The sequence below is a fragment of the Pseudomonas sp. JUb42 genome, assembly GCF_024807945.1.
Taxonomy (GTDB): Bacteria; Pseudomonadota; Gammaproteobacteria; order Pseudomonadales; family Pseudomonadaceae; genus Aquipseudomonas.
Map to the genome: position 1 here is coordinate 57297 of NZ_JANUFD010000007.1, position 230686 is coordinate 287982.

Annotated in this window: 211 protein-coding genes, 1 tRNA gene and 5 pseudogenes (2 of these 217 only partly in view); 99 read left to right on the forward strand and 118 right to left on the reverse strand. The window is 60.3% G+C overall.

All coding sequences use genetic code 11. The features are described 5' to 3' along the window. A protein-coding gene (locus M2401_RS15105; protein WP_259104049.1) for a zinc-binding alcohol dehydrogenase family protein crosses the window boundary here: on the forward strand, positions 1–35 show its 3' portion. 925 nt of this gene lie to the left of the window's left edge; the window shows 35 of its 960 coding nt (coding positions 926–960); its start codon lies beyond the left edge, outside the window; its stop codon occupies positions 33–35. Positions 36–123: 88 nt separating this feature from the next. Here M2401_RS15105 and M2401_RS15110 read toward each other — a convergent pair whose 3' ends face one another. From M2401_RS15110 to M2401_RS15135, 7 genes and pseudogenes are all read right to left on the reverse strand, one after another. Then, positions 124–441, reverse strand: a complete 318-nt coding sequence (locus tag M2401_RS15110; protein WP_259104050.1) for a hypothetical protein — start codon at positions 439–441, stop codon at positions 124–126. A gap of 304 nt (positions 442–745) precedes the next feature. Beyond that, entirely contained in the window at positions 746–1003 is a 258-nt protein-coding gene (locus M2401_RS15115) for a HigA family addiction module antitoxin (RefSeq protein ID WP_259104052.1), read from the reverse strand. A gap of 112 nt (positions 1004–1115) precedes the next feature. Then, on the reverse strand, positions 1116–1370 hold the full coding sequence (locus M2401_RS15120) for a hypothetical protein (protein WP_259104053.1): 255 nt from the start codon (positions 1368–1370) through the stop codon (positions 1116–1118). A gap of 345 nt (positions 1371–1715) precedes the next feature. Next, a complete protein-coding gene (locus M2401_RS34530) occupies positions 1716–2579 on the reverse strand; it encodes a methyl-accepting chemotaxis protein (RefSeq protein WP_409033932.1) in 864 nt (287 codons plus the stop codon). After that, positions 2574–3335 (reverse strand): annotated as a pseudogene (locus tag M2401_RS34535) (MCP four helix bundle domain-containing protein); the annotation flags it as partial. The pseudogene M2401_RS34535 and the gene M2401_RS34530, both read right to left, overlap by 6 nt. Positions 3336–3797: 462 nt before the next feature. Beyond that, positions 3798–4427: a LysE family translocator gene (locus tag M2401_RS15130; RefSeq protein WP_259104057.1), complete on the reverse strand. Its 630-nt coding sequence runs from the start codon at positions 4425–4427 to the stop codon at positions 3798–3800. A 650-nt stretch (positions 4428–5077) separates the two neighbouring features. After that, a complete protein-coding gene (locus tag M2401_RS15135) occupies positions 5078–7132 on the reverse strand; it encodes a DUF4214 domain-containing protein (RefSeq protein WP_259104058.1) in 2055 nt (684 codons plus the stop codon). Positions 7133–7197: 65 nt separating this feature from the next. On the opposite strand from M2401_RS15135, the pseudogene M2401_RS15140 reads away from it, so the two are divergent. Beyond that, positions 7198–7374: pseudogene (locus M2401_RS15140) on the forward strand (DNA adenine methylase); the annotation flags it as partial. A 641-nt stretch (positions 7375–8015) separates the two neighbouring features. Here the strand turns inward: M2401_RS15140 and M2401_RS15145 are convergent. The 5 genes from M2401_RS15145 to M2401_RS15165 all read right to left on the reverse strand — a co-directional run bounded on the left by M2401_RS15145 (position 8016) and on the right by M2401_RS15165 (position 14030). Continuing rightward, positions 8016–9803 (reverse strand): reverse transcriptase domain-containing protein, encoded by a 1788-nt coding sequence (locus M2401_RS15145; protein WP_259104064.1) that lies wholly within the window; start codon positions 9801–9803, stop codon positions 8016–8018. Between the two features lie 292 nt (positions 9804–10095). Then, positions 10096–10962 carry a hypothetical protein gene (locus M2401_RS15150; RefSeq protein WP_259104065.1) on the reverse strand — a complete coding sequence of 289 codons (867 nt, stop codon included), beginning with the start codon at positions 10960–10962 and terminating at the stop codon, positions 10096–10098. A gap of 253 nt (positions 10963–11215) precedes the next feature. Then, positions 11216–12667 carry a hypothetical protein gene (locus M2401_RS15155; RefSeq protein ID WP_259104067.1) on the reverse strand — a complete coding sequence of 484 codons (1452 nt, stop codon included), beginning with the start codon at positions 12665–12667 and terminating at the stop codon, positions 11216–11218. 110 nt (positions 12668–12777) lie between these two features. After that, positions 12778–13053: a hypothetical protein gene (locus tag M2401_RS15160; RefSeq protein WP_259104069.1), complete on the reverse strand. Its 276-nt coding sequence runs from the start codon at positions 13051–13053 to the stop codon at positions 12778–12780. After that, positions 13050–14030, reverse strand: coding sequence for an integrase domain-containing protein (locus M2401_RS15165; protein WP_259104071.1), 981 nt, complete (start codon positions 14028–14030; stop codon positions 13050–13052). The genes M2401_RS15160 and M2401_RS15165 overlap by 4 nt, the downstream gene beginning before the upstream one ends. Positions 14031–14663: 633 nt before the next feature. On the opposite strand from M2401_RS15165, the gene M2401_RS15170 reads away from it, so the two are divergent. Then, positions 14664–14927, forward strand: coding sequence for a hypothetical protein (locus M2401_RS15170; RefSeq protein ID WP_259104072.1), 264 nt, complete (start codon positions 14664–14666; stop codon positions 14925–14927). 5 nt (positions 14928–14932) lie between these two features. Here the strand turns inward: M2401_RS15170 and M2401_RS15175 are convergent, their stop codons facing one another. From M2401_RS15175 to M2401_RS15195, 5 genes are all read right to left on the reverse strand, one after another. Beyond that, a complete protein-coding gene (locus M2401_RS15175; protein WP_197894578.1) occupies positions 14933–16261 on the reverse strand; it encodes a phage integrase central domain-containing protein in 1329 nt (442 codons plus the stop codon). 164 nt (positions 16262–16425) lie between these two features. Then, a tRNA-Thr gene (locus M2401_RS15180) sits at positions 16426–16501 on the reverse strand. 385 nt (positions 16502–16886) lie between these two features. Beyond that, positions 16887–17471: a 16S rRNA (guanine(966)-N(2))-methyltransferase RsmD gene (gene rsmD, locus M2401_RS15185; protein ID WP_259104075.1), complete on the reverse strand. Its 585-nt coding sequence runs from the start codon at positions 17469–17471 to the stop codon at positions 16887–16889. Beyond that, positions 17471–18970, reverse strand: a complete 1500-nt coding sequence (locus tag M2401_RS15190; protein ID WP_259104076.1) for a pitrilysin family protein — start codon at positions 18968–18970, stop codon at positions 17471–17473. Before M2401_RS15190 ends, rsmD begins: the two co-directional genes overlap by 1 nt. Continuing rightward, entirely contained in the window at positions 18963–20318 is a 1356-nt protein-coding gene (locus M2401_RS15195; protein ID WP_259104078.1) for a pitrilysin family protein, read from the reverse strand. The genes M2401_RS15190 and M2401_RS15195 overlap by 8 nt, the downstream gene beginning before the upstream one ends. A gap of 256 nt (positions 20319–20574) precedes the next feature. Between M2401_RS15195 and ftsY the strand changes: the two genes are divergently transcribed. The 4 genes from ftsY (at position 20575) to rpoH (ending at position 24788) form a co-directional block, all read left to right on the forward strand. Next, positions 20575–22116, forward strand: coding sequence for a signal recognition particle-docking protein FtsY (gene ftsY, locus M2401_RS15200; protein ID WP_259104079.1), 1542 nt, complete (start codon positions 20575–20577; stop codon positions 22114–22116). Beyond that, entirely contained in the window at positions 22113–22784 is a 672-nt protein-coding gene (gene ftsE, locus M2401_RS15205) for a cell division ATP-binding protein FtsE (RefSeq protein ID WP_259104081.1), read from the forward strand. The genes ftsY and ftsE overlap by 4 nt, the downstream gene beginning before the upstream one ends. Next, positions 22781–23812 (forward strand): permease-like cell division protein FtsX, encoded by a 1032-nt coding sequence (gene ftsX, locus M2401_RS15210; protein WP_259104082.1) that lies wholly within the window; start codon positions 22781–22783, stop codon positions 23810–23812. Before ftsE ends, ftsX begins: the two co-directional genes overlap by 4 nt. A 121-nt stretch (positions 23813–23933) precedes the next feature. Beyond that, complete coding sequence (gene rpoH, locus M2401_RS15215; protein WP_259104083.1) at positions 23934–24788, forward strand: RNA polymerase sigma factor RpoH; 855 nt, start codon at positions 23934–23936, stop codon at positions 24786–24788. A 166-nt stretch (positions 24789–24954) separates the two neighbouring features. Here rpoH and mtgA read toward each other — a convergent pair whose 3' ends face one another. Next, complete coding sequence (gene mtgA, locus M2401_RS15220; RefSeq protein WP_259104084.1) at positions 24955–25665, reverse strand: monofunctional biosynthetic peptidoglycan transglycosylase; 711 nt, start codon at positions 25663–25665, stop codon at positions 24955–24957. A gap of 81 nt (positions 25666–25746) precedes the next feature. On the opposite strand from mtgA, the gene M2401_RS15225 reads away from it, so the two are divergent. From M2401_RS15225 to trmB, 4 genes are all read left to right on the forward strand, one after another. Then, positions 25747–26124 (forward strand): DUF423 domain-containing protein, encoded by a 378-nt coding sequence (locus M2401_RS15225; protein ID WP_259104085.1) that lies wholly within the window; start codon positions 25747–25749, stop codon positions 26122–26124. A 100-nt stretch (positions 26125–26224) separates the two neighbouring features. Then, positions 26225–26425, forward strand: coding sequence for a sulfur carrier protein ThiS (gene thiS, locus M2401_RS15230; RefSeq protein ID WP_259104086.1), 201 nt, complete (start codon positions 26225–26227; stop codon positions 26423–26425). 72 nt (positions 26426–26497) lie between these two features. Then, on the forward strand, positions 26498–27292 hold the full coding sequence (locus M2401_RS15235) for a thiazole synthase (RefSeq protein ID WP_259104087.1): 795 nt from the start codon (positions 26498–26500) through the stop codon (positions 27290–27292). A gap of 177 nt (positions 27293–27469) precedes the next feature. Further along, entirely contained in the window at positions 27470–28117 is a 648-nt protein-coding gene (gene trmB / locus M2401_RS15240; protein ID WP_259104474.1) for a tRNA (guanosine(46)-N7)-methyltransferase TrmB, read from the forward strand. Between the two features lie 117 nt (positions 28118–28234). On the opposite strand, the gene M2401_RS15245 is transcribed toward trmB, so the two are convergent. From M2401_RS15245 to M2401_RS15280, 8 genes are all read right to left on the reverse strand, one after another. After that, complete coding sequence (locus tag M2401_RS15245) at positions 28235–28558, reverse strand: DUF3392 domain-containing protein (RefSeq protein WP_259104089.1); 324 nt, start codon at positions 28556–28558, stop codon at positions 28235–28237. A gap of 9 nt (positions 28559–28567) precedes the next feature. Beyond that, positions 28568–29773 carry a radical SAM family heme chaperone HemW gene (gene hemW / locus M2401_RS15250; RefSeq protein ID WP_259104091.1) on the reverse strand — a complete coding sequence of 402 codons (1206 nt, stop codon included), beginning with the start codon at positions 29771–29773 and terminating at the stop codon, positions 28568–28570. After that, entirely contained in the window at positions 29773–30366 is a 594-nt protein-coding gene (rdgB, locus tag M2401_RS15255; protein ID WP_259104093.1) for an RdgB/HAM1 family non-canonical purine NTP pyrophosphatase, read from the reverse strand. Before rdgB ends, hemW begins: the two co-directional genes overlap by 1 nt. Before the next feature lie 73 nt (positions 30367–30439). After that, a complete protein-coding gene (metW, locus tag M2401_RS15260) occupies positions 30440–31060 on the reverse strand; it encodes a methionine biosynthesis protein MetW (RefSeq protein WP_259104094.1) in 621 nt (206 codons plus the stop codon). 7 nt (positions 31061–31067) lie between these two features. Next, positions 31068–32207 (reverse strand): homoserine O-acetyltransferase, encoded by a 1140-nt coding sequence (locus tag M2401_RS15265; protein ID WP_259104096.1) that lies wholly within the window; start codon positions 32205–32207, stop codon positions 31068–31070. Positions 32208–32414: 207 nt separating this feature from the next. Beyond that, a complete protein-coding gene (locus M2401_RS15270) occupies positions 32415–33005 on the reverse strand; it encodes a YggT family protein (protein WP_259104098.1) in 591 nt (196 codons plus the stop codon). 27 nt (positions 33006–33032) lie between these two features. Beyond that, positions 33033–33854: a pyrroline-5-carboxylate reductase gene (gene proC / locus M2401_RS15275; RefSeq protein ID WP_259104100.1), complete on the reverse strand. Its 822-nt coding sequence runs from the start codon at positions 33852–33854 to the stop codon at positions 33033–33035. Between the two features lie 22 nt (positions 33855–33876). Beyond that, positions 33877–34563 carry a YggS family pyridoxal phosphate-dependent enzyme gene (locus M2401_RS15280; RefSeq protein ID WP_259104101.1) on the reverse strand — a complete coding sequence of 229 codons (687 nt, stop codon included), beginning with the start codon at positions 34561–34563 and terminating at the stop codon, positions 33877–33879. A gap of 55 nt (positions 34564–34618) precedes the next feature. Between M2401_RS15280 and M2401_RS15285 the strand changes: the two genes are divergently transcribed. Further along, positions 34619–35653, forward strand: a complete 1035-nt coding sequence (locus tag M2401_RS15285) for a type IV pilus twitching motility protein PilT (protein ID WP_259104103.1) — start codon at positions 34619–34621, stop codon at positions 35651–35653. Between the two features lie 57 nt (positions 35654–35710). On the opposite strand, the gene M2401_RS15290 is transcribed toward M2401_RS15285, so the two are convergent. Further along, positions 35711–36619 carry a C40 family peptidase gene (locus M2401_RS15290; protein ID WP_259104104.1) on the reverse strand — a complete coding sequence of 303 codons (909 nt, stop codon included), beginning with the start codon at positions 36617–36619 and terminating at the stop codon, positions 35711–35713. A 249-nt stretch (positions 36620–36868) separates the two neighbouring features. Between M2401_RS15290 and M2401_RS15295 the strand changes: the two genes are divergently transcribed. Next, a complete protein-coding gene (locus tag M2401_RS15295) occupies positions 36869–37288 on the forward strand; it encodes a TM2 domain-containing protein (RefSeq protein ID WP_259104106.1) in 420 nt (139 codons plus the stop codon). Between the two features lie 225 nt (positions 37289–37513). On the opposite strand, the gene M2401_RS15300 is transcribed toward M2401_RS15295, so the two are convergent. The 6 genes from M2401_RS15300 to M2401_RS15325 form a co-directional block, all read right to left on the reverse strand. After that, complete coding sequence (locus M2401_RS15300) at positions 37514–38785, reverse strand: dihydroorotase (protein ID WP_259104107.1); 1272 nt, start codon at positions 38783–38785, stop codon at positions 37514–37516. Beyond that, complete coding sequence (locus tag M2401_RS15305) at positions 38782–39786, reverse strand: aspartate carbamoyltransferase catalytic subunit (RefSeq protein WP_259104108.1); 1005 nt, start codon at positions 39784–39786, stop codon at positions 38782–38784. Before M2401_RS15305 ends, M2401_RS15300 begins: the two co-directional genes overlap by 4 nt. A gap of 12 nt (positions 39787–39798) precedes the next feature. Continuing rightward, positions 39799–40320, reverse strand: coding sequence for a bifunctional pyr operon transcriptional regulator/uracil phosphoribosyltransferase PyrR (gene pyrR / locus M2401_RS15310; protein ID WP_259104109.1), 522 nt, complete (start codon positions 40318–40320; stop codon positions 39799–39801). A 78-nt stretch (positions 40321–40398) separates the two neighbouring features. Then, complete coding sequence (gene ruvX, locus M2401_RS15315) at positions 40399–40839, reverse strand: Holliday junction resolvase RuvX (RefSeq protein ID WP_259104110.1); 441 nt, start codon at positions 40837–40839, stop codon at positions 40399–40401. After that, positions 40839–41408: a YqgE/AlgH family protein gene (locus M2401_RS15320; protein ID WP_259104111.1), complete on the reverse strand. Its 570-nt coding sequence runs from the start codon at positions 41406–41408 to the stop codon at positions 40839–40841. The genes ruvX and M2401_RS15320 overlap by 1 nt, the downstream gene beginning before the upstream one ends. A gap of 49 nt (positions 41409–41457) precedes the next feature. After that, the gene (locus M2401_RS15325; protein WP_259104113.1) at positions 41458–42360 is read right to left on the reverse strand and encodes an energy transducer TonB; all 903 of its coding nucleotides are present in this window, start codon (positions 42358–42360) and stop codon (positions 41458–41460) included. Positions 42361–42868: 508 nt separating this feature from the next. On the opposite strand from M2401_RS15325, the gene M2401_RS15330 reads away from it, so the two are divergent. The 7 genes from M2401_RS15330 (at position 42869) to M2401_RS15360 (ending at position 47874) form a co-directional block, all read left to right on the forward strand. Then, complete coding sequence (locus tag M2401_RS15330) at positions 42869–43354, forward strand: hypothetical protein (RefSeq protein WP_259104114.1); 486 nt, start codon at positions 42869–42871, stop codon at positions 43352–43354. Continuing rightward, positions 43281–44621, forward strand: a complete 1341-nt coding sequence (locus M2401_RS15335) for a PAAR domain-containing protein (RefSeq protein ID WP_259104115.1) — start codon at positions 43281–43283, stop codon at positions 44619–44621. The genes M2401_RS15330 and M2401_RS15335 overlap by 74 nt, the downstream gene beginning before the upstream one ends. Beyond that, positions 44602–45180 (forward strand): hypothetical protein, encoded by a 579-nt coding sequence (locus M2401_RS15340; protein ID WP_259104117.1) that lies wholly within the window; start codon positions 44602–44604, stop codon positions 45178–45180. The genes M2401_RS15335 and M2401_RS15340 overlap by 20 nt, the downstream gene beginning before the upstream one ends. A gap of 147 nt (positions 45181–45327) precedes the next feature. Continuing rightward, positions 45328–45906, forward strand: coding sequence for a hypothetical protein (locus M2401_RS15345; RefSeq protein WP_259104119.1), 579 nt, complete (start codon positions 45328–45330; stop codon positions 45904–45906). Beyond that, entirely contained in the window at positions 45903–46589 is a 687-nt protein-coding gene (locus M2401_RS15350) for a hypothetical protein (protein ID WP_259104120.1), read from the forward strand. The genes M2401_RS15345 and M2401_RS15350 overlap by 4 nt, the downstream gene beginning before the upstream one ends. Next, positions 46570–47148 carry a hypothetical protein gene (locus M2401_RS15355; protein ID WP_259104122.1) on the forward strand — a complete coding sequence of 193 codons (579 nt, stop codon included), beginning with the start codon at positions 46570–46572 and terminating at the stop codon, positions 47146–47148. The genes M2401_RS15350 and M2401_RS15355 overlap by 20 nt, the downstream gene beginning before the upstream one ends. Positions 47149–47385: 237 nt before the next feature. Continuing rightward, positions 47386–47874, forward strand: a complete 489-nt coding sequence (locus tag M2401_RS15360; protein WP_259104128.1) for a hypothetical protein — start codon at positions 47386–47388, stop codon at positions 47872–47874. 239 nt (positions 47875–48113) lie between these two features. Here M2401_RS15360 and gshB read toward each other — a convergent pair whose 3' ends face one another. Next, on the reverse strand, positions 48114–49070 hold the full coding sequence (gene gshB / locus M2401_RS15365) for a glutathione synthase (protein ID WP_259104129.1): 957 nt from the start codon (positions 49068–49070) through the stop codon (positions 48114–48116). Between the two features lie 258 nt (positions 49071–49328). Here gshB and pilG point away from each other — a divergent pair, with 258 nt between their 5' ends. From pilG to madM, 17 genes and pseudogenes are all read left to right on the forward strand, one after another. Continuing rightward, complete coding sequence (pilG, locus tag M2401_RS15370) at positions 49329–49739, forward strand: twitching motility response regulator PilG (protein ID WP_259104131.1); 411 nt, start codon at positions 49329–49331, stop codon at positions 49737–49739. Positions 49740–49787: 48 nt separating this feature from the next. Next, the gene (pilH, locus tag M2401_RS15375) at positions 49788–50153 is read left to right on the forward strand and encodes a twitching motility response regulator PilH (RefSeq protein WP_259104133.1); all 366 of its coding nucleotides are present in this window, start codon (positions 49788–49790) and stop codon (positions 50151–50153) included. A 12-nt stretch (positions 50154–50165) separates the two neighbouring features. Beyond that, positions 50166–50705: a chemotaxis protein CheW gene (locus tag M2401_RS15380; protein WP_259104134.1), complete on the forward strand. Its 540-nt coding sequence runs from the start codon at positions 50166–50168 to the stop codon at positions 50703–50705. A 73-nt stretch (positions 50706–50778) separates the two neighbouring features. Next, positions 50779–52821, forward strand: a complete 2043-nt coding sequence (locus tag M2401_RS15385) for a methyl-accepting chemotaxis protein (protein WP_259104135.1) — start codon at positions 50779–50781, stop codon at positions 52819–52821. A 47-nt stretch (positions 52822–52868) separates the two neighbouring features. Beyond that, a pseudogene (locus M2401_RS34540) lies at positions 52869–53102 on the forward strand (Hpt domain-containing protein); the annotation flags it as partial. Between the two features lie 1596 nt (positions 53103–54698). Further along, a complete protein-coding gene (locus M2401_RS15390; protein WP_409033933.1) occupies positions 54699–58787 on the forward strand; it encodes an Hpt domain-containing protein in 4089 nt (1362 codons plus the stop codon). Next, the gene (locus tag M2401_RS15395) at positions 58780–59262 is read left to right on the forward strand and encodes a chemotaxis protein CheW (RefSeq protein WP_259104137.1); all 483 of its coding nucleotides are present in this window, start codon (positions 58780–58782) and stop codon (positions 59260–59262) included. Before M2401_RS15390 ends, M2401_RS15395 begins: the two co-directional genes overlap by 8 nt. A gap of 473 nt (positions 59263–59735) precedes the next feature. Then, the gene (locus M2401_RS15400; protein ID WP_259104138.1) at positions 59736–59957 is read left to right on the forward strand and encodes a DUF6124 family protein; all 222 of its coding nucleotides are present in this window, start codon (positions 59736–59738) and stop codon (positions 59955–59957) included. Positions 59958–60251: 294 nt separating this feature from the next. Further along, positions 60252–61928: a malonate decarboxylase subunit alpha gene (mdcA, locus tag M2401_RS15405; RefSeq protein WP_259104139.1), complete on the forward strand. Its 1677-nt coding sequence runs from the start codon at positions 60252–60254 to the stop codon at positions 61926–61928. After that, positions 61928–62806, forward strand: a complete 879-nt coding sequence (locus M2401_RS15410; protein WP_259104140.1) for a triphosphoribosyl-dephospho-CoA synthase — start codon at positions 61928–61930, stop codon at positions 62804–62806. Before mdcA ends, M2401_RS15410 begins: the two co-directional genes overlap by 1 nt. Positions 62807–62808: 2 nt before the next feature. Further along, positions 62809–63108 carry a malonate decarboxylase subunit delta gene (locus M2401_RS15415; RefSeq protein ID WP_259104141.1) on the forward strand — a complete coding sequence of 100 codons (300 nt, stop codon included), beginning with the start codon at positions 62809–62811 and terminating at the stop codon, positions 63106–63108. Next, positions 63101–63952: a biotin-independent malonate decarboxylase subunit beta gene (locus tag M2401_RS15420; protein ID WP_259104142.1), complete on the forward strand. Its 852-nt coding sequence runs from the start codon at positions 63101–63103 to the stop codon at positions 63950–63952. The genes M2401_RS15415 and M2401_RS15420 overlap by 8 nt, the downstream gene beginning before the upstream one ends. Continuing rightward, positions 63949–64749 carry a biotin-independent malonate decarboxylase subunit gamma gene (gene mdcE / locus M2401_RS15425; RefSeq protein ID WP_259104144.1) on the forward strand — a complete coding sequence of 267 codons (801 nt, stop codon included), beginning with the start codon at positions 63949–63951 and terminating at the stop codon, positions 64747–64749. Before M2401_RS15420 ends, mdcE begins: the two co-directional genes overlap by 4 nt. Then, on the forward strand, positions 64749–65462 hold the full coding sequence (locus M2401_RS15430; protein ID WP_259104146.1) for a malonate decarboxylase holo-ACP synthase: 714 nt from the start codon (positions 64749–64751) through the stop codon (positions 65460–65462). The genes mdcE and M2401_RS15430 overlap by 1 nt, the downstream gene beginning before the upstream one ends. Then, positions 65459–66391 (forward strand): malonate decarboxylase subunit epsilon, encoded by a 933-nt coding sequence (mdcH, locus tag M2401_RS15435; RefSeq protein WP_259104148.1) that lies wholly within the window; start codon positions 65459–65461, stop codon positions 66389–66391. The genes M2401_RS15430 and mdcH overlap by 4 nt, the downstream gene beginning before the upstream one ends. Before the next feature lie 64 nt (positions 66392–66455). Continuing rightward, the gene (gene madL / locus M2401_RS15440) at positions 66456–66875 is read left to right on the forward strand and encodes a malonate transporter subunit MadL (RefSeq protein ID WP_259104149.1); all 420 of its coding nucleotides are present in this window, start codon (positions 66456–66458) and stop codon (positions 66873–66875) included. Between the two features lies 1 nt (position 66876). Further along, complete coding sequence (gene madM / locus M2401_RS15445; protein WP_259104151.1) at positions 66877–67641, forward strand: malonate transporter subunit MadM; 765 nt, start codon at positions 66877–66879, stop codon at positions 67639–67641. A 126-nt stretch (positions 67642–67767) separates the two neighbouring features. On the opposite strand, the gene trmL is transcribed toward madM, so the two are convergent. Continuing rightward, on the reverse strand, positions 67768–68223 hold the full coding sequence (trmL, locus tag M2401_RS15450; protein WP_259104153.1) for a tRNA (uridine(34)/cytosine(34)/5-carboxymethylaminomethyluridine(34)-2'-O)-methyltransferase TrmL: 456 nt from the start codon (positions 68221–68223) through the stop codon (positions 67768–67770). Between trmL and M2401_RS15455 the strand changes: the two genes are divergently transcribed. Further along, complete coding sequence (locus tag M2401_RS15455) at positions 68222–68665, forward strand: hypothetical protein (protein ID WP_259104154.1); 444 nt, start codon at positions 68222–68224, stop codon at positions 68663–68665. The two genes, trmL and M2401_RS15455, sit on opposite strands and share 2 nt — an antisense overlap. A gap of 274 nt (positions 68666–68939) precedes the next feature. Here the strand turns inward: M2401_RS15455 and tauC are convergent, their stop codons facing one another. Genes tauC through tauA form a run of 3 tightly spaced genes read right to left on the reverse strand, consistent with a single transcriptional unit; the run spans position 68940 to position 71568 of the window. After that, complete coding sequence (gene tauC / locus M2401_RS15460) at positions 68940–69782, reverse strand: taurine ABC transporter permease TauC (RefSeq protein ID WP_409033934.1); 843 nt, start codon at positions 69780–69782, stop codon at positions 68940–68942. A gap of 2 nt (positions 69783–69784) precedes the next feature. Then, on the reverse strand, positions 69785–70576 hold the full coding sequence (gene tauB, locus M2401_RS15465; RefSeq protein ID WP_259104157.1) for a taurine ABC transporter ATP-binding subunit: 792 nt from the start codon (positions 70574–70576) through the stop codon (positions 69785–69787). A 14-nt stretch (positions 70577–70590) separates the two neighbouring features. Further along, complete coding sequence (gene tauA / locus M2401_RS15470) at positions 70591–71568, reverse strand: taurine ABC transporter substrate-binding protein (protein WP_259104159.1); 978 nt, start codon at positions 71566–71568, stop codon at positions 70591–70593. Between the two features lie 638 nt (positions 71569–72206). Between tauA and M2401_RS15475 the strand changes: the two genes are divergently transcribed. From M2401_RS15475 to M2401_RS15505, 7 genes are all read left to right on the forward strand, one after another. Next, on the forward strand, positions 72207–73568 hold the full coding sequence (locus M2401_RS15475) for an OprD family porin (RefSeq protein WP_259104160.1): 1362 nt from the start codon (positions 72207–72209) through the stop codon (positions 73566–73568). A 197-nt stretch (positions 73569–73765) separates the two neighbouring features. Continuing rightward, complete coding sequence (locus M2401_RS15480) at positions 73766–74404, forward strand: peroxiredoxin (RefSeq protein WP_259104161.1); 639 nt, start codon at positions 73766–73768, stop codon at positions 74402–74404. Between the two features lie 308 nt (positions 74405–74712). Continuing rightward, complete coding sequence (locus tag M2401_RS15485; protein ID WP_259104162.1) at positions 74713–75678, forward strand: sulfonate ABC transporter substrate-binding protein; 966 nt, start codon at positions 74713–74715, stop codon at positions 75676–75678. 28 nt (positions 75679–75706) lie between these two features. Further along, positions 75707–76492, forward strand: a complete 786-nt coding sequence (ssuC, locus tag M2401_RS15490) for an aliphatic sulfonate ABC transporter permease SsuC (protein ID WP_259104163.1) — start codon at positions 75707–75709, stop codon at positions 76490–76492. Next, entirely contained in the window at positions 76489–77301 is an 813-nt protein-coding gene (ssuB, locus tag M2401_RS15495; RefSeq protein ID WP_259104164.1) for an aliphatic sulfonates ABC transporter ATP-binding protein, read from the forward strand. The genes ssuC and ssuB overlap by 4 nt, the downstream gene beginning before the upstream one ends. A 27-nt stretch (positions 77302–77328) precedes the next feature. Further along, a complete protein-coding gene (locus M2401_RS15500) occupies positions 77329–77544 on the forward strand; it encodes a molybdopterin-binding protein (RefSeq protein ID WP_062379390.1) in 216 nt (71 codons plus the stop codon). Positions 77545–77684: 140 nt separating this feature from the next. Continuing rightward, positions 77685–78794, forward strand: a complete 1110-nt coding sequence (locus M2401_RS15505) for an RHS repeat-associated core domain-containing protein (protein ID WP_259104165.1) — start codon at positions 77685–77687, stop codon at positions 78792–78794. A gap of 76 nt (positions 78795–78870) precedes the next feature. On the opposite strand, the gene M2401_RS15510 is transcribed toward M2401_RS15505, so the two are convergent. Together M2401_RS15510 and M2401_RS15515 are read right to left on the reverse strand one after the other, a co-directional pair. After that, positions 78871–79497 (reverse strand): TetR/AcrR family transcriptional regulator, encoded by a 627-nt coding sequence (locus tag M2401_RS15510; protein ID WP_259104166.1) that lies wholly within the window; start codon positions 79495–79497, stop codon positions 78871–78873. 210 nt (positions 79498–79707) lie between these two features. Next, complete coding sequence (locus M2401_RS15515) at positions 79708–81084, reverse strand: glutamine synthetase family protein (RefSeq protein WP_259104167.1); 1377 nt, start codon at positions 81082–81084, stop codon at positions 79708–79710. 279 nt (positions 81085–81363) lie between these two features. Here M2401_RS15515 and M2401_RS15520 point away from each other — a divergent pair, with 279 nt between their 5' ends. The 8 genes from M2401_RS15520 (at position 81364) to M2401_RS15555 (ending at position 90564) form a co-directional block, all read left to right on the forward strand. Continuing rightward, on the forward strand, positions 81364–82137 hold the full coding sequence (locus tag M2401_RS15520; protein WP_259104169.1) for a gamma-glutamyl-gamma-aminobutyrate hydrolase family protein: 774 nt from the start codon (positions 81364–81366) through the stop codon (positions 82135–82137). Positions 82138–82171: 34 nt separating this feature from the next. After that, the gene (locus tag M2401_RS15525) at positions 82172–83530 is read left to right on the forward strand and encodes a glutamine synthetase family protein (RefSeq protein ID WP_259104171.1); all 1359 of its coding nucleotides are present in this window, start codon (positions 82172–82174) and stop codon (positions 83528–83530) included. A 55-nt stretch (positions 83531–83585) separates the two neighbouring features. Next, a complete protein-coding gene (locus M2401_RS15530) occupies positions 83586–84950 on the forward strand; it encodes an aspartate aminotransferase family protein (protein ID WP_259104172.1) in 1365 nt (454 codons plus the stop codon). 153 nt (positions 84951–85103) lie between these two features. Continuing rightward, complete coding sequence (locus tag M2401_RS15535; protein ID WP_259104173.1) at positions 85104–86198, forward strand: polyamine ABC transporter substrate-binding protein; 1095 nt, start codon at positions 85104–85106, stop codon at positions 86196–86198. A gap of 300 nt (positions 86199–86498) precedes the next feature. Further along, positions 86499–87566 (forward strand): polyamine ABC transporter substrate-binding protein, encoded by a 1068-nt coding sequence (locus M2401_RS15540; RefSeq protein WP_259104476.1) that lies wholly within the window; start codon positions 86499–86501, stop codon positions 87564–87566. 57 nt (positions 87567–87623) lie between these two features. Continuing rightward, positions 87624–88766, forward strand: a complete 1143-nt coding sequence (potA, locus tag M2401_RS15545; RefSeq protein WP_259104175.1) for a polyamine ABC transporter ATP-binding protein — start codon at positions 87624–87626, stop codon at positions 88764–88766. Further along, positions 88763–89683 carry an ABC transporter permease subunit gene (locus M2401_RS15550; protein ID WP_259104177.1) on the forward strand — a complete coding sequence of 307 codons (921 nt, stop codon included), beginning with the start codon at positions 88763–88765 and terminating at the stop codon, positions 89681–89683. The genes potA and M2401_RS15550 overlap by 4 nt, the downstream gene beginning before the upstream one ends. After that, positions 89680–90564, forward strand: coding sequence for an ABC transporter permease subunit (locus M2401_RS15555; RefSeq protein WP_259104179.1), 885 nt, complete (start codon positions 89680–89682; stop codon positions 90562–90564). Before M2401_RS15550 ends, M2401_RS15555 begins: the two co-directional genes overlap by 4 nt. Positions 90565–90692: 128 nt before the next feature. On the opposite strand, the gene M2401_RS15560 is transcribed toward M2401_RS15555, so the two are convergent. Next, positions 90693–93083, reverse strand: a complete 2391-nt coding sequence (locus M2401_RS15560) for a penicillin acylase family protein (RefSeq protein ID WP_259104181.1) — start codon at positions 93081–93083, stop codon at positions 90693–90695. Positions 93084–93183: 100 nt separating this feature from the next. Here M2401_RS15560 and M2401_RS15565 point away from each other — a divergent pair, with 100 nt between their 5' ends. Further along, positions 93184–94125, forward strand: coding sequence for a ParB/Srx family N-terminal domain-containing protein (locus M2401_RS15565; RefSeq protein ID WP_259104183.1), 942 nt, complete (start codon positions 93184–93186; stop codon positions 94123–94125). A gap of 103 nt (positions 94126–94228) precedes the next feature. Here the strand turns inward: M2401_RS15565 and M2401_RS15570 are convergent, their stop codons facing one another. Then, entirely contained in the window at positions 94229–94798 is a 570-nt protein-coding gene (locus tag M2401_RS15570; RefSeq protein ID WP_259104185.1) for a DUF6436 domain-containing protein, read from the reverse strand. Positions 94799–94889: 91 nt separating this feature from the next. On the opposite strand from M2401_RS15570, the gene M2401_RS15575 reads away from it, so the two are divergent. Then, positions 94890–95831, forward strand: coding sequence for an alpha/beta hydrolase (locus M2401_RS15575; protein WP_259104186.1), 942 nt, complete (start codon positions 94890–94892; stop codon positions 95829–95831). 168 nt (positions 95832–95999) lie between these two features. Here the strand turns inward: M2401_RS15575 and M2401_RS15580 are convergent, their stop codons facing one another. Beyond that, on the reverse strand, positions 96000–96737 hold the full coding sequence (locus M2401_RS15580) for a DUF2059 domain-containing protein (RefSeq protein WP_259104187.1): 738 nt from the start codon (positions 96735–96737) through the stop codon (positions 96000–96002). A gap of 143 nt (positions 96738–96880) precedes the next feature. Between M2401_RS15580 and M2401_RS15585 the strand changes: the two genes are divergently transcribed. Then, the gene (locus M2401_RS15585) at positions 96881–97513 is read left to right on the forward strand and encodes a 2OG-Fe(II) oxygenase (protein ID WP_259104477.1); all 633 of its coding nucleotides are present in this window, start codon (positions 96881–96883) and stop codon (positions 97511–97513) included. A 320-nt stretch (positions 97514–97833) separates the two neighbouring features. Next, on the forward strand, positions 97834–98271 hold the full coding sequence (locus M2401_RS15590; RefSeq protein WP_259104188.1) for a DUF4399 domain-containing protein: 438 nt from the start codon (positions 97834–97836) through the stop codon (positions 98269–98271). Between the two features lie 214 nt (positions 98272–98485). Here the strand turns inward: M2401_RS15590 and serA are convergent, their stop codons facing one another. Continuing rightward, positions 98486–99715: a phosphoglycerate dehydrogenase gene (gene serA / locus M2401_RS15595; protein ID WP_259104189.1), complete on the reverse strand. Its 1230-nt coding sequence runs from the start codon at positions 99713–99715 to the stop codon at positions 98486–98488. A 157-nt stretch (positions 99716–99872) separates the two neighbouring features. On the opposite strand from serA, the gene M2401_RS15600 reads away from it, so the two are divergent. After that, complete coding sequence (locus tag M2401_RS15600; protein WP_259104479.1) at positions 99873–101267, forward strand: FAD-binding oxidoreductase; 1395 nt, start codon at positions 99873–99875, stop codon at positions 101265–101267. A 17-nt stretch (positions 101268–101284) separates the two neighbouring features. Continuing rightward, a complete protein-coding gene (locus tag M2401_RS15605; protein WP_259104190.1) occupies positions 101285–101950 on the forward strand; it encodes a fumarylacetoacetate hydrolase family protein in 666 nt (221 codons plus the stop codon). Between the two features lie 134 nt (positions 101951–102084). Here M2401_RS15605 and rpiA read toward each other — a convergent pair whose 3' ends face one another. Further along, positions 102085–102756 carry a ribose-5-phosphate isomerase RpiA gene (rpiA, locus tag M2401_RS15610; protein WP_259104191.1) on the reverse strand — a complete coding sequence of 224 codons (672 nt, stop codon included), beginning with the start codon at positions 102754–102756 and terminating at the stop codon, positions 102085–102087. Positions 102757–102906: 150 nt separating this feature from the next. On the opposite strand from rpiA, the gene ilvA reads away from it, so the two are divergent. The 4 genes from ilvA (at position 102907) to M2401_RS15630 (ending at position 106808) form a co-directional block, all read left to right on the forward strand. Further along, entirely contained in the window at positions 102907–104421 is a 1515-nt protein-coding gene (gene ilvA, locus M2401_RS15615) for a threonine ammonia-lyase, biosynthetic (protein ID WP_259104192.1), read from the forward strand. A gap of 210 nt (positions 104422–104631) precedes the next feature. Then, positions 104632–105060 carry a DUF2269 domain-containing protein gene (locus M2401_RS15620; protein ID WP_259104194.1) on the forward strand — a complete coding sequence of 143 codons (429 nt, stop codon included), beginning with the start codon at positions 104632–104634 and terminating at the stop codon, positions 105058–105060. Between the two features lie 27 nt (positions 105061–105087). Next, entirely contained in the window at positions 105088–106344 is a 1257-nt protein-coding gene (locus M2401_RS15625; protein ID WP_259104195.1) for an SDR family oxidoreductase, read from the forward strand. After that, positions 106341–106808 (forward strand): DUF2269 domain-containing protein, encoded by a 468-nt coding sequence (locus M2401_RS15630; RefSeq protein ID WP_259104197.1) that lies wholly within the window; start codon positions 106341–106343, stop codon positions 106806–106808. Before M2401_RS15625 ends, M2401_RS15630 begins: the two co-directional genes overlap by 4 nt. On the opposite strand, the gene M2401_RS15635 is transcribed toward M2401_RS15630, so the two are convergent. Further along, the gene (locus tag M2401_RS15635; RefSeq protein ID WP_259104199.1) at positions 106809–107465 is read right to left on the reverse strand and encodes an HAD family phosphatase; all 657 of its coding nucleotides are present in this window, start codon (positions 107463–107465) and stop codon (positions 106809–106811) included. Positions 107466–107608: 143 nt separating this feature from the next. Between M2401_RS15635 and M2401_RS15640 the strand changes: the two genes are divergently transcribed. Beyond that, positions 107609–108088, forward strand: coding sequence for an RNA pyrophosphohydrolase (locus M2401_RS15640; RefSeq protein WP_259104200.1), 480 nt, complete (start codon positions 107609–107611; stop codon positions 108086–108088). Positions 108089–108109: 21 nt separating this feature from the next. Then, the gene (gene ptsP, locus M2401_RS15645; RefSeq protein WP_259104202.1) at positions 108110–110389 is read left to right on the forward strand and encodes a phosphoenolpyruvate--protein phosphotransferase; all 2280 of its coding nucleotides are present in this window, start codon (positions 108110–108112) and stop codon (positions 110387–110389) included. A 93-nt stretch (positions 110390–110482) separates the two neighbouring features. On the opposite strand, the gene M2401_RS15650 is transcribed toward ptsP, so the two are convergent. Then, positions 110483–111229, reverse strand: coding sequence for an NRDE family protein (locus M2401_RS15650; RefSeq protein WP_259104203.1), 747 nt, complete (start codon positions 111227–111229; stop codon positions 110483–110485). 124 nt (positions 111230–111353) lie between these two features. Between M2401_RS15650 and M2401_RS15655 the strand changes: the two are divergent. The 3 genes and pseudogenes from M2401_RS15655 to M2401_RS15665 all read left to right on the forward strand — a co-directional run bounded on the left by M2401_RS15655 (position 111354) and on the right by M2401_RS15665 (position 114008). Continuing rightward, positions 111354–112136, forward strand: a pseudogene (locus M2401_RS15655) (sulfite exporter TauE/SafE family protein). 32 nt (positions 112137–112168) lie between these two features. Continuing rightward, positions 112169–112984 (forward strand): prolipoprotein diacylglyceryl transferase, encoded by an 816-nt coding sequence (gene lgt / locus M2401_RS15660; RefSeq protein ID WP_259104204.1) that lies wholly within the window; start codon positions 112169–112171, stop codon positions 112982–112984. Between the two features lie 52 nt (positions 112985–113036). Further along, complete coding sequence (locus tag M2401_RS15665) at positions 113037–114008, forward strand: thymidylate synthase (RefSeq protein ID WP_259104205.1); 972 nt, start codon at positions 113037–113039, stop codon at positions 114006–114008. A gap of 201 nt (positions 114009–114209) precedes the next feature. On the opposite strand, the gene cadR is transcribed toward M2401_RS15665, so the two are convergent. After that, positions 114210–114653, reverse strand: coding sequence for a Cd(II)/Pb(II)-responsive transcriptional regulator (gene cadR / locus M2401_RS15670; RefSeq protein WP_259104206.1), 444 nt, complete (start codon positions 114651–114653; stop codon positions 114210–114212). Positions 114654–114919: 266 nt separating this feature from the next. Between cadR and M2401_RS15675 the strand changes: the two genes are divergently transcribed. After that, entirely contained in the window at positions 114920–117040 is a 2121-nt protein-coding gene (locus M2401_RS15675) for a heavy metal translocating P-type ATPase (RefSeq protein WP_259104480.1), read from the forward strand. A 58-nt stretch (positions 117041–117098) separates the two neighbouring features. Here the strand turns inward: M2401_RS15675 and hutG are convergent, their stop codons facing one another. From hutG to hutC, 12 genes are all read right to left on the reverse strand, one after another. Beyond that, on the reverse strand, positions 117099–117902 hold the full coding sequence (gene hutG, locus M2401_RS15680; RefSeq protein WP_259104207.1) for an N-formylglutamate deformylase: 804 nt from the start codon (positions 117900–117902) through the stop codon (positions 117099–117101). 10 nt (positions 117903–117912) lie between these two features. After that, positions 117913–119118, reverse strand: coding sequence for an imidazolonepropionase (gene hutI / locus M2401_RS15685; RefSeq protein ID WP_259104208.1), 1206 nt, complete (start codon positions 119116–119118; stop codon positions 117913–117915). Positions 119119–119320: 202 nt separating this feature from the next. Next, positions 119321–120853, reverse strand: coding sequence for a histidine ammonia-lyase (hutH, locus tag M2401_RS15690; protein WP_259104209.1), 1533 nt, complete (start codon positions 120851–120853; stop codon positions 119321–119323). A 99-nt stretch (positions 120854–120952) separates the two neighbouring features. Next, positions 120953–121783 (reverse strand): glycine betaine/L-proline ABC transporter ATP-binding protein, encoded by an 831-nt coding sequence (locus M2401_RS15695; RefSeq protein WP_259104210.1) that lies wholly within the window; start codon positions 121781–121783, stop codon positions 120953–120955. Beyond that, positions 121780–122631 carry a proline/glycine betaine ABC transporter permease gene (locus M2401_RS15700; RefSeq protein ID WP_259104212.1) on the reverse strand — a complete coding sequence of 284 codons (852 nt, stop codon included), beginning with the start codon at positions 122629–122631 and terminating at the stop codon, positions 121780–121782. Before M2401_RS15700 ends, M2401_RS15695 begins: the two co-directional genes overlap by 4 nt. A 96-nt stretch (positions 122632–122727) precedes the next feature. After that, on the reverse strand, positions 122728–123693 hold the full coding sequence (locus M2401_RS15705; protein ID WP_259104213.1) for an ABC transporter substrate-binding protein: 966 nt from the start codon (positions 123691–123693) through the stop codon (positions 122728–122730). Between the two features lie 248 nt (positions 123694–123941). After that, positions 123942–125639 carry a urocanate hydratase gene (hutU, locus tag M2401_RS15710; protein ID WP_259104214.1) on the reverse strand — a complete coding sequence of 566 codons (1698 nt, stop codon included), beginning with the start codon at positions 125637–125639 and terminating at the stop codon, positions 123942–123944. 330 nt (positions 125640–125969) lie between these two features. Continuing rightward, the gene (locus M2401_RS15715) at positions 125970–126662 is read right to left on the reverse strand and encodes an anti-sigma factor domain-containing protein (protein WP_259104215.1); all 693 of its coding nucleotides are present in this window, start codon (positions 126660–126662) and stop codon (positions 125970–125972) included. After that, positions 126659–127216, reverse strand: a complete 558-nt coding sequence (locus M2401_RS15720; RefSeq protein ID WP_259104216.1) for a sigma-70 family RNA polymerase sigma factor — start codon at positions 127214–127216, stop codon at positions 126659–126661. The genes M2401_RS15715 and M2401_RS15720 overlap by 4 nt, the downstream gene beginning before the upstream one ends. A gap of 70 nt (positions 127217–127286) precedes the next feature. Next, positions 127287–127808 (reverse strand): DUF3455 domain-containing protein, encoded by a 522-nt coding sequence (locus M2401_RS15725; RefSeq protein WP_259104217.1) that lies wholly within the window; start codon positions 127806–127808, stop codon positions 127287–127289. A 238-nt stretch (positions 127809–128046) separates the two neighbouring features. Next, positions 128047–128643, reverse strand: a complete 597-nt coding sequence (locus M2401_RS15730; RefSeq protein WP_259104218.1) for a HutD family protein — start codon at positions 128641–128643, stop codon at positions 128047–128049. Next, on the reverse strand, positions 128640–129350 hold the full coding sequence (hutC, locus tag M2401_RS15735) for a histidine utilization repressor (protein WP_259104481.1): 711 nt from the start codon (positions 129348–129350) through the stop codon (positions 128640–128642). Before hutC ends, M2401_RS15730 begins: the two co-directional genes overlap by 4 nt. A gap of 209 nt (positions 129351–129559) precedes the next feature. Between hutC and M2401_RS15740 the strand changes: the two genes are divergently transcribed. After that, entirely contained in the window at positions 129560–130924 is a 1365-nt protein-coding gene (locus tag M2401_RS15740; protein ID WP_259104219.1) for a formimidoylglutamate deiminase, read from the forward strand. Between the two features lie 7 nt (positions 130925–130931). Here M2401_RS15740 and M2401_RS15745 read toward each other — a convergent pair whose 3' ends face one another. The 6 genes from M2401_RS15745 to M2401_RS15770 form a co-directional block, all read right to left on the reverse strand. Continuing rightward, positions 130932–131510, reverse strand: a complete 579-nt coding sequence (locus tag M2401_RS15745) for a lipocalin family protein (RefSeq protein ID WP_259104220.1) — start codon at positions 131508–131510, stop codon at positions 130932–130934. A gap of 3 nt (positions 131511–131513) precedes the next feature. Continuing rightward, positions 131514–131768, reverse strand: a complete 255-nt coding sequence (bamE, locus tag M2401_RS15750; protein ID WP_259104221.1) for an outer membrane protein assembly factor BamE — start codon at positions 131766–131768, stop codon at positions 131514–131516. A 231-nt stretch (positions 131769–131999) separates the two neighbouring features. Continuing rightward, positions 132000–133010, reverse strand: coding sequence for a class 1 fructose-bisphosphatase (locus tag M2401_RS15755; protein ID WP_259104223.1), 1011 nt, complete (start codon positions 133008–133010; stop codon positions 132000–132002). A 168-nt stretch (positions 133011–133178) separates the two neighbouring features. Beyond that, the gene (locus M2401_RS15760; RefSeq protein WP_409033935.1) at positions 133179–134528 is read right to left on the reverse strand and encodes a DUF3999 domain-containing protein; all 1350 of its coding nucleotides are present in this window, start codon (positions 134526–134528) and stop codon (positions 133179–133181) included. Between the two features lie 29 nt (positions 134529–134557). Further along, the gene (locus M2401_RS15765; RefSeq protein ID WP_259104226.1) at positions 134558–137449 is read right to left on the reverse strand and encodes a DUF2339 domain-containing protein; all 2892 of its coding nucleotides are present in this window, start codon (positions 137447–137449) and stop codon (positions 134558–134560) included. 244 nt (positions 137450–137693) lie between these two features. Continuing rightward, complete coding sequence (locus tag M2401_RS15770; RefSeq protein WP_259104227.1) at positions 137694–140147, reverse strand: glycogen/starch/alpha-glucan phosphorylase; 2454 nt, start codon at positions 140145–140147, stop codon at positions 137694–137696. A gap of 320 nt (positions 140148–140467) precedes the next feature. Here M2401_RS15770 and pip point away from each other — a divergent pair, with 320 nt between their 5' ends. From pip to mdoH, 4 genes are all read left to right on the forward strand, one after another. Then, positions 140468–141439 carry a prolyl aminopeptidase gene (pip, locus tag M2401_RS15775; protein ID WP_259104229.1) on the forward strand — a complete coding sequence of 324 codons (972 nt, stop codon included), beginning with the start codon at positions 140468–140470 and terminating at the stop codon, positions 141437–141439. Positions 141440–141595: 156 nt separating this feature from the next. Further along, positions 141596–142033 carry a D-aminoacyl-tRNA deacylase gene (gene dtd, locus M2401_RS15780; protein ID WP_259104231.1) on the forward strand — a complete coding sequence of 146 codons (438 nt, stop codon included), beginning with the start codon at positions 141596–141598 and terminating at the stop codon, positions 142031–142033. Between the two features lie 245 nt (positions 142034–142278). After that, positions 142279–144285 (forward strand): glucan biosynthesis protein G, encoded by a 2007-nt coding sequence (locus M2401_RS15785; RefSeq protein WP_310504125.1) that lies wholly within the window; start codon positions 142279–142281, stop codon positions 144283–144285. Further along, positions 144278–146854, forward strand: a complete 2577-nt coding sequence (mdoH, locus tag M2401_RS15790; RefSeq protein ID WP_259104233.1) for a glucans biosynthesis glucosyltransferase MdoH — start codon at positions 144278–144280, stop codon at positions 146852–146854. The genes M2401_RS15785 and mdoH overlap by 8 nt, the downstream gene beginning before the upstream one ends. 131 nt (positions 146855–146985) lie before the next feature. Here mdoH and M2401_RS15795 read toward each other — a convergent pair whose 3' ends face one another. From M2401_RS15795 to ubiE, 11 genes are all read right to left on the reverse strand, one after another. Further along, a complete protein-coding gene (locus M2401_RS15795; RefSeq protein WP_259104234.1) occupies positions 146986–148929 on the reverse strand; it encodes a methyl-accepting chemotaxis protein in 1944 nt (647 codons plus the stop codon). Positions 148930–149178: 249 nt separating this feature from the next. Next, positions 149179–151014, reverse strand: a complete 1836-nt coding sequence (locus tag M2401_RS15800) for a methyl-accepting chemotaxis protein (RefSeq protein ID WP_409033936.1) — start codon at positions 151012–151014, stop codon at positions 149179–149181. A 176-nt stretch (positions 151015–151190) separates the two neighbouring features. Beyond that, positions 151191–151898, reverse strand: coding sequence for a 16S rRNA (uracil(1498)-N(3))-methyltransferase (locus M2401_RS15805; RefSeq protein ID WP_259104236.1), 708 nt, complete (start codon positions 151896–151898; stop codon positions 151191–151193). Beyond that, positions 151895–152692 (reverse strand): twin-arginine translocase subunit TatC, encoded by a 798-nt coding sequence (gene tatC / locus M2401_RS15810; protein ID WP_259104237.1) that lies wholly within the window; start codon positions 152690–152692, stop codon positions 151895–151897. The genes M2401_RS15805 and tatC overlap by 4 nt, the downstream gene beginning before the upstream one ends. Beyond that, a complete protein-coding gene (gene tatB / locus M2401_RS15815) occupies positions 152689–153189 on the reverse strand; it encodes a Sec-independent protein translocase protein TatB (RefSeq protein ID WP_259104238.1) in 501 nt (166 codons plus the stop codon). The genes tatC and tatB overlap by 4 nt, the downstream gene beginning before the upstream one ends. A 4-nt stretch (positions 153190–153193) precedes the next feature. Continuing rightward, positions 153194–153472, reverse strand: coding sequence for a twin-arginine translocase TatA/TatE family subunit (locus tag M2401_RS15820; protein WP_259104239.1), 279 nt, complete (start codon positions 153470–153472; stop codon positions 153194–153196). A gap of 42 nt (positions 153473–153514) precedes the next feature. Then, positions 153515–153847, reverse strand: a complete 333-nt coding sequence (locus M2401_RS15825) for a phosphoribosyl-ATP diphosphatase (RefSeq protein WP_259104241.1) — start codon at positions 153845–153847, stop codon at positions 153515–153517. 2 nt (positions 153848–153849) lie between these two features. Continuing rightward, entirely contained in the window at positions 153850–154242 is a 393-nt protein-coding gene (hisI, locus tag M2401_RS15830; protein ID WP_259104242.1) for a phosphoribosyl-AMP cyclohydrolase, read from the reverse strand. A 69-nt stretch (positions 154243–154311) separates the two neighbouring features. Continuing rightward, positions 154312–155931: a ubiquinone biosynthesis regulatory protein kinase UbiB gene (gene ubiB, locus M2401_RS15835; protein ID WP_259104243.1), complete on the reverse strand. Its 1620-nt coding sequence runs from the start codon at positions 155929–155931 to the stop codon at positions 154312–154314. Next, the gene (locus M2401_RS15840; protein ID WP_259104245.1) at positions 155928–156551 is read right to left on the reverse strand and encodes an SCP2 domain-containing protein; all 624 of its coding nucleotides are present in this window, start codon (positions 156549–156551) and stop codon (positions 155928–155930) included. Before M2401_RS15840 ends, ubiB begins: the two co-directional genes overlap by 4 nt. Then, entirely contained in the window at positions 156551–157321 is a 771-nt protein-coding gene (ubiE, locus tag M2401_RS15845; protein WP_259104482.1) for a bifunctional demethylmenaquinone methyltransferase/2-methoxy-6-polyprenyl-1,4-benzoquinol methylase UbiE, read from the reverse strand. Before ubiE ends, M2401_RS15840 begins: the two co-directional genes overlap by 1 nt. Positions 157322–157483: 162 nt before the next feature. Between ubiE and M2401_RS15850 the strand changes: the two genes are divergently transcribed. From M2401_RS15850 to M2401_RS15880, 7 genes are all read left to right on the forward strand, one after another. Continuing rightward, the gene (locus tag M2401_RS15850) at positions 157484–157759 is read left to right on the forward strand and encodes a polyhydroxyalkanoic acid system family protein (RefSeq protein WP_259104246.1); all 276 of its coding nucleotides are present in this window, start codon (positions 157484–157486) and stop codon (positions 157757–157759) included. A 167-nt stretch (positions 157760–157926) separates the two neighbouring features. Beyond that, complete coding sequence (locus M2401_RS15855; protein ID WP_259104248.1) at positions 157927–158271, forward strand: toxin; 345 nt, start codon at positions 157927–157929, stop codon at positions 158269–158271. Beyond that, a complete protein-coding gene (locus M2401_RS15860) occupies positions 158268–158582 on the forward strand; it encodes a DNA-binding transcriptional regulator (protein WP_259104249.1) in 315 nt (104 codons plus the stop codon). The genes M2401_RS15855 and M2401_RS15860 overlap by 4 nt, the downstream gene beginning before the upstream one ends. Positions 158583–158808: 226 nt before the next feature. Further along, complete coding sequence (locus M2401_RS15865) at positions 158809–159234, forward strand: phasin family protein (protein ID WP_259104251.1); 426 nt, start codon at positions 158809–158811, stop codon at positions 159232–159234. 10 nt (positions 159235–159244) lie between these two features. After that, positions 159245–160081, forward strand: a complete 837-nt coding sequence (locus M2401_RS15870) for a phasin family protein (protein ID WP_259104253.1) — start codon at positions 159245–159247, stop codon at positions 160079–160081. A gap of 208 nt (positions 160082–160289) precedes the next feature. Then, on the forward strand, positions 160290–160880 hold the full coding sequence (locus M2401_RS15875) for a hypothetical protein (protein WP_259104254.1): 591 nt from the start codon (positions 160290–160292) through the stop codon (positions 160878–160880). Next, entirely contained in the window at positions 160861–161121 is a 261-nt protein-coding gene (locus M2401_RS15880; protein WP_259104256.1) for an acyl carrier protein, read from the forward strand. The genes M2401_RS15875 and M2401_RS15880 overlap by 20 nt, the downstream gene beginning before the upstream one ends. 27 nt (positions 161122–161148) lie before the next feature. On the opposite strand, the gene M2401_RS15885 is transcribed toward M2401_RS15880, so the two are convergent. After that, positions 161149–161403: a hypothetical protein gene (locus M2401_RS15885; protein WP_259104258.1), complete on the reverse strand. Its 255-nt coding sequence runs from the start codon at positions 161401–161403 to the stop codon at positions 161149–161151. Positions 161404–161948: 545 nt separating this feature from the next. Beyond that, the gene (locus M2401_RS15890; protein WP_259104259.1) at positions 161949–163445 is read right to left on the reverse strand and encodes an MFS transporter; all 1497 of its coding nucleotides are present in this window, start codon (positions 163443–163445) and stop codon (positions 161949–161951) included. 146 nt (positions 163446–163591) lie between these two features. Between M2401_RS15890 and M2401_RS15895 the strand changes: the two genes are divergently transcribed. Next, positions 163592–164509 carry a LysR family transcriptional regulator gene (locus M2401_RS15895; protein WP_259104261.1) on the forward strand — a complete coding sequence of 306 codons (918 nt, stop codon included), beginning with the start codon at positions 163592–163594 and terminating at the stop codon, positions 164507–164509. 179 nt (positions 164510–164688) lie between these two features. On the opposite strand, the gene M2401_RS15900 is transcribed toward M2401_RS15895, so the two are convergent. From M2401_RS15900 to M2401_RS15945, 10 genes are all read right to left on the reverse strand, one after another. Beyond that, positions 164689–165303 carry a TetR/AcrR family transcriptional regulator gene (locus tag M2401_RS15900; protein ID WP_259104263.1) on the reverse strand — a complete coding sequence of 205 codons (615 nt, stop codon included), beginning with the start codon at positions 165301–165303 and terminating at the stop codon, positions 164689–164691. 165 nt (positions 165304–165468) lie between these two features. Then, a complete protein-coding gene (phaC, locus tag M2401_RS15905; RefSeq protein WP_259104264.1) occupies positions 165469–167151 on the reverse strand; it encodes a class II poly(R)-hydroxyalkanoic acid synthase in 1683 nt (560 codons plus the stop codon). Between the two features lie 148 nt (positions 167152–167299). Further along, complete coding sequence (gene phaZ / locus M2401_RS15910) at positions 167300–168154, reverse strand: poly(3-hydroxyalkanoate) depolymerase (RefSeq protein ID WP_259104266.1); 855 nt, start codon at positions 168152–168154, stop codon at positions 167300–167302. A 34-nt stretch (positions 168155–168188) separates the two neighbouring features. Beyond that, positions 168189–169868, reverse strand: a complete 1680-nt coding sequence (phaC, locus tag M2401_RS15915; protein WP_259104268.1) for a class II poly(R)-hydroxyalkanoic acid synthase — start codon at positions 169866–169868, stop codon at positions 168189–168191. Between the two features lie 300 nt (positions 169869–170168). Then, a complete protein-coding gene (locus tag M2401_RS15920) occupies positions 170169–170546 on the reverse strand; it encodes a DUF971 domain-containing protein (protein ID WP_259104269.1) in 378 nt (125 codons plus the stop codon). A gap of 123 nt (positions 170547–170669) precedes the next feature. After that, a complete protein-coding gene (gene hslU / locus M2401_RS15925; RefSeq protein ID WP_259104271.1) occupies positions 170670–172004 on the reverse strand; it encodes an ATP-dependent protease ATPase subunit HslU in 1335 nt (444 codons plus the stop codon). 68 nt (positions 172005–172072) lie between these two features. Then, positions 172073–172603 carry an ATP-dependent protease subunit HslV gene (gene hslV, locus M2401_RS15930; RefSeq protein ID WP_259104273.1) on the reverse strand — a complete coding sequence of 177 codons (531 nt, stop codon included), beginning with the start codon at positions 172601–172603 and terminating at the stop codon, positions 172073–172075. A gap of 253 nt (positions 172604–172856) precedes the next feature. After that, positions 172857–173558, reverse strand: coding sequence for an SPOR domain-containing protein (locus M2401_RS15935; protein WP_259104274.1), 702 nt, complete (start codon positions 173556–173558; stop codon positions 172857–172859). A 1-nt stretch (position 173559) separates the two neighbouring features. Then, positions 173560–175296: an arginine--tRNA ligase gene (gene argS / locus M2401_RS15940; RefSeq protein WP_259104276.1), complete on the reverse strand. Its 1737-nt coding sequence runs from the start codon at positions 175294–175296 to the stop codon at positions 173560–173562. A gap of 198 nt (positions 175297–175494) precedes the next feature. Continuing rightward, entirely contained in the window at positions 175495–177714 is a 2220-nt protein-coding gene (locus M2401_RS15945) for a primosomal protein N' (protein WP_259104277.1), read from the reverse strand. 167 nt (positions 177715–177881) lie between these two features. Between M2401_RS15945 and rpmE the strand changes: the two genes are divergently transcribed. Both rpmE and M2401_RS15955 read left to right on the forward strand, forming a co-directional pair. Beyond that, entirely contained in the window at positions 177882–178103 is a 222-nt protein-coding gene (gene rpmE, locus M2401_RS15950) for a 50S ribosomal protein L31 (RefSeq protein WP_259104279.1), read from the forward strand. A 371-nt stretch (positions 178104–178474) separates the two neighbouring features. After that, entirely contained in the window at positions 178475–179743 is a 1269-nt protein-coding gene (locus tag M2401_RS15955) for a malic enzyme-like NAD(P)-binding protein (protein WP_259104281.1), read from the forward strand. Positions 179744–179942: 199 nt separating this feature from the next. On the opposite strand, the gene M2401_RS15960 is transcribed toward M2401_RS15955, so the two are convergent. Then, the gene (locus M2401_RS15960) at positions 179943–182384 is read right to left on the reverse strand and encodes a penicillin-binding protein 1A (protein WP_409033937.1); all 2442 of its coding nucleotides are present in this window, start codon (positions 182382–182384) and stop codon (positions 179943–179945) included. 209 nt (positions 182385–182593) lie between these two features. On the opposite strand from M2401_RS15960, the gene M2401_RS15965 reads away from it, so the two are divergent. The 11 genes from M2401_RS15965 (at position 182594) to hemE (ending at position 198527) form a co-directional block, all read left to right on the forward strand. Then, complete coding sequence (locus tag M2401_RS15965) at positions 182594–183658, forward strand: pilus assembly protein PilM (RefSeq protein ID WP_259104284.1); 1065 nt, start codon at positions 182594–182596, stop codon at positions 183656–183658. After that, on the forward strand, positions 183658–184224 hold the full coding sequence (locus M2401_RS15970; RefSeq protein WP_259104285.1) for a PilN domain-containing protein: 567 nt from the start codon (positions 183658–183660) through the stop codon (positions 184222–184224). Before M2401_RS15965 ends, M2401_RS15970 begins: the two co-directional genes overlap by 1 nt. Then, positions 184221–184844 (forward strand): type 4a pilus biogenesis protein PilO, encoded by a 624-nt coding sequence (gene pilO / locus M2401_RS15975; protein WP_259104287.1) that lies wholly within the window; start codon positions 184221–184223, stop codon positions 184842–184844. Before M2401_RS15970 ends, pilO begins: the two co-directional genes overlap by 4 nt. Next, positions 184841–185368, forward strand: coding sequence for a pilus assembly protein PilP (locus M2401_RS15980; protein WP_259104289.1), 528 nt, complete (start codon positions 184841–184843; stop codon positions 185366–185368). The genes pilO and M2401_RS15980 overlap by 4 nt, the downstream gene beginning before the upstream one ends. A gap of 38 nt (positions 185369–185406) precedes the next feature. After that, positions 185407–187530, forward strand: a complete 2124-nt coding sequence (pilQ, locus tag M2401_RS15985; RefSeq protein ID WP_259104290.1) for a type IV pilus secretin PilQ — start codon at positions 185407–185409, stop codon at positions 187528–187530. A 4-nt stretch (positions 187531–187534) separates the two neighbouring features. Continuing rightward, on the forward strand, positions 187535–188053 hold the full coding sequence (aroK, locus tag M2401_RS15990) for a shikimate kinase AroK (protein WP_259104291.1): 519 nt from the start codon (positions 187535–187537) through the stop codon (positions 188051–188053). Between the two features lie 113 nt (positions 188054–188166). After that, positions 188167–189270 carry a 3-dehydroquinate synthase gene (aroB, locus tag M2401_RS15995; RefSeq protein ID WP_259104293.1) on the forward strand — a complete coding sequence of 368 codons (1104 nt, stop codon included), beginning with the start codon at positions 188167–188169 and terminating at the stop codon, positions 189268–189270. A 10-nt stretch (positions 189271–189280) separates the two neighbouring features. Beyond that, on the forward strand, positions 189281–190948 hold the full coding sequence (locus tag M2401_RS16000; RefSeq protein ID WP_259104294.1) for an AAA family ATPase: 1668 nt from the start codon (positions 189281–189283) through the stop codon (positions 190946–190948). A 357-nt stretch (positions 190949–191305) separates the two neighbouring features. After that, complete coding sequence (gltB, locus tag M2401_RS16005) at positions 191306–195751, forward strand: glutamate synthase large subunit (RefSeq protein ID WP_259104296.1); 4446 nt, start codon at positions 191306–191308, stop codon at positions 195749–195751. 120 nt (positions 195752–195871) lie between these two features. After that, complete coding sequence (locus M2401_RS16010) at positions 195872–197290, forward strand: FAD-dependent oxidoreductase (protein WP_259104297.1); 1419 nt, start codon at positions 195872–195874, stop codon at positions 197288–197290. Between the two features lie 172 nt (positions 197291–197462). Next, entirely contained in the window at positions 197463–198527 is a 1065-nt protein-coding gene (hemE, locus tag M2401_RS16015) for a uroporphyrinogen decarboxylase (RefSeq protein WP_259104298.1), read from the forward strand. Between the two features lie 83 nt (positions 198528–198610). Here hemE and M2401_RS16020 read toward each other — a convergent pair whose 3' ends face one another. Further along, a complete protein-coding gene (locus tag M2401_RS16020) occupies positions 198611–199780 on the reverse strand; it encodes an MFS transporter (protein WP_409033938.1) in 1170 nt (389 codons plus the stop codon). A 337-nt stretch (positions 199781–200117) separates the two neighbouring features. On the opposite strand from M2401_RS16020, the gene M2401_RS16025 reads away from it, so the two are divergent. Beyond that, complete coding sequence (locus M2401_RS16025; protein WP_259104301.1) at positions 200118–201008, forward strand: LysR family transcriptional regulator; 891 nt, start codon at positions 200118–200120, stop codon at positions 201006–201008. Between the two features lie 147 nt (positions 201009–201155). On the opposite strand, the gene M2401_RS16030 is transcribed toward M2401_RS16025, so the two are convergent. The 21 genes and pseudogenes from M2401_RS16030 to M2401_RS16130 all read right to left on the reverse strand — a co-directional run bounded on the left by M2401_RS16030 (position 201156) and on the right by M2401_RS16130 (position 220084). Continuing rightward, positions 201156–201602 carry an excinuclease gene (locus tag M2401_RS16030; protein WP_259104303.1) on the reverse strand — a complete coding sequence of 149 codons (447 nt, stop codon included), beginning with the start codon at positions 201600–201602 and terminating at the stop codon, positions 201156–201158. A gap of 26 nt (positions 201603–201628) precedes the next feature. Then, on the reverse strand, positions 201629–202855 hold the full coding sequence (locus M2401_RS16035; RefSeq protein ID WP_259104304.1) for a beta-ketoacyl-ACP synthase: 1227 nt from the start codon (positions 202853–202855) through the stop codon (positions 201629–201631). Beyond that, a complete protein-coding gene (gene fabG, locus M2401_RS16040; RefSeq protein WP_259104306.1) occupies positions 202855–203583 on the reverse strand; it encodes a 3-oxoacyl-ACP reductase FabG in 729 nt (242 codons plus the stop codon). Before fabG ends, M2401_RS16035 begins: the two co-directional genes overlap by 1 nt. Then, complete coding sequence (locus tag M2401_RS16045) at positions 203580–204035, reverse strand: hotdog family protein (RefSeq protein WP_259104307.1); 456 nt, start codon at positions 204033–204035, stop codon at positions 203580–203582. The genes fabG and M2401_RS16045 overlap by 4 nt, the downstream gene beginning before the upstream one ends. Beyond that, positions 204032–205228 (reverse strand): beta-ketoacyl-[acyl-carrier-protein] synthase family protein, encoded by a 1197-nt coding sequence (locus M2401_RS16050; RefSeq protein ID WP_259104309.1) that lies wholly within the window; start codon positions 205226–205228, stop codon positions 204032–204034. Before M2401_RS16050 ends, M2401_RS16045 begins: the two co-directional genes overlap by 4 nt. Next, complete coding sequence (locus tag M2401_RS16055; protein ID WP_259104311.1) at positions 205225–205728, reverse strand: DUF3261 domain-containing protein; 504 nt, start codon at positions 205726–205728, stop codon at positions 205225–205227. The genes M2401_RS16050 and M2401_RS16055 overlap by 4 nt, the downstream gene beginning before the upstream one ends. After that, positions 205725–206459 carry a class I SAM-dependent methyltransferase gene (locus M2401_RS16060; RefSeq protein ID WP_259104312.1) on the reverse strand — a complete coding sequence of 245 codons (735 nt, stop codon included), beginning with the start codon at positions 206457–206459 and terminating at the stop codon, positions 205725–205727. The genes M2401_RS16055 and M2401_RS16060 overlap by 4 nt, the downstream gene beginning before the upstream one ends. Then, positions 206456–207718, reverse strand: a complete 1263-nt coding sequence (locus M2401_RS16065; protein WP_259104314.1) for an NAD(P)/FAD-dependent oxidoreductase — start codon at positions 207716–207718, stop codon at positions 206456–206458. Before M2401_RS16065 ends, M2401_RS16060 begins: the two co-directional genes overlap by 4 nt. After that, a complete protein-coding gene (locus M2401_RS16070; RefSeq protein WP_259104315.1) occupies positions 207705–208871 on the reverse strand; it encodes a sodium:proton antiporter in 1167 nt (388 codons plus the stop codon). The genes M2401_RS16065 and M2401_RS16070 overlap by 14 nt, the downstream gene beginning before the upstream one ends. Continuing rightward, positions 208868–211198 carry an MMPL family transporter gene (locus M2401_RS16075; protein WP_259104483.1) on the reverse strand — a complete coding sequence of 777 codons (2331 nt, stop codon included), beginning with the start codon at positions 211196–211198 and terminating at the stop codon, positions 208868–208870. The genes M2401_RS16070 and M2401_RS16075 overlap by 4 nt, the downstream gene beginning before the upstream one ends. After that, positions 211188–211844: an outer membrane lipoprotein carrier protein LolA gene (locus M2401_RS16080; RefSeq protein WP_259104316.1), complete on the reverse strand. Its 657-nt coding sequence runs from the start codon at positions 211842–211844 to the stop codon at positions 211188–211190. The genes M2401_RS16075 and M2401_RS16080 overlap by 11 nt, the downstream gene beginning before the upstream one ends. Before the next feature lie 134 nt (positions 211845–211978). After that, entirely contained in the window at positions 211979–212404 is a 426-nt protein-coding gene (locus M2401_RS16085) for a thioesterase family protein (RefSeq protein WP_259104318.1), read from the reverse strand. Continuing rightward, positions 212397–213941 (reverse strand): histidine ammonia-lyase, encoded by a 1545-nt coding sequence (gene hutH, locus M2401_RS16090; RefSeq protein WP_259104320.1) that lies wholly within the window; start codon positions 213939–213941, stop codon positions 212397–212399. The genes M2401_RS16085 and hutH (M2401_RS16090) overlap by 8 nt, the downstream gene beginning before the upstream one ends. Beyond that, positions 213922–214869 carry a glycosyl transferase gene (locus M2401_RS16095; protein ID WP_259104322.1) on the reverse strand — a complete coding sequence of 316 codons (948 nt, stop codon included), beginning with the start codon at positions 214867–214869 and terminating at the stop codon, positions 213922–213924. The genes hutH (M2401_RS16090) and M2401_RS16095 overlap by 20 nt, the downstream gene beginning before the upstream one ends. 126 nt (positions 214870–214995) lie before the next feature. Then, positions 214996–215730, reverse strand: coding sequence for a glycosyltransferase family 2 protein (locus M2401_RS16100; protein WP_259104323.1), 735 nt, complete (start codon positions 215728–215730; stop codon positions 214996–214998). A gap of 97 nt (positions 215731–215827) precedes the next feature. Next, positions 215828–217528: pseudogene (locus M2401_RS16105) on the reverse strand (AMP-binding protein); the annotation flags it as partial. Between the two features lies 1 nt (position 217529). Further along, the gene (locus M2401_RS16110) at positions 217530–218075 is read right to left on the reverse strand and encodes a hypothetical protein (protein ID WP_259104325.1); all 546 of its coding nucleotides are present in this window, start codon (positions 218073–218075) and stop codon (positions 217530–217532) included. Next, positions 218072–218326, reverse strand: a complete 255-nt coding sequence (locus M2401_RS16115) for an acyl carrier protein (RefSeq protein ID WP_259104326.1) — start codon at positions 218324–218326, stop codon at positions 218072–218074. Before M2401_RS16115 ends, M2401_RS16110 begins: the two co-directional genes overlap by 4 nt. 9 nt (positions 218327–218335) lie before the next feature. Next, positions 218336–218596 carry a phosphopantetheine-binding protein gene (locus M2401_RS16120; RefSeq protein WP_259104327.1) on the reverse strand — a complete coding sequence of 87 codons (261 nt, stop codon included), beginning with the start codon at positions 218594–218596 and terminating at the stop codon, positions 218336–218338. Next, positions 218577–219383: a 1-acyl-sn-glycerol-3-phosphate acyltransferase gene (locus M2401_RS16125; protein WP_259104328.1), complete on the reverse strand. Its 807-nt coding sequence runs from the start codon at positions 219381–219383 to the stop codon at positions 218577–218579. Before M2401_RS16125 ends, M2401_RS16120 begins: the two co-directional genes overlap by 20 nt. After that, entirely contained in the window at positions 219359–220084 is a 726-nt protein-coding gene (locus M2401_RS16130) for a beta-ketoacyl synthase chain length factor (protein WP_259104329.1), read from the reverse strand. Before M2401_RS16130 ends, M2401_RS16125 begins: the two co-directional genes overlap by 25 nt. A gap of 277 nt (positions 220085–220361) precedes the next feature. Here M2401_RS16130 and M2401_RS16135 point away from each other — a divergent pair, with 277 nt between their 5' ends. Then, a complete protein-coding gene (locus M2401_RS16135; RefSeq protein WP_259104330.1) occupies positions 220362–221138 on the forward strand; it encodes a ParA family protein in 777 nt (258 codons plus the stop codon). A gap of 174 nt (positions 221139–221312) precedes the next feature. Here M2401_RS16135 and M2401_RS16140 read toward each other — a convergent pair whose 3' ends face one another. The 3 genes from M2401_RS16140 to M2401_RS16150 form a co-directional block, all read right to left on the reverse strand. Next, complete coding sequence (locus M2401_RS16140; RefSeq protein ID WP_259104331.1) at positions 221313–221717, reverse strand: PAAR domain-containing protein; 405 nt, start codon at positions 221715–221717, stop codon at positions 221313–221315. Between the two features lie 129 nt (positions 221718–221846). Further along, positions 221847–222284, reverse strand: a complete 438-nt coding sequence (gene trxC, locus M2401_RS16145; protein ID WP_259104332.1) for a thioredoxin TrxC — start codon at positions 222282–222284, stop codon at positions 221847–221849. Positions 222285–222343: 59 nt separating this feature from the next. Further along, the gene (locus M2401_RS16150) at positions 222344–222586 is read right to left on the reverse strand and encodes a hypothetical protein (protein ID WP_259104334.1); all 243 of its coding nucleotides are present in this window, start codon (positions 222584–222586) and stop codon (positions 222344–222346) included. A gap of 439 nt (positions 222587–223025) precedes the next feature. Here M2401_RS16150 and M2401_RS16155 point away from each other — a divergent pair, with 439 nt between their 5' ends. Next, positions 223026–223472, forward strand: coding sequence for a hypothetical protein (locus M2401_RS16155; RefSeq protein ID WP_259104335.1), 447 nt, complete (start codon positions 223026–223028; stop codon positions 223470–223472). 57 nt (positions 223473–223529) lie between these two features. Then, positions 223530–224354 carry a hypothetical protein gene (locus M2401_RS16160; protein WP_259104336.1) on the forward strand — a complete coding sequence of 275 codons (825 nt, stop codon included), beginning with the start codon at positions 223530–223532 and terminating at the stop codon, positions 224352–224354. A 168-nt stretch (positions 224355–224522) separates the two neighbouring features. Here M2401_RS16160 and selO read toward each other — a convergent pair whose 3' ends face one another. The 3 genes from selO to M2401_RS16175 form a co-directional block, all read right to left on the reverse strand. Next, positions 224523–225986, reverse strand: coding sequence for a protein adenylyltransferase SelO (gene selO, locus M2401_RS16165; RefSeq protein ID WP_259104337.1), 1464 nt, complete (start codon positions 225984–225986; stop codon positions 224523–224525). Between the two features lie 65 nt (positions 225987–226051). Further along, positions 226052–229423, reverse strand: coding sequence for a mechanosensitive channel MscK (mscK, locus tag M2401_RS16170; protein ID WP_259104484.1), 3372 nt, complete (start codon positions 229421–229423; stop codon positions 226052–226054). Positions 229424–229722: 299 nt separating this feature from the next. Then, on the reverse strand, positions 229723–230686 hold the 3' portion of the coding sequence (locus M2401_RS16175; RefSeq protein ID WP_259104338.1) for a potassium/proton antiporter. Its footprint extends 779 nt past the window's final position; 964 of the gene's 1743 nt are visible here — the last part of the coding sequence; the start codon falls outside the window, past its right edge; it ends in the stop codon at positions 229723–229725.

The window sequence follows — 230686 nt, forward strand, 5'->3', positions numbered from 1 at the left end:
AAGGGGCAGGGGATAAGGTGATTTTGATTCCGTGAATTGAGCTCGGTTGAAATACCTATCCTGTGGGACCGGCTTCAGCCGGGAAGGCGTACTCTCGTCTGGCGCCGGTCTCACCTGATTTTGCTACATAACCAACCTCATCCCCTCAACCGCCTTGCCCAGTTTCTCCTGCAACGGCGCGAGCAAACAGCGCACCTGCTCGGCATCGAGCTTGCGGTCGTACGCGCTGTCCATCATCAGCACCACCAGCGCCAGGGCATCGCTTACATCAGTGGCGCTCTGGAGGGTCTGGCCCAGTGCTTCCAATCCTCTATTTAACGACGACAGCTTATGCAGGATGGGCTCTGCGGCCGTATGGGGGAGCAGGGAGAGGGTTGTCTGGATTTCTTCCAGATCGAAAAAGGGACTCTTGCTATGGGTGTGTAGCGTGTAACCAGACATATCGAATTTCCTTCAATGGTTGAACCGTCCCTTTGCTGTCAACCAATGGGTGGCGGCTGTACGCGGGTTGACAGACCGGCCACCCAGCAAACCGGCGCACATACGTGTGCCCCACATACAGCCGCCATAGCGTTGCCTGGCGGGTGTTGCGGCTAAGTGAATCGGTCTGTCAAAACCGGCTGCGAAATGCAGCGAGCCGGGAGATTAGGCCGTGATTTACAAGCGACGCAACACGGCAAAGAGGGTATACGCAAACTTCAGAAGCGTCCTACAGCGCGGGGGTTTTGGGGCTGACAATTGGTTTCTATTTGTTTGCTGATTGCGCCTGCCACAGGTCCCAATCGGCCTGCACCGCCAGCCAGACTTTGGTACTGCCAATACCTGTACGCTCAAGACCCATAGCGAGATCCTGATCAACAGGCGCATGACCCTGCATCACTCGCAAAAGCGCCTGCGGCGCATAGCCTAGACGCCGGGCAAATTCGGCAATGTCTATATCGAGCGCGGGCAAAACATCGTCGAGGAGTATTTCGCCCGGATGAGGAGGGTTGAACATTGGCATATCGACATTCCCTTAGAAGTCATCCAAGTAGTTGAAGAGGGCGTGCCGCAGAAACCTAAAAGGCCCACTAAAAAGTGAGCCTTTTCCCGTTCAACCGTGTGTTACTGGCGCTTTACCGCGTCGATGGACTCGGCATCATCGCGATAGCGCCTTTGATCAACTCTTGCGCCTCTTTGAGCAGGCTCAACATCTTGCGCGACTTGTCCTGCGACTCCGCCGGCAAGTAAGCAGCCAGACGAGTCGCCACGGCAATGGCGCAGGTCAGGTAATCAGACGCAAACCCCAGCGAGTCCTGAGGCGTGATACCTCCCTTTTTCTGATTGAACAAATGGACGACATTCGTCGTCGAGTTTGTTGTCTCTTGCATGATCAAATTCCCAAAATGGTTGAGCCGAAACCCGCGAGGGCAACGGCCTTGCATACGGTCGCCAAGTGACCGCGGCGGCAGGTTAGAGGCCGGTTTGGGCCTCGCGCAAGGCGGGAAAACGATGGGACAGAAAGTTCAGATGGATCCTACATGGCGGGGTTTTGTGGTCTTACGGATGGGGTTTTGGAGTGCTGTCGGAAGGGGCTGACGCGGTGCATAACTTCAAAAAAATGCGGGTGTGATCGACTGGCTTGAATAGCAAAAAACAACCCGCTTTTTGACGGGTTGTTTCTGTACTCAGGGGGCGACCTTAGAACGGCTGCATTGATCTGCGGGCAGACTTGGTCACACCGTAAATCTATTGGTCATGGCTTTCAGCTCAATGGCCAACCTGGAAAGATCATGGCTGGCAGCACTGGTTTTCTCGGCGCCCTGGGAGGTTTGCTGGGACAGGTCGCGGATGCGCATCAGGTTGCCGTCTACCTCACGCGCCACCTGAGCCTGCTGCTCGGCGGCGGTCGCGATCACGATGTTACGGTCATTGATCACGCCCACCGCCGTCGTGATGAGATTGAGCGCGTGATCGGTGCGATTGGCCCGGTGCAGGGTTTCGCTCGTTTGCTCAGCACTGGACTGCATTGCATCCACGGTTTCGCGGGTCGACTGCTGCACTTTGCCGATCAAGGTTTCGATTTCGCGGGTGGATTGCCCTGTGCGCTGGGCCAGTGCCCGGACTTCGTCGGCCACGACAGCAAATCCACGACCTGCTTCACCGGCTCTGGCCGCTTCGATGGCGGCGTTGAGTGCGAGCAGATTGGTCTGCTCGGCGACCGATCGAATCACATCCAGCACCTTGCTGATATCGACCGTCTGCTGCGCCAGGCTCTGCACCCGCTCTGACGTAGCATTGACGCGAGTGACCATCGTATTCAACGACACAATGGTTTCGCCAAGCTCATTCTGGCCCTGTTGCGCGGTTTCCGAGGAGGCCTTCGACTCCGAGGACGTCGACACCGCATTGCGGGCAACTTCATCGATGGCAGCCGTCATCTGGTTGAACGCTGCGGCGGCCTGATCGATTTCTTGATTCTGCAAAAGCAACCCGCGGCTGCTTTGCGCCATGACCTGGCTCATTTCCTCGGCGGCTGTCGACAATTGGTCCGTGGACTGAGTGATCTGGCTGATGGTGCTGCGCAGGTTGGTCTGCATGACACTCAGGGACTGCAGCAATTGCGCGGGCTCATCCGTGCCGGAGCCGTCAATGGTGCCCGACAGATCGTTGGCGGCAATGCGTTTTGAAGTCGCAAGCGCTGCGCTCAGAGGCTTGTTGATGCTCAAACTGAAACGCCAGCTCAAGATCAGCGAAGCAACAATCGCCAGGCCAATTGCAATAAGCGCCACCAGCCGCGCCTGGCTGAACGTCTGCGCGGCATCGAGCGCCGCCTGATGGGCGTGCTCACGCTCAAGCTGGTTCAACAGCTCGGTCTGCTCGTTGATCGTGGCACCGAAGGCACCCATTGCATGAAGCTGGGCCGCAGCGTCATCGGCACGCCCGGTCTCCATCATCTTCAACTCAAGCAATACGCCGGCTTTGTAACTTTCATAGGCGCGGGAAAATTTGCCGAGGGCATCCTGCTTGGCCGGGGTGTCAGCGCTGAGGCGGTAATCGGCAAGGTTCTTGTCGATCTGGGTTTCCAGCTTGGTGATGGTATTCACTGCGGCCGCGTGGTCGGCGGCCGAACTGAACGCATGCACCTGATACGCCGCGATGCGCAGGCGCGAGACGTTCGCGCCCAGCTCATTGCTCAAATTGATGCCCGGTATGGACCGAGACTCCATCCCCTCGACGGTTTGACGAATCTCACCCATCTGCGCCACGCAAAACAGACCCAGCCCTATCAACATTACGATCATGACGGCGAAACACAGCAGCGTCCGGGCCTGAATCTTGAGTGCTCTTAACATTAGACTTTCTCGCCCGAAGGCCTCGTTGTGGCACCCAAAATGGCCGCATTGCGTGGCGACTATCCGTGCATCCCAGGTGGCAGTAGTTGTACAAAAACTATTTTCTGTACAGGATTTGTATCGGTTCGAGAGGGTGCTGTGAAAATCGTTCGACGGGAAAGGCAAAAATGAGGCTACTAGCCATCATTCGTCGTAAATGAGACGGTTAGTGTCGTTTTGAGACTGTTTGGTCAACGCTCGCGGATGAAGAGCATCCCACCATGGATGCGCCACGCAACGTCGGCAGCGGGCCGGCCAAGGGTGGCTTCAGGAAATGTGGAGCAAGGCAGGTACGACCCATGCTCACTGCGTCAGCGAATGCACAGGCATCTATGAAGGGGGTACAAACGAAAAACTTTCGGTGCGTATCCACACAGGCCGACCTGCGAGCGGACCTCGGGGTTGTCCAGCCAGCCCGACCTTTTACTTATGCGTCAGGGCCAGGCGAACACCCATCCCGATAAACGTGGTACCGATCACCCGATCGATCCACTTCCGTATCTGCGGACGACCACTGACAGCCCCCATGGCCTTGGCCGCCAGCCACGCAACAGCGACGTCATTGATAAACCCCAGAACCACAAAAACCGCACCCAACACCAAAAACGCCGCCGTCTTGTCAGCGCTGTCCGGGGTGACGAATTGCGGAAAGAAGGCCACGTAAAACAATAGCACCTTGGGATTGGACGCATTGGTCAGGAAGCCGCGAAACAGCAGCTTCCGATTACTCAACAGCGGGATCTCGGGGCGCAGCTCATCAGTGGAGACTTTCGAAAATAGCGTCCGCACCCCCAGATAAATCAGATACAGACCACCCAACCATTTGATCGCCGTGAACGCCGAAGGCGAAGTAGCCAGCAGCGCCGTCAGCCCGATGGCACAACAAATCGTATGCAGACACCCGCCCAGGGCGACGCCGGAGGCAGAAAGAATCCCCGCGCGTCGACCGTGAACCATGCTTTGGCCTGCTACGTAGGCGATGTCGGGCCCTGGGGTTGCGTTGAGGGCGACGACGGCCAGTACGAATAGCGGGAATTGGACGATGCCGAGCATGGGGACCTCCTTGTTGGGATGGGCTGAGGATGGGGGCCGCTGCTTGAAACAGGTTGTTACCATAGCGTTAAAGACAGCGATCAAGAAGATATGTCGATCGGATGCCGTCATCTTGATATCGCTGGGTATTGGGAAGGTGTGGGGGCGCCGTAGGCTTTGTGCATCGGTAACGACGTATCCCTGGCAAATAGCGTGGCCAGAAATGGTGAATAGACGGCATTTTGTCCGGCTGGCTTAAATACGCCGCTTCAGCTCTTTCACTCTTTTGAGTACAAATTGCTCGAAGAGCTCATGCGTGAGCACCACCTTCAACCGGTCGTTATCAGTAAAGGCACGAGTGATTGCACCGCATATTTCCGGCTCTCCGAGGGTTTTATTTCGGAATTACGATTGGGATCGGCGCAGCTGAGAAACCCCTGATCTTGATCAAGGCACCATCGAACTCGCTCCAGCTGCTGGACAGTCTGTTTTCGATATCCGCGCCGGAATCATCGCCGACCAAGCAGCCTTGAAGGCTGCGCAGGCGTACATCAGGGATGTGTGTGAGGCGCATTAGTCTTGATAAAAGAAACCCCGCCTCCTTTCGGCTCGCGGGGTTTTTATTTATCTAATATCAGCCATTAAAGATGAAGGCTGATTAGATGACATCATCAAGCAATGAAGTCGCCAGCAGCCAGGGAGGTGCTGGATGTGCCGGTTAACTTGATCACCAGTTCGTTGGCGCCCACTGCTACGACACCATCGGTATCTAGATAGATGTATTTTCCCGCTCCGGCCCCTGTAATGGTGACCACGTAAGCCGTGTTGGCTATACCGCTGAGACCCGCGTTTGTGATGGCGGAGGCAATATCCGATGCTAAATTTCCAGTACCTGCTGCCGTGTAGCCCGCGCCTTGGAGCACTTGCACAACGCCACCGAAAACACCAGTCTTGATTTTGTCGATCCCTGAGGTGAAATCAGTAATGGAGTCGAACCCAGAGCTAGTGGAGTTGGCTGGAGTGGTGAATACGAAGGTATCAGCACCCGCACCACCCGTCAGGGTGTCTCCGAGCACGCCGCCAGTAAGCGTGTCGGCGCCGGAGCCGCCAATCAAAGTTAGGATGCCGTTTGTCTCGAGGGTGCCGTCAAGGATAATGCCGCTTGCGCTTACAGCCGAACCATCAACGGTCAAGGTTTTGCCAGCGCCGACCGTTGCATCAGCCAGCGTCAGCGCATTGCCGGTGACATTAGCCAGGGTGAGCGTGGTGTTATTAGCAAATACCACATTATCCAGAGCGCTAGTGGTTATCGCATTGGTCAGACTTACACTGTTCAGGCCTGGCGCGGACAGCGCGCTGCCAAGCGTAATGGCTTCCAGTGAGGTTTTTACGTCGGCCACTGCACCGTTGATGTTGGTCAGCGCAGTGGTGATCAAACCTGTGGTCGAAGCGTCGATCTGGTTGATATCAGCGGCATTGGCGCTGAGGTCAGTCAGGGCTACTGCCACTGCAGCGTTATGAGTAAACGCGGTGCCATTTCCGGTCACCAGTAATTGCTTGGCCTGCGCCACTGTGGCGCTGTTGATCATCCCGATCGAAGTACCATTCACCAGTCCGGTGGTGGCATCGTCGATTGATTTGAGAGTTGCGCCGAGGGAGCTACCACTGGTAAGCGTCACTGCGACATCAGGTGCCGTCCAGATCTTGTTGCCCGAGTTGCCATTGTTGGTGACTAGCAACGCGAGGGCCTGGGCGTCAGTGGCCGCAGTAATGCCAGGAATACGGGTCGCGTCTATCAAAGCCGGGGACGTCTGTTCAAGACTGGTGAGCAAGGTTGCGCTCACCGCAGTAGTATCCGAAAGCCTGATGGTGCCATTAGAAAATATGATGCCGTTGGCCAGGCTGCTGGTAATCGTCAACGATGCGTTGGAAGGGCTAAGGACAATGCTGCTTATGGGGCCGGTAACGGTTGCGGTACCTGCAACGCCGCCGCTGTTTGTAAATGTGTAAACGCCACCGACTTCGGTTACCGATACTCCGATTGTTCCGATGCCCGCGTTGGTGAGTGTCACCACGTTACTGCCGTCTTTAGTGGCGGTGAATGATGGGCCAGTAGGTGTTGTAGGCACGCCAAGCTGAACGCCAGTGGCATCAGTTACACCCTTGGTCGCGTCGCTCGTCAGGTTGGCGATCGAGTAGGGCGTCGCATCGACCTTGGCCAGCCAGGCCCGAGCGATCGCGGCGGAACTTGCGCCACTGTAACCAGCCAGCTCTGCGCTGGTGTCAATGTTCGCAGTGAAGGCGTTGGCTGCCGCTACCTTGTTGGCAATCGCGGTTGCATCACCTGGCCCGGCTGAAGTCATGATTTGATAAGCCGCGCGCGGGCCCGTGACAGTGTTCGAATCAATCAGCCCCACCCAGTACGCCAGGCCTGCCGGTTCCGGAGGCCGGTTGAACAGCGCGACGTAGATGGAGGTAACCAGCTGCGAAGTATCGCTGCCAGCGTAAAGTGCCTTGGACTCCAGCGAGGAAGAGAAGCCACTGACCACACTATCAAAATTACCGCCAGCGGCGTCTATGCTCGCAGCCCAGTAGTTCAGGCCCACTGGATCAGCCGGGCGCCCGAAGTAGGCGATGTATAGCTTTTGAACCTGATCGAAATACTGTGAGGCTGCCATCCCTGGTACTCCTGAGCGAAACTTGGGGGAAAGGCAAAACGCTATCACAGAAGAATAATCTAGCCAAGAACCCTCCTTAACGCTGCCTATCGCCCTGGAATTCAGGCAGGCGGAATGGGTTCATGCGGCGGTGCCAGGTTAAGGTCATGGTCAGCATCAACGACCACCCGGATATCCGTCAGGTGTTCTAAGGGTTCCGGTTTGAGCAGCTGTCGATCAGGTACTCGAACACCAATCAGCGCTTGGGCAAAGCGGAGGTCAGCGGGGAGTTGGCGATTATGAATTGGTGACGCGAGGTAGAAGTTCAGTGCGAATCTAAGGGGTAGACAATAAAACCGAGCTTAATTGTACGTGCAATTGTACGTGCAGCAGAAAAACAAAGGGCCTGCATCGCTGCAAGCCCTTGTTTTGTATGGTGCGGCACCAGACGAACGGTTGTTGGCTGGTAGGCCCCGATTTTGGCGGGACTGGAATTTGGTGGATTTTTTACATACCTCAAAGGGTATCTATAAAAAAATCAGCTAGTTATGGCTTTCTGTGGAATCGAATCGGGAATTTTGGGAGGGCGTTTGCTGTTACCGATCCTCTCATTCACTAGCTAAGCAGCCACTTGCTCTCATAGTCCCCGAGTGCCGACAGCATCCGATCTCGGAGCTGTTGAAACAGCATCTCTACAGCTGCTGTGCCTTCGAGAACGCTTGAGGTTATCCAGGTGATGCAAAGATGCTGGACTTCGCTTACTACCCAACTACGCCCCAGATGCTTCCGAGGTGGGCGCCAAGTGTTCGAGGTGGTCACAAATAGCCCAAATGTCCTCAGCGTACGATGGTGCCGGGAACACACCGGGAGCAACAGCACGAGAAGCAAGCTGCGTAGCTGGGAGGTTGATGCGAAAACCACCTTGAAAAACGCCGTCATCCATCAAGCTGATTTAGCCTTTTTGAAAGCGTGTCTTATGAAAAATTGTTTGATAATTTCTGCTAAAAATCCCTTTGCCGGGAATGTCGGGCAAGAGGTTTAAATTTCCTTCCCCCATATAGTCGTACAACCTTTTTAGGAGAATAAAGTCGGCTCGTTTTGTAAAGTTGTTCAAGCTCTCTAATGGTATGAAACCGTAAAACGCGGCGTCGATATTGTTTTTAGCGCCTCTGGCTGTGACACCGATTACTTCCATTGAGTCGTTGAACATAGGACCTCCACTGTTTCCCTCCATTAGCGTGAAATCTACCAGCCAAAGGTCTAGGTCCACCTGTCGACGCCGTTGAGTAGTGTTACCTTTCGCGATGTAGTGGGCTGTACCGTCTCGATGTTTAGGAAAGCCGATAGATAGAACCGGGTCGGTGGGGCGAATAATAGTCTTATCACATTTTTTTAGGGCAGGTATGTTTTTAAACTCCTCATTGGGCTGGAAAATAGCCAAGTCTGCTTTCTTGTCCGAAAGGATAAGCTCTGCGGTATATTCTTTCAGGTCACCGGCACGGTGGAATGAAATGGAGTGACGAGCGATGGTTTTGGATACCCCGGTCACGACGTGTTCGTTGGTTACGATGCCGACCCCCTCCAGAAGGAAGGCTGTTCCTTGGCTTTCGTCAATGATATTGTTCACGACAAAAATTGAGTTGCCTAAAATTTCTTCTGGTGATTTTTTGAACTCAGTATTTTCTTTGCCTATTGCTACTGTGAACTCGTACGCCAATCGACGGTATATTTTGTCACCTCGCCCTCGAACCATCTGGATGTAGTTCAGTCGTCCTTTGACCACCTTGATATAAAAATCTCCAGCATTGTCCTTTGTCCGCAGAATTTGTCGAGGCTGCAGTGGCTGATTTTCGCCCTTGAGGATCTCCAGATATCTGGCCTCTGCCAGCTCAGGCCCGTAGCGCTTTAGGGCGTTGATCATTGAGCTCGTTAAACGGATGAAGTCTCTTGTGACGTTCGGCATATCGTTAACGACAAGCCCAGTTACCATTTGTCGCTGCGTTCGGTGCTGCAGACGCGTTTTTTCAGGATTTATGATGAATCCATTGGATTTGATGATTTCTTCCAGCTCGCGCCCAGGTATCGCTCTGCCGTCCTCGGAGATTTCGACAATGTCTTTCGGTAGATGTTTTGCGGTGCTGGTAAACGAAAATGTGATGTCGTCAGCATATCTAGTAAAATGACATTTTCCTGACTTTGCTAACGCCTGTAGCTGTGAGTCAAGCTTGCGGCATATCATATTAGAAATCAGAGGTGACGTAGGGGCGCCCTGAGCTAATTTCCCATCGCTGCAACAGATTTGTGCCATGACCGTCGCAACATTATGAGGTGCATTGAATGGATGAGCCATGAATAGGTTTCTGACTCGCCCGAAGTGAATGCTGTCAAAAAAATCTTTCAGATCAACATTGAACACATATCTCTTTCTGGCGTGGATCTGAGCATTTGTCTTGACGTTCCTGCCCTTGACGAAGCCATGGCTGGAAGATTTTGGGGAATAAAATTTTTCCAGATGCGGCAATACTGCATGCTGAATTTTTTTCATCACCCTTTTAGGGGCTTTGATGGTGCGATGGGTTTTGTTTTTCTTTAGAATGGAAAAGCTTACGTAATGGCTGCCTTTCCTTTTGTAAAGAAAGTTCAGCAATTTGTTTTGATCAATCTCTAGTAACTGGCAGAATCCATCAAGGCTGCTAAAGCCGGGGCCAAACAAATTCTTGAAAATTTCTTCGATATCCATTCGTAGTACCGGGTCTCGGGGCTATTTTCTCTTCTACCAGCGCCATCGATAACGTCAACGTATAGCGCGATCAGGCAAAGCAACCCTTGCAGTGGCCACCGCATATAGTCAGTGGAAAGTTAAATCGTGCCCCGAGCCCGATGTTAAAGTGATATCACGGCACGCATTGCTGGTCAACGTGTGCTGGAAGAATCTTCAGGCCGGTGTCAGACAGTCATGCTCAAAAGCGACATTTTTTTCGTATTCGGCAGTTGATGCCGTCGCCAGGGGAGGTTGAGGGGGCCATAATGCGTCAGCGCTTAGGCTTGGCAGCGGGGGGATCTCCACCTACCCAAGCATCTCCAGTGGCTGCTTTGAACAGCCGTTTGAACAACTCGTGTTCTTCAAGCACCAGTGGGCCATATTGATGAACATTCGCGTAGGCAGAAATGAAACCACTGGCTGCATGCGCAGCGGCTGAGAGGATGTCGATCATCTGTTCCTCAGTGCCGCGCTGAAAAGCCTCCGTGGTCCGCGCTTGCCCTGTGTATGCGCTCATGAAATAGCTCATGCCGTAGACGGATCCGTGGATGATTTCTGAGGACACTGAGTAGATACCGCCATAGGCACCCAGGAGCGCGCCCCCGGACGCCTGCACAACCTGCCCAATCCGATTGATCCTTGACGGAGCATCGAGCGAACACCATGAGTCCTGTCCCCGCCCGGAAAACTCAGGAAAGAGTCTGGCCGCTGTCGCTTTGGGGGTTGGATCATCGCCAAGGGTCATCATGAAATCCCCAGTACCGATCACGCGATTTTTATGCTTCCACGCAGCGTAACGAATGTGCGCAAGAGCGCGTACAGAAACCTCAACTGGCTGGGTAGCGAAGAATGCCGCATTGATAAATCCCTCCACCACGCTCCGAGCAATGGGATACAGGTCGCGGACCGGAAGTCCTCGCTCAGCTGAGTTCGTCAGGACAGTGCCAAGCGATTGGCCGGCGCCCATGGCAACTGCCACCGTAGCCCGAGCTTGGTTGGGTTCAAAACGGCAGGACAGCCACTGTCCCTCGCGCAGCACTGGCCCTTCGGAGAGCGTAAAGAGTATCAAATTCAGGAGCTTCGACTGCTCTCCAATCACCTCGCGTAACTCTTCCAGAACCTCGTTTTTGTCGCTCATCAAGTTCCCTTCGTTGAGTTAGTAGCGGACAACCTGAAGGATAAGCGAAAGTTTGTGTTTCGAAGCAGTCAGAACGAGAGCCATGGTTTAAATTGGTTGAATGATCGTCCGCAATGGGTCGATAGCGGTCAGTGATGACCGATCGCTTTCGATCCAAAACGGCCCTCTCCGCAATTCATGCATTGGCCTCGACGGCTTCGACGGCGGCCAGGTAGGCATCATTGCCAATTCCGACCTGCCTCCATATCCAACGTTATACGCAAACCCACTTCTCTTTCCAGATTCCCAGAGAACGCAAAAAAGCAAGCTCCGCTTCCTTCTCCTCTTGGGAGAGTTGCTTTCTGCACTCCATATACAAAAAGTCCTGAGTTGAAATAGGGGAGCTCTTTGGGTCCGAAGCAATCCCAACTACCTCTTCGATACCAGCGACTCTCAATTTGATCGCTCGACAATAGCCAGCAAGCGACTCTCTCCTTGCTTCCCTATATTCATCATAATCCTGGCCAGGCGTGCAAATTAGAACCAAAAGAACATAAGCCCTCTTGTTTCTCACTGGACCAACAAGCGCCCGAAAAAATCTGTTCTCTCCGTTTCTGACTAATTGTTTCGAGAGTAAAAAATCATAGCTTTCAGCAAGAAGCCGCCTCGTGAGACGTCCCTCTTCAGCCATCTTTCTTAGGACTAATTCATGCGCATGCAGGTCCTTGATATCCGCGTCGTACTTATGGAGAACTCCTGCTGTCCCCCTTTGGATATGAGACGTCTGATATTCGATCAAACGATCCCACTCATAGCTTAATTCTAGGTGTTCCTTCCAAAGAGAATATGCATCGCTACGACAAAACTGGCTCCATCCTCCTTCCTTAAGAATTGCTAATTTCTCAGGATGTGGCAACTGCGGAAACGAAAAACCGTTAAAATCTGGAAGAGGATTAGAAAGGTAGGCTGCAAGTAGCTCTTCCTCACCACAAGCCATTAAATTAGCACTTGATAAGAATTCTTCTTTTTTTACTAGGTAATCCACAAAATCAGAAGCCGTATCTAGCTCTGTGAGTAGAATATCAAGTGTCAACTCGTCGAGAATGTGAATGAAGCGTTTTTTGTGGAGGGGCCTTCCGATCATAAAAGGATAATCTTTTTCGCCCAATCCGTTTATTGCCGTGTTAATGATAAGGCTACTGGAGCTACCGTTCCCCCAAGAGTTTTTCGCTGCCTCGGCCGACCCACGAGTAACGGCAATTAAATGAACTCTTCTGGCATTAAGAGGGGGCAGCGGAACCGGAATTGGGATCTTGCAAGCTGAATCAATATAAATTCGCGTTGGAAACCTTTCAATAAATGAAGCTGCACCTGTCAGCTGATCTACTGATTTTTTAATAGAACTTCTGAACCACCGGTGCCATGAAACTTTAATATCCTGATGATTTGGAAATTTGCAATGCTTGTCAGAAAAAATAAGTACATCGTTCCCAAAAACCACCAAAAAATCACATAGTTCTTTGCCCTCGCCTTCGTCAGTGTACGGGTTAGAGTAGCTCCAGAAATTCAGAAAAGCTCTCTTAGCCAATTTGGCTAAGTATCTTTCTGAATCTGTCGCCGTTGCGGACGCTGTGGACATTGCTTCCCAAATTGAAGGTTCGTAATTTTTGTTCATATAAACCAGGCTGGTGATTTTATAGGCTGCTCTTAGATTAAACGAATTCAAGCTTACGGTACACTAAGCCGCTTTTTCGTCATGACTGGCGATTGCTGCCTTTAGCCCCTGTAAGCTTTGGGTCGGTTGCAGTCGGCCGTGATTATCAAAGTCAGACCTCCTTAGTCCTTGAAGGCCCATGCTCTTTCTAAGCGACGAGCCAGCAGCCGCACGGTCAGCAGGTAGTAATATCGAGTTGCCTTGCATCGCCTCGCTAGTCGGTGGTCGAGAAACCAAGCAACATGCTTTTTCTTCCAACCCCAAGGTGTTTCTAGCTGCCAGCGTTCAGATATCTCTGCTTGGATGAGCTTAGCTTGCCGTAAATGGCGCTGCCGCGTTGCGTACGATCCCGTCAACACCGCAGCCAAGAACAGGTCCATATCGAATGGCTTACTCATATGCGTCCTCCAATATAGGCCCCGACCACATCGATCCGACCGTGCCCTAACTCATAGCTGATTTGCCTCCGAGCCTCACGATCTAGGTTCCTATCTGCCTGGCAACATTGGCCGCCGTTGATAGGCGCGGGGTGCTGGGTGATTTGCTCATAGCGTTCACATGCGTACGCCGCTCGTAGTTCATGGAAGCCTTTGAGCTTGTGAGCATGCATGACGTCCCGCGCTGGGCGGATGATTTCCTGCAGAACATTCAGATAGCTTTCGTTGGACGCAATCAGGTTGCGGCTGCCCGCAGGCGACACCTGCCGTGCAAACCCAAGTGCGTCTCGAACATGGTGGTCCACCGCAATCCATCGTGGCGCTGAGGCGCCAGCTCGGCCGCCTTTGGTGCCATCCTGGATGTTGATCCTGCCTAGGTCCTTAGCCTCACGGCTCAGCCGTGGCAAGTCGGCTAGGATGGCCTCACGCAAGCGCATGCCGGTGGCTCGCGCCAACAGAACGATTGCAGCGACCCGTAGCTGATGATCGCGGCAAAGCACATCGACAATCTGCTTAACCTGTTTGCGGTCTTGGCCCTTTGGCACCGAGTGTCGAACTCCGCTGCGCTGCATACCCAACGCCTTGCTCGGACTTGGCAGTTTCACATGCTGATCTCCGCGAAGCGCTGCCATGGTCCTGTTAACGCTGGATAGGCGGTTTTGTGCGGTGCTGATGGCGAGGCAACCGCACTCAACCGCATCGCGCAGGTACGCCGCATAGTCCGCCAATACCTTCCGATCAATCTGCCGCGCATCATTGATACCGGGCCCTTGTTCGGAGCGGCACCATCTGACGAATGCCTGCCACCGATCACAGTGTGCCTTCACCGTGCCGTAGTGGCCGCCGCCGAACATGTCTTTCAACGCCTGCGGCCCTGCATAGCTCAGTTGCCTGCCATAGCCGAAATTTCGGCCATCGCGTCTACCCACCAATGCCATTTCGAATCACCTCATCGCCTGGTCTCCGATCCTCGCCCCACGTCATCCCGCCAAGAATGTTGAGTGTTATCAGGGGTCAAGGCCCCTGCGACCTGTGGGGAATGTCCTCTAACGCGGGACTGGCGGCTCCTTACGTCCGGGAGCAAGGGCATCTCATGATCTGGCCTCCTAAGCACCGTTACCGGTGGGCGGGCGGAGGCTGCATTGGCTGACGAGACCAGTGCCGCGAGATCCTGAGCCGGGTGAACGCAGCAATGCGATGACTGGGGCATGCCTGACTGTCAGTCAGGTGCAGTCCATTCCGTGGTCTGCGGCACCATCATCTACAGCGCTGTTGCTGATGACATCGGCGTTTGTCACGCCGATTGTCACGAGTGGAGTAGCCGCAAAGCCAAGTGCGATGAGGGCTGCAGCGGTGCTAGAAGCGCCCGTCTCTTTCCAGTAGAAAGAGACGGGCGCAGGTTGGCGCAAGATTCGGCCAAGCGGATAGGTTGCTGCAGGGCAGCGAAGTAGGAGGTGTTGTCTGGCGCACGAGGGCCAAGATGTGAAGTAGGCATCCATCACCGGGGAGGTGACCGGGCGAGCTGCCGGACGCGAATCGCCATTTGGGGGGAGAACCACCGCAGGAGCGGCGTGACCTTGAAGGCTCGGGTCACCTGGGTGCTGTCCAAGACAGCGTTTGCAACCTCAGTTCTACGCCTGTGGATAATTTTGGTCAACGCCGCTATTTTCCTGGCTTCTGGGCTTGTGCATGAAATTATCCACCGGTGGAAATCAATGGCATCCAAAGGATTCGTGTCGGCTGTCAGCTTTGCAAAGCGAGGTCCATCCAAACAGGGCGGCTTTGCAGCCCTGTTTGGATGGACCCGAATTAAAGAGCGGACAACAGTGTTCTGAAGGGTTCACCGACGATTGAATGCGCCACGCCCACTTGGCAAGGGAGTGATGTTGTCGCCAGCTGGATGGGCGAACTCATGCGGAGTGACATGCCCCGATCTGTTGGCATCGATGTAATTGCTCCACCACGCCATGATCAGTCTGCGCTGCTCCAGAAATTCGGCCTTGTGGATATAGGCGGCGCGCACGCGATTGCGTTCCTTGTGGCTCATCTGCCGCTCAATAGCCGCGTCTGTCCACAGCCCTGACTCCAGCAAGGCGCTACAGGCCATGGTCCTGAATCCATGCCCGCATACTTCCTTGGATGTGTCATAGCCAACGTTGCGCAGCACCTGGTTAACCGTGTTCTCAGACATTGGCTTCCAGTACTTGTGGTCACCAGGCAGCACCAGTTCGGAGAAGCGACTCAAGCCGCGCAGCCGCTCAAGGATCGCAATGACTTGGGGAGAGAGCGGCACCATCTGTATGTCTCCGCTCATCTTGGTGCCACGGGTGGAATTGCGTACGCCGTCGATTGGCTTACGGGTATCCGGGATTTCCCACATCGCCCTTTGCAGGTCGAACTCATCCCAGCGCGCAAAGCGCAGTTCGCTGGAACGCACGAACACGTGCAGCGTCAGCAGTACAGCCAGCTTGGTTAGCTCACGGCCGTTGTAGTTGTCGATTCGGCTGAGTAGTTCGGGGAGGCGGTTGAGTGAGAGGGCAGGGCGGTGCACGGTACGCGGGGCATGAATCGACCCCGCCAGATCGAGCGCCGGATTCTGGCTGATATGCCGCGCCCGCTTCGCGCCCCGCATGATCGTGGAGAGATAGTTCTGCACACGCAGGGCAACGTCCATGGTGCCGCGCTCTTTGATACGCAGAGTGATCTCAAGCAGATCATGGGTATCAAGCTCGGCGATGGGGCGTTGGCCGATCAGGGGGAATACGTGGGTGCGCAACCGACTCATGACGGTCTTGGCGTGCCCCTCTGTCCAGCGCCGGGACATTTCGGCGTGCCACTCCAGGGCGACGGTTTCGAAAAGCAGGGAAGCTCGTTGAGCCGCTACCTTCGCTTTCTTCTTCTCTTCCATAGGATCGAGGTTGTCGATCAACAGGGCCTTGGCTTCATCGCGCTTGGTCCTCGCGACGGCCAGCGAGATGATGGGGTAGTTGCCGATGATCAGCGTGCCTTCTTTGCCGCTGGGCTTGAAGTAGCGCAATCGCCACGTTTTCACGCCATTGGGTTTCACGAAGAGGTACATGCCGCCACCGTCGAACAGCTTGTAGGCGCGTTCGCGAGGTTTCGCCGTACGGCATTTGAGGTCGCTGAGAGGAACGGCTAGACGAGGCATAAGGGTACGTTCTCCATGCAGGCAAGACGCTGTACCCTAAAAATACCCCCGGGGATGGGGTATTTTGTTGGATCCCGACGGAGGGTCTTGGAACGAAAAAACCCGCCAAAGGGCGGGTTTTAGGGGCTTCCAAGGCATTCGGTGGAATGCGATGGAGCTGGATATGGTGCCGGCACCAGGAGTCGAACCCGGGACCTACTGATTACAAGTCAGTTGCTCTACCAACTGAGCTATACCGGCGTAATGGGCGCTGAGTATATAGAGTCTTTGCTGCTTGTAAACCCTAGATGACTGATTACGCTCAAAAAAAATCGTTTTGGGTGAGTAATGGTTGGCGGGAGGTGGTGGCGGGTCCCTGATGTACCGTGTCGCGGCTGTTCGCCGACGAGTTGGCGCCTACCTGATCGCGTCAGGCGTGAGGGTGTCGAGGCGTTGCTAGGAAGCTTTCGCGGGCAAGCATCGCTCCCACCAGGAATAGCCCAAGCAGTTGAGTTTGTGTGGCTTCGTGGGACCGGCTTTAGCCGGGAAGGTGTAGGCAGGGTCAATAGAATTGCTCGCCTGCTATACCGTCTTCCCGGCTAAAGCCGGTCCCACCTTGGTTCTGTGGTTCTGCGTGGCGGTTGGCTCAGCCCCTTTGCCACAGCGCGTAATACACCTGCCCGGCCTTTTTCTCGCGGTGCAGGCGCCAGTTGCCGGGCAGGCCGGTGGTGGAGGGTGGGGTTTCGCTTTCGGTGTAGATCCAGGCGTGTTCCTTGAGCCAGCCGTGGCTTTCCAGCAGGGTGCAGGCGCTGGCCAGCAGGCCCTGGTGGAAGGGCGGGTCGAGGAAGACGACGTCGAAGGCTTCGGCCGGGGCGGTTTCCAGGTGGCGCAGGGCGTCGGTCTGGGCGATCTGGCCGGTGGTGCAGTTAAGCAGGGCCAGGTTCTGTTTCAGGCTGGCGACCGCAGCGCCGTTGTTGTCCAGGGCCAGGCCTTTGCTGGCGCCACGGGACAGGGCTTCGAAGAACAGCGCGCCGCTGCCGGTGAAGACGTCGAGCACGTGTGCGCCTTCGATGTGCGCGGTAAGCCAGTTGAACAGGGTTTCGCGCACGCGATCAGGGGTCGGGCGCAGGCCGGGGGCGTCGGGGAAGGTCAGGCGACGGCTGCCCCATTCGCCTCCGATGATGCGCAGTTGGCCCAGGCCGTTATGGCTCTTTGGGCGTGGATTGGCCATTAGTGCTCCGGAACCCCGAGAGGTTGTTCAGCAGGTCTGTCGGTGGGCGGCGGCAAGGGTTTCTGCGGCACGGTCGGACCGGCCGTGACGATGACCATCTTGTCGGCGCTCAGGTGTTTGTTCATGACCTCTTTGATCTGCTCGATGGTGACGTCCTGGGACTTGTTCATGAAGTCCTCCAGGTAGGTCAGCGGCAGGTCATAGAAGCCGATGGCGCCCAGTTGCCCGACGATATCGCTGTTGCTGGCGGTGGACAGCGGGAAGCTGCCGGCCAGTTCGCGCTTGGCGTCATCGAGTTCTTTCTGGGTCGGGCCGTTGGCGAGGAAGTCGCGCAGGATGTCTTTGACCAGCTTCAGGGTGCCTTCGCTGACGTCGGCGCGGGTCTGCAGGCTGATCATGAACGGGCCTTGCACGCGCATCGAGGTGAAGCCCGAGGACACACCGTAGGTCAGGCCGCGTTTTTCGCGCACTTCGGTCATCAGGCGGCTGCCGAAACCGCCGCCGCCGAGGATCGAGTTGCCCATGTTCAGGGCCGGGTAGTCGGGGTCGTTACGCTCGATGCCGAGTTGCGCCAGCATCAGGTGAGTCTGCTTGGACGGAAACTCGATATGGCTTTCACCGAAGGCCGGGGTGCCGGGCTCGGCCAGCTTGGCCATGGCCGGGCCTTTGGGCAGGGCGCCGGAGACCTGGGCGGCGATGGCCTGAGCTTCGTCGCGGGACAGGTCGCCGACCAGGGCGATAACCACGTTACCAGCAGCGTAGGCCTTGGCGTGGAAGGCCTTGAGCTGGGCCAGAGTGATCGGCGGGATGCTTTTCTCGGTGCCTTCGCTTGGATGGCCATACGGGTGGTTGCCGTACAGCTTGCTGAACAGCTCTTTACCGGCCAGGGAGCCGGGGTTCTGTTTTTGGTATTCGAAGCCGGTCAGCAGCTGGTTCTTGATCCGCGCCAGGGAGTCGGCCGGGAAGGTCGGTTTGCCGGTCACTTCTTCAAACAGTTTCAGCGCCGGTTCGCGCTTGTCCACGGCGCTCAGGCTGCGCAGCGAGGCCACGGCCATGTCGCGGTAGGCGCCGTTGCCGAACTCCGCACCGAGGCCTTCGAAGCCTGCGGCGATAGCGCCGACGTCCTTGCCCTTGACGCCTTCATTGAGCATGGCGTTGGTCAGCACGGCGATGCCGGGGGCGTTCTGGTCCTGGCTGCTACCAGCGGCGAAGGTCAGGCGCAGGTCGAACATCGGCAGTTCGTGGGCTTCGACGAACAGCACCTTGGCGCCTTCGGCGGTGTTCCAGGTCTGGATATTCAGACTGCGGCGGGCCGGAGCCTTGCTGTCGAGTTCCTTGAGGGACACCAGGTTGCTGCCGCGCTCGGCTTTTACGGCGGGTGCGGCGGGCGCCGCAGTGGTGGCTTCAGGGGCGGCGGGTGCCGGGGCTTCGTCGGCCAGCAACGGCTGGGCGATCAGGGCGCCAGTGATCAACAGGCCCAGTAGCGTGCGCTTACTCATGGGCTTTCTCCTCAGGCAGAACGTGCGCAACGCTGAGGCGCTCACGGGTGAAATAAGTGCGGGCGGCCAGCTGGATATCGGCCGGGGTCACGCTTTGCAGGTCGCTCAGTTCGTTGTCGATCTGTTTCCACGACAGGCCGATGGTCTCCAGCTCGCCGATGGTGCTGGCCTGGCTGGTGATGGAGTCACGCTCGTAGACCAGCCCGGAAATCACCTGGGCGCGCACCCGCTCCAGTTCTTCACTGGTCGGCGGCTTGGTTTTCAGCTCGTTGAGCAGGCCCCAGATCCCGGCTTCGACATCGGCCAGGGTTTTCTTTTTCTGGGTATTGGGCGAGGCACTGATCATGAACAGGCTGTCGCCACGGGTGAAGGCGTCGTAGCTGGACGAGGCGCCGGAGACCACTTCCGAACCGCGCTCCAGGCGGCTGGAGATGCGCGCGCTGTAGCCGCCGTCGAGAATGGCCGAGATCAGGCGCAGGGCGTTGACCGAGCGCGGATCGGTGGCGGTGGTCAGGCTCGGCACGTTGAAGCCGTAGAGCAGGCTTGGCAGTTGGGTCTTCACATGCACGGTGATGCGCCGCTCGCCCGGCTCAGGCAGTTCCAGGGGCTGTTTCGCCGGTGGCACGGCGCGGCGCGGGATGGCACCGAAGAAACGCTCGGCCAGGGCCTTGACCTCGTCCGGCTGCACGTCGCCGACCACGACCAGGGTGGCGTTGTTCGGTACGTACCAGGATTCGTACCAGTGGCGCAGCTCCTCTACCTTCATACGATCGAGGTCGGCCATCCAGCCGATGGTCGGCGTGTGATAGCCGCTGGCCGGGTAGGCCATGGCCTTGAAGCGCTCGTAAGCCTTGGCGCCGGGCTTGTCGTCGGTGCGCAGGCGGCGTTCTTCTTTAATGACTTCGATTTCCCGGCTGAACTCGTCGGCGGGCAGCTTGAGGTGGGCCATGCGGTCGGCCTCCAGCTCAAAGGCTACGCTCAGGCGGTCACGGGCCAGGACCTGGTAGTAGGCGGTGTAGTCATCGCTGGTGAAGGCGTTTTCTTCGGCACCCAGGTCACGCAGGATCAGCGAGGCTTCGCCGGGGCCGGCTTTCTCGCTGCCCTTGAACATCATGTGCTCAAGCGCGTGAGACAAACCGGTCTGGCCCGGGGTTTCGTAGCTGGAGCCGACCTTGTACCAGATCTGCGAGACCACCACCGGGGCGCGATGGTCTTCACGCACAACCAGCTTGAGGCCGTTGTCCAGGGTGTATTCGTGGGTGGGTTGCGGGTCGGCGGCCCATACGGTCATGGGCAGGCAAAGTGTGCCGAGCAGCAGGCCAGCGGCGCGGCGGGCTAGAGCATTCATTCGTATTTTGAACCTGTAAGGCGGCCTGCTTGAACTTAGCGTCGGCGGGCGCGGGGGTGTTAGGATACTGGTCCGTTCGATCCGGGACCACGGCTGAAATGCCTTGTGATGCCCGATGAACATTAAATTTGCTCGAATTGATGCGAAACACTACAGGCTTGTGCGAACAAGCGGTGCTAAACGCAGTCTGTTTTGCATGTCAGAATTTTCCGAGGCGCCGCTCTGGCGCATCGCTACCGTGAGATAGCCGTCCTCCATGTTTGGTTCCAACGACGACAAGAAGAACCCAGCCCCGGCTGGCGAGAAAAAAGGCCTGTTCGGATGGCTGCGCAAGAAGCCGCAGGACAACGTCGCCGAACAACCCCCGCAAGCTCCCGTTGCCGCCCCTGAGCCGGTTGTCGAGCCGATTGCCCCGGTTGTCGCCGAAGCGCCGGTAGCACCGGTTGCCGCGCCCGAGGCGAGCCCTGTGCCGCCAGTGGCTGAGTCGGTGCAACCCGGTGCTCCTGCTGAGCAACCCTGGCTGACCCTGCCGGTTGCCGAAGAGCCGGTGGCCTTGGTCGACGAGCAGGTGGCTTATGTCACGCCGTCTATTCCAGATCAGGCCCCGGCTGTGGCGCCTGAGCCCGAGGCTGAACTGCCGCGTATTGATGTTCCGATGGGTGAACCTGAGTCGGCGATCATTCCGCAGGCGGTTGCGCCAGCTCCCGAGCCCGCGCCTGAACCTGCGCCCGTTGTTGCGCCTGCTCCGGTTATTGCCCCGGCTCCGGTAGCACCTGCACCTGTCGTCGCCGCGCCGCCCGTGATCGCTCCTGTTATTGAAACCGTGCCTGCCGTGGTTGCGCCTGTACCTGTCGCCGAGCCAGGCAAGGCCGGTTTCTTCGCTCGCCTCAAGCAGGGCCTGTCGAAAACCAGCGCCAGCCTTGGCGAGGGCATGGCCAGCCTGTTCCTCGGCAAGAAGCTCATTGATGACGAATTGCTCGAAGAGCTGGAAACCCGCTTGCTGACCGCCGACGTCGGTGTCGAGGCAACGGGTGTGATCATCCAGAGCCTGACCCAGAAGGTCGCCCGAAAACAATTGGCCGACAGCGATGCGCTGTATGCCTCGTTGCAGGCCGAGCTGGCGGCGATGTTGCAACCGGTGGAGCAACCCCTGGTTATCGACACCACGCGTCGGCCGTTCGTGATTCTGGTCGTCGGCGTCAATGGCGCAGGCAAGACCACCACCATCGGCAAGCTGGCCAAGAAGCTGCAGCTCGAAGGCAAGAAAGTCATGCTGGCCGCCGGTGATACCTTCCGCGCCGCTGCCGTCGAGCAATTGCAGGTGTGGGGCGAGCGCAACCAGATTCCGGTGATTGCCCAGCACACCGGCGCCGATTCCGCTTCGGTGATCTTCGACGCCGTGCAGGCCGCCAAGGCCCGTGGCATCGATGTGCTGATCGCCGACACTGCCGGTCGTCTGCACACCAAAGACAATCTGATGGAAGAGTTGAAGAAGGTTCGCCGGGTCATCGGCAAGCTCGACGCCGACGCGCCGCACGAAGTGCTGCTGGTGCTGGATGCCGGCACCGGGCAGAACGCTATCAACCAGGCCAAGCAATTCAACCAGACGGTCCAACTGACCGGCCTAGCCCTGACTAAACTTGATGGCACGGCAAAAGGCGGGGTGATTTTCGCCCTGGCCAAGCAGTTTGGTCTGCCGATTCGCTATATCGGGGTGGGCGAGGGCATTGATGACCTGCGCACCTTCGAGGCCCAGCCCTTTGTCCAGGCTCTGTTTGCGGAGCGGGAGCGCCCATGATTCGTTTCGAACAGGTCGGTAAACGCTATCCGAATGGTCATGTCGGTTTGCACGAGCTGAGCTTTCGAGTTCGACGTGGTGAGTTTCTGTTCGTGACCGGCCACTCTGGCGCCGGTAAAAGCACGCTGTTGCGCCTGCTGCTGGCCATGGAGCGCCCGACCACCGGCAAGCTGCTGCTGGCCGGGCAGGACCTGGGCCAGATCAGCAATGCGCAGATTCCGTTCCTGCGTCGGCAGATAGGCGTGGTGTTCCAGAACCACCAGTTGCTGTTCGATCGCACGGTGTTCAATAACGTAGCGCTGCCGTTGCAGATCCTCGGCCTGTCCAAGACCGAGATCACCAAGCGCGTCGATTCGGCCCTGGAGCGCGTGGCGCTGTCGGACAAGGCCGAGCTGTATCCTGGCGATCTGTCCACCGGTCAGCAACAGCGTGTGGGTATCGCTCGCGCCATCGTGCATCGCCCGGCCTTGCTGCTGGCCGACGAACCTACGGGCAACCTTGACCCACGCCTGGCGGCGGAAATCATGGGTGTATTCGAAGATATCAACCGTTTGGGCACCAGTGTGCTGATCGCCAGCCACGACCTGGCGCTGATTGCACGCATGCGTCATCGCATGCTGACCCTGCAACGTGGTCGCCTGATCGGTGACGGGGAGGCCGGGGTATGAGTGCTACACGCAGCAGTCCGAAAGTGTCAGAGCGTGTTGCGGCTAAAGCTGCCGAGCCGACACCACCGAAAAAGAAACGCCACGATCATGACGATGACGGTCCGGATTTCGGCACCCTGGTCGCGGCCTGGCTGGAAAGCCATCGTTCCAGCCTGCTGGACAGCCTGCGGCGCCTGGGCAAGCAGCCCATTGGCAGCTTCTTTACCTGTCTGGTGATGGCCATTGCCTTGAGCCTGCCCATGGGCCTGTCATTGCTGCTGAGCAATGTCGAGCGCCTGGGTGGTTCCTGGCAGCGTGCGGCGCAGATTTCCCTGTACCTCAAGCTCGACGCCAGCCCTGCCGAAGGCGCCAAGCTACGCGACGATATCAAGGCCATTGCCGGGGTCGCCGATGCTGAATATGTCAGCAGCGACGACGCGCTCAAGGAGTTCCAGCAGCAGTCGGGCCTGGGCGAGGCGCTCAAGGAATTGCCGCAGAACCCGTTGCCGGGTGTCGTGGTCGTTACGCCGAACGAAGTTGACAAGCCCGCGCTAGAGGCGTTACGTACGCGTCTGGCAGAAATGCCCAAGGTGCAGCAGGCACAGCTGGATCTGGTCTGGGTCGAGCGTCTGGCAGCGATTCTCAAGCTGGGCGACCGCTTTGTCTTTGGTCTGACTGTGCTATTGGTTTTGGCGCTTTTGCTGGTGATCGGTAACACGATCCGCCTGCATATCGAAAACCGCCGCGTCGAGATCGAAGTGATCAAGCTGGTCGGCGGTACCGACAGCTATGTGCGCAGGCCCTTCCTTTATATGGGCGCGCTGTATGGCCTGGGGGCGGGATTGCTGTCCTGGGGCGTTCTGGCTTATGGCCTGAACTGGCTCAACGGTGCCGTTGTCGAACTGGCAGGCTTGTACGGCAGCGACTTTGCCCTGGCCGGTGTACCTGCGGCAGATGGTCTCTCGCTCTTGCTTGGGGCGGTGCTGTTAGGGTATATCGGTGCATGGATTGCGGTGGCACGCCACCTTAGAGAGCTGGCACCTCGGTAAAAATGCTATTGATACACGTTCAACTATTGACTTTTTCAGCTTAAGGGAACTTGTTTCGCGGTTCCCGGTCAATTTCGCAGTGCTGAACTGCACGAGTCATGTGAGTCGGAGGTTTTTTCGTATGACCACTTCTTTGCAACCTGCTTATGCCTTAGTCCCGGGTGCGAACCTGGAAGCCTATGTGCACACGGTCAACAGCATTCCATTGCTGACACCCGAGCAGGAGCGTGAACTGGCTGAGAGTCTCTATTATGAGCAGGATCTGGGGGCGGCTCGGCAGATGGTTCTCGCCCACCTGCGTTTTGTCGTGCATATCGCACGCAGTTATTCCGGTTACGGCCTGGCTCAGTCTGACCTGATCCAGGAAGGTAACGTTGGCCTGATGAAGGCCGTGAAGCGCTTCAACCCGGAAATGGGCGTGCGCCTGGTTTCTTTCGCGGTCCACTGGATCAAGGCGGAAATCCACGAGTTCATCCTGCGCAACTGGCGCATCGTCAAGGTCGCCACGACCAAGGCCCAGCGCAAGCTGTTCTTCAACCTGCGCAGCCAGAAAAAACGTCTTGCCTGGCTGAACAACGAAGAAGTGCATCGTGTCGCCGAAAGCCTCGGTGTCGAGCCCCGTGAAGTGCGCGAGATGGAAAGCCGCCTCACCGGTCAGGACATGGCCTTCGACCCGGCTGCCGAAGCCGACGACGACAGCGCGTTCCAGTCTCCAGCCAACTATCTGGAAGACCACCGCTACGACCCGGCTCGCCAGTTGGAAGACTCCGACTGGACCGACAACTCCACCGCCAATTTGCACCAGGCGCTGGAAGTGCTCGACGAGCGCAGCCGCGACATTCTCTACCAGCGCTGGTTGGCGGAAGAGAAAGCCACGCTGCACGACCTGGCGCAGAAGTACAACGTCTCCGCCGAGCGTATTCGTCAGCTGGAAAAGAGCGCAATGAACAAGCTCAAGTTGTCGATTGCTGCTTAAAACAGCAAGTCGTATAAAAAAAACGCCCCGATCTGATCGGGGCGTTTTTATTTGCGTCGTTGGAGCGAGGCTTGCCCGCGAAGGCAGTGCGCGCCGCACAGAGGATGCATCGGCTGTACAGGCCTCTTCGCGGGCAAGCCTCGCTCCAACGGGGGAGAAGACGATCTTAGAATTTACGACTGTGATTCAGGCTAGCCAGATAATCATCACCGCCCAACTGGCGCATCTGCTGGCGAATCCAGGCGGCGCGATTGGCGACGTAGCTGTCCGGTCGGCTGGCGCTCCATTTGCGCGGGTTAGGCAGTACGGCGGCGAGTTGGCTGGCCTGTTGCGCTGACAGCTGGCTGGCGTTGATATGGAAGTGATGCTCGGCCGCCGCCTGCGCGCCGAACACGCCGTCGTCCCATTCCACGCTATTGAGATACACCTCAAGAATCCGCTGCTTGGACCACAGCGTCTCGATCAACACGGTAAACCAGGCTTCCAGCCCCTTGCGCACATAACTGCGGCCTGACCACAGGAACAGGTTCTTCGACACCTGCTGGCTTAAGGTGCTGGCGCCGCGGATCGAGCCGCCTTTTTCGTTGTGCAGCACGGCAGCCTGGATCGCATCGACGTCAAAGCCCCAGTGCTCGGAAAACTTCTGGTCTTCCCCGGCAATCACGGCGATTTTCAGCTCGTCGGAGATCTTGTCCCACGGTTGCCAGGTGCGTTGCAGATCAATAGGCGTGCCATCGATCCATGATTCAATCTTGCGCTCAACCATCAGCGCCGAGCCGGGCGGTGGCACCCAACGCAAGGCCAGGACCAGCAAAAAGCTGCCCACGGCGAACCATTTCAGCAGGATGAAGAGACGTCGAAAGAGATTACGCTGCATAAGAGATGGCTTGGCCGAACCCGTTGAGCGGGCCATTATACAGACCGTGTGTGATTGAACGATTTTTGACTGGAGTCCCTGATGCTTCGTAGCTATCTGATGCTGGCCGCTTTCTTCGGCTTTACCGGCGTGGGCCTTGGCGCATTTGCCGCCCATGGCCTCAAAGGCCGCTTGAGCGCGGAGTATCTGGCGATCTTCCAGACCGGCGTGCTCTATCAGCTGATTCACGCCCTGGCGCTGTTCGGCGTGGCCCTGCTTGCCGCGCAGATCCCAGGGCGGCTGGTCAGCTACGCGGGCATCGCCTTTACCCTGGGCATTGTGCTGTTTTCCGGCAGCCTGTACCTGCTGACCCTGACCAACGTCGGCAAGCTGGGCATCATTACCCCGTTTGGCGGCCTGTGCTTTCTGGTTGGCTGGGCGTTTCTGGGGATCACCGCCTGGCGTCTCGGCGGCGTTTGACCCTCAAGTCATGCCATAGACGAATGGCGTGGCTTTGCCTTGGTCATCCCGACTGATCGGGCTAGAATGCTCGCCCCTTAAAATGATGGCTGCCATTCGCATGCACATTCAGTTGAACGGTGAACCTTTCGAGCTGCCCGAGGGCGAGACTGTCCTGGCATTGCTGGCCCGCCTGGACCTGACCGGACGTCGGGTCGCAGTCGAGCTGAACCTGGATATCGTGCCGCGCAGCCAGCATGAGTCCACGACTCTCAAAGAAGGCGATCAGGTCGAAGTGGTCCACGCCATCGGCGGCGGCTAGCCCCGGCGAGCGGCACCTGGCACCGACGACCGATCCAATCTGCTTGAACCTCAACCCTGAAGAGGATTTCCGATGAGCAACGTTCGCAGCGACAAGCCGTTTATCCTGGCTGGCCGGACTTTTGAGTCGCGCCTGCTGGTAGGCACCGGCAAGTACATCGACATGGAACAGACCCGCCTGGCCATCGAGGCCTCCGGCGCCGAGATCGTCACCGTGGCCGTGCGTCGTACCAACCTGGGCCAGAACCCGGGCGAGCCGAACCTGCTGGACGTCCTGCCGCCGGATCGCTACACCATCCTGCCGAACACCGCCGGCTGCTTCGATGCCATCGAGGCCGTGCGCACCTGCCGCCTGGCCCGTGAGCTGCTGGACGGCAAGAACCTGGTCAAGCTGGAAGTTCTGGCCGACCAAAAGACCCTGTTCCCCAACGTGATCGAAACCCTCAAGGCCGCCGAAGTGCTGGTCAAGGACGGTTTCGACGTGATGGTCTACACCAGTGATGACCCGATCGTCGCCCGCCAGCTGGCCGAAATCGGCTGCATCGCGATCATGCCCCTGGCTGGCCTGATTGGCAGCGGCCTGGGGATCTGCAACCCGTACAACCTGCAGATCATCCTCGAAGAAACCAAAGTACCGGTGCTGGTCGATGCCGGTGTCGGCACGGCCTCCGACGCGACCATCGCCATGGAGCTGGGTTGTGAAGCGGTGCTGATGAACTCGGCCATTGCTCACGCGCAGCAGCCAATCATGATGGCTGAAGCCATGAAGCACGCGGTCATTGCCGGTCGCATGGCGTACCTGGCCGGGCGCATGCCGAAAAAACTCTATGCCAGCGCCTCCTCGCCGCTGGATGGTCTGATCCGCTAAACCTGTGGGACCGGCTTCAGCCGCGAAGGCGTATTCCCGGCTGAAGCCGGTCCACAGAGTTAAAACTTGTTGTTTGATAAGAGCCCGTTGATGACTGATTCGCACGTTCCGCCCCCAGAGTTGCCTGAAGCCGAAGAAGGCCAGGAACGCCAGCACCGCCGCATCAAGAGTTTTGTGATGCGTGCCGGTCGCATGACCGAAGGCCAGCAGCGCGGCCTGGATCAAGGGCGTCCGCTGTTCGTCCTGCCGCTTGCCGATGCGCCGGTGGATTTCGATCAGGTGTTCGGCCGCTCGGCGCCGCGCACCCTGGAAATCGGCTTTGGCATGGGCCATTCGCTGCTGGAAATGGCCGCTGCGGCGCCGGATCAGGACTTTATCGGGGTCGAAGTGCATTACCCAGGCGTCGGCGCGCTGCTCAATGGCGTACTCACCCAGGGCCTGACCAACGTGCGGGTCTACGATTGCGATGCGATCGAAGTGCTCAACCGCTGCATTGCCGACAACAGCCTCGATCGCTTGATGCTGTTTTTCCCGGATCCATGGCACAAGAGCCGTCACCACAAGCGCCGCATCGTCCAGCCCGAGTTCGCCGAGCTGGTGCGCAGCAAGCTCAAGGTCGGCGGCGTGCTGCATATGGCTACCGACTGGGAACCCTATGCCGAGTACATGCTGGAAGTGATGCACGTCGCCCCCGGCTATCGCAACCTGGCCGAAGACGGCAAATGCGTCCCGCGCCCGGCCGAACGGCCGATCACCAAGTTCGAACGCCGCGGTGAGCGGTTGGGGCATGGTGTGTGGGATTTGAAGTTCGAAAAGCAGGATTGATCAAAACTTGTTGCACTTTGTGGGAGCGGATTCATCCGCGAAAGCGCCAGTTCAGACGATAGATATGTATCGAGTGTACCGGCTCCTTCGCGGATGAATCCGCTCCCACAATTGGTTTTATTTCCTGTCCGCCACAACCCCGATCAATATCAACACCACCACCAACACCGGCGCCAGGCTGTAGTTATTGAACTGGCCCAGCCCGCGCACGATCCAGGGCGTGGCGTAGATCAGCGCCAGGCCGCTGCCGATGGTACACAGCAAGGCCATGAAGGGCACGCGCAAGGCGCCTGCCAGGCCGCTGATGCGTTGTTCGACCCAACCCTTGAAGTCTGCGCCGAACAACACCAGCAGGCACCCTACCAGGGCCAGGGCGATTTCCGAGAGGTTACTGCGGCTCCAGCGCGAGATGGAGGCGAGGAACTCGAGTATGTGATCCATGCAGGGTCCTTAGATCAGAAAGTATTGCAACAAGTCATTGAGGAACAGCTGACCCTGGGGCGTAGCCACCAGACGGCTCGGATCGGCCTGCAACAGGCCGCGCTGCTCAGCCTGGCGGCGGGCCTGGGCCAGCGAATCGAGGCTTAGACCCGTGCGTTCGCGAAATAATGCAGCCTCGACACCATTTGTAAGACGTAAAGCGTTCATCAGGAATTCGAACGGCAATTCCTCAAGGGGCAGCAGCTTCTCGCCGGCCTGAAACGCCTTGGCCGGGTTCAGGTAATCCTTGGGCAGGCGGGTCTTCCAGGTGCGCAGGATTCGGCCATCGGGATGGCTGAGCTTGCCATGGGCCCCGGCGCCGATGCCGATGAAATCACCGAAGCTCCAGTAATTGAGGTTATGCCGCGCGGGCCTGCCAGATTGGGCGTAGGCCGAGACTTCATATTGGGCGTAGCCGTTATCGGCCAACAGTTGCTGACCGGCTTCCTGAATGTCCCAGAGAATGTCGTCTTCGGGCAGGGTCGGCGGCTGGTTCCAGAACACCGTGTTCGGCTCCAGCGTCAGCTGATACCAGGACAGGTGCGTCGGCGCCAGGGCGATGGCTTGGCGCAGATCACCGAGGGCATCGTCTTCGGACTGATCGGGCAGGCCGTGCATCAGGTCGAGGTTGAAGTTATCGAAGCCGGCCTGGCGCGCCATGTCGGCGGCGCGGATCGCTTCGTCGCCGTTATGAATGCGTCCCAGGGCCTTGAGCTTGGCTTCCTGGAAACTCTGGATACCGATGGACAGGCGATTGATGCCCAGCCCGCGATAGGCGCGGAATTTCTCTTGCTCGAAGGTCCCTGGGTTGGCTTCCAGGGTGATTTCGATGTCGTGGGCGAAACGGATGCGCTGCTCCACGCCCTTGAGCAGGCGACCCAATGCCTGGGCGCTGAACAGGCTCGGCGTGCCGCCACCAAAGAAGATCGATTGCAGCTCGCGGCCGTAGACGTGGGGCAGGTCGAGATCGAGGTCGGCCAGCAGCGCGTCAACGTACTCTTCTTCCGGCAGTACGGGGCTGGCGGCATGGGAGTTGAAGTCGCAGTACGGGCATTTGCGCACGCACCACGGGATGTGGATATACAGCGACAGCGGCGGCAAAAGTGGCAGCGGCTGGCGCGGCGCCTGGGAGGAAAAGCCGTCAGCGCCGGCAAACAGCGGTTGGGTGTCGGTCATTACAGGCTCAGACGCTGGCGCAGGATCGCCATGGCACGGGCGCGGTGGCTGATCTGGTTCTTCTCTGCCGGGCCGAGTTCGGCGCTGGAGCAGTCACGCTCCGGCACCCAGAACAGCGGGTCGTAGCCGAAACCGTGCTCGCCGCTGGCGGCGGTGAGGATACTGCCGTGCCACAGGCCTTCGCAGAGGATCGGCAATGGGTCATCGGCATGCCGGACCAGGGCCAGGACGCAGACGAACTGGGCGCCACGCTGCTCTTGCGGCACGTCCTTGAGGGCCTCCAGCAACTTGGCGTTATTGGCCGCATCGCCCTTGCCGTCGGCATAACGGGCCGAATAGATGCCCGGCGCGCCGCCGAGGAAGTCCACGGCCAGGCCGGAGTCGTCGGCCAAAGCTGGCAGGCCGGAGATGCGCGCGGCATTGCGGGCCTTGAGAATGGCGTTCTCGACGAACGACAGGCCGGTCTCTTCGGGCTCGACCTGGCTGAATTCGCCGATTGAGCGCAGTTGCACGCTGGCGCCGAGCATGGCCTGGAGTTCCTTGAGCTTGCCAGCGTTATGGCTGGCCAGGACGAGCTGAGTGAGGTTGGTCATGTCGTGTGTCGATGTCCTGGTCGAGGCTGGAAGGCGGCTCCAGCCTGATCGTAAAGATGAGGTATCAGGTGTTTCAGATGGCGATCTTATGGTCTTGCAGGCCGGGGCTGCTGACCCGATAGATGCCGATCTCACCCAACAGATTAGGCCACAGTTTACTGGCCCAGCCATGACGATGCTGTTGATCCACGGCCAGCCGATCAATGACCCGTGCATCGCGTTCGCGGCACAGTTCTTCGAAGTCGCCGAAAGTGCAGAAGTGGATGTTCGGTGTGTTGTACCAGGTGTACGGCAGGAACTCGGACACCGGCATGCGGCCCTTGCTCGCCAGGTACCAGCGGCAGCGCCAGTGACCGAAGTTGGGGAACGTGATGATGCACTGGCGCCCGACCCGCAGCATTTCGTCGAGGATCTTGTCCGGATAGTGCACGGCTTGCAGCGCCTGGGTCATGACCACGACGTCGAAACTGTTGCTGGCAAAGTTGCCCAGGCCCTTGTCCAAGTCCTGCTCAATGACATTGACGCCCTTGGCCACGCAGCGGGCAATGTTGTCGGCGTCGTTTTCCAGGCCGTAGCCGGTGACTTGCTTGTGGTCGCGCAGCCAGGCCAGCAGTTCGCCGTCGCCGCAGCCGAGGTCGAGTACCCGGCTGCCGGCAGGGATCCAGTCTTGGATGATTTCCAGGTCGGCTCTCATGGTGTCCTCAGAGTGCAATTCGGTTCATGTAGCTGGAGAACGCCTGCAAGTAGCGCGGGATCGGGATCAGGAAGGCGTCGTGGCCCTGGGGCGCGTCGATTTCCAGGTAGCAGACGTTCTTCTTCGCCGCCATCAACGCATCCACCAGCTCGCGCGAGCGCGCCGGGGAGAAACGCCAGTCGGTGGTGAACGACATCACGCAGAAGTTGGCGGTGGCGTTGGCGAAGGTCGCGGCCAGGTTGTCGTTGAACGCGGCGGCCGGGTCGAAGTAGTCCAGTGCCTTGGTCATCAACAGGTAGGTGTTGGCGTCGAAGCGTCCGGAGAATTCCTCACCCTGATAGCGCAGGTAGCTTTCGACCTGGAACTCGACGCTGTGGAAGTCGTAGTTAAGCTTTTCGCTCTTGAGGCCACGGCCGAATTTCTCGCCCATGGAGTCATCGGACAGATAAGTGATATGCCCGACCATTCGCGCCAGCATCAGCCCGCGCTTGGGAATCACGCCGAAGGCCTGGAAGTCGCCGCCGTGGAATTCCGGGTCGGACAGGATCGCCTGGCGCGCCACTTCGTTGAAGGCGATGTTCTGCGCCGACAACTTGGGTGCCGAGGCGATAGCCAGACAATGACGTACGCGATCCGGATACGTGATGGTCCATTGCAGGGCCTGCATGCCGCCCAGGCTGCCGCCCACCACGGCGGCCCATTGACCGATGCCCAGGTAGTCGGCCAGACGCGCCTGGCTGTGCACCCAGTCTTCCACGGTCAGCACCGGGAAGTTGGCGCCGAAAGGCTTGCCGGTCTCCGGGTCGACGCTGCTCGGGCCAGTGGAGCCGTTGCAGCCGCCGAGATTGTTCAGGCTGACGACAAAGAAACGGTTGGTATCCAGCGGCTTGCCGGGGCCGATGCAGCTGTCCCACCAACCGCGCTTGCGCTCGTCGGCACTGTGGAAACCAGCGGCATGGTGATGCCCGGACAAGGCGTGGCAGACGAGCACGGCATTGCTGCGCTCGGCGTTGAGCTGGCCGTAGGTTTCATAGATCAGATCGTAGGCTGGCAATGAGCGCCCGCAGGCCAGGGCCAGGGGTTCGCTGAAGTGCGCCAGTTGCGGTGTGACTAGACCGACAGAATCTTTGGGAAAGACCGTGGACATCGACCCTGCTCTCGCTTAAATGAGGCGTAAGTCTAAAGACCGCGGGGGGGAGGGGCAACCAAGGAATAGCGGGAGGGCTGAGGCGCACCAGGGAAACACAATCCTGTGGGAGCGAGGCTTGCCCGCGAAGGCGTCTTTCCATGCCCGGAAGATGTGTCGGATGTACCGATGTCTTCGCGGGCAAGCCTCGCTCCTACAGGCTGTTTGTCAGATCAACAAACGCAACACATCCGGCATACCGGTCATGGCCGCCAGGTTGTTGATGACCAGCATATCCAACAGCTTGAGCACCATGAACGCCAGGATCGGTGAGATATCCAGGCCGCCCATGCTGGGCAGGATGCGGCGGAACGGCGCCAGGGCCGGTTCGCAGATCTGGTTGACCAGTTCGGCGCCGGGGTTGTGGCTGCCCGGGGCGACCCAGGACAGGATCACGCTGATGATCAGGGCGAAGAAGAAGATTTTGAAGAACAGCGCGGTCACGCCAATGATCGACCAGACCAGCAGTTGCAGCGGGGCACCGGTGGTGTGGTACGCCAGCAGCAGGGTCAGGGCCATCAGGATCAGTTGCACGATGATTGCCAGCACCAGCGAGGACATGTCCAGGCCGAACAGGCTCGGGATGATCCGGCGCAGCGGCTTGAGCAGCGGTTGGGTGGCGCGTACGGCGAACTGGCTCAGGGGGTTGTAGAAGTCGGCGCGCACCAATTGCAGCACGAAGCGCAACAGCACGATCAGCAGATACAGACTGCCCAGGGTTTGCAGGACGTAAATTGCAGCGGTGTTCAGCCCGATCATCGGTCTGCTCCTCTATGGCCTAAGAAATTATTTACCCAGTTGCTCGGCGAGTTCCGCCGAGCGGTGCGCGGCAGCAGCCAGCGCGGTATCGACCAGGGCTTCGAAGCCGCCGGCCTGGAATGCCTTGATCGCAGCTTCCGTGGTGCCGGCCGGTGACGTGACACGACGGCGCAGCTCGGCCGCATCGACATCACTGCCGGTGGCCATCAGCGCCGCGCCCAAAGCGGTTTGCAGCGTGAATTTTTTCGCGACTTCCGGCGGCAGGCCCAGTTTCACGGCGGTCGCGGTCATGGCTTCAATCAGCAGGAAGAAGTAGGCCGGGCCGCTGCCGGAGACAGCAGTTACGGCATCCAGTTGTTTTTCCTCGTCCAGCCACAGGGCGATGCCTACAGCCGACAGCAGGGTTTCAGCCTGCTCGCGTTGGGTCGCTGTGACGCCCGCCGTCGCATACAGGCCGCTTACGCCCTGACGCAGCAGCGAGGGCGTGTTGGGCATGCAGCGCACCAGGGGTTGCTGCTCACCGAGCCAGGTTTTCATGCTGGCGCAGGTGATCCCGGCGGCAATGGATACGATCAGCTGATTCGGTTTCAGCGACGGGGCCAAGGCCAGGCAGACGTCTTTCATCTTCTGCGGCTTGACCGCCAGTACCACCACGTCGGCGCCGTCGATGGCTTCGGCGTTACTGGCGAAGGTGGCAATGCCATGGGCGAGGCTGATGCGCTCACGGGTTTCGACGCTCAAGGCGCTGGCGCGGATGGCGGCCGCCTCGACGCCCTCGGCGCGCAACCCGCCGATCAGACTGGCAGCCATGTTTCCGGCGCCGATAAAGGCGATACGCGTAGTGCTCATAAAGGGTTCCTTGGCTCAAAGGTCATGGCTGGCCGTAGTCGCGGGCGCCAAACAAGGCTGTGCCGATACGCACCCAGGTAGCGCCTTGTTCGATGGCGGCTTCCAGGTCGTGGCTCATGCCCATGGAAAGGGTGTCCAACGGCAGATTCAAGCTGTCCAGCAGGTTGCGTACGGTGGCAAAAGCCGCGCTCTGGGCGGCGCGGTCTTCGGTCGGTTCGGGAATCGCCATCAGGCCGCGCAATTTGAGATTGGGCAGGGCGTTGATGGCATTGGCCAGGGCAGGCAGGTCTTGCGGGGCGCAGCCGGACTTGCTGGCTTCGCCGCTGACATTGACCTGAATGCAGATATTCAGAGGCGGCAGCTCGGCGGGACGCTGCTCGGACAAGCGTTGGGCGATTTTCAGGCGATCCACGGAATGTACCCAGGCGAAGTTCTCGGCGATGGCGCGAGTCTTGTTCGACTGAATGGGGCCGATGAAATGCCAGCACAAGGGCAGGTCACTTAATTCAGCTTGCTTGCCCAGGGCTTCTTGCAGATAGTTCTCGCCAAAATCCCGCAGGCCCGCGGCATAAGCTTCGCGCAGGGCCTCGGCGGGCTTGGTTTTGCTCACGGCCAGCAGGCCGATGGCGGCAGGATCGCGTTGCGCCTTCGTGGCGGCAGCGTGAATTCGTGCGCCGAGCGTTGAAATGTTCGCTGCTATCGTGGACATTGATTTGCGCCAGCAGGGCTAAAGTCTGCGGCATTCTATGTGATTGAGGAGCTGTATGGATATTACCGAGCTGCTGGCCTTCAGTGCCAAGCAAGGCGCGTCGGACTTGCACCTCTCGGCCGGCTTGCCGCCCATGATCCGGGTCGATGGCGATGTGCGCAGAATCAACCTGCCACCACTGGACGCCAAGCAGGTCCAGGCGCTGATCTACGACATCATGAACGACAAGCAGCGCAAGGACTTCGAGGAGTTCCTGGAAACAGACTTTTCCTTCGAAGTGCCGAGCGTGGCGCGCTTCCGGGTCAACGCCTTCAACCAGAACCGTGGCGCGGGCGCCGTATTCCGGACCATTCCCTCGAAGATTCTGAGCATGGACGAGCTGGGCATGGGAGAAGTGTTTCGCAAGATTACCGACGTGCCCCGCGGCCTGGTTCTGGTGACCGGCCCGACCGGTTCGGGCAAGTCGACGACCCTTGCGGCCATGATCGACTTCCTCAACTGCAATCGCCATCACCATATCCTGACCATCGAAGACCCCATCGAATTCGTCCACGAGTCGAAGAAGTGCCTGGTCAACCAGCGTGAAGTGCACCGTGACACTTTGGGTTTCTCCGAAGCGCTGCGTTCGGCACTGCGCGAAGACCCGGACGTGATCCTGGTCGGTGAGCTGCGCGACCTGGAGACCATCCGCCTGGCCCTGACGGCGGCGGAAACCGGTCACCTAGTCTTCGGCACCCTGCACACCACGTCGGCGGCCAAGACCATCGACCGGGTGGTGGACGTGTTCCCGGCCCAGGAGAAGTCGATGATTCGTTCCATGCTCTCCGAGTCCCTGCACGCGGTGATCTCCCAAACCCTCTTGAAGAAGGTCGGCGGCGGTCGCGTTGCCGCTCACGAGATCATGATGGGGACGGCGGCGATTCGTAACCTGATCCGGGAAGACAAGGTGGCGCAGATGTATTCGGCGATTCAGACCGGGGGTTCGCTGGGCATGCAGACCCTGGACATGTGCCTCAAGGATCTGGTGGTGCAGGGCGTGATTACGCGGGATGTGGCGCGTGAACATGCAAAAAACCCCGACAATTTCTGATCGGGGTTTTGGCTATTGCGGGATATGCGTCGGGGTTATACCCGACGCATCGATCACTTAACGCTGAACCACGCGCATCGTGCTCTTCGGGCCGTTCGGCACCGGTGGCGTCACGCGCTTGGCGACCACGTAGTGGCTGTCCCAGTACGGTTTCTTCAGGGTATCGACGGTCACCGACTTGCCACGACTCGGGGCGTGGACGAAGCGATCGTTGCCCAGGTAAATGGCAACGTGATCAACCTTGCGGCTTTCGATGTTGAAGAACAGCAGGTCACCCGGCTTCAGATCCTTGCGATCGACTTTCTGCCCGTGGCCGGCGGCCATGGCATTGGAAGTACGTGGCAGGTTGGCACCCTTGACGCCGGTGAAGGCGTATTTGACCAGACCGCTGCAATCCAGGCCTTTCTTCGGATTGGTGCCGCCCCAGCGATAGGGCGTACCGACGGCATCCATGGCCCGGCTGACAACAGTGTCGGTCGGTGCGGCAGGTTTGCCTTTCTTCGAGTCTTTATGGGCGGCAACGGTGGCGGCTGCAGCCTTCTTCGAATCCTTGCTGGCGACCTTGGCGGTGCCTTTTTTCGAACCCTTGTCAGCAACCACGGTAGTGGTGCCCTTTTTGGAGTCCTTGGCAGCGGCTGTGGCGGCTTTCTTCGACTCTTTGGTAGCGACCTTGGAGTTCGGCTTTTTCGAATCCTGGTGGGCTGCTGCGGCGGTTTCAGTCTTCTTTGCCGGTTCCTTGGCTTCAGCCTGGGTGTCGTGCTCGACAACTTTGCTGCCCCGATGTTTTGGCGCGGCGGTTACAGGCGTTGGTTCAGTCTCGGTGTTGGAAGCGGTGACAGGCGAAGAATGACTTTTCGCAGTGTGACCGTTAAAGCTCGCAGGAAGCTGTTGCTCACGATTGGTGGCATGGGCGGCCAGTGGCATAAATAGGCAGATGGTTAGCCATGTCTTGAAAAATGGACGCATTCGGCAGGGCTCTTTTTGGTCAGCGCGCAACTTTATAACAGCTTTTGGTGAATGTCTTACCCCTCAAATCAATAGTTTTACAGTCGCATCCTTTCGGATTCTGCGACAGACTGTCTCAAATTGTTACGCAATCCCTTTACCCACAAGGGTTTGAGGGCTGTCCGGGTGGTCAGTGCCATACGTCGGACAAAGTCACCAAAGTCACAAAATTTACGCACATTTTTTCTATGACTGTCAAAGAGGCTCGTTATGAACGGCTATCGTCAAGATGCCCCCCCGCAAAACACCCATAGCATGGTGCTTGGCTATCTATTGTGGATTCTCGGTTTCACCGGCGCCCATCGCTTTTATTTCGGCAAGCCGGTCACCGGCACTATCTGGTTTTTCACCCTCGGGCTGTTCGGCATCGGCTGGTTTATCGACCTGTTCCTGATCCCCGGCATGGACCGTGAGGCCGACATGCGCTTCAACAGCGGCGCGCTGGATTACAGCGTCGGCTGGCTGTTGCTGACGTTCCTCGGGGTCTTCGGAGTGCACCGCATGTACCAGGGCAAATGGATCAGCGGGATCATCTACCTGTTGACACTGGGCCTGGGCGGGTTTGGCGTGCTGTATGACTTCTGGACGCTGAATGACCAGATATCCATCAGGAATGCGCAGAGGGGCTGATTGCAAAATCCCCAAGGATTGAATGCTGTGAGAGCGAATTCAGTGGGGCGAATGGTGGGAGCGAATTCATTCGCGAAAGCGGTATTTCAATCGCCGCAAATGCGTTGAATGTACCGGCCTCTTCGCGAATGAATTCGCTCCCACTGAACTCACTCCCACATTCGCTCCTGCGTCGTTCCCACATCGTCCCCGCAGATTTCGTACCCACAAGGTGTGGTGCAGCCCTCAGGCGCTATGGCTGATCCGCCCATCCACCAATGTATAGCGCACCGCGCCGGGCAGGCAGTGGCCGATGAACGGGCAGTTCTCGCCACGCGACAGCCATGTCTCGCCAGCCACGGTCGATGCCGCCGGATCGAACAGCACGATATCCGCCGCCGCACCGGCATTAAGCTTACCGGCCGGCAGACGCAGCGCCGCGGCCGGGCCGCTGCTCAGGCGGGCAAGCAGGGTGGGCAGGTCGAGCAAACCATCCTCTACCAAGGTCATGGCCAACGGCAGCAGCAGTTCGACACTGCTGATGCCCGGCTCGGTCGCGGCGAACGGTGCCAGCTTGGCGTCGCGTTCGTGGGGCTGGTGGTGGCTGGAAATCGCCTGGATCACCCCGGACTTGACGGCGGCACGCAGGCCGTCGCGGTCGGCGCGGGTGCGTAGCGGCGGCTGCACGTGATAGAGGCTGGAGAAGTCGATCAGCGCCTCGTCAGTGAGGATCAACTGGTACAGCGCGACATCGGCGGTCACTGGCAGGCCGCGCGCCTGGGCTTCGGCGATCATCGCGGCGCCGCGGGCGCTGGTCAGTTGGCTGAAGTGGGCGCGCACGCCGCTCTGCTCGACCAGCAACAGGTCGCGGGCCAGCGCTACGGTTTCGGCGGTTTCCGGAATACCGGCGAGGCCAAGGAAAGCAGCGGTCGGGCCTTCATGGGCCAGGCCGCCTTCGGCCAGATCGTGGTCTTGAGAGTTGAAGATCACCGTCAGGTCAAAGGTCGCCGCATATTCCAGTGCCCGACACAGGGTGCGGGTGTTGTGGAAGGTCTTCAGGCCATTGCTGAAGGCCACGCAACCGGCATCGCGCAAGGCAACCAGCTCGGCCAGTTGCTCGCCGTCCAGGCCCTTGCTCAGGGCGCCAATCGGGAACACTTTGCTGTGCCCGGCTTCCCGGGCGCGGTCGAGGATCAGTTCTGCGACGGCCGAGGTGTCCAGTACCGGCTTGGTCCGGGGCGGGCAGCACAGGCTGGTCACGCCACCGGCTGCGGCGGCGCGGGTTTCGCTGGCGATGCTGCCTTTGCGGCTGTAGCCCGGCTCGCGCAGGGCGACGTTAAGGTCGACCAGGCCGGGAGCGGCGATCAGGCCGGTGGCGTCGATGGTGTCTACCGGAGTGAAATCGGCTGGAGCGGCGCCAATGGCGAGGATCTTGCCCGCCTCCAGATGTAGATCGGTAACTGTGTCCAGGCCGCTGGCCGGATCGATGACGCGAGCGCCGAGGATGCTGAGCTTCACTGGGCGTTCTCCTGTTCGAATTGTCGTTGTGCGGTCTGGCCGCTCATTGCCATGGACAGTACGGCCATGCGCACGGCAATGCCGTAGGTCACCTGATTGAGAATCACCGACTGGGCGCCATCGGCCACCGCCGACTCGATCTCTACGCCACGGTTGATCGGGCCCGGGTGCATGACGATAGCGTCGGGCTTGGCGCCAGCCAGGCGGGCGGTGGTCAGGCCGAACAGACGGTAGAACTCGCCCTCGCTCGGCAACAGGCCGCCCTGCATGCGTTCGCGTTGCAGGCGCAGCATGATCACCACGTCAACGTCCTTGAGGCCTTCCTTGAGGTCGGTGTAGACCTTCACGCCATACTGCTCGACGCCCACCGGCAGCAGGGTTTTTGGCCCGATGACGCGGATGTCCGGGCAACCCAGGGCCTTGAGGGCGATCATGTTGGAGCGCGCGACCCGCGAGTGCAGGATGTCGCCGACGATGGCCACCGAGAGGTTCTCGAAGCTGCCCTTGTGGCGGCGGATGGTCAGCATGTCGAGCATGCCCTGGGTCGGGTGCGCGTGGCGGCCGTCGCCGCCGTTGATGATGGCGACCTCCGGGCTGACGTGCTCGGCAATGAAGTGCGCCGCGCCGGAGTCGCTGTGGCGTACGACGAACATGTCGGCAGCCATGGCTTCCAGGTTGCGCAGGGTGTCGAACAGGGTCTCGCCCTTACTGGTCGAGGAGGTCGACACGTTGAGGGTAATGACGTCGGCCGACAGGCGCTGGGCCGCCAGTTCAAAGGTGGTGCGGGTGCGCGTGGAGTTCTCGAAGAACACATTGCACACGGTCCTGCCACGCAGCAGCGGGACCTTTTTCACCGCCCGGGCGCCGACTTCCAGGAAGGAATCAGCGGTGTCGAGGATTTCGGTCAGCAACTCTCGGGGCAGGCCGTCGAGAGAGAGGAAATGGCGCAGCTGACCTTGATGGTTGAGTTGCAGCGGGCGCTTGGCGTCGAGAGGCGTCATCGCAAAGGACTCTTAAAGGGCGGCGGAGGCGGTTGAAAGGTCTTGCAGTTCCAGGGCCAGGGGCGTAGGGCCGGTCAGTTTGACCCGCTCGTTCGGCGCCAGGGCCAGGGTGGCGCCGACTACATCCGGGCTGATCGGCAGTTCGCCGGCGTCCAGGTCCAGCAGGCAGACCAGGGTCACGCTGGCCGGGCGGCCATAGTCGAACAGCTCGTTGAGGGCGGCGCGGATGGTGCGGCCGCTCATCAGCACGTCGTCGATCAGCACCAGGTGCTGGCCTTCGATTTCGAACGGCAGCTCGGACGGGCGCACTTGAGGGTGCAGGCCGTTCTGGCTGAAGTCATCGCGGTAGAAGGAAACATCCAGGGTGCCCAGTGGCGACTGGCTGCCCAGCGCTTGCAGCAGCGCCTGCGCGACCCACACGCCACCGGTACGAATGCCGATGAAGCGAGGTTCGCTGATGCCGCGCTTGCCCAGGAGGGCGGTAAGGTCGGTCGCCATCTGGCTGATCAGTCCGGCGGGGTTGGGCAGGCTCATGGTTGCTCCTTGAAGGGCCGGGCGGCGTTTGACGTCGCCCGGGCTGAAACGGGAATCCGGGTATAGCAAAGCGATGCTTCAGTCACCGAACAGGTCGGTATTGGCTTCCAGCCAGCCCTGCAGCAGCAGTGCGGCGGCGATGGCGTCCACCGGGTTGTCGCGATAACTGCCGCGCTGGCCGCCCCTGGCCAGGCGTTCGCCCTTGGCCTCGAAGGTGGTCAGGCGTTCATCATGGGTGTACACGGGCAGGTTGAAGCGGCCATTGAGACGGCGCGAGAACTTTTCCGCGCGCTCACTCATTTCGCTGGGAGTGCCGTCCATATTCAGCGGCAGGCCGACGACGATGGCGTCGGGCTTCCACTCTTTGATCAGCGCTTCGATCTGGCTCCAGTCCGGCACGCCCTGCTGCGCCTTGAGCGTGCACAGTTCCCGGGCCTGGCCGGTAATGACCTGGCCGACCGCTACGCCGATCTGTTTGGTGCCGTAGTCGAATCCCAATAACAGGCGCAATCCGGCCATCAGGCGTGGCCCGCCTGACTGGTCAACAGGCTGAGATTCACGCCCAGGCGTGCAGCGGCGGCGTTGAGGCGCTGGTCGCTGTCCACGTCGAACAGGATTGCCGGGTCGAACGGGCAATTGAGCCAGGCATTGGCAGCCATTTCCGCCTCCAATTGCCCGGCATCCCAGCCGGCATAGCCGAGGGTGATCACATTTTGATCAGGGCCGTAGCCGTCGGCGATGGAAAACAGCACGTCCTGTGAAGTCGACAGGGAGATGCCGCCCAATTCCACCGTGGCCTGGAAGATCTGGCCGCTGGGGTGCAGGACAAAACCACGATCGGTCTGCACCGGGCCGCCGGTATGGATCGGAATGTGCTGGCAACGCACGGGTGGCTCCATTTCCGGTCGCAACTGCTCGAGGATATCGGCCAGCGACAGGCTTTGCGGGCGGTTGATGACCAAACCCATGGCGCCATTGGCGTTGTGCTCGACGATGTAGGTCAAGGTCTGGGCGAAGTTCTGGTCGTGCATGTGGGGCATGGCGATCAGGAACTGATGCTTGAAATAGCTTGGGGAGACGTTTTTCATGAGTCTTAGTGTGGCGCCGGTAAAGAAGGCTGACAACTTTTCACGTCATTTAATTACTGGAGAGCTTGTCGCCTTTGGAGAATTTCCAGGTGCGGATGATTTCCAGCCGGTCGATATCCGCCAGATCGCCGGTAAACGGCGCAAACGGCGCGGCCAGGCGCACGATGCGTTGCGCGGCCTGATCCAGCAGCGGTTGCCCGGAAGATTGCAGGACCAGCACCTCATACAGCGAGCCGTCGTGATTGATCGACACCAGCAGGCGCAGGTTGCCGTAGATCTGCTTGCGGCGGGCTTCGTCCGGGTAATTCAGGTTGCCGACCCGCTCGACTTTCTTGCGCCAGTCGTCCTTGTACCAGGCGCCCTTGTCGCGCATGGTCGAGGCGGCGTTGAGGCGGTGGATCTTCGGGCGTTTGGCGTAGAGCTGCTGCTCGGCGGACAGTTCGGCCTCGAGGCTGGCGATTTCCGCGCTCATCTGCGTGTTGTCGCTGGCCGGGGCTTCCTTGGCGCTGGGCTCGGGCTTGACCTCGTCACGCTTGGCCACGGCTTTCTGCGGCGAGCGGGCGCTGGTGGTGACGGCGGTCTTGGAGGCTTCCTGCTTTTCCACGGCCTTGGAAGTGGGCGGTGGCGTCACTTTATTGATCTGGGTGTCCTGGTAGGGCGCGACTTCCGTGGTCTTGAGGATTTCGGCCTTGTCCAGGGTGCCGCTGCCTTCCTGATTGTCCTGGGCGAGAAAATCCGCAGCGGCGGGCTTGTTCTCGCTTTTGAAGGTGGCGAGGGTGATTTCCAGGGTCTGGGTGATCTGCTCCGGTTTGACGTAGGTGAAACCCACGCCAAGGATGATGACCAAATGAATCATTGCCGCGATCAGCAGGGTATAGCCCAGCCGGTCAGGCGTGCGCCTGCGCGCATCAGCGAGTTCGGGGGGCAGATCGTTGGCGGCCAGGGAAGTCATGTGGCGGTTCAGCGTCTCGTCAGCCAGTCAGTGTGATGCGGCGGTGTTACAGGCTGCGCATGATAACGCAATGTGCGGTGAAGCTTTGTCATGGATCAGATGAAGCAGAGTGATGTGACTCAACTCGACGACGAATGAGGTGCCGTGGTGGTGTGTTGGGGAGTCAGTCTGACGTTCAAATATGGGCTGTAGGCCTGATACCGTACCAAAAAACCACCCTCATGGCGCCTACGAGATCTCATTCCCTTTCAGATAACAACAGTCAGTCAAGCGGGTGAGCGCTGGTGGTAGGAGCCAACTTGATGGCGAGAGGCTTAACGCGGTGGGCCAGATCTACGTAGCGCAACAGCTCCTCATTTTCGAGACACTTCCCTAGGCCTTTTGAGAATCCCCCTACAGAGCCATCCGTTGCTTTCGTTTAGCGTCCTTCACCTTGCCGTGACGGATACCGGTTTTCGGTTCCTGCATCACGAAGACCGCGCTCAACCAAAGAATCAGGATGATGGAAATGACAGCACCCTTGCACCCCGTTTACACCAACGAAGTCACCCCAGAGTATCTTCGCACGCTGGGCCGCTCGCCTTTTACAGAGCAGCAATTGGCTGGGTTCAGTGAAGAGTCCATGGAGCTTGTTCGTCAGCGACAGGCTTACTACGAGGCTCATCCGGCAATTGCTGTCTACCGAATGGCGACTGAGGGAAGTCAGACTCGTAATGGCGGGGTGATCCAGCAGGCGACATCAGCAATGGAAGCCATTTTGGATAATGGTCAGCGGGTGCGTGCCGCGCAGGTCGGCGATTACGTTATCTATGGTGATGGATTGGCGGCGCAAATCGTGACCGGTGCGGGCCGAGGCAATCGCAATATCGCCGTGGTCGGCAGCCGCCTCAGCAATGGCGACGAAATCATCAACACACCCTATGGCGGGGCTCTGCTGGTGGTACGCGAAGGCGTCCCGATGGCGGAAGATTTTCTGCCTGATGTCGAGGGCTGAGTCGATGATGCTCATGGGGTATTACATCAATCAAGGCGACAAAACCACGTGCGGTGGCCAGGTTCTGGACGGCGACCCGACCATCTCCTGGGATGGGCTGAGTCATGCACTTGAAGGTCACAGGGTCAGCTGCGGCAAGGACGGCAAGGTCTATAAGATCTGTGGTGGCGATCCGACCTTTACCAATATGGGCATAAAAGTGGCGGGTACGTTGGACAGCTTTAGCGGCTGCCCCTGCCGGGCGCAAATAATCCCCACAATACTGACCGCCACCTACAGCAGGGAAGTCAGCGCGCCGCTGCAAGCTAGTCGAGCCGCTGCTCAACCGGTGAGTCAGCCGGATACCCGGGCTGAATCAAATCCGCAGGTCGCTGGCCTGTCGCCTGAGTCGAAAAGCGCTACTTCTGCCACTTCCTCGGGCAGCTCATCCATCCCGACAAGGGCTTCGCTGACCCCCGAGCTGATCGCGGTCGCCGGCAGCCAGCATGACAGCGGTTCGGGCAATAAGATGATGTTCATCGCCCAGGCCGTGCGCGAACTGGCTGAATTCAAGCGCAGCAAACCCGACCTCAGCCGCACGTTGGTAGTGTTCACCCCGGCCTACAATGACGCCATGCTCAGCGCAGCACGCGCCTCTGCCGAAAACTACGGCGCCGGGTTTGTCGAGGTCACCACCGCAGAGGAGTTGATCGACTACCTGAACCAGGGCAAAAACCGCGAACGATCGCCCATCGAGCACCTGTGCTTGTTCAGCCATGGCATACCGCATCAGATTGCCTTCGGTTATGAACTGGCCGGGGGCTACCGGCTGGCCCTTAATGTACTGAATTACAGAGAAATCTCGCCCTCGGCTTTCTCCGGTGCGGCACGGCTGGACAGCTATGCCTGTCGCACCGGCATGGGCAACCGCTCCGAATATCCTGTCGAAGATGGCATTCAGTTTTTCCCGCAGACCAATGAAAGCCTGGCGCAGTTGCTGGCTGATCATTTGCGGATCAAGGTGCGGGCGTTTGTTCGGCGCTCGGATTACAAAAATACCTGGGGGTCGTTTAGAGATCGGCAGCGGAGTAAGTCGTGTCAGGCTAATGGTAGTGCGGTGCCACACGAGGCGTGGTGTAAGCAGTGGAAGGAGTTGGAAATCGAGCGTGAGAAGTACGATGAAAGCAAAAAATTCACCTATCAGTCAGCAGGTGCGATCAAGCCTGTGATTTCAGGCGATACACCCGTCGGTGCGCCGGGAGGTCACCTTGAGTTTCTACCGAAGTAAGAGTTTATGGGTTGCAATAATCATGTTCTCGCCGTTACTGCTGGTCGCGGCTCACTACGGATTAAAGATGATGACAAGTGTATATAAGCGGGGTCTTGGCAATGGTGTAGTCGTTTACGCCGACGATTTTGTGAGGTCGGGTAAGTGGGTGTTCGACTGCAGCAACTCTCGCCTGATCAGCCGTCAGCCACTGGCAGCTCCTATAGCGGAGCTTCAAGAGTACGGCAGACTATTTATTGATGATATGTACTATCTTGGCGATGTCGATAGAAAACAGGCCAAGGAAGCGATCAGATCAATAACAGGAATTGAGGGGTGGTACAAAAAGCTACATTATCGCTACTCCCGCCTGAGTGAGAATAGCAATCTAAATTTACATATATTTGATTTGTTCGCCAGGCATGATGGTCGGCCATGGGCATTGAAAGTTTGGTATTGGCTTGATAGTGGAAACGGACCGAGATTCGATATAAGCGCCGAGCCCTACGACCCCGAAACCTATATGGATCATGCAAGATCACTGCAGGCTGCCGCCAAGAGTTGTCCTGTTCCGCAGTGAGTCGTCGGACTCAGCGCCATACAGCCGGATGGCTCGGTAGACGAGCCGTTCATGGCCCAACTGCTGACGGCGCTCATCAGCTCATTCTCAGGGGCTATCTGCTTGTGATTTCAGGCGATACGTCCGTTGGTGTGCGGGGAGGTCATCTTGAGTTTCTACCAAAATAAGAATTTTTGGGCTGCAATAATTATTTTTTTGCCGTTACTGATGGTTGCGGTTTACTACGGTTTAGGAATAATAACGAGTATATACAAGACAGACTTTGGTAACGGCGTGGTGATCTATGCCGACGATTATGTTAAGACCGGGAATTGGGTGTTCTACTGCAATAAATCGCGCCTTATAAGCCGTCAGCCGCTGCCTGCACCAATAGCGCAGCTTGAGGCGTCGGACACGCTAAATATTGGAGGTATGTACCTTTCGAAAGATACAGAAAAAAATCAGGCAGTCGAGGCCATCAGAGCATTAGTGGAAGTAGCCGGCTGGTACAATAAGCTAAATTATCGTTACTCTATATTGGGTGAGTACAGCTATATTGAGGTCCATGTCTTTGGTTTTCTTGGCCGCCACAACGGTCGGTCTTGGGCATTGAAAGTCTCGCAGTTACTTAATGATAGAAGTAAATCCAGCTTCAAAATAATCGCCGAACCTTACGACCCTGAAACGTATATGGATCACTCCAAGATGCTTCAAGTCGCCGCCAAGAGCTGCACTGTTCCTCAATGAAGGCGTCCATTCTCGCCTACACCGACGCCATGCTCAGCGCAGCACGCGCCTCTGCCGAAAACTACGGCGCCGGGTTTGTCGAGGTCACCACCGCAGATGAGTTGATCGACTACCTGAACCAGGGCAAAAACCGCGAACGATCGCCCATCGAGCACCTGTCCCTGTTCAGCCATGGCATACCGCATCAGATTGCCTTCGGTTATGAGCTGGCCGGGGGCTATCGGCTGGCCCTTAATGTACTGAATTACAGAGAAATCTCGCCCTCGGCTTTCTCCAGTACGGCACGGCTGGACAGCTATGCCTGTCGCACCGGCATGGGCAACCGCTCCGAATATCCTGTCGAAGATGGCATTCAGTTTTTCCCGCAGACCAATGAAAGTCTGGCGCAGTTGCTGGCTGATCATTTGCGGATCAAGGTGAGGGCGTTTGTTCGGCGTTCGGATTACAAGAATACCTGGGGGTCGTTTAGAGATCGGCAGCGGAGTAAGTCATGTAAGGTTAATGGTAGTGCGGTGCCACACGAGGCGTGGTGTAAGAGATGGAAAGAGTTGGAAAGCGAGCGTGAGAAGTACAATGCCAGCTTAAAATTCACCTACCAGTCTGCAGGAGCGACCAAGCCTGTGATTTCAGGCGATACACCCGTCGGTGCGCCGGGAGGTCAACTTGAGTTTCTACCGAAGTAAAATTTTATGGGCCGCAATAATCATGTTCTCGCCGCTACTGCTGGTCACGGTTCAGTATGGATTAAAGATAATGACAAGTGTCTACAAGCAAGACTACGGAAACGGTGTAGTCGTTTACGCCGACGATTTTGTAAAATCAGGTAAGTGGGTGTTCGACTGCAGTAACTCTCGTCTGATCAGCCGTCAGCCGCTACCAATTCCTCTAGCCGAACTTGAGGAGTCAGGCAGGCTGGATATCGATGACATGTACTACCTTAATGCGACCGATAGAAAGCAAGCAAAGGTGGCGATCAGGGCGATAACGGGGATCGAAGACTGGTACAAAAAACTACGTTACCGTTACTCCCATCTGAGTGAAAACAGCGATCTGAATTTACATATATTTGACTTGCTGGCCAGGCATGATGGTCGGCCATGGGCCTTGAGTGTTTGGTATTGGCTTGATAGCGGAAGCGGACCGAGATTCGATATAAGCGCCGAGCCCTACGACCCCGAAACCTATATGGATTATGCCAGGTCATTGCAGGCTGCCGCCAAAAGCTGTCCCGTTCCGCAGTGAATCGTCGGACTCAGCGCCATACAGCCGGATGGCTCGGTAGACAAGCCGTTCATGGCCCAACTGCTGGCGGCGCTCATCAGCTCATTCTCAGGGGCTATCTGCTTGTGATTTCGGGCGATACACCCCTTGGTGTTTGGGGAGGTCACCTTGAGTTTCTACCGAAGTAAGAATTCATGGGCCGCAATAATCATGCTCTCGCCGTTACTGCTAGTCGCAGCTCATTACGGATTAAAGACAATGACAAGCATCTATAAGCAAGACTATGGCAATGGTGTAGTCGTTTACGCCGACGATTTTGTGAAAACGGGTAAATGGGTCTTCGACTGCAGCAACTCTCGCCTGGTCAGTCGTCAACCACTGGTAGCACCCTTCGTCGAACTTGAGGAGTCTGGCGAACTGGCTATCGGTAGAATGTTCTATCTGAGCGATGCCGAAGAAGCGCAGGCAAGGTTAGCGATCAAGGCGATAACAGGGATCGAAGGTTGGTACAAAAAACTTTATTATCGCTTCTCCTATATAGGTGAAGATAACAATCTGAGTTTACACGCCTTTGATTTGCTGACCTGGCATGAAGGTCGGCGATGGGCGTTAAATGTTGATCAGTGGCTTGATAGCGAAAACAGATCCAGCTTCAAGATAATTGCCGAGCCGTACGATCCCGAAACCTATATGGATTACGCCAAGTCACTCCAGGCTGCCGCCAAGAGTTGCCCTGCTCCGCAATAATAATATTGACGCACTATGATCGATTGAAAAATAGTAGAAAGTCGGCGTTACCATTCTTTGTTATGACATCGAAGCGCACCAGCGTCTCGTCAGCCAGTCAGTCAGTCAGCGTGATGCGGCGGTGTTACAGGCGGCGCATGATTGTTGGAGCGAGGCTTGCCCGCGAATCGGGTGGCGCAGTGTTTCAGATACACCACGTCATCGCTCTTCGCGGGCAAGCCTCGCTCCAACGGCCCTGTTTAACCGCGGGCTGCCAGCTTCTTCTCGATCACATCCATCAACATGCCGCCGATATTGGTGCCAAAGGCATTATCGATTTCGCGGATACAGGTCGGGCTGGTGACGTTGATTTCGGTCAGGTGCTCGCCGATCACGTCGAGGCCGACGAACAGCAGGCCTTTTTCGCGCAGGGTCGGGCCGATTTCGGCGGCGATCCAGCGGTCGTGGGCGGTCAGCGGGCGGGCTTCGCCGCGGCCACCGGCGGCCAGGTTGCCACGGGTTTCACCGGCTGCCGGGATACGCGCCAGGCAATACGGCACGGGTTCGCCATCGACCATCAGGATGCGTTTGTCGCCATCCTTGATCGCCGGCAGGTAACCCTGGGCCATGATTTGCTGGGTGCCGTGGGCAGTCAGGGTTTCCAGGATTACCGACAGGTTCGGATCGCCGACGCGATGACGGAAGATCGAGGCGCCGCCCATGCCGTCCAGCGGCTTGAGGATGACGTCACCGTGCTGCTCGGCGAACTGGCGAATGATGTCCGCGCGGCGGCTGACCAGGGTCGGCGGCGTGCACTGCGGGAATAGCGTGGCGAACAGCTTTTCGTTGCAGTCGCGCAGGCTCTGGGGCCTGTTGACCACCAGTACGCCAGCGGTTTCGGCCTGTTCCAGCAGGTAGGTGGTGTAGACGAATTCCATGTCGAACGGCGGATCCTTGCGCATCAGGATCACGTCCAGATCGGCGAGGTTGGCGTCGATTTCGTCTTCCAGTTCGAACCACTTGGCCGGATCGGCGAACACCTTGAGCGGCTGCATCCGCGCCCGGGCCTGGCCCTCAGCCTGATACAGATCGTGCTGTTCCATGTAGAACAACGACCAGCCGCGTTCCTGGGCGGCCAAGAGCATGGCCAGCGAGCTGTCCTTTTTATAGGAGATGCGCTCAATGGGGTCCATGACAATCCCTAAGCGAACGCTCATGGGCAATATCCTCTGATCGGTAGGGGCCATTGGCGGCCCGAAAACAGGCGTCAGGGTGGCGCTCCGCTTGTCCGGGGTCAAGGGGCAGGCACACCTCTCAGGGCTTTATGGATTGAGTCTGGAGAGTGTGCTAAAAAGGCTCGGCGTCCGACCCGACCCCGGCCTTTGCCTTTATATGGGCAGGCAGGCGGCAGGCGACGGGCCTCCTGTGCCGCGCACGACGCGCCAGACAGTCGCTGCGGCGACGGAAGAGCAGACATGGAACAGCACGCCACAGCCTTGAAAGTCATGATCATCGATGACTCCCGGACCATTCGCCGTACGGCCGAGACGTTGCTCAAGAACGCCGGCTGCGAAGTCATCACTGCGGTGGATGGTTTCGATGCCCTGGCCAAGATTGCCGATAATCATCCGCGTATCATCTTCGTCGACATCATGATGCCGCGCCTGGATGGCTATCAGACCTGCGCGCTGATCAAGAACAACCGGGCGTTCAAGTCCACGCCCGTGATCATGCTGTCGTCCAAGGACGGCCTGTTCGACAAGGCCAAGGGGCGGATCGTGGGCTCCGACCAGTTTTTGACCAAGCCTTTCAGCAAGGAAGAGCTGCTCAGCGCGATCAAGGCTCATGTGCCCGGATTCGTTGCAGTGGAACAACACATACCCTGATGCCTGCGATGTGATATCGCGGGCATTCACTCCGTTATGGGGAACAACATGGCTCGAATACTGATCGTCGACGATTCGCCGACTGAAATGTACAAACTGACCGGCATGCTGGAGCGCAACGGCCATGAGGTGCTCAAGGCTGAAAACGGCGCCGACGGCGTGGCCCTGGCCCGTCAGGAAAACCCCGACGCGGTACTGATGGATATCGTCATGCCCGGCCTCAATGGCTTCCAGGCTACGCGCCAGTTGACCAAGGACCCTGCCACTGCCGGGATCCCGGTGATCATGATCACCACCAAGGATCAGGAAACCGACAAGGTCTGGGGCAAGCGCCAGGGTGCTCGCGACTATCTGACCAAGCCGGTGACCGAAGACCTGCTGATCCAGACCCTGAACGCGGTACTGGCCGGCTAAGGCCGGATTGCCATGGCTGAGTCACAGACCGCGTTTCAGCTGCTGCTCGATATCGACCAGCGCTGCCGCTCCCTCGCCGCCGGCTTACCCTCCCAGGAAACCCGGCAGCAGGACTGGAGCGGTATCGGCTTTCGCATGGGCGGTCGCTGTTTCGTCGCGCCCATGGGCGAAATCGGTGAAATTCTCCACGAGCCGCGTTACGCCGTCCTGCCGGGGGTCAAGCCGTGGATCAAGGGCGTAGCCAACCTGCGCGGGCGTTTGCTGCCGATCATGGACCTGTGCGCCTTCTTCGGTCATGAATTGTCACCTGTGCGCAAACAACGCCGGGTACTGGTGGTCGAACACCAGGATGTATTCGCCGGGCTGGTTGTCGATGAGGTTCTCGGCATGCAGCATTTCAATCAACGCGCCCTGATGGCTGAGGCCCTGGGCGGTTGCGAAGACAAGCTTTCGCCCTTTATCCAGGGCCAGTTCCTGCGCGAGGAGGCCTGGCTGATTTTCAGTCCGCGCCTGTTGGCGCAGTGTCCGCAGTTCATGGACGTGGCGTTGTAGGGCACGGGCAAGTCGACAGAGGCTTTGGGTTATGGACGCAAAACAGCAGTTGGTCCAGGCGGGGGCCTGATTAATGAGCAAGCCAGGCAAGTCGTTGGAAGGTGCACGCAGTCGCTCGCAGATTGTCGTGCTGTTCATCGCGTTGATCATTTTCATCATGCTGCTGTTCGTCAACTTCGCCTACCTGAGCACGCAGTCGAACTACGACAAGCAATATATCGGGCATGCCGGCGAGCTGCGCGTGCTGTCCCAACGCATCGCCAAGAACGCCACCGAGGCCGCTGCCGGCAAGGCCCAGGCGTTTCGCCTGCTGACCGACGCGCGCAATGATTTCGACCTGCGCTGGGGCTACTTGAACAAGGGCGACAAATCCACCGGCCTGCCTGCGGCCCCGGTGGCGGTGCGCGATGAGTTGAAAGCGGTGCAGAACGACTGGGAAACCCTGCGCAAAAGCACCGACGTGATCCTCGCCAGCGAACAGACGGTGTTATCGCTGCATCAGGTGGCCGCGACCCTGGCCGAAACCATTCCGCAATTGCAGGTCGAGTACGAGAAAGTCGTCGACATCCTCCTGCAGAACAAAGCCCCGGCCAGTCAGGTCGCGGTGGCTCAGCGCCAATCCCTTTTGGCCGAGCGGATTCTCGGCTCAGTGAATACCGTGCTGTCCGGCGACGAAACCGCCGTGCAGGCCGCCGATGCCTTTGGCCGCGATGCCAGCCAGTTCGGCCGGGTGCTCAACGGTATGCTCGAAGGCAACGCGACCATGAAGATCACTCAGGTCGAAGACCGCGACGCCAGGGCACGTCTCGCGGAAATTTCCGAGCTGTTCGAGTTCGTTTCCGGCTCGGTCGATGAAATCCTCGAAACCTCCCCTGAGCTGTTCCAGGTGCGCGAGGCGGCGGGCAAGATTTTCAACACTTCCCAGAGCCTGCTCGATCAGGCTTCCGTGCTGACCAACGATCTGGAACACCTGGCCAATGGCCGTTCCACCAACACCTATGGCGGCTACATCCTCGGCTTGCTGGCGCTGATGTCGATCATCCTGATTGGCTTGGTGATGGTCCGCGAGACCAATCGCCAGCTGCGCGAAACCGCAGAGAAAAGCGAGCGCAACCAGACCGCGATCATGCGTCTGCTGGATGAAATCGAGAATCTCGCCGACGGCGACCTGACCGTGGCTGCCTCGGTGACCGAGGACTTTACCGGCGCGATTGCCGACTCGATCAACTACTCCATCGACCAACTTCGCGAGCTGGTAGCGACCATTAACCTGACCGCTGAACAGGTGGCGTCGGCGGTGGCGGACTCCCAGACCACGGCCATGGAACTGGCTGCTGCATCCCGCCATCAGGCCCTGCAGATCAGCGCCGCTTCAGATGCGATCAACGACATGGCCCAGTCCATCGACCAGGTATCGGCCAACGCTTCCGAGTCCTCGGCGGTGGCAGAACGTTCGGTGACCATTGCCAATAAGGGCAACGAGGTGGTGCATAACACCATCAACGGCATGGACAACATTCGCGAACAGATTCAGGACACGTCCAAGCGGATCAAGCGTCTGGGCGAGTCTTCTCAGGAAATTGGCGATATTGTCAGCCTGATCGACGACATAGCCGACCAGACCAATATCCTCGCCCTGAACGCGGCGATCCAGGCCTCCATGGCTGGCGATGCCGGGCGTGGCTTTGCCGTGGTAGCCGACGAGGTTCAGCGTTTGGCCGAGCGTTCGTCCTCGGCCACCAAACAGATCGAGACGTTGGTGCGGGCTATTCAGAACGACACCAACGAAGCCGTCATCTCCATGGAGCAGACCACCAGTGAAGTGGTGCGCGGTGCCCGTCTGGCCCAGGATGCCGGGGTGGCGCTGGAAGAGATCGAGGGGGTTTCACGGGTTCTCGCCGAGCTGATCGAAAGTATCACTGACGCCGCCCGGCAGCAGGCGTCGTCGGCGGGGCAGATTTCCCAGACCATGCTGGTGATCCAGCAGACCACCACGCAGACCACCTCGGGCACCACCGCCACCGCCGAAAGCATCGGTAACCTGGCGAAAATGGCCAGCGAGATGCGTCGTTCGGTCTCCGGGTTTACCTTGCCGCCGTCGAAAGGCCGGGCGTGATGTGCAAAAAATGAACAATCTGACGACACGTCATTCGGTACGACATCATGGCTGACCGGCATGACTATGTGGCCCTGGAATGGGTCAAGGGCGAAATCGCCGATACCCTCAAGCAGGCCCGCCATGCGCTTGAGGTGTTCGTCGACACCACGGATGCGTCGGCGCTCGGTGAGTGTCTGGACTGCGTGCATCAGGTTCACGGCAGCCTGCAAATGGTCGAATTCTACGGCGCGGCCCTGCTCGCCGAAGAGATCGAACAGCTGGCCCTGGCCTTGCAGCAAGGCCGCGTTGCCCAGCGCACCGAAAGCATTCAACTGTTGCTCCAGGCCCTGAGCCAACTGCCGATCTATCTCGACCGCGTGCATTCTGCGCGCCGCGACCTGCCCCTGGTGGTGTTGCCGCTGCTCAACGACCTGCGCAGCGCCCGGGGCGAAAGCCTGCTCTCGGAAACCAGCCTGTTCGCGCCGCAACTGGCGGTGCTCCCGGAACTGGACGAAGCCGCCCTGGCCGAACGCGACACCCCGGAACTGCCCGCCTTGCTGCGCAAGCTGCGCCAGACCCTGCAAGCTGCACTGGTCGGCCTGATGCGCGAGCAGGATGTGCAGACGCAGCTTGGCCTGATGGACAAGGTGTTCTCGCGCCTTGAACTGCTTTGCGAAGACGCGCCGCTCGGGCCGCTCTGGCGGATCGCCTCGGCACTGGTCGAGACCATGGTCAACGGCAACTTCACCAACAGCCCGGCGCTGCGCAGCCTGTTCAAGGATGCCGACAAGGAACTCAAGCGCTTGCTGGAACAGGGCATCGAAGGGATCAATCAGCCGGCGCCGGATGAGCTGCTCAAAAGCCTGCTGTTCTATATCGCCAAGTCCGACAGCCAAGCGCCGAAGATGCTCGACCTCAAGGATCAGTACGCCCTCGCCGAGGCCTTGCCGGACAGCGCCCTGGTCAACGAAGAACGCGCGCGCATGGCCGGGCCGGATCGCGATGCCATGCGCTCGGTGATCGTGGCGTTGTGCGAAGAGCTGGTGCGGGTCAAGGAACGCCTGGACGTGTTTGTTCGTGGCGACCGCCAGCACGTCAGCGAACTCAATGCCTTGCTGCCGCCGCTTCGGCAGATCGCCGATACCCTGGCCGTGCTGGGTTTTGGCCAGCCGCGCAAAGTCATCATCGACCAGTTGAGCGTGGTTCAGGGGCTGGCTCAGGGCCAGCGTGAACCCAGTGACGCCGCCTTGATGGACGTCGCCGGGGCGCTGCTCTATGTCGAAGCCACTCTGGCGGGCATGGCCGGTACGGTCGAGCAGGCCAGCCGCGAAGAAAGCCGCCTGCCCACGACCGATCTGACGCAAATTCACCAGTTGGTGATTGGCGAGGCCCGGGTGGTGCTGCAACAGGCCAAGGACGTGATCGTCGACTACATCGACGGCGAGTGGGATCGGGCGCGCCTGGAGCCGCTGTCGGCTTTGTTGGTGCAAGTGCGTGGCGCCCTGGCGATGATCCCCCTGGCGCGGGCGTCTGGCTTGTTGTCGTCGTGCAATGACTACATTCGCGAACACCTGCTGGTGGACGAAACCCGTCCTTCGTGGACCCAGCTCGACAGCCTGGCCGACGCGCTGACCGGGGTTGAGTACTACCTCGAACGCATGGGCGAGGACCACGAAGCGCCGGGCGACCAGATTCTCGACATGGCTCAGGAAAGCCTCGCCCGCCTTGGCTACACGCCGACGCCCAACGCCATGGAAGTGCCGTTGCTCGACGAGGTGATCAGCCACGAAGAACTGCACGAGTTGCAGGAACGCCAGGCCCTGGTCAGCCCGACCCAGACTATCGCCGAAGTCCTCGCCAGCCCGGTCTCGGCGGTCAACCCGCCAGCGCGGCATATGCCCGCCAGCCTGCTGCCACCGCCCGCCGATGAAGACGGCGTGGATGAAGAGTTGTGCGAGGTCTTCCTCGAAGAGGCCGACGAAGTGCTTGCGGTGTTGCGTCGTGCGATTCCGCGCTGGTGTGTCGATACCACCGATACCCAGGCCCTGACCGAAGTACGCCGGGCCTTCCACACCCTCAAGGGCAGCGGCCGGATGGTGCGGGCACTGATTCTCGGCGAGCTGGCCTGGTCGGTGGAAAACCTGCTCAACCGCGTGCTGGAGCGCAGCGTCGAGCCTTCGATCCATGTGCAACGCCTGCTCAACGACATTCTGGCGCTGCTGCCGGAGGTGCTTCAGGATTTCGCCCGCCGCGCCCAACGCCAGCGCGATGATGTCGATGTCCTGGCAGCCCGCGCTCATGCGCTGGCCAAAGGTATCGTGCTGCCGGACGTAGTCATCGCCGCCCCGGCCGACGAAGCGCTGGACCCGCAACTGCTGGAGATCTTCCGTCAGGAAGCCCTCGGCCACCTGGAAAACCTGCAGCGCTTTCTGGAAAGTGCACGCAGCGACACGTCGCCAGCCATCACGGACGACTTGTTGCGCGCCCTGCACACCCTGAAGGGCAGCGCCTATATGGCCGGGGTGCAGCCGATCGCCGAACTGGCCAGCCCGCTGGATCAACTGGTGCGCGAATTCAAGGCTCACCTGATCCCGCTGGAAGTGGCCGATATCAACCTGCTGCGCTCGGCCGAAGCGTTGTTCCACAAGGGCCTGGAGCAACTGGACAGCACGCCGCTGCAAGCCATCCCCGGTGCCGCCAAGGTCATCGAAAGCGCCCAGAGCCTGCTGCAACAGCGTCTCGCCGCAGCGCTCAGCGCCAGCAATAACGGCCTGCGCATCAAGCCCAATCCACACCTGATCGCGGGCTTTCTCGCTGAAGGCATGGACATTCTGCTCGACGCCGAAAGCCTGTTGCAGCGCTGGCGCCAGCATCCGGGCGAGCGGCTGGAACTGAGCGCGCTGCTGGACGAGCTGACCACCCTGGGTCATGGCGCGCATCTGGCCGATCTGTCTCAGGTCGATGAGCTGTGCGAAGCCTTGCTCGACCTGTATGGCGCCGTCGAAGAAAGCAGTCTGGTCGTCAGCGAGCGCTTCTTCGATGAGGCCGAGCAGGCCCATGAAGCGTTGATCAATATGCTTGATCAGGTGGCCGCCGGGCAGGCGGTCGAGCCGCGGCCGGAGCGGGTCAGCGCGTTGCGCGAGCTGCTCGATGAAGCCCTGGACCCAGCAGCCATGGGCCTGATCAAGAGCGAGGGTGGGCGCACGAGCATTACCGAGCTCGGCAGCGTCACTGAAGCGGTTGCCGGTGCGGCGGATCTGGATGACGAGATCGTCGAGATTTTTCTCGAAGAAGCCGTGGATATCCTCGACAGCGCCAACCAGGCCTTGCAGCGCTGGCTGACCGACCCTGAAAACCCGGCACCGCTGTCTTCGCTGCAACGCGACCTGCACACCCTCAAGGGTGGCGCGCGAATGGCCGAAATCAGCGAAATCGGCAATCTTGGTCATGAGCTCGAACACCTCTACGAAAGCCTGATCGACCGCCGTTGCAGCTATTCGCCGGCGCTGGCCGAGCTGTTGCAGAACAGTCATGACCAATTGGCATTGATGCTGGAGCAGTTGCAAAGGCATCAGCCGTTCGCCGATCCGCAGCCATTGATCGAGGCGATCCAGCAGTTCCGTACGGCTGGCAATGCGCTTGAAGGCGTGAGCAGCGATGTCACTGCACCTGTCGAGACTGCCGAAACCGTCACGGAAGAGCGCGACCCCGAGCTGCTGGAGATTTTTCTCGAAGAAGGGTTCGATATCAGCGAAAGCTCAGGGGCCGCCCTTGAGCGCTGGCAGGCCGACCCGCAAAACACTCTGGAAGTGGAAAACCTGCTGCGCGACCTGCACACCCTCAAGGGCGGTGCGCGGATGGTTGAAATTGCGCCCATCGGCGATCTGGCCCACGAGCTTGAATCGCTCTATGAAGGTGTCTCGGCCGGCCAGTTGCAGGCCAGCCCGATGATGTTCAGCCTGCTGCAAAGCGGCCATGACCTGCTCGCCGACATGCTCGATGCGGTGCGTGAGCAGAAGCCGCTGCCCAGTGCCGCGCTGCTGATCGACAGTATCCGCCGTGTGGCTGCTGCCAACGGCAGCGCCGATAGCACGCCGAAACCCTTTGCCGCCCCCGTCGCGCAGCCTGTTGCGGGCGACGCGGAGGGCGAGCGGGCGGCGCCGGAAATGGTCAAGGTCGATGGCGGGCAACTGGAAAACCTGGTCAACCTGGCCGGGGAAACTTCGATTTTCCGTGGCCGCATCGAACAGCAGGTCAGCGATTTCAGCGCCACGCTGACGGAAGTGGAAACCACCATCGAGCGTATGCGCGACCAGTTGCGCCGTCTGGATGTCGAGACCCAGGGCCGGGCTCACGGCAGCGACTCGACTCAGGCCGAGCGCCTTGGCTACGAAGAATTCGATCCGCTGGAAATGGACCGTCACTCGCAATTGCAGCAACTGTCACGGGCGTTGTTCGAGTCCGCCTCCGACCTGCTGGACCTCAAGGAAACCCTCGCCGCCCGCGCCCACGACGCGGAAAACCTGCTGATGCTGCAAGCCAGGGTCAACACCCAGTTGCAGGAAGGCCTGATGCGTACGCGCATGGTGCCGTTCGAACGCATGGTGCCCAGGCTGCGCCGGGTGGTGCGTCAGGTGGCCGGTGAGCTGGGCAAGAAAGTCCGTTTCGATGTGCTCAACGCCGAAGGCGAGATGGACCGCAACGTGCTGGAACGCATGGTCGCGCCGTTGGAGCATATGCTGCGCAATGCCGTCGATCACGGTCTGGAGAGCAGCGAGAAGCGCTTGGCCGCAGGCAAGCCGGAAAGCGGCCATATCACCCTGAGCCTGACCCATGAAGGCGGTGACATCGTCATTGAAATGAGCGACGACGGCGCCGGGGTCGATCTGGCCGCTGTACGCCGCAAGGCCATCAAGCGCGGTCTGATCGACGCCAACAACGAGCTGAGCGACTACGACGTTCTGCAATTCATTCTTCAGGCCGGATTTTCCACCGCCGAGACCATCACCCAGATCTCCGGGCGCGGCGTCGGCATGGACGTGGTGCATGCCGAAATCAAGGAACTGGGCGGCAACATGGTCATCGATTCGGTGGCCGGCAAGGGCGTGCGTTTCCGCATTCGCTTGCCGTATTCGGTGTCGGTCAACCGGGCGTTGATGGTGCAGTGCGGTGAGGAACAGTATGCCGTGCCGCTGAACACCATCGAAGGCATCGTGCGGGTCATGCCCGGCGAACTGGAAGCCTGTTACCAAACCAACCCGCCGTGCTACCAGTACGGCGGGCGCAGTTATGAATTGCGCTATCTGGGCGAACTGCTCAATAACGGCCTGCGTCCACGCCTGATCGGCCAGTCGCAGCCCGTGCCGGTGCTGTTGGTGCATCTGCATGAGCAGTGGGTTGCGGTGCAGGTCGATAGTCTCGCCGGTTCCCGGGAGATTGTGGTCAAGAGCCTGGGGCCGCAGTTCGCCGCCGTGCAGGGCATTACCGGCGCGACCATCCTCGGCGACGGCCATGTGGTGCTGATCCTTGATCTGCCGGGGCATATCCGCGCCATGCAGGGGCGTATCTTCAGTCGCCAGCAGGTGTTCCCCGATGCCGAGCCGGTGCGCCCGTTGCTGATCATGGTGGTGGACGACTCGGTGACCGTGCGCAAGGTCACCAGCCGTCTGCTAGAGCGTCACGGCATGAACGTACTGACGGCCAAGGACGGTGTGGACGCCATGGCGTTGCTGCAGGAACACACCCCCGACGTGATGCTGCTGGATATCGAAATGCCACGCATGGACGGCTTCGAAGTGGCCAGTCAGATCCGCCACGACGAACGCCTCAAGGATCTGCCGATCATCATGATCACCTCACGCTCCGGGCAGAAACACCGCGACCGGGCCATGGCCATCGGCGTCAACGACTACCTGAGCAAGCCGTATCAGGAGTCGGTGCTGCTGGAGAGCATCATTACCCACTGGAGTCAGGTGAATGTCTGAGAGCAGCTTCCAATCCAGCCGCCTCACCACCCTGACCGGCCTGCTGCTGCCCCTGAGCGACCGCTATCTGCTGTTGCCCAATGTCGCGGTTGCCGAACTGATCGATTATCAGGACAGCACGCCGGAAGAGGGCGCGCCGGAATGGTTTCTCGGGCCGATCAGCTGGCGCCAGTTGACCCTGCCGCTGCTCAGCTTCGAAGCCGCCTGCGGTGGCCGCACCAAGGTCGGCGGTCGCGCACGTATCGTGGTACTCAACGCTTTGGGCGGGCGCAACGAGCTGAAGTTCATTGCCTTGCTGACGCAAGGGATTCCCCGCTCCTGCAAGCTCGACAGCCAGCTCAGCTACGTCGACGTGCCCCTGACCGAACTCGAATTGGCTGCCGTGCAAGTGGGCGAGACCGTGGCCCGGGTACCTGACCTGATCGGGCTGGAGCAGTGGTTGGTGGATGCCGGGTTGATGCATCCCGCTGCTTGAACTGAAATACGATCCCTGTAGGCGCTGCGCAATATTGTGGGACCGGCTTTAGCCGGGAATAGGCCGATACAGCCGATGCCTATTCATGGCCTGGAATATCGCCTTCCCGGCTAAAGCCGGTCCCACATGGGTTCTGGACACAAAAAAAGTGACGAATCTGAAGGACCGCTCTCTTTCTATTGAGTGAAATTTCCTAAACAATCCCGGCCGCTTGTGCTCGTCGAATTCCGTCTCTAGTCTGCTCCGCGCCACTGTAAATCAGTGGCCGGGTGTGGAAACCCGTACCACAGATTCGATGAGCTCCATGCAGCTACTTGCCTTCGGGCAGGTGCTTTATGGCAGCTATGTTCGGGCAGACTTCGGTCTGGCCGAGGGATCCGTGGCTCGGTTTTCCACCCCGTTCATAGCTGCCACCTCTATAACCGTGTGGAAACGGTGACAGAGATGGCTCCAGTAGCCCACGGAGATACACCATGATTAAAAAGCTCGTCCCCGATCCACCCCACACCACCGAAGAAGCTCTGCTTCGTATCTTCGACCTGCTGCGCAGCGCTGCGGCGGTGATGTATGAATCCGGCGATCAACAAAGCGGCACCAACCGCCACCTGGCGTTTGCGGCGTTGTACCTGGTCGATATGGCCAAGGCAGTGGCGGATCATCAGATCCAGTCGCTACATGAGCAACGCACGGCCTAAACGCTAAACCTTGGGACCCTTGTGGGACCGAATTCTTTGGGAGCAAATTGTGGGAGCGAATTCATTCGCGAAGGCGGTGTTTCAGACTCCGTATAGGCGTCGGATGCACCGGCCTATTCGCGAATGAATTCGCTCCCACAGGATTTACTCTCGCCCCCTGCCAAGTGTTTGCTGCGAGACAGCACCGTGCCAGAACCATTACTCCAACCGTAACGATCACGCACGCTGCTTGATTGATGCCCGACCCCCTTCGCTCCTAAGGTGACCCACGACCGCAAAACTCGTGGAGCGAGCATGACAACCATAACCAACCTGGACCCACGCTGGTCCCGTCGTCGCACTGAGAAGCTGCGACGCATCGAGCGTGTGAGTGCCCTGGCTGACGGCGTGGTATTGCCGACCGACAAGATCGTCGCCGCCCTGGAGGCCTTGCTGGCGCCGGGTGACCGCGTGGTACTGGAAGGCAATAACCAGAAGCAGGCGGACTTTCTTTCCCGCGCCCTGGCCAGCGTCGATCCGGCCAAGCTGCATGACCTGCACATGATCATGCCCAGCGTCGGCCGCTCCGAGCACCTGGATCTTTTCGAACGCGGCATCGCCCGTAAGCTGGACTTTTCTTTCGCCGGTACACAAAGCCTGCGCATCAGCCAGTTGCTCGAAGACGGCCAGCTGGAAATCGGCGCGATTCATACCTATATCGAACTGTACTCGCGGCTGTTGGTGGACCTGATCCCCAACGTCGTGCTGTCGGCGGGTTTCATGGCCGACCGCGCGGGCAATATCTACACCGGGCCGAGCACCGAAGACACCCCGGCGCTGATCGAACCGGCGGCGTTCAGCGACGGCATCGTGATCGTTCAGGTCAACCAGTTGGTGGACGACGTCAGCGAGCTGCCACGGGTGGATATCCCGGCGTCATGGGTCGATTTCGTCGTAGTGGCCGACCGGCCGTTCTATATCGAGCCGCTGTTTACCCGCGACCCGCGCCATATCAAGCCGGTGCATGTGCTGATGGCGATGATGGCGATTCGCGGCATCTACGAAAAACACAACGTGCAGTCCCTCAACCACGGCATCGGCTTCAATACCGCTGCCATCGAGCTGATCCTGCCGACTTACGGCGAGTCCCTGGGCCTGAAGGGCAAGATCTGCCGCAACTGGACGCTTAACCCGCACCCGACCCTGATTCCGGCCATCGAAAGCGGCTGGGTCGAGAGCGTGCATTGCTTCGGTACCGAGTTGGGCATGGAGAACTACATTGCCGCCCGGCCGGATGTGTTCTTTACCGGGCGCGACGGCTCGCTGCGCTCCAACCGGATGATGTGCCAGTTGGCCGGGCAGTACGCGGTGGACCTGTTTATCGGCGCCACCTTGCAGGTCGATGGCGATGGTCATTCTTCCACCGTGACGCGCGGTCGCCTGGCCGGTTTCGGCGGCGCACCGAACATGGGCCACGATCCGCGCGGGCGTCGTCATGGCACCCCGGCCTGGCTGGATATGCGCCAGCAGACCGGCGATGGCCCTGAGGCCTATCTGGAGCGCGGCAAAAAACTCGTGGTGCAGATGGTGGAGACCTTCCAGGAAGGCGGCAAGCCGACCTTTGTCGAGACCCTGGACGCCGTGGACGTGGCGAAGAAGAGCGGCATGCCCTTGGCGCCGATCATGATCTACGGCGACGACGTCACCCACTTGCTCACCGAAGAAGGCATCGCCTACCTGTACAAGGCCCGCAACCTGGAAGAGCGTCAGGCCATGATCGCTGCCGTGGCTGGCGTTACCGTCATCGGCCTGCGGCATAACCCCAAGGACACCGCGCGCATGCGTCGTGAGGGCCTGATTGCTCTGCCGGAAGACCTGGGCATCCGCCGCACCGACGCCAGCCGTGAATTGCTGGCGGCCAAGAGCATCGCCGAGCTGGTCGAGTGGTCCGGTGGTTTGTACAACCCGCCTGCAAAATTCAGGAGCTGGTGATGCGCGCGCTCAAACGCCAACCCGAAAGCCTGTCCCTGGCCGATCATCTGGCCGACCTGGCCGTGGAAGCGCTGATCGACGAAGCCGATCTGTCGCCGAAGCCGGCACTGGTTGACCGTCGCGGCAGTGGCGCCCACGACGACCTGCACCTGGGCCTGATGCATGCGTCGGCCTTGTCGCTGTGGCCAATGTTCAAGGCCATGGCCGAGGCGGCTCAGGTCATCGGCGAAATCGGCGTGCCGCTGCGCGAAGCACTTGGTCGTATCGGCCGCGAAGGCGAGGCGGCCATGCTGCATACCACTGCGGGCGTGAATACTCATCGCGGCGCCATTTGGGCCTTGGGTCTGTTGGTTACGGCGGCGGCTTTGGCGCCGCAAGATTGTGCGGCCGCGGCCTTGAGTCTGCGGGCGGCACGGCTGGCGCTGATCGACGATCGCCATGTCCCCAGGCAAGGCGACAGTCATGGTCAGCAGGTCGCCCGCCGCTACGGTGTGCTCGGCGCCCGGGAACAGGCGCAGATGGGCTTTCCTGCCGTGCTGCAATTCGGTTTGCCGCAGTTGCAGCGCAGCCGCGAGGCCGGGACGGGTGAGCAGAACGCTCGCCTCGATGCCCTGTTGGCGATCATGACCACCCTGGGCGATACCTGTGTGCTCTACCGCGCCGGGCCTGAAGGCCTGCACGCCATGCAAAACGGTGCACGCCGGGTATTGCAAGCCGGTGGCAGCGCCAGCCTGGCCGGGCGCCGCAGCCTGCATGAACTGGATCAGCAATTGCTGAGCCTCAACGCATCCCCCGGCGGCGCGGCGGATCTGCTCGCCGCCTGCCTGCTTATCGACAGCCTTGAGCCTGCGCTCGGCTCTCCATCGAGGAGTGTTTGACTATGGAAACCCTGTCTTTTGAATTCCCCGCCGGGCAACCACCCCTGGGCAAGGCCCTGGTCGGCTGCGTTGGTTCGGGCGACCTGGAAGTGCTGCTGGAACCGGGTCAGCCGGGCAAGCTGTCGATCAATGTGGTGACGTCGGTCAATGGCGCCGCCGCCCGCTGGCAGCATCTGTTCGAGCGCATGTTCAGCGATCAGCTGCCGCCTGCTTTGGCTATCGATATCCATGACTTTGGCGCGACGCCGGGCGTGGTACGTCTGCGTCTGGAGCAGGGCTTTGAGGAGCTACGTAATGACTGACAGCGCGCGTTTGCTCAAGCAACACAGCTTTATCGAACTGGGTGCCCGCCAGCGCGCCCGTGCCCTGCTTGATGAAGGCAGTTTCCGTGAGCTGGTCGGCCCCTTCGACCGGCAGATGTCGCCCTGGCTGGCCCGTCAGGGTGTGGTGCCCCAGGCCGACGATGGCGTGGTGGTGGGCAAGGGCACGGTCGGCGGCAAGCCGGTCGTGATTGCCGCCATCGAAGGTGCGTTTCAAGGCGGCAGCATGGGTGAAGTCGGCGGCGCAAAAATGGCCGGCGCTCTGGAACTGGCGGCCGAAGACAACCGCAACGGTATTCCCACGGCGGCGATCCTGCTGCTGGAAACTGGCGGCGTACGTTTGCAGGAGGCCAATCTGGGCCTGGCGGCGATTGCTGAAATTCACGCGGCCATCGTCGATCTGCGCCAGTACCAGCCGGTGATAGGTGTCGTAGCGGGTAGCGTCGGTTGCTTTGGCGGCATGTCTATTGCGGCGGGGCTGTGCAGCTATCTGTTGGTGACGCAGGAAGCACGCCTTGGCCTTAACGGCCCACAGGTGATCGAGCAGGAAGCGGGCATCGAAGAATACGACTCACGCGACCGGCCGTTTATCTGGAGCTTCACCGGGGGCGAGCAGCGTTTCGCCAGTGAGCTGGTGGACGGCTATGCGGCCGACGATGTCGCGGCGATTCAGGCGCAAGTCGAGGGCTGGCTCAAACAGGGCCGCCCGGCCAGCGAGCGCAGCGGCCAGTACACGCTGTTTCTTGAGCGTCTGCTGCAATTGGATACCACCGCCCAGATTGATCCACAGACCGTTCGCCGTCTTTATCGGGGAGAGCCGCAATGACTGCTTCGCAACGAGGTTTGCACTGGTTTAACGCGTTGAGCGTGGACGCGGTGACGGTGCCCGGCCTGCCCGCATCGGTGCTGGCCGCTGATACATTGCTGGGCGAGCAGCCGGTGCGGCTGGTCGCTGTGGTGGCTGACCCCGGCAACCGTTTTCCTCGAGCGCGCAGTGGCGAAGTCGGCCTGCTCGAAGGCTGGGGTCTGGCCAAGGCCGTCGATGACTTGATCGAAGCGGATCGGCAGAGCCCGCAGAAACGCCCGCTGATCGCCATTATCGACGTGCCGAGCCAAGCCTATGGGCGTCGTGAAGAAGCTCTGGGCATCCATCAGGCCCTGGCCGGTGCGGTGGACAGCTATGCCCGTGCGCGTCTGGCCGGGCATCCGGTGATTGGGTTGTTGGTGGGCAAGGCCATGTCCGGTGCCTTCCTCGCTCACGGCTATCAGGCCAACCGCCTGATCGCTCTGCGCGACCCCGGTGTGATGGTGCATGCCATGGGCAAGGCTTCGGCGGCGCGGGTGACTCTGCGCAGCGTCGAGGAACTGGAAAAACTCGCCGCCAGCATCCCGCCCATGGCCTACGACATTGAAAGCTACGCCAGCCTTGGCCTGCTCTGGGAGAGTCTGTCGGTCAGCCAGATCGACCAGCCGACCGGTGCCGATCTGACGCAGGTGCAGGAGGTGCTGCTCAGCGCGATTGCCGATGTGCGTGCTGGCAGCAGTGATCTGCGCAGTCGTCTGGGCGCGAGCAACCGTGCGGCGTCTTCGCGGGTTCGCGAACTGCTGCGGGCGCAGTGGTAATGAACACCGTGCTGCCTCACGACCTGCTCTGGGGGCTGAGCCCCAGCGCGCTGCCCCTGGACGCCCCGGCGTGGGTGCGCGAGGTCGTGGAGCAAGGTCATCCGGTGGTGGTCCGGCGCGCAATGGTTGCGCCGGGGCGGGTGGCGGTGGGGGTGCGTGGGGCCGGGCGGGAACAGCGCTTTGCGACGGTCATGAAGACCTCCGATATCACCCGCATCGTGCGTCCTGAACAGCTGACGCTGGAGCGCGGCTTGCCGGCGAAAAGGGCGGCCCACGCAACGTATTTCTTGCGGCTGAAACACCGGGTTCGCGGTGATGCGGCATCCCGACAAGCCTCGCTCCAAAGGCCCCTGAACTGGCCTGCTTTGCGCGCCTTGCAGGGGATCCGCCCGCTGATGATGTCCCTCGGCCTGCCCTGGGGCGTCACCGGCAGCGCCGGTTTTGAACTGGCCAGCGGCATTCCCGCACTGCATGAAGGCAGCGATCTGGACCTGATCCTGCGCACTCCTGCCTTCATCAGCCGTGATTGGGCTGCGCAACTGGTCGAGCGTCTGGAGTCGGCACCGTGCCGTATCGACGTGCAACTGCAAACCCCGTGCGGTGCGTTGATGCTGCGTGAGTGGGCTGGTTCTGCGCGGCAGGTGTTGCTCAAGAGCGCAACCGGTGCCTGCCTGGTGGATAACCCCTGGCAACTCGTTGAGTTATCGGCATGAGCAGTTTCTGGGTGTTTCCCGGCCAGGGCGCGCAACAGCCAAAGATGCTGCATCAATTGCCCGATGCCGCGCCGGTCAGGGCTTGTATCGACGAGGCCTGTGCAGTGCTGGGCGAGGATGTGCGCTTGCTCGACTCCGTCGAAGCGCTGCAATCGACCCGGGCCGTGCAGCTCTGCCTGCTGATCGCCGGAGTGGCCTGCGCCCGCCTGCTGCTGGAGCAGGGGCAGGTGCCGGATCTCGTCGCCGGGTTGTCGATTGGTGCTTATCCGGCAGCGGTGATTGCTGGAGCGCTGAGCTTCGACGATGCGGTGCGCCTCGTGGCCCTGCGCGGCGAATTGATGCAGCAGGCGTATCCACAGGGCTATGGCATGACCGCGCTGATCGGCCTCGAACAGGGCCAGGTAGAGCGTCTGGTTGCCCAGGTCCATAGCCCGCAGTCGCCGGTGTTCCTGGCCAATATCAATGCCGACAATCAGTTTGTGATCGCTGGCAGCGTCGAGGCCATGACGGCGGTTGCTGCCCTGGCTGGCCGCGATGGCGCCCAGGCCCGGCGCCTGGCGGTCAGCGTGCCATCTCATTGCGCCTTGCTCGATGAGCCGGCACAGCAGTTGGCCGAAGCTTTCGCCAAGGTGCCAATGCAGGCACCGCGCACCCGCTACCTGAGCGGCAGCAGCGCCCGGCTGATCCTCAATGCCGACAAACTCCGCGATGACCTGGCTTTCAATATGAGCCGGGTTGTCGACTGGCGCAGCACCGTGCAGACCGCCTACGAGCGCGGTGCCCGCCTGCAGATCGAATGGCCGCCCGGCGCAGTGCTCACCGGGCTGGCGCGCAAAGTGTTCGAACAAGGTACGGCCGTCGCCTTCCAGGGCGCCCGTCTGGACAGTCTGGTCGCGTTATCGCGTGAGGAGGGCCTGCGCACTCCATAGACCGGGTACCGCTTCGAAGGACAAAAACAACAACTTCGACAACGACATCTGAGGCATAACAACAATGATTATCTACGGTGTGGCATTACTGGCTATCTGCACCCTCGCGGGGGTGATTCTAGGCGACCTGCTGGGTGTTCTACTGGGCGTGAAGTCCAACGTCGGCGGGGTCGGCATCGCCATGATCCTGTTGATCTGCGCGCGCCTGTACATGCAAAAGCGCGGCGGCATGAGTGAAGGCTGCGAAATGGGCGTCGGCTTCTGGGGCGCGATGTATATCCCCGTGGTCGTGGCCATGGCGGCGCAACAGAACGTGGTGACCGCGCTCAAGGGCGGGCCGGTGGCGATTCTGGCGGCGATCGGCTCGGTGCTGATCTGCGGTTGCACCATTGCTCTGATCAGCCGGACCAACAAGGGCGAGCCGCTGCCGCCGTTGGAAGAGCCGCTGATCATGCCTGCCACCGCTACTTCGGGGGCGCGCTGATATGTGGGATCTCATTCAAAAAGACCTGGTCAGCCAGGGGTTGGTAACCGCATTTGCCGTGGTCGGCATCGTCATGTGGATTTCCGTGCTGCTGTCCAAGCACCTGACGTTTGGTCGGGTCCACGGTTCGGCGATTGCCATCGTCATCGGCCTGATCCTGGCCTGGGTCGGCGGCACCATGACCGGCGGGCAAAAAGGCCTGGCCGATCTGTCGCTGTTCTCCGGTATCGGCCTGATGGGCGGGGCGATGCTGCGTGACTTCGCCATTGTCGCCACGGCCTTTGAAGTTCAGGCCACCGAAGCGCGCAAGGCAGGGCTGATCGGTGCCTTGTCGCTGCTGCTGGGGACTGTGCTGCCGTTTATCGTCGGTTGCTGCATGGCTTATGCCTTCGGCTATCGCGATGCCGTGAGCATGACCACCATCGGTGCCGGTGCGGTGACTTACATTGTTGGCCCGGTGACGGGCGCAGCGATTGGTGCCAGCTCTGATGTCATGGCGTTGTCGATTGCTACCGGGCTGATCAAGGCGATTATCGTGATGGTCTGCACGCCCATGGCGGCGCGCTGGATGGGCCTGGATAACCCGCGCTCGGCCATGGTCTTCGGCGGTCTTGCCGGCACGGTCAGCGGCGTGACCGCGGGGCTTGCTGCCACGGATCGCCGCCTAGTGCCTTACGGCGCCCTGACTGCGACCTTTCACACCGGCCTGGGCTGCCTGTTGGGGCCTTCGATATTGTTCTTTATCGTGCGCGGGATTATGGGCTGAATGCAGAACTGATGTGGGACCGGCTTTAGCCGGGAAGAGGTCGGTACATTCGATAGACATTCACTGTATTGAATATCGTCTTCCCGGCTAAAGCCGGTCCCACAGGTCGCCTACCTTTCCCTTCGATTATTTGAAACCCTGCTGCCGCCACGCCTCATACACCGCCACCGCCACGGTATTGGACAGATTCAGACTGCGACAGCCCTCGCGCATGGGCAGGCGCAGGCGTTGCTCGCCGGGCAGCGCGTCGAGAATTTCCGCTGGCAGACCCCGGCTCTCTGGCCCGAAAATGAACGCATCGCCATCCTGATAGCTGACGTCATGAAAAGGTTTTGAGCCTTTTGTGGTAAAAGCAAACAGCCGTGGCTGGCCCAGGCTCGCCAGGCAGCTGGCCAGGTCCGGGTGTGTCTTGAGCGTGGCGTATTCGTGATAATCCAGCCCGGCCCGACGCAGACGCTTGTCGTCCAGCTCGAAGCCCAGTGGCTCGATCAAATGCAGGGTGCTGCCGGTGTTGGCGCACAGCCTGATGACATTGCCGGTATTCGGCGGAATTTCTGGTTGAAAAAGGATGACGTGAAACATGCACGGCTCCGAACTGAAGGACGGCATGCATTCTACCCCCGAAGAGGACCCGCGACTGAAGGCATGGCCGCGGGTTTTGGGGGCTATGGCAATTTTCGGGGTGATGGTGGGCTTGATGATCGGCCGTCTGACCCAGCCTGAACCATTGGAACTGCTACAGATCGAGGTGTTGCCCGCAGGGTTGGCCCTGTATTTCAACGAAGACCCTGAAATACGCGGCGAGCAGGTCGACGGCACGGTGGCACTGCACTTCAAGGCGTTCGGCCAGCCATGGAACGGTCAGCTGAAAATGGACGGCAAGATCGTCAACTGGAAGTTGCAGCGCGATAACAAGGGGGAGTGGGTGTTGGGTCTTCTCGCGGCCCGTCCGATACAAGGCGACTGGCGCTCAGTAAAGGTGGACGGGCGCTGGAGACTGGAGGTCAGTCTCCGGGAGGAATAAAAGAGGGGAATCCCCGGCCTGCCTGTACCAAGGTCCCCAAAACTGGTGATGTAATACCTATTGCAGAGGCCGTGCCAGTTTTGCCAGAACTTCGTAAGAAACTTGAGATAAAAGCCAAAAGCCCCGTCAGAACGCTTGTCTGACGGGGCTTTTGAGTTTTCAGAGCCGTTCGGGAATGAACGGTCGGCGAGTAAATGAAGATTTGCGAAGCGGTTTTGCACGCTATTCGCGCATTTTCCGCAGGAAGACTCCCAAAGTGATGCACGAATGCCCGTTAGTGCGTCTGCCCGTGCCATGGCACCAGTTTGCGTTGCAGGGCGCGCAGGCCCATTTCCATGGCGAAGGCGATGATGGCGATGACCAGAATGCCCAGCACGACTACGTCGGTGACCAGAAACTGCGCCGCTGACTGAACCATGAAGCCCAGGCCACTGGTGGCGGCGATCAGTTCGGCGGCAACTAGCGTCGACCAACCGACGCCCAGGCCGATGCGGATACCGGTAAGAATGTCCGGCAGGGCGCTGGGCACAATCACATGGCGAATCAACTGCCAGCGCGTGGCCCCCAGAGACTGCGCAGCCCGCAGCCGGGTCGGGTCAACCGTACGTACGCCGGTAGCGGTGGCGATGGCGACGGGGGCGAAGATCGCCAGGTAGATCAGCAACACCTTGGAGAATTCGCCGATACCGCACCAGATGACGATCAACGGCAGATAGGCCAACGGTGGCACCGGGCGATAGAACTCGATCAGCGGGTCAAAGATGCCCCGGGCGATGCGGTTATGGCCGATGGCGATACCCACCGGCACAGCACTGAGGATCGCCGCGCCCAGGGCCAGGCCGATGCGTTGCAGACTCGCCCCCAGATGCTGCCAGAGGGTCGAGTCCATGTAGCCCTTGGTCATCAGCAGCCAGCCTTTCTCCAGAACGGCTGACGGTGGCGGCAGGAACAGTGGGTCGATCCATTGCGCGGCGGTCACCAGCCACCAGGCGCCGAGCAGCGTCGCCAGGGTCAGCAGGCTGATGGTGCGAGTGCTTATATAGCCACGCACGCGTGGCGCGACGGCAGGGGGCTTGCCGGGGGCATCGGTCGTCTCCGGCCATTCATAGCTATTAATAGTCATGCGCGTTGCTCCCGAGTGATTCCGCGTTGCGAGAACACGCTGGACAGCACGTGTTCGCGGGTCTCGATAAAGCGCGGGTCGGATTTGATTGCGCGGGCGGACTCGCCAGCGGCATAGCGTCGGCCGAAGTCCAGTTGCAGATGCTCGACCACGCGCCCCGGATTGGGGGCCAGCAGCATCAGGTCGGTGGCCAGGAACACCGCTTCTTCGATGTCGTGGGTGATCAGGAATACCGGCTTGGCGGTGCGCTGCCAGACTTGCAGCAGCAACTCCTGCACTTGCTCGCGGGTAAAGGCGTCGAGCGCGCCGAAGGGTTCGTCCATCAGCAGCACACGCGGGTCGGCGGCCAATGCCCGGGCCAGGCCGACGCGCTGGCGCTGACCGCCGGACAGTTGCCAGATACGGCGGTTATCGAAACCGGCCAGGTCCACCAGGGCCAGCATCTCCCGCGCCCTGGCTTCGCGCTGCTCGCGGGGCAGGCCCGCCAGCTCCAGACCAAAGGCGACGTTGGCCAGTACATCCTGCCAAGGCAATAGGGCATCGTCCTGAAACACCACGCCACGTTCGGCGCTCGGCCCGTTGACCGCTACGCCGTCCAGGGTGATACGCCCGGCACTGGGGGCAACGAAACCGGCAATCAGGTTAAGCAGCGAGGTCTTGCCGCTGCCTGATGCCCCGAGTGCCACGAGCAATTGGTTCGGGCCCAGAGTCAGGGAAATATCCGACAGTACCGGCTCGGCTGCACCGGGATACTGTGCGCAGATGCGCTCCAGCTGTAATACCGCCATGACCCGGCCCTCCTTTATTGAGTGATGAACTTGGCGCTGACATAAGGCGAGTAGTCAGCCAGTACGGCGTCGACCTTGCCCTGCTCTTTAAGGAAGGCGGCGGTCTTGGTCACGGCCTCGATAGTCGGTGCACCCAACAGAGCCTGCTGATCGGCGGCCAGTGGGTAGACGTTGCCCTGCAACAGGCCGGGAACGTCGGCGGCCTTGGCGCCGGACAGTTGCACCAGCTTGTCGACGTTGGCGGTATTGGCGATCCAGGCTGCCGGGTCCTTGCGGTACTGGGCGTAGGCGTCGAGGGTGACCTTGGCGAAGGCTTTGACGATTTCTGGATGTTTATCGGCAAAGTCCTTGCGCACGATCCAGGCATCGAAGGTCGGTGCGCCGACCTTGGCCAGCTCGCCGGAGGTAATCAGCACCTTGCCGGTTTCCTTGGCCACGCCCAGAGCCGGATCCCATACGTAGGTGGCATCGATATCACCGCGCTTCCAGGCGGCGGCAATGGCCGGTGGCGCGAGGTTGACGATGGTCACCTTGGACGGATCGATCTTCCAGTACTTCAACGCCGCCAACAGGCTGTAGTGGCCGGTAGAGACGAAGGGCACGGCGACTTTCTTGCCGATCAGGTCCTGAGGCTTGTCGATGCCGGAGCCGTTGCGTGCCACCAGGGCCTCGGCAGCGCCGATCTGGGTAGCAATGAGGAAGGTTTCCACCGGCAGCTTGCGCGTTGCGGCGGCGGTCAGCGGGCTGCTGCCCAGATAACCGATCTGTACGTCACCTGAAGCAATGGCTGTAATGACATCGGCGCCATTATCAAACTTGCGCCAGGAGATTTTCGAATCCGTGGCCTTTTCATAGGCGTTATCGGTTTGCGCGACTTTGGCCGGATCGACGGTGGTCTGGTAAGCGACTGTGAAGTCAGCGGCCTGAGCCAGGTACGAAGCGCCGGTCAGTGAAAGTGCAGCCAGTAGACGTAGAGAGAAATGCAGTTTCATCGCGAAGCTCCGAAGCAGGGCAGGTCGGGGAATGCGATGAGACTAAATGATCTAATAATGCCGAAATAAATAACCTTTTGGCATGAGCTTATGAGGGGATGCGAGGTGTGTTATCGAGAATTTTGGTGCTGCGGGGTGCCTTTGACAAATTTTTCAGGAAAAGTTCAGCTTGTGTGTCGCCATGATTACAACTGTAACAATCCATGTGAGAGGATTGTTACAGTCCTGTGTCTGGGCTGTTGTGCCGAGAAATATGGGCCGCGAGCGACTCAAGGAGAGTGACCGGTCAGTCAGCATCCGGTCGTGCAGTACGGCCAAGCGAATCGATCTGATGAACGGTGCGCAAATATTTTTTGGGAATTAGCCGAATAGGCCGATACACTCCACAACGGCATGGCTGACATGGTTTGACACATATAACCGTTTCGCCTGAAAAGCGGACCAATAAGTCTTTTCAGGTTTAAGGGTTTTTTGCATACCGTGGAGGCTACCGGCACACGCGGTCTAGTACTTTAGTCTTAGAGGTGACCAGCACCATTGACTCTCCGAGTCGGGTCTGGCGCTAATCGCGCAACCGCGGGTCAGGGCATTAGCTCGGCACCGTGGATACAAAAATTAGATTCAAGAGGAGCGAAACAATGAAGAAGTCCACCCTGGCCCTGGCCGTAGCGGTAAGTGCCCTGGCTCAGCAGGCTGGTGCAGCTGGTTTCCTGGAAGACAGCAAGGCAACCATCAGTTCTCGTACCATGTATTTCGAAAACGACGTCCGTGAAGGCCGTCGCGCACAGGATCAGCGTGAGACAGCAGAAGGCTTGCTGTTCAACTTCAACTCCGGCTACACCCAAGGCGTTGTGGGCTTCGGTCTGGACGTGCAAAGCATGTGGGGTATCCACCTGGGCGGCGGTATCGATCACCACACCGCTACCACAGCTAACTCGTTCTTCCCGACCGAGAAAGATGGTTCCTCCATGGACCAGTGGGGCCGTACCGGCGCCAACGCCAAGGTCAAGTTCTCCAAGACCGAGCTGAAAATTGGTAATGCCCTGGCACCTAACCTGCCAATCCTGGTTTCCAACGATGGTCGTTTGCTGCCACAGAGCTTCTCCGGTGGCACCATCACGTCGAAAGAAATCGACAACGTAACTTTCAACGTTGGTAAGTTGGAGCATCAGGCTGCTCGTGCATCGAGCAACTACTCGGGCCTGTCCGTTGCTGGTGCAACCCAGGACTCCAACAACTTCATGTTCGCTGGCGCTGACTGGAAGGTCACCAAAGACCTGACCCTGCAGGCTTACCACTCGCAGCTGGAAGACTTCTACAAGCAGACGTTCCTGGGCCTGACTCACGTCTTCCAGATCGCTGATGACCAGTCGTTCAAAACCGACCTGCGTTGGTTCGACAGCAGCTCCGATGGCAAGAACGGCCAAAACGCTACCGGCTATGCCTTCAACAACAACGGTGGCTATGCCAAGAACGTTGGTGAAGTCGACAACAAAACCTGGTCGGCAATGTTCACCTACACCCTCGGCGGCCACGCTCTCATGCTCGGTCACCAGCGTGTGAACGACGACGGCGGCATGGTCTGGTTGAACCAAGGCAACGTCACCAAGAACGGCCTGAGCAATACTCACGCCGAAGGCGAAGGCGGTTCCAGCTTCTACCTGTTCACCGACAGTATGATCAACCAGTTTGCCCGTGCCGGTGAGAACACCACCTTCGGTCAATACTCGTATGACTTCGCTCGTCTGGGCGTCCCAGGTCTGAAAGCAGCGTTCGCTTACCTGCACGGTACCGACATCAAGGCAGCCAACACTGCTGTTGACAAGAGCGACAGCTCTGAGTGGGAACGTGACGTTCGTCTGGACTACGTTGTTCAGTCCGGCGTGCTGAAAGGCTTCGGTACTTCCCTGCGTCGCGGTACCTACCGTGGCGACAGCGGTACTCCAGCTGACCAGGATCAGACCCGTCTGATCTTCAACTACACCTACGCTTTCAAGTAAGTGTGTTGAGCTGAGTTAAAGGAACCCCGCTTCGGCGGGGTTTTTTTTGCCCGGTATTTTTATGCCTGAGTCGCCCGAACAAAGCGCTATATTTGTTATGCACAAATCATCTAATTAAATCGTTATCTATTCTTTTTAATTTTTAACGATTCGATGCACAGTGGCTGCCATAACCTGGCAAACCAAGGAGCATCACCATGAGCCTGCGACTGGGCGATATCGCCCCCGACTTCGAACAGGATTCCAGCGAAGGCCGTATCCGTTTTCACGAATGGCTTGGCGACAGCTGGGGTGTACTGTTTTCCCACCCGGCGGACTTCACGCCGGTCTGCACCACGGAGCTGGGCTTTACCGCCAAACTCAAGGATGAATTCAGCAAGCGCGGCGTCAAGGCCATTGCCCTGTCGGTGGACCCGGTCGATTCGCATATCCGCTGGATCGACGACATCAACAGCACCCAGAACACTCTCGTCAACTTCCCGATCCTGGCTGATGCCGATCGCAAGGTTTCCGATCTCTACGACCTGATTCACCCCAATGCCAACGACACCCTGACCGTGCGTTCACTGTTCGTGATCGACCCGAACAAGAAGGTGCGCCTGACCATTACCTATCCGGCCAGCACCGGGCGCAATTTCAATGAAATCCTGCGCGTGATCGATTCTCTGCAATTGACCGACAACTACAAAGTCGCGACCCCGGCCAACTGGGTGGATGGCGATGATGTGGTGATCGTGCCGTCAATCAAGGACGAAGAAGAGATCAAGCAGCGCTTTCCCAAGGGCTATAAGGCCGTCACGCCGTATCTGCGCCTGACCCCGCAACCCAATCGTTAAGCTTTCACGTACTCACCAAGCAGAGGATTTTTAGGGCCGATTTATCGGCCCTTTTTTTATGGCGGATGACAGGGGCATTTGAATTGAAATGAGGGGTGGGAGCCGGCTTGCTGGCGATTGGGTCGGTTCAGGCAATCGAGATGGCGCTATCGCCAGCAAGCCGGCTCCCACAAATCCACCTTGATATTTTATATATCCTTTATGCATAACCAAATGAATAAATAAGATTTATAGATATAAAAAACTCCTGTTAAGGTCACTGCATATCCGGCGATATCCGCCACTTCACTGATCATTGGAGAGCGCCCATGGGCACTGTCAATTTGCGTCAAGGCCTGGCCGCTCTGTTTATCGCGGCAGTGTCCTTCGCCACCGTCACTCAGGCTCAGGCGGACACTCTGCGCATCGGTTATCAGAAATACGGCACGCTGGTGCTGCTCAAGGCCAAGGGTTCGCTGGAAAAGCGCCTCGCTGAGCAGGGCGTGCAGGTGCAATGGACCGAGTTTCCCGGTGGCCCGCAGTTGCTGGAAGGCTTGAACGTCGGCGCGATCGACTTTGGCGTTACCGGGGAAACCCCGCCGGTGTTCGCCCAGGCTGCCGGTGCCGATTTGCTTTACGTCGCGGCCGAACCGCCGGCGCCGACCAGTGAAGCGATCCTGGTACCCAAGGATTCGCCGATCACTTCGGTCAAGGATCTGAAAGGCAAGAAGGTCGTGCTCAACAAGGGCTCCAACGTTCACTACCTGCTGGTGCGGGCATTAGAAGATGCCGGACTCAAGTACAGCGATATCCAGACTGTCTTCCTGCCACCGGCTGACGCCCGTGCCGCTTTCGAGCGCGGCAGTGTCGATGCCTGGGTGATCTGGGACCCGTACCAGGCGGCCGCCGAGCAACAATTGCAGGCCCGTACCCTGCGTGACGGCACCGGTATCGTCGATAACAACCAGTTCTACCTCGCCACCAAACCCTATGCGCAACAGCATCCGAAAGTCATCCAGACCCTGATCGACGAAGTGCGCGCCGTGGGCGAATGGTCCAAGGCCAACCCGGATGAAGTGACCCAACAGGTCGCGCCACTGCTCGGCCTGCCAACGGACATCACCAAAATCTCGGTCAAGCGTCAGGGCTACGGTGCTTACTTCATTACCCCGCAAGTGATTGCGGCTCAGCAGAAAATCGCCGACACCTTCTACCAGCTCAAGTTGATCCCCAAGCCGCTAAGCATTGCGGACGTGATCTGGACCCCACCGGCTGCCGTGGCTAAAGCACCGTAACCGTTCAGACCACCAAGGAGACAACTCCATGAGTCAACGCATCATTCACCGGCTGGCGCCCTGGGCGCTGCCCATCCTGTTGTTGCTGGTCTGGCAGCTGTCGGTCAGCGCCGGCTGGCTGTCCACGCGCATCCTGCCGGCACCCAGTGCCGTGGTCGCGGCGGGTGTGCAACTGGTGGTCAGTGGTGATATCTGGGCGCATCTGGCGATCAGCAGCTGGCGCGCGGCAATCGGCTTCGCCATCGGTGGCGGGATCGGTCTGGTACTGGGCTTTATCACCGGCCTGTCGAAGTGGGGCGAGCGCCTGCTGGACAGCTCGGTGCAAATGATTCGCAACGTGCCACACCTGGCGCTGATCCCGTTGGTGATCCTGTGGTTCGGCATCGACGAGAGCGCGAAAATTTTCCTGGTCGCCCTGGGCACGCTGTTCCCGATCTACCTCAACACCTATCACGGCATTCGCAATATCGATCCAGCTCTGGTGGAGATGTCGCGCAGTTATGGCCTGTCCGGCTTTGCGCTGTTCTGGCATGTGATCCTGCCGGGCGCCTTGCCTTCGATTCTGGTCGGCGTGCGCTTTGCCCTGGGCTTCATGTGGCTGACGCTGATCGTTGCGGAGACCATTTCCGCCAGCTCCGGTATCGGTTATCTGGCCATGAACGCTCGTGAATTCCTGCAGACCGATGTGGTGGTTCTGGCAATTGTCCTCTACGCGATCCTCGGCAAGCTGGCTGACCTGGCAGCCCGGGGTCTGGAACGTGTGTGCCTGCGCTGGCATCCGGCCTATCAAGTTCACAAAGGCGGTGCCGCATGAGCAGTCTGAAACAGCAACCGCCGCACTTGCTGCGCGGTATCCCGCTGGCGGTACATGGCCTGAAGAAAACCTTCGGCAATCGGGAAGTGCTCAAGGACATCGACCTGCATATTCCCGCCGGGCAATTCGTCGCCGTGGTCGGTCGTAGCGGCTGCGGCAAGAGCACGCTGTTGCGCCTGCTGGCCGGGCTCGACAAGCCGACGACGGGCGAATTACTGGCCGGTTCCGCACCGCTCAGCGATGCCCGCGAAGACACCCGGCTGATGTTCCAAGAGGCACGCCTGCTGCCGTGGAAACGCATTATCGACAACGTCGGCCTGGGCCTGAGTGGCGATTGGCGTGGTCAAGCCATGGATGCGCTTGAAGCCGTCGGCCTGGCCGAGCGCGCCAATGAATGGCCTGCGGCGCTGTCGGGTGGGCAGAAGCAACGTGTAGCCTTGGCCCGCGCCCTGATTCACAAACCGCGTCTGTTGCTGCTCGACGAACCTCTCGGCGCTCTCGATGCCCTGACTCGCATCGAGATGCAGCAACTGATCGAGAGCCTGTGGCGCAAACATGGCTTCACGGTCCTGCTGGTCACCCATGACGTCAGCGAAGCGGTCGCCATTGCCGACCGGGTGATCCTGATCGAAGAGGGCCGTATCGGCCTGGACCTTGTCGTCGAATTGCCACGCCCGCGGGCCCGGGGTTCACATCGCCTGGCCGCACTGGAAACCGAAGTACTCAACCGCGTGCTCTCGTTGCCGGGAGCGCCACCGGAACCCGAACCGACTTCACCCCTGCCCACGCAATTGCGTTGGGCCAATTAACTCCCTATCGCAAACAGGAAGACTCTCATGACTATCAAAGCCATCAACGTACGCAACCAGTTCAAAGGCACTATCAAGGAAATCGTCACCGGCGACGTACTGTCCGAAATCGACGTACAGACCGCTTCCGGCATCGTCACTTCCGTGATCACCACCCGCTCGGTCAAAGAGCTGGAATTGGTGGTTGGCAGCGAAGTAATTGCCTTCGTGAAATCCACCGAAGTCTCCATCGCCAAGCTGTAAGCGATGGCAATACAACAACCCCGGACGGTGGAAGCCCTCCGGGGTTTTTGCTGTGTGTGCAAAACCTAGCAGTTCTGCTAGGTATACAGCGGTTGGAGTCAGCGGGATGATGAGCCTGTACTGATTGTCCGGAGCACGCCATGGCGCCTTCCTCATGCCGTTACAGCTACGATCCCCTCGACCGGCTGGCGAGCGCTTCGCCGGTGGGCGAAGCGCCGATTGCGCGTTTTTACCAGAAAAGCCGTCTGGCGACGGAAGTTCAGGGGGCGTTGCTGCGTACGGTCTTTCAGCATGACGATCAGTTGCTGGCTCAGCAGCAACGCTCGGACGGGAATAGCGAAACCAGTTTGCTGGTGACGGATCAGCAGCGCTCGTTGTTGAAGCGTACGGATACTGTCGAAAGCGAGTCGCTGGCCTATACCGCCTATGGTCATCTTCCGGCGGACAGTGGTTTGAATGCCTTGCTGGGTTTCAGCGGCGAGCGACGCGATGTAGTTACCGGGCATTATTTGCTGGGGAATGGTTATCGGGCTTTTAATCCGGTGCTGATGCGGTTTAATAGCCCGGACAGTTTGAGCCCGTTTGGTGAGGGTGGATTGAATGCGTATGCGTATTGTCAGGGGGATCCGGTTAATTATCGGGATCCGACGGGACATATTAAGTTAAGTATTTTTATGAGCCGACGCCGCGCAGTAAGGACCTCATACAAGCCGTATTCTTCACGCCCTTCAAGAAATGTTCGGGCATCGACTGACACTCAAACAACTCTTTCGCAGGTTAGTGGGCAGGCAGGCAGCTCCTCCGGTAGCGTTGGCTCGCTTTTGGGATCTGGGGAGAAAAATCCTAGAGGTGAAAACGGTGTCATCGCCGCTGCATCTACGTCATCATTTCCAACGGGTAATGGTTCGTCAGTTCAGGTTGGTTCAGGGATATTAAACCAGCAAAGCCGTAGGCAAATTCGGAATGAATTGGAGGCCTATATGGGGATGAATATAGAGGAGAAAAACTATTCTCCGGCAATGAACTTTGAGCTTAAGCGGAAGCAGTTATATACAGTTATCAGTCATAGTCGAATGTTGAAAGAGCATTATGAGGGGGCGATTTCCAGTGGTCTTTATCCGAAGTATATTAGTAGTTATAACTATCAGCGTGGCCACTATGCAAAAGTGGAAACACATTGGACTGGATTGGCGCAGGATTACTTAGCCTCCTTTACGAGTACTGCTGCTCGGGTGCGTGCTCCAAGATAAACGACTACTAAGGATGGCTCGCTTATAAACTACCCAGTTAGCCAGCCTGTCGTTGTGCCAGGCGGGCGCGGTGCGCTCACCGTTTCGGCAAAAACGGCGGCAAATACAAACACATATAAGCATCAAACACGCGCATGCCTTCCTCCGCCATACGCGGTGTGATCTGTTCATGCAGTTGCATCGAGCGCGCGTAGACCCGGTCACCCAGTTCCATGGCCAGCGCGAATACGTCGACGTCATCGGGCAGGACCGGTAGCTGGAAGTGTCGGTCGAAAACTTCGAACATCAGGTGGCCCAGCTCGATATCGTGCTGGCGGTCGGCCTGGTTCACTTCGGTCAGGCCGTGCTGCGCGAGGATCAACTGGCGGGCGGCAGCATCGTCGTTGTAGATCTTCAGCATGCGCATTTCGACGATGCGCGACAGGTCGCGCCAGCTGTGCAGGGTGTCGTGATCCACCGGGGCCTGGAGGCTGGCGCGAAAGGCTGCATGCACGTCGGCGGTCAGGGCTTCGAGCATCGCCGGGACACTGGCGAAAAAGTGGTAAACCGACGACGGCGGGATCTGTGCCCGCTCGGCCACGCTGTAGATCGACAGACTGGCCACGCCCTCGGCGGCAAGCAGCTCGCGTGCGGCATCGAGGATCGAGTCGATCCTGGCCTGGCTGCGGGCGCGGGGTTTGCGAGGTGTGGCGGGGCGGGGCATGGCTGCTCTCCATAGGGGATGGCAGGCATTGTATCTAATTGTTGGAGCGAGGCTTGCCCGCGAAACATGCGTCACGGTTTCTCAGCCAAAGCGCGTTAGCGTTCTTCGCGGGCAAGCCTCGCTCCAGCGAATGCGCTGGGAAGCGTTACTCTCATACAAAAAAACGCCGCAACCCTTCCAGGCTGCGGCGTCCTTGTACTACACCCCGAATCAAACGGTATGCAGATACCAGTTGTACTCAAGGTCGGAGATGGAGTGTTCGAACTCTTCCAGCTCACTTTCCTTACAGGCGACAAAGATATCGATGTATTTCGGATCGATGTACTTGGCCATTACTTCACTGTCGTCCAGCTCGCGCAGGGCATCGCGCAGGTTGTTTGGCAGGCTTTGCTCGTTTTGCTCGTAGGAGTTGCCCGAGACCGGCGCGCCAGGCTCGATCTTGTTGGTCAGGCCGTGATGCACCCCTGCCAGCACAGATGCCATCAGCAGATACGGGTTGGCATCGGCACCGGCAACCCGGTGTTCGATACGCACGGCATCGGCTGAACCTGTTGGCACACGTACAGCAACCGTGCGGTTATCCAGGCCCCAGCTTGGCGAATTTGGCACGTAGAACTGAGCACCGAACCGGCGATACGAGTTGACGTTCGGGCAAAGGAACGCCATCTGCGCCGGTAGGGTCTCGAGCACACCGCCGATCGCATGACGTAATGCGGCGTTCTGCTCGGGATCCTCGCTGGTGAAGATGTTCTTGCCATCGCGATCCAGGATCGAGATGTGGACATGCAGACCATTACCTGCCTGACCCGGATAGGGCTTGGCCATGAAGGTCGTGTCCATTTCGTGGTCGTAGGCGATGTTCTTGATCAGGCGCTTGAGCAGGACCGCATAGTCGCAGGCCTTGATCGCATCGGCGACGTGGTGCAGGTTCACTTCGAACTGCGCCGGAGCACTTTCCTTGACGATTGCGTCGGCCGGGATGCCTTGTTCCTTGGCACCTTCCAGAATGTCCTGGAGGCAGTCGACGTATTCGTCGAGGTCGTCGATCAGGTAGACCTGTGTCGAGTGCGGGCGTTTGCCTGAGATAGGCGAGCGGGGCGGTTGTGGGCGGCCGTTCACATTCTCCTGGTCGATCAGGTAGAACTCCAGCTCGAAGGCGGCGCAGATGGTCAGGCCCATGTCATCGAACTTGCTCACCACTTGACGCAGGACTTCACGCGGGTCGGCGAAGAAGGGCGTGCCTTCCAGTTCGTGCATGGTCATCAGCAGTTGCGCGGTAGGGCGTTTCTGCCAGGGTTCGTTGCACAGGGTGTCGGGGATCGGATAACAGATTCGGTCAGCATCACCGATATCCAGGCCCAGACCGGTGCTTTCCACCGTCGAACCGTTGATATCCAGGGCAAATAAAGAGGCCGGCAGGTTGATGCCTTTCTCGTAAACCTTGTGGAGGCTGGTGCGTTCAATGCGCTTGCCGCGCACCACACCATTCATATCCGCAATCAGAAGGTCAACGTACAGAACCTCAGGATGTTCCTTAAGGAACGCGTTCGCTTCGTTGAGCTGAACGGCACGCGGGGGTACCGACATGATGCAACACCTTTGTTGTTGAAAATATCAATCATCGAGTCTTGCGGGTTTCAGTCAATCCGAAAGGCCCGATGAAGTCAAGAGAGCCTCGTTTTGCCCTAAAAGGGCGCCAAAAGGCCGTTTTTGCTGCAAATTAGGGCGATTATGGGCTGTGTTATGGCTTGGGAACTGCGGGCTTGAGCGGGCTGTGTTCTATTTTTTACGGGGGTGTTGTGTAAAAAAATGAACAAGGCTAAGCTCGATTTAGACCCAAAACAGCAATAATGCCGGAGGGGTTTCATGTCTCGCTTGCCATTGATAGGCGTCACTTCATGCACGAAGCAGATCGGTGATCACGCTTATCACATCAGTGGCGACAAGTATGTCCGCGCGGTAGCCGTAGCTGCCGGGGGCCTGCCGCTGATCCTGCCCTCACTGGGCCCGTTGCTCGATCCCTCCGAAATTCTTGCAAGCCTCGATGGACTGTTGTTCACCGGCTCGCCTTCCAATGTTGAACCCTATCACTATAGTGGTCCTGCCAGCGCACCGGGAACTGCTCATGATCCTGCACGCGACAGCACCACCTTACCGCTAATTCGTGACGCCGTGGCGGCGGGTGTGCCTGTTTTGGGCATTTGCCGCGGGTTTCAGGAATTAAATGTCGCCTTGGGCGGCAGTCTGCATCAGCGTGTTCATGAAACCGGAACCTTCATGGACCATCGTGAGCCGGACAATGAACCGGTCGAAGTCCAGTACGCACCCAGTCATCCCATGCACATTCAGCCCGGCGGCCTGCTTGAATCCTTTGGCCTGCCCGCTGAAATTGCAGTCAATTCGATCCATGGGCAGGGCATCGAGCGCCTGGCGCCGCCCCTGCGTGTGGAAGCGACTGCGCCTGACGGTCTGATTGAAGCCGTATCGCTGCAAGGCGGCGCTTTTGTCCTGGGGGTGCAATGGCACCCGGAATGGCAAGTCACCGACAATCCCCACTACCTGGCGATTTTCCAGGCCTTTGGCGATGCCTGCCGAAAGCGGGCAAGACAACGAGACGCCGATGCGTCAAAAAACGCCTGATCCGCGGATCAGGAAATGACCCCCTGAGGTATTTATGAGTACCAACCTCGACCAGCTCACCGATTGGTTGAAAGAACACAAGATCACCGAAGTCGAATGCATGATTGGCGACCTCACCGGGATCACCCGCGGCAAGATTTCCCCGACCAACAAATTCATCGCTGAAAAGGGCATGCGGCTGCCTGAAAGCGTGCTGTTGCAGACGGTGACCGGCGATTACGTCGAAGACGATATCTACTACGACCTGCTGGACCCAGCGGACATCGACATGTTCTGCCGCCCCGACCAGAACGCGGTGTATCTGGTGCCTTGGGCCATCGAGCCGACTGCTCAGGTGATCCACGATACTTACGATAAACAGGGCAACCCCATCGAGCTGTCGCCGCGCAACGTGCTCAAGAAGGTCCTGAAACTCTATGCCGACAAAGGCTGGCAGCCCATCGTGGCGCCGGAAATGGAGTTTTACCTGACCAAGCGCAGCGACGATCCGGACTATCCGTTACAGCCACCGATCGGTCGTTCAGGTCGACCGGAAACCGGCCGCCAGTCCTTCTCCATTGAAGCCGCCAACGAATTCGACCCGTTGTTCGAAGACGTCTACGACTGGTGCGAGTTGCAGAATCTGGATCTCGATACCCTGATCCACGAAGACGGCACGGCGCAGATGGAGATCAACTTCCGTCACGGCGATGCCCTGTCCCTGGCCGACCAGATTCTGGTATTCAAGCGCACCATGCGCGAAGCCGCGCTCAAGCATGATGTGGCGGCGACCTTCATGGCCAAGCCCATGACCGGCGAGCCCGGCAGCGCCATGCATTTGCACCAGAGCATTATTGATATCCAGACCGGCAAGAACGTTTTCTCCAACCCTGACGGCACCATGAGCCAGTTGTTCCTGCACCACATCGGTGGCCTGCAGAAGCTGATCCCCGAGCTATTGCCGCTGTTCGCGCCCAACGTCAACTCGTTCCGCCGCTTCCTGCCGGACACTTCGGCACCGGTGAACGTCGAGTGGGGCGAAGAAAACCGTACTGTCGGCCTGCGCGTGCCGGATGCCGGGCCGCAGAACCGTCGTGTGGAGAACCGTCTGCCCGGTGCCGACGCCAATCCGTATCTGGCGATTGCCGCGAGCTTGTTGTGCGGCTACATCGGCATGACCGAAGGCATCAACCCCAGTGCTCCAGTGGTGGGTCGTGGTTATGAGCGCCGTAACCTGCGCCTGCCGTTGACCATCGAAGATGCCCTGGAGCGCATGGAAAACAGCAAGACCATCGAGAAATACCTCGGTGAGAAATTCATCAAGGGCTACGTCGCGGTCAAACGCGCCGAGCATGAAAACTTCAAGCGCGTGATCAGCTCGTGGGAGCGGGAATTCCTGCTCTTCGCCGTCTGATACGCCAGGCGCCCGGCCGATGCCGGGTGCCCCACCCAAGCATATGGAGTGCTGTATGAGTTCCAATAATCCGCAAACCCGTGAGTGGCAGGCCCTCAGCGCCGAGCACCACCTGGCCCCGTTCAGCGACTACAAACAGCTGAAAGAGAAAGGCCCGCGCATTATCACCAAGGCCCAGGGCGTGCATCTCTGGGATAGCGAAGGCAACAAGATTCTCGACGGCATGGCCGGCCTGTGGTGTGTGGCCATTGGTTATGGCCGCGAAGAACTGGCCGACGCCGCCAGTAAACAGATGCGCGAGCTGCCTTATTACAACCTGTTCTTCCAGACCGCCCACCCGCCGGCGCTGGAACTGGCCAAGGCCATTTCCGATATCGCTCCGGCGGGCATGAACCATGTGTTCTTCACCGGTTCCGGTTCCGAAGGCAACGACACCATGCTGCGTCTGGTCCGCCACTATTGGGCGCTCAAGGGCCAGCCGAACAAAAAGACCATTATCAGCCGGGTCAACGGCTATCACGGCTCGACCGTGGCCGGTGCAAGCCTGGGCGGCATGACGTATATGCATGAGCAGGGCGATCTGCCGATCCCTGGTATCGAACACATCCCGCAGCCGTACTGGTTCGGTGAAGGCGGCGATATGACGCCGGACGAGTTCGGCACCTGGGCTGCCGAGCAACTGGAGAAAAAGATTCTCGAGTTGGGCGTGGATAACGTCGGTGCGTTCATTGCCGAGCCGATCCAGGGTGCCGGTGGCGTGATCGTGCCGCCCGCCACCTACTGGCCGAAGATCAAGGAAATCCTCGGGCGCTACGACATCCTGTTCGTCGCCGACGAAGTGATCTGCGGTTTTGGCCGTACCGGTGAGTGGTTCGGCAGCGATTATTTCGACCTTGCGCCTGACATGATGACTATCGCCAAGGGCCTGACCTCGGGCTATATCCCCATGGGCGGCCTGATCGTGCGCGATGAAATCGTCAAGGTGATCAACGAGGGCGGCGACTTCAACCACGGCTTCACCTATTCCGGGCATCCGGTCGCAGCTGCTGTGGCACTGGAAAATATCCGCATCATGCGCGACGAAAAAATCGTCGAGCGGGTCAAGAACGAAACGGCACCATACTTGCAAAAGCGTTTGCGTGAGCTGAGCGATCATCCGTTGGTGGGTGAGGTTCGCGGTGTCGGCTTGCTGGGGGCCATCGAACTGGTCAAGGACAAGGCCACGCGCGAGCGATATGTCGGCCGGGGTGCTGGCATGATCTGCCGGACGTTCTGTTTCGACAACGGTCTGATCATGCGCGCCGTGGGCGATACCATGATCATTTCGCCGCCCCTGGTGATCAGTTTTGCCGAAATCGACGAGCTGATAGAGAAGGCGCGCAAGTGCCTGGATCTGACACTGAAGGCTCTACAGGGCTGATATAAGCACGGCCGGAACATGAAACTTTCGGCGGTTGCGTAGTACGGCAGGTTTGCCCGCTTGTAAGCCTGCCCAGGAACTTGCCAGACTAACGGTTGTTTGAATCGCCGCTACTCCCAATGGTCAGTCATAAAAAATACTGGAGCTGTACGCATGAAAACATTTGGCAAGACCCTCCTCGCGCTGTCCCTGATGGGCGCAGTGGCCGCCGCTCACGCGGACGACAAGGTACTTCACGTTTACAACTGGTCCGACTACATTGCACCGGACACCATCGAGAAGTTTGAAAAAGAGTCGGGTATCAAGGTCGTCTACGACGTGTACGACAGTAACGAAACCCTGGAAGCCAAATTGCTGGCCGGCAAATCCGGTTATGACGTCGTCGTGCCGTCGAACAACTTCCTGGCCAAGCAAATCAAGGCCGGTGTGTATCAGGAGCTGGACAAGTCCAAGCTGTCGAACTACGGCAACCTGAACAAAACCCTGCTCAAGGCCGTGTCCATCAGCGACCCGGACAACAAGCATGCTTTCCCGTACATGTGGGGCTCGATTGGCATCGGTTTCAACCCGGCCAAAGTCAAGGAAGCGCTGGGTGCCGATGCACCGACCAACTCCTGGGACCTGCTGTTCAAACCTGAAAACGCCGCCAAGTTGAAGAAGTGCGGTATCAGCTTCCTCGATTCGCCAACCGAAATGCTGCCGGTCGCCCTGCATTACCTGGGCCTGCCGACCGACTCGCAGAAGAAGGAAGACATCGACAAGGCTCAGGCTCTGTTCATGAAAGTCCGTCCTTCGATCGCTTACTTCCACTCGTCCAAGTACATCTCGGATCTGGCCAACGGCAACATCTGCGTGGCCGTCGGTTATTCGGGTGACATCCACCAGGCTCAGTCCCGTGCAAAAGAAGCCGGTGGCAAGGTTGAAGTCAGCTACAACATTCCGAAGGAAGGTGCAGGCAGCTTCTACGACATGTTGGCAATCCCGAAAGACGCGGAAAACGTCGAAGGCGCCTACAAGTTCCTGAATTTCATCCTCAAGCCTGAAGTGATGGCGGACATCACCAACTCGGTAGGCTTCCCTAACGGTAACGAGAAGGCCACGCCGTTGGTGAACAAAGAAATCACTGAAGATCCGGGTGTCTATCCACCGGCTGATGTTGTCGCCAAGTTGTACGCCATCGCTGACTTGCCTGCGGCCACCCAGCGCATCATGACGCGCAGCTGGACCACCATTAAATCGGGTAAATAACCCGGGTTGATATTTGCTTCTGTGGGAGCGTGGTTCGCCCGCGAATAGGGCGGCGCGGAGTATCAGATGTACCGCGTCGAGCCCTTCGCGGGCAAGCCACGCTCCCACGGGATCTCATTTCAAGGCATAGATGTGCCTTGAGCTGGGAGCTCGTTCAACCCACTGTCACATAAGGTTTTTTTGCGATCCGCAGCTATCAAAGGTAAGTTGCGCGCCGGTCCGACACGGGCACCAGACCCCAAACTGAAAAGGATTGTTCACGTGTCTATTTCTTCGCTTCGCCCTTTCTTTCGCAACACCCTGCTCGCGGGGCTCGGCCTGGCCGTGGCCGTCAGCGCGCACGCTGCACCCACGGTGCATATTTATAACTGGTCCGATTACATCGGCCTGACCACCCTGGCGGACTTCGAAGCCACTACGGGGATCAAGCCGGTCTACGACGTGTTCGACTCCAACGAAACCCTTGAAGGCAAGTTGCTGGCCGGGCATACCGGCTACGACGTGGTCGTGCCGTCCAACCATTTTCTCGGCAAGCAGATCAAGGCCGGGGCTTTCCAGAAACTCGACAAGTCGCAGTTGCCCAACTATTCAAACCTCGACCCGGCCCTGCTCAAGCGCCTGGAAAAGAACGATCCCGGCAATCAATACGCCGTGCCTTACCTGTGGGGCACCAATGGCATCGGCTATAACGTCGACAAGGTCAAGGAGGTGCTGGGCGTCGACAAGATCGATTCCTGGGCCGTGCTGTTCGAGCCGGAAAACATCAAGAAACTGCAAAAGTGCGGCGTCGCCTTTCTTGATTCCGCCGACGAAATGCTCCCGGCGGTGCTCAACTACATGGGCCTGAGCCCGAACAGCACCAATGAAGCCGACTATAAAAAGGCTGAAGAGAAACTGTTGAAAGTGCGGCCTTACGTGACTTACTTCAGTTCGTCCAAGTACATCACGGACCTGGCCAACGGCGATATCTGCGTGGCTGCCGGGTTCTCCGGCGATGTATTCCAGGCCAAGAAGCGTGCGTCCGAAGCGGGCAAGGACGTCAATATTGCCTACGTGATTCCCAAGGAAGGCGGCAACCTGTGGTTCGACATGCTGGCGATCCCCAGCGATGCCGCCAACATCAAGGAAGCCCACGCCTTTATCAACTTCCTGCTCAAGCCGGACGTGATCGCCAAGGTCAGTGACGAAATCGGCTACGCCAACCCGAATCCGAAATCGGGCGACGACATGGACCAGGCGATTCGTACCGACCCGGCGGTGTATCCGCCGCAGCAAGTGCTCGACAAGTTGTTCGTCAATTCCGAGTTGCCCCCCAAGGTGCAACGCCTGATGACCCGTAGCTGGACCAAGGTCAAGTCGGGCAAATAATTATCCAGCGCCCGGCTTGTGCGGTCGGGCTGCAATAACCAGTTGGGAGTTTCACCCATGGCAGTTGCCTCCGGCGCCTATAAGAAATCCCTCGATGGCGGTCAGCAACCCAAGCAGGTGCTGGTCAAGATCGATCGGGTCACGAAGAAGTTCGATGAGACGATTGCCGTGGACGATGTGTCCCTGCAAATCAACAAAGGCGAGATTTTTGCCCTGCTCGGCGGTTCGGGCTCGGGCAAGTCGACCCTGCTGCGCATGCTCGCCGGGTTCGAGCGGCCGACCGAAGGCCGGATTTTCCTCGATGGCGTGGACATCACCGATATGCCGCCCTACGAGCGGCCGATCAACATGATGTTCCAGTCCTACGCGCTGTTCCCGCACATGACCGTGGCTGACAACATCGCCTTCGGCCTCAAGCAGGACCGCTTGCCCAAGGCCGAGATTGACGCCCGGGTCATGGAAATGCTCAAGCTGGTGCAGATGACCCAGTACGCCAAGCGCAAGCCGCACCAGTTGTCCGGTGGCCAGCGTCAGCGTGTGGCACTGGCGCGCTCGCTGGCGAAGAAACCCAAGCTACTGTTGCTCGACGAGCCCATGGGCGCCCTCGACAAGAAGCTGCGTTCGCAGATGCAGCTGGAACTGGTGGAGATCATCGAGCGCGTCGGCGTGACCTGCGTGATGGTGACCCACGACCAGGAAGAGGCCATGACCATGGCCGAGCGTATCGCCATCATGCACCTGGGCTGGATTGCCCAGATCGGCAGCCCGATCGATATCTACGAAACCCCGACCAGCCGCCTGGTCTGTGAATTCATCGGTAACGTCAACCTGTTCGAAGGCGAAGTGATCGAGGACATGGAAGGCCATGCGCTGATTCGCAGCCCTGAGTTGGAGCGCAATATCTATGTCGGCCACGGCGTCACGACGTCGGTGGAAGACAAGCGCATCACCTACGCCTTGCGTCCGGAAAAACTGCTGGTCACCACCGAGCAGCCGACCTTCGAACACAACTGGTCCCGGGGCAAGGTCCACGATATTGCCTATCTGGGCGGTCACTCGGTGTTCTACGTCGAGTTGCCATGCGGCAAGCTGGTGCAGTCGTTCGTCGCTAACACCGAACGCCAGGGCGCGCGGCCGACCTGGGGCGATGAAGTCTACGTGTGGTGGGAAGACGACAGCGGCGTGGTCCTGCGCTCATGAAAGTGCGCAAGCTCAAGCGAGCGCTCGACCGTATAACCCCCGGTGGCCGGCAACTGGTGATCGGCGCGCCGTTTCTCTGGCTGTTCCTGTTCTTTGCCTTGCCGTTCCTGATCGTCATCAAGATCAGCTTCGCCGAAGCCGACGTGGCGATCCCGCCCTACACGGAGATCTTCACCTACGCCGAGCAGAAATTGCAGTTGGTCTTCAATTTTGCCAACTACGCCCTGCTCACCGGCGATGACCTGTATATCTCGGCGTACTTCGGTTCATTGAAGATGGCCTTCTTCAGCACGCTGCTGTGCCTGTTGATCGGTTATCCCATGGCCTATGGCATCTCCATGGCGCGCAAGGAAACCCAGACCGTACTGTTGCTGCTGATCATGATGCCGACCTGGACGGCGATCCTGATCCGCGTCTACGCCTGGATGGGCATCCTCAGCAATAACGGCCTGCTCAACAGCTTCCTGATGTGGCTGGGGCTGATCAACGAGCCGTTGCAGATCCTCAACACCAACCTGGCGGTGTACATAGGCGTGGTCTATTCGTACCTGCCGTTCATGATCCTGCCGCTGTTCGCCAACCTCGCCAAGCATGACCAGAGCCTGCTGGAGGCCGCATCAGACCTGGGCTCCAGCACCTTCAACAGCTTCTGGAAAATCACCGTGCCGCTGTCCAAGAACGGCATCATCGCCGGCTGCATGCTGGTATTTATCCCGGTGGTGGGCGAGTTCGTCATTCCTGAGCTGCTTGGCGGCCCGGAAACCCTGATGATCGGCCGCGTACTCTGGCAAGAGTTCTTCAACAACCGTGACTGGCCGGTGGCGTCTGCCCTGGCGGTGGTGATGCTGTTGATCCTGATCGTGCCGATCATCCTGTTCAACCGCAGTCAGGCCAAAGAGCTGGAGGGCAAGGCATGAGCCGCTTTCGATTCTCGAACATCATGCTGGTGCTGGGCCTGGTGTTTATCTATGCGCCCATGGTCATCCTGGTGATCTACTCGTTCAACGCCTCGAAGCTGGTGACCGTCTGGGGCGGCTGGTCGATCAAATGGTATGTAGGCCTGCTGGATAACACCCAGTTGATGGGCTCGGTCATGCGCTCCCTGGAAATCGCCTGCTACACGGCGGTGGCTGCGGTTGCCCTGGGCACCATGGCGGCTTTCGTACTGACGCGGATTACCCGCTTCAGTGGTCGCACTTTCTTTGGTGGCTTGGTCACGGCGCCGCTGGTGATGCCGGAAGTGATTACCGGTCTGTCGCTGTTGCTGTTGTTCGTGGCCATGGCGCAGATGATCGGCTGGCCCCAGGAGCGTGGCATCGTCACCATCTGGATCGCCCACACCACCTTCTGCTCGGCGTATGTCGCGGTGGTGGTGTCGGCGCGCCTGCGTGAGCTGGACATGTCCATCGAAGAAGCAGCCATGGACCTGGGCGCACGGCCGTGGAAAGTGTTCTTCCTGATCACCATCCCGATGATCGCACCATCCCTGGCGGCGGGGGCGATGATGTCGTTTGCCCTGTCTCTGGATGACCTGGTGCTGGCCAGCTTCGTCTCCGGGCCTGGCTCGACGACTTTGCCGATGGAAGTGTTTTCGGCGGTGCGCCTGGGCGTGAAGCCGGAGATCAACGCCGTGGCCAGCCTGATTCTGCTGGCGGTGTCGCTTGCGACTTTCCTGGTCTGGTTCTTCAGCCGCCGCGCCGAAGAGCGTCGTCGCAAGGCGATTCAGCTGGCTATCGAAGAGAGTGCGGCCGATTCCTGGAAACAACCGGATAGCCGCAGGGCGCCTGCACCGTTGTAGGGTTTGTTTCTGACACCGCGCTAACCTGTGGGAGCCGCCTTGGTGGCGATCGAGTGCGCAGCGCTCGCAATGGCATCAGTGACTGATCTGACGCCATCGCCAGCAAGCCGGCTCCCACAGAGTTGGTCTCAAGGCTGGACCGGCACCAACCGCAACACGCCCTCGGTATGCGCCGCCACATCCGCCTCACTGAAATGCTGCTCGAAATAGCCGCCATGGATATAGGTGGCGGCCTGGTCGGCGTAGTGTTTGTCGAACACCACGCCGCTTTGCCCGACCGGGTTGATGCCCAGGCTATGGGCCGGGTCGGCGAAATCGATCAGGCGCCGGGTCGAGGGGCCATAGCTCACTGACCAGGGTGCAGGGCCGATGCGGGCGGACTGGTTATTGGGCACTTCATGGGTCCCTGGCGCGGCAAACGGCCCGACGTTGAACAAACTGTCCAGCGGCTTTTGCACGCCCAACGGATGGGCGTGGGTCAGGGTATGGGCCTTGCCCCAGCGCCACTCTTCAGGGTTATTGCCGTACAGCGACCGCAGGTGCTCGACAGCGGAGTGCCAGGCCATCTTGACGATATCGTTGCGGTTTTCCGGTGCAGGCGAATGGCGGTTGTTCCACCAGGGGGAATTGGCGTCGGCCACCACTTGCGGCAAGGCGTCGTCGATCACCCGGGTGGACAGCAGGGTGTCGAAGAAGGCATCGCCCAGATCATCGTGGAAGATTTTTTCGGTCAGTTCATAGAGAAACTGATTGAACAGCGTTGCCCCCACCGAATCGATCGGATAATCCCCCGGCCAGGCCGCCAGTTGCTCGACCAGGGCTTTCTCGTCGGCATCCCGGGCGACCTGACGCAGAATCGGGATCAACGGCTTGAGGATGCGTGCTGCATAGTCAGTCTTGGTGCCCAGTTGCAGTTGCTGGCTGGCGGGAATGTCCCAGCGCACATGGTCATCGCTGAGCTGGCGGTTTAACTGACGACCACGGTCTGCCGGGTTGTAGTAGCCGGGGATTGGCCTGCCGCTTGGTGAGACCGGCTGGGTATTGGCCGACAGCACATAGCCCCGCGCCGGATTCTCTTCATGGGGGTTGTCGCTGAACGGGTAGAAACCGCTCTTGTCGGCCTGGGCTGTGCTGCCATCGAGGATATAGCCAGGGTCTACGCCCTCCGGACGCACGGGCAGTTTCGCCGCCGCCCACCAACCGATATCACCCTGGGCATTGGCCCAGACGATATTCAGGCCGGGCGCCTGGATCTTTTCGGCGGCGCTGCGCATCTTGTCCAGGGTGTCGGCGCGGTTGGCCTCGTAGAAGCCCTGCAGGATCGGGTTGTCGGTTTCCAGGAACGCCCACCACATGGCGATGGGCGCGGTGCCTGCGGTGCTGCCGACCACATCATTGACGATTGGTCCGTGGGGCGACTGGCGCAGGGTCAGCGTGACCGGCGCGGCGCCCTTGACCGCGATCTGCTGCTGGCTGCTGGTCATATCGACCCAGGCGCCGTGATACCAGACCTGATTGGGATTGTCGGGGTTGGTCTTCTCGGCAATCAGGTCCAGATCGTCGTTCTGGAACATGGTCAGGCTCCAGCCGAAATCCAGGTTATGGCCGAGCAGGGCGAAGGGGTTGAGCGCCTGGAAGTGTCCGTACAGCTCAAAGTCGGGCGCGGACAGTTGCGCTTCGTACCAGACGGCCGGTGTCGAGAAGCGAATATGCGGGTCCCCGGCCAGCAAGGGCTTGCCGCTGCGGGTACGGCTGCCGGAAATGGCCCAGGCGTTGCTGCCTTCGAACTGCGGCAGCCCGGCTTGCTCCAGTGCCTGATTGCTCAGGCGGGCGAGGTCGTTGAGGCTTTTCCAGTCGGTCGCTGACAATGCCGGGGCCGCAGCCAGTGAGCCCTGAGGCTGCCAAGGCATGTCGAACGCTTTCAGGTAGTCCGCGCCGAGCTGGTCGCGAACGTAGGTCAGCAGCGGCTCGGTACGAAATGCCGCCGCGAAGCTGTAAGCCAGGTAGCCGCCGATGCTCAGGGTGTCTTCAGCAGTGAACGGCCGTTTGGGGATGCCCAGCAGGTCGAACTCCACCGGCCTGGCGTGAGTGTCCTGAAACTGGTTGATGCCATCCAGATAGGCTTGCAGGGCCAGCCAGGTCGGGCTTTGTTTGTCCAGTCGGGCGACGTAGGCGTCGGCATGTTCGCGGATGCGCAGGCTGCGAAACAGTTTGTCGGTGTCCACCACCTTTGGTCCCAGCACCTCGGCCAGTTCGCCCCGGGCCAGGCGACGCAGCATTTCCATCTGGAACAGCCGGTCCTGGGCGTGGACATAACCCAGGGCGCGATACAGGTCGACCTGATTCTCGGCACGGATATGCGGCACGCCGCGTTCGTCATAGCGCACGGTGACCGGCGCCTGCAGATGCGCTAACGTCATTTGCCCGTCACGTTGCGGCTGTTTGCTGTGCACGTACCAGCCACCTGCGGCGAGCGCGATGACAACAAGGGCGGCGAGGGTGAGCAGACTGCGTTTCATCCAGCGTCTCTGTCAGTGATTCGAGCAAGCTGTGCAGGCTACACCACCCGCGTGTGCATTTCGATTAAGCTCCACGCACTTCAATCCAAGAGTCTTCACGATGCGAATTACTTCCTGGTCGCTGGCGTTGTTACTCAGCCTGGGCACCACTCAGGCTTTTGCTCTGGCTAAAACCGAAGTGGGCAGTGTGGTCGAGGTCAGTCTCGAGCAATTGCATCCCACTCAAACCGTGGTCGGTTATGACCAGATCTATTTCAACCTCGGCCGCTTCGCCAAGCACCGCGGCAAGCTGTTCAACGAGTACTGCCAGAGTAACGGTCAGGGCGATGCCCACTACGTGCCCAAGAGCGCTGATCTGCTGCACCCTGGCAGTTTTGAGTGTGAAACCAGGGTCGGCACCCATCCCAAGGAAATGAAAACCGTGGTGATCGGGCCGGGCGGGCAGATGTACCTGACCGACGGCCATCACACCTTCACCACGTTCTGGGAGCAGCCGGGAGCGGGCGCGCAGCTGAAAATGTGGGTTCGGGTCACTGCGGACTATAGCGACAGCCCGGACATGGCGACTTTCTGGCAGCGCATGCAGAAGGCCCATAAGGTCTGGCTCAAGGACGGCAACGGCCAGATCATCAAGCCCGAGCAACTGCCCGAGCATCTGGGCCTGAAGAACCTGCAGAACGACCCGTTCCGCAGCCTGGTCTACTTCGTCCGGGGCGCGGCTTATGGGCGGCCAAGCACCAAGGGGGCGCCGCCGGAGTTTCTGGAGTTCTACTGGGGCGACTGGTTGCGGCCGCAGGTCAATCTGTCCCGCTACGACCTGGGCAAACGCGCTGACTACCATCGCGCGCTGACCAAAGTCGGCAAGCTCATGACCAGCCTGCGCGCCAGCGCCAAGGTCGGCAAAAGCGGCCTGACCGTGCTGCAACTGGGCGGGCAGGGACTGCTGGATACCGAAGTGCTCGACGAAACCGTCGCGACCAAACTGCCGGTGATGCTGGAGTACAAGGCGCATTTACGCAGTGAGGCTGCCGTAACGCCATAGCCGTTCGTTGGAGCGAGGCTTGCCCGCGAATGCCACAATGCGGTTTGTCTGATACACCGCGTTGGCTGGTTCGCGTGCAAGCCTCGCTCCAACGCTAATTTCTTTACCTGGCTGATAGCCACGGGCAATAACACCCCACCGCCATGCTATGGGTCGCATCAACCGCCCGACCCGCGCTCAACGCCTGGAGGATCGGCTCGATAAAGCTGTTGCCCGAGTTGCAGGTCAGCCCCTCGCTGTACGGCCCGAAATAGGCGAGCTTGCCGTCGCGGTCCCAGATCGCCACTGCGGGGCTGGCGCTGATGTGTTCGGCGCCGGGCAGGCTATCGAGGATCTGCAGGCGCTTCAGGTTCTGCGGCAACTGTCCGTGACTGCCGGTTTTCTGCAGGGCATAGAAGTCCACGCTGTCGCCGAAGCGTTCGAGCAGCTCGCCCAAGTGCTGCTGGTTGGCGACGTTGCACGGGCAGGCCGGGTCCCAGAAATGCACCAGACGAATTCGCCCCGGCCCGGCCAATGCCGCAGGCAGGCTCAGGCCGTCACCGGCAAACAGTGCCGTTTGCTCGCTGAAAACGCGCAGGTAACGGCCCTGAAACCAGTCATAGGCCAGCCACAGGCCACCGGCAAAAATCGCCGCCAGCAGGCTTAGCGCTATAGTTCGTCGGGTGATGTTCATGTCAGACGCTTCTGATTATTGGGGCGTGGCTTGCCATGCCCGGTGAGACAGCTGAATATCGCCACACGGCCCGCCTGAATCTGGAAATCCCATGCCTACGACATTCGCCCCCGAAACCTTGCGCCCGCGCCTGCAAGCGCTGGACACTCGGCAACTGATACCTGCCGAAGGGCTGTCGTACCAGCGTTTCTATGGTTTGTCCTTTGCCAACAGCGGATTGCTCAGTCGCAGTTGGCTCGGGCGTTTCGAGGCGGCGGGCTATGACATCGTCGGGCAGGTCTGGTTGCCGGAGCAACCCAAGGCAACGTTGTTCCTGATGCATGGTTTCTACGATCACATGGGGCTTTATCGGCATGTGGTCGAATGGGCTGTGACCCAGGGGTTTGCGGTGATTTCCTGCGATCTGCCGGGGCATGGCCTGTCCAGTGGCAGTCGCGCCAGCATCAACGACTTCGCCGAGTATCAGTTGGTGCTGCAAGGTCTGTTCGCCGAGGCCGAGACGCTGCAACTGCCCAAACCGTGGCATCTGTGTGGGCAAAGCACGGGCGGTGCCATCGTCATTGATCATCTGCTCAACCATGGCAACGACAGCCCGGCCCAGGGCCAGGCGATCCTGTTGGCGCCGCTGGTCCGGCCACGCGCCTGGGGTTGGTCAAAGCTCAGCTATTACCTGCTCAAGCCCTTCGTCAAGGACATCGCCCGGCGCTTCAGCGACAATTCCAATGCCCCGGCCTTCCTGCCATTTCTGCTTGCTGACCCACTGCAACCGCAACGCCTGCCCACGGCCTGGGTCGGCGCCCTGGCACGCTGGATCAGCCGCATCGAAAGCGCCCCGCGCAGTACTCGCAGCCCGATGATTATCCAGGGTGAAGCGGACATGACCGTTGACTGGAGTCATAACCTGGCGGTGCTTAACGAGAAATTCACTCAGCCGCAGATTCTCATGCTGCATACCGCAAGGCATCACCTGGCCAACGAACTGCCGGAATTGCGTGAGCGTTACTTCGAGTTTGTGCAGCAGCGGATGGGTTGAATCACCCCCATCAAACAACGCACAACCTGCTGAAACAACAGAGCACTGTGGGAATTGTGGGAGCGAATTTATTCGCGAAGAGGCTAGTACATCCAATGCATTTGCATCATTTGGGATACCGCTTTCGCGAATGAATTCGCTCCCACAACGGTTCCCAGAGGATTTGGGCTACTGATTCTGCCCCACCGCCAACCCTGCCCGAATCGCCGCCAGCGCCGCCTGATAGTAGGCCTTGCCGTCAGGTGATTCAGCGAAGTTGGAGAACTCCTCCAGCTCCGGGTCGGACAGATCGCGGTAGACGTACAGCAAGGTGTTGTTGAGGTCGGCCCCGATCTGCGCCATCAGGCGTTCGCGCTGGCCTTCAAGCATACCCTGGGCCTGGCCGCCGCCGAGCAGGCCGGGGATCATCTGGCTGAGGCTGTCGGCAGCGACACCGGCAATCGCCAGGCTCACTTCGGCGCCGGCCTCACGCGCAGGCAGGGCCTGGGCCAGGTGGCCGATCAGCAGTTGCCGGGTCGAGCCCGCTTCGATATGGGGCAAGCCCTGGGCGTTCTTGGCCAACTGATCGGCGCGGGTTGCGGTCAGTTCGGCAGTGACGATCTTGCGCCCCAGTGGCGACTGAAAGAATTGCAGGGCCGGTTTCGGGTCGCGCAGGCTTTCACGCAGGCGCTGTTCGGCGCGCTGGTCCATGGTCTGGGGGGCGAAACGCTGGTTGCTGTTATTAACCAGGGCGTCGAACACGGCGGGCGGCAGGCTGTTGCGGTAGCGCAACTGGGCCGCCTTGAGCGCATCGTTGAAGTGTGCGCGCTGTTCTGGCCAGCCGGCGGCCTTGTACAACTGGTCGTGGCTGTCTGCCCACGCGGGCATGGTGCAGAACATCAACAGCAAAACAAACAAACGGCGCATGAAGGACTCCTGTCGGCAGGCCGCTATTCTCCGGGTGGTAGCGGGGGCTTGTCGAGTTATGACTGCCCTGAATCAATGAAAACTCAAGGTTTAAATCCAGAGGCGAACAACGGCTCTGTCGGATTTCAAGGCACATGGATACTATGCGCGACATGCAAATCTCCCCTGATCATCCGCTGCTGCTACGAATCGTTGACGACATAGCCACACGCGGCTGGTCGCAGCAGAATATTTTCCTGCCCGAGCGTCTGACCCGCGAACTGGCCGCTGAGTGCCGCAAACGTGCGGCCGAAGGCGAGCTGACGCCTGCCGGGGTAGGTCGTGGCCCTGGGCAAGAGGTGCACGAAGGGATTCGTGGCGATCATATCCAGTGGCTCGAGCCCGGCCAGGCCGAACCCTGCGATGCCTACCTGAATCTGATGGACAGCCTGCGTCAGGCGCTCAATCGCGGCCTGTTTCTGGGGCTGGAAGAGTTCGAAAGCCATTTCGCCCTGTATCCGCCGGGCGCGTTCTATCTCAAGCACCTGGACCGCTTCCGCGACGACGATGCGCGCACGGTGTCGGCAGTGCTCTACCTCAATGATGCCTGGCTGCCCGAGCATGGCGGGCAGTTGCGCATGTACCTCGAGGGTGAAACGAGCTACGACGTGCAGCCTACGGGTGGTTGCCTGGTGGTGTTTCTCTCCGGGGACATGCCCCACGAGGTGTTGCCTGCGACGCGTGAGCGGCTGTCGTTGACCGGCTGGTTTCGGCGGCGCAGTGGCGAGTTGTTCTAAGATACGGAGTCGCGCGTGATTTCTGAGTACAGCGCCAGCGCAAGCGAGTTGTGGGAGCGAATTCATTCGCGAAGAGGCCAGAATATCCAATGCATTTGTATCGTTTGGAATACCGCTTTCGCGAATGAATTCGCTCCCACAAACTTCACCCCCTTAATTCCGCTTACCGAATCCGCCTCACACATGAAATCTTCTACACAAAGGTCTCTCATCCGGAAAAAGTGATATTGCATGGGCCTGACCTACGCTTAGGACTGCCTTGAACCCAAGTGTCCAGTCCGCAGTCAGACGTGCATGTCATAACAATCACTGGAGAGACCATGAAGACCTTATTTGCCAAAACCACTATCGCTGGCCTGCTGCTGGGCGCGTCCTTGCTGGCCCAGGCCGCCGACATCCCGCGCACGCCTTCGCCAGCCGGTGCCGAGGTCTACATTATTTCCCCGAAAGACGGCGCCACTGTGCCGGGCACGTTCAAGGTGCAATTCGGTCTCAAGGGCATGGGCGTCGCCCCCGCCGGTGTTGATGTGCCGGACACCGCGCACCACCATCTGATGGTTGACCTCAAGGAGCAGCCTGACCTGAATGCCCCGCTGCCCAACAACGACACCATCCGCCACTTCGGCAAGGGTCAGACCGAGACCGAAATCACCCTCAGCCCGGGCAAGCACACCCTGCAGCTGATCATGGGCGACAAGAGCCATATCCCGCTCAATCCTTCGGTTGAGTCGAAGAAGATCACGGTTAACGTCAAGTAAGGATCTTTGGTACTGCTCCAATTTGTAGGACCGGCTTGCTGGTGTGGGAGCCGCCTTGGTGGCGATCGAGTGCGAAGCGCTCGCAGCAGCGGCTGTGATAGATCCGCCGCCATCGCCAGCAAGCCGGCTCCCACGATGGAAAGCATTCCAGTCCAGATAGCGCACCCACAAAAAAGGAGACCCGAAGGTCTCCTTTTTATTTGCAGCAGGGCAATCAGAACAGAACGCGGCTACGGATCGTGCCTTTGATGTGCTGCAGCTTTTCCTGAGCGAGGTCCGAGTACTCGGCATCGACGTCGATGACCACGTAGCCGACTTTCTCGTTGGTCTGCAGGAACTGACCGGAAATGTTGATGCCGTTTTCGGCGAAGACCTTGTTGATCTCCATCAGCACGCCCGGAATGTTCTCGTGGATGTGCAGCAGACGGTGCTTGCCAGGGTGAGCCGGCAAGGCCACTTCAGGGAAGTTGACCGAGGACACCGAGGTACCGTTGTCGCTGTACTTGACCAGCTTCTCGGCGACTTCCAGACCGATGTTGGCTTGCGCCTCGGCAGTGGAACCACCGATGTGCGGGGTCAGGATCACGTTGTCCAGGCCGCGCAGCGGGCTTTCGAAGATGTCGTCGTTGGAGCGCGGTTCGACCGGGAACACGTCGATGGCGGCGCCGATCAGGTGTTTGTCCTTGATCGCGTCAGCCAGTGCATTCAGTTCCACGACTGTACCGCGGGCGGCGTTGATCAGGATGGCGCCCTTTTTCATGGCGCGGATTTCTTTCTCGCCGATCATCCACTGGGTGGACGGCAGCTCAGGCACATGTAGAGAGACGATGTCGGCCAGGCCCAGCAGTTCGTTCAGACTGGCGACCTGGGTCGCGTTGCCCAATGGCAGCTTGGTCAGCGGATCGAAGAAGAACACTTGCATGCCCAGGCTTTCGGCCAGGACCGACAGTTGAGTACCGATCGAGCCGTAGCCGATGATGCCCAGTTTCTTGCCGCGAATCTCGAAGGAGTTCGCCGCGCTCTTGATCCAGCCGCCACGGTGGCAGGAGGCGTTTTTCTCAGGGATGCCGCGCAGCAGCAGGATCGCCTCGGCCAGAACCAGTTCGGCAACCGAACGGGTGTTGGAGTAAGGGGCGTTGAATACGGCGATACCGCGTTCGCGCGCTGCGTTCAGGTCAACCTGATTGGTGCCGATGCAGAAGCAGCCGACCGCGACCAGTTTCTTCGCGGAGTCGAACAGCTCTTCGGTCAATTGGGTGCGGGAGCGGATGCCGATGAAATGAGCGTCGGCGATCTTTTCCTTCAGCTCGGCTTCCGGCAGAGACTTGGTGTGGTACTCAATGCTGGTGTAACCGGCGGCCTTGAGGACGTCAACGGCGGATTGGTGGACGCCTTCGAGAAGAAGGAACTTGATCTTGCTCTTGTCGAGGGAAGTCTTGCTCATCTGCGTAAACCTGTGTCCCGAAGAAAATTGGCAGGGGCCCGGAGTGGCGCTGGCTCGACTCACGGGGGGCGTATGCTAGCATAAGCCCCCCGCGAAACCCCATTCCTGAACGTGAGCAGTTCTCAGGACGACCATGAATTATTCGAGAGCGCCGTCGATGATCCAGCCTGCCCTGTTAGATGAGCTGAAGACCCTGGTTGAGCCTGGCAAGGTTCTGACCGATGCCGACTCCCTGGTCTTCTATGGCAAGGATTACACCAAGCATTTCGCGCCAGCACCGGTCGCCATTGTCTTTCCGAAAACCACCGAACAGGTCCAGGCCATCGTCCTGTGGGCCAACAGGCATCACGTTGCCCTGGTGCCGTCCGGTGGTCGTACTGGCCTTTCCGCAGCTGCCGTGGCGGCGAATGGCGAGGTGGTGGTTTCATTCGACTATATGAACCAGATTCTCGATCTCAACCTCACGGATCGCACTGCTATCTGCCAGCCGGGCGTGGTGACCAAGCAGTTGCAGAACCTGGCTGAAGAAAACGGGCTGTATTACCCGGTGGACTTCGCTTCCTCGGGTTCAAGTCAGATTGGCGGCAATATCGGCACCAATGCTGGCGGGATCAAGGTTATTCGCTACGGCATGACCCGTAACTGGGTCGCTGGTCTGAAAGTGGTCACCGGCAAGGGCGATATCCTCGAGCTGAACAAAGACCTGATCAAGAACGCCACCGGCTACGACATGCGTCAGCTGTTCATCGGCGCCGAAGGCACCCTCGGTTTCGTCGTTGAGGCGACCATGCGCCTGGATCGTGCGCCCAAGAACCTGACCGCCATGGTTCTGGGTGTCGCCGATTTCAATTCCATCATGCCAGTGCTGCATGCCTTCCACGGCAAGCTGGACCTGACCGCGTTCGAGTTCTTCTCCGATAAATGCCTGGCCAAGGTCATGGCACGCGGCGACGTGCCTGCACCGTTCGCCACCGACTGCCCGTTCTATGCCTTGCTGGAGTTCGAGGCGACTACTGAAGAGGTGGCCAACGAAGCACTGGCGACTTTCGAGCACTGTGTGGAAGAAGGCTGGGTACTGGACGGCGTGATGAGCCAGAGCGAGCAGCAGCTACACAACCTGTGGAAACTGCGCGAGTTCATCTCGGAAACCATTTCCCACTTCACTCCGTACAAGAACGATATCTCGGTCACTGTATCGAAAGTTCCGGCATTTCTCGCCGAAGTGGACGCCATCGTCGGCAAACACTACCCGGACTTCGAAGTGGTCTGGTTCGGCCACATCGGCGACGGCAACCTGCACCTGAACATCCTCAAGCCGGAAAACATGGACAAGGATGAGTTCTTTGGCAAATGCGCCACGGTCAACAAGTGGGTGTTCGAGATCGTACAGAAGTACAACGGCTCGATTTCCGCCGAACATGGCGTCGGCATGACCAAGCGCAACTACCTTGAATACAGCCGTTCGCCGGTTGAAATCGAATACATGAAAGCGGTCAAGGCAGTGTTCGATCCAAATGGCATCATGAACCCCGGCAAAATTTTCGCGGTTTGACCCACAAGGACAGCGCCATGAGCTATCAACACAAATACGTCGACGGCACCACCATCCACTTTCCCTTGGGCAAAGTGGTGTGCATTGGCCGCAATTACGCCGAACACGCCAAGGAACTGGACAATCCGGTGCCGACCGAGCCGATCCTGTTCATTAAACCGGGCAGCTGCGTGGTGCCACTGGAAGGCGGTTTCAGCATTCCTGCTGACCGGGGTTCGGTGCATTACGAGGCGGAAATCGTCGTGCTGATCGGCAAGCCGCTGAGCAAGCATCCGTCCGAGGAAGAAGTGCTCGACGCCATCAGCGGTTACGCACCGGGCCTGGACCTGACCCTGCGTGACCTGCAGTCGAAGCTGAAAGAAAAGGGCCTGCCGTGGGAGCGCTGCAAGTCCTTCGACGGCGCGGCGGTCATTGCTCCGTTCATTTCGGCGGATACCTACACCGACCTGACCGATATCGCCATTCGCCTGACCATCAACGGCGAAGTGCGCCAGGACGGCAACAGCAGCCACATGCTCAACCCCATCGTGCCGATGATTCAGCACATGGCGGCGAACTTCTCGCTGCAGGCCGGTGACCTGATCATGACCGGTACGCCAGCGGGCGTTGGCCCGTTTGTATCAGGGGACGAGATCGTGCTGGAGCTGCCGGGGCATAGCCGGTTTGAGAGCCGGGTGCTCTAAACCCTTCGGCGTTTTTGTGGTGCACATTGTGGGAGCGGATTCATCCGCGAAAACGGTGGTTCAGACGATGAATGTAATATCGAATGTGCCGGCCTCTTCGCGGATGAATCCGCTCCCACATTGGTTTCAAACCCTTAGCGCTTAAGGGTCTTCACGCCTTCCGACGTCCCCAGCAACAGCAAATCCGCCGGACGCGCCGCGAACAGGCCGTTGGTCACCACGCCAACAATTGCGTTGATCTGGCTTTCCACCTCCACCGGATTGGTGATGTTCATGTTGAACACATCAAGGATGATATTGCCGTTGTCGGTGATCACGCCTTCGCGATAGACCGGGTCGCCGCCCAGTTTCACCAATTGGCGGGCAACGTGGCTGCGGGCCATGGGGATTACTTCGACCGGCAGCGGGAATGCACCCAGTACTGGCACCAGCTTGCTGCCATCGGCGATGCAAATGAAGGTTTTGGCCACGGCCGCGACGATTTTTTCGCGGGTCAGGGCTGCGCCGCCGCCCTTGATCAGGTTCAGGTTCGCGTCGCTTTCGTCAGCACCATCGATGTAAAACTCCAGGTCGCTGACCGTATTGAGCTCATACACCGGGATGCCATGGCCTTTGAGGCGGGCGGCGGTGGCTTCGGAACTGGCCACAGCGCCATCGAACGCACCCTTGTGCTTGGCCAGGGCGTCGATGAAACAGTTGGCAGTGGAGCCGGTGCCGACGCCGACGACGCTCTTGTCATCCAGCTTGGGCAGAATGAAGTCCACGGCGGCCTGGGCCACGGCTTGTTTGAGTTGATCCTGATTCATGGGGGCTCCACGGGTGCCGGGGTAGGGCGTGCAAAAAGGGCGGGCATTATAACGACATGACAGGCGCAAAGCCTTGTCATTCGTATGGTCGTCCATCCGGACGCGGGTTAGACTCGCGACCTTGCCCTCTTCGCCAGTGATGCTTTCCCGATGCTCGAACACTACGTCAAGAAAATCCTCACCTCCCGCGTCTATGACGTCGCCGTGGAAACCCCACTGCAAGGCGCCCGCCAATTGTCCGAGCGCCTGGGCAATCAGGTGCTGCTCAAGCGCGAAGACCTGCAACCGGTGTTCTCCTTCAAGATTCGCGGCGCCTATAACAAGCTGGCGCAGTTGAGCCCTGAGGACCTCGCCCGTGGCGTGGTCACGGCATCGGCGGGTAACCACGCACAAGGTCTGGCATTAGCGGCCAAGACGTTGGGCGTGAAAGCCACCATCGTGATGCCCAAGACCACCCCCGAGATCAAGGTCGAAGGCGTGCGTTCCCGTGGCGGCATCGTGGTGTTGCATGGCGATTCGTTCCCTGAGGCGCTGGCCTACTCGCTGAAGCTGGTCGAGGAACGCGGCTACGTCTATGTCCATCCGTACGACGACCCCGACACCATCGCCGGGCAAGGCACCGTGGCCATGGAAATTCTTCGTCAGCATCAGGGCCGCCTCGACGCGATCTTTGTGCCGGTGGGTGGCGGCGGCCTGATCGCGGGCATTGCGGCGTACGTGAAGTACCTGCGTCCGGAAATCAAAGTGATCGGCGTCGAGCCCGACGACTCCAATTGCCTGCAGCAAGCCATGGCCTACGGCGAGCGCGTGGTATTGCAGCAAGTCGGGCTGTTCGCTGACGGCGTCGCGGTGGCGCAGATCGGTAAGCATACCTTTGATATCTGCCAGCACTATGTTGATGAAGTGATCACTGTCAGTACCGACGAGATCTGTGCAGCCATCAAGGATATCTACGACGATACCCGCTCGATCACCGAGCCTGCCGGCGCTCTGGGCGTGGCCGGGATCAAGAAGTACACCGAGCAGTACGGTATCAGCGGCCAGACCCTGGTAGCCATCGACTCCGGCGCCAACGTCAACTTCGACCGCCTGCGCCACGTCGCCGAGCGCGCCGAGCTGGGTGAAGGCCGCGAAGCCATTATTGCCGTGACCATTCCCGAACAGCCGGGCAGCTTCAAGGCGTTCTGCGAGGCGATCGGCAAACGCCAGATCACCGAGTTCAACTACCGCTACCACACCGACCGCGAAGCCCACATTTTCGTTGGCGTGCAGACTCATCCGGACACCGACCCGCGCAGTGCGCTGATCTCAAGCCTGACTGAGCAAGGCTTCCCGGTGGTGGACCTGACCGATAACGAACTGGCCAAGCTGCATATCCGCCATATGGTCGGCGGCCATGCCGAGCGTGTCAGTGACGAAGTGGTGCTGCGCTTTGAGTTCCCCGAGCGGCCGGGCGCCTTGTTCAACTTCCTGAATAAACTGGGCGGGCGCTGGACCATCTCGATGTTCCACTACCGCAACCATGGCGCGGCGGATGGCCGGGTGGTGGCAGGGTTGGTGGTGCCGGAAGACGAGCGCGACCTCATCCCGGCGGCATTGGCGGAGATTGGCTACCCGTACTGGGATGAGAGCGAGAATCCGGCGTATCGGCTTTTCCTGGGTTAAAAAAATGCCAGGTGTGGACTATGGAGGCGAATCCTGTGGGAGCGAATTCATTCGCGAAGGGGCCGGAACATTCACCACCCCGTCGTCGTCTGAAATACCGCTTTCGCGAATGAATTCGCTCCCACAGAATTCCCTCCCATACGGTTCCCCCAGTGAGCTAGCCGAATGGACTGCTAGGCTTTAAACGCGCCCTTCAAGGAATACCTCACGATGGAACACTTCGCTGCGCTAAAAATCCTCCACGTCGTAGCGACCGCGCTTCTGCTGTTGAGCGCGCTGGTTTTGGCCGGTTGGCTGATCAAGGGTCGCCGGGCCGGTGACCTGACCATTCAGAACCGCCTCGTCCTGCGGCCTTGGCTATTCGTCTGGATTCTAATGGCGGTATGCCTGGTGGTTTTACCGGTCAGTGGCTGGTATCTGGTGCATGGCGCCGGTTGGCCGTTGGGGCAGACCTGGCTGCTGGCGGCCAGTGTGCTGTATATCTTGGGTGCCTTGAACTGGACCTGGCTGGTGGTCAGGCTCAATCGCCTGCGCCGTCCGGTGATTGTAGGCAATCCGAAATTTACCCTGGCGCTGGCGATATTCAGTGCCATCTGTTTTATCGCCATTGCCGGTCTGATGGGTGCCAAGCCCATCTGATTACCCGACGTTCTCGCAAGGAAAGCCATGAAGATAGTGGTGGTCGGCGCTACGGGATTCGTCGGGCGCCATATCCTCGACGCCTTGAGTGCGGCAGGTCATCAGGTGATCGCCACCAGTCGCAGTCGTCAGGGGCGCCTGCTGCCCAATGTTGAATGGCAAGTGCTGGATCTGGATATCCTCGCCAGCGTACCGGATCACTTCGCCATGCCAGCCGATGCGGACTTGCTGATCAATGCAGCCGGGCTGTTGAGTGTCGATGAGCAGGCGCTGCGACTGACTCAGGACCAAGGCACTCGGGCGTTGTTTGATCTGGCTGCGGCACAGGGGCTGCGAGTGCTGCATATCTCGGCTCTCGGCGCAGGAGGGCAGCCAGACGTGCCGTTTCTCGCCAGCAAAGCCGCTGCCGACGACTATCTGTTGCAACTGGGTATTGCTGCCGTGGTGCTGCGCCCCTCGTTGCTGCTGGGGGCGGGCGGAGCGAGCAGCACCTGGCTGGCGCGGCTGTCGCCATGGCCGCTGATCCCGCTGCTGGATCGCAAGGCCCAGTTGCAGCCCCTGCATATCGATGACCTCACCGCTGCGGTACTGGCTCTGCTGCGCCATTGGCCGGAGCAATCCATGGTCCTGCCACTGGTGGGCTCGCAGCCCATGACCCTGGCGCAGTTGATCGATCAATTGCGTGCCTCCCAGGGCTGGCCGGTCGGGCGCTATATAAAGGTGCCTGCAAGGCTTGCCTCAATGGGCGCGCGGTTGGGTGAGCGCTTTGCCTGGCGGGCCTTGAATCGTCAAAGCCTGCTGATGGCGCAACGCGACAATCTGGCCGACCCTGAGGTATTGGCCTCGGTCTGCGGTTTGCGCTGTGCGCCCATCGAGGATCGTTTGACCGACTGGCCCATCGCCGCCCAGAGCGTGCAGCTGGCTATACGCCCGCTCTTGTTGGCAGTCATGGTGTTTATCTGGCTGGGCACCGCGTTTGTCTGCCTGTGGCCCGGTTACGACTGGGGCCTGCGCATCATGCGGGAAACCGGAATCAAAGGCTCCCTGGCTGATCTTGCGGTCATCGGCGGCTCGATCTGCGATGCGGTGCTGGGAGTTGGCCTGCTGCTCGGGCGTTGGCGCCGCCGTGCCTTGCAGGCGCAACTCGGGCTGATGGCCGCCTACACGCTATTTATCACCGTGGTGCTGCCCCACTACTGGTTCGACCCTTATGCGGCCGTCGCCAAGAACCTGGTGCTGATGGTCGCAACTCTCTGGCTTTTATGGACTGAACCGCGTCGATGAGTGCTTATCTGCTACTGAAAACCCTGCATATCCTGTCGTCCACGGTGCTGTTCGGCCTTGGCGCGGGCTCTGCCTATTACTCGCTGCGGGCCTGGCGTACCGGCAAGGTCGAGGTCATTGCGGTGACGTTCAAGCATTTGGTCTTCGCCGACTGGGCATTTACCACCACTACGGCCATCTTTCAGCCGTTGAGCGGCATCGGCCTGATTTATCTGGCTGGCTGGCCGCCCCAGCAGAGCTGGTTGATGTGGAGCGTGGGGCTCTATGTGCTGGCGGGGGTGTGCTGGCTGCCGGTGGTCTGGTTGCAGATCCAGGTCCACCGCATGGCTGATCAGGCCCTGGCGGCGGGAACACCGATGCCGATCAAGGCCGACCAGTACATGCGCTGGTGGTTTGCGCTGGGCTGGCCGGCCTTTCTGGCGTTTATTGCGATTTTCTATTTGATGGTCGCCAAGCCGACCTGATCAGTCGCGCAGGGACATTACCGGCCAGCCGCGTTTTTGCGCTTCGGCGCGCAGTTTTGGGTCCGGATCGACGGCCACCGGGTTGGCGACCTGCTCCAACAGTGGCAGGTCGTTCATCGAGTCGCTGTAGAAATAGCTGCCTTCGAGGTTAAAACCGCTTTCTTCCAGCCAGCGATTGAGCCGCGTCACCTTGCCTTCACGGAAGCAGGGTATATCGGTGGTGCGCCCGGTGTAGCGGCCATCGATCAGTTCGCATTCAGTGGCCAGCAGGGTGTCGATGCCGAGTTTTTCGACGATCGGCGCGGTGACGAAGCGGTTGGTGGCGGTGATGACCACCAGTTTGTCGCCAGCCTCGCGGTGTTGGGCGATCAACGCCAGGGCTTTGGGCAGCATCAAGGGGTCGATGCAGTCGCGCATGAAATCGCGGTGCCATTCGTCGAGTTGGGCCATTTCCGTGCGGCCGAGGATTTCCAGGCTGAAATTCAGGTAATCGGTCAGGTTCAGGGTCCCGGCCAGGTAATCTTCATAAAAGGCGTCGTTGCGGGCTTTGTAGGCGTCACCGTCGAGGATGCCGCGCTGGCACAGGTAATCGCCCCAGGCGTGGTCGCTGTCGCCGCCCAAAAGGGTGTTGTCAAGGTCGAATAAGGCCAGGCGCATGAAGTTACTCACTGAAATAGCTGAAAAAAGAGCACAAGAATACGGGGTTTTCGCCAGAACGCACATAAGGCCTATAAGGCTCGTTGCTGGGGTCACGATCTTTGTGGAACAATGCGGCGACATGCGTTTGCGAGGTTGTTGCCGTGATCGACCCCGATGGTTTCCGTCCTAATGTCGGGATTATTCTGACAAACGATGCCGGGCAGGTCTTATGGGCTCGGCGTATCAACCAAGATGCCTGGCAGTTTCCGCAAGGTGGGATCAACCCACAGGAGACGCCGGAAGACGCGCTTTACCGTGAATTGAACGAAGAAGTCGGACTTGAACGGCAAGATGTTGAAATTCTTGCCTGCACCCGTGGCTGGTTGCGCTATCGTCTGCCGCAACGACTGGTCAGGACTCACAGCCAACCGCTGTGTATCGGCCAGAAGCAAAAGTGGTTTCTCCTGCGCCTGATCTCCAGCGAGCAGCGGGTGCGGATGGATTTGACCGGTAAACCGGAGTTTGATGGCTGGCGTTGGGTCAGCTATTGGTATCCGTTGGGCCAGGTGGTGACATTCAAGCGCGAGGTGTATCGACGCGCACTCAAAGAGCTTGCCCCGCGCCTTTTAGCGCGCGACTGACACGGAGTTCGACCCCGAGCCATGCTCAATACGCTGCGCAAGATCGTCCAGGAAGTTAACTCCGCCAAGGATCTCAAGGCGGCGTTGGGGATTATTGTGTTACGCGTCAAAGAGGCCATGGGCAGCCAGGTCTGCTCGGTCTATTTGCTCGATCCCGAAAGCAATCGCTTTGTACTGATGGCCACCGAGGGCCTGAACAAGCGCTCCATCGGCAAGGTCAGCATGGCGCCGAACGAGGGCCTGGTCGGCCTGGTCGGTACCCGCGAAGAACCGCTGAACCTGGAAAACGCCGCTGATCACCCGCGTTATCGCTACTTTGCCGAGACCGGCGAGGAGCGTTTCGCGTCCTTCCTCGGTGCGCCGATCATCCACCACCGTCGTGTGGTGGGGGTTCTGGTCATCCAGCAGAAAGAGCGTCGCCAGTTCGACGAGGGCGAAGAAGCCTTCCTGGTGACCATGAGCGCCCAGTTGGCCGGGGTTATTGCCCACGCCGAGGCCACCGGTTCGATTCGCGGCCTGGGGCGTCAGGGCAAGGGCATTCAGGAAGCCAAGTTCGTCGGTGTCGCCGGTTCGCCCGGTGCTGCTGTCGGGGTGGCCCTGGTCATGCTGCCGCCTGCTGACCTTGAGGTGGTGCCGGACAAGTTCGTTACCGATATCGATGCCGAACTGGCGCTATTCCAGAACGCCCTGGAAGGGGTGCGCAACGACATGCGTACCCTGTCGGCAAAGCTTGCTACGCAATTGCGTCCTGAAGAGCGCGCGTTATTCGACGTTTATCTGATGATGCTCGACGATGCCTCCCTCGGCAGCGAAGTGACCAACGTCATCAAGACCGGCCAGTGGGCACAAGGCGCACTGCGTTCAGTGGTCACCGAGCACGTCAACCGCTTCGAACTGATGGACGACGCCTACCTGCGCGAGCGCGCCTCCGACGTCAAGGACCTGGGCCGCCGCCTGCTGGCTTATCTGCAGGAAGCCCGGCAGCAGACACTGGTCTACCCCGATAACACCATTCTGGTCAGTGAAGAGCTGTCGCCGGCCATGCTCGGCGAAGTACCGGAAGGCAAGCTGGCCGGTCTGGTTTCGGTGCTGGGTTCCGGCAACTCCCACGTAGCGATTCTGGCACGGGCCATGGGTATTCCAACGGTCATGGGTGCGGTGGACCTGCCGTATTCCAAGGTCGACGGCATCGAAATGATCGTCGATGGCTATCACGGGGAAGTCTTCACCAACCCCAGCGATGCCATGCGCAAGCAGTTCGCCAATGTGGTCGAGGAAGAGCGGCAACTGTCCCAGGGCCTCGACGCCCTGCGCGAACTGCCGTGCGTGACCCTCGACGGCCACCGCATGCCGCTCTGGGTCAACACCGGCTTGTTGGCGGATATCGCCCGGGCGCAACAGCGCGGCGCCGAGGGTGTCGGCCTGTATCGTACTGAAGTGCCGTTCATGATCAACCAGCGCTTTCCGAGCGAGAAGGAACAGCTGGCGATCTATCGCGAACAGCTGGCCGCCTTTCATCCACTGCCGGTGACCATGCGCAGCCTGGATATCGGTGGTGACAAGGCGCTGTCGTACTTCCCGATCAAGGAAGACAACCCGTTCCTCGGTTGGCGCGGTATCCGTGTGACCCTCGATCACCCGGAAATTTTCCTGGTGCAGACCCGGGCCATGCTCAAGGCCAGCGAAGGCCTGAACAACCTGCGCATCCTGCTGCCGATGATTTCCAGCACCCACGAAGTGGAAGAGGCCCTGCACCTGATCCACCGGGCCTGGGGTGAAGTGCGCGACGAAGGCACCGATGTGCCGATGCCGCCGGTCGGGGTGATGATCGAAGTGCCAGCAGCGGTCTATCAGACCCGTGATCTGGCGCGCCAGGTGGACTTCCTGTCGGTCGGATCCAACGACCTGACCCAATATTTACTGGCCGTGGACCGCAATAACCCACGGGTCGCCGACCTTTATGACTATCTGCACCCGGCCGTGCTGCAAGCCCTGCAGAACGTCGTGCGCGACGCTCACGCCGAAGGCAAGCCGGTGAGTATCTGCGGCGAAATGGCCGGTGATCCGGCGGCGGCAGTGCTGCTCATGGCCATGGGCTTCGACAGCCTGTCGATGAACGCCACCAACCTGCCGAAAGTGAAGTGGATGCTGCGCCAGATCAACCTGAGCAAGGCCAAGGAACTGCTGGCCCAGTTGATGACCAACGACAACCCGCAGGTCATCAGCAGCTCGCTGCAACTGGCCCTGCGCAACCTGGGGCTGTCGCGGATGATCAACCCGGCTTCGGTCAAGGGGCATTGATCTGTCTGGATGGGTAACATTCTGTGGGACCGGCTTTAGCCGGGAAGACGCCTTCCAGGCTAAAGCCGGTCCCACATTGTTCTCTGCCCGCCTTTAGATGTTCAGCTCTACCTCCCCCAACCGCCCGCCATACGGCCCGAAACTGCGTTCGATAATCCGTCGGTTGCCGTCGGCATTGACGATCACCACGGTACTGGCGCGGGTGCCGTAGTTGGGGCTGGCGATAAACACACTCGAAAGCAGGGTTTCCGTGGCGAGGCCGACACCGGTGTCGGGCAGTTCGGCGATGGGTGCCTGTTGGTGGTCACCGAGCATGGCCAGCAAGGCTTCGGGCTGCGGGTCATTTAGCTGTGAAGCTAGAGCGCTGCGGGCCTTGAGTAGCTTGGGCCAGGGGGTATCGAGGCCGGCATTGGACAGCCCATAAACGCCTTCGCTGAGCTGCCGGGGCAGGGGATCGCTGGCATTGAGGTAATGCAGGGTGTCGGCAGTGCCCACCAGCAGATTGAAGCCGCCGTATTCACTGGCGCGCCCGGCCACTTCCAGGAGAAATTCCGCCACCGGCTGCCCGCCGGTAAGAAACTGCGCCACCAGGTCGCCCCGGGAGCGTCGCCCCAGAGGCTGGCCGGGGTTGCGGATATTGGTCAGGGCGGCAAAGCGTCCGTCACCGCCCAGGCCCAGCCAGGTGCCACCGGCTTCCAGATCGCGCCCGGCATACACCTGCGGGGCATCGACCCATTGCGCCAGGGGCTGGGTCGGGCGTGCATAGAACTCATCACGGTTGGCCGCGACGATCAGGGGCTGGGAATGGGACGGTCGCCAGGCAAAAACGATAAGGCACATGCAGGCTCCTCGAATTTCTACGTTTTTCCCCACTCTACGCACCCTGTTCACAGACATCCATCGCGCGCTGCTAGAGCAGAGGCCGCTGCTCCGGTAACATGCCGGACTGATTTCGGGGACCTTCATGGAATTTCTGCTCTATCTGGTGCTGGGCGGCTTTGCTGGCGTGCTGGCCGGGCTGTTTGGCGTGGGCGGCGGGATCATTATCGTGCCGGTGCTGGTGTTCAGCTTTACCGCGCAGGGTTTTGACGCTGAAGTCTTGACCCACCTGGCCGTCGGCACGTCGCTTGCGACAATAGTCTTCACCTCGATCAATTCGGTGCGCGCCCATCACAGTGTCGGTGCGGTGCGCTGGGCGGTGTTTGCCTAGCTGACCGTTGGCATCGTGTTGGGCAGTGGCCTGGGTACCCTGACGGCCAGTTATATTGCCGGGCCGCACCTGCAGAAGATCATCGGTGTGTTTGCCCTGCTGGTCTCGGCACAGATGGCCCTGGACCTCAAGCCCAAGGCGCGCCGTGAGATCCCCGGCAAGCCTGGCCTGACCCTGGCGGGGCTGGTGATCGGCTGGGCCTCGGCGATTTTCGGCATCGGCGGCGGCTCGCTGACCGTGCCGTTCCTGACCTGGCGTAGCCTGAGCATGCAACAGGCGGTAGCAACTTCGGCGGCTTGTGGCTTTCCCATCGCCGTGGCAAGTACATTAAGTTTCATGATTCTGGGCTGGCATGATCCTTTGTTGCCCCCGCATAGTTTGGGTTTCGTTTATTTGCCGGCACTGCTCGGCATCGCCCTGACCAGTATGTTTTTCGCCCGTTTCGGCGCTCGCCTGGCACACAAGCTGTCGCCGCGCCTGCTGAAACGGCTGTTCGCCGCGCTGCTGTTCTGCGTGGGTCTCAATTTTCTGCTTTAGGTGCCTTCGGGCGCTTCACATGAGGAGTCGCAATGCTGCCTTACCCGCAGATTGATCCCGTCGCGGTCGCCATTGGCCCGCTGCAAATTCACTGGTACGGCCTGATGTACCTGGTCGGTATCGGCGGCGCATGGCTGCTGGCGTCGCGGCGGCTCAACCGCTTCGATCCGACCTGGACCAAGGAAAAACTTTCCGACCTGATCTTCTGGCTGGCCATGGGCGTGATCGTCGGTGGCCGCCTGGGCTACGTGCTGTTCTACGATCTGCCGGTGTACATCGCCAACCCGACGCTGATCTTCCAGGTCTGGAAGGGTGGCATGGCTTTCCACGGTGGCTTTGTCGGCGTGATGCTGGCGGCCTGGTGGTTCGGCAGACGCAATGGCAAGACCTTCTTCGAACTGATGGACTTTATCGCGCCGATGGTGCCGATCGGCCTGGGTGCCGGGCGTATCGGTAACTTCATCAATGCCGAGTTGTGGGGCAAGCCGAGCGACGTGCCATGGGCCATGGTCTTCCCGCCGTTCAGCGACCCGGCGCAACTGCCGCGCCATCCGTCGCAGCTCTACCAGTTCGCCCTGGAAGGCGTGGCGCTGTTCGTGATTCTCTGGCTGTTCTCGCGCAAGCCACGGCCAACCATGGCGGTATCCGGCATGTTCGCGATGTTCTATGGGATCTTCCGGTTTATCGTCGAGTTCGTTCGCGTACCTGACGCTCAACTGGGCTACCTGGCCTGGGGCTGGGTCACCATGGGTCAGATTCTCAGCCTGCCGATGATCATCGGCGGTGCGGTACTGATCTGGCTGGCCTATCATCGCGCGCCTGCTGCCGGTCAAAAGGCAGCGGTCTAACAGCGAAACGCCGGGTAGGGCTACCCGGCGCGTTCTTCGATGCAGGTGATTTATGAAGCAATATCTGGAACTGGTCGCCCATGTGATCAAGCACGGCTCCGTGCAGACCAACCGCACCGGGGTGAACACCATCAGCTTCCCCGGCGCCATGCTGCGCTACGACTTGCAGGACGGTTTCCCGGCCATCACCACGCGCAAGCTGGCGTTCAAGTCGGCGATCGGCGAGATGGTCGGCTTTCTGCGCGGCAACAACAGCGCGGCAGACTTCCGCGCGCTGGGCTGCAAGGTCTGGGATCAGAACGCCAACGAAAACGCCCAGTGGCTGGACAACCCGTTCCGCAAGGGCGAGGACGACCTGGGCGAGATCTACGGCGTGCAATGGCGCAAGTGGCCCGCCTACAAGCGTATCGACACCAGCAACCCGGCGGCGATTGAACGGGCCATCAGCCAGGGCTACCAGCAGATTGCCCAGTCCGAGGAAGACGGCCAGGCCTACGTGGTGCTGTACAAGGCCATCGACCAGATTCGCCAGTGCGTGGACACCATCATCAAGGACCCGGGCAGCCGCCGGATCCTGTTCCACGGCTGGAACTGCGCGCAGCTCGATGAAATGGCCCTGCCGCCATGCCATCTGCTCTACCAGTTTCACCCGAACCCGCAGACCAGAGAAATTTCGTTGACGCTGTACATCCGCTCCAACGATCTGGGCTTGGGCACGCCGTTCAACCTTACCGAAGGCGCTGCGCTGCTCAGCCTGATCGGCCGCCTGACCGGCTACACGCCGCGCTGGTTCACCTATTTCATCGGCGATGCGCATATCTACGAGAACCATCTGGATATGCTCAACGAACAGCTCAAGCGCGAGCCGTTCCCGTCGCCGAAGCTGGTGATTTCCGATCGTGTGCCGGAGTTTGCCAGGACTGGCGTGTATCAGCCTGAGTGGCTGGAGCTGATCGAGCCATCGGACTTCAGTCTGCAAGGCTACGAGCACCATGCGCCGATGACGGCGCCGATGGCTGTATAAGCGCTGGCGTTACAGGCAAGAATGGTGGGAGCGAATTCTGCGGGGGCGAACTCAGTGGAAGTGAATTCTGTGGGAGCGAATTCATTCGCGAAGAGGCCGGTACATTCAATCCATCTTCAGCGTCTGAACTACAGTCTTCGCGAATGAATTCGCTCCCACAGAATCAGCCGCCACAGAATCATTAGCTCAGATTCCTCCCCCTCAATGCCCGTGACTACGCCCTACATGTGAAGGCTCGCCTTCGGGCGCTGCGACCCCGCCGCTGGCCTCCAGCCGATCCAGAATCCCGCAATGATCCGCCGCGTCGCCGCAACGCTCGCGCAGGTCGAGCAGCTGTTGCTGCAAGGCTTGCAGGCTGGTGATGCGGGCGTTGACGTGTTCGATATGCTCGTCGATCAGCGCATTGATGCTCTCGCATTGATCCTGGGGGCTGTCGCGCAGGTTGAGCAGGCTGCGGATCTCATCCAGGGTCATGTCCAGGCTGCGACAGTTGCGGATAAAAGTCAGGCGCTCGACGTGGGCCTGGGTGTACAGCCGGTAATTGCCATCGCTGCGCGCCGGGGCCGGGAGCAGGCCTTCTCGCTCGTAATAGCGGATGGTTTCTACCTGGGCGTCGGTCAGTTTTGCCAGTTCACCAATTTTCATGAGCATCAATCTCGTTTGAGTGCTTGACCCTGAAGTGGCTACAGGGTGTTCACTTGACCTCAAGCAAGTCAAGGGGTCCGTTCATGGAACACAAGGCACATACACATTCAACGCATGATCACACCGATCACGATCACGATCACGATCACGATCACGATCACGATCACGATCACGATCACGATCACGGCCATGGCAAGCTCACGCCGGTAAAGGCCTGTGGCTCTCACGCCCATAGCTGCTGCGCGCCTGAAGCTGCGCCAGCGACTGTGACCTTGAGCGAGCCGGTAGCTGGCGCGCAGTTCAGCCGTTTCCGTATCGAAGCGATGGATTGTCCTACCGAGCAGACGCTGATCCAGAACAAGCTCGGCAAGATGACGGGCGTGCAGAAGCTCGAATTCAATCTGATCAACCGCTTGCTGGGCGTCTGGCACGAACTGCCGTCGCCGACGCTGATCAGCGAAGCCATCGGCACCCTGGGCATGCAGGCCGATCTGCTGGAAGAGGGTGTAGATGCACCCGACGCGCCCGCACCGGTTGCCAAGCATTGGTGGCCATTGGCGTTGTCGGGTGTGGCTGCCGTGTCTGCGGAGGTGATTCATTTCACCCAACTGGCACCCAACTGGGTCGTGGCACTGGTCGCTCTGGTGGCAATCCTCAGTGGTGGTTTGAGTACCTATAAAAAGGGCTGGATCGCCCTGAAAAACCTCAATCTGAATATCAATGCCCTGATGAGCATCGCCGTCACCGGCGCCGTGCTGATCGGGCAATGGCCGGAAGCGGCCATGGTGATGTTCCTGTTTACCGTGGCCGAACTGATTGAAGCCAAGTCCCTCGACCGTGCACGCAATGCCATCAGCGGTCTGATGCAGCTTGCGCCGGAGCTGGCAACAGTCCGTCAGGCTGACGGCAGCTGGCTGGAACGTGAAGTTAAAGGCATCGAACTGGGCGCGATGGTGCGGATCAAGCCCGGCGAGCGTGTGGGCCTGGATGGTGAGGTGGTCGAGGGCCATTCGACCATCGATCAGGCACCGATTACCGGGGAAAGCCTGCCGGTGGAAAAGGGCGTGGGCGACAAGGTATTTGCCGGGACCATCAACCAGTCCGGCTCCCTTGAGTACAGGGTGACGGCGGCTGCCAGTCAATCGACCCTGGCGCGAATCATTCATGCGGTAGAAGCTGCGCAAGGTGCGCGGGCGCCGACCCAGCGCTTTGTCGACAGCTTCTCGCGGATCTACACCCCGGCGGTCTTCCTGATTGCCCTCGCCATGGCACTGATTCCGCCGTTGTTCATGGGCGCCGCCTGGTTTGACTGGATCTACCGGGCGCTGGTGCTGCTGGTGGTGGCCTGCCCTTGTGCCTTGGTGATTTCCACACCCGTTAGTATCGTCAGCGGCCTGGCGGCTGCGGCGAGAAAGGGCATTCTGATCAAGGGCGGCGTGTATCTGGAGATGGGTCGCAAGCTCGACTACCTGGCCCTGGACAAGACCGGCACCATCACCCACGGCAAACCGGTGCAGACCGATTTCGTCGTGCTCAACCCGGCCTTTGCCGAGCAAGCGGCGACGTTAGCGGCGAGCCTGGGTGGGCGTTCAGATCACCCGGTGTCTCTGGCGATTGCCAAGGCCAATGAAGGCGGGGTGGCCCATGAAGTCGCCAACTTCGAAGCGCTGACCGGTCGTGGCGTGCGCGGCGATATCGACGGCGTGACCTATCACCTGGGCAACCATCGCCTGGTGGAAGAGCTGAAGCTGTGTTCGCTGGAGTTGGAAGCGCGTCTGGACGTGCTGGAGCGTCAGGGCAAGACCGTGGTGTTGTTGCTGGATGCGTCGGGTCCGCTGGCGCTGTTCGCCGTGGCCGATACGGTCAAGGACAGTAGTCGCGAAGCCATCGAACAGCTGCATGCCATGGGTATCAAGACCTTGATGCTCACCGGCGATAACCCGCACACCGCCAATGCGATTGCCGCCCAAGTGGGTATCGATCAGGCCAAGGGCGATCTGTTGCCGGTGGACAAGCTGCAAGCCATCGAAGCGCTGTACGCCCAGGGGCATCGTGTCGGTATGGTCGGTGACGGTATCAACGACGCGCCGGCACTGGCTCGATCCGAGATTGGTTTCGCCATGGCGGCGGCAGGCACCGATACGGCTATCGAAACCGCCGATGTCGCCCTGATGGACGATGATCTGCGCAAGATCCCGGCGTTTATCCGCCTGTCCCGCGATACTTCGGCGGTGCTGATGCAGAACATCACCCTGGCGTTGGTGATCAAGGTGGTGTTCCTGGTGATGACCTTTGCCGGGACCGCGACCATGTGGATGGCGGTGTTTGCCGATATGGGCGTGAGTTTGCTGGTGGTGTTTAACGGGTTGCGGTTGTTGAAGAAATAACGGCGTTTGGGAACCTTGTGGGACCGGCTAAAGCCGGTCCCACAGATTCACACGGGTGCTATCGAGGGTATTTTTCCTGGCCCCACGCAATAAAGGTCTGCAGCAACTTCTTCAGCACCTCCCGGGTTGGCGCGGCCAGGTCCGGGCGGTAGTTGAACGGGGCGAACTCTTCCATGTAGGTGCTTTGCGTCAGCTCCAGTTGCACGGCGTGGATATGGTTGGCCGGGTCGCCGTAGTGGCGGGTGATATGGCCGCCCTTGAAGCGCCCGTTCAGCACATGGCTGTAGGCACTGGCTTGGGCGCAGGTGGCTTCCAGGCGGCGGGCCAGTTCGGCGTCGCAGCTGGCGCCGTTGAAGGTGCCGAGGTTGAAGTCGGGCAGGCGACCTTCGAACAGATGGGGGATATGCCCGCGAATCGAGTGGGCATCGAACAGCAGGGCATAGCCGAACTCATCGCGCAGCCGTGTCAGTTCCTGTTGCAGGGTGTCGTGGTACGGCGTCCAGATCTCGGCCAGATACCGGGCGCGCTCTTCGGCGCTCGGTGCCTGGCCGTCCTTGAACAGCGGCACGCCATCGAACAGAATCGACGGGAACAGCCCGGTGGTGGCGCCTGCGTACAGCGGCTTGTCGTCGGACGGGCGATTGAGGTCGATGACAAAGCGCGAGTACTCGGCGGCCAGCGTGCTGGCACCCAGCTCGGCGGCGAAGTCGTAGAGCTGGGGGATATGCCAGTCGGTATCCGAGAGACCGAGGGCATCGTCGACCAGACCGTCCGCGACCGCCGGGGTCAGGCGCAGGCCGGGGTGGGGCATGCTGATCAACAGCGGCACGCTGCCGCGCTGGAATGTCAGAACGTTATCCACAGGGTTCTCCTTAAATCAGTGATTCAACGCCGTGGCGGACGATGCGCTTGTCCAGATCACCGCCCAGCCAGTAGGCCAGATCGGCCGGCCGATCGATATTCCAGGCGACGAAATCGGCGACCTTGCCCGCTTCCAGCGAGCCATGAGTGTGCGCCATGCCCAAGGCCTGCGCTGCATGGAGGGTGACGCCAGCCAGGGCTTCTTCGGGCGTCATGCGGAATAGGGTGCAAGCCATGTTCAGCATCAGGCGCAAAGACAGGCCAGGCGAAGTGCCGGGGTTAAGGTCGGTGGAAATGGCAATCTTCACGCCATGTTTGCGCAGGGCATCCATGGGAGGCAGCTGGGTTTCCCGGAGGAAGTAAAACGCTCCCGGCAGCAACACCGCGACCGTCCCGGCAGCGCCCATGGCGATGGCGTCATCTTCGGTCATGAACTCCAGATGATCTGCCGACAGCGCCTGATAGCGCGCTGCCAGGCTTGACCCTGCCAGCGACGACAGCTGTTCGGCGTGCAGCTTCACCGGCAGCTCCAGCTCATGGGCGCGAATAAACAGCTTTTCGACCTGGGCCGGGGAAAAGGCCAGGTACTCGCAGAACGCATCCACGGCATCGACCAGCCCTTCGGCGGCCAGGGCCGGAAGCATTTCGTCGCAGATATGCTGGATATAGTCGTCGGCACGGTTGGCGTATTCCGGCGGCAGGGCGTGGGCCGCCAGGCAGGTGGCGCGCACGCTGACCGGCAGGCTTGCGCCCAGGCGGCGGATGACGCGCAGGGTCTTGCGTTCGTTTTCCAGGTCCAGGCCGTAGCCGGATTTCATCTCCACCGTGGTCACGCCGTCCTTGAGCAACTGCTTGAGGCGGCGTTCGGCGCTGGCGAACAGTTCATCTTCAGTGGCGGCGCGGGTAGCGCGCACGGTGCTGGCAATACCACCACCGGCAGCGGCGATCTCGGCATAGCTCACGCCTTGAAGGCGCTGCTCGAACTCGCCGCTGCGATTGCCGCCGAATACCGTGTGAGTGTGGCAGTCGATCAGCCCCGGCGTGACCCAGGCACCGTTCAGGTCAACGATCTGATCAAAATCCGTAGCGGTTAGCTCCGACTGCGGGCCGATCCACTCGATCAGCGTGCCCGAGGTGACGATTGCCGCGCTCTCGATGATCGAATAAGTGCCCTGCGCCATGGTTGCGGCGTGACAGTGTTGCCAGAGGGTTTTCATTCGGGGGCTCCAGAAAAGGTTATGGCCAATGTGATAGCCAATCCTGTGGGACTGAATTTTGTTGAGGCGAATTCTGTGGGAGCGAATTCATTCGCGAAGAGGCCAGTACATTCGACGCATGCATATCGCTGGTCAGACCGCTTTCGCGAATGAATTCGCTCCCACATCAAGCATTCATATATGCCGGGTCAGATTGTGATCATTACAGGCTCGGCAACACACCCGCCGGCACCAGCTCATTCAGGCACGCCGAAGACAGCAGCTCACTGGCCGCTTCGATATCCGGTGCAAAGAAGCGGTCCTTGTCATAGTGCGCCACCTTGTCACGCAGGGTAGTGCGGGCTTTTTCAAGTTTGACTGAGGTCTTCAGGCCATTACGCAGGTCCAGGCCCTGGCAGGCTGCCAGCCATTCCACGGCGAGAATACCGCGAGTGTTTTCCGCCATTTCCCACAGACGTTTACCCGCAGCTGGCGCCATGGAGACGTGGTCTTCCTGGTTGGCCGACGTCGGCAGGCTGTCGACGCTGTGCGGATGCGACAGCGCCTTGTTTTCACTGGCCAGGGCCGCAGCCGTAACCTGGGCGATCATGAAGCCGGAGTTGACCCCGCCATTGGCCACCAGGAATGGCGGCAGTTGCGACATGTGCTTGTCCATCATCAGCGAGATACGGCGTTCGCTCAGAGAACCGATTTCCGCCAGGGCAAGGGCGAGGTTGTCGGCAGCCATGGCGACAGGTTCTGCGTGGAAGTTGCCGCCGGAGATCACTTCGTTTTCTGCAGCGAATACCAGCGGGTTGTCGGATACCGCGTTGGCTTCCACTGACAGCACTTCAGCAGCCTGGCGCAATTGGGTCAGGCAAGCGCCCATGACTTGCGGCTGGCAGCGCAGGGAGTAGGGGTCCTGAACCTTGTCGCAATCACGGTGAGAGTCGGAGACTTCGCTGCTCTCGCCCAGCAGCTCGCGATAGCAGGCGGCGGCATCGATCTGGCCGCGCTGGCCACGGGCGGCATGGATGCGCGCATCGAACGGCGAACGCGAGCCGAGCACGGCTTCCACGGTCAGGGCGCCGCAGGACAGCGCGGCAGCGAACAGGTCTTCACCTTCGAACAGGCCACGCAGGGCATAGGCGGTGGACACCTGGGTGCCGTTGAGCAGTGCCAGGCCCTCCTTGGCCGCCAGGGTCAGGGGCTTGAGACCAGCCACGGCGAGGGCATCGACGGCATTCAGCCATTTGCCCTTGTGGCGAGCCTTGCCTTCACCCAGCAGCACCAACGACATGTGCGCCAATGGCGCGAGGTCGCCGGAAGCGCCCACGGAACCCTTGAGCGGAATGTGCGGATACACCTGGGCATTGATCAGCGCGATCAGAGCATCGATCACCACCCGGCGAATCCCGGAGAAGCCGCGGCTCAGGCTGTTGACCTTGAGCACCATGATCAGACGCACCAGCTCATCGCTGATCGGCACGCCGACACCGGCGGCATGGGACAGCACCAGGGAGCGTTGCAGGTTTTCCAGGTCGGCGCTGGCGATGCGGGTCGATGCCAGCAGGCCGAAGCCAGTGTTGATGCCGTAGGCGGTGCGGTTCTCGGCCAGGATCTGCTCGACGCAGGCCACGCTGTCTTTAATCTGTTGGTCGGCGCTGCCGTCCAGCTTCAGGGTCAGGGGCTGGAGGTAGATATCCCGCAGTTGGCTCAGGGTCAGTTGGCCTGGGATCAGATTCAGTTGGTTCACGTCGATACTCCTGGAAAATTGGCTGCCGCTGGCTCAGAGCTGGCTCCTGCATGCCCTGCGCTTGTGGCGCATGAGCTGCGGCGTGTGGTGATGTCCTGTTTAAAGCGTTGCCACCCGGCGCTGGACGAAACGGTCAACGTAATCGTCGGCAGGCGTGTGGAGGATTTCTTTTGGCGTGCCGACCTGGATTAACCGCCCGTCCTTGAGGATCGCAATGCGGTTGCCGATGCGCACGGCCTCATCGAGGTCATGGGTAATGAAGACGATGGTCTTTTGCAAAGTCTTCTGCAATTCCAGCAACTGGTCCTGCATCTCGGCGCGGATCAACGGGTCGAGGGCGCTGAAGGCCTCGTCCATCAAGATCACATCGGTGTCGGCAGCCAAGGCACGCGCCAGACCGACCCGCTGGCGCATGCCGCCGGACAGCTGGTGCGGATACTTGTTCTCGTAGCCTTTGAGGCCCACGGTGCTGATCCAGTGCAGGGCACGCTCGGCGCAGAACGCCTTGGTTTCACCGCGCACTTTCAGGCCGTAGGCGACGTTGTCGAGCACGGTTTTGTGGGGCAGCAGGCCAAAGCTCTGGAACACCATGCTGATCTTCTTGCGGCGAAATTGGCGCAGGGCTTCCATGTCGTAGCGCAGGATGTCCTCGCCATCGACCAGGATTTCGCCGCTGGTCGGGTCGATCAGGCGATTGAAGTGGCGCACCAGGGTCGACTTGCCGGAGCCGGACAGGCCCATGATGACGAAGATTTCGCCGCTGCCGATGGACAGCGACAAATCGTTCACACCCACCACGCAGCCGGTATCGGCCAGGACCTGATCCTTGCTCTTGCCTTGCTTGATCATCGCCAGTGCGTCTTTCTCGCGGCTGCCGAAAATCTTGAATACGTTACGAACTTCGATCTTGTTCATCTGCGCGCCATTCATTTGCTCGCCTCATGCCGGGGCCTGCCGTAGGCCTGGGTAATGCGGTCAATGACTACCGCGAGAATCACAATGGCCAGGCCGGCTTCGAGACCGCGGCCGACGTTGAGGGTCTGGATACCGATCAGTACATCTTCGCCCAGGCCACGGGCACCGATCATCGAGGCAATCACCACCATCGACAGGGCCATCATGGTGGTCTGGTTGATCCCGGCCATGATGCTCGGCAGGGCCAGGGGCAGTTGCACGCCGAACAGTTGTTGCCAGCGGTTGGCACCGAAAGCGTTGATAGCTTCCATGACTTCGCCGTCCACTTGGCGGATGCCCAGATCGGTGAGACGGATCAGCGGCGGCGCGGCGTAGATCACCGTGGCGAAGATCGCCGGGACCTTGCCCAGGCCGAACAGCATCAGCACCGGGATCAGGTAAACGAAGCTGGGCATGGTCTGCATGATGTCCAGCAAGGGCATCAGGATCGAGCGCAGGCGATTGCTGCGGGCCGAAAGAATTCCCAGGGGAATACCGATCAGCACGGAAATGATCGTGGCCACCATCATCAGGGCCAGAGTCTGCATCAGCTTGTCCCACAGGCCGACCGCGCCGACCAGGAACAGCAGGCCGACGATTGCCACGGTACTGGTGACTTTGCGCGTGGCGTGCCAGGCAATACCGCCGACAATTGCCAGCATCAACCACCAGGGCGCCATGCGCAGCAGGCCTTCCAGATTGACGATGGCCCACAGCAGGGTGTCGGAGATCTGCCGAAACACATCGCCATAATTGGTGACCAGGGAATCGACCCAGCCATTTACCCAGTTGGCGATTGAGAAGGTAAAGCTTTCGGGGAACATAGAGGGCTCTCAGTCAAATAGGCTTGGCGAGCAAAGGCTCCGCCCGCAGAGGCCGTTCGCCCCTTATATACCGGGGCGAACAGACCCTGGGCTGGCTTACAGCGAAGCGTCTACCTTCTTCGCGGCATCGGCGCTGACCCACTGGTGCCAGACTTCCGGATGCTCTTTCAGGAAAATCTTCGCCAGCTTAGGCGATTCGATACGGTCTTTGGTCATGCGTGCCAGGTTCTGGTTCAACAGATCGATGGGCAGATTGACCTTTTCCAGTACCGCGACCAGTTCCGGAGCCTGTTCGTGGAAGGCCTTGGACAGACCGACCTTGATGTCGATGGTCTTGTTCACGCCAGCTTTTTCTTCCAGGCGCACCATGTCGACTTCACCCATCAGCGGCGTTGGCGACCAGTAGTAGGCCAGGATCGGCTCGCCACGCTTGTAGCTCGACAGGATGGCTGCATCCAGGGCCGGGCCGGTGCCTGGGCGGAAGTTGGTGTACTTGTCTTCCAGGCCATAGCTTTTCAGCATCTCGCTGTTTTCCAGCTCGCAGGTCCAGCCGGCCGGGCAGTTGTAGAAGCGGCCTTTGCCTGGCTCTTCGGCATCCTTGAACAGGGCCTGGTACTTGGCCAGGTCGCCGATGGACTTGAGGTCAGGTGCCTTGGCAGCCAGTTTGCGCTTGGCGTCGCCTTCGATCACGTAGCGCGGTACATACCAGCCTTCGATGGCGCCGACAATCGGTGCCCCGACGCCGACGACTTTGCCGGCGGCAGCGGCCTTGTTCCAGACCTCGCTGCGGCCAACCCATTCTTCGGCAAAAATCTGGATGTCATTGGAACTCAGGGCGTTTTCCATGGTGATGGAGTTGCCGGGCAACGAATCCACTTTGCAGCCATAGCCCTTGTCCAACACGACTTTGAGCACGTCGGTCAGCAGCATGGCGCTTTCCCAGTTCAGTTCGGCAAACTTCACTTCCTTGCCCGATTCGCACCAGCCAGCCGCCTGGCTCGCGCCACTGGCGAGCAGGCCGACTGAAAGTAAAGTCGTCAGCAGGGCCTTTTTCGTTTTCATTGTTTTGACGCTCCTAATCATCTGAAGGTAGTGCGGCAGTCGAAAAGGCATCCAGCCTGTGGATGGGGCTTATGGCTGCCCCCTTCCTGTGTCGTTCTGATTGCAACGTCTGAATTGTGGAACCTAACCCCGTTGGAGCCGGGCTTGCCCGCGAATGCGATTTTTCAACCGAGAAAAATTTGGCGGATGTACCGGCCTTTTCGCGGGCAAGCCCGGCTCCAACAGATATCAACGGTTTCGTGTGCGGATCAGCCCGTGATCATCGGCAGATTCAGTCCCTGTTCCTTGGCGCAATCAATGGCGATCTGGTAACCGGCATCGGCGTGGCGCATGACACCGGTCGCCGGGTCGTTGTGCAGCACGCGAGCAATACGCTCGGCCGCTTCGTCGGTGCCGTCACAGACGATGACCATGCCCGAATGCTGCGAGAAGCCCATGCCGACGCCGCCGCCGTGGTGCAGGGACACCCAGGTCGCGCCGCTGGCGGTGTTGAGCAGGGCGTTGAGCAGTGGCCAGTCGGACACTGCATCAGAGCCGTCGCGCATCGATTCGGTTTCACGGTTCGGGCTGGATACCGAGCCGGAGTCCAGGTGGTCGCGACCGATTACCACCGGTGCGGACAGCTCGCCGCTGCGGACCATTTCGTTGAACGCCAGGCCCAGCTTGGCGCGCTGGCCCAGGCCGACCCAGCAGATACGTGCCGGCAGGCCTTGGAAGCTGATGCGCTCGCGGGCCATGTCCAGCCAGTTGTGCAGGTGAGCGTCGTCCGGGATCAGTTCCTTGACCTTGGCGTCGGTCTTGTAGATGTCTTGCGGGTTGCCCGACAGCGCGGCCCAGCGGAAAGGGCCTACGCCACGGCAGAACAGAGGACGAATGTAGGCGGGAACGAAGCCCGGGAAGTCGAAGGCATTGGCCACGCCTTCTTCCTTGGCCATCTGACGGATGTTGTTGCCGTAGTCGAAGGTCGGCACGCCAGCTTTCTGAAAGGCCAGCATGGCTTCGACGTGCTCGGCCATCGATTGCTTGGCGGCCTTGACCACGGCGGCAGGCTCGGTGATGGCGCGGGCGCGGTACTCGTCCCAGCTCCAGCCTTTTGGCAGGTAGCCGTTGAGCGGGTCGTGGGCGCTGGTCTGGTCGGTGACCATGTCCGGGCGCACACCACGGCGGACCATTTCCGGGAGGATTTCAGCCGCGTTGCCGCACAGAGCGATGGAGATGGCCTTGCCTTCGGCGGTGTATTTGGCGATACGCGCCAGGGCGTCGTCCAGGTCAGTGGCCTGTTCGTCGACGTAGCGGGTCTTGAGGCGGAAGTCGATGCGGCTCTGCTGGCATTCGATGTTCAGCGAGCAGGCGCCGGCCATACCGGCGGCCAGCGGTTGTGCGCCACCCATGCCACCCAGGCCTGCAGTCAGTACCCACTTGCCTTTGAGACTGCCGTTGTAATGCTGGCGACCGGCTTCGACGAAGGTTTCGTAGGTGCCCTGAACGATGCCCTGGCTGCCGATGTAGATCCAGCTGCCGGCGGTCATCTGGCCGTACATGGCCAGGCCCTTGGCATCCAGTTCGTTGAAGTGTTCCCAGTTGGCCCAGTGCGGTACCAGGTTGGAGTTGGCAATCAGCACCCGTGGCGCATTGCTGTGGGTCTTGAATACGCCGACCGGCTTGCCGGACTGCACCAGCAGGGTCTCGTCGTCATTCAGGTTGGTCAGGCTTTCGACGATCTTGTCGTAGCATTCCCAGTTGCGTGCGGCACGGCCGATACCGCCGTAGACCACCAGCTCGTTGGGGTTTTCCGCGACTTCCGGGTCAAGGTTGTTCATCAGCATGCGCAGCGGTGCTTCGGTCAACCAGCTCTTGGCGGTCAGCGTAGTGCCACGGGCAGCGCGGACTTCGACGTTACGATGCCGGGTCCATTTTTGATTCAAGTCTTGATTATTCTCAGTCACGAAAAAAACTCCTCAGCGATCGATCCAGAAACCAGCCCGATGATGGGCGAGGACCTGCCTCGCAGGTCCGAATTCGTTGGGGTGGCGCATGGTGCTTCTTTGTAGCTCATGCGCACACATCTTTACTTGTACATACAAGCATATGCAATTGAAAGACCAACTTGGTTTTTTTGAGTTGGACGTACTTCGATATCCGGCTCAAGGCCTTTGTTGCAAAGGCTTTCAGAGAAGCCAGCTGCGTGCGGCGGGAACGCTTGCAGGAAGGCAAAGCTGTTACCGTGACGGGTTTTTGCGTCATTCTGGGGCGTCAGGTAACACAGTGGTGCGTGCTTAGATGACCTTCACCGCGCGACCAATGAACTGGATAGGCCCGGTAGGTTTGCCGATGGGTGAGCCGGTGGGTTTTTCCAGGGTCAGCTCGAATAGCTGGTTGGGTTGCAGGGGCGGCAGCTTGTCGAGGGGAACGTGCAGGGTCTCGCCAGGCTTGACCAGCCCCAGGGAAACCGGGCCTTGCCAGCCATCGGCTTTGGTCCAGAATTCCAATGCTTTATCCGCCGGGACTTCGGCGACGCCCAGCGGAATCAGTTGGATTTCCTTATTGTTGGCAGCCTGTATTACCCAGCCTGGAGCCTTGTCCTGCGGCGCGACCAGGACCACCAGCCAAGACGGTGAGGGCGCAGGGCGAATGGCAAGGTTCACACCCAGAACCAGGGTGGCTGCCAGACCTGCGCCAGCCAGACCGCGCCAGACTGCCAGGCTGTCCCACCAGCGTGTCGGAGCGGTGCCGCCGGGATTGAGATTGTCCAGGCTGCGCTCAAGTCGTGCCCACAGATTGGCCGGTGGCGTGACCGGTGCTGCCAGCGCGGTCAGGGGCAGCAGGCGTGCTTCCCAGGCATCGACGGCGGCCTGCAATTGCGGCTCGCGGCTCAGGCGTTGTTCAACCTCTCGGCGCTGACGGGGCGACAGGGTGCCGAGCACATATTCGCCGGCCAGGCTGTGGATATCGTCTGTGGGTGTATTCATCCGATGCACTCGCGCAATGCGTTCAGGCTGCGTTTGATCCAGGCCTTGACCGTGCCCAGGGGCGCGCCGATCTTCTGCGCAATTTCCTGATGGGTGTAACCGTCCACGTAAGCGTGAAACACACAGTTGCGGCGCACCGGTTCCAGTTGTTCCAGGCAATGCTGCACGCGGCCGGGGTTGGCGCGCCAGTCGAAAGAGTCGGTGGTTTCCTGCCAGCCCTCGAGGGTTGCTTCGCTTTGCTCAAGATCGTCATCGCCGCTGACTTCCCAGGTCTTGTCGCGCAAGACATTCAGGGCCAGGTGGCGGGTCAGGCTGAAGATCCAGCCACGGGCCGAGCCGCGGGTCTGATCGAAGCTCGCGGCACGTGTCCAGATCTTGATGAAAGCGTCATGCACGATGTCCTCGGCCATGCCCTTGTCCCGTACCAGGCGCAAGACCACGCCCAACAGGCGCGGGCTTTCCTGTTCGTACAGACGCTGCAAGGCCTGCCGCTCGCCGCGGGCGCAGGCATGCAGGGTGGCTTCGTAGTCAAAGCTGGATTCGTACGAGGACACGTCAATCAGTCATCCATGGCCGGGCGTGCGCAGGAGCATAGCCGAGTTCCTGCGCTGCGCGGTCACTGGCTCAGTTACTGGCCCAGAAGATGTAGTCGGCCTGATACTTGACCACTTCCTTGGCGCCTTTGTTGGCGGCGGCACAGGCCGTGGTCGGCGCTACGCCGCCCTTGAGTGCCACGCGCTGGATGTAAGCAACACCGTGCATGGCGCCCTTGCCTTCGGCAGGGTTGGCCTTGACCAGTTGATACGGCAGATTGCCTGCGCTGGACGGCGCCACGGCGACTTGAGTGCCGGTTACTTTCGAGCCGTCTTTGGCTTCCCAGGTGGCCGGTGGGCCGAAATAGTTGCCGACGGCCTTGCCGCTACGGTCATTGAGCACGGCCTTGGGGCCGACGAAGGTCCACTCCAGCTGACCGGGCATATTGGCCTTGTCGCGGCATTCGTAGGTGATCTCGCCGACGCCGGTGGTTTCCATGCTGATCTTGTGCCCGGCAGGCACGCGCACGGTTTCCGGCAGATCGGTCTGGGCCAGGGCGACCGGGGCCACACAGATCAGGGCGGTCAGGCAGAGCAAGCGTTTTGCGTTCATGCAGAAATCTCCAGATAAGTAACCCGCGCTCAGCAGCCTGAATGGCTGCTGGTGGTACTACACGCGGGGACGGGATCTGGATGCAGTGCTTTGAAAATATTTTTGGGCGACGGGGAGTTGAGCAGTGTGGGAGCGGATTTATCCGCGAAAGCGATATTTCAGGTGGCCAAGATGTGTTGGATGTACCGGCCTTTTCGCGAATGAATTCGCTCCCACAGAATTTGCTCTCCGTTTGGGCTCAGCTGGTTATTTCGCTCAATTCAATCACACAACACCGGCTGGCACTCGGCGCCTGCAATTCGATTTCCAGCAGGCCCTGGTTGTTATCCACCTGCAGGCAGTCATGCTTGCCCAGCATTTCCCACGGGCTGTTACCAATGCCTACCGCCACTTGCTCGGCCACGCTGAATAGCAGCAGGGTATTGGCCGAGCTGAACAGGCGCTGCGGCAGGCGTACGTCGAGCCATTGCAGGCGGGCGCTGTAGCGTTGCGGTGCGTAGATCAGGTTGAAGTCGCGGATCGGGCCGTCGAGCAGGGTGCAGCTGACGGTGCTGTCGCCACTGAAGGCGAACGGGTCCGAGGGCAGCAGTTCGCGGGAGGTCTGGCCGTCCACGTCCAGGGTCATGCCCGCGCCTTGCAACACGGTAATGATGCGCTGGTAACCGGCGAACACCGAGAAGCCACCCGAGGCTTCGATATCGGCAATCGACAGGCGCCAGCCGAAACCGTCCAGGCCAACACCTGCATCCCGGGTGATTTCCTCGGTGCTGCCGCCGCCGTTTTTCCAGGGCATGCGGGGGTAGTCGACGGCGCGCAGAACAGTGATAGCGGTCATTTGCTGAAACGTCCTTCAAGGCGATGGCGGGAACCGGGGTGAATCAGCCGCGCGGCGGTCACCGGCTGGCGGCCCGACCAGGTGCGGCGGCGGATCAGCAGGCAAGGCTCGCCGGGCTCAATCTGCAGCAGTTTGCACTCGTCGGCCTCGGCGAGAATGGCCTCGACCACATGCTCGCCCTCGGTCAGCGGTGCGACTTGGGATAGATAGGCATAAGGCGTCTGCACGGTGAAGTCCTGACGCAGGTAGTCAGGCGCCACCAAGGCGTTGACGAAACGATCTTCGATCTGCACCGGGATATCGTTTTCGTAATGCACGATCAGCGAATGAAACACCCGCTGGCCCTCGCGCATGTCCAGGGCCAGAGCGCGCTCGGAGCCTGCGGCTTCTTCGGCGAGGATCATCACCTTGCAGGTGTGGCGATGGCCCCGTGAGGCGATTTCGTCGGCTATGTTGTGCACTTCGAACAGCGCCGACTGGGTCTTGGGTTCTGCCACGAAGGTGCCGACACCCTGCATGCGCACCAATAGCCCTTCGGCGGTCAGCTCGCGCAGGGCGCGGTTGATGGTCATGCGGCTGAAGCCCAGCTGTGTGACCAGTTCGCTTTCCGACGGCACGCGATGGTGCGGCGGCCAAGTGCCGTTCTGGATCTGCAGGGCGATCATTTGCTTGACGCGGGCGTACAGCGGCGCCGGACTTTCGCCCATCTGGGAGGCCAGCAGGGAAACGGCAGGCGGAGTCGGCACAGGGCAATCCTTGTTCAATGGGGTTCTGGCACGTTGGCAGCATGGCAGAGTGTACAAAAGTGCGCTCACGCTATCCATTAAGCGCAGCGGCGGCAAGCTCGCCGGAGTTTACCGAGCGAGCAAACGTCTGTATATGTACATACAACTTTAACACCGATGAGGTTCAGAGCATGTCCGCCTTCTTCGCCGAGCGCGCCTTGTTAGCCACTGGCTGGGCCAGAAATGTCCGTTTCGAAGTCAGCGATGAAGGTCTGTTGACCCAGGTGCTCAGCGACTCCGATGCCCAGGGCGCCGAAGTGCTCAAGGGACCGGTGGTGCCGGGCATGCCGAACCTGCATTCCCACGCCTTTCAGCGCGCCATGGCCGGGTTGGCGGAAGTGGCGGGCAACCCCAATGACAGTTTCTGGACCTGGCGCGACCTGATGTATCGCCTGGTCGGCAAGATCAGCCCCGAGCAACTCGGTGTCATCGCCCGCCAGCTGTATATCGAAATGCTCAAGGGCGGGTTCACCTCGGTGGCCGAATTCCATTACGTGCATCAGGACAGCGCCGGCCAACCCTACGCCAACCCGGCGGAACTGGCCCTGCAAATCAGCCAGGCGGCGAGCAGCGCGGGCATCGGCCTGACCCTGTTGCCGGTGCTCTACAGCCATTCCGGTTTTGGCGGCCAGGCGCCCAATGAAGGACAACGGCGTTTTATCCACAGCACTGAGAGCTACCTTTCGTTGCAGGCGCAGCTCAAGCCGCTGTTGGCCGCGCAACCGGCCCAGGCCCTGGGGCTGTGTTTCCACTCGCTGCGCGCCGTGACGCCGCAGCAGATCAGCGAAGTACTGGCCGCCAGCGACAAGGCTTGCCCGGTGCATATCCATATCGCCGAGCAGCAGAAGGAAGTCGATGACTGCCTGGCCTGGAGCGGGCGTCGGCCGTTGCAGTGGTTGTACGAAAATGTCGATGTCGATCAGCGCTGGTGCCTGGTCCACGCCACCCACGCCGATGCCGGTGAAGTGGCGTCCATGGCGCGCAGTGCGGCGGTTGCGGGCCTGTGCCTGACTACCGAGGCCAATCTGGGGGACGGGATTTTCCCGGCGGTGGACTACATCGCTCAAGGCGGGCGCTGGGGCATCGGCTCGGACAGCCATGTTTCGTTGAGCGTGGTCGAAGAGTTGCGTTGGCTCGAATACGGCCAGCGCCTGCGCGATCAACGGCGCAATCGCCTGTATCGCATTGATCAGCCCATGGTCGGGCGTACCTTGTTCGATGCCGCGCTGGTCGGCGGTGCCCAGGCCATGGGGCAGAACATCGGTGCTTTGACTGTCGGCCAGCGTGCCGACTGGCTGGTGCTGGACGGCAATGATCCGTACCTGGCCACGGCCACGGACGACGGCATTCTCAACCGTTGGCTGTTTGCCGGCGGCGATCGGCAGATTCGTGATGTGCTGGTCAACGGCCAGTGGGTGATTCGCGACGGCCGTCATGCTGGTGAAGAGCAGAGCAGCCGGGCGTTCGCTGCGGTACTGCGGGAATTACTTGGCTGACTCTTTATCAGCGCGTTGCTTTGCCGATAGCCGAGTCTTCCGTGCGCCAGATCAGCTTCATGGTGTCGTAACCCTGCTGCTGGGCCTTGCTCAGCAGCTCCTGGCGAGTGGTTTCGGACACATGAGCGGTGCGTGACAGCAGCCACAGGTATTTTCGATCCGGCGTACCGACCACGGCGGTCTTGTAGTCATCGTCGATGTAGAGCACCCAGTACGCGCCCTTGGTGATGCCCGGCAGCAGGCGCGAGAACCAGTTATCGAACACCACCCACAGGCGGTCGGTCTTGCCGACTTCCTGCGGCGAGGCGGTGCCGTTTATTTCCTGCCACTGCCCATCCTTGTCGCGACAGCGGTTCAGCACGCTGACATTGCCATCGTCCTTGAGGCCGTAATGGGCTTCTGATTGCGCGCAGTTGCGCTGGAAATACATCGGCAGCCGGGCCAGCTCATACCAGGTGCCCTGGTAGCGCTTGAAGTCGACATGGCCGACGGTCTTGGGCTCCAGATTCTCTTGCGAATGGGCAAAGCCGATGGCCAGGAAACAAGCCATCAGGGCAACGCTGAAACGTAGCAGTAGCTTGAGCATGATTTATTTCAGACCCTGACCCGAGAACAGCACCACTTTGTCGGCGGCGTACTGCACGCTGATAAAGCTCTTCTGATCGCCCCAGGTGCAACTGGTCAGGCCGATGGCGCCGGAGCATTCAGTCGGGCTGCCGAGCAGCGCTTCGACCTGGGTCTTGGGCATCCCGGCGGACAGCTTCGAATAGTTTTCCTGATTGATCTTGCTGCATGCAGCCAGCAATACGCAGAACGACAGTAGGGCGACGTTGCGCAAAGTCATGAGTGAAGCTCCTGAGCCTGGGGAAATGCTTATGCGGGGCAGGCCTGGAACGGCTGCGCGGGCGCAATAGCGCAAGCTTAGAAGGGAAAAGCGGGATCTGGTTCCGTGGTGGAGGAGAATCACCACGGTTTATTCGTTGGAGCGAGGCTTGCCCGCGAACAGCAACACGCGCAATGTCAGGCAGACCGCGTTGTTGCATTCGCGGGCAAGCCTTGCTCCAACAAGGTCTGATTAGCCCTTATGGTACGCAGTCACGCGCTCGACTTCTTCTTTCGAACCCAGGTACACCGCAACACGCTGATGCAGGCCTTCAGGCTTGATGTCGAGGATGCGCTGGTGGCCGTCGGTGGAGGCGCCGCCAGCCTGTTCCACCAGGAACGACATCGGGTTGGCTTCGTACATCAGGCGCAGTTTGCCCGGCTTGGATGGCTCACGGCTGTCACGCGGGTACATGAACAGACCGCCACGGGTCAGGATGCGGTGCACGTCGGCAACCATCGCGGCCACCCAACGCATGTTGTAGTTCTTCTCCAGCGGGCCTTCTTCACCGGCCAGCAGCTCGCTGACGTAGCGCTGTACCGGGGCTTCCCAGTGGCGCTGGTTGGACATGTTGATGGCGAATTCCTGAGTGGTCTCCGGGATCGTGATGTCTTCGTGGGTCAGGGCGAAGCTGCCCATTTCACGGTCCAGGGTAAAGCCCTTGACGCCGTCACCCAGGGTCAGCACCAGCATGGTTTGCGGGCCGTAGATGGCGTAACCGGCAGCGACCTGCTCGGTGCCTGGCTGCAGGAAGGCCTTTTCGTTCAGGGCTTCGTTCTGACTCAGGTATTCGTTCGGGCAACGCAGTACCGAGAAGATGGTGCCGACCGGGGCGTTGATGTCGATGTTCGACGAGCCGTCCAATGGGTCAAATACCAACAAATAGGCACCCTTAGGGTATTTGCCGGGGATCTGGTAGGCATTGTCCATCTCTTCGGATGCCATGCCGGCCAGGTGACCGCCCCATTCGTTGGCTTCCAGAAGGATTTCGTTGGAAATCACGTCGAGCTTTTTCTGCACTTCGCCCTGCACGTTCTCGGTGCCCATGCTGCCAAGCACACCGCCCAGCGCGCCTTTGGAGACGGCATGGCTGATTTCCTTGCACGCACGAGCCACTACTTCGATAAGGAAGCGCAGATCGGCAGGGGTGTTGTTGCTGCGGGTCTGCTCGATCAGATAGCGACTTAGGGTAACGCGGGACATGGAGTGCTCCGAAAGTATGGGGATGAAAAACCCGCGCAGTTTACCGCGTGTGCGAGCGTAATACTGCCCATCAGACCGGCTTGCAGCGGATTGAGTTCAGGTTTTGCCTGCTGTTTTGGCTCAGATAGACAGCGTAGCCACAAATCGCCCGCGTACGGGCGATGCGGATCAAGATTTTGGCGGGGTGGCGCGCAGGGTGCTCAAGGCCATCCAGCCGAGGAAAATCACCCCCAGCACCAACAAGGCCCACAGGCCGATGCGCTTCCAGTCGATCACCATCGGCGCGGGTGCCAGGGGCGTCAGGCTGACCACCGGCGCCTTGGTCGGCGCGGCGCTGCTGAGGCTGACGAGCTTCTGCGGGTTGTAGTCGGGAATCAGGGTATTGATCGGCAGATTTACCGCAGGCGCTGTCGCGTTACCGATGGCCAGGGTAAAGGGGCCGTTGCCCCGGGCCAGGAACACCACTTGCGTCGCCGACAGGGCAAAGTGCAGTTTCGGCGCTTCGGGGCCGAGGCCGCCGCCGCGTTCGTCCACTTCCAGTTTCAGTTCCCGAATCGGATAGCCCGCCAGCTGGATTTCATTCTGGGTGACGTCCTGGCCATTCTGAGTCAGGCGGTAGAGCAGGCCACTGCCGATCGCTTGCCAGGGCTTTTTGCTGTCCAGCCGCCCGTACAGCGTGCCGGGCGCCAGGCTGTTGGCCTGGGCGATCTCGAAACGCAGGCGCTCTACCGGCAGGCTAGTGGGCAGTTCCCACAGATATTCGCCGGGCTTGTCGAGCTTGCCGCTCAAGGCGGGCGACCAACTCAGGGGCGCAGGCGGCGCATCGTTAGCTGCGCCGAGGACCATGGCTGAGGTCAGGGTCGGTACGTTCGGCGTCGTCCACAGCAAGCGCAGGTAACGGGCCTTATGGCCGGGCAGGGCGACTTCACGCTGTTCGACCAGCTCATCGGAGAACGACAGTCGGGCGACCTGACCACTGCCCCACGACTGCCAGTGCTGCAGGTCGTCGCTGGCCTCGATGCTGAAGTGCTGGAAACCCTCATGTTCGGTGCTCCAGTCCAGGGTCAGGTGCTCCAGCGGCGCCTTGACCGCGCTGGTGTCCAGCAGCCAGCCGCGCAGGATTTCATCACCGGCTTCGATATCTTCCTGGGGCGATACTTCGACGACAGTGCCGTTGCTCGACCGTTGTACTCGCACCACCGGCACGGCATCGCGCTTGTCGGTGCTGTTGTACAGCGGGAACATTTTCACCGCGACTTCCGGCTGTTCGGCCGGACGCTGAGCCTGGTTTTGCGCCAGGGCATAGGCCTGGGGCTGGCCTTCGCTGTTGAATATGCGCAAGTCAGCGAGGTCAGCCTGACGGGCCTGCAGTTGCACGGCCAGGGGCAGCTCAAGACGATACCAAGGGCCTTCGCCGCTGAGGGTCAGGGGCGTCTGGCTGGCAAAGTCAGCGGGAGCTTCCGCGGCCTGGATAAGATTGGCCGTCAACAAGGCGGTCGCGCACAGCAGGCTTTTCAATAACGCATGGGCACTCAAGTACGGCTTCCTCATGGCAGATCCGGTTCCGGCGTCGGTTCGACTGTGGCCTGGGCTGCACGCTTGGGCGGCAGCGGGGCGAAGTAGCCCACGACCAGCAGCAGGATACCGACGCCGATGAACGAAACAATCCGCGCCATGCCGCCACGGTTGCTCAGTTCGACGAAGAATAGCTTGGCAACCACGACACCGATCAGCACCGCACCGGCGATCCAGATTTCGCGGCGTACCCGCAGGTGGCCGCCGATCATCAGGGCCAGGGCCATCAGGGTCCAGACAATCGACAGCCCGGCCTGTACCCGCATGGATTCCAGCAGATCATCCGCCGCCCAGGGCACACCGCTCCAGTGATGAGCGGTACGCATGACCATGGCCGTAACCAGCGCAAACAGCGAAGCCCCGGCGACCAGCCAGGCCAGGCGCTGGCATTGATGCTGGCTGACGCCCAATTGATGCAGGTTGCGGCTGATCCACAGGAACACCCCGGTCAGGGCGAACATCAGGCCGATTTCCAGTGGGTTAACAAGTGGCACATAGCCCAGTGGATCGGCGTTGCCATCGCTGAAGGTGTTGGCCAGCCAGAACCAGGCGAGCAGCAGGCCAGCCACCGGCAAAGCCGCCCAGACCCGGTATTCGCGGCCATGAGTCGCCACCGGCCAAGGCCATTGTCGTGGCGCAGCCATCGCCAGCAGATACAGGCTCGGCACCAGCGCCCAACCCAGCCAGCGCCAGGCGTTGTAGGTTTCGGAGAATGCCATCACCACATCCCGTACCTGCAGGGCGACGACGCTGAGGATCAACCAGCAACCCAACACATGGGCGATGCTAGCGGCCTTGGCCGGAAGGATCTGCTCCAGGCTGCGCAGAGAACGCAGATGCACGGCGAACAACACCAGCCAGGCCAGCCAGCCCCAGTTGGCGCTCGGGTGATAGTCCGGGCCGAACTTGTAGGCCAGCAGGATGCCGCTGACCGGAATCAGCGCCAGTCCGAGCAAGGCCAGGCACAGCATCGCCAGACCGGGCCAGCGCAGGCGCACGCTGATCACGGTCCACAGCGCCAGACTGGCGGCGGCCAGGGCCAGCAGCAACACCACGCGCAGGTCCGGTGGCGCCAGGCGCCACGACGCACTGATCAGGCCCACGCCCCACCAGGCGCCGCCCCAGACCAACAGCAAGGTCGACAGCAGATCGCGATTGAGCAGGCTCGCGGTCCTGATCCGCTCCACGCATAGGGCACTGATCAGCGCAGCCAGGGACAGAATCATCGGCGTCCAGTAATCGCCATGGGCAAACAGCGGCGAGTACCAGGCGTTCAGCTCATTGATGAAGGCGAGCCCGGCGCCGATTTGCAGCAACAGGCCGAAAGCCCTCGCCAGCATGCGGTTCTGCCGCAGGCCGAGCCAGAACGCCGCCGCGCCTTCAATGGCCCAGGATACTGAGGTCCACTGCGAATTCAGGCCCAGAGGGATGGCCAGGGTGGCAAACACTACGCCCAGGGCCAGACAGGTTTCGACCAGCAGCAGAGCGCGGCCGGATGTGCGCGATGCCAGCAGGCGGGCGATGCCCATATAGATCAGCCCCAGTACCAGGGCGCTGATGGCTGCGCCGAACTCCAGATGACCGACCAGCGCATATTGCAGACCGAAACCGACGATGGGCGTGCCGAACAACAGGCTGCCATCAACATAACTGCTCTGCCGTGCCGACCAGCGCAGCATGGCTGTGCGGCTGTCATCCTCGGGGCCGCTGGCCAGTTCTTCCAGCCTGCGTCGGGCGAACAACAGGCCGATGGCCAGGTACATCAGGAAGAACAGAATCAGGAAACCTTCAGTGCTCCACAGCAGCTCCGGGTTGTAGGCCTTCATGCCCCAGGCCGCGCCGATACCGAAGGTGCCGAAGAAACCGATCAGGTTCAGCGGGCGCCAGGCCTTGAACCAGGCGATAGCGAAGATTCCTGCGTTGAGCAGGGTGAAATAACTGAACAGGGCGATATGGTTGCCGCCCTGGCCGGTGGACGCCAGCAGCGGTGCAGCGAAGCCGCCGAGGGCACCGGCGCAGGCCAGGGCCAGGGAGTCCTGCTTGACCGCGAGAATCGCAGAGAAGGCAGTCACGGCCACCAACAGGGCGAAGCCCATGGCCGGGTCGATCAAGGCGTTGAGCTTCATCGCCGCAAAGATCGTCAGGTAGATCACCCCGACGCTGGCGCCCTGCAAGGTCAAGGCATAGGCCGGATTCCGGCCGCGCAGCCACCAACCCAGGCCCAGTAGTGCCAGGGCGCAGACGATGACGGAGGCGTACTTGGCTTCCACCGGGATAACAATGCCTTCGGTGGCGTAGCGCAGCAGGAAGGCCAGGCCGAGGAACAGCAGCACCACGCCGACGCGTAACACGGTATTGCCACCCAGTAGCCAGCCTTTGGCAGCGTCCAGGCCGCGGTCCAGCCAGTTGACAGGGGTAGGAGCCGCAGGTGATTGCGCACGGGAAGGGCTGACTGCGTCGATGTTCCAGTCGGAGGCGACGGGCTCTGGGGTAGGCGCAACTGCGACTTCAGCAGGCAGGTCCCAGCTCAGCTCGGGTTCGTCTGCCTTGCTGGCTACCCAGATAGTGTCGGGCAGCGGTGCGCTGTCTTGCACCGGTTGACTGGCGGCTGCCTTATTAAAGGAAGAGGTGGGTGGGTGCTCGAGCATCGACAGCCGTTGTTGCAGGGCTTCGACGGTTTTCTGCATCACTTCCAGTTGCTCGCCCTGGCGGGCGCTTTTGCGGCGCAATTGCCACACATGAATGCTCATGCCCAGCACCCAGCCGACTGCGCCGCCAATGGCAGCACCGCTGAAGGGGTCCAGGGGGTAGTCGCTGCCCATGGCGCCGAGCACCAGGCCAAGCAGCATCAGAATCCATTGCACGGGTTAAGTCCTTGTCTTGCCTGTCTGAAGGGAGCGACATGTATTTTAATAGACAGGGCTCAGACCGGACACAGCACAAATAATTGCGCGGTTTTGCGATTTTGCGAGGGGCATCACAGCTTTAGGCGCTGGACTCGTGGGAGCGCGGCTTGCCCGCGAAGTGGCCGGTACAGACGGTGAAAATTTATCGTCTGAGATGGCGCCTTCGCGGGCAAGCCGCGCTCCCACAAGGTGTGCAGATTTATTAATCCAACGCTTTCCAAATCTCCCCGGCATATTCGCGAATGGTCCGGTCCGAAGAGAACCAGCCCATACGCGCAGTGTTCAGCACTGCCGAGCGCCACCAGGCCTTGGAGTCGTGCCAGCGTTCCTCGACCCGGGCCTGGGCGTCCCAGTACGAGTCGAAGTCGGCGCAGACCAGGAAGCGGTCATAGGCCAGCAATTGGTCGATCAGCCCGATATAGCGGTTCGGATCATCCGGCGAGAACACCCCGCCGCGAATCGCCTGCAGCACATCGTTGAGACGCCCGGACGCAGCGACTTCGGCATGGGCGCTGAAATCCCCGGTGCGCTTGCGCGCTTCGACCTGTTGCGAGGTCATGCCGAAGATAAACATGTGCTCCAGCCCGATCTGCTCGCTCATCTCCACGTTGGCGCCGTCGAGCGTGCCGATCGTCAGAGCGCCATTGAGGCCGAACTTCATGTTGCTGGTGCCCGATGCTTCGAGCCCGGCCGTAGAGATCTGCTCCGACAGGTCCGCTGCCGGAATGATGCTTTCAGCCAGGCTGACGTTGTAGTTGGGCATGAACACGACCTTGAGCAGGCCGCGCACGGTCGGATCGTTGTTCACCGTACGGGCGATATCGTTGGTCAGCTTGATGATCAGCTTGGCCGAGTGATAACTGGCCGCCGCCTTGCCCGCGAAGATCTTCACCCGCGGCACCCAATCGGTGCCCGGCTCGGCACGAATGGCCTGATACAGCGCCACGGTGTGGAACAGGTTGAGCAGTTGGCGCTTGTATTCGTGAATCCGCTTGACCTGCACGTCGAACATCGCCGCTGGATTGACCACGATACCCAAGCGTTCATGGATGATCGCTGCCAGGGCGCGCTTGCTGTGCAGGCGCTGGTCAGCGAACTGTTTGCGGAACGAACTCTTTTCCGCGAACGGCTCCAGGCCCAGCAGGCCGGTTTCCATATTGTCCTGGATATCCGGGCCGAGTGATTCGACGAGCATTTCGGTCAGGCGCGGGTTAGCCTGGAACAGCCAGCGGCGGAAGGTAATGCCGTTGGTTTTGTTGTTGATCCGCTCCGGATACAGCTTGTGCAGCTCGGCGAACACCGTCTTGCGCATCAATTGCGTGTGCAGCGCCGATACACCGTTGACGCTATGAGAACCGAGGAACGCCAGGTTACCCATGCGCACACGGCGGCCGTTGTCTTCTTCGATCAGCGATACCGCGCGCAGCACGTCGAAGTCATGGATGCCTTTGGCACGCAGGGTGTCGATGTGCTGGGCGTTGATCAGGTAAATGATCTGCATGTGCCGCGGCAGCATGCGTTCCATCAGGCCCACAGACCAGGTTTCCAGCGCCTCGGGCAGCAGGGTGTGGTTGGTGTAGGCGAGGGTGCCGACGGTGATTTTCCACGCCGCATCCCAGGCGATGCCATGGGTGTCGATCAACTGGCGCATCAGCTCGGCCACGGCAATCGACGGGTGAGTGTCGTTCATCTGGATGGCCGCGTGTTCGGCCAGGTCCATCAGCGTCGCGTGCATGTTCAGGTGGCGACGCAGCAGGTCCTGCAGCGATGCCGAGACGAAGAAGTACTCCTGGCGCAGGCGCAGTTCCTGCCCGGCCTCGGTGGCGTCGTTGGGGTACAGCACGCGGGAAATGCTCTCGGCCCGCACCACTTCGGCCACGGCGCCGAAGTGGTCACCGGCGTTGAAACGCTCCAGGTGCAGATCGCCCACGGCACGGGCTCGCCACAGGCGCAGGGTATTCACACTGGCGCCGCGCCAGCCGACCACTGGAGTGTCATAGGCAATGGCCCGGACGGTTTCCGCAGGTTTCCAGATCTGGTGCGGTTCGCCGGTTTCGCTGAGCAGGGTCTCGACGCTGCCACCGAAGCCGATGGAATACACCACCTCTGGTCGTTCAAATTCCCAAGGGTTACCGAAATCCAGCCAGTTTTCCGTTTGTTCCTGTTGCCAGCCATCGACTACGGCCTGACGGAACAGCCCGTGTTCATAGCGGATGCCATAACCGTGACCGGCGATGCCCAGGGTCGACATACTTTCCATGAAGCACGCTGCCAGACGACCGAGGCCGCCGTTGCCCAGGGCCGCATCGGGCTCGAGCAGGCGGATACGTTCGATATCCACGCCCAGCTCAGTCATCGCCTCACGGGCGATTTCCAGCAGGCCGAGGTTGCTCAGGCTGTCGTACAGGAGACGGCCGATGAGAAATTCCAGGGACAGGTAATAAACCCGCTTCTGTACCGTGCGATAGATCTGCCTTGTGTGATCCATCCAGTGCTCGACCATATGGTCGCGCGCCGCAAGGGCCACGGCTTCAAACCAGTCATGCTCGAACGCATGGTCAGGGTCCTTGCCCACGGCATAGGTGAGTTTAGCGAGAACAGCGGCGCGAAAAGCGGCCACTTCAGCGTCACGAACGAGTGGTGGTTCCTGAGACATCAATTACGACCTCAAGCTAGTCAGACGAAGGAAGGGGTTCTTTGACTGTAGGGCGTGTCCCCGGTTATTGCCTGAAAAAATCCTAAAAAACTCAGAGCACGCGCCAGGGTTCGACACAGCGAGATCACATGCGTTCGCCGGGTCGGGTAATTGGCAAAACGCTTGCATTGATCGTTCCAGTCATCATTCATGCGTCACTACAGAGCATGATGAATCATCGTTTCGGGTTTATGATGGCCCACACTGGCTGTTCGATTTAGAGGCTCGCAGCCACTGCGCCACAATAATAGAAGCCCCTGAACAGGACCTATGGAGCACCTATGCAGACTTTGTACCCGCAGATCAAACCTTACGCCCGGCACGATCTGGCCGTGGAAGAGCCGCATGTGCTGTATGTCGACGAAAGCGGTTCGCCTGAAGGGCTGCCGGTGGTCTTTATCCATGGCGGTCCGGGTGCTGGTTGTGACGCACAGAGTCGCTGCTACTTCGATCCGAACCTCTACCGTATCGTTACTTTCGACCAGCGTGGCTGCGGTCGTTCGACGCCCCACGCCAATCTGGAAAACAACACCACCTGGCATCTGGTCGAAGACCTGGAGCGCATTCGCACGCACCTGGGCATCGACAAATGGGTGCTGTTCGGCGGCTCCTGGGGCTCGACCCTGGCCCTGGCCTACGCCCAGACGCACCCGGACCGCGTGCATGCATTGATCCTGCGCGGGGTATTCCTGGCGCGTCAGCAGGAAATCGACTGGTTCTACCAGGCCGGTGCCAGCCGCCTGTTCCCCGATTACTGGCAGGATTACGTGGCTCCGATCCCACAGGACGAGCGCGGCGACCTGCTCACCGCTTTCCACAAGCGCTTGACCGGCAACGATCAGATCGCCCAGATGCACGCCGCCAAGGCGTGGTCCACCTGGGAAGGCCGCACGGCGACCCTGCGCCCGAACTCGACCATGGTCGATCGTTTCTCCGAGCCGCAGCGGGCCTTGTCCATTGCCCGGATCGAATGCCACTACTTCACCAACAAGGCCTTCCTCGAAGACAACCAACTGATCCGCGACATGCCCAAGATCGCTCACTTGCCGGGCATCATCATTCACGGCCGCTACGACGTGATCTGCCCGCTGGACAACGCCTGGGAGCTGCATCAGGCCTGGCCCAACAGCGAACTGCAGGTGATCCGCGACGCGGGCCACGCCGCCGCCGAACCGGGGATTACCGATGCGTTGGTGCGGGCTGCCGCTGAAGTGGCCCGGCGCCTGCTGGATCTGCCGCCGGAAGAAGCCTGAGATTAATTTGCAGGGTGTCGAGGTTTTTGTGGGAGCGGATTCATCCGCGAAGACGGTCGTTCAGGCGCTACAGATGCAGTGAATGTACTGGCCTCTTCGCGGATGAATCCGCTCCCACATGATTCCTCTCATCGCATTTGGCAGAGAATCAGATAAATGAAAGCACTGTTACAGCGCGTACGCAGCGCGCGCGTCGAGGTGGGCGGCGATATTGTCGGGGCTATTGATCAGGGCCTGTTGGTGCTGGTGGGCGTCGAGCCCCAGGACACTCGCGCAAGCGCCGACAAGTTGCTGCACAAGTTGCTCAACTACCGGGTCTTCAGTGATAGCGACGGTAAAATGAATCTGTCGTTGCGCGATGTCGCGGGCGGTCTATTGTTGGTTTCACAATTCACACTGGCTGCCGATACCAAGAGTGGCATGCGCCCGAGTTTTTCAAGGGCCGCGCCGCCCGCCCTGGGTGCCGAGCTGTTCGACTACTTGCTCGACAAGGCGAAAAGCTCGCACAAAGGGGTGCAGGCGGGCCAATTTGGTGCAGACATGCAGGTCCATTTGATCAATGATGGCCCTGTGACATTTCTGTTGGAGAGCTAAACCCGGTCCGCCCGGATTTATTAGGCTTAAAAGCAATAAATACTTCGTTCCCCCTGATGCGTTGTCACGCGCGCTACTAGATAATCGCGCGCTACGGGGATCGCGTGAGTGGGTCCATTTATCTTGGTTTGAGTGTGCTTCGACGCCTCTTGGGGAATTCCCAAGTCTTTTAGGAGTCGGAACATTGCTCGCCAACCCGGCATCTGATAGCTGGCCGTTGGTTATTTCACTGTTTTCGGCGAGGGTTGCTCGTGATTGTTAGTCCCTGTAATGCACCTAAGACACCTGGCAAGCGGCTGCGCAGCGCGCTATTGGCGAGTTCTGCCCTGATCTGCCTGTTCAGCGCTTCCCAGCTTTGGGCTTTCGATCTGGAAGATGTAGCTGCCAAGGCAAAGGATCTGGCCGCGAAGAAATTTGAAGTGCCGAAGAGCAATCTTCCGGCGGAGTTCCGCGACATGAAGTTCGCGGACTACCAGAAAATCCGTTTCCGTGAGGAAAAGGCCGAGTGGGCCACTGACAAGACCCCGTTCAAGCTGTCCTTCTATCATCAGGGCATGCACTTCGACACGCCGGTCAAAATCAACGAAGTCACCGCGACTGATGTTCACGAAATCAAGTACGACGCCGGTCGTTTCGATTTCGGTGACGTGAAGTTCGACCCCAAGGCTACCGAGAAGCTCGGTTACGCCGGTTTCCGCGTCTTGTATCCGATCAACAAGGATGACAAGAACGACGAAGTCATGACCATGCTCGGCGCCAGCTATTTCCGCGTGATCGGCAAAGGCCAGGTGTACGGCTTGTCGGCGCGCGGCATGGCCATCGACACCGCGATGCCGTCGGGCGAAGAGTTCCCGCGCTTTACTGAGTTCTGGATCGAGAAGCCGCAGACCGACGAAAACCATCTGGTGATCTTCGCCCTGCTCGACTCGCCGCGCGCTACCGGTGCTTATCAGCTGACTCTGCGTCCGGGCACCAACACCGTTGTCGACGTCAAGTCGCGTATGTTCCTGCGTGAAAAAGTCGGCAAGCTGGGCGTTGCACCACTGACCAGTATGTTCCTGTTCGGTGCCAACCAGCCTTCGCGCGTACCTAACTATCGCCGCGAGCTGCACGACTCCAGCGGTCTGTCGATCCAGGCCGCCAATGGCGAGTGGATCTGGCGTCCGCTGAACAACCCGAAACACCTGTCGGTCAGCAGCTTCTCGGTCGAGAACCCGCGCGGCTTCGGTCTGCTGCAACGTGGTCGCGAGTTCAGCCACTACGAAGACCTCGACGACCGCTACGACAAGCGTCCAAGCGCCTGGATCGAACCGAAAGGCGACTGGGGCAAGGGTACTGTTGATCTGGTCGAAATCCCGACTGCCGATGAAACCAACGACAACATCGTTGCCTTCTGGAAGCCGGAAACCCAGCCAGCACCGGGCGAGCCAGTTGACTTCAACTATCGCCTGCACTGGACCATGGACGAAAAAGCCATCCACTCGCCTGATCTGGGCTGGGTCCGTCAGACGCTGCGCTCCATCGGCGACGTGCGTCAGTCCAACCTGATCCGCCAGCCTGACGGCACCGTGGCGTTCCTGGTTGATTTCGTCGGCCCGGTACTGGCCGCCCTGCCTGAAGATCCAACGATCCGCAGCCAGGTCACTACCGATGACAACACCGAGCTGGTCGAAAACAACCTGCGCTACAACCCGGTGACCAAAGGCTACCGCCTGACCCTGCGTCTGAAGGTCAAGGACAACAACAAGCCGATTGAAATGCGTGCCTACCTGCTGCGCGAGCTGCCTGCCGAACCTGGCAAGGAGCCTGCACTGCTGGTCACCGAGAAAGACAAGGCCGAGCAGAAAGCCGCAGCCGCCAAGGCCGCCAAAGAAGCCAAGGAGGCGCCGAAAGCCGCCGACAAGGTTGAAGTGGCCAAGGCTGACGCAGCCAAGCCGGAAGCGCCGAAAGCCGAAGCAGGCAAGCCCGCCAAGGCTGATGCAGCCAAGGCCGACGTAGCCAAGGCCGATGCGGCCAAAGCTGACGCGATCAAGCCTGATGCTGCTGCTGCCAAGCCGGAAGCCGTGACCGAAGCCGCCAAGACTGATGCTGCTAACCGTCCTGAAGCGGCCCTGGCCGACGCTGCCCGCGTCAAAGACGGTAAAGAGTCCCTGCAGCCTGCCCATGGCGCTGCATCCACCCTTCCAGAATCTGCCAAGACCCTGCAAGTCTTGACCGAGACCTGGAGCTACCAGTTGCCAGCCGATGAGTAATTCCGTACCGGCGCCAGTCTCGCTGAGCGAGTACCTGGCGCACCTGCCAATGAGTGACGAGCAGCGGGCAGAACTTGCCGGCTGCCAGTCTTTCAGTGAGTTGCATGAGCGTCTTTCGGCCCAGCCGGGCGTGGACACTACCGAGGCCGCTCAGGTCTCGGTAGGCCGTCGCCTGACCCTGGCCACCGCTGACGAGTTGCAGGAGGCCGAAATGCTCGGCCTCGACGCCAGCGGTCGGGTGTGTCTGAAAGCCACGCCGCCGATTCAGCGGACCAAGGTTGTTCCCGAGCCATGGCGCACCAATATTCTGGTGCGTGGCTGGCGGCGCCTGACCGGTCGCACCAATGCGCCGGAGCCGGAGAAGCGCGAGTTGCCCAAGGCGCGCTGGCGTACTGTGGGTTCGACCCGTCGCTATATCCTGCTGCTGTTGATGCTGGGTCAGACCATCGTCGCCAGCTGGTACATGAAAGGCATCATGCCGTATCAGGGTTGGTCGCTGGTTTCGTTCGACGAAATCTCCCGACAGTCGCTGATGCAGACCGCCTTGCAGGTTCTGCCTTATGCCTTGCAGAGCAGCATTCTGTTGCTGTTCGGCATCCTGTTCTGCTGGGTCTCGGCCGGTTTCTGGACCGCTCTGATGGGCTTTCTGGAGCTGCTTACCGGGCGCGATAAGTACCGCATCTCCGGTGCCAGCGCCGGTAACGAGCCGATCGAAGCCGGTGCCCGCACCGCGCTGGTCATGCCGATCTGTAACGAAGACGTGGCCCGGGTATTCGCCGGTCTGCGCGCGACTTTCGAGTCGGTTGCGGCGACGGGTGACCTCGATCGCTTCGACTTCTTCGTACTCAGCGACAGTAACGAAACCGATATCTGCGTTGCCGAGCAACAGGCCTGGCTGGATGTTTGCCGCGAGACCAAGGGCTTCGGCAAGATCTTCTATCGTCGCCGTCGTCGTCGCGTTAAACGCAAAAGCGGCAACCTCGACGACTTCTGCCGTCGTTGGGGCGGCGAATACCGCTACATGGTCGTCCTCGACGCCGACAGCGTAATGAGTGGTGAATGCCTGACCAGTCTGGTGCGCTTGATGGAAGCCACGCCGGACGCCGGTATTATCCAGACCGCGCCACGGGCGTCGGGCATGGACACGCTCTATGCGCGCATGCAGCAGTTCGCTACTCGCGTCTATGGCCCGCTGTTCACCGCCGGCCTGCACTTCTGGCAGTTGGGTGAGTCCCATTACTGGGGCCACAACGCGATCATCCGTATGAAGCCATTTATCGAGCACTGCGCCCTGGCGCCGTTGCCGGGTAAAGGTGCTTTCTCCGGTGCGATTCTGTCTCACGACTTCGTTGAAGCGGCGTTGATGCGTCGTGCCGGCTGGGGCGTGTGGATTGCCTATGATCTGCCAGGCAGCTACGAAGAACTGCCGCCGAACCTGCTGGATGAACTCAAGCGTGACCGTCGCTGGTGCCACGGTAACCTGATGAACTTCCGTCTGTTCCTGGTCAAGGGCATGCACCCGGTGCACCGTGCGGTGTTCCTCACCGGTGTGATGTCTTACTTGTCTGCGCCTTTGTGGTTCTTCTTCCTCGTGTTGTCGACGGCGTTGCTTGCGGTCAACACACTGATGGAGCCGACCTACTTCATGGAGCCGCGGCAGTTGTATCCGCTGTGGCCGCAGTGGCACCCGGAAAAAGCCGTGGCGCTGTTCTCTACCACCATCGTGCTGTTGTTCCTGCCTAAACTGCTCAGCGTCATTCTGATATGGGCCAAGGGCGCGATCGGCTTTGGTGGCAAGTTCAAGGTCACGCTGTCGATGTTGATGGAAATGCTGTTCTCGGTGCTGCTGGCTCCGGTGCGCATGCTGTTCCACACTCGCTTCGTACTGGCTGCGTTTCTCGGTTGGGCTGCAACCTGGAATTCGCCACAACGTGACGACGACTCCACGCCATGGCTTGAGGCGGTCAAACGCCACGGTCCGCAAACCCTGTTGGGCGCCTGCTGGGCCCTGCTGGTGGCGTGGCTGAACCCGAGCTTCCTGTGGTGGCTGGCGCCGATCGTCGGTTCGCTGATGCTGTCGATTCCGGTCTCGGTGATTTCCAGCCGTACTGGTCTTGGCCTCAAGGCGCGCGACGAGAAGTTCTTCCTCATCCCAGAGGAATACGCGCCGCCGCAAGAGTTGCTGGCAACCGACCAGTACACCCATGAGAACCGCTGGCACGCGCTGAAGGATGGTTTTGTTCGTTCCGTCGTCGACCCACGGCAGAACGCCTTGGCCTGCGCCCTGGCAACTTCGCGCCACAAGTTCGCCGAGCCCATCGAGCTGATGCGTCAGGAGCGGGTTCGCCATGCGTTGAAAGTCGGTCCGGAAAAGCTCAGCAACCACGAGCGCCTGATGCTGCTCAGCGACCCGGTGGCATTGGGTCGTCTGCATGAGCAGGTCTGGAGCGAAGGTCACGCCGAATGGCTGGCCGCGTGGCGCGCTTCCATCGAAGCCGATCCGCACTCGCCATTGCTGCCGCTGCAACCGGCGGTGGTAGAGCCGGCGCACGCTTTGGTACACGCCTGAGCTGTAGTTATAAAGTAAACAATGTGGGAGCGAATTCATTCGCGAAGAGGCCGGTACATTCGATAGATATTTATCGTCTGACCCGCCGCCTTCGCGGATGAATCCGCTCCCACAGTTGTTTCTGGCTCCGCCTAGCTGACCTTGAATTTCCCCACCAGATCACGCAAATGCACGCCCAGGCGCGCCAGTTCCACGCTGGACGCCGACGTTTCCTCACTCGCCGCTGCCGTCTGATCGGAAATATCGCGCACGCTCACCACGTTACGAGTGATCTGTTCGGCCACGGCGCTTTGTTGTTCGCCTGCGGTGGCGATCTGCTGGTTCATGTCCTGGATATTGGAGACGGTACGGGTGATCTGCTCCAGGGCGCTACCGGCGCGGCGACTGAGGCTGACGCTGTTGTCGGTGAGACTGCGGCTGCTGTCCAGCGTGATGGCGACCTGCTGTGTGCCCTGTTGCAGCGCGGCAATCAGCTCCTCGATTTCTTCGGTGGACTCCTGTGTACGCTGGGCCAGACCGCGTACCTCGTCGGCGACAACGGCAAAGCCACGTCCGGCTTCCCCGGCACGAGCGGCTTCGATGGCGGCGTTCAGGGCCAGCAGATTGGTCTGTTGCGACACCGACTTGATTACGTCCAGCACGCCGCCGATTTTCTCGCTTTCCAGCTTGAGCTGATTCATGGCCTTGGTTGATCTGGCCACTTCAGCCGCCAGTTGCTCGATCTGCTCAATGGCATCGTTAACCACCTTGTCGCCCTCGCGGGCCTGCTGATCGGCATGGGTCGCCGCTTCGCTGGCCTGCTGGGCATTACGCGCGACATCGAGCACGGTGTTGGTCATCTGATTCATGGCAGTGGCCACCTGATCGGTCTCATCGCGCTGGCTATTGACCCCGGCACTGGTCTGCTCGGTGACGGCGGATAACTCTTCGGCGGCGCTGGCAAGCTGGGTGACACCATCGCCGATATTGCCGATCAACTGACGCAGGCTTAGGGTCATCTCTTGCATGCTGTCTTGTAATTGGCCCATTTCGTCACGACGACGGCTCTCCAGGTCGCGGCTCAGATCACCCTTGGCGATTCGCCCGGCGGCGGCGAGGGTCTGGCGCAGTGGCACGACGATTTGCAGGGTAATCAGCCAGGCCGCGAGCAGGCCGAGAAACAGGGCGAGGACGGCTACGCTGATCAACGTGTTGCGCGATAGCGCCGCTTCCTGATCGCGCTGAGCGGTTTGCCTGTCGATCAGGCTGGCAACTGAGCCGAGCATCTGCTCGCTCAAGGTATCCAGATTCTTCTGTGCGCCATCGACCTTGTTCTGTGCGGTCTGAAACTCGGCGAGTTGGCCGCGATAGCGTTGCAGGGCTTCACTGGCGTTCTTCAGGCCCTTGAGGTTGTCGTCGGCCTGATCCAGAGCGATTTCCTCGACCTCCTTGATCGCTTCGCCAATGGCCGTCGTGGCTGCGTCCTCATAGGCCTCCTGACCGTTCATGGTGTAGGCCTGGACCTGATAGCGGGCGGTCTGGATCTGCTGTTTGAGTTGGGAAATATTGGTGAACTCCTCCAGGCGCTCACCGTTGTCCTGCTCCTGGCTGACGGTCTTGAGCACCTCGCTCTCGACGTCCTCCACCGCTTTAACCGCCCTGGCGGATTGCTGTTCAAGTTGTTCGCGCCGGGCCTCCCGGGCTTTGCGCGCTTCGCTCAGCTCGGCGAAGCTCTTTTTCATCGAACTGACGATCCGGCTTTGCTCGGTGAGCAGTTCCAGGCTGGCTTTGTTATCGGCGTCACCGCGCAGCAGATCCAGTTGCTTGTCGAGTTCGCCGAGCAGGTCCTCGACTGCAGCGGCATTCTCCGGGCTGCCTTCGCTGCGAAACAGAATGCGCGCGCTGCGCAGGTCTTTGTTCAGGCTGTTGAGCTGGCCGATGGCGGTAATGGACTCAGCCCGGGCAATGACCGTGTCCAGCCCGTGCCAGCCCGTCAGCGTGATCGCCAGGGTCAGGCTCAGGACCAGGCCGAAGCCCATGGAAAGTTTGAGTTTGACGCTGGTATTGCCCAGCGCCTGATTGAGCCATCCAAACATGGGTAAATCTCCTGCTGATACGTGTTTCCAGCGCATCGGCAGGGTGTTGGATCGCGCGACCTGAAGAGGTTGTAGGAGATTTCTGAGCGATAGCCTTATTTGAACGCGATCACATTTGTGGGAGCGGATTCATCCGCGAAGACGGTGTTCCGGCCGACATGGCTGTATCGGGTGTACTGCCCTCTTCGCGAATGAATTCGCTCCCACAATTCGCTTTTACAATCAGCCCATATCAGTCTTTGTAGAGTTCTAGATTTTGAAACGTCCCACCAGCGTCTGCAGGTGATTGCCCAACCGCGCCAGTTCAACACTGGATGCCGCAGTTTCCTCACTGGCCGACGAGGTCTGCTCCGACACATCCCGCACATTCAGTACACTGCGGTTGATCTCTTCGGCGGTGGCGCTCTGCTCTTCGGCAGCGGCGGCGATTTGCTGGTTCATGGACTGGATCGCCGACACGGTACGGGTGATGTTCTCCAATGCGCTGCCTGCGCTACGCGTCAGTTCGACGCTGCTGTCGGTGAGGTCGCGGCTGCTGTCCAGAGCGCTGGCGACCTGTTGCGTGCCGCCTTGCAGGCCGACGATCAACTGGGCGATCTCTTCAGTGGACTTCTGCGTGCGCTGGGCCAGGCTGCGCACTTCGTCGGCGACCACCGCAAAGCCACGCCCGGCCTCACCGGCGCGGGCAGCTTCAATAGCAGCGTTTAGGGCCAGCAGATTGGTCTGTTCGGCCACGGACTTGATCACGTCCAGCACGCTGCCGATCTTGTCGCTTTCGGTCTTCAGCACGCCCATGGCCTTGGTCGAATTGCTGACTTCTGTGGCCAGGCGCTCGATTTGGGCGATGGCCTGGTTGACCACGCGATCACCCTCACGGGCCTGTTGATCGGCAGCCTTGGCCGCTTCCGAGGCTTCTTCGGCGTTGCGCGCCACCTCCTGCACGGTTGCAGTCATCTGGTGCATGGCGGTGGCGACCTGATCGGTTTCCACTTTCTGGCTGTTGACCCCGGCGCTGGTCTGCTCGGTGACAGCGGACAGTTGCTCGGCGGCGCTGGCAATCTGGGTCACGCCCTCACTGATCCCGCCGATCAGGGTGCGCAGGCCCAGGGTCATCTTCTGGATACTGGCCTGCAACTGGCCCAGCTCGTCCTTGCGATCCACGGCAAGGTTCTGGCTCAGGTCGCCGGATGCAACGCGGTCGACCACGGTCAGGGTGTAGCGCAGCGGCAGGACGATCTGGCGGGTAATGGCCCAGGCCGCGATGATGCCGAACAGGATCGCCAGTACGGTGACCAACCCCAGCGTCGACTGGGCTTTCTGGCTGTCGCTGTCACGCTTGCCGTTCTGCGAGGTGATCAGCTCGTCGCTGATATCCAGCAGGTCCTGGCCGACGACGGTCATCTTCTCCAGCGCCTGCATGCTCACCTGCTGGGCATCGCGGTACTGGCCCACCGCCGCGCGATAGCCTTTGAGGGCGGCCGCAGCGGCCTGCAACTTGGAGAGGAATTCCGGGGAAATTTCGCCAGCCAGGGTATTGATGCCCACGGTAGCTTCGTCGATGGCAGCGGTCGCGGCGCTTTCAAACTCGGCCTTGCCGCTGAAGGTGTAGCCACGCACCTGGAAGCGCGCCTGCTGGATCAGCTTGCTGACACTGACGGAACTGTTGAACTCGAGGATGCTGTCGCCCAGCAGCAGTGACTCTTCGATCTTGTTGACCTCGTCCACGGCGTGATCGGCGGTGACGCCCAGGTTGGTGCGGGCGACTTCGCGAGCGGCAATGGCTTTGACCATGTCGTCGAAGGAACTGCGGTATTTGGCGGCGGCGGTCCGTTGGTCGTTCAGGCGTTTGAAGTCATCGCCCGCTTCAATGATCTTGAGTGCGCCATTGATGGTTTCATCAAGCTTGTCCAGGCCGGCATACACCGCCTTGGCGGCTTCAGGGCTGTATTGAGCCTCGTAGCGCAGACGCACCACGCGCAGTTCCAGGGTGGCATCGCTGATATGGCTGATGGCGGCGATCTTGTCGCTGCGGCCGATCAGCGATGTCACGCTGAACCAGCCGGTGCTGGTGATGATCAGGGTCATCAGCAACAGCAGGCCGAAACCGACGGCGAGCTTGCGGCTCACGCTTATATTTCCCAGGCCTTGGGCTATCCCGCGATACATGGCGTCGCTCCTGAAGCTTATTGTTTTTATGTAAGTGCAACTAATATCGGCAACTTAGTGCGCGAACTGTAGCCATAATGCTGGCAAAACGATACTTAGAAAAGCCGGGCGAGCAGGGCAGTTACGGCAGTTTCAACGCGTAAAATGCGTTCGCCCAGTTGCACCGGTTGTAGCCCCGACTGCCTGAGCAGGTCCACTTCGTAGGGAATCCAGCCGCCTTCCGGGCCGATCGCCAGGGTTACCGGCTGTTCCACGGCACGCGGGCAGGCCGGGAAGTCGCCGGGATGACCGACCAATCCGAGGGTGCCCTCGGCCAGTTGCGGCAGGCGGTCTTCGACGAACGGTTTGAAGCGCTTCTCGATGATGATCTGCGGCAACACGCTGTCACGGGCCTGTTCCAGGCCGAGGATCAGTTGCTCGCGTATCGCCTCGGGTTGCAGGAAGGGCGTCTGCCAGAAGCTTTTTTCCACGCGATAGCTGTTGACCAGGATGACCCTGGGCACGCCCATGGTCGCGACCGTCTGGAACACCCGGCGCAGCATCTTTGGCCGGGGCAGTGCCAGCAGCAGGGTCAGAGGCAGTTTTGCCGGTGGCGGGCTGTCGAGGCTGATGCGCAGCTCGGCTTCCCGGGGTTCCAGGCGCAACAGCTCGGCACTGCCCAGCAGGCCGCCGATCTGGCCGACCCGCAGGCTGTCGCCGACTTCGACCCGATGCACCTCTTGCATGTGCTTGAGGCGCCGGTCACGCAGCACCACCCGGTCCGCCGCAATGAAGTCGGCGTCTTCGAGTAACAGCAGATTCACGGCCGGGTCGCTGGCGGCTGGTCCTGCGGCTCTTCGGCAGGCTGGTCGTCGGGGTGATCGCCACGCTTGGTGATCATCGAACTGGCCAATACACCCACTTCAAACAGCAGCCACATCGGCACCGCGAGCAGGGTCTGGGAGAAGATGTCCGGCGGCGTCAGGATCATGCCGACCACGAAGCAGCCGATGATCACGTACGGACGGATCTTCTTCAGGTACTTCACGTCAACGATGCCGATCCACACCAGCAGCACCACGGCCACCGGGATTTCGAAGGCCACGCCGAAGGCGAAGAACAGTGTCATGACGAAGTCCAGGTAACTGGCGATATCCGTCATCATCGACACCCCTTCCGGGGTCACGCTGGCGAAGAAATGGAAAATCAGCGGGAAGACCAGGAAGTAGGCGAATGCCATCCCCGAGTAGAACAGGATGATGCTCGATACCAGCAGCGGCACGGCGATGCGCTTCTCATGCTTGTACAGGCCCGGCGCAATGAAGCCCCAGATCTGGTGCAGGATCACCGGCATGGCCAGGAACAGCGCGACCATCATGGTCAGCTTGAAAGGCGTGATGAACGGCGAGGCGACGTCAGTGGCGATCATCGTCGCGCCTTCGGGCAGGTAGACCCGCAGCGGCGCCGAGACCAAGGTGTAGATCTTCTGGGTGAAATAGAACAACCCGGCAAAAATCAGAAAGATCGCCAGCACGCAACGCAGCAGGCGCGTGCGCAGTTCGGTCAGGTGTGAGACCAGCGGCATTTGCTGGTCGTCTTCGGGGATTTCAGCGCTCATGGGGCTCGCGGGGGCAATGACGAATCGTTGGCGGAAGGCGCGTGGGCTGCCGAAGTGGTGTGGATCACTGGCGCCGGTTCTTTCGCGGCCGGTTCAACGGGCGCAGGCACGGCGTCGGCAGATGCAGGTACCGGTTCGGCAGGTGCTGCGGGGCCGTTTTCAGCGGTAGCAGGTGCGGCTGCAGTGACTGGCGCAGTCGCTGCTACGGCAGGGCTTGCGGGCTCTACGCTGGGCGGGACCGGCTCGGCCTGCTGCGGATTGAAGATTTTGCGCGCCTCCTGCTCCAACGACAAAATGTGCTCGTTGTGCAGTTGACGGCGGATCTCGTCCGCGCCGATTTCGCGTTCAACTTCCTGTTTTATCGCGTTGAAGCTGCGCTTCAGGCGGCCGATCCACAGACCTGCGGTACGCGCAGCACCCGGCAGGCGCTCGGGGCCGAGCACCAGCAGAGCGACCAGGCCGACCAGCAGTAATTCAGAGAAGCTGATACCGAACATGGGACTAGACCTGGTCTTTGCGGATTGGCTCTTCGACTTTGTGCGCCTGGCCGTCGATGGTGTGCGGCTGGTTCAGCGGCGAGCCCTGGGGCGCGGCTTGTGCGGTCTGGGTCGGCTGCACCGGCGGTTGTTCCGGGTTCTTCTCTTCGTCGTTCATGGCCTTGCGAAAGCCCTTGATCGACTCACCCACGTCGGTGCCCAGGTTCTTGAGTTTCTTGGTGCCGAAGACCAGTACCACGACTACCAGAATGATGACCCAGTGTTTCCAGTCAAAAATGCCCATGAAGCGTTCCTCGTAGAAATTTCAAAGCTCGAAAGCGGTGGGTTAGTCGGCTGAACGTGCGGCTTTTTCCGCGTGTCCGGACAGCCCGAAACGGCGGTCCAGCTCATCGAGCACGGCTTGTGGGTGCTGACCCAGCGCGGCAAGCATCACCAGGCTATGGAACCACAGGTCAGCGGTTTCGTAGATGACATCGCTGCAATCGCCGCTGACGGCGGCGTCCTTGGCGGCGATGATGGTTTCGACCGACTCTTCGCCGACCTTTTCCAGAATCTTGTTCAGACCCTTGTGATAGAGGCTGGCGACATAAGAACTGTCGGCAGCGGCGCCTTTGCGCTCTTCAAGCACTTGCGCCAGGCGTGACAAGGTATCGCTCATGTTCAGTGTCCTGCGTGATAAATGGCGTCCGGGTCTTTGAGCACCGGGTCCACGGTCTTCCAGTCACCGCCTTCATAGACGCGATAGAAACAGCTTTCGCGGCCGGTATGGCAGGCGATGCCGCCCAGTTGCTCGACCATCAGGATGATCACGTCGGCGTCGCAGTCCAGACGCAGTTCGTGCAGCTTTTGCACATGGCCTGATTCTTCGCCTTTGCGCCAGAGTTTGCCACGGGAACGCGACCAATAGATGCCACGGTTCTCGGCTGCGGTCAGGGCCAGGGCTTCACGATTCATCCAGGCCATCATCAGAATGCGGCCGGTCTTGTGATCCTGAGCGATGGCGGGCACCAGGCCATCGCTGTCCCATTTAATCTCGTCCAACCAGTCTTTCATCATCTACTCCGGCAGCCGGGCTTCAGGCCTCGGCGGGTTGAACAGTGTGCCAGCGCATGATGACGATGGCTATCGGCGAACGACTAGATACAACCCTGAGGTCAACATGACCCACGCAGGCCAGGTGGCAGGGGCGGTCCATTCGCTGCCGGCACCGGCCAGGCTCGACGCGATCACCACGCCTCCGCCCAGCAGGGCTGCGCCCAATAACCGCAGGACCCAACTGTCGCCGCGCGCACGCCAGGTCGGCTGCGGGTCGACGGCATGGGGCTGGGACAGACGCTCGAGCAGGTCGCGGGTCATGCCGGCCAGGTGCGGGATCTGTTCGATCTGCGATTGCACATTGCCAAACAACGTCTTGGGGCTGACCCGCTCGCGCATCCAGCGCTCCAGGAACGGCTGGGCGGTGCTCCACAGGTCCAGGTCAGGGTACAACTGACGACCCAGGCCTTCGATATTGAGCAGGGTCTTTTGCAGCAGCACCAGTTGCGGCTGCACTTCCATATTGAAGCGCCGCGCGGTCTGGAACAGGCGCATCAGCACCTGACCGAAGGAAATGTCCTTGAGCGGCTTCTCGAAGATCGGTTCGCACACGGTACGAATCGCTGCCTCGAACTCATTGAGCTTGGTGTGGGCCGGGACCCAGCCCGAGTCGATGTGCAGTTGGGCGACCCGGCGATAATCACGCTTGAAGAAAGCAAACAGGTTGCGGGCCAGATAGTCCTGGTCTTCCGGGGTCAGGCTGCCGACGATGCCGCAGTCGATAGCGATGTATTGCGGGCTCCACGGCTGCACGGTACTGACGAAAATATTGCCGGGGTGCATGTCGGCGTGGAAGAAACTATCGCGGAACACCTGGGTGAAGAAGATCTCCACACCGCGCTCGGCCAGCATCTTCATGTCGGTGCGCTGGTCGGCCAGGGTTTCCAGATCGGTGACCTGGACGCCGTAGATACGCTCCATGACCAGCACTTTCGGCCGGCACCAGTCCCAATAGACCTGCGGCACATACAGCAGCTGCGAGCCTTCGAAGTTGCGGCGCAACTGGCTGGAGTTGGCCGCTTCGCGCAGCAGGTCCAGCTCGTCGTAGATGGTCTTTTCGTAGTCGCTGACCACATCCACCGGGTGCAACAGGCGCGCGTCAGCGGACAGTTTCTCGGCGGTGCTGGCGAGGATGAACAGCCAGGCCAGATCCTGAGCGATGATCGGCTTGAGGCCGGGCCGTACCACTTTGACCACTACCTCTTCGCCGGTTTTCAGCCGGGCGGCATGCACCTGAGCCACCGAGGCCGAGGCCAGTGGCTCGACATCGAAACGGCTGAACACTTCGCTGATCTTCTTGCCCAACTGCGATTCGATCAGTGCGATGGCTTTCTGCGGGTCGAACGGCGGCACGCGATCCTGTAACAGCATCAGCTCGTCGGCGATGTCTTCGGGCAGCAGGTCACGGCGGGTCGAAAGCAGCTGGCCAAACTTGATGAAAATCGGCCCCAGGTCCTGCAAAGCCAGGCGAAAACGCGCGCCACGGCTCAGCTCCGAGGCCTTGCGCGGGAACCAGCGCCACGGCAGGACAAAACGCACGGCCAACAGCCACCAGGGCAGCGGCAGGGCGAACAGCAGGTCATCGAGGCGGTAGCGGATCACGACACGCTGGATGCGCAACAGACGGCGGACGGCAAGCAGCTTCATGCGTTATCGCTGGAGTTGAGGGAGAGGGAAAGGCGCTCGAAGCGCGCCTCAAGGCGTTCCAGATCGAGTTTGATCCGGTCTATTTCGGCAAAGCCGGCTTCGGCTTCGCGCAGACCGACCAGTGTGCGGGATTCTTCGCTCAGATAGTCGGCCAGATTCTGACTGACGCTGGTCAGTACATCTTGGGTCCAGCGCGCGCGGCTGCGCAGATGACCGCCGAGCACCTGACTGGCGACCGGGCCGAGCCAGCGTTGCAGCTCGTATTCCCAGTCCAGCTCCAGATCCTGGAGGATGCCGACCAGTTCCAGCAGCAGGCTGCTGTCACCGTCCAGATCGACCTCGGGGCCGTGCAGTACAGCCGTCTTGTCCTTGCTCAGGGCCAGGCGCAGCAGGCTCGCCGCCGGGGCACGCAGAGTGCAGTCGGCATCGGCTTCCCAGTTTGCCGCCAGCAGCAGGCCTTCATCGCTGGGCAGGATAAACAGCCGCAGCGACGGGTTGCGGCAATCCACCGCAATCACCCGCCCGCTCAGGCGACCCAGGCGCGGCAGGGCCGTGCTGTCCATGCGCAAGGCACGGTTGATGCCGTGCTCGACGCTGGCGAGCAAGCCACGCAGCAGCATCAGGGCTTGATACCGCGATGTAGGGCGACGATGCCTGCGGTCATGTTGTGATAGGTCACGCGGTCGAAACCGGCCTCGACCATCATCGACTTGAGGGTTTCCTGATTTGGGTGCATGCGGATCGATTCGGCCAGATAGCGGTAGCTTTCCGAGTCATTGGTGATCAGCTTACCCATCAACGGCATGAACGCGAACGAATAGGCGTCGTAGGCCTTGGACATCAGCTTGTTGGTCGGTTTAGAGAACTCCAGCACCAACAGGCGGCCACCCGGCTTGAGCACGCGCAGCATCGAGCGCAGGGCATCTTCCTTGTGGGTGACGTTACGCAGGCCGAAGGCGATGGTCACGCAATCGAAGTGGTTGTCCGGGAATGGCAGCTTTTCCGCATCGGCCTGGACGAACTCGACATTGCCCGCCACACCCAGGTCCAGCAGGCGATCACGCCCGACCTTGAGCATCGAGGCGTTGATATCGGCCAGCACGACCTGACCGGTGGGGCCGACCAGATGGGAAAACTTGCGGGTCAGATCGCCCGTGCCACCGGCGATGTCCAGCACACGGTTACCCGTGCGCACGCCGGACAGCTCAATGGCAAAGCGCTTCCACAGACGGTGCATGCCGCCGGACAGCACGTCATTCATCAAGTCGTACTTGGCGGCTACGGAATGGAAAACCTCAGCGACTTTCTCCGCCTTTTGGCTTTCCGGTACGTTTTTGAAGCCGAAGTGAGTGGTGGGTTCGGCATCGTTGCCTTGGCGCTGATCGTTCATATCGCTGTCACCGGAATAAAGTGCGGCCATTCTAATCGCCGAGGCCCGCTTTGTCTTGACAAGGCTCAGGCGTAAGACAGGAACTGACCGGGAACGCGCGTTTATTCAGCGGGTCGCACTGTTATAGTTGCCCGACGAATTACCTCATCAAGGAGCCTTGCAGTGTCCAAGATCACCGTTGAACGCGCCCATACCCTCGGCCACGAAGCTGCCCGGGAAAAAGCTGAACAGTTGGTGCAGAAACTCTCGGAAAAATACGGCCTGGCCCACGAGTGGAAAGGCGACAGCGTATCCCTGGAAGGCAAGGGCGCCAAAGGCCGCGTCGATGTGGAAGCGGCCCTGATCCGTGTGACCATCGAACTCAACTTCATCCTCTCGGCCATGAGTGGCGCGATCAAGACCGAGGTTGAGAAGGTGCTGGATAAGGCGTTGGTTTGATTGGGGCAATGCTCGCTTCCTCGGCCGGTAGCGAGTGATCCCGCAGACATTTAAGACATGTCTCACAGCCTGCGTTACTGCCTTCGTTTTATGGTGAGCACCCTCGGATAACACGTCTTGACGTGCAACCCGTTACTCATAAAACTATACGTAGATAACGTACAATCATGCATGCCCTTTTTATTGAGTTGCCCGCATTTCAACGCTATCGCCACGATTACCTGAACGATGAAGCCTTTAGAAGGCTACAGATCTGGCTGCTCATGAACCCGGAAGCGGGTGATGTGATTCAAGGAACCGGAGGCCTGCGCAAGGCGCGCTTCTCAGATGAGAGCCGGAACAAGGGCAAACGCGGTGGGTTGAGGCTGATTTATTACTGGTGGATCGAAGGTTCGCAGTTCTGGTTTTTTGCCCTTTACGACAAAAGTGAGCAGCCAGACCTGAGTCCGGCTCAAATCAAAACGTTGAAGGCTCGGCTGGATGCAGAGATTTGCTCAAGGAGACAATCATGACGCGTGACATTTTTGCCGAGATCATCGAAGGCTTCGATGCTTTGGCCGAGCACCGCGAAGGTAAACTCACGTTGCGTACGCACAAGGTCGAGCTGGAGAAGCTTCAGCCGCTTTCGGCGCAGGAATTGGTAGGTATCAGGAATAAACTCAATCTATCCAGGTCCGTCTTTGCCATGTATCTGCGCACCAATACCCGGACGCTTGAAAACTGGGAGCAGGGTCGTGCCAAGCCTAATGCGCAGGCTACGACATTGATTCGGCTAGTTGATCGTTTCCCCGAGACAGTCGAGCATTTGGCCGCGTTGGGGTGAGCCGCGTTCGGTAGGAGAGAACTTGTTCGCGAGTCGTCGGTACATCCTGCATCTTGGTCGCCTGTGACACCGCCTCGCGAACAAGTTCGCTCCTACCGTCCGGCGCTTGCTTCAACAACTGATTGTTTAAACCCTAGGGTGAGCATTCTAATTTTTCTCCGTACTTTGTGCCCATGCCCCCAATCCGCGGGGCGCTTCCTCTAATTTTTCGAGCGTGAGGTGCGACATGGCCAAAGTGACTTTGAAGAAAAAAATCGAAGCCGAAGAAACAAAGGCATTCTCCGAAGTACGGCTGTATGCCCGCAAGATCTGGCTGGCGGGCCTGGGGGCTTACGCCAAGGCCGGTCATGAAGGCAGCACTTACGTCAAAGAGCTGATCAAGACCGGCGAAAAAGTTGAGAAAGACGCCAAGAGCGCCGTCAATGAAAAGCTCGAAGCCGCCAACAGCGAAATTGATTCGCTCAAGGGCGAGGTTACCGGCATCAAGGGCCGCGTTGAAGTGCAGCTCGACAAGATCGAAAGTGCCTTCGACCGCCGCGTTGCCAGTGCCTTGAATCGCATCGGCATTCCATCTAAACATGATGTTGAGACACTCTCTGCTAAGCTCGATGAGCTGACAGCATTGCTGGAACGTGTCGAGCGTAAACAATAAGGAGAGCGGGATGGCTGGCAAAAAGAAAATCGAAAAAGAAGGCAGCTCCTGGATCGGCGAGGTTGAAAAATACTCGCGTCAGATCTGGCTGGCTGGATTGGGTGCTTACTCGAAGATCAGCAATGATGGCAGTAAGCTTTTTGAAACCCTGGTCAAGGACGGCGAGAAAGCCGAGAAACAGACCAAGGCTGAAGTCGATGCACAAGTCGACGCCGCCAAGGACACCGCCAAAAAGGCCAAGTCCCGCGTTGGCGATGTAAAAGACCTGGCGATGGGCAAATGGAGTGAACTGGAAGGTGCGTTCGACAAGCGCCTGAACAGCGCCATCTCCCGCCTGGGCGTGCCGAGCCGCAATGAAGTCAAGGCGTTGCACAACAAGGTCGATCTGCTCACCAAGCAAATCGAGAAGTTGACTGGTGCCTCGGTCACGCCGGTGTCGAAAACCGCAGCTGCCAAACCCGCCGCTAAAACTGCCGCCAAGCCGCTGGTCAAGCCTGCGCCGAAGCCAGTTGCCAAACCGGCTGCTACCAAGGTTGCCGCTGCGGCTAAAACAGCCGTCAAAAGCGCTGCCGCCAAACCGGTCGCCGCCGCCAAAACGGCTGCGGCCAAACCTGCTGCTAAACCAGCGGCAGCCAAACCTGCCGCTGCGAAGCCAGCAGCCGCCAAGCCTGCAGCAGCGAAAAAGCCAGCGGTGAAGAAACCTGCCGCCGCAAAACCGGCAGCGGCCAAACCCGCCGCCAGCGCCGCACCGGCCACCCCGGCCCCGGCCAGCACCACCGCAGCATCGGCAGCGCCAACCCCGAGCGCCGCACCGGCAGCACCGGCGACACCGAGCAGCCAGTCCTGATAAACCGGATGGCGGCATGAAAACCCGACCTGTGAGAGCAGGTCGGGTTTTTTATTGGGCTGATTTTGAAACGGATTTGAGATTTTACGCGGCGGATAGTTGCAAGGTCGGGTCAGGAGGAAGGCGGAAAATTCACTCGATTAATCAGGACGTGTCCTACATCGCCTCTGCATAGCTCCGAGCTACGCTCCTTGCGCATTGGTAAGGAGTGGAAACTGTAAAGCAAGAAAAAGAGTTCACCACAGCGGTTATGGACGTCAATAGAGAGCTTAATGGCTACGGCGTCAATATTGGCTCAAACAGCCGAGTAGCCTATAGCCTACAAAGCTCAATGATGACTTCATGTCCTGGTACGCTGTTATTGCCCGCTGAAAAATGGGCTACAGGGGCGATTGGTCATGAAATCATTCAAGGTGTTCGTACTCAGTCAACAATCCCTGACACGACTTTCGATACTTTATGGACCTGCACCAAAGAGCATTACGGCTTGACTGTGGCGACCACGTTGACCGCCGCAGCTGGCATACCTATCAGCAAAACGGCAGTCGGTGCGTGGGTTCATGTTGGTTCAAGCAGGACCACCAATATTGCTAGCCTCATCGGTATGCGATTTTTTCCACGCACTCTTATAAGACAGCCAACAGCCGCCAAAATGGCGAAAGCGACCTTTGGCACTGTCAGGGTGTTCGGTGTTATTGGACGTGGAATTCCCTTTGTGGCCGCAGGGCTGGCTGTGTTTGATTTGGTTAGCATTGGGCTTTGTGCATACGAGGCGAGGAATGGAAAACAAAAGGGATAAAACCCAACTGACCAAAGCCATTATCGAGCTCTTCGTCTCGACTATCGGGTTCATTCCCCGTGATGCAGTGACGCTAAAGACAAACTTCGTCCGCGATTTCGCCATCATCGATGACGACCTTACCTGCTTCATGATGCAGGTGAAATGGCAGTATCAGTTGAAGCCTGATGCAGGCGATTGGGAGCGGATCGAGACCATTGAAGAAGTCGTTGAGCTGATTCTTGCGAAGCCCGACCTGTGAGAGCAGGTCGGGTTTTTTATTGGACCGTTACGGGGTTTCTGCTGCTACCTCGACTAGCGCTCGGCCGGCGTCGATGAAATGCAGCGCGGTTCGGGTGAGTTTGCGGCTTAGTTGCACGTCGGCATCCTCCGCTTCAGTCATCAAGTCGGCGGCGCAGTCGAACATGTTCGTGGCTTGATGAAGGGCTACCTCTCGCGAGATGCCTGGCTGGACCATGAACAGGTTTTCGCCTATCGATAGTTTGCCGAACGGATGGGCGTGTGGAGTGTGATTTTGAATCATTCTGCAGATCTCTAGTGAGTAAGTCAGAGCTGCCACTTTCGCCGTCAAACGAATTCAGGGTGGCAACTGTGCGCGGGTTGACGGACCGGACACTAGCACCCGGCGCACTCGAAAGTGCCCCACGCACAGTCGCCATAACGCGGGCACGCAAAGTTGCGTTGCATACGACTGGGACGTGCATCGGTACTAGTGATGAAACCAGGCCGTCAAACCTGATCACGGATGGGCCGTGACGGGGCGAGGATAGGCACAGCGGCAGATTGAATCAAGACCTGTGAGAGCGAGCTTGCTCGCGAAAACAGACGACGCTGTATGGCAGGCAGACCGAGTTGAGGCTATCGCCAGCAAGCCACGCTCCCACAGGTACATGCGATTCCGTTGGAGCGCGGCTTGCCCGCGAAAAGGGCGGCGCGGTGTTTCAGTCAGACCGAGTTGAGGCTATCGCCAGCAAGCCGGTTCCCACATCGTAGGACCGGCTTTAGCCGGGAGGGCATTCTCGCGGCTGAAGCCGCTCCTACGGGATCTTTGTGAAGCCTGACCATGGATCAGGCCAATTGATCCTGCTGGCACTCCAATGCCTCGTGGTTGCTGCCGTTGCCCCGATCCAGAAACACAAACACCACCGCCGCCGTCGCTACGGTGATGCTGCTCAGGATCAGCAGCAGCGTGCTGAAGGCATCGCTATAGCCGTGGACCAACAAGGCCTGGGCGGTGCCGGGCAGCAGGGACTGGGCGCCGGGCAGGTCGCCGGTTACCAGGTGTTGCGCGGCTTCGGTCACGTTCACTCCGTTCAGGTGCCGAGAGGTCAGGGCCGAGAGCAGGGCGGTGACGATGGCTACCGCCACGCCTTCGCCTGCGACGCGGGTGGTGCTGAAGATGCCGGTGGCCATGCCAGCGCGCTCCTTGGGCACGACGCTGACGGCCAGGCCGTCCATCAGGCCCCACGGCAGGCTGATCCCGGCGCCGATCACGAACATCGGCCAGATCAGATCGACGGCCGCGCTGCCGGTCGGGATATGGCTGAGCCAGAACAGCCCGCCAGCCGAGATCAGCAGGCCTATTCCGCAAATGATCGACGCGCTGAGCCAGCGGGTCAGCATGCCGGCAGCGATGGGCAGTACCAGCAGCGGTGCAGACAGGGCGATCATCAGTTGGCCCGCCGCCAGTTCGCTCATGCCATCGATGCCGACGAAGCGAATCGGCAGCAGCACCAGCAACACCACGTAGGCATAGGCCGGGGCCGCTGCCAGCAGTTGCACGCCGACGAAGCGCGGATAGCGGAACAGGGTGAGATCAAGCATCGGCTGAGCGACGCGACGTTCGATGATCACAAAGGCAATAAAGGACAGCAACGACACGGCCAGCAAGGTCACCACCCACGGATCACTCCAGCCGCGCTCCGGTGCCATCAGCACCGCGTAGGTGAAAATCCCCAGGGCCCAGGTAAAGCTGATCGCGCCGGGCCAGTCGATGCCGGCGGCGTCGGGGTTGCGCGTCTCGTGCATATAGCGCAGGCCCAGTACCGAGGCCAGTGCAGCGAGCACGGTGATCATCAGGAAGATCATGTGCCAGCCAAAGGCCTCGATCATCAGCCCCGAAGCGATCGGGCCAAAGGCCAGGCCGATCCCGAAGCTACTGCCGACAAAACTGAAGGCCCGCACGGCCGCAGGGCCTTCAAACTCCTGTGCCAGCGCCGACATGCCGCCGGAAAACGCAGCAGCTGCGGCGATGCCCTGGGCGGCGCGCAGTAGGTCGAAACACAGCAGATTCGGCGCCAGGACGAGGGCGGCGGAGAACAGCGCAAAAGCCGTCACGCCGCTGACGAATACGCGCTTGCGCCCGTAGCTGTCGGCGAGGGCTCCGGCCAGCATCAGGCAGCTGCCGAAGGTCAGCATGAACGCGTTGGTTACCCAGTTCAGGGCGATGGGGCTGCCACCGTATGCGCGGCCGATGGCGGGCAGCGCGACGGCGGCCGCGGTGAAATTCAGCGGCATGCTGATGGCGGCGATGCACACCGCCAGCAGGATCAGGTTTCGGTTCATGGGTAATCCTCAAGTCCGGGATGAGCTGCATTGGGTCCTGGCGTAATGCAGCCAAGTTGGCGAGGATGATAAGAGCGCGTTAATCCGCTTAAAAACGGCAAAAATTCCGTGTATAGCGGAATCAAACGCTTGAATGGGGATGTGGGATGGATCGTTTCAGTGGCTTGATGGCATTTGTACGTACCGCCGAACTGGGCAGTTTCGTGGCCGCCGGGCGGGTGTTGGGCTTGTCGGCCTCGGCGGTGGGCAAGGGCGTGGCGCGGTTGGAGCATCAGTTGGGTGTGCGGCTGTTTCAGCGTTCGACCCGCAGTCTGCGTCTGACTGATGAGGGGCGGCTGTTTCAGGAACGCTGCCGACGCATCATCGACGAGCTGGACGATGCCCGCGCCGCTGTGGCGCAGAGCACCGAAACGCCCCGTGGCAAGCTGCGGGTGACGACCATGACGGTGGGTTATCACTTGCTGCTGCCGATCCTGCCGGAGTTTCTCAAGCGCTACCCGGATATTGAACTGGATGTGGATTTCAACGACCAGTTCGTCGACCTGATCGAGGAGGGCTATGACGTCGCCCTGCGTGGTGGCGCTGTAGCGGACTCACGCTTCCATATGCGCGCGTTGCCCGAAGTACAGGTGCTGCTGTGCGCCTCGCCCGCTTACCTGAACCGTCACGGCTGCCCGCAGCATCCCGCTGAATTGCGCGGGCATTGCGGCGTGCGCTTTCGCTTTCACAGCAACGGCAAGTTGCAGGACTGGCCGCTGCCCCGCGAGCCCGGCGAGGTGGAGTGGAGCACGCGCACGGCCTTTACCTGCAACAACATGCAGGCTGTGCTGGGCATGACCCTCAGTGACATGGGGATTGCTTGCATGCCGGACTTCCTGGTCCGGGACGCCCTGGCCAGCGGTGACCTGTGCCAGGTAATGGCCGAGCACACCAACGCACCGTCACCCATGAGCCTGCTGTGGCCGTCGAGTCGGCACCTGTCACCCAAGGTGCGGGTGTTTGTGGATTTTGTCAGTGAGCGGTTGTTTGCTTGCGAGGGGATATCGCCCTCGCTGAATACCTGAACGGCAGCAGGGCTGAAGTCGGTAGGAGCTTTGTGGGAGCGAATTTATTCGCGAAGGCGGCTTTGTGTGAGATGAATATCTATCGGAAGTACCGGCCTCTTCGTGAATGAATTCGCTCCCACACATTCGCTGCCACAGAATTTTTCCCCTGATCCGCCTGATAAGGAAAACCAGCTCGGTCAATCTTCCAGGTAATGCAACGCGAGCTCCTGCGCCGCATGCCGTGAGCCCGGCGTCAGGTGCGGGGCCACCAGCATCATGATCTGGTAAACCACCACCCGCACTTCGCCCTCGCGGCCGAGGATGCGTTGGTAGTCCAGGGAGAACAGCAGGGTCATGGTGATCTGCTCCACCAATTGCCCCAAGGCCTGGGTTTCGCTGACCACCTGCCCCTCGGCCTTGAGCCGCGCCAGCAGGGAGGCGAGGGTGCGTTTCAGGGCATTGAGCAGATTACGAATGCCCCGGGCCAGTTTTGGCAGGCGCCCGGCGAGGTTGGACAGGTCCTGAAACAGAAAGCGGTAGTGGGCCAGACGCTCGACGATCAGGTGCAGGAACAGCCAGTAATCCTCGGCGGCCAGTTGCGCGTTGGCGGGAGGGTCGAGCAATGGCGTCAGCTCGCTCTGGAAGCGCTCGAACAGGCCCAGCACCAGCGGCTCCTTGCCGTGGAAGTGGTAGTACAGGTTGCCGGGGCTGATACCCAGTTCGTTGGCGATTTCCAGGGTTGAAACGTTGGGTTCACCCTCCTGATTGAACAGGGACAGGGCGCATTCGAGGATACGGTCGCGGGTTTTCATCCGGTCTTCTTGTTTGGGATTCGGGTTCTTGACGGCGCGTTCATAACGGTGGGACCGGCTTTAGCCGGGAAAAGCTCGGTGCAGTCGATATTTCTCTACTGCCTGTACCAATGCTTTCCCGGCTAAAGCCGGTCCCACAAAAAGCAGGTCCTGCAAACGATCGCCTCAGCGCACATGCACATAAGTCCCCGGCGCCGCTTCCATCGGTGGATAGGCGGCATTACCCAGGGTCATGTTGGTCTCGCGCTGGGCGCCCGAGCGCTCCTGAATCCAGCTCAGCCAGGTCGGCCACCAACTGCCTTCGGTCTGCTTGGCATCGTAGAACCAGGCACGAGGGTCGCCGCTGAGGCGGGCCGCTTCGATGTAGTGGGACTTCGGGTTACCCGGTGGGTTGAGGATGCTTTGCACATGGCCGCTGTTGGACAACAGAAAACGCCGCTCGCCGCCCAGCAGCAGGGTCGAGCGATAGACCGCGTCCCATGGCGTGATGTGGTCGTTGATGCCGGCCACGCTGAAGTTATCCACCGTAACTTTTTCCAGATCGATGGGCGTACCGCAGACTTCCAGGCCACCGGGGTGGGTCAACGGGTTGTGCTTGAACAGGTCGAGCAGGTCGCCATGCAGGGCAGCGGGCAGGCGGGTGCTGTCGTTGTTCCAGTACAGCACGTCGAACGGCGGCGGCGCCTTGCCCAGCAGGTAGTTGTTGACCCAGTAGCTCCAGATCAGGTCGTTGGGGCGCATCCAGGCGAAGATCTTGCTCATGTCCCGGCCGTCCAGCACGCCGTTCTGGTAGGAGCGCCGCTTGGCCGCTTCCAGGGTCGTCTCATCGACGAACAGCGAGGCCGCACTTTCGATGGCGCAGTCGAGCAGGCTGACCAGGTAGGTCGCGCTGGAGACCCGGCGCAGCTGGCGCTTGGTCTGCAAATGGCCCTGCAGGGCGGCGATGGTCAGGCCGCCGGCGCAGGCACCGATCAGGTTTACTTCGCGGCTGGCAGTAATTGCGCGGCAGACATTCATCGCCTGTTCGGTGGCTTCGACATAACTCGACAGCCCCCACTCGCGGTGCCGCACATCGGGGTTGCGCCAACTGATGATGAAGGTCTGCAGGCCGTTCTTGAGAGCGTACTGGACGAAGCTGTTTTTCGCGCTCAGGTCGAAGATATAGAACTTGTTAATCTGTGGTGGCACGATCAGCAGGGGCTTGGCGTACTGTTTTTCGCTCATGGGTTTGTACTGGATCAGCTCCAGCATGTCATTGCGAAACACCACGGTGCCGACGGTGGTGGCGACGGTACGGCCGATCTCGAAGGCGTCCCTGGTCACCTGGCTGGGCAGGCCATTGTTGTGCAGCAGATCATCGACCATATGACTCAGGCCCTTGATCACGCTGGTGCCGCCGGAATTGAACAGTTCCTTGACCGCCATCGGGTTGAGCAGCGTGTTGGTCGGCGCCAGGGCATCGTTGAGCAGGTTGAACAGAAAATGCGCTCTGGCCCGGTCGTCGGTGGACAGGTTGCTGTCATCGATCCATTTGCGGCTCTGGTGCTGCCAGCTCAGGTAGGCCTGCAAGCCACGTCGGTAGAAGGGGTTGAGGGTCCAGGTCGGATCGGCAAAGCGGCTGTCGCGCGGGTTCGGTGTGTGTGGCGTATCGCCGAGCAACACCCGGCCCAACTGGCCGCCCAGGGCCAGGGCATGACGCACGTTATGCAGCGGGTGGCGCAGGCCTTGGGCAGCGACACTGCGCAGGGTCGAGAGCAGGTCGCGGCCTCGCAAACCGGTAATAGCACTTTGGGCGTTGAAGTAAGACTCCGTACTGGGTTCAACGCTTTTTGCGGGTTTATCTTGCATGAGGGCAACACTCCTTCGTCAGGCCATCAATCAATATTCCTACGACGCCTCCGTACGGGGAGGTGGTCGTAGTGCTGCGGCGAAAACACTCCGGTGTCCGGCACAGCTGCTGGAACGTACAGCTTCCTTGTTATTCAGGGGGCGTAGCTCAGCGCACAATCGGCGCGGGTTTGGGGTGCATGACGGCGCGTTGCCGTTCCTGTTGCAGGAATTTCATGATGATGGGGGCCACGGCTTCAGCCCGGGTAATCAGAAACAAATGTCCGTCATCGATTATGTGTAGCTGGGCATTGGGTATACGCCAGGCCAGCAGGCGCATATTGACCAACGGAATCAGCGGATCGTCGTCACCGGCCAGCACCAGGGTCGGCTGGCGGATCTTGTGCAGCCAGTGAATGCTGGTCCAGCCCATGCCGGCAAACAGCTGCCAGTAGTAGCCCAGCTTGCCGGACGAGCGGACCTTGGCCGCATGGTTGGCAGCCAGATGCGGGTCGCGGCGAAAGGCACCACCGTAGATTTCCGGGGCGATGCGAATCACATGGGAAGGCTGGATGTAGCGCCGCGGGCTGGCCATCAGCCAGAGCACCCGGGGCTTGCCTGGCACCATCACCGCACCGGCTGCCGTTGCTGCCAACACCAGTTTCTTGCAGCGCTCGGGATAGTCGTGGGCGAACTGCTGCGCCAGCGCGCCGCCCCAGGACACGCCAATGGCATTGACTTGGCCGTAGTCGAGGTAGTCGAGCATGCGCGCGGCCAGCTTCGCCAGGCCGGGAAAACGGTACGGCCGCCGCGGCGTCGAGGATCCGCCCACGCCCGGCACGTCGAAAGCAATCACCTCCAGGTCCGGGTCGAGAGCGTCGACAAACGGAAACACCAACTCAAGGTTGGCGCCGATACCGTTGAAGATCAGCAGAGGCGTGAGGTGGGGCTTGCCGGGGCGCACTGCGGTACGGATGTTGTGGCCATCCAGATCGATGGTGCGAAATACAAAGGGTTGAGGCATACGCAAAGCCCTGTGGTCGACCGTTGACTGCTCACTAGCGTTCGTGGACATAAGTGCCTGGCGATGCTTCACCCGCCGGATAGGCCTTGCTGCCGAGTGTAGTCGGCGATTTCTTCAGTTTACCCGCGCGTTCGCCCAGCCAATTCTGCCAGTGCAGCCACCAGGAGTCGGTGTGTTTGGTGCCGTTTTCCTGCCATTCCTTGGGATCAACCGGCATCTCGGGGTTGGTCATGTAGCGCGACTTGGGATTGCCCGGCGGGTTGAGGATGCTCTGGATATGGCCGCTGCTCGACAGCACGAATTCGGTCTTGCCACCGAACAGTCGCGCCGACTTGTAGCAGGAGGTCCAGGGGGTGATGTGGTCGTTGGTCCCGGCCAGACAGAACACGTCACTGGTGACTTTCTGCAGGTCGATGGGCGTGCCGCAGACTTCCAGCGCATTGGGGCGCACCAGCGGGTTGTTCTTGAACATCTCGATCAGGTCGCCGTGGAAGGCGGCGGGCAGGCGTGTGGTGTCGTTGTTCCAGAACAGGATGTCGAACACCGGCGGCTCGTTGCCCAACAGGTAGTTGTTGACCCAGTAATTCCAGATCAGGTCGTTGGGGCGCATCCACGCGAAAACCTTGGCCATATCGCGACCTTCCAGCACCCCGGCCTGATAGGAGTGGCGCTTGGCCGATTCCAGGGTCTGCTCGTCGACGAACAGCGCCACGTCGGTGTCCAGGGTGGTGTCGAGTACGCTGACCAGCAGCGTCAGGGCATTGACCTTCTGTTCGCCCAGAGCGGCGTAATGGCCCAGCAGCGCGGTGCAGGTAATGCCGCCTGAGCAGGCGCCGAGCATGTTGACGTCCTTGCTGCCGGTGATGGCGCAGACCACGTCGACCGCTTCCTTGACTGCATCGATGTAGGTGGACAGGCCCCATTCGCGCTGAGCCTTGGTCGGGTTGCGCCAACTGATGATGAAGGTCTGCACGTTGCTGCGCAGGCAGAAGCGCGCCAGGCTCTTGTCCGGGCTCAGGTCGAAGACGTAGAACTTATTGATCTGCGGCGGAACGACCAGCAGCGGGCGCTCGTAACTCTGTTCGGTGATGGGGCGATACTGGATCAGCTCCAGCACATCGTTGCGGAACACTACCGCGCCTTCGCTGGTGCCCAGACTCTTGCCGACTTCGAAGGCGTCCATATTGACCTGGCTCGGCATGCCGCCGTTATGCACCAGATCCTTCGCCAAATGGGACATGCCGTCGAGGATGCTTTTGCCGCCGGTTTCGAAGAAGCGCTTGATCGCCGCCGGATTGGCCGCGCTGTTGGTCGGCGACATCGCTTCGGTCAGTAGATTGATAACGAAATGGCCGCGGCTGATGTCCTGCGGGGTGAGGTTGCTGTCGTCGATCCAGTCGTGCAGCTCCTTGCGCCAGGCCAGGTAGGTTTGCAGGTAGCGACGGTACAGCGGGTTCTGGCTCCAGGCCGGATCGGCGAAGCGACGGTCATCGGCGGCCGGTTGCAGGGTCGATTTGCCCAGCATCACATTCTTGAGTTCGGCACCCAGTTGCGCGACGTGCTTGATACTCAGGAACGGCTGTTTGACAGTCAGGCGCAGAACCATGCGTGCGGTATTCAACAAATCCTTGCGCCTGAGCCCCACCACCGGGTTCAGCCCAAGGGTGTGTTCAGAGGCCTGTTGCTGCAGGTCTTCGCTATTTTTGTTACTCATCCACGACGCTCCATTGTCCTGAGGTGAGTACGGGCCTGGCCGTGATCCAGCGTCACGGGCAATGCCGGTACTGCTGCTCGGTAACCGATGATGTAAACAACCGCATCGACAGACAGGCGCGCTACCGCACGAGCGCTTGCCCACTGTCTTTCTCTGCGTCAAATCGATGCAGAGAACTTGCCAGAGTCATTGGTTACGCGAGATTTCAAATTTGCGCAAGCGGGGCCAGTCATTGGCCGCTGCGCGGGACATTGAAACAAAACCGATTAGAAAGTGCGTCCTAAACCGGCAAGCGGCGGACTAGAGCATCAGTTTGATAACTTGCTCGGAAGGGTCGCGGGATTTTCCGGCGTTCTTGAGCTCCACCAGATAATCGTCCCACAGCGATTCCTGGCGTTGCGCCAGTTGGTACAGATATTCCCAGGTGAACAAGCCGCTGTCATGGCCGTCGTCGAAGGTCAATTTCAGTGCGTATTGCCCGGCCGGTTCCACCTTGCCCAGGCCGACGCCCAGCTTGCCGAATTGCAGGATCGGCTTGCCATGGCCCTGCACCTCGGCAGACGGCGAATGCACCCGCAGAAATTCGGCGGGCAGATTGTATTCCTCGTCGGGCCCGTATTTCAGGGTCAGGGTTTTCGAGGCTTTGTGCAGCTGAATGGCGGAGGGCATTTTGGTCATGGCAGATAGCCTGGGTATGAGGGCCCTGTGGGAGCGAGGCTTGCCCGCGAAGGCGATGTTCGGGTATCAAAAGATGCGTCGAATGTACCGACGCCTTCGCGGGCAAGCCTCGCTCCGACAGATTTAGAGGATGTAGCGCGACAGATCTTCGTTCTGCGCCAATTCGCCCAGGTGGCTGTTGACGTATTCGGCGTTGATCAGGATCGGGCTCGCATCCGGGGCACCGGCCAGATCGCCGGCACTGAACGACACTTCTTCAAGCAGGCGCTCGAGCAAGGTGTGCAGGCGGCGGGCGCCGATGTTTTCGGTCTTCTCGTTGACCTGCCAGGCGATCTCGGCCAGGCGCTTGATGCCGTCGGGCTGGAACTCGATGGACAAGCCTTCAGTCTTGAGCAACGCGCAGTATTGCTCGGTCAGGGAGGCATGAGGTTCGCTGAGGATACGCTCGAAATCTTCCGGGCTCAGGGCCTTGAGTTCGACGCGGATCGGCAGGCGGCCTTGCAGCTCCGGCACCAGGTCGCTCGGCTTGCTCAGGTGGAACGCGCCGGAAGCGATGAACAGGATATGGTCGGTCTTGACCATGCCCAGCTTGGTGTTGACGGTGCAGCCTTCGATCAGTGGCAGCAGGTCGCGCTGCACGCCTTCACGGGACACATCGGCGCCGCCGACATTGCCGCGCTTGGCGACTTTGTCGATCTCGTCGATGAACACGATGCCGTGCTGCTCGACGGCTTCCAGGGCCTTGGCCTTGAGTTCTTCCTCGTTGACCAGGCGCCCGGCTTCTTCGTCACGCACCAGTTTCAGTGCTTCCTTGACCTTGAGCTTGCGGCTTTTTTTCTTGCCCTTGCCCATGTTGGCGAACAGGCTTTGCAGCTGGTTGGTCATCTCTTCCATGCCCGGCGGCGCAGAAATATCGACGCCCACGGCTTCGCTGACTTCGATCTCGATTTCCTTGTCGTCCAGCTGACCTTCGCGCAGGCGCTTGCGGAACAGCTGGCGGGTGTTGGAATCGCTGGTCGGCGGCTCTTCGCTGAAGCTGCTGCGGGCTGGCGGCAGCAGGGCATCGAGGATGCGATCTTCGGCGGCATCTTCGGCACGGTGGCGGACCTTGACCATCTCCTGCTCGCGCAGCAGCTTGATCGCGGCATCCGCCAGATCGCGGATGATCGACTCGACATCACGGCCGACATACCCGACTTCGGTGAACTTGGTCGCTTCAACCTTGATGAACGGTGCATTGGCCAGCTTGGCCAGGCGCCGGGCGATTTCGGTCTTGCCGACACCGGTCGGGCCGATCATCAGGATGTTCTTGGGGGTCACTTCGACGCGCAGCTCTTCAGGCAGCTGCATGCGCCGCCAGCGGTTGCGCAGGGCAATGGCGACGGCGCGCTTGGCGTCGTCCTGGCCAATGATGTGACGGTTCAGTTCGTGGACGATTTCACGGGGAGTCATGGACATGGTAGTTGACGGTCCTCTGGGACAGGCAAGGGCTGCACGGCCGCCGTCGAGCGGGGCCGGTGCGACGCTTACTCGGCGAGGTCCTGCTCCTCAATGGTGATGTTGTGGTTGGTGAAGACACAGATATCGCCGGCGATATTCAACGCGGTCTCGGCGATTTCACGGGCGGACAGGTCGGTCTTCTGCAGCAGGGCGCGAGCGGCAGCCTGGGCATAAGGGCCGCCGGAACCCATGGCGATCAGCCCGTCTTCGGGCTCGACCACGTCACCGTTGCCGGTAATGATCAGCGAAGCGTCTTTGTTGGCCACGGCCAACATCGCTTCCAGACGGCTGAGGGAGCGGTCGGTGCGCCATTCCTTGGCCAGTTCAACAGCGGCACGAACCAGATGGCCCTGATGTTTTTCAAGCTGGCCTTCGAAGCGTTCGAAAAGCGTGAACGCATCGGCGGTGGCCCCGGCAAAACCGGCAATGACTTCACCGTGGTACAGGCGGCGCACTTTCTTTGCGTTGCCTTTCATCACGGTATTGCCCAAGGAAACCTGGCCGTCGCCGGCCATGACGACTTTGCCTTGGCGGCGCACTGAAACGATGGTGGTCAAGGGGAGAGTCTCCACACAGCGGGGCGAAAATGCCCTGGTGAAAACTCATATGGGGGTGGGGGTGGGTATTTCAACCTTGACCATGGTCGGGGGATGAATGGCGCATACCGGTGGTTTGCATTGGTGGTTGTATTGCGGGAGCTATGTGGGAGCGAATTCATTCGCGAAGGGGGTCGGCACGTTTCGAGATCATTTGCCAAATACCGCTTTCGCGAATCAATTCGCTCCCACAAGTCGCGCCCGGCAATCCAGGCTATTTGCTGCGCTGTTGTAACAAGAGATTATTGAAACCACTGCCCGCCAGTTGCTTCTGCGCTGTCGTCAGCTGTTCGCGGTTGCTGAACGGGCCGACCAGTACGCGGTACCAGGTTTCATCCTTGACCGTGCCGGATTCCACGTTGACCGCCTGGCCGAGCAGGATGATCTGCGCACGCACCTTGTCCGCGTCAGCCTGCTTGCGGAACGAACCGGCCTGCAGGAAGAACTGGGTCACCGGTGCCGGTTTTGCGGTGTTCACCACCGGAGGCGCAGGCGGCGGGGTCAGGCCGCTGAGGGCGGCCTGGGCGCGCACGGTGTCGATCTTCGCCGCCTGTTCAGGCGTGACCGCAGGCAGCGGTGCAACCATGGCCGGCGGGGTTTTCTCCGGCACGGCTTCCTTGGGCACGATGACTTCCGATTCCGGCAGCAGCGTGTAGAAATCGTACTTGGGCTTGACCGGCGCAGTCGGGCTCGGCGGCGTCTTGTTCGCTTCGACGATTTTCGCCGCCTTGGCTTCGGCCTTGACGCGCTTGACGTCCTCGCCACCGGGTTCGAGTTTCATCAGAAAAACGATGAACGCGCCCACGGTGAGCCCGGCAACCATCCACAGCCAACCCGGAATAGGCTTTTTCGCCGGAGCCTGATAGCGGCTTGCACCGCGTTTCGGGGGTGGAGACTTCTTCTTCGCAACGGCCAAATTACATACGCTCCAGAGTTTCCAGACCCAACAGATCCAGGCCTTGCTTGAGAGTGCGACCGGTCAATGCGGCAAGGCGCAGACGGCTTTGTTGTTGTTCCGGGTTCTCGGCACCAAGGATCGGGCAGTTTTCGTAGAAACTGGAAAACAGCCCGGCCAGATCGTAGATATAGGCGCACAACACGTGGGGGGTGCCTTTCTCTGCGACGTTGTTGAGAATTTCGCCGAACTGGGCCAGACGAGCGGCCAGTTCCTGCTCCTGCGGTGCATCCAGGACGATCTGACCCTTGTTGGCATCGAAGGGTTCGCCCAGCTTGCGGAATACGCCGGCCACGCGGGTGTAGGCGTATAGCAGGTAGGGCGCGGTGTTGCCTTCGAAGCTCAGCATCTGGTCGAAGTTGAAGCTGTAGTCACTGGCGCGGTGCTTGGACAGGTCGGCGTATTTCACCGCACTGATGCCCACGGCCTTGGCGATCTGGCGCAGCTCGTTTTCGGCCAACTCCGGGTTCTTTTCCTTGACCAGGGTGTAGGCGCGTTCCTCCGCTTCGTCGAGCAGATCGACCAGTTTCACCGTGCCGCCGTCGCGGGTCTTGAACGGACGGCCATCGGCGCCGTTCATAGTGCCGAAGCCCATGTGTTCCATGTGCATGCCGTTGCTGACGAAACCGGCGCGGCGGGCCACTTCGAACACTTGCTGGAAGTGCAGGGCCTGACGCTGATCGACGAAGTAGAGGGCGCGATCGGCTTTCAACACGTTGCTGCGGTAGCGCACGGCAGCCAGGTCAGTGGTGGCGTACAGATAACCGCCACCGGCCTTTTGCACGATCACCGGCAGCGGCGTGCCTTCGGCGGTCTTGAACTCTTCGAGGAACACGCACTGGGCGCCGTTGCTCTCGACCAGCAGCCCGGCTTTCTTCAGGTCGCTGACGACATTGGCCAGGTCGTCGTTGTAGGCGCTTTCGCCCATCACGTCGGCCGGAGTCAGTTTAACGTTGAGGCGCTCGTAGACTTCCTGGCAGTGGGACAGGGAAATGTCCTTGAAGCGGGTCCACAAACTCAGGCACTCGGCATCACCGGCCTGCAGCTTGACCACCAAGCCACGGGCGCGCTCGGCGAACTCTTCGGACTCGTCGAAGCGGCCCTTGGCGGCGCGGTAGAAGTTTTCCAGGTCTGACAGCTCGTCGCTGGTGGCCGGGGTTTCCTGTAGATAGGCCAGCAGCATGCCGAACTGAGTGCCCCAGTCGCCGACGTGGTTCTGGCGGATCACGGTGTCGCCGAGGAACTCCAGGACACTGGCCACGCCGTCGCCAATGATGGTCGAACGCAGGTGGCCGACGTGCATTTCCTTGGCCAGGTTCGGCGCTGACAGGTCGACGACGACGCGCTGAACCGCACCATTCTTGCGTACCGACAGGGTCTCATCGGCCAGCGCGGCATCCAGGCGCGAGGCCAGGGCCTGGGTATTCTGGAAGAAATTGAGGAAGCCGGGACCGGCGATCTCGACCTTGCTGATCTGCTCGTCGGCCGGCAGCGCGGCGATGAGTTTTTCCGCCAGGTCGCGAGGCTTCATGCCCGCCGGCTTGGCCAGCATCATCGCGATATTGCTGGCGAAGTCGCCGTGGGTCTTGTCCCGGGCGTTTTCCACCTGAATCGCCGGGGTCAGCCCTTCAGGCAAGACGCCTTCGTTGACGAGTCGGGTCAGGGCTTGTTGGATCAACTGGCGAATGGTGTCTTTCATGATGCTCTCTTTCGACCGCAAGCGCGGCGGCGCCTGGATGCGCGGGTGGAAAAACTGGGCATTATCCGTTGACGGAGCCACATTGCCAACCGCCGTTGGAGCGAGGCTTGCCCGCGAAAGCGTAGTTTCATGTTGTGAAGATGTGGCGGATGTACCGGCCTCTTCGCGGGCAAGCCTCGCTCCAACGGGGCTTATCTATCAATAAAGATCCACCGGATCCACATCCAGCGACCAGCGCACCTGGCGGCCGCTGGGCATTTGCTCCAGGGCCAGCATCCAACTATTGAGCAAGCGGTGCAGCGGCGCCCGGGCGCTGGCCTGGACCAGCAGCTGCGCGCGGAAACGTCCGGCGCGGCGCTCCATGGGCGCCGGTACCGGGCCGAGGAGTTCGATGCCGCCCAACTGCATTTCGCTGACCAGTTGCTCAGCTTCGGCACAGGCTTCGTCGAGAAAACCTTCGGCCTGCCCCGGTTTATGGGCCTCGGCACGCAACAGCGCCAGGTGGGCGAACGGCGGCAATCCGGCGGCGCGGCGTTCGCTCAGGGCCTGCTCGGCGAAGGCGAAATAGCCCTGTTCGGTCAGTTGCACCAACAGCGGATGGTCGGCCAGGTGGGTCTGGATGATCACTTTGCCCGGCTCTTCTGCACGCCCTGCCCGGCCTGCGACCTGCACGATCAACTGCGCCATGCGCTCGGCGGCGCGGAAGTCGCCGGAAAACAGCCCGCCATCGGCATCGAGGATCGACACCAGGGTCACCCGCGGGAAGTGGTGACCCTTGGCGAGCATCTGCGTGCCGACGAGGATGCACGGTTGACCGCGCTGGACCGTGGCAAACAGCTGGTTCATCGCGTCCTTGCGCGAGGTGCTGTCGCGGTCGACCCGCAGCACCGGGTAATCCGGGAACAGGATGGCCAGGCGATCCTCGGCCCGCTCGGTGCCCGCGCCGACCGGGCGCAGGTCCACCTGATTGCACGAGGGGCACTGGCGGGGCACGCGTTCGGCATGGCCGCAGTGGTGGCAGCGTAGTTCCCCGGAGCGCTGGTGCACGGTCATGCGCGCATCGCAGCGCGGGCAACCGGACAGCCAGCCGCAGTCATGACACAGCAGCGTCGGGGCGTAGCCACGGCGGTTGAGAAACACCAATACCTGTTGGCCCGCCGCCAGGGTCTGGCCGATGGCCTGCTGCATCGGCCCGGAGATGCCGCTGTCCATGGGCCGGCTTTTCACGTCCAGGCGCAGGAAGCGCGGCTGCTGGGCGCCACCGGCGCGTTGGGTCAGGCGCAGCAGGCCGTAGCGACCGGTATAGGCGTTGTGCAGGCTTTCCAGAGACGGCGTAGCCGAGCCCAGTACGATCGGGATGTTCTCCTGACGGGCGCGGACCAGGGCCAGATCCCGTGCGTGGTAGCGCAGGCCTTCCTGCTGTTTATAGGAGCCGTCGTGTTCTTCGTCGATGATGATCAGGCCCGGATGCTTCATGGGCGTAAACAGTGCCGAGCGAGTGCCGATAATAATGTCGGCCTCGCCATCCCGGGCGGCGAGCCAGGCATCGAGGCGCTCGCGGTCGTTGACCGCCGAATGCACCAGGGCGATACGCGCATTGAAGCGCTGCTCGAAACGCGCCAGGGTTTGCGGGCCGAGGTTGATCTCCGGAATCAGCACCAGGGCCTGCTTGCCCGCTTCCAGCGTCTCGCGGATCAGTTGCAGGTAGACCTCGGTCTTGCCGCTGCCGGTGACCCCCGCCAGAAGAAAGGCATGAAAGCTGTCGAAACCGGCACGAATCGCCTGATAGGCCGCGCGCTGTTCGGTATTGAGCGGCAGTTCCGGCTGTGCCAGCCAGCGCTCGTGGCGCGCGACCGGCGCGTGGCTGCGCACTTCAACCTGCACCAGATTCTTTTCCAGCAGCAGGTTGAGGCTGCTTTTATTCAGCTCCAGCTTGTCGAGCAACTGATGGGCAACGCCGTGAGGATGCTGGGCCAGGGTAGTCAAGGCTTCGCGCTGCTTGGGCGCGCGGGCGATACGCGGGTCGTCGATGCTGGCGTCGGGGGCCACTTGCCAGAAGCGCTCCTGGCGCGACTCGGCCGGCTCGCCCTGGCGCAACAGCACCGGCAGGGCCCAACTGAGGGTGTCGCCCAGGCCGTGCTGGTAATACTGCGAGGTCCACAGGCACAGCTTGAACAGTGACGGCGGCATCGGCGATTGCTGATCGAGCAGGGCCAGGGCGGGCTTGAGCTTGTCGGCCGGGACGTCGCTATGATCCACCACCTCAATTAGCACGCCGATCATCTGCCGCGAGCCGAATGGCACCCGCAGGCGCATGCCCGGTTGCAGCGCACTGCGCTCAATGCCAGCGGGCAGGCGATAGTCGAACAGGCGGCGCAGCGGTGAGGGCAGGGCAAGGCGCAGGATGGCGTCGGGCACGCGGGAAATTCCCTGTTGCGGTCGTGAGCGGACGGCGAGCTTAGCAGACGATCGGTGCTGCCGTTCACTTGCGTCATTCCAATTGTCTGGTAGTATCCGCAGCCTTATTACGTGCGGTATTCAACAATAGTGTTGGGTGGCGGCACGTCTAGCCCGAGGAAGTATCCATGAAAGCTGATATCCATCCAGTTTACGAAGCCATTGACGCAACCTGCAGCTGCGGCAATGTCATCAAAACTCGTTCCACTCTCGCCAAGCCTCTGAGCCTGGACGTTTGCAACGAATGCCACCCGTTCTACACCGGCAAGCAGAAGACGCTGGATGTGGGCGGTCGTGTTGACCGTTTCAAATCGCGTTTCGGCGCGTTCGGCGCTGCCAAAACCAACTAATCCCTGGTTTTGCTGTGCAAAAAGGCGTCCTTCGGGGCGCCTTTTTTGTACCCGCGATTTACTCCATTTAGGTTTTCAGTCAGCTCGACAGTGTGCGGCGCAACGCCGCAGGGCGCTGCAAGGATGTGTGCGACGAGAGGGCGTCTGGCAAGGGTGGGTGCGCTGGCTGAACCTGATCGGTCATCCTATGATTGTGCGGCTGCCTGCGGTTTGAACGCTCTGCGGCGGGGTCCCGGAGTCCCGCGTATAAGCGTAAAGTCGTAGCTCGCGCCCCTTGACACAAGTGACCGGGCAGTCTTGTTCGGACTTTCTTACTTGCGTATCCTCGGCGGTCCGTCTGTCCCACAGAAATAAAAAAGCGGAATGCACACATGTCTGATCTGAAAACTGCCGCTCTCGAGTATCACGCCAATCCCCGACCAGGAAAACTGAGCGTTGAACTCACCAAGCCTACTGCAACCGCTCGTGATCTGGCGCTGGCCTACAGCCCGGGTGTTGCTGAACCAGTCCGTGAAATCGCTCGTGACCCTGAGCTGGCCTACCGCTACACCGGTAAGGGCAACCTGGTTGCAGTGATCTCCGACGGCACCGCCATTCTTGGCCTGGGTAACCTGGGTCCATTGGCGTCCAAGCCGGTCATGGAAGGCAAGGGTGTTCTGTTCAAGCGTTTCGCCGGGATCGACGTTTTCGATATCGAAGTGGACTCCGAAAGCCCGCAGGCTTTCATCGACACCGTTAAACGTATCTCCATCACTTTCGGCGGCATCAACCTGGAAGATATCAAGGCACCTGAGTGCTTTGAGATCGAAAAGGCTCTGATCGAGCAGTGCGACATTCCGGTTTTCCATGATGACCAACATGGCACCGCAATCGTTACCGCTGCCGGCATGATCAACGCTCTGGAAATCGTCGGCAAAACCCTGGAAGAGGCGAAAATCGTCTGCCTGGGTGCCGGTGCCGCTGCTATCTCCTGCATGAAGTTGCTGGTGAGCATGGGCGCGAAGATCGAAAACATCTTCATGATCGACCGTAATGGCGTGGTCCACTCCGGCCGTACCGACCTGAACCAGTACAAGGCAGTGTTTGCCCACGCGACGGAAAAACGCACCCTGAGCGATGCGCTCGATGGTGCCGATGTATTCGTTGGCCTGTCCGGTCCGAACCTGTTGAGCGCGGAAAACCTCAAGCTGATGGCTCGTGACCCGATCGTGTTCGCCTGCTCGAACCCTGATCCGGAAATCGCTCCGGCCCTGGCTCACGCCACCCGTGACGACGTGATCATGGCCACCGGTCGTTCGGACTTCCCGAACCAGGTCAACAACGTGCTGGGCTTCCCGTTCATTTTCCGTGGTGCTCTGGACGTTCGCGCCAAGCGTATCAACGAAGAAATGAAAATCGCTGCGGCCAACGCCCTGCGTGAACTGGCCAAGCTGCCGGTTCCACAGGAAGTCTGCGACGCTTACGGTGGCATCAAGCTGGAATTCGGTCGTGAGTACATCATCCCGAAACCAATGGATGCACGCCTGTTAGGCCTGATCGCTGACGCAGTAGCGAAAGCGGCCATCGAGACCGGCGTTGCAACCCTGCCGTATCCGAAGCACTACCCGCTGAAAAGCGTCGATGACGTGTTCAACGGTTAAGGTTGGGCGATAAACAAAAAACCCGCAGCGATGCGGGTTTTTTTGTGGGTGCGATTTGATTGACGGCGAGAGTAGGACCGGCTTTAGCCGGGAGGGCGATCTCGCGGCTAAAGCCGCTACGTTTTCTAATGATGGCTTCTGGCCACCAGTCACCTGACACTCTGCGTCACATCCGGACGCAGAATGCCGTGTTGGTGCATTAGAACAGGTCGATCGGCGCCGACTCATCTGCTGGCAGCGGGCTGCCCGGCACTACGCCATTGCCCAGTTCATTCACGCTTGGTGGCGTATCTTCGCTTTTGAATAGCTCGAAGAAGGCGTTCGGCGTGCTTGGCGTCGCGGCGCGGCCACTGACCGGGTCGACCCGCAGGCTGAGAATGCCATCCGGTTCGGCCTGGGTATGCGGCGGTTTGTCCTTGAGCGCAGCGCTCATGTAATCCATCCAGATCGGCAGGGCGACGGTGCCGCCAAATTCCCGACGACCAAGGCTTTCCGGCTGGTCGAAGCCGGTCCACACGGTGGTCACGTAGTCGGCGTTGTAGCCGGTGAACCAGGCGTCTTTGGACTCGTTGGTCGTACCTGTCTTGCCGGCGATATCCGGGCGGCCCATGGACAGCGCGCGGCGGCCTGTACCCAGCTTGATCACGTCCTCGAGCATGCTGTTGAGGATGTACGTAGTGCGGCCATCGACGATGCGCTCGGCCACAGCCGGGGCCGCAGGGTCCACGGCAGCAGGAGTGACGTTGGTGGTCAAAGCCGGCCCATCATTGACAGCATAGATCGACGTGTTGGGCGCGACTTTGCTGTCAACCGCTGGCACGGTTGGCGGATTGGCCGTAAACAGCGTGGAGCCTTCGCGGTTCTCGATCTTCTGGATCAGGTACGGCGAGATCTTGTAGCCGCCGTTGGCAAAAGTGCTCCAGCCGGTGACGATTTCCATCGGCGTCAGGGTCGCAGTACCCAGGGCCAGGGACAGGTTGCGCGGCAGATCAGCCTTGTTGAAGCCGAAACGGGTGATGTAATCGATCGTGCTCTCGACACCCAATGCCTGCAGCAGGCGGATCGAAACCAGGTTGCGCGACTTGTACAGGGCTTCGCGCAGGCGGATCGGGCCGAGGAAGGTGCCGTTGTCGTTCTTCGGACGCCAGACCTTGTCCAGGTATTCGTCGACGAACACGATGGGTGCGTCGTTGACCAGGCTGGCGGCGGTATAGCCGTTATCCAGGGCGGCGCTATAAACGAACGGCTTGAAGCTCGAGCCTGGCTGGCGCTTGGCCTGGGTGGCGCGGTTGTAATTGCTCTGTTCGAAGGCAAAGCCGCCGACCAGTGCCCGGATGGCGCCATTTTTCGGGTCCAGGGACACCAGCGCGCTTTGGGCGGTCGGAATCTGGCTGAACTTCAGGGTGCCATCAGGCTTGCGCTGCAGGCGAATCAGGTCGCCGACATGAGCTACGTCAGCTGCCGAGCGCGGCGCTCCCCCTATGCTGTTGGTGTTCAGATAAGGGCGTGCCCATTTCATGCTGTCCCACGCAACGGTTTCTTCCTTCTCGCCGTTATGGGTCAGCACGCGCAGGCCGTTCTTGTCGATCAGAGTGACGATGGCCGGTTCAAGGCCGCTGATGGTGCGCTGTTTGACCAATTCCTGAACCCAGGCTTCACGGGTCATGCCGGGGAAGCGGCTTTCCGGACCCCGGTAGCCGTGGCGCTGGTCGTATTCGATCAGACCGTCCTGGACGGCGCGGTTGGCGTCTTCCTGGCGGTCGCTTGGCACGGTGGTGGTGACGCGGAAACCTTCGGTGTAAGCATCGCTGCCATAGCGACCAACCATTTCGGCACGGGCCATTTCGGCGATGTACGGGGCATTCACTTCCGGTGTCGGTACGTGATAACTGGCGTTGAGCGGTTCGGCCAGAGCAGTCTGATAGGCCTTTTCGTCGATCTTGCCGAGCTTGAACATGCGCCCCAGGATCCAGTCGCGACGCTCTTTGGCGCGTGCCGGGTTGGCCAGGGGGTTGAAGCGCGACGGTGCCTTGGGCAGGCCGGCAATCGTGGCCATCTGGCCCAGGCTGGCGTCGCGGATGGATTTGCCGTAGTAAACCTGCGACGCCGCCTCGATACCGTAGGCGCGGTTGCCCAGGTAGATCTTGTTGACGTACAGCTCGAGGATCTCGTCCTTGGTCAGTTGGCGCTCGATTTGCAAGGCAAGAAGAATCTCGGTGGCTTTACGTGAAAAACTTCTTTCGCTGGTCAGGAAAAAGTTTTTCGCCACCTGCATGGTGATGGTGCTGCCGCCGGTCTGAATATGGCCGCTTTTCACCAGTTGTGAAGCAGCTCGCATCAGACTGCTGGGGTCGACGCCGTAATGGTTGGCGAAGTTGTCGTCTTCGGCCGAGAGCAAGGCGTTGATGAAGTTGGGCGGGATCTCGGAGAAGCGGATTGGCGAGCGACGCATTTCGCCAAACTCTGCAATCAATTTGCCGTCACTGCTATAAACTCGCAGCGGAATCTGCAGCTGGATGCTTCTGAGGGCGTCAACGGACGGCAGGCTGGGGCTCAGGTAGAGATAGGCACCGCTCAGAACGAGCACGAGCCCACAGACCATGGCGACGAGAGACCACCAGAAAAACTTCAGCAGGCGTATCAAGGCTTTTGGATTTCCAGAAAAAAGAATGGGTTAAGCGCAGGCATCAACAAATGAACACGCCTTGAAGCTTGTTTAAACGAAAAAAACGCTGGGCATTATAAGCATTTTTCGTCTGCGAGCGTTATTTGCGCTACTGTCAAGGCAGCCGCCGGTGGCACTGAACAAAAAATTGTCCGTAAGTGACGGAAACTCATAGGAAATAGGTTGTGTTCGAACTCTTTGGTAAGAAGGCCAATACCCTTCTAGGGATCGATATTAGCTCCACCTCGGTAAAACTCCTTGAATTGAGTCGTTCCGGCACACGCTACAAGGTCGAGTCATACGCGGTCGAACCATTGCCCGCCAATGCTGTGGTCGAGAAGAACATCGCTGAGCTGGAAGGCGTCGGGCATGCCTTGTCGCGTGTGCTCGTCAAGGCCAAGACCAGCGTCAAAAATGCGGCGGTTGCGGTTGCCGGGTCTGCGGTCATCACCAAGACCATCGAGATGGATGCCGGTCTGAGCGACGACGATATGGAAAATCAGCTCAAGATCGAAGCTGACCAGTACATTCCCTATCCCCTCGAAGAAGTGTCCATCGACTTTGAAGTCCAGGGTTATTCGCTGCGCAATCCCGAGCGCGTCGAAGTACTGCTGGCTGCCTGCCGCAAGGAAAACGTCGAAGTCCGTGAAGCGGCCCTGGCTCTGGCGGGACTGACCGCCAAAGTGGTCGACGTGGAAGCCTATGCCCTGGAGCGTTCGTTCGGTCTGTTCTCGGCCCAGTTGGGCAACGGCCACGAAGAGCTCACCGTCGCGGTAGTGGATATCGGCGCAACCATGACCACCCTCAGCGTGCTGCACCGCGGTCGCATCATCTATACCCGCGAACAGCTGTTCGGCGGGCGTCAGCTGACCGAGGAAATCCAGCGTCGCTATGGCCTGTCCATGGAAGAGGCCGGGCTTGCCAAGAAACAGGGCGGCCTGCCTGACGACTACAACCTGGAAGTCCTGGCGCCTTACAAGGACGCTCTGGTTCAGCAGGTGTCCCGTTCATTGCAATTCTTCTTCGCCGCCGGGCAGTACAACTCGGTGGACTACATCATGCTGGCAGGCGGTACGGCTTCCATTGCCGGTCTCGACAGGTTGATCCAGCAACGCATCGGCACACCGACCCTGGTCGCCAATCCGTTCGCCGACATGGCTCTGAGCGCCAAGGTCAATGCCGGTGCATTGTCCAGTGACGCCCCCGCCCTGATGATTGCCTGCGGCCTGGCCATGAGGAGCTTTGACTGATGGCTCGGATTAACCTTTTACCCTGGCGTGAACAGCTGCGCGAAGAGCGCAAGAAACGCTTCCTCACCGCTTTGGCATGCGTGCTGGTAGTGGCCGTTGCCCTGTTGATGCTTGTCGATCGCTACCTCAGCGCTGAACTGAGCAATCAACTGGCGCGTAATGCCCTGGTGCAGAAAGAGGTCGCTCAACTGGATCTGCGCATCAAGGAAATCAGCGACCTCAAGGCACGTCGCAAGCAGTTGCTGGAACGGATGAAGATCATTCAGGACCTGCAAGGCAACCGACAGGTCATAGGCCGGGTCTTCGATCAACTGGCCCGCAGTGTTCCGGACGGCGTCTATTACAACGAAGTGACCATGAAGGACAAACTCATCTCCATCAGCGGCATCGCCGAGTCGAACAATCGGGTGTCGGACCTGATGCGTAATCTCGCTGCCTCATCGTGGCTGGAGTCGCCGAACCTGACTGAGGTGAAGGCAGCCGCTGCCGGTGCTGTGGATCAGGCCAACTCTTTCCAGCTGACGGTGCGCCAGACGCAGCCTTCGGTTGAGGGAGCCAAGCCATGAGGCCCGCAGAATGGCTGGAGAGCCTGCGCAAGGTTGAAATCAGCGAGTTGGACCTCAACAACCTCGGCTCATGGCCGGTGGTGGTCAAGGTCATTGCTTCGGCACTGTTGATGGTGCTGGTGCTGGGCCTTGGGTATTTCTTCTATATCCAGGACCTTGAAGGCCAGCTCAGTTCTGCGCAGATCGGTGAGAGCACGCTCAAGGAGCAGTACACCACCAAGGCGTTCCAGGCGGCCAACCTTGAGCCGTACAAGCGCCAGATGACCGAGATGGAAAATACCTTCGGCGCCTTGCTGCGGCAGTTGCCCAGCGATACCGAAGTGCCCGGCCTGCTTGAGGACATCACCCGTACCGGCCTGAGCAGCAATCTGGAATTCGAAGAGATCAAGCTGTTGCCCGAATCGGTGCAGCCGTTCTACATCGAGCTGCCGATCCAGATCACCGTGGTCGGGGCTTACCACGACCTGGCGACCTTCGCCAGCGGCGTCTCCAGCCTGCCGCGGATCGTTACCTTGCATGATTTCGCGATCAAGCCGGCTGACCCGAAGAATCCGCTGAAGTTGCGCATGAGCATCCTGGCCAAGACTTACCGCTACAACGATGAAGGGCTGAAGAAATGAGGGTGGCGCGATTGCTGTGCGTCAGTGCGGCCTTGATGGGGCTGGCCGGTTGTGGCAACGACAACCAGTTTGCCGATTTGACCACGTTCATGAACGAAGCGAAGGCCAAGCCCACCGGGGTCATCGAGCCGCTGCCCAAGTTTCGTCCTTACGAAGCCTTTGCCTACAGCGCCTCGAACCTGCGCAGTCCTTTTCAGCCGCCGATCAAGAACGACACCGTCGCCCGGCAGAAAGGCTCGCGGCAGATCAAGCCGGACGAGACGCGGGTCAAGCAGTTCCTCGAAGGATTCGGCATCGAGACCTTTGAAATGGTCGGCACGATCTCCAACGACACCGGTACTTTTGCCCTGTTACGCGGCGCTGGTGGCGTGCATCGGGTCAAGGTAGGGGATTATCTGGGCCGCGATAACGGCCGCATCGTCTCGGTCAGTGATTCGCAGGTGGATGTCATCGAAATTGTTTCTGATGGGGAGGGAGCCTGGCTGGAACGACCGCGCAGTATCTCCCTTAAAGAACGCTCATGAAGTGGGTTGGAACAAGCATGCAACAACGGAAATTCATCATGACCCGGATTCTCTCGATTATCGGCGTATCGCTATGGATTGCGATGATTTCGCCGGTGACCCAGGCCGCCAGCCTGAAGGCGCTGGATGTCGCTTCATTGCCTGGAGACCGGGTCGAGCTGAAGCTGACCTTTGACACTCCGGTCCCTGAACCGCGTGGCTATACCACTGCGCAACCGGCGCGTATCGCCCTGGATCTGCCAGGCGTGGTCAGTCAGTTGGCCAGCAAGACTCGCGACCTGGGCGCCGGTAACGCCCACAGCGTGACCGTGGTCGAAGCCAAGGACCGCACGCGGGTCATCGTCAATCTGACGACGCTGGCACCGTATACCACGCGGGTTGAAGGCAATCGCCTGTTCGTCGTTGTGGGTCAGGGGCCGAGCCCTGTTGCTGCAGCGCCTGCCGCACAGCCTGCAGCAGCCCGTCCAGCCATTACCAAGGGCGCTGCCCAGGTTTCGGTGCCGCCTTCGACTGCGGCCAAGGCCTATGTCCCGGTGGGCCGGGTGATCAAGAATGTTGACTTCCAGCGCGGTGAGCTGGGTGAGGGCAACGTGATTATCGACCTGAGCGACCCGGCCATGGCGCCGGATATTCAGGAGCAGGGCGGCAAGATCCGCGTCGATTTCGCCAAGACACAACTGCCGGACAAGCTGCGCGTGCGCCTGGATGTAAAGGATTTCGCGACGCCAGTGCAGTTCGTCAATGCTTCGGTGAGTGGCGACAAGTCCAGCATCGAAATCGAGCCTGCCGGAGCCTTCGACTATTCGGCCTACCAGACCGAAAGCAAGCTGACTATCAGCGTGCGTCCTTTGACCACCGAAGACGTGGCCCGCCGCGCGGCTGACAAACCGGTGTACACCGGCGAGAAGCTGTCGCTGAACTTCCAGGACATCGACGTGCGTTCGGTGCTGCAACTGATCGCCGACTTTACCAACCTCAACCTGGTAGCCAGTGACACCGTTCAGGGCGGCATCACCCTGCGCCTGCAGAACGTGCCATGGGATCAGGCGCTGGATCTGGTGCTGAAAACCAAGGGCCTGGACAAGCGCAAGGTCGGCAGTGTGCTGCTGATCGCGCCGGCGGATGAAATCGCCGCTCGCGAGCGTCAGGAGCTGGAGTCGATGAAGCAGGTGGCCGAACTGGCACCGCTGCGTCGTGAGCTGTTGCAGGTCAACTACGCCAAGGCCAAGGACATTGCCGATCTGTTCAAATCGGTGACCCGTCAACAGGCCGAAGGCGCTGAAGAGAAAGAGCGCGGCTCGGTCACGGTCGATGCCCGCACCAACAGCATCATTGCTTACCAGACCCAGGATCGTCTCGACGAGCTGCGTCGCATCGTGGCGCAACTGGATATCCCGGTGCGTCAGGTGATGATCGAAGCGCGTATCGTCGAAGCCAACGTCGGTTATGACAAGGCACTCGGTGTGCGTTGGGGTGGCGCGACCAACCTGGGCAAAAGGGCGCAGCTCTATGGTCTGGATGATAACGGTGACGAGGCGGGCAATACCGGCGAGAACCTCAACTCCAACACGCCCTATGTCGACCTCAGTGCGGCCAACGCCACGTCCGGTTTCGGCATCGGCTTCATGACTGGTAACACCCTGCTTGATCTCGAGTTGAGTGCCATGGAGAAGACCGGTAACGGTGAAATCGTCTCCCAGCCCAAAGTCGTGACCTCTGACAAAGAGACTGCGAAGATTCTCAAGGGCACGGAGATCCCGTATCAGGAAGCCAGCTCCAGCGGCGCGACCACGGTCTCGTTCAAGCAGGCCGCGCTGTCCCTGGAAGTAACGCCGCAGATCACGCCTGACAACCGCATCATCATGGAAGTGAAGGTCAACAAGGATGAGCCGGACTACCTGAACACAGTGCTGGGCGTACCGCCGATCAAGAAAAACGAGGTCAACGCCAAGGTGCTGATCTCCGATGGCGAAACCATCGTGATCGGTGGTGTGTTCTCTAATACGCAAAGCAAAGTTGTCGACAAGGTGCCATTTTTGGGCGATGTGCCGTACATTGGCCGCCTTTTCCGACGCGACGTGGTTTCGGAGCAGAAATCCGAGCTGCTGGTATTTCTGACTCCGCGTATCATGAACAACCCGGCGATTGCTGTGAGTCGTTGATTCTGTGCGAAATTTAATACTTGTAGGGCCGATGGGTGCTGGCAAAAGCACCATCGGCCGTTTGCTGGCCAAAGAGCTGCGATTGCCGTTCAAGGATTCCGACAAGGAAATCGAACTGCGCACGGGAGCCAATATCCCGTGGATCTTCGACAAGGAAGGCGAACCCGGATTTCGTGATCGCGAGCAGGCCATGATTGCCGAGCTCTGTGCTGCCGACGGCGTCGTTCTGGCGACCGGTGGCGGCGCGGTCATGCGCGGTGAAAATCGCCAGGCCCTGCATGCCGGGGGGCGCGTGGTGTATCTGCACGCCTCGGTTGAGCAGCAGGTAGGCCGCACGGCCCGTGATCGCAATCGCCCGCTGTTGCGTACCGCCAACCCGGAACAGGTGCTGCGTGACCTGCTGGCCCTGCGCGATCCGCTCTATCGCGAGATTGCCGATATCATCATCGAAACCGACGAGCGGCCGCCGCGAATGGTCGTCCTTGACATCCTCGCGCGCTTGGCAGAGCTTCCTCCCCGTTAAAGCGCAGGCAGAAATGCGCTATCCTCGGCGACCACTGGAGCAGGCAGGTGATATGGCTTTATGCCATTTTTTCCCGCTCGCAGATGCCCAATCGTTATTCAATGTGGGGACACATGCAGACATTAAAGGTCGAGCTTGGCGAACGCAGTTACCCGATCCATATTGGCGAAGGCCTGCTGGACCGGCTTGAGCTGCTGGCGCCGCATATCGTCGGTCGTCAGGTAGCCATCGTCTCCAATGCGACGGTCGCACCTCTTTATCTTGAGCGGCTGACCCGCACCCTGGCCGGATACAGCGTGATCTCGGTGGTGCTGCCTGATGGCGAGGCGTTCAAGAACTGGGAAACCCTGCAAACCATTTTTGATGGCCTGCTGACGGCACGCCACGATCGCCGGACCACGGTTATCGCACTGGGTGGTGGTGTGATAGGCGATATGGCCGGCTTTGCCGCAGCCTGCTATCAGCGCGGCGTCAATTTCATCCAGGTGCCGACCACTCTGTTGTCCCAGGTCGATTCGTCCGTGGGCGGCAAGACCGGCATCAACCATCCGCTGGGCAAGAACATGGTCGGCGCCTTCTATCAGCCCAATGTGGTGCTGATCGATACCGCGACCCTGAACACCTTGCCTGAGCGCGAGCTGTCGGCCGGTCTGGCCGAAGTGATCAAATATGGTCTGATTTGCGATGAGCCTTTTCTGGTCTGGCTCGAAGAGCATGTTGACCAGTTGCGCGGCCTGGATCAGGTCGCGTTGACCGCAGCCATCGAGCGCTCCTGCCGGGCCAAGGCCTTGGTCGTGGGGGCCGATGAACGCGAGACCGGCGTGCGTGCCACCCTCAACCTGGGCCACACCTTCGGCCATGCCATCGAAACCCATATGGGTTACGGCGTATGGTTGCACGGTGAAGCCGTGGCGGCGGGTACGGTGATGGCGCTGGAAATGTCCTCGCGCCTGGGCTGGATCACCGCCCAGGAGCGCGATCGTGGTATTCGCCTGTTGCAGCGCGCCGGGTTGCCGGTGGTGCCGCCGCAGGAAATGACTCCGGAACACTTCCTCGAACACATGGCTGTCGACAAGAAAGTGCTTGATGGCCGTATGCGTCTGGTCCTGCTGAGCCGTATGGGTGAAGCGGTGATTACCGACGATTATCCGAAAGAAGTACTTCAGGCCACCCTGGCGACGGATTACCGCGCTCTGGTGGATCAGCTTAGAGGCTAATGATAAATCCATGACGAGTTTGCACGCCGACGAGGCCTTCCTCGGCCATTACCAGTTAAGTCATGACCCTTTTGCACCACGGGTGCCTGGCTTCAAGTTTTTCCCGGCGCAACGCAAGCCGGTGCTGGGGCAGCTTCATCATCTGGCACGTTACAGCCAGCTGCTCCTGTTGGTCACCGGCCCTCAGGGCAGTGGCAAGACGCTGTTGCGCCAGGCGCTGGTTGCCAGTACCAACAAGCAATCGGTGCAGAGCGTGGTGGTTGCCGCGCGTGGCGCCAGTGATGCTGCGGGCGTCATGCAGCAGGTTGCCCAGGCACTGGGGACTTCCCATGCCGACATGCGCACTATCCAAGCCCAGGTCGTGCAGCTGGCCCTGACCGGCCAGGAAGTCTACGTGTTGGTGGACGATGCGGAACAACTCGGCGATTCCGCCCTCGAAGCCCTGTTGGTTTTGGCGGCCGGGACTGCCGAGGGGCGTCCTCATGTGTTCCTGTTTGGTGAGGCTTCGTTGATCGATCGCCTGGAAACGCTGTGCGACAAGGTCTCCGGTGAGACCGAAGGCGAGCGTTTCCATGTCATCGAGTTGCAGCCTTACACCGAGGATGAAACCCGCGAATACCTGGAGCAGCGCCTCGAAGGTGCCGGGCAGGGGATCGGCTTGTTCACGGCCGAACAGATCAGCGATATTCACGAACATTCCAATGGCTGGCCTGGTGCGATCAACCAGGTGGCCCGAGATTCGATGATTGAAGCGATGATCGCCAGTCGTACGGCGGTCAAGCGTCCAAGTATGGGGTTCAAAATGCCGAAGAAACACGTATTGGCTTTAGGAGCCGTGGTAGTGGTCGGGGTACTGGCCGCGTGGCTGATGCCGGGGCGTGGTGGCAACAGCAACTCCACTGCACCCGCAGCACCTGCCGCTCAGGCGCAATTGCCGCTGGGCCAGGGCAAGCCGGTCGCGCAGCAGTCCAACAATGGTGGTCCGGCCATTGAGTTCGCGGGCAATACCCAGCCGATGCCGTTGCCATTGGTCGGTAATTCTCAACCCGTGATGCGCGGCCCGTTGGCCGAGGCGGCCGGTTCGGGTGATGGCGATGATGATGGCGTGCCGTCCACGTCGCCAGGCCAGCCACCGACCGTCACCACCGCTGCGCCGCCACAAGGCGCTGTTGCCAGTGCCGTGCCGCAAGGCCCGCGTTCGTCCATTCAGCCACCTGCCGGTGCGGCAGCAGCTGCTGCAGCCGCTGCGGCTCGTCCAGCGCCTGCTCCGGCGGCGAAGCCAGCGCCAGCGCCGACGCCAGCTCCTGTGCAGGTCGCCACGGCCAAGCCAGCGCCCAAGCCGGTGGAAAAGCCGGCCGAGAAGCCAGCGGCCGCGGCCAAACCGGCTGCGGGCGGTAACTGGTACAGCAGCCAGGCACCGGGTCATTATGTCGTGCAGATCCTTGGCACCAGTTCCGAAGCGACCGCTCAGGCCTACGTGGCCGAGCAGGGCGGCGAGTACCGTTACTTCAAGAAAACGCTGCAGGGCAAGCCCTTGTATGTCGTGACTTACGGTAGTTTTTCCGACCGCGCTGCCGCCCTGGCCGCCATCAAGGTCTTGCCAGCCAAGGTTCAGGCTGGTAAACCTTGGCCTCGTACTGTCGCCAGTATCCAACAGGAACTCGGCGCCACTCGCTGATGTCGCAGCGACCTTACCCAGGTCGCTCACCCAGCTCTCCTGAATTGCCCACTGGCGCGCTGCTTTCCGGTAGCGCGCCTTGTGGTGTCTGCGTTACAGACACACGCCAAATCCAGGACGCGTTAGTCAGAATCACCCAAAAGGACTTTGACTAGCACGGAATCCGCCTGTAAAACTTTCATAAATGCGACACGAATTTGCGACGCTTCGTCGTTTAATTTGTGGGCTTTTGTGTCGCTGTGTACAATGACCTCCCATTTGCCCCCGCAAAGCCGACGAACGTTCGGCGTGGATGGTAACCGGTTGAATTGAAAAGAAATTTGCCTCGCATAGAGGCAGCCTGGTGAGAAAGTGTCTATGAAAGCAGGTCTGTACCATCCGGATGAATTCAAGGATAACTGTGGTTTCGGCCTCATTGCTCACATGCAAGGCGAGCCCAGTCATCATCTGTTGCAGACGGCTATTGAAGCCCTGACCTGCATGACCCACCGTGGTGGGATCAACGCTGACGGCAAGACCGGCGACGGTTGCGGTCTGTTGATTCAAAAACCCGACATGTTCCTGCGTGCCGTTGCCACTGAGCACTTCGGCAAAGAGCTGCCGCGCCAGTACGCGGTCGGCATGGTCTTCCTCAATCAGGATGACGCCAAGGCTGAAGCTGCACGCGAGAACATGAACCGCGAAATCCTTGCCGAAGGCCTGGATCTGGTCGGCTGGCGCCAAGTGCCGATCGACACCAGCGTCCTCGGCCGCCTGGCCCTGGAGCGCCTGCCGAAAATCGAGCAGGTGTTTATCGGTGGCGAAGGCCTCAGCGATCAGGAATTCGCGATCAAGCTATTCAGTGCGCGCCGCCGTTCGTCGGTGTCCAACGCCGCTGATACCGAGCACTACATCTGCAGCTTTTCGCACAAGACCATCATCTACAAGGGTCTGATGATGCCGGCCGACCTGACGGCCTTCTTCCCGGACCTGAGCGACGAGCGCCTGCAAACCGCGATCTGCGTGTTCCACCAGCGCTTCTCCACCAACACCCTGCCGAAATGGCCGTTGGCGCAGCCGTTCCGCTTCCTCGCCCACAACGGCGAGATCAACACCATCACCGGCAACCGCAACTGGGCCCAGGCCCGTCGCACCAAGTTCGCCAACGATCTGATGGAACTCGATGAGCTGGGCCCGTTGGTCAACCGCGTCGGCTCCGACTCCTCGAGCATGGACAACATGCTCGAGCTGATGGTCACCGGCGGCATCGACCTGTTCCGTGGCGTGCGCATGATCATTCCGCCAGCGTGGCAGAACGTCGAGACCATGGACCCCGATCTGCGGGCGTTCTATGAGTACAACTCGATGCACATGGAGCCGTGGGACGGCCCGGCCGGCGTCGTGATGACCGAAGGTCGCCACGCGGTGTGCCTGCTCGACCGTAACGGTCTGCGTCCGGCGCGTTGGGTCACCACCACCAACGGCTACATCACACTGGCGTCGGAAATCGGCGTATGGAACTACAAGCCTGAAGACGTCATCGCCAAGGGCCGTGTCGGTCCGGGCCAGATCTTTGCCGTGGATACCGAAACCGGCCAGATCCTCGACACCGATGCCATCGACAACCGCCTGAAGTCGCGCCACCCCTACAAGCAGTGGCTGCGCAAGAACGCCCTGCGCATCCAGGCCACCATCGACGACCACGACCATGGTTCGGCGTTCTACAGTCCGGATCAGCTCAAGCAGTACATGAAGATGTACCAAGTCACCTTCGAAGAGCGTGATCAGGTCCTGCGTCCGCTGGGCGAGCAAGGTCAGGAAGCGGTCGGTTCCATGGGCGATGACACGCCGATGGCCGTGCTGTCGCGTCGTGTGCGCTCGCCTTACGATTATTTCCGTCAGCAGTTCGCTCAGGTCACCAACCCGCCGATCGACCCGCTGCGTGAAGCGATCGTCATGTCGCTGGAAATCTGCCTCGGTGCCGAGCGCAACATCTTCCAGGAATCGCCTGAGCACGCTTCCCGCGTGATCCTCAGCTCGCCGGTCATTTCCCCGGCCAAGTGGCGCTCGCTGATGAACCTGGAGCGTCCGGGTTTCGAACGCCAGATCATCGACCTCAATTACGAGCAAGGTGTGGGCCTGGAAGCAGCGGTGCGCAACATCGCCGACCAGGCTGAAGAAGCCGTGCGTTCCGGGCGTACCCAGATCGTTCTCAGCGACCGTCATATCGCACCGGGCAAGCTGCCGGTCCACGCTTCCCTGGCGACCGGTGCCGTGCACCACCGTCTGGTCGAGAAAGGCCTGCGTTGCGACAGTAACATCCTGGTCGAGACCGCTACCGCTCGCGACCCGCATCACTTCGCCGTGCTCATCGGCTTCGGCGCCTCGGCGGTCTATCCGTTCCTGGCCTACGAAGTGCTGGGCGACCTGATCCGTACCGGCGAAGTGCTGGGCGATCTCTATGAAGTGTTCAAGAACTACCGCAAAGGCATCACCAAGGGCCTGCTCAAGATCCTCTCGAAGATGGGTATCTCGACCATCGCTTCTTACCGTGGTGCGCAGCTGTTCGAAGCCATCGGTCTGTCCGAGGAAGTCTGTGACCTGAGCTTCCGTGGTGTGCCGAGCCGCATCAAGGGCGCGCGTTTCGTCGATATCGAAGCCGAGCAGAAAGCCCTCGCCGCCGAAGCCTGGAGCCCGCGCAAGCCGATCCAGCAAGGTGGCCTGCTCAAGTTCGTCTACGGCGGTGAATACCACGCCTACAACCCTGATGTGGTCGCGACCCTGCAAGCCGCCGTGCAACAGGGCGACTACAGCAAGTTCAAGGAATACACCGCACTGGTCGACGAGCGTCCGGTCTCGATGATTCGCGACCTGTTCAAGGTCAAGACCGCCGAGCAGCCGCTGGCCATGGAAGAAGTCGAGCCGCTTGAGCAGATCCTCAAGCGCTTCGACTCCGCCGGTATTTCCCTTGGCGCTCTGTCGCCAGAGGCCCACGAAGCTCTGGCCGAGGCCATGAACCGTCTGGGCGCGCGCTCCAACTCCGGTGAGGGCGGCGAAGATCCTGCACGCTACGGCACCATCCGCAGCTCCAAGATCAAGCAGATCGCTACCGGTCGTTTCGGTGTCACCCCGGAATATCTGGTCAACGCCGATGTGCTGCAGATCAAGGTGGCCCAGGGTGCCAAGCCGGGCGAAGGCGGGCAACTGCCTGGCGGCAAGGTCAACGGCCTGATCGCCAAGCTGCGCTATGCCGTGCCGGGCGTGACCCTGATCTCGCCGCCGCCGCACCACGACATCTATTCCATCGAAGACTTGTCGCAGCTGATCTTTGACCTCAAGCAGGTCAACCCGGCCGCACTGGTGTCGGTGAAACTGGTGGCAGAAGCGGGCGTCGGCACCATCGCTGCCGGTGTGGCCAAGGCTTATGCTGACCTGATCACCATTTCCGGCTATGACGGCGGCACCGGCGCGTCGCCACTGTCGTCGATCAAGTACGCGGGCGCTCCGTGGGAACTGGGCCTTGCCGAAACCCACCAGACCTTGCGCGGCAATGACCTGCGCGGCAAGGTCCGGGTACAGACCGACGGTGGCCTGAAAACCGGCCTCGACGTGATCAAGGCAGCCATCCTCGGCGCCGAAAGCTTCGGCTTCGGTACTGCGCCGATGATCGCCCTGGGCTGTAAATACCTGCGCATCTGCCACCTGAACAACTGCGCAACCGGCGTCGCGACCCAGAACGATAAGCTGCGCAAGGACCACTACATCGGCACCGTCGACATGGTGATCAACTTCTTCACCTACGTGGCCGAAGAAACCCGCGAATGGCTGGCCAAGCTGGGCGTGCGCTCCCTGGAAGAGCTGATCGGCCGTACCGATCTGCTGGAAATCCTGCCGGGTGAAACCGACAAACAGAATCACCTGGACCTGACACCTCTGCTGGGCAGCGACCATATCCCTGCCGACAAGCCGCAGTTCAGCCTGGTCGACCGCAACCCGCCGTTCGACAAAGGCCTGCTGGCCGAGAAGATGGTCGAGCTGGCGAAGTCGTCCATCGAAAGTCTCAGCGGCGGCGACTACGCCCTGGATATCTGCAACTGCGACCGCTCCATCGGTGCCCGCATCTCCGGCGAAATCGCCAAGCTGCACGGCAACCAGGGCATGAGCAAGGCGCCGATCACCTTCCGCTTCACCGGTACTGCCGGGCAGAGCTTTGGCGTGTGGAACGCCGGCGGCCTGAACATGTACCTGGAAGGCGACGCCAACGACTACGTCGGCAAGGGCATGACTGGCGGCAAACTGGTCATCGTTCCGCCCAAAGGCAGCCCGTTCAAGACCCAGGACAGCGCCATCATCGGTAACACCTGCCTGTACGGCGCCACTGGCGGCAAGCTGTTCGCTGCCGGTACTGCGGGCGAGCGTTTCGCCGTGCGCAACTCCGGTGCTCATACCGTGGTCGAAGGCACCGGTGACCACTGCTGCGAATACATGACCGGCGGTTTCGTCTGTGTACTGGGCAAGACCGGCTACAACTTCGGTTCCGGCATGACCGGTGGTTTTGCCTACGTGCTCGACCAGGACAACACCTTCGTTGACCGGGTCAACCACGAACTGGTGGAAATCCAGCGGATCAGCGGCGAGGCGATGGAGGCTTATCGCACTCACCTGGAAGGCGTGCTGGCTGAATACGTCGCGGAAACCGACAGCGAGTGGGGGCGTAATCTCTGGGAAAACCTGGATGACTACCTGCGCCGCTTCTGGATGGTCAAGCCGAAGGCCGCGAGCCTGAAGTCGTTGCTCTCCAGCACCACGGCGAATCCGCAATAACAGCAGCTGCGAGCGGCAAGCTTCAAGCCGCAAGTTAACAGCAGTGCGCGAGATGCCTGCGATCATGATTCTTGCAGCTTGAAGCTTATAGCTTGAAGCTGCCCGTAGAGGTTCCAGAGTATGGCCGAACGTCTGAGTAACGACTTCCAGTTCATCGAAGTCGGACGTAAAGATCCGAAGAAAAAGCTGCTGCGTCAGCGCAAGAAAGAGTTCGTGGAGATCTACGAACCGTTCAAGCCCCAGCAGTCCGCCGACCAGGCCCACCGTTGCCTGGGCTGCGGTAACCCGTATTGCGAATGGAAGTGCCCGGTGCACAACTTCATTCCCAACTGGCTCAAGCTGGTGTCCGAGGGCAATATCCTCGCCGCCGCCGAGCTGTCCCACCAGACCAACACCCTGCCGGAAGTCTGCGGCCGGGTCTGCCCGCAGGATCGTCTGTGCGAGGGTGCCTGCACCCTGAATGACGGTTTTGGCGCGGTGACCATCGGTTCGGTGGAGAAGTACATCACGGATACCGCGTTCGCCATGGGCTGGCGTCCGGACATGTCCAAGGTCGTGCCGACCGGTAAGCGCGTCGCCATTATCGGTGCCGGTCCTGCTGGCCTGGGCTGCGCTGACGTACTGGTACGTGGCGGCGTGACCCCGGTGGTGTTCGACAAGAACCCGGAAATCGGTGGCCTGCTGACCTTCGGTATTCCCGAGTTCAAGCTGGAAAAAACCGTGCTGAGCCATCGCCGTGAAGTCTTCACCGGCATGGGTATCGAGTTCCGCCTCAATACCGAAGTCGGCAAGGACATCAGCGTCGAGCAACTGCTCGCCGAATACGATGCCGTGTTCATGGGCATGGGTACCTACACCTACATGAAAGGCGGCTTTGCCGGTGAAGAATTGCCGGGCGTGCACGATGCCCTGGATTTCCTCATTGCCAACGTCAACCGCAACCTGGGCTTCGAAAAGTCGGCGGACGATTTCGTCGACATGAAAGGCAAGAAGGTCGTGGTCCTGGGTGGCGGCGACACGGCGATGGACTGCAACCGTACCTCGATCCGCCAGGGCGCCAAGTCGGTGACCTGCGCCTATCGTCGCGACGAAGAAAACATGCCGGGCTCGCGCAAGGAAGTGAAGAACGCCAAGGAAGAAGGGGTGAAATTCCTCTACAACCGCCAGCCTATCGCCATTGTCGGTGACGGCAAGGTCGAAGGCGTCAAAGTGGTCGAGACTCGCCTGGGCGAGCCCGATGCCCGTGGCCGTCGCAGCCCCGAGCCGATCCCCGGTTCCGAAGAGATCATCCCGGCCGACGCCGTGGTCATCGCTTTCGGTTTCCGTCCAAGCCCGGCGTCATGGTTCGAGCAGTACAGCATCGAAACCGACAGCCAGGGCCGCGTGATCGCCCCAGAGCAATCGCAGTTCAAGCACCAAACCAGCAACCCGAAAATCTTCGCCGGTGGCGATATGGTTCGCGGTTCTGACCTAGTAGTGACCGCGATCTTCGAAGGCCGTAATGCGGCTGAGGGGATTCTGGATTATCTGGGCGTGTAAACACGCCAGCTGCAAGCTACAAGCTACAAGCTTCGAGCTGACTCGGTTCGCTTGTGCTTGCCGCTTGAAGCTTGTAGCTAATCGCTGTTTTATTGATAAAAGGCACGGTACTTACCGTGCCTTTTGCGTCGCGCTCTGAGAAAATGCCCGCACTTTTTTTCCGGATGCCGACATGACTGCCCTGAAGAACGATCGTTTCCTTCGCGCCCTGCTCAAGCAGCCCGTTGACGTCACGCCGGTATGGATGATGCGCCAGGCCGGTCGTTACCTGCCGGAATACCGCGCCAGCCGTGCCCAGGCCGGCGACTTCATGAGCCTGTGCAAGAACCCGGAGTTCGCCTGCGAAGTTACGTTGCAGCCGCTGGATCGTTACCCGCTGGACGCCGCCATCCTCTTTTCCGACATCCTCACCGTGCCTGACGCCATGGGTCTGGGGCTGTATTTCGAGACCGGCGAAGGTCCGCGCTTCAAGAAAACCGTCAGCACCATGGCCGACATCGAGGCCCTGCCGATCCCTGATCCGCAAAAGGACCTGGGCTACGTCATGGACGCAGTCAGCACCATTCGCCGTGAACTCAATGGCCGCGTGCCGTTGATCGGCTTCGCTGGCAGCCCGTGGACACTGGCTACCTATATGGTCGAAGGCGGTTCGTCGAAAGACTTCCGCAAATCCAAGGCAATGCTCTACGACAATCCGCAAGCCATGCACCTGTTGCTGGACAAGCTGGCGCAATCGGTCACGGCTTATCTCAATGGCCAGATTCTTGCCGGTGCGCAGGCGGTGCAGATTTTCGATAGCTGGGGCGGCAGCCTGTCGTCGGCGGCCTATCAGGAATTTTCACTGGCTTACATGCGCAAGATCGTCAGCGGCCTGATCCGCGAGCATGACGGCCGCAAAGTACCGGTCATCCTGTTCACCAAAGGCGGCGGTCTTTGGCTGGAGAGCATTGCCGATGCCGGTGCCGACGCCCTGGGCCTGGACTGGACCTGCGACATCGGCCAGGCCCGCCAGCGCGTGGGTGCGAAGGTCTCGCTGCAAGGCAACATGGACCCGACGGTGCTCTACGCCAATCCGACCGCTATCCGCCAGGAAGTCGCGCGCATCCTCGCCAGCTACGGCAGCGGCACCGGCCACGTCTTCAACCTCGGCCACGGCATCACCCCGGAAGTCGACCCGGCCAATGCGGGCGTCTTTATCGAAGCGGTGCATGAGTTGTCGGCGCAGTATCACCAGTAAGCTATTGCACGGATGAGTAGGAGCTGCCGAAGGCTGCGAACAGGATGCAGGATCTGTTCGCAGTCTTCGGCAGCTCTTACAGGTTAAATCTGTGTATTGACCTGCAACGGCGGCAGCTTCGCCAGACGCAACGCCACCACCAACGCCACCACCAGCAATGCACCGATAAACACGCCGATGCCATGCCAGCCCGCGTAGTGCCAGAACACCCCGCCGCCCGTACCCGCCACGCTTGACCCCACGTAGTAGCTGAACAGATACAGCGACGACGCCTGCCCCTTGGCTTTGACCGCGCGGCGGCCGATCCAGCTGCTGGCCACCGAGTGGGCGCCGAAGAAGCCGAAGGTGAAGATCAGTACCCCAACGATCACCACGGCCAGCGGCGTGAAAACGCTCAGGGCGACGCCGATCAACATCATCACGATCAACGCCCACAGCACCTTGCGTCGGCCCAGCCGATCAGCAAGGGCACCGGCTTTTGCCGAGCTGTAGATGCCCGACAGGTAGACGATGGAGAACAGGCCGACCACCGCCTGGCTCAGGTTGTAGGGATCGGCCAGCAGGCGATAACCGATGTAATTGAACATGGTCACGAACGAACCCATCAGCAGGAAGCCGATCAGGAACAGCAGCGGCAGACCGGCATCGCGAAACTGCACGACAAAACCATCGAGCAGGCTGCGCGGATGCAGGGAGCGTGCGCGAAAGTTGCGCGACTCGGGCAGGATCTTCCAGAACACCCCGGCTGCGACGAGGGCAATCAGGCCCATGACCGCCAGTGCCATATGCCAGCTGACGTAGTCGCTGAGCACCCCGGTAATCAGCCGTCCGCTCATGCCGCCAATGGCGTTGCCGCCAATGTACAAGCCCATGGCCAGGCCGATATGTTGCGGGTGGATCTCTTCGCTGAGGTAAGTCATACCCACGGCGGCCAGGCCGCTAAGCGAAAGCCCGATCAACGCCCGGGTGATCAACACGCCCTCCCAGGTCGGCATAAAGGCGCTGGCAATAGTGAACAACGCGGCGGAAAACAGCGAAAAGACCATCACCGACTTGCGCCCCAGTCGATCGGAAATCGGCCCGGTGATCAACAGACCCAAGGCCATCATGGCGGTGGAAACAGAGAGGATCAGGCTGCTTTGCGCCGCGTTGATCGAGAACTCACGAGACAGCACCGGCATCATCGGTTGCACGCAGTAGAGCAGGGCGAAGGTGGCAAAGCCGCCGGAAAACAGCGCCAGTACCGTGCGCATGAAAGCGGGGGTGTCTTTCTCGATATAGGTATCGCCCAAGGGAATCGCTGACTCGACCTGGACGGTCTCTTCGGCAGGCAGGGCAGGGGCAACAGCAGTTCTCACGGTGGACCTCGGAGTGGTCGGGGACGGCGATGAGTAAAGAATATAGCTGCCTAATGATTCCTTCCAATATATTATTCGACCTGTTTGATAGGTTTAACGACCTAATAGCCGGGCCGGTAGGAGCGAGGCTTGCCCGCGAAAGCGATAGGTCAGGTGCAGAAGATGTGTCGACTGTACTGGCCTCTTCGCGGGCAAGCCTCGCTCCTACCTAAAGCGAATTTAAGGAAGGCCCATGGAACTCCGTCACCTGCGTTACTTCATCGCTGTCGCCGAAGAGCTTCACTTCGGCCGCGCCGCACAGCTGCTGGGTATTTCCCAGCCGCCACTGAGCCAACAAATCCAGGCACTGGAACAGGAACTGGGCGTACGGCTGTTCGAACGCACCAATCGTCGGGTCGAGCTCAGCGAGGCGGGGCGGTTGTTCCTGGTCGAGGCTCGTCTGGTACTGGCACAGGTGGACAAGGCGGCGGATGTGGCGCGGCGGGCGCAGTCGGGAGAGATCGGCGAGCTGAAGATCGGCTTCACCGCATCTGCGCCGTTCACCTCGCGTATTCCCCAGGCGATTTTTGCCTTTCGCCAACGCTTCCCGGATGTGCACCTGGCCCTGCAGGAAATGAGCAGCCGCGAAGTGGCCGAGGGGCTGGAAGACCAGTCGATGCAGGTCGGCATCATGCGCCCGCTGCCGCTGCCGGACACGCTGGTGGCGGTGGAGCTGTTCCGTGAGCCGTTGGTGGCCGTGTTGCGTACCGATCACCTGCTGGCGAAAAACGGTGGCGAGGGGTTGTATCTGGAAGCACTGGCGGCCGAGCCTTTTGTGTTCTTCCCGCGCTCTTATGGCAGCGGGCTGCGCGCGCAGTTGCTCGATTTGGCCCGACAGGCCGGTTTCACGCCATTGTTCGCTCAGGAGGCTGTCGAAGCCATGACCTTGATCGGCCTGGTCGCCGCAGGTCTGGGAGTAACGGTATTGCCCGCGTCTTATCAACGCATGCGCATCGACGGTGTGGTCTACCGGACCTTGCTTGACCCGGACGCCACCAGCGCGGTGTGGCTGGTGCAGCGCAAGGATCAGCAGTCACCCAGGGCCAGGGCGTTTGTTGAGTTGGTTACGCAGCGTGCCCAGTAGCAGTTGCTGGAGGAGCCCTGTGTGGGAGCGGATTCATCCGCGAAGGCGGTGTTTCGGGCGATAGAGATGTATTCGCGAATGAATTCGCTCCCACAATTCGCTCCCACAGAGTTCAGTTCTAAAGCATTCGCTTGCGCAGGGAGTGGATCAGTTGACCTTACTAAGATCGCCCTTCAACGCCACACCCGCCATGATCGCGCCCGCATGGCACTCATAGGTCGACGGGTCTTTGCGTTCTACTGACTTGTAGAAGCTGACGATATTGGTCACGGCGTTGGCGTTTACTTTCTTCGCCGCTTCCTGCAGTTGCAGGATGGCCGATTGCACGACCCAGTTGCAGGCTTCAGGGTCTGTCTTGTTAAAGGCGTTGGTTTTCTTGTTGGTCACGGCGCCCGGACTGATGACAGTGATTTTGCCCTTGGGCTGTACGCCCGCCAGGTAGAACTTCACGCTGCCGTCGATTTTGCCCTCTTGGGTCATTTGCGCGATGACGGCGTCAAATGGCAGGTAGTGCGTCGTGTCGCGGGCCTGACTGACCGCAGGCAGTGCAGACAGGGTGATGGCCGCAGCAGCGATCCAGGACTTCAATTTCATAGTGTCTCTCCTTGGTGAATAACGGCTCAGGACCAGCGTCGGAAGATCAGCGATGTATTGACACCGCCGAACGCGAAATTGTTGTTCATCACGTATTCGTGACTCATCTGCCGGGGTTCGCCGCGCAGGTAGTCCAGCTCGCCGCACTGCGGGTCGACCTGATCCAGATTGAGGGTGTGGATGTAGCGGTCGCGATTGAGCATTTCGATGCAGAACCATGACTCCAGGGCACCGCAGGCGCCGAGGGTGTGGCCGAGAAAGCTCTTCTGCGAGCTGATTGGCATGCGCGGGCCGAACAGGCTGCTGGTGGCCAAGGTTTCGGCGATATCGCCCTGTTCCGTGGCAGTGCCGTGGCCGTTCACGTAACCGATGGCTTGCGGCGGCAGGTTGGCATCTTCCAGGGCCAGCTCCATGGCGCGACGCATGGTCACCTGTTCCGGGCGGGTGCTGTGGGCGCCGTCGGCGTTGCTGCCAAAGCCGACCAGCTCGGCATGGATATGCGCGCCGCGGGCCAGGGCGTGTTCCAGTTCTTCCAGGACCAGCATGCCGCCGCCTTCGCCGATCACCAGGCCATCGCGGCCGCTGTCATAAGGGCGCGGGCTGGTCTGGGGCGCATCGTTCTTCAGGCTGGTGGCGTACAGCGCGTCGAAGACCATGGCTTCGGTCGGGCACAGCTCTTCTGCGCCGCCTGCGAGCATCAGCGGCAGGCGACCGAACTTGATCGACTCGTAGGCGTAGCCGATGCCCTGGCTGCCACTGGTGCAGGCACTGGAGGTGGGAATCAGGCGCCCGGTCAGGCCGAAGAAGATGCTGATATTGGCCGCCGTGGTGTGGGGCATCATGCGCACATAGGAGTTGGCGTTGAGGCCCACCGCCACCGAGTTGAGCAGCATATTGCCGAAGGCCTTGATCTCGTCGGTACTGCCGGTGGACGAACCGCAGGCGGTGCCCATGCGGCCATCGCGGATGATCGGGTCGTTGAGCAGGCCGGCGTCGATCAGCGCCATTTCCGATGCGCCCACGGCGAACCGCGATACCCGGCCCATGCTGCGTAGCTGCTTGCGCGTCCAGTGCGCGGGCACGGCGTAATCATCGATGGGACCGGCCAGGCGGGTGTTCAATTCGGTGAAGCGGTCCCACTCGTCCATGCGGCGGATACCGCTGCGGTTGGCGTTGAAGTGGGCTTCGATACTGGCCCAGTCGCTGCCCAGTGAAGTGATACCGGCCATGCCGGTGACGACCACACGTTTCATCAGCACAGGCCTCCGTTGACGGCCAGGACCTGGCGGGTGATATAGGCCGCCTCTGCGGACATGAGGAAATTCACCGCCCCGGCGACTTCTTCCGCTGTGCCCATGCGCTGTGCGGGGATCATTTTCATCAATTCGTCTACCGGTACGTTTTCGTCGAGCATGGCGGTATCGATCAGCCCCGGTGCCACGCAGTTGACGGTGATCTTGCGCTTGCCCAGTTCGATGGCCAGGGCCTTGGCCGCGCCTATCACCCCGGCCTTGGAAGCGCTGTAATTGACCTGGCCGCGGTTGCCGATCAGCCCCGAGACCGAGGTGATGCAGACGATGCGCCCGGCTGCGCGACGGCGAATCATCGGCATCATTACCGGATGCAGGACGTTGTAGAAGCCGTCGAGGTTGGTTCTGAGCACTACGTCCCAGTCATCGTCGCTCAGCGCCGGGAAGGCGCCGTCGCGGGTCAGACCGGCGTTGAGTACCACGCCATAGTAGGCGCCGTGAGTTTCCACGTCCTGTTCGAGAATGCTTTTGCAGGCCTCACGGTCGGCGACGTCGAATTGCAGAATGCGCGCCTGACGGCCGAGGGCGATGACTTCGGCCTGCACGGCTTCGGCTTCGCTGCGGCCACTACGGCAATGCAGAATCAGGTCAAAACCTGCCTTGGCCAGGCGCAGGGCGATGGCGCGGCCTATGCCACGGCTGGAGCCGGTGACCAGTATCGAGTCAGTCATGTGCGGGCTCCTTCGTTGAGGTATTCGGCGGCATGGGGTGGACGATAAACGTTGAGGCGGGCAAAGGCTTCGATGCCCGGCCCCGTGAGACGGCATTCGAACACGCCCATGCCGTTGTCGTCCTGCAGGGAGCGCAGGGCGTGGATCTGCAAAAGGCTGCCGGCAGCAAACTGCTCGACGTTGCATTCGAACTTGCGGCTGCCGAGCAGAAAGCCCAGCTCCACCGCTTCACCGCGTACGCGGGCCTGACAACCGGCATAAGCGGCGACGCTTTGGGCCATGAGTTCGACCCCGACCCACGCGGGCATGGCACCGTTGGCCAGGTTGAACAGGCCACCGGGGGTGACGGTCAAGCGGGTGTGGATCTGTTCTTCATCGAACGCCACGACCTCATCGATCAGGATCATGTCGCCGGCATGGGGCAGCAGTTCGGCGAGCGGCCAGTCGATCATGGGGCGTCTCCGATAATCAGGCTGATGTTATTGCCGCCGAAGGCAAACGAATTGCTCATCAGGTAGCGGGAAGAGGCCGGAGCAAGCCGCGTGTCTGCGGTGGCCCAATTCAGGGCAGGCAGCGCAGGGTCGGGCTGGCCGTCCCAGAGATGCGGCGGCAGCACCTGTGCGGTGTTATCCGCCGCCAGGCTCAGCCAGCAGAACGCCGCTTCCAGTGCACCGGCTGCGCCGAGGGTGTGGCCGGTGAGAGGCTTGGTCGACGAACAGGGCACGCCGTCGGGGAAGATGGCGTTCACGGCCAGGCTTTCCATGGCATCGTTATGACTGGTCGCGGTGCCGTGCAGGTTCAGGTAGCCGATCTGCCCGGGCTTTATGCCCGCGTTATCCAGAGCCTGTTGCATGGCCTGTTGCGCGCCACGGCCGTTGGGCTCGGGCGCGGAGATATGGTGCGCGTCGCAACTGGCACCGGCACCGAGCAGGGCAATCGAATGTTCGGCGCTTGGCTCGCGGGTCATCAGGAACAGCACGGCAGCTTCGCCGATATTGATGCCGTCGCGGTTCTGCGAGAACGGATTGCAGCGCTGCGCGGATACGGCTTCCAGGGAACAAAAACCGTTCAGCGTGAGTTTGCACAGGGTATCCACGCCGCCGCACAACACCGCGTCACACAGGCCCATGTCCAAGGCCCGGCGGGCGCTGAGCAGAGCGCGGGCGCTGGAGGTGCAAGCGGTGGAGATCACATAGGCAGGCCCGCTCAGTTGCAGCCAGTCGGCGAGGAAGTTGGCCGGCGCGCTGAGCACTTGCTGCGGGTACTGGTAGTCAGCGGGAAACGCTTGCTCGCGCAGCCAGGTGGCAATACCCCGGCCGGCCTCGTCGATACCCGACGTGCTGGTGCCGAGGATCACGCCGATACGGTCGCGGCCGTAACGCCGGATCGCCTGCTCAATATCGCCGTCGATCTGCTGCGCCGCTGCCAGCAGCAGTTGATTGTTGCGACTCTGATGGGTGGCCATATCGGCTGGCAACGGCGGCAACTCGGCCTGCACCGCGCCTACCGGCAGGCTGCGCTCGGGCACCCAGCCGCTGGCCGCACACATGCCCGAATCGTCGGCGGCGAACAGCTTGCGCGCGACCTCGGCGCGGCCTTCACCCAAGGCGCAGATCAGGCCCACGGCATTGAGATAGGCGGTCATGGGGCGGTCTCGTTATTCAGCGGGCTGACACCATAACTCAATGCCGGGCTATCTTTGTCGGGCGTAACGTCGAGGTCGAAGACATTGGCGCTGTGGTATTCGACTGTCCAGCGCTCCTCTAAATGACGATGGGTGCCCTGGCGCTGCGCCTCGGGATAGTTATTGCGCAGCTCGGTATCGGGCGTCAGGGCAAACAGCAGCGCAGCGAACAATTCACGGGCTTCCGGGTTGGGCGGCAGCAGGCCGTCCGCTTGCCATTGACCATTGATCAGCAACAGGCGCGCCTGGGGAATGCCCAGCGGGTCCATCATCGACCAGCGCAGGCCCTGGGGTTCCTGCTGAATGATCAGCAGCCAGTCCTGGCGCTGCTCGCCTTGATGACGCTGGATATGCAATTGCAGCGGTGTTTGCAGGTGCGGCAGGATCGTCGGCAGCGGCGCCTGACTGGTTGCACAGGCACTCAACAGCAGGGCGCAGCACAGCAGCAAGGCGCGAATCATGGAACGGCCCCTTCGAGTGGCTTGCGAGCCACCACATTGACCAGTGTTTCTTCGCGCTGGCCGAACGGTTTGGGTTTACGCAGTTTCAAGCGCTCCAGCAGGCCGAAGTCCTTGGCCCGGCTCCACCACAGATAGGGGTAGGAGACGTTCTGCGGGCCGAAGGCAAAGCCCTGGTCGCGGATCATCTGCAAATATTGCTCGGCGCTTTTCTGCACATGCATCGGATGGCGGAAAAACCAGCGAATCACCCACGTATCGATGTAGGCCTCGGTGGATTCGGCGAACAGCAGATAACCGCCCGGCTTGAGCACGCGATAGAACTCGGCCAGGGCCTGTTCCTGCTCCACCAGATGATGGAAGGTCTGGTGGCAGAACAGCAGGTCAACACTGGCGTCGGGCAACTGCAGGGCTGCGCAGTCGCTGCCAATCAGTTCGATATCGATACCCTGAGCGCGGGCTTCGGCGCGACTCATGGTAAGGCTGTCCGGGTCGGCATCGACGCCCAGCAGGCGCGACGGCGCGAACACTTCACGCAGGCGGCGGAACGACTTGCCCTGGCCGCAACCGGCATCCAGCAACACCGGAGCGCTGGGCAATTCGCTGTCGAACAGGTTGCGCAGATCGTTGATCGCGACCCGCAGCACATGATGCTGCCAGGTGTGGCTGCGCAGGAACCACAGACCGAAGCGGGTTTCCTCGACGTAGCTCTCGCTCAGGAACGGGCCGCTCATGCCGCACCTCCGGCGCAGTGTTCGGCCAGCATGCGCAAGCGGCGCTTGGGTTCGCTGACGAAGGGGTTGCGTTCATCCCAGGCGTAACCGGCGAGGATCGAACTGATCATGCGGCGAATATCCTGGGTGCTGTCGGGGTAGAAAATCACGTCCTGGAAGCTGCCGTCGTACCAGCCTTCGACATAGGCGCGGAAGGTATCGACACCGCGTTTGAGGGGCACGGCGAACTCGCTTTGCCAGTTCACGGCCTCGCCCTGCAACTGACGATGCAACAGGCCGGCGGCCATGCTCGCCGAGCGCATGGCGATGGTCACGCCTGAGGAGAACACCGGGTCGAGAAACTCCGCAGCGTTGCCCAACAAGGCAAAGCCTGGGCCATGCAGGGTTTTGACGTTGGCCGAGTAGCCACCGATGGTCCGCGCCGGGGTATCCCATACGGCGTTTTCCAGCAGGCTGTTGAGGTTAGGTGTTTCAGCGACGAACTGGCGCAGGCAGGCGTCCAGATCGGCAGGCTTGTCCTTGAAGCGTTCGGCAGCGGCCACTACGCCCAGGGAGCAGCGGCCATTGCTGAACGGGATCGACCAGAACCACACATCGCGGTGCTCGGGGTGGATGCTGACGAGAATTTTTTCGCGGTCGAAGCGGCTGCTGTCGATGCGGTCTTCGATGTGGGTGAATACCGCCTGACGCACCGGGAAATTCGACGGTGCTTCCAGATCCAGCAAACGCGGCAGCACTCGGCCATAGCCGCTTGCATCGAGGACGAATTGCGCCTCGACGTTGTACTCGCTGCCATCCAGACGTCGTACGCTCAGCACGGGTTGGCTGGCGCTGAAGTCGGCGGCAATGATCTCTTGCTGATAGCGGATTTCCACGCCCTGCAACTCGGCCTGGTCGGCCAGCAGCTTGTCGAACTCGCCGCGCTGCACCTGAAAGGTAGTGGGCGTGCCCTGGCTGAAGGTGTCGCCGAAATCGAACGCGCTGTAATGATGCTTCCAGGCAAAGGCGGCGCCGTTCTTCTTCTGGAAACCGGCGGCGTTGACCGCATCGAGCATGCCGGCTTCTTCGACGAAGTCCAGGCAGTGGGACAGCAGGCTTTCACCGATGGAAAAGCGCGGAAACTGCTGGCGTTCGATGATCAACACATCGTGACCCTTGCGTTTGAGCAGGGCGGCAGCGATGGCCCCGGCCGGGCCTGCGCCGATCACGACGACCGGACGGCTTTCTCTATCCGGGTTTTGCCTGTCAGTTACGGGCACAAGATTTCCCTACCTGTTCGATTGAAATGACGGAAGACGGCGCCCGCCCCATGCCGGCCAGTGCGGGCAGCAGCGTGGCGGTCAGGCTCATCAGCATCAGCGCGAAGTACAGCGCCGGGCTGATCAGCTGTTGTTGCAGCAGCAGATTGAGGAAGACGATTTCACTCAATCCACGAATATTCAGCAGCAGGCTTTCGCGCCAGCGGCTGGCCCCGACGAACGACGGCGTGGCCCAGCGCAGACCCAGCCAGTTGCCGAGCATTTTACTGGCGATGGGCAGCAGGATCAGCACGGCCAGTTGCAGCCAGCCCAGCTCGGCCATGGCGCTGTGCAGGTCGATCTGGATGATGCCGAAGGTCAGGATCAGCGGGATCGCCATCAGGTTCTGCAGGCGTTGCAGCCATAGCGGATTGATCGGCGCGACCCACGGCTGTTTCAGGCCAGCCATGCACAGCAGGTAGCCGATGCCGAAGATCAACGCATTGAGCCGGTAATGCTCGGCCACTACCAGCAAGGCGAAGAAGGTCGCGCTGTAGAACACCGGTTGACGTATTTGCAGCAGGCGCAGCAGCAAGGGCGCGCAGGCGCCGAGCAGCGGCAGCAACAGACTGCTCAGGTGCAGGCTGCCCTGGGCCAGACCGAACAGGCTCCAGCAGGCCAGGTCGATAAGGATTGCAGTCTGCACCAGACGCTTGATGGCGCTGGGCGGATAGTCGATATGGCGCAGATACAGGTACAGCACCGGAATGGCAGTGATGGCGAAAACCAGACCGATGGCCAGTGAACTGAGCCAGGACTGTTGCGCCAGCAGCCATTGCGCACAGGCCAGTCCGGCGAGGAAGGGCACAACGAAGCTGGGCAGGGCGATTTTCAGGCTCTGGCGGTCCAGTTGCAGGTCGATCACATCGCTGAGAATGTGCCCCAGCACGATGGCAAAACTCAGGCCGTACAGGGTTTTCAGCCAGATCGGGCCGATCAGTTGCGCACCACTGAGCTGCCAGTTCGGCTCGACCCACAACAGCATCAACAAAGGCAGGCCCAGGCTCGCCAGCAGTAGCTGGCTGACGATGGGGATCAACCCCAGCCGCCGGCCCAGGCGTGTAGCCAGGGCGAACAGCAGCATTGTCATCAGCCAGAACAGCAGAATCATCATGGCAACGCCTCAGCTGTGTGCGCCAGCGGCTTGTGCGCTGCCCAGGGGGCGAGGATGAAACTGAATGCCAGGCCTAGGCTGACCGACAAGCCGAAGTTGCTGATGGCCGGGGTATTGGACACCGCCAGCAGGCCGAACGACAGCCAGGTGGTCAGTGCTGCCAGCAAGGTGCCCAACAGGCTGACGGCAGCGCCGCCCACTTGCTCGCGCATGAGGATCGCGTAATCGACGCTGATTGCTGTCACCAATAGCAGGCCGAACAGGCTGAACAGGGTCAACGGCTGGCCCATCCAGCCAAGACTGGCCAGGCTGCACAGAGCCGCCAGCAACGGCAGCGCGACGATGCGCAGGGCGCCGCCGAAGCCGAATGGCGCGATCAGCAGCAGGACGATCAATACGCAGGACAGCAGTTTCAATTCAGCGGCGCTGACCTGGGTCTTGGCGAACACGCTGTTCAGTTCGCCGAGCCGATCAACCAGCACCACGCCTTCAAGTCCCTCGGCCTGATTGCGCATCAGGGCTGCGTCATTGAGTCCTTGCAGGCTGATCATGCCGGCAACACCGTCATCAGTCGCGCCGAGCCACAGCGTGCGCCAGGGTTCACCCAAAGGCCCGGCCAGAACGCTGTCGATATCGGCGGGCGGCAGCGCCTGGAGCTTGTCCAGTTCGGCCTGCAAGGCATCGGCAGGTACGCCCAGATCCAATAGCGGCTGCCAGAACTCCGGCAGGCGTTTGAGGGCCAGGCGCGTAGCCTGTTGCTCAGCAGGCGAGGCCACGATCTGGTTGAGGGACAGATAGCCTTGCAGCTTGTCCAGGTCCACCAGTTGGTCAAGACGTTGGCCCAGCGCTGTTTCCCGTTCCAGCAACTGCTGCGCATCCTTGCCCCGCACCAGGAAAAACTGGCTGGTCGGCTGGAAACCGGTGATGCGCGCAATGCTTTGCGCTTCCTGGGTCAGTTGCGGCGGTGCGGAAATCCATTGGCGAATATCGTTGCGAGTGGTCAGGTGCCACAGGCCGCCGACGCAGAACAGCAACAGCAGCGCGAGCAGCCAGGGCGTGCCGATGTGTCGCAGCAGGGCTTCGCGACAGGCGAGCAAGCGCTGGCTCAGACGCAGAGGCCAGTCCGCCGGACGCAGTTCGACGTTGTTGAACAGCGCAGGCAACAGGCAGACGGCGGTCAGGTAGGCGCCGACCAGACCAGCAGCGGAAAACACCGCGATTTGTGTGAGCGCCGGAAAGGGCGTCCAGGCCAGGGCCAGGTAACCGATGCAACTGGTCGCCAGGCTCAGGCTCAGGCCGGGCAGGGTCACGCGCAAGGCGGGCCAGCTTTTCCACGGCTTGAGGGTCCAGCTTTTGGACAGATAATGCAGCGGGTAATCCACGGCCACACCGATCAGGCTGGAGCCCAGCACCAAGGTCATCACATGCATATGGCCGAACAGCGCCACGCAGGCCACGGCACCGAACAGCATGCCCACCAGCACCGGGACGAAGGCCAGCAATACGCGCCAGCGACGAAAGGCCAGCAGCAGCAAAAGCAGGATCCCCGCCGTGGCGCCGCCACCGACCCAGGTTATTTCCCGGGTGGCCTGGCGTTGGCCGTCGGCGGCATACAACAAGCCGCTGGCCGCGAGCATTTGGCCGTGACCTTGAGTGACCTGTTGGCGCGCGTTGTCTACCAGATCCGCGACCCGCAACGGCAGGTGCATATCGAAGGCATCACCCTGGGTGCGGGCGCGCAGCAATACCCAACTGATGCCGTCGCTATTGGCGATTAATGCGCCGCTGCCGATATCCGGTTGTACCGAGCCGTGCTTGGGCATGCCGTTTTGAATACGTCCGGTCAGGCCCAGCCAGTCATCCTGGCTCGGCACCAGGCTAAAGCCGCCGAAGGGATCGAAGAGGTTTTGTACGCGTTGCTGGATGAAAGCTTGTGGCTGTTCGATCAATTGCGTGCGCTCGGCGGCGGGCAACATCGCCAGACGCCCTTGCAGCAGTTGTGTGCGTAACGCGGGCACGTCGGCCTGCAAACTCCACTGGACCTTCTCGAACAGCCCGCTGGCCTGCCATTGTCCGGCCAGGGTTTGCGCCAGCTTGATCGCCTGTTCGCGATCGCTGTGGCCGACCAGCACCAGCATTTCCCGGTTAAGCGGTTCCTGCATGCGCTTTTCCGCGAGCAGTTCCAGAGCATCCGGGGCGGTGCCGGGCACCAGTTCCATGAGATTGGCTGACAGCGGCGCAGCCCCGCGCCATTGCCAGCCTGCGACGGCAAGCACCGCCAGCAGGATGATCAGAAACAGGCGCGGCAGCAGGCGTTCACTTGGCAAAGTCATTACGCTCCGCATCGCTCAGCGCCGGGACGCTCTGGCTGTCGAGCATCTTCAGTACGGTGCTGTCACCCTGGGTTTCCAGCAGCTCGATGCGCTGCACCAACGCACCGCCATCGATATTGATCTGCTTGAAGACCTGTTGCAGCAGCAGCGAACGCGGCGTCAGGGTCAATTGCCAGGCCTGGGCGTCGCCCTTGAGTTGCAGGTCGAAATCCCGTTGCAGGCCGCTGCTGTCGCCTTGCAGTACGGCCAGGAACAGACGGTTTTGTTCGGCCCCGGCGCTTTTGTTCGGCAGCAGTTGCCAGCTCTGCCCGTCACGGCGCGAGATGCCCGCCGCAACGATGCGGTAGTCCTGCTTGAGTGGGGTATCGAGCAGCCAGAGCAAGCCGAACTCCTTGGCCAGGACAAACCGGCCCTTGCTGACCAAGGGTTGCGGCAAGGCTCTCAGGTGTTTCTCCTGAATGAAGTTGCCGCGTACGACCACGGGCTTGGCCAGTTGCTCGCTTAGCTGTGGCAGGTCGAAAGCGTGGGCCAGGGGTGTCAGGGTGAGCAGGGCGAGGAGGCACAGAAAACGGCGCAGGATGTTTTTATGAAACAGCGCAAGACCTACTGAATCACCGGAACTCTGTGGGAGCGAATTCATTCGCGAAAGCGGTGTTTCAGACGATGAAGATGCGTCGTATGTACTGGCCTCTTCGCGAATGAATTCGCTCCCACTGAATTCGCTCCCACAGATTCGCTTGCGGTCTGTCCGGCGCTTGATGAGGGCAAAAATACTCATGACACCACCTTGGCAACCGCATCGGTAAAGGCTTTGGGCGAGACCAGTTGCATCTCCCGGGTCTGCATGTCCACGGCCACTTGCACTGTGCAGGCGCGGGTTAGGCGTTCGCCGGTCACGGCATCGCTGATCAGGTAGTTGATCTTCAGACGGTTCTCCCACTCCACCAGATTGGCCCGCACGGTCAGGCGCTGGCCGAACACCGCGCCGCGCACGTAGCGCAGTTGCAGGTCGATCACCGGCCAGGCGTAGCCGGACTCGACCATCTGCGTGTAGTTATGGCCGAGCTGGTCGAGCAGCGCACAGCGCGCCACTTCCAGGTATTTAACGTAGTGACCGTGCCAGACGACGTTCATGGTATCGACGTCGAAAAACGGCACCAGCACTTCGGTGTCGACGTGGAAAAAGCCCTTGCTACGCATGCAGCCTCCAGTGGCGTTCGGCGATACGTTGCAGGCACAGGCGCAGTTCGCCTTCCAGGGCACGGTCTTCGATGACCGGCGGGAAGTCCGCCGCCAGTTGTTCATGCATGGCGGCCAGGGCCGGTGGCAGCGGGCGCGCATCGGCGGCCTTGCTGCGCAGCCAGACGCCCTGGTTGGCGGCGATCAGAGTGGCGGCGGCGACCTGTTCGGTCAGCTCCAGCACGCGGATGGCGTCGCGGGCCGCGATGGTGCCCATGCTTACCTTGTCCTGGTTATGGCATTCGGTGGAGCGCGAGAACACGCTGGCGGGCATGGTGTTTTTCAGGGCTTCGGCGGTCCAGGCACTGGTGCCGATCTGCACCGCCTTGAAGCCGTGGTTGATCATCGCCCGATCGGCCGGGGCGCCGGACAGATTGCTCGGCAGGCCATGGTTGTAGCGTTCGTCCACCAGCAGCGCCAGTTGCCGGTCGAGCAGGTCGGCGACGTTGGCTACCAGGGTCTTGAGGCTGTCCATGGCAAAGGCGATATGCCCGCCGTAGAAATGCCCGCCGTGCAGCACGCGCTCGGCTTCGGCGTCGATGATCGGGTTGTCGTTGGCGCTGTTCAGTTCGATTTCGATAAACGAGCGCAGCCAGTTCAGGCTGTCGGCCAGCACGCCCAGCACGTGGGGCGCACAACGCAGGGAGTAGCGATCCTGCAGGCGATGCAGCGGCGCGGTCGGCGCGTCGATGGCCAGGTCCTGGCGCAGCCACGCGGCAACCTGCATCTGCCCCGGATGGGGTTTGGCGGCGAACAGACGCTCATCAAAATGCTCGGGGTTACCTTGCAGGGCGACCACGTTCAGCGCGGTGATGCGGGTCGCCAGTTGCAGCAGGTAATCGGCGCGGGCGAACGCCAGGCAGGCCAGGCCGGTCATCACCGCGGTGCCGTTCATCAGCGCCAGCGCTTCCTTGGGTCGCAGCACCAGCGGCACCCAGCCCAGTTCGCGGTGTACATCAATGGCCTGACGGCGCTCGCCACGGAACATCACTTCACGCTCGCCGGACAGGGTTGCGGCAACGTAAGACAGCGGGGTGAGATCACCGCTGGCGCCCACCGAGCCTTCTTCCGGGATCAACGGCAGGACGTCCTGATCGAGGAAGGCTTGCAGGCGCTCCAGCAACTCGACCCGCACCCCTGACACGCCGTGGCACAGCGACTGCAAGCGTGCTGCCAGAACGGCACGCGTTGCCTGGGCGTCGAGCAGCTTGCCCAGGCCGCAACCGTGGAAGGTGTAGAGATGACGTGGCAGCGCCTCGACGTGTTGCAGCGGTACGGCCACTACGCAGGAGTCGCCATAACCGGTGGTGACGCCGTAGATCACGCCTTCCTTACCCAGTAGCGAATCGAGGAACTGCGCGCCCTTGGCAATGCGCTCGCGGAAGGCACTGTCGCTCTGCAGGGTCGTGGGTACCTGGCGGTTGGCCAAGGCCAGTACGTCTTCGATCCGCAATGCACGCTCGCCGAAGGTAACCGGCTCAGGAACTTGATTCGTCATCGGACTTCCAGAAAGGGTAGAAATTGAACCACTGCTGTGGCGCTTGCAGGCAATAGTGGCTAAGGCGGTCGGCGTAGCGCTGAGTCCACCGGGCGATCACCTGCTGACGGTCGCTGCGGCGCCACTCGATGGCCTCGGCAAAGCGCTCCAGGGTCACTTGATAACCCTGGGGGGCTTTGAGACAGAAAATCAGATTGATCGGACATTTGAGCAGCCCGGCCAGCAACCACGGGCCTTGGGGGAACGGCGCCTGACCACCGAGGAAATCGACCCGCACATTGCGCCCGCCATGCAACGGCACGCGATCCCCGGCAATCGCCAGCCATTCGCCATCGTCCAGGCGCTGGCTCAGTTGCAGCATGATCGCCGGGTCCAGTTCGCTGACCTGAATCAGCCGCAGATTGGTGGCGCCTGCCTCGCCCAGCAGGCGGTTGAACTGCTCGGCGTGCTTGGTGTGAACCAGCACATTCATCGTGACCTTCTCGCCCAGCTCGGCCAGTGCCCGGCATACCTCAAGGTTGCCCAGGTGGGTGCCCACCAGCATTTGCCCGCGACCACTGCGTAACTCGCTGCGCAGCAGGGTCTGGTCGATGATTTCGATCTGGGAAATCTTCAGCTTGCCGTTCCACAGATCGAGCTTGTCCAGCAGCGAGTCGGCGAAGGCCATGAACTGGCCGAATACCTGCCAGTGGCTGGGGCGCAGTTCCGGGCGCTGGCTCCAGTCGGCCAGGCGCTGCTGATACTCCCAGGCACTCTTACGCGCCGATCGGCCAAACAGGAAAAAGTACAAAACGATGCCGTGCAACACCGGGCTCAGCACTCGCCGACCCAGACGCCGCGCGGCCCAGGCGGTGAGCTTCATCAGCAGGAAACTGCCGCGCTCCTGATGATTGGCCCAGTGTTGCTTGTCGGGGGCGTCATTTGTCATCGGTACACCTGACCCGTTGGAGCGAGGCTTGCCCGCGAAGAACGTTGACGCGGTTTTTCTGGACAAATGCGGTGAGGCATTCGCGGGCAAGCCTCGCTCCAACGGTGTCGGCATTTGTTGTAGCCGTCATGGCAACCACCGCCGCCACAGAATCAGCGGAAAGCGCCCGAGCATGCCAAAGAACAGCTTGGTGTGCATTTTCGAGATCAGGACGTTGTCGTGGAACAGGCGGAAATGCGACAGGCCGTCTTCGGGGTAGTGCACCCGGGTCGGCAGCCACTGCATGGGCTGGTTGCGCCAGGACAGGCGCACGAGGATTTCCGAGTCGAAGTCCATACGCTTACCGATCTGTACGTGGTCGATCAGATGCATGACCGGCGCCAGGGGGTACAGGCGAAAGCCGCACATGGAATCCTTGATCTGCAGCGACAGGGTGTTGACCCAGACCCAGAAGTGGGTGAGGTAGCGTGCGTACAGGCGGCCCTTGGGCACGCTGGCATCGTATTGCGGATAACCGCAGATCACCGCGTCCGGCTGTGCCCGGGAATGTTCGATAAACACGGCGATATCGCCCAGGTCATGCTGGCCGTCGGCATCCACCTGCAAGGCATGGCTGAAGCCCAGGCGCCGGGCCTCACGAAAACCCGCCATGACGGCGCCGCCCTTGCCCTGATTGACCGGCAGACGAACCAGATAGACGTTCTCGCCCTCGGCCAATCGCTGCATCACGGCGGCGCAGGCCGGGCTGCTGGCATCGTCCACCAATACACAGGGCAGCCCGGCGGCCAGAACCGCTTGCACCACCTTGGGCAATGGCAGCTCGTGGTCGAAAACCGGGATGATTGCGCAGGGGTTATGCATGGTCGCGGCCTGTGGGAGCGAGGCTTGCCCGCGAAGAGGTCGGTACATCCGACGCATTTACTGTGATCGGGACATCGCCTTCGCGGGCAAGCCTCGCTCCAACGGACCCTTCCAACAGAATCCGCCCACTGGAGCACGGCGCATCGCCGTTACGAAAGGCGAAGTACAGCTTGCCGCGCTCGGCGTCGAAACGCAGGGTCAGGCTGATCCGGTCGCCGGGGCGCACCAGTTGCTGGAATTTCAGCACTTCCATACCGGCGAATGTCGGCGGCAGGTCGAGCAACTGACGACCCAGGGCGATAGCCCAGTCCACCTGCACCACCCCCGGCAGCACCGGTACGCTGGGAAAGTGCCCGCTGAAGTAAGCCAGGTCCGGCGGCACGCTTAGCTCAAGCTGCCATTCACCCTCGACCTTCTGCTGGCTGAGTATTTCGGGCTGTTTACTGCGCGGGGCCATGAGCAGCGCCTGGACCTCGGCTTGCGCCAGCTTGCCCTGAGCGTTGAATGGCAGCTGACGCAGCACACGCCAGCGCCGAGGCAGGGCCAGGGGTTCGCAGTGGGGGATCAGGTGTTGGCGCAGGCTTTGGGTCAGGGCGCGACGGCCGCCGTTGCGCAGGGCATGCAGGCCTTTTTCGCTGAGTACGATCAGGGCGCCCAGAGACGCCCGGTTCTCCTGGACCACACCCAGCCGCGCTTCGCTGACCCATTCATGTGCGGCCAGAGCCTGCTCCAGTAGAGGCAGGGAGATGCGTTTTTCTTCCAGCTTGACGATGCGGTCCAGCCGGCCGAGCAACTCAAAGCGGCCATCCGTACTCATGCGCGCGGCATCGGCGCTGTGTTCGACATGGCCCGGCGGCATGTAGGTCGAGCTGATCAGCAGGGCGCCATCGGCATCCTGGCCAAGCTGCACGCCCTCGAAGGGTTGCCACAGGCTGTCGCCCTGACGCCAGGCAATGCCGCCGGTTTCCGAGCTGCCGAGAATCTCGGTCGGCCATTGCCCCAGACGTTGCTGCAAGCTGGCGGCGGCCTCGGCAGGGAGCGCGCCGCCGGAAGAAAACACCCGGCGCACGGCACTCAGGCCCGGCCAGTCGAGGTTCTCGCCCATGCGCTTGAGCAGGGCCGGGCTGGCGACCCAGGCAAAGCTTTCGAACTCACGGCTGGCGCGCTGCAGGTCTTCGGGAAACGGCAGTTGTCGACGTACGAAGCGGCGCCCGGCGCTCAAGGGCCAAAGCACGCGGAACAGCAGGCCGTAGATATGCTGGGCGGCGACGCTGCCAATGATGCAGGCCGTGCCCAGTTGCGCACCCCACAGGCGCTCCAGCACCTCGATCTCATTGACCAGCTGACGCAGACGCTTTTCGATCAGCTTGGGTTCGCCACTGGAGCCGGAAGTACACAGGCTCAGGCGGCATTCATCCAGATCAAGCAGGGCGGCGGGCAAAGGCGCGGCCTGCAACTGCTCGAGTCGCAGGTCATCCGGCAGATCAGTCAGCCAGCCATCCACATGGGCCGACCAACGCTCGCGGGTTTGCGCTTGCAAGTCGGCGGGCAGCAACACGCTGACCCCGGCCCGCCACGCGCCGAACAGGGCGATGGCCAATGCACCGGCGTCTTCCAGGTGCACGGCCAGGCGCTTGATGCCCAGGGATTGCAGCCCTGCAGCGATGCTCAGTGCCTGTTCGCAGAACTGCGCGTGGTTCAGTGCCGGCGCCTGGGTCAGCTCGCGGGCCGACTGTGGGGCGAGCAACAGGCGCTCAGAAGGTATCCAGTCAACAGCCATGCGGTTCACGTGTTCCATTTCATGCGCCGCCTCTGACTCGGCGGCGGACTATCCATTCGCCCGCAAACAGCAGGCCCATCACTGCGTAGGACAGCAGACCGGTCCATAGCGTCCACCACGCCAGGGGTGCCCAAAGCGTCAGTGTCGCGGCAATCAGGCCGTTGCCGAGAAAAAACCAGCACCACACCTGCGTCACTTTGCGCGTGTAGGCAATCGCCACGTCCGGCAATTGCGGCTCGCGCAAGCGTGCCAGGCGTTCAACCATCGGCGGCCCGTAGATCAGGCTCAGGCCGAACAGGCTCAGCATCGACGCGCAGATCAGTACGGGATACCAGCGCAGCAGTGCCGGGCTGTCGAACACCCCGAGCAACAGGCAGAAGCCGATGGCGACCACGGCGGTGAGCATTGCGCCGGGACGCTTTTCCACGGTCAGTGCCCGACCCAGCCACAGCAGGCCAAGCGCCAGGGCAAACTGCCAGGGCGCGAAATGGCCCATGCCGTAATACACCGCAAAGGGGTAGAGCACGCCGACCACGATCAGGCCCAGGCTGGTCAGCCGCTTCATGCGGCGTTGTTGACCAGTCGATAGACCGCCTCGACCACGTCATTGACTGTACGCACGGACTTGAACTCTTCGGCAGCGATTTTCTTGCCGGTCTTGCGTTTGATGTGGTCGATCAGGTCCACGGCATCGATGCTGTCGATTTCCAGATCCTGATACAGGTTGGATTCCAGGCTGATGCGCTCGGGCTCAAGTTCGAACAGCTCGACCAGGGCGGCCCGCAGGGTCTCGAAAATGTCTTCACGGGTTTGCATGATCAGTCCTCAGGCCGCTTGTCGGGCGCTGACGAACGCCGCAAGGCTGTCCACGCTGGCGAAATGGTCACGGGTGTCCTTGGCGTCGGCGTCGATCTTGATGCCGTAGCGCTTCTGGATGGCCAGGCCCAGCTCCAGGGCGTCAACCGAATCCAGGCCCAGGCCTTCGCCGAACAGGGTCTGGTCATTGCCAATGTCGTGCACGCTGATGTCCTCGAGGCCCAGGGCGTCGATGATCAACTGCTTGATGTCACGATGTAGATCGCTCATCTGCGGCGAGCTCCTTGATGAAGTAGTGATGCAAGTAATCGTTGAGCTTGCGCGAGGCCACCGGTGGCGGCCCCATTGCAGCAAAGGCGTTTGGATCTATATCGGCACCGACGCGCAAACTGAAATGCACGCGGCGTAACGGAATGCGGTACCAGGGCTCGGCCTTGGTCAGGGTGGTAGGGCTGACTTTGATCACCACCGGGGTGATCAGCGCTGCACCGCGCAGGGCAATGGCTGACGCCCCGCGATGAAATTCGGGGGCGTGGTCCGGCCGGGTGCGGGTGCCCTCGGGGAAGACGATCAGGGTCTGGCCGCTGCGCAGCACCTCGGCGGCGTTGTCGAGCATCTCGGCGCTGCCGTCGTTGCTGATGTAGCCAGTGGCGCATACCGGGCCGCAGGTGAACGGGTTTTCCCAGAGCTTGCGCTTGACCACGCAATTGGCGTCCCGCACCAGGCCGATCAGGAAGACTACGTCTATCAGCGACGGATGATTGGCGATGATCATCTGGCCGGGGCGACCCAGGCGCTCGGCTCCGTGTACCTCATAGGTCAACACGCCGGTGCGGGCCATGAGGCGGATAAACAGCCAGAACAGCCTGCTGATGGTGTGACGGGCGCGCTGGCGGCGACGTTCGGTATGGCCCGGCAGCAGGTTGAGCAACGGGAAGATCATCAGGCGCAGGCACAGCCCGCCCAAGCCGAACAGGAAAAAACACAGGGCCGTGGCCAGCAGGCGCCAGTAATAGGCGTCGCGGCGCTTGCTCAAAGGCTGCGTTGCCAGTTCCATACTCGTCTCTTCCAGGAGTGGCGGCACGCGCCTTGGGCGCTGTTCAGCGTGCGTAGCAGGCTCAGAGCATTTGGCCACTGGCTGGGCGGCAGCTCTTTGCTGTCGTCGGCAGTGGTGAGTGACAGGCTCCAGTCCGTGCCAGCGGTCAGCAGCAGGCCGACGGCATAGGGAAAGGGCACATCGTCGATCCACTGTGAGTAAGCTTGCGGCGGTTGTTCTTCAGTGATGATCAACAATACGGCGGGGGCGCCTTCGGCCAGCAGCGCAGCGGCTTCGAACACGCCGTGTTCCAGGCCATCACCATCGGCGGCCAATGCCGTCATTTCGCTGGTCTCGCCGCGCAGGATCGACCACAGGCCAATCACCGCGTTATGCACCGACAGGCTGAATTGGGTCGGCGAAAGCGGTTCGCTGTTGGCGACATCGCAGAGGATTTCAAAGGTGCGCGGGGTTTCCCCGTGACGCGAGACAAACACCAGCGGCAGGCGCTCATAGCCTTCGGCGAGGGGCCAGCCCACGGCAAAGGCCATGCGCGCCAGACGGCCCAGGCGTCTACGTTGCATGGCCGGCAGGAACGACACGTCCGGGGCCTCATCGCTGCTGTGCAGATGCGTCGGCTGCTGGCACCACTGCTGCCAGTGTTCGACGCTCGCCAGACCGGGTGCCCAGGCGCGCCATTGTGCGATGTTGAAGGTGATCAAATTCTCATCCCGCCCCTGTGGGCTACTTCTTGTTGCTACTGCGGTGCTGCCGGGCGGCTGGCCAGTCATCAATCCTGGGTGCGGCAAATTGGCCTAGTGGCGGGAATTATCCCGGTGGCGGCGAATAGTAGCAATTTGTAAAGGTGCAAATGTAGGAAGTAGACGACTGCATCGGTCGGATTATTCGGTATCTGAGCAGGCAAGTGCTCGCCCTTGTCATGTGCATTGCTTAGACTCGGCCTCTTTTATCGTATTCATGCAACAGGGAGGTCGACCCATGCGTCGCGTGGTTTTCAATCAGAAGGGGGGCGTTGGCAAGTCCAGCATCGCCTGCAATCTGGCGGCGGTCAGCGCTCATGAAGGGTATCGCACGCTCTTGATTGATCTTGATGCCCAGGCCAACTCCACTCAGTACCTCACAGGGCTGACGGGTGACGACATTCCCATGGGGATTGCCGAGTTCTTCAAGCAGACCCTCTCCACAGGTTTCGGCAAGAAGAACCATGTGGACATCTATGAAACCCCCTACGACAACCTGCATGTGGTAACTGCCACGGCGGAGCTTGCCGACCTGCAACCCAAGCTTGAGGCCAAGCACAAGATCAACAAGCTGCGTAAGTTGCTGGATGAACTGGACGGCGACTACGAGCGCATTTACCTGGACACGCCACCAGCCCTGAACTTCTATGCCGTTTCGGCGCTGATTGCTGCCGATCGCGTATTGATCCCTTTCGATTGCGACAGCTTTTCCCGCCAGGCCCTGTATGGCTTGATCAAGGAAGTCGACGAGCTCAAGGAAGATCACAACGAAGACCTGCAGGTCGAAGGCATTATCGTCAACCAGTTCCAGCCCCGGGCCAGCCTGCCCCAGCAGATGCTCGACGAGTTGATTGCCGAGGGTTTGCCGGTGCTGCCGGTGTACCTCAATGCTTCGGTGAAAATGCGCGAGTCGCATCAGGCCAATACGCCGCTGATTCATTTGGACCCTCGACACAAACTGACCCAGCAGTTTGTGGATTTGCATCATTTGCTGGAGACCAACGCGCAGCGTTGAAGATCGTGTCTGGCTCTGGCCAGGCTTTCTGAGACTTGCGGTCTTTGTGGGAGCGAATTCATTCGCGAAGGCGGTGTTTCAGACGATACACATGTGTCGGATGTACTGGCCTTTTCGCGAATGAATTCGCTCCCACAACGGCTCACTGTCGCTCCCGCCTGTATTGTTCGACGCTCAGACCTTTTGACAGAAAGGTGAGAGCGTCGTTGGATTGAACGTCCCTTCGCGAATATCGCGATTGATGCGTTCAGCTTCCTTTTGCGCCTTTTCGGCCAAGTCTTCGGGAATCTCGATGGTGGCTTCCATATCGGCGCAAAGGGCTTCTTGTGTCGCGATCACGGTATGGCTGCCCGGTTTGCAGGCGCATTTCACGGCATTGCCGTGGGTCGACACGGCAACGAATTCGTCGACAAAAGTGGGGTTGCCCTGGGCGATATAGCCGACGCTCTGACACGCCGCGCACCACACCGGATCGCCCATCCGTGCGACCCGTTGCAGATCGACCAGATGGCTGGCTGACGCGCTCATGACAAATCCGCCGGTGCTGGTGGGGTCGCCTTCCCTGACTGCATAAGACATAACGATTGATACCCATGGTTGAGTCGAAAATCGCGATGCTAGGGGCAAATCGGGGCGGCGGGGGCGTCGAAAAGTCGAATAGGACGAGTCCTACAGAAAAATCGGCCGACTCGCTGCGACTACTTCACTTCAATGCACGCCTTGGCTACCCAGCCACGCCAGCAACTGTTGCAACGGAAACGCGCCGCTCTGGCGTGCCACTTCCCGGCCGTTCTTGAACAGGATCAGGCTGGGGATCGAGCGGATGCCCAGTTGCGCCGACAGCTGCTGATTGGCTTCGCTGTCCAGCTTGGCCAGTCGGCAGCGCCCGGACAACTGCCGCGCCGCCTGTTCGAAGGTGGGCGCGAAGGACTTGCACGGCCCGCACCACTCGGCCCAGACATCCACCAACAGCGGCAGATCGCCCTTGATCTGACTGGCGTAGTCGCCCTGGGTCAGGTTGAACGGGGTATTGAGCAGCACCGGCTGCTTGCAGCGGCCGCACTTGGGCTGGTCGGCCAGGCGCTCATTGGGGATGCGGTTGAGGCCGTTGCAGTGGGGGCAGGGAATAATCAGTGGATCGGACATGAGCGGCTCCGGTGACGGAAAGGGCAATGCCCTCTATCTGGAGCCGCAGCGGCGGGATATCAACCGTTGAACGCACGCAACGACGCTTCAAGCAGGCCTTCGCCCATCTCCAGTTCACGATGGATCATGGCTACCAGCGAGCGCATCTGACGCAGATCGGCATCCACCGCTTCGGCGCACAGCGCCTGGGTATTGCCCAGCACCTGGGCCAGTTGCTCCAGGGCATCGCGCACGGGGATACCGGATTGCACGGCGAACACATTGCCGAACGGGGTGTGCAGGGTGGTGGGAGATTGACTCATTGGCCTGTCCTTAGTGGCAGCCACCCTTGTTTAAGGGTGGCAGCTATACGCAGGTTGACGGACCGGTGAACTGAACGAAAAAACCGGCGCACTTTGAGGGTGCCCCACGTATAGCGGCCATAACAGACCTGTTTTTCGTTCAATTGCTTTCAGGCCGTCAAACCTGACCACGGGATATCCGTGACGGCGGCGAGGATAGGCAGAGAAGTTGTTGGAAACAATACGTTGAAGAAATATCAGACAATTCCTACGGTGTAAGGTTGTTAGATCTTACATGTTGGTTGCGGCCTGTAGGAGCGGCTTTAGCCGCGAGAGCGCTCTCCCGGCTTAAGCCGGTCCTACAGGTGTTTATCCTTTCGGACTATCCGTTCGAGGAGTTGTTTACATTTGTTTTGTCGCGGTAGCCTTTTTGCATTCTTTAAGTAAAAAGGTGTTAGAAATGAAACTGTGTAATAAATTGAAATGGGCTGCCTGTACCGGGGCTGTACTTGCTTGCGGGATTGCTTGGGCAGGCCCGCAAGTCAATGTGACATTTAAAAATAATGGCAGCGAAAGGGCGTATTACAGTGCAGTAGGCAGTAATGGCACTATGACGTATACCAATGCGAGTCCCAAGCCCGATAGCGAGGTGGAGTCCGCAAGTCAGAGCGTTTATGGCGTTCGCAGCAGCGTGTCCCCGGATATGGGCTACGCGGTCGTGGATTATCGGATGGGCAGCAAGACTTGCCGGTTTTCCTCGACCTACACCAAAGCATTTACCAATGGCGTACGCACCCCTAAGTGGAATAAGAGTGCAGTAGCCGGAGGCGGTGCTCGATGTGACGTGAGAATTACCTCTGTCGATTATGCCTCTCACAATTGGTCTGTCGAATTCACCATGCAGTAATGTTATTGCCTGGGCATTCGCAATGAGTGCTCAGGCCTTCTTTCCAAGGAGGTCGAAATGACTAATGGTATTCAACTAGATAGATCAATTGGATCTGTCGTAATGACACTTGCCAAAGTTTCCAGTGCTGGCGTTGAAAAAAGTGCAGGTTCAAAGTGCACCGAGGCCTTGTCTGCCACTCCAAAGCTTTCCAGCCTTGCCCGCCAATTGAGCGAAAGCGCCGAGCGCGCGCGAATCCGGGACGGCACGTTAAGTCGCCAGCAACTGGGCGATCTGGGGCGTGAGATTGGATATAAAGTGTCAAACGGTTGTGCGCCGGAAATAAAAGCCAGACGCGCTCAGGAAGTGCCTGACACGGACGATCCTGAGCGGCTGGAGCGTGCGCTCCAGGCAACTCGCTTTGTAGCCAATAATTATCAAGCCGATTCACGTGTCATAAATCCTTTTGCAGGGCTGTCCCGTGAGCAGTTGACCTTGATTGTTTATGACGAGAATGGAGGCTATACCCTCAACGAGCGGGACGCCGCCAAGGTCAGCATCAAGCAGCTCGAACGGCCATGGCGTGAACGAGTATTGGCCGATGCTCAGCTGGAGAGAAGCCAGACTGGCGGTGCCCCGAACTTCTACAGAGCGTGCGTTGCCCATTACCGGGCCTTGCCAAAGATTGAGCAGGCAATGCATCACCCTGACTACGAGGCCAATAATCTGCGTTTTATTGAAGAGGACCTTGAAGCGCAGAGATCCGGCAAGAAAGATCAGCCCATGCTGACCCTGATCGAAGTGCTCGCCCGCATAAACAGAAAACTCCCCGTTCCTGTGGCGGGTGGTGAAAATCCATCACCTGCCGCGAGGATCGACAATGCAGAAGAGATCAAGACGTAGGCGCCGGCTGGCTGGCGATCGATGAACTTGTGGGAGCGAATTCATTCGCGAAAGCGGTAATACAGGCGATACCAAGGTGTCGGGTGTGTTGGCCTCTTCGCGAATGAATTCGCTCCCACAAAATCTGCTTCCGTACCCTGCCTACGCAACCTGTGCCAAATCAGCTATTCACGACGAACAGCTGATTTCCAGATGCTTGCCCCAATCCGGCGGCCGTTGGGCATAGCGGTCCATATCGGCCTGTTCGGTAAACGGTTTGCACAGCACCCGGTGCAGGCGGCGGACTTCTTCGTAGTCGCCGCTTTCTGCGGCTTCGATGGCTTGTTGGGCCAGGTAGTTGCGCAGGATGTACAGCGGGTTGACCGCGTGCATGCGCGCCCGGCGTTCGGCGTCGCTGCCCTGGTCTTCCTGGGCGCAGCGGCTCTGGTAGTCGTCGGCCCAGATGTCGAAGCCGCGCATGTCGACGAAGTCATCGCGCAGTTTGCCCACCGCATCGGCGGCAGGCTGGTCGCCCAGGCGGCGGAAGAACAGGCTGTAGTCCACACCGCTGTTCTGCATCAGTTTGAGCAGGCGGCTGATCAGCATTTCGTCGCCATCCTGCGCAGTGGTCAGACCGAGGCGGCGGCGCATCAGGTCCATGTAGTGGGCCTGGTAGAGCGGCAGGAACAGGCCGATGGCCTCGCGCAGGGTCTCTACTTCAATGAACGGCGTCAGGGCCTGGGCCAGGGCGCTGAGGTTCCATTGGCCGATGGGCACCTGGTTGCTGTAGGAATAGCGGCCTTCGTGGTCGGAGTGGTTGCAGATGAAGTTCTGGTCGAAGTCATCGAGGAAGGCGAACGGGCCGAAGTCGAAGGTGATGCCCAGAATCGACATGTTGTCGGTGTTCATCACCCCATGGCAGAAACCGTAGGCCTGCCACTTGGCGATCAGCTCGGCGTTGCGCTCGACGATTTCCTTGTACATCGCCAGATAGGGCTCCGGCTGTTCCAGACAGTGCGGGTAGTGCAGGTTGAGTACGTGATCGACCAGGGTTTTCAGGTGGTCGTGTTGCTTGGTGTAGTAGAAGTACTCGAAGCTGCCAAAGCGCACATGACTGGGGGCCAGGCGCAGGATCATCGCGCCCTGTTCCTGTTTCTCGCGCCACACCGGGGTGCTGGAGCCGATGACGCAGGCCGCACGGCTGCTCGGTATGCCCAGTGCATGCAGGGCTTCGCTGGCAAGGAATTCACGGATGGATGAGCGCAGTACTGCGCGACCGTCGCCCATGCGCGAGAACGGCGTCTGCCCGGCGCCCTTGAGGTGCAGGTCCCAATGCTCGCCCGCGTCGTTGTAAACCTCGCCCAGCAACAGGCCGCGGCCATCGCCCAGGCGCGGGTTGTAGGAGCCGAACTGATGGCCGGAATAGACCATGGCCCGGGCATCGGCATCGGCCCAGAGCTTGTGGCCGCTGAAAATCTCGGCGAATACGGGATCTTCGGCCTGCGCCGGTTCCAGATCGAGCAATGCCAGGGCCGCGTCACTGGCCACCACAAGACGCGGCTCGGCCAAGGGCTCGGGCAGTACCGATGTGGAGAAAACGTCACCCAGGCGGGCGAAGCGATTGTCGAAGGTCAGTTCGTCGAGGGCTTTCAAAGGCCACCTCCAGCAAAATGTCCGAGCATTTTGCTGGGGTTAACCCTGCCGCGTCCACTGACTAATCAGTCAAGGCGCAGTTCCGGCGGTTCCGGCGCGTCCTTGGGGGCCGGTTTGATCGGCTCATCTTTAGTGACTGGCGTGGCTTCGGGCGTGCCTTCCTTGAGCGGCACCAGCTTGTATTCCTCGCCGTGCAGGTTCTTGAGGTAGACCTCCATCTGCCGGAAGGAGATGTTGATGTGCTCTTTCTTGAACTCACGGTTGATGAACCGGTTGATCTCGTCGATCACCGGGTTGCGGTCGCCCAGGTCCCGTACGTGCATGCGCAGTTCGTGGTCCAGGGTACTTTCACCGAAGTTGAGGAAGTACACGATGGGCGCCGGGTCCTTGAGCACCCGCGGGTTGTCCTTGGCCGCCTTGAGCAACAGGGTGCGCACCAGGTCCAGGTCCGAACCGTAGTCGACACCGACCTTGAGGGTGACGCGGGTAACGGTGTCGGTCAGCGACCAGTTGATCAGTTGTCCGGTGATGAACGTTTTGTTCGGGACAATGATGTCCTTACGGTCGAAGTCGGTGATGGTGGTGGCGCGGATGCGGATCTTGCTCACCGTGCCCGACAGGTTGCCGATGGTGATGGTGTCGCCGATCCGTACCGGACGCTCGAACAGGATCATGATGCCGGAGATGAAGTTGGCGAAGATTTCCTGCATGCCGAAACCCAGGCCGACCGATAGCGCTGCGACCAGCCATTGCAACTTGTCCCAGCTCACGCCCAGAGTCGACAGGGTCGAGACGAAGCCGATCCCGGCGATGGCATAGGACAGCAACGTGGTGGTGGCATAGGCGCTGCCCTGTGCCAGGTTCAGGCGTGACAGCACCAACACTTCGAGCAGGCCGGGCAGGTTGCCGGCGAGGACGAAGGTAATGGCGATGATCACTGCGGCGCCGATCAGGTCGCCGAGGCTGATGGGCACCATGCTCATGGTGGCGCCGGTGCCGCTGGTGTATTCGTAGAGGGTGATGTTGTCCAGATACGAGAACACCGAAATCAGATCGGCCCAGACCCAGTACAGCGCGCCGACGAAGCCGGCCAGCAGAGCCAGGCGAATCAGGCGCAGGGACTGGCTGTTGACCTGTTCGATATCCAGGGTCGGTTCTTCGATCACGCCTTCGCCGTCGCCACTTTCCTTGGCAGCCTGGCGTTTGGCCAGGGCGCGCTGATAGGCCAGGCGCCGGGCCGCGACACCCAGGCCACGGACGAAGGTGGCTTCGATGACCAGCCAGAGCATGATCAGGTACAGGGTATCGATCAGGCGGTCGCTGAGCTTGAGGGCGGTGTAGTAGTAACCGAAGCACACGGCCAGGAACAGTGCCACCGGCAGGGCGGTGAACGCCAGGGCCATGGCCTTGCGAAACAGCGAGGCGTTGCGATGGTTGGGGCTGGCCAGCAGCAGGCGGCTGAGCAACCAGGTCATCAGGGCATAGCAGGTCAACACGACGCCGATGCCGATCACATCATCAGCCAGGGCCGCCGGTTGGTGCTCGGCCACTGCTACCACTGTGACCAGGGCGAGGACGACCAGACCCAGGCGGCGGACCCAGCCGCGCAGGAACTCGACCTGAGCCTTCTCCCAGCGAAAGTGCAGCTGCGCCACGCCATCCGGTGCCAGGGTGCGGTACGCGGTGTAGAACACCAGCCAGGCGAGGGCCAGCTGCAGCAGCGCCGCGCCCATATTGGCGTTCTGCCCGCGTGCATCGACTTGCAGTGCATAAGCGCACAGGGCCAGGCCCAGGGACACTGGCATGGCCAGCGACACGTTGATCAACAGCGCCAGGGGTGTCTGCCACCAGTTATCGCGGCGGAAGTGGCCAATGTTGGCGTGCAGGCGCGTCAGCTTGTGATAGAGCGCATTGCGCTTCCAGGTCAGCACGCCGATCACCAACAGCAACGGCAGGAACAGCAGCGGGCGCTGGATCAGGCCGTCGGCCAGTTCTTTGACGCTGGAGGTCCATGGCAGGGTAGTGACCTGTTTTTGCAGGCGCGGGCCGATGCCTTGCAGCCACTCAAGGTCCAGCGGCTTGTTGCTGGGGATCCAGAACATCTGCTCGTCGAGGGTGGTACGCAGGCCGATGGCGGTGCTGACCAGTTGTTTCTGGTTCAGCTGCAAGGTGATGGATTCGTTGAGCAGAGCGCTGAGTTCGCGGTTCAGGCGTTCGAGCAGGTCGCTGCGGGTGGTCGCCAGGTCGAGCAGGGTCTTGCGCAGGGCCGGGGTGACATCCTGGGGCGCCTGGGTGGTCAGCAGCCTGTCGACATAGGCGCTCGGGCTGCTCATCTGCTCGCGTTGCTGGTTGATATCGAACTGGTACAGGCGAATATCGGCGATTTCGTCGGCCAGGCCTTTATCCAGTACCAGATGCGGCAGGGCCTGCTTCTGCTTATAAAGGATCTTGGACAGCAACAGGCTGCCGCGCAGCACGTTGATCTGCTCGTCCAGGGTCTGGTCGCTCTGGGTCAGGGCGTCGAGCTGCTGCTTGGCCTTGAGGTTCTGCTGTGTCAGTTCGTTGAGGCGGTCGGTGCCGCGCAACAGGTAGTCGGAGAGCTTGAGGTTGGCCGCGCTTTCGGTGGCCAGCAGGCTGCTGCCGCCGGATTTTTCTGCTTCCAGGGACAGCTCGGTCACGGTTTTCTGCGACTGCGCCCGGCGCTTGTCGTTGATCAGGGTTTGCAGGTCCTGGATTTCCTGATCCATGCGCGCGGTTTTTTCCGTCAGCAGGTCACGCTGGCTGCCACCCAGGTCCTGTAGCTGGCTGTTGCCGGCCAGCTCTTGACGGCGCAACAGGTTCAGGGCGTTGATCGAGGCCAGTTCGGCATTGAGCAGGTTGCGCTGGTCGGCGTTGAGCAGCTTGCCGTTGTCCTTGCCTGCCTTGAGCAGCATGTTGATCTGCTGGATGCGGTTCTGGTTGGCGCTGATCTCGGCCTGGGCCCGTTCGGGGCGGGTCTGGGCGGTGATGGTCAGGCTGTTGGCGTCATTCAGGGCCTTTTGCAGATCGCTCTGCTGGGCGCCGCGCTGGGCCAGCATCTGTTCGAGCTGCGGCACATCGAGGTTGCCGTAGCGCTGGGCTACCGGCGTGGTCTTGGCCTCCTTGAGCTTGGCCAGTTCACGCTGGTTGTCGGTGGTCTGCTTGGGCGCCTGGCTCAACTGCTGCTTGAGGTCGTTAAGCTTCTGCTCGCTGTCCTGTTGGGCATCCATAAAGCTCAGGGTCTGTTCCAGCACCTGCTGCAAGGCTTTCTGATCGGCGTCGGCCAGCTTGCGGTCAGCGATTTTGTCCAGGCTTTGCTGCACGGTGTCGCGAGACGGAGGGTCGGCCGCAAGCGCGGAGAAGGAGGACAGGCAAAATCCGAACAGCAAGGCCGTGAACAGGGTACGCAAGGACAAGATAGACACCGGTCGAGCTAGGCAAGAAAAGGGAGTGTAGGGGGTGTTGGTGTTTCAGGACAAATACCGAATACCAATCAGTTAGAAGCGAATTCCGTGGGAGCGAATTCATTCGCGAAAGCGGTGTTCCAGGCGATGAAGATGCGGCGAATGTACCGGCCTCTTCGCGAATGAATTCGCTCCCACAGATTTGCTCCCTGGCTCGGCTAGTGTTTGCTGCGTGACAGCGCGGCGTCGCAGACGGGGCGGGATCTCCCACAGAGCTTCCACAGAATTCGTGCCTACCTGCAGTGGTGTGCTTTTTAGAGAAACAACCCGGGGCCCGGGCGGCTTCCTTCGGGGAATCTGACACCGACTTTGAGGATTTTGTTTCCTTCCATGACGGCAACTGTCCAGATCGTGCCGTTCCACTCGATCTGGTCGCCGACCACCGGTTCGCCGCGGTTCTTCTGCACGATGAACTGGCTCAGGGGCTGTTGCGGATCGAGGCCGTCGAGTTTCAGGCCGTACAGGGCCGCGACTGCACCCAGTTGCGCGTCGCCTTCGAGGACGAAATCGCCGAAGAAGCGCAAGTCCAGGCCGCGTTGCGGTGCCTGGCTGAACAGTTTGCCCAGAGCGGGCAGGTCATGCTCATGGCCGATGACGCAGAGCAGGTCGTCGACTTCCAGCACCGTACTACCGGACGGGTGCAACAGTTGCTGGCCACGGAACAGTGCGGCGATCCGCGTGCCTTCGGGCATCTTCAGTTCGCGCAGGGCGGCGCCAATGCACCATTTCTCGGCGCCGAGGCGGTAGACGAACAGCTCCCACTCGCTGGTGACGTGCACTTCCAGGGCCGCGCGGGAAATCGGCGCAGGCTCCGGTGGCACCGTGACTTTCAGCAGCTTGGCCACCCATGGCAGGCTCGTGCCCTGTACCAGCAGCGAGACCAGCACGATAAAGAACGCCAGGTTGAAATACAGCTGCGCATGGGGCAACCCGGCCATCAGCGGGAACACCGCCAGAATGATGGGGACCGCGCCACGCAGGCCGACCCAGGCGATAAAGGCCTTTTCGCGACCATGGAAGGCTTTGAAGGGCAGCAGGCCAGCCAGTACCGACAGCGGCCGCGCCACCAGAATCATCCACAGCGCCAGGCCCAACGCCGGGAGGGCGATGGGCAGCAGGTCATGGGGCGTGACCAGCAGGCCCAGCACCAGGAACATGCCGATCTGCGCCAGCCAGGCCATGCCGTCGAGCATATGCAGGATGCCGTGGCGGCTGCGG

Excerpts from the sequence above, each read along its gene's own strand:
- M2401_RS15970 (WP_259104285.1), top strand. The coding sequence starts at position 183,658 with ATGGCTCGGATTAACCTTTTACCCTGGCGTGAACAGCTGCGCGAAGAG.
- M2401_RS15505 (WP_259104165.1), top strand. The coding sequence starts at position 77,685 with ATGGCGCCTTCCTCATGCCGTTACAGCTACGATCCCCTCGACCGGCTG.
- M2401_RS15420 (WP_259104142.1), top strand. The coding sequence starts at position 63,101 with ATGACTGACAGCGCGCGTTTGCTCAAGCAACACAGCTTTATCGAACTG.
- gshB (WP_259104129.1), bottom strand. The coding sequence starts at position 49,070 with ATGAGCGTTCGCTTAGGGATTGTCATGGACCCCATTGAGCGCATCTCC.
- M2401_RS15550 (WP_259104177.1), top strand. The coding sequence starts at position 88,763 with ATGAAAGTGCGCAAGCTCAAGCGAGCGCTCGACCGTATAACCCCCGGT.
- M2401_RS15895 (WP_259104261.1), top strand. The coding sequence starts at position 163,592 with ATGGATCGTTTCAGTGGCTTGATGGCATTTGTACGTACCGCCGAACTG.
- serA (WP_259104189.1), bottom strand. The coding sequence starts at position 99,715 with ATGAGCAAGACTTCCCTCGACAAGAGCAAGATCAAGTTCCTTCTTCTC.
- tauB (WP_259104157.1), bottom strand. The coding sequence starts at position 70,576 with ATGGCGGTATTACAGCTGGAGCGCATCTGCGCACAGTATCCCGGTGCA.
- pilG (WP_259104131.1), top strand. The coding sequence starts at position 49,329 with ATGGAACAGCACGCCACAGCCTTGAAAGTCATGATCATCGATGACTCC.
- M2401_RS15430 (WP_259104146.1), top strand. The coding sequence starts at position 64,749 with ATGAACACCGTGCTGCCTCACGACCTGCTCTGGGGGCTGAGCCCCAGC.
- M2401_RS15335 (WP_259104115.1), top strand. The coding sequence starts at position 43,281 with ATGGCGGGGCTCTGCTGGTGGTACGCGAAGGCGTCCCGATGGCGGAAG.
- M2401_RS15380 (WP_259104134.1), top strand. The coding sequence starts at position 50,166 with ATGGCTGAGTCACAGACCGCGTTTCAGCTGCTGCTCGATATCGACCAG.
- M2401_RS15145 (WP_259104064.1), bottom strand. The coding sequence starts at position 9,803 with ATGGATATCGAAGAAATTTTCAAGAATTTGTTTGGCCCCGGCTTTAGC.
- M2401_RS15325 (WP_259104113.1), bottom strand. The coding sequence starts at position 42,360 with ATGACTTCCCTGGCCGCCAACGATCTGCCCCCCGAACTCGCTGATGCG.
- proC (WP_259104100.1), bottom strand. The coding sequence starts at position 33,854 with ATGAGCACTACGCGTATCGCCTTTATCGGCGCCGGAAACATGGCTGCC.
- ssuC (WP_259104163.1), top strand. The coding sequence starts at position 75,707 with ATGAGTCAACGCATCATTCACCGGCTGGCGCCCTGGGCGCTGCCCATC.
- hutC (WP_259104481.1), bottom strand. The coding sequence starts at position 129,350 with ATGGGCGAAAGTCCGGCGCCGCTGTACGCCCGCGTCAAGCAAATGATC.
- M2401_RS15900 (WP_259104263.1), bottom strand. The coding sequence starts at position 165,303 with ATGAAAACCCGCGACCGTATCCTCGAATGCGCCCTGTCCCTGTTCAAT.
- M2401_RS15400 (WP_259104138.1), top strand. The coding sequence starts at position 59,736 with ATGATTAAAAAGCTCGTCCCCGATCCACCCCACACCACCGAAGAAGCT.
- pilH (WP_259104133.1), top strand. The coding sequence starts at position 49,788 with ATGGCTCGAATACTGATCGTCGACGATTCGCCGACTGAAATGTACAAA.
- aroB (WP_259104293.1), top strand. The coding sequence starts at position 188,167 with ATGCAGACATTAAAGGTCGAGCTTGGCGAACGCAGTTACCCGATCCAT.
- hisI (WP_259104242.1), bottom strand. The coding sequence starts at position 154,242 with ATGAAAGACTGGTTGGACGAGATTAAATGGGACAGCGATGGCCTGGTG.
- M2401_RS15555 (WP_259104179.1), top strand. The coding sequence starts at position 89,680 with ATGAGCCGCTTTCGATTCTCGAACATCATGCTGGTGCTGGGCCTGGTG.
- M2401_RS15560 (WP_259104181.1), bottom strand. The coding sequence starts at position 93,083 with ATGAAACGCAGTCTGCTCACCCTCGCCGCCCTTGTTGTCATCGCGCTC.
- phaC (WP_259104264.1), bottom strand. The coding sequence starts at position 167,151 with ATGCAAGATAAACCCGCAAAAAGCGTTGAACCCAGTACGGAGTCTTAC.
- M2401_RS16020 (WP_409033938.1), bottom strand. The coding sequence starts at position 199,780 with ATGCGCACGGTACTGGCGCTGTTTTCCGGCGGCTTTGCCACCTTCGCC.
- M2401_RS16160 (WP_259104336.1), top strand. The coding sequence starts at position 223,530 with ATGACTAATGGTATTCAACTAGATAGATCAATTGGATCTGTCGTAATG.
- phaC (WP_259104268.1), bottom strand. The coding sequence starts at position 169,868 with ATGAGTAACAAAAATAGCGAAGACCTGCAGCAACAGGCCTCTGAACAC.
- mdcA (WP_259104139.1), top strand. The coding sequence starts at position 60,252 with ATGACAACCATAACCAACCTGGACCCACGCTGGTCCCGTCGTCGCACT.
- M2401_RS15410 (WP_259104140.1), top strand. The coding sequence starts at position 61,928 with ATGCGCGCGCTCAAACGCCAACCCGAAAGCCTGTCCCTGGCCGATCAT.
- M2401_RS15475 (WP_259104160.1), top strand. The coding sequence starts at position 72,207 with ATGAAGAAGTCCACCCTGGCCCTGGCCGTAGCGGTAAGTGCCCTGGCT.
- M2401_RS15415 (WP_259104141.1), top strand. The coding sequence starts at position 62,809 with ATGGAAACCCTGTCTTTTGAATTCCCCGCCGGGCAACCACCCCTGGGC.
- thiS (WP_259104086.1), top strand. The coding sequence starts at position 26,225 with ATGCACATTCAGTTGAACGGTGAACCTTTCGAGCTGCCCGAGGGCGAG.
- ruvX (WP_259104110.1), bottom strand. The coding sequence starts at position 40,839 with ATGGCCGGATTGCGCCTGTTATTGGGATTCGACTACGGCACCAAACAG.
- M2401_RS15565 (WP_259104183.1), top strand. The coding sequence starts at position 93,184 with ATGCGAATTACTTCCTGGTCGCTGGCGTTGTTACTCAGCCTGGGCACC.
- M2401_RS16025 (WP_259104301.1), top strand. The coding sequence starts at position 200,118 with ATGGAACTCCGTCACCTGCGTTACTTCATCGCTGTCGCCGAAGAGCTT.
- M2401_RS15480 (WP_259104161.1), top strand. The coding sequence starts at position 73,766 with ATGAGCCTGCGACTGGGCGATATCGCCCCCGACTTCGAACAGGATTCC.
- M2401_RS15825 (WP_259104241.1), bottom strand. The coding sequence starts at position 153,847 with ATGAGCGATACCTTGTCACGCCTGGCGCAAGTGCTTGAAGAGCGCAAA.
- M2401_RS16085 (WP_259104318.1), bottom strand. The coding sequence starts at position 212,404 with ATGCGTAGCAAGGGCTTTTTCCACGTCGACACCGAAGTGCTGGTGCCG.
- M2401_RS15395 (WP_259104137.1), top strand. The coding sequence starts at position 58,780 with ATGTCTGAGAGCAGCTTCCAATCCAGCCGCCTCACCACCCTGACCGGC.
- M2401_RS15270 (WP_259104098.1), bottom strand. The coding sequence starts at position 33,005 with ATGATCGGGCTGAACACCGCTGCAATTTACGTCCTGCAAACCCTGGGC.
- M2401_RS15820 (WP_259104239.1), bottom strand. The coding sequence starts at position 153,472 with ATGGGCATTTTTGACTGGAAACACTGGGTCATCATTCTGGTAGTCGTG.
- fabG (WP_259104306.1), bottom strand. The coding sequence starts at position 203,583 with ATGACTGACTCGATACTGGTCACCGGCTCCAGCCGTGGCATAGGCCGC.
- M2401_RS15520 (WP_259104169.1), top strand. The coding sequence starts at position 81,364 with ATGTCTCGCTTGCCATTGATAGGCGTCACTTCATGCACGAAGCAGATC.
- hslU (WP_259104271.1), bottom strand. The coding sequence starts at position 172,004 with ATGTCCATGACTCCCCGTGAAATCGTCCACGAACTGAACCGTCACATC.
- M2401_RS15485 (WP_259104162.1), top strand. The coding sequence starts at position 74,713 with ATGGGCACTGTCAATTTGCGTCAAGGCCTGGCCGCTCTGTTTATCGCG.
- M2401_RS16010 (WP_259104297.1), top strand. The coding sequence starts at position 195,872 with ATGGCCGAACGTCTGAGTAACGACTTCCAGTTCATCGAAGTCGGACGT.
- M2401_RS15725 (WP_259104217.1), bottom strand. The coding sequence starts at position 127,808 with ATGAACGCAAAACGCTTGCTCTGCCTGACCGCCCTGATCTGTGTGGCC.
- M2401_RS16070 (WP_259104315.1), bottom strand. The coding sequence starts at position 208,871 with ATGATGATTCTGCTGTTCTGGCTGATGACAATGCTGCTGTTCGCCCTG.
- M2401_RS16150 (WP_259104334.1), bottom strand. The coding sequence starts at position 222,586 with ATGAGTCAATCTCCCACCACCCTGCACACCCCGTTCGGCAATGTGTTC.
- rpiA (WP_259104191.1), bottom strand. The coding sequence starts at position 102,756 with ATGAATCAGGATCAACTCAAACAAGCCGTGGCCCAGGCCGCCGTGGAC.
- mdcH (WP_259104148.1), top strand. The coding sequence starts at position 65,459 with ATGAGCAGTTTCTGGGTGTTTCCCGGCCAGGGCGCGCAACAGCCAAAG.
- tauA (WP_259104159.1), bottom strand. The coding sequence starts at position 71,568 with ATGAAACTGCATTTCTCTCTACGTCTACTGGCTGCACTTTCACTGACC.
- M2401_RS15320 (WP_259104111.1), bottom strand. The coding sequence starts at position 41,408 with ATGAAAAACGTCTCCCCAAGCTATTTCAAGCATCAGTTCCTGATCGCC.
- M2401_RS15160 (WP_259104069.1), bottom strand. The coding sequence starts at position 13,053 with ATGAGTAAGCCATTCGATATGGACCTGTTCTTGGCTGCGGTGTTGACG.
- M2401_RS15980 (WP_259104289.1), top strand. The coding sequence starts at position 184,841 with ATGAGGGTGGCGCGATTGCTGTGCGTCAGTGCGGCCTTGATGGGGCTG.
- M2401_RS15350 (WP_259104120.1), top strand. The coding sequence starts at position 45,903 with ATGAAGGCGTCCATTCTCGCCTACACCGACGCCATGCTCAGCGCAGCA.
- M2401_RS15855 (WP_259104248.1), top strand. The coding sequence starts at position 157,927 with ATGCATGCCCTTTTTATTGAGTTGCCCGCATTTCAACGCTATCGCCAC.
- M2401_RS15500 (WP_062379390.1), top strand. The coding sequence starts at position 77,329 with ATGACTATCAAAGCCATCAACGTACGCAACCAGTTCAAAGGCACTATC.
- M2401_RS15120 (WP_259104053.1), bottom strand. The coding sequence starts at position 1,370 with ATGCAAGAGACAACAAACTCGACGACGAATGTCGTCCATTTGTTCAAT.
- pyrR (WP_259104109.1), bottom strand. The coding sequence starts at position 40,320 with ATGAGCCTGCCCAACCCCGCCGGACTGATCAGCCAGATGGCGACCGAC.
- M2401_RS15390 (WP_409033933.1), top strand. The coding sequence starts at position 54,699 with ATGCCCGCCAGCCTGCTGCCACCGCCCGCCGATGAAGACGGCGTGGAT.
- M2401_RS15290 (WP_259104104.1), bottom strand. The coding sequence starts at position 36,619 with ATGCGTCCATTTTTCAAGACATGGCTAACCATCTGCCTATTTATGCCA.
- phaZ (WP_259104266.1), bottom strand. The coding sequence starts at position 168,154 with ATGCCTCAACCCTTTGTATTTCGCACCATCGATCTGGATGGCCACAAC.
- M2401_RS15575 (WP_259104186.1), top strand. The coding sequence starts at position 94,890 with ATGCCTACGACATTCGCCCCCGAAACCTTGCGCCCGCGCCTGCAAGCG.
- ubiB (WP_259104243.1), bottom strand. The coding sequence starts at position 155,931 with ATGAAGCTGCTTGCCGTCCGCCGTCTGTTGCGCATCCAGCGTGTCGTG.
- M2401_RS15330 (WP_259104114.1), top strand. The coding sequence starts at position 42,869 with ATGACAGCACCCTTGCACCCCGTTTACACCAACGAAGTCACCCCAGAG.
- M2401_RS16135 (WP_259104330.1), top strand. The coding sequence starts at position 220,362 with ATGCGTCGCGTGGTTTTCAATCAGAAGGGGGGCGTTGGCAAGTCCAGC.
- M2401_RS15740 (WP_259104219.1), top strand. The coding sequence starts at position 129,560 with ATGTCCGCCTTCTTCGCCGAGCGCGCCTTGTTAGCCACTGGCTGGGCC.
- M2401_RS15130 (WP_259104057.1), bottom strand. The coding sequence starts at position 4,427 with ATGCTCGGCATCGTCCAATTCCCGCTATTCGTACTGGCCGTCGTCGCC.
- hemW (WP_259104091.1), bottom strand. The coding sequence starts at position 29,773 with ATGACCGACACCCAACCGCTGTTTGCCGGCGCTGACGGCTTTTCCTCC.
- M2401_RS15650 (WP_259104203.1), bottom strand. The coding sequence starts at position 111,229 with ATGTGCCTTATCGTTTTTGCCTGGCGACCGTCCCATTCCCAGCCCCTG.
- M2401_RS15770 (WP_259104227.1), bottom strand. The coding sequence starts at position 140,147 with ATGTCTCAGGAACCACCACTCGTTCGTGACGCTGAAGTGGCCGCTTTT.
- M2401_RS15585 (WP_259104477.1), top strand. The coding sequence starts at position 96,881 with ATGCGCGACATGCAAATCTCCCCTGATCATCCGCTGCTGCTACGAATC.
- M2401_RS15745 (WP_259104220.1), bottom strand. The coding sequence starts at position 131,510 with ATGCTCAAGCTACTGCTACGTTTCAGCGTTGCCCTGATGGCTTGTTTC.
- M2401_RS16095 (WP_259104322.1), bottom strand. The coding sequence starts at position 214,869 with ATGACAAATGACGCCCCCGACAAGCAACACTGGGCCAATCATCAGGAG.
- hutH (WP_259104320.1), bottom strand. The coding sequence starts at position 213,941 with ATGACGAATCAAGTTCCTGAGCCGGTTACCTTCGGCGAGCGTGCATTG.
- rdgB (WP_259104093.1), bottom strand. The coding sequence starts at position 30,366 with ATGACCAACCTCACTCAGCTCGTCCTGGCCAGCCATAACGCTGGCAAG.
- M2401_RS16115 (WP_259104326.1), bottom strand. The coding sequence starts at position 218,326 with ATGCAAACCCGTGAAGACATTTTCGAGACCCTGCGGGCCGCCCTGGTC.
- M2401_RS15880 (WP_259104256.1), top strand. The coding sequence starts at position 160,861 with ATGGAAAACAAAAGGGATAAAACCCAACTGACCAAAGCCATTATCGAG.
- tatB (WP_259104238.1), bottom strand. The coding sequence starts at position 153,189 with ATGTTCGGTATCAGCTTCTCTGAATTACTGCTGGTCGGCCTGGTCGCT.
- M2401_RS15800 (WP_409033936.1), bottom strand. The coding sequence starts at position 151,014 with ATGACCCTGATCATCACCAGCACCGGCTGGTTCAGCGTGACATCGCTG.
- madL (WP_259104149.1), top strand. The coding sequence starts at position 66,456 with ATGATTATCTACGGTGTGGCATTACTGGCTATCTGCACCCTCGCGGGG.
- M2401_RS15920 (WP_259104269.1), bottom strand. The coding sequence starts at position 170,546 with ATGACCAAAATGCCCTCCGCCATTCAGCTGCACAAAGCCTCGAAAACC.
- M2401_RS15235 (WP_259104087.1), top strand. The coding sequence starts at position 26,498 with ATGAGCAACGTTCGCAGCGACAAGCCGTTTATCCTGGCTGGCCGGACT.
- trxC (WP_259104332.1), bottom strand. The coding sequence starts at position 222,284 with ATGTCCGATCCACTGATTATTCCCTGCCCCCACTGCAACGGCCTCAAC.
- rpoH (WP_259104083.1), top strand. The coding sequence starts at position 23,934 with ATGACCACTTCTTTGCAACCTGCTTATGCCTTAGTCCCGGGTGCGAAC.
- lgt (WP_259104204.1), top strand. The coding sequence starts at position 112,169 with ATGCTGCCTTACCCGCAGATTGATCCCGTCGCGGTCGCCATTGGCCCG.
- M2401_RS15795 (WP_259104234.1), bottom strand. The coding sequence starts at position 148,929 with ATGTTTGGATGGCTCAATCAGGCGCTGGGCAATACCAGCGTCAAACTC.
- M2401_RS16030 (WP_259104303.1), bottom strand. The coding sequence starts at position 201,602 with ATGAAATTGAAGTCCTGGATCGCTGCTGCGGCCATCACCCTGTCTGCA.
- potA (WP_259104175.1), top strand. The coding sequence starts at position 87,624 with ATGGCAGTTGCCTCCGGCGCCTATAAGAAATCCCTCGATGGCGGTCAG.
- bamE (WP_259104221.1), bottom strand. The coding sequence starts at position 131,768 with ATGACTTTGCGCAACGTCGCCCTACTGTCGTTCTGCGTATTGCTGGCT.
- M2401_RS15620 (WP_259104194.1), top strand. The coding sequence starts at position 104,632 with ATGGAACACTTCGCTGCGCTAAAAATCCTCCACGTCGTAGCGACCGCG.
- cadR (WP_259104206.1), bottom strand. The coding sequence starts at position 114,653 with ATGAAAATTGGTGAACTGGCAAAACTGACCGACGCCCAGGTAGAAACC.
- argS (WP_259104276.1), bottom strand. The coding sequence starts at position 175,296 with ATGAAAGACACCATTCGCCAGTTGATCCAACAAGCCCTGACCCGACTC.
- M2401_RS15665 (WP_259104205.1), top strand. The coding sequence starts at position 113,037 with ATGAAGCAATATCTGGAACTGGTCGCCCATGTGATCAAGCACGGCTCC.
- M2401_RS15110 (WP_259104050.1), bottom strand. The coding sequence starts at position 441 with ATGTCTGGTTACACGCTACACACCCATAGCAAGAGTCCCTTTTTCGAT.
- M2401_RS16000 (WP_259104294.1), top strand. The coding sequence starts at position 189,281 with ATGACGAGTTTGCACGCCGACGAGGCCTTCCTCGGCCATTACCAGTTA.
- ftsE (WP_259104081.1), top strand. The coding sequence starts at position 22,113 with ATGATTCGTTTCGAACAGGTCGGTAAACGCTATCCGAATGGTCATGTC.
- M2401_RS15755 (WP_259104223.1), bottom strand. The coding sequence starts at position 133,010 with ATGTCCCGCGTTACCCTAAGTCGCTATCTGATCGAGCAGACCCGCAGC.
- pilO (WP_259104287.1), top strand. The coding sequence starts at position 184,221 with ATGAGGCCCGCAGAATGGCTGGAGAGCCTGCGCAAGGTTGAAATCAGC.
- ilvA (WP_259104192.1), top strand. The coding sequence starts at position 102,907 with ATGCTCGAACACTACGTCAAGAAAATCCTCACCTCCCGCGTCTATGAC.
- M2401_RS15285 (WP_259104103.1), top strand. The coding sequence starts at position 34,619 with ATGGATATTACCGAGCTGCTGGCCTTCAGTGCCAAGCAAGGCGCGTCG.
- M2401_RS15705 (WP_259104213.1), bottom strand. The coding sequence starts at position 123,693 with ATGAAAACGAAAAAGGCCCTGCTGACGACTTTACTTTCAGTCGGCCTG.
- M2401_RS15295 (WP_259104106.1), top strand. The coding sequence starts at position 36,869 with ATGAACGGCTATCGTCAAGATGCCCCCCCGCAAAACACCCATAGCATG.
- trmL (WP_259104153.1), bottom strand. The coding sequence starts at position 68,223 with ATGTTTCACGTCATCCTTTTTCAACCAGAAATTCCGCCGAATACCGGC.
- M2401_RS15630 (WP_259104197.1), top strand. The coding sequence starts at position 106,341 with ATGAGTGCTTATCTGCTACTGAAAACCCTGCATATCCTGTCGTCCACG.
- M2401_RS15195 (WP_259104078.1), bottom strand. The coding sequence starts at position 20,318 with ATGAATGCTCTAGCCCGCCGCGCCGCTGGCCTGCTGCTCGGCACACTT.
- rsmD (WP_259104075.1), bottom strand. The coding sequence starts at position 17,471 with ATGGCCAATCCACGCCCAAAGAGCCATAACGGCCTGGGCCAACTGCGC.
- M2401_RS16035 (WP_259104304.1), bottom strand. The coding sequence starts at position 202,855 with ATGAAACGTGTGGTCGTCACCGGCATGGCCGGTATCACTTCACTGGGC.
- tatC (WP_259104237.1), bottom strand. The coding sequence starts at position 152,692 with ATGAGCGCTGAAATCCCCGAAGACGACCAGCAAATGCCGCTGGTCTCA.
- M2401_RS15245 (WP_259104089.1), bottom strand. The coding sequence starts at position 28,558 with ATGGATCACATACTCGAGTTCCTCGCCTCCATCTCGCGCTGGAGCCGC.
- hutI (WP_259104208.1), bottom strand. The coding sequence starts at position 119,118 with ATGAAAACCCTCTGGCAACACTGTCACGCCGCAACCATGGCGCAGGGC.
- M2401_RS15635 (WP_259104199.1), bottom strand. The coding sequence starts at position 107,465 with ATGCGCCTGGCCTTATTCGACCTTGACAACACCCTTTTGGGCGGCGAC.
- mtgA (WP_259104084.1), bottom strand. The coding sequence starts at position 25,665 with ATGCAGCGTAATCTCTTTCGACGTCTCTTCATCCTGCTGAAATGGTTC.
- ftsX (WP_259104082.1), top strand. The coding sequence starts at position 22,781 with ATGAGTGCTACACGCAGCAGTCCGAAAGTGTCAGAGCGTGTTGCGGCT.
- ptsP (WP_259104202.1), top strand. The coding sequence starts at position 108,110 with ATGCTCAATACGCTGCGCAAGATCGTCCAGGAAGTTAACTCCGCCAAG.
- ftsY (WP_259104079.1), top strand. The coding sequence starts at position 20,575 with ATGTTTGGTTCCAACGACGACAAGAAGAACCCAGCCCCGGCTGGCGAG.
- M2401_RS15265 (WP_259104096.1), bottom strand. The coding sequence starts at position 32,207 with ATGTCCACGGTCTTTCCCAAAGATTCTGTCGGTCTAGTCACACCGCAA.
- dtd (WP_259104231.1), top strand. The coding sequence starts at position 141,596 with ATGAAAGCACTGTTACAGCGCGTACGCAGCGCGCGCGTCGAGGTGGGC.
- M2401_RS15525 (WP_259104171.1), top strand. The coding sequence starts at position 82,172 with ATGAGTACCAACCTCGACCAGCTCACCGATTGGTTGAAAGAACACAAG.
- M2401_RS15510 (WP_259104166.1), bottom strand. The coding sequence starts at position 79,497 with ATGCCCCGCCCCGCCACACCTCGCAAACCCCGCGCCCGCAGCCAGGCC.
- M2401_RS15625 (WP_259104195.1), top strand. The coding sequence starts at position 105,088 with ATGAAGATAGTGGTGGTCGGCGCTACGGGATTCGTCGGGCGCCATATC.
- M2401_RS15535 (WP_259104173.1), top strand. The coding sequence starts at position 85,104 with ATGAAAACATTTGGCAAGACCCTCCTCGCGCTGTCCCTGATGGGCGCA.
- pilQ (WP_259104290.1), top strand. The coding sequence starts at position 185,407 with ATGACCCGGATTCTCTCGATTATCGGCGTATCGCTATGGATTGCGATG.
- M2401_RS16050 (WP_259104309.1), bottom strand. The coding sequence starts at position 205,228 with ATGACCGCCTATCTCAATGCCGTGGGCCTGATCTGCGCCTTGGGTGAA.
- M2401_RS15305 (WP_259104108.1), bottom strand. The coding sequence starts at position 39,786 with ATGACGCCTCTCGACGCCAAGCGCCCGCTGCAACTCAACCATCAAGGT.
- mdcE (WP_259104144.1), top strand. The coding sequence starts at position 63,949 with ATGACTGCTTCGCAACGAGGTTTGCACTGGTTTAACGCGTTGAGCGTG.
- M2401_RS16100 (WP_259104323.1), bottom strand. The coding sequence starts at position 215,730 with ATGCATAACCCCTGCGCAATCATCCCGGTTTTCGACCACGAGCTGCCA.
- M2401_RS15280 (WP_259104101.1), bottom strand. The coding sequence starts at position 34,563 with ATGTCCACGATAGCAGCGAACATTTCAACGCTCGGCGCACGAATTCAC.
- M2401_RS16060 (WP_259104312.1), bottom strand. The coding sequence starts at position 206,459 with ATGAGCGGCCCGTTCCTGAGCGAGAGCTACGTCGAGGAAACCCGCTTC.
- M2401_RS15115 (WP_259104052.1), bottom strand. The coding sequence starts at position 1,003 with ATGCCAATGTTCAACCCTCCTCATCCGGGCGAAATACTCCTCGACGAT.
- M2401_RS15455 (WP_259104154.1), top strand. The coding sequence starts at position 68,222 with ATGCACGGCTCCGAACTGAAGGACGGCATGCATTCTACCCCCGAAGAG.
- M2401_RS15695 (WP_259104210.1), bottom strand. The coding sequence starts at position 121,783 with ATGAATGGCGCGCAGATGAACAAGATCGAAGTTCGTAACGTATTCAAG.
- gltB (WP_259104296.1), top strand. The coding sequence starts at position 191,306 with ATGAAAGCAGGTCTGTACCATCCGGATGAATTCAAGGATAACTGTGGT.
- M2401_RS15530 (WP_259104172.1), top strand. The coding sequence starts at position 83,586 with ATGAGTTCCAATAATCCGCAAACCCGTGAGTGGCAGGCCCTCAGCGCC.
- pip (WP_259104229.1), top strand. The coding sequence starts at position 140,468 with ATGCAGACTTTGTACCCGCAGATCAAACCTTACGCCCGGCACGATCTG.
- M2401_RS15870 (WP_259104253.1), top strand. The coding sequence starts at position 159,245 with ATGGCTGGCAAAAAGAAAATCGAAAAAGAAGGCAGCTCCTGGATCGGC.
- metW (WP_259104094.1), bottom strand. The coding sequence starts at position 31,060 with ATGAGAGCCGACCTGGAAATCATCCAAGACTGGATCCCTGCCGGCAGC.
- M2401_RS15730 (WP_259104218.1), bottom strand. The coding sequence starts at position 128,643 with ATGACCGCTATCACTGTTCTGCGCGCCGTCGACTACCCCCGCATGCCC.
- mdoH (WP_259104233.1), top strand. The coding sequence starts at position 144,278 with ATGAGTAATTCCGTACCGGCGCCAGTCTCGCTGAGCGAGTACCTGGCG.
- M2401_RS15605 (WP_259104190.1), top strand. The coding sequence starts at position 101,285 with ATGAGCTATCAACACAAATACGTCGACGGCACCACCATCCACTTTCCC.
- M2401_RS15700 (WP_259104212.1), bottom strand. The coding sequence starts at position 122,631 with ATGTTCCCCGAAAGCTTTACCTTCTCAATCGCCAACTGGGTAAATGGC.
- M2401_RS16140 (WP_259104331.1), bottom strand. The coding sequence starts at position 221,717 with ATGTCTTATGCAGTCAGGGAAGGCGACCCCACCAGCACCGGCGGATTT.
- M2401_RS16110 (WP_259104325.1), bottom strand. The coding sequence starts at position 218,075 with ATGAAGCGGCTGACCAGCCTGGGCCTGATCGTGGTCGGCGTGCTCTAC.
- M2401_RS15175 (WP_197894578.1), bottom strand. The coding sequence starts at position 16,261 with ATGCCTCGTCTAGCCGTTCCTCTCAGCGACCTCAAATGCCGTACGGCG.
- M2401_RS15385 (WP_259104135.1), top strand. The coding sequence starts at position 50,779 with ATGAGCAAGCCAGGCAAGTCGTTGGAAGGTGCACGCAGTCGCTCGCAG.
- M2401_RS15150 (WP_259104065.1), bottom strand. The coding sequence starts at position 10,962 with ATGAGCGACAAAAACGAGGTTCTGGAAGAGTTACGCGAGGTGATTGGA.
- rpmE (WP_259104279.1), top strand. The coding sequence starts at position 177,882 with ATGAAAGCTGATATCCATCCAGTTTACGAAGCCATTGACGCAACCTGC.
- M2401_RS16125 (WP_259104328.1), bottom strand. The coding sequence starts at position 219,383 with ATGGAACTGGCAACGCAGCCTTTGAGCAAGCGCCGCGACGCCTATTAC.
- M2401_RS15840 (WP_259104245.1), bottom strand. The coding sequence starts at position 156,551 with ATGCTGCTGCGTGGCTTGCTCGCCAGCGTCGAGCACGGCATCAACCGT.
- M2401_RS15515 (WP_259104167.1), bottom strand. The coding sequence starts at position 81,084 with ATGTCGGTACCCCCGCGTGCCGTTCAGCTCAACGAAGCGAACGCGTTC.
- M2401_RS15885 (WP_259104258.1), bottom strand. The coding sequence starts at position 161,403 with ATGATTCAAAATCACACTCCACACGCCCATCCGTTCGGCAAACTATCG.
- ssuB (WP_259104164.1), top strand. The coding sequence starts at position 76,489 with ATGAGCAGTCTGAAACAGCAACCGCCGCACTTGCTGCGCGGTATCCCG.
- M2401_RS34530 (WP_409033932.1), bottom strand. The coding sequence starts at position 2,579 with ATGCAGACCAACCTGCGCAGCACCATCAGCCAGATCACTCAGTCCACG.
- M2401_RS15715 (WP_259104215.1), bottom strand. The coding sequence starts at position 126,662 with ATGAATACACCCACAGACGATATCCACAGCCTGGCCGGCGAATATGTG.
- M2401_RS15225 (WP_259104085.1), top strand. The coding sequence starts at position 25,747 with ATGCTTCGTAGCTATCTGATGCTGGCCGCTTTCTTCGGCTTTACCGGC.
- M2401_RS16080 (WP_259104316.1), bottom strand. The coding sequence starts at position 211,844 with ATGAATTCGCTCCCACAGAGTTCCGGTGATTCAGTAGGTCTTGCGCTG.
- M2401_RS16155 (WP_259104335.1), top strand. The coding sequence starts at position 223,026 with ATGAAACTGTGTAATAAATTGAAATGGGCTGCCTGTACCGGGGCTGTA.
- M2401_RS15955 (WP_259104281.1), top strand. The coding sequence starts at position 178,475 with ATGTCTGATCTGAAAACTGCCGCTCTCGAGTATCACGCCAATCCCCGA.
- M2401_RS15190 (WP_259104076.1), bottom strand. The coding sequence starts at position 18,970 with ATGAGTAAGCGCACGCTACTGGGCCTGTTGATCACTGGCGCCCTGATC.
- M2401_RS16120 (WP_259104327.1), bottom strand. The coding sequence starts at position 218,596 with ATGAGCGATCTACATCGTGACATCAAGCAGTTGATCATCGACGCCCTG.
- M2401_RS15165 (WP_259104071.1), bottom strand. The coding sequence starts at position 14,030 with ATGGCATTGGTGGGTAGACGCGATGGCCGAAATTTCGGCTATGGCAGG.
- M2401_RS15890 (WP_259104259.1), bottom strand. The coding sequence starts at position 163,445 with ATGAACCGAAACCTGATCCTGCTGGCGGTGTGCATCGCCGCCATCAGC.
- hemE (WP_259104298.1), top strand. The coding sequence starts at position 197,463 with ATGACTGCCCTGAAGAACGATCGTTTCCTTCGCGCCCTGCTCAAGCAG.
- M2401_RS15860 (WP_259104249.1), top strand. The coding sequence starts at position 158,268 with ATGACGCGTGACATTTTTGCCGAGATCATCGAAGGCTTCGATGCTTTG.
- M2401_RS15570 (WP_259104185.1), bottom strand. The coding sequence starts at position 94,798 with ATGAACATCACCCGACGAACTATAGCGCTAAGCCTGCTGGCGGCGATT.
- M2401_RS15865 (WP_259104251.1), top strand. The coding sequence starts at position 158,809 with ATGGCCAAAGTGACTTTGAAGAAAAAAATCGAAGCCGAAGAAACAAAG.
- M2401_RS15590 (WP_259104188.1), top strand. The coding sequence starts at position 97,834 with ATGAAGACCTTATTTGCCAAAACCACTATCGCTGGCCTGCTGCTGGGC.
- M2401_RS15360 (WP_259104128.1), top strand. The coding sequence starts at position 47,386 with ATGACAAGCATCTATAAGCAAGACTATGGCAATGGTGTAGTCGTTTAC.
- madM (WP_259104151.1), top strand. The coding sequence starts at position 66,877 with ATGTGGGATCTCATTCAAAAAGACCTGGTCAGCCAGGGGTTGGTAACC.
- M2401_RS16055 (WP_259104311.1), bottom strand. The coding sequence starts at position 205,728 with ATGATTCGCGCCTTGCTGCTGTGCTGCGCCCTGCTGTTGAGTGCCTGT.
- ubiE (WP_259104482.1), bottom strand. The coding sequence starts at position 157,321 with ATGAACGATCAGCGCCAAGGCAACGATGCCGAACCCACCACTCACTTC.
- M2401_RS15600 (WP_259104479.1), top strand. The coding sequence starts at position 99,873 with ATGATCCAGCCTGCCCTGTTAGATGAGCTGAAGACCCTGGTTGAGCCT.
- M2401_RS15580 (WP_259104187.1), bottom strand. The coding sequence starts at position 96,737 with ATGCGCCGTTTGTTTGTTTTGCTGTTGATGTTCTGCACCATGCCCGCG.
- trmB (WP_259104474.1), top strand. The coding sequence starts at position 27,470 with ATGCGTGCCGGTCGCATGACCGAAGGCCAGCAGCGCGGCCTGGATCAA.
- M2401_RS16045 (WP_259104307.1), bottom strand. The coding sequence starts at position 204,035 with ATGATCGACTGGCCGCTCGCCGAACTGCTGCCCCATGCCGGCGACATG.